Origin of the sequence: Parvibaculum sp., assembly GCF_039973015.1 — a bacterium.
Taxonomy (GTDB): domain Bacteria; phylum Pseudomonadota; class Alphaproteobacteria; order Parvibaculales; family Parvibaculaceae; genus Parvibaculum.
On the sequence record NZ_JBDWLT010000008.1, the window covers coordinates 452327 to 677609 of the forward strand.

Below are 225283 nucleotides of genomic sequence, written 5' to 3' on the forward strand. Positions count from 1 at the left end.
ATCCAGAAGCGCATGTTCGGACGGATCATGCATGCCGACCTCGCCTGGGTTTCAAAGACGCATTCGGGGCGCTTTCTTTCCGGCTTCCTCTACGATGCGAACCGTGTTCGCGATACCGTCACCACCTCGGTGATCGATTTCGGGCAGAACCTTCTCACGGTCGTCGCGCTGGTCGGCGCGATGTTCTGGCTCAACTGGCAGCTCGCGCTGATGGGCGCCGCCGTCATCCCGATTGTCGGCATCGTCGTCGGCAAGCTCGGGCGGCGTACGCGCAAGGCCGCGAAGCGCAACATGGAAGGCTCCGGCGATCTCACCGCCGTCATCTCCGAGGCGCTCAAGGGCATTCGCGTGGTGAAGGCCTATGATCAGGAATCGACCGAGATCGGCCGCACCTCCAACACGATCGACACCGTGCGCCATCATGCGCTGAAGGCGATCCGGGCACGCAGCATGGCAAGCCCCATCACCGGCCTCCTTTCAGGCATCGGCGTCGCCGCCGTTATCTATTTCGGCGGGCGCAGCGTGCAAACGGGCTTTCTCTCCATCGGCGATCTCGGCGGCTTCCTCTCCGCCATGCTGCTCGCCTATGAGCCCTTGAAGAAGCTCGCCAATACGCAGACCCTGATGCAGGAAGGGGTCGCGGCGGCCGCGCGCATCTTCCCCATTCTCGACATTCAGCCGACGATCACGGTTCCCGGCGATGCAAAGCCGCTCGACGCTGTGGAGGGCACCGTCACCTTCGAAAATGTCCACTTCCACTATGGCGACGGCACACCCGCACTCAATGGCGTCGATATCGAAATCCCGAAGGGCCATACGGTCGCGCTTGTCGGCCCCTCCGGCGCGGGCAAGAGCACGATCCTCAATCTCGTGCCGCGTTTCTACGACCCGACGGAAGGCCGCGTCCTGATCGACGGCAAGGATGTGCGCGAGGTCACGCTGAGTTCTCTGCGCGCAGCAAGCTCGCTCGTCACGCAGGAGCCTTTCCTTTTCGACGACACGATCCGCGCCAATATCGCTTATGGAACGCCCGGCGCCACGGATGCGCAAGTCGAGGAGGCCGCGCGAAACGCCGCCGCGCACGAATTCATCGCGGCTCTCCCCAAGGGCTACGACACCACGGTCGGCGAAGCAGGCTTCAAGCTTTCGGGCGGCCAGCGTCAGCGCATCGCCATTGCCCGCGCCATGCTGAAAAACGCCGCGATCCTGCTGCTCGACGAGGCGACCTCCTCGCTCGATACCGCTTCCGAAATTCAGGTGCAGAACGCCCTCTCGCGCCTCATGCAGGGCCGCACGACGCTTGTCATCGCTCATCGTCTCTCGACCATCAAACACGCGAACACGATCTGCGTGATCGACGAAGGCCGGGTGGTCGAGCGCGGCAATCATGCCGAGCTTGTCGCGCGGGGCGGTCTCTACGCAGAACTGTCGCGTTCCCAGTTTATCGAAGAGCCGCAAGCCGCTTCGGACAGCGCGCGCGCCGGCTTGGCGCAAAGCCCGTCCACGGCCGCAGTCGCGGGAGAGTAAGCATTCATGGCTGGCGACACGAAAAGCAAAACCGAGACCTCGACAACACTCATTGCCTGGCTGATTGCATTCTTCATTCGGCTCGTGCGCCGCACGGGCCGCTTCGAAGTGCGCCGGGGCGATATTGCCGCGCGCTTCTGGGCGGAGGACAAACCCTTCGTCGCCGCCACCTGGCACGGACAGAACATGATCCTGCCGACCTTCTGGCACAACTGGCGCGAGATGCGCATTCTCGTCTCGAAGCATGGCGATGGTGAAATCGTCGCCAGTGTCATGCGCTTCCTGGGCGTCGGCACCATTCGCGGCGCGGGCGTGCCCAAGGGCGAAGAGCGCGTTCACAAGCAGAAGGGCAAGGGCGGCGCGGGTGCTCTGCGCGCCATGGTTCGTGCGCTCGGCGAGAATATTTCCATCGGCCTCACCGCCGACCTGCCGCCCGGCCCCGCGCGCCGCGCGGGCGAGGGCATTGTCATGTTGGCGCGGCTTTCGGGCCGTCCCATCGTTCCCGTCGCCGCCACCACGGCCGCGCGCATCCAGCTCAACAACTGGGACAAGTTCACGATCAACCTTCCCTTCTCCCGGGGTGCGCTCGTCTGGGGCGAGCCGATCTATGTTCCGCGCGATGCGACGCCGGAAGAGCTCGAAGCCGCGCGGCAGCGCGTCGAAGACGGGCTCAATGCCGTTGCGCTCGAAGCCGAGGAGATTTGCGGCCGCGTACCGCGCAAGCAGGACAAGGGAGCGGTCGCGCATTGAGCGGCCTTTGTCCGGCATGACGGGAAAAGCGCCATCCCTCGGTCTCTTCTTCTATCGGACGATGACGCGCGCGGTTTCGCCGCTTGTGCCGCTTCTGCTGCGCCGCCGCGAAGCGCGCGGCAAGGAAGACACGGCGCGCCTCGGCGAACGTCTCGGTGTGGCCTCCCGTCCGCGCCCCGATGGTCCCCTTGTCTGGCTGCATGGTGCAAGCGTCGGCGAATCGCTTTCCATTCTGCCGCTCGTCACGCGCCTTCTTGCCGCTCGTCCGGGGCTGCACGTCCTTGTCACCACCGGCACCGTCACCTCCGCAAAGCTCATGGCGGAGCGCCTGCCCGAAGGTGCCGTTCATCAATATGTGCCGCTCGATCATCCTGACTACTGCGCGCGTTTCATCGATCACTGGCGCCCCGATCTCGCGATCTGGATCGAATCCGAATTCTGGCCGAATCTCATCGCCGCCACGGACAGGCACGGTGTGCCGCTCGCTCTCGTCAATGCGCGCATCACCGCGCGGTCGGCACATAACTGGCGTCATGCCCCCGCCTTCATCGCCGATCTTCTCTCGCGCTTTCGCCTCATCATGGCGCAGGATCGCGCCTCGGCCGCGCGGCTTCGCGAGCTTGGCGCGGCGGAGGTTCTGGAGCCCGGCAATCTGAAGCACGATGCGCCTGCGCTTTCCGTCGATAAGGCAGAGCTTGCGCGCCTTCGCGCCATGACCGCCGGGCGAACGATCTGGGTCGCCACCAATACGCATGAGGGCGAAGAGCGCGCGGCGGGCGAAGCGCATACCCTTCTTGCCGCGTCGCATCCCGGCCTCCTCACCATCGTCGTGCCGCGCCACCCCGCTCGCGGACAAGCCATCGGGCAAGAACTCACCGCGACCGGCCTCAGCGTCGCCCGGCGCGCAACCGGCGATACCATCACGCCAGCCACGCAGATCTATCTTGCCGATACGCTCGGCGAAGTCGGCCTCTTCTATTCGCTGACAGATCTCGTCTTTATCGGCGGCACATTCGGCGATACAGGCGGACATAACCCTTTCGAGGCCGCGCGCTTCGGCTGCGCTCTTCTCGCAGGCCCTTCCGATTTCAATTTTGCCGAAGCATTCCCCGCCTTCGAGGAAGCGGGCGCCATGTTGCGCGTTGCCAATGCGGCCTCTCTCGCTGCGGCCGCCGCTCGCCTTCTCGCCAGCGAGAGTGAACGCAGGCGCATGGGTGCTGCGGCACAGCGGATCGCCAGCGGCGACAGCGGCGCAACGGAGCGCACACTCGACGCCTTGCTCGCGCTTCTGCCCGCGCCTGAAGCGAGGAGCGCAAACCATGCGTGAACCCCGCTTCTGGTATCCCGCAAAGCGCGGGTCTGTCCCGCTCGCCGCCAGGCTTCTTTCGCCTCTGGGCAGTCTCTACGGCCTTGCCGGACGCCTGCGTCTTGCGAGGACGAAGCCGGAAAGGGCTGCCATTCCGGTCATCTGCATCGGCAATGTCACCGTGGGGGGCGCTGGCAAGACGCCGCTCGCTCTCACCATTGCCGAGCGCCTTGTCGCGCGCGGCGAGAAGGTTCATTTCCTGACGCGCGGTTATGGCGGGCGCGAGGCGGGTCCGATCCGTGTCGATCCTGCTCACCACGGGGCGGAAGATGTCGGGGACGAGCCGCTGCTTCTCGCCGCCGTCGCACCTGTCTGGGTTGCTGCGAACCGGCCCGAGGGCGCCGCTGCCGCCATTCGCGGGGGCGCCGGCATCATCGTCATGGATGACGGCTTGCAGAACCCCTCCCTCACCAAGGATTTCTCGATCCTCGTCGTCGACGCCGCGAGCGGCCTCGGCAATGGCCGTCTCATGCCTGCGGGGCCCCTGCGCGAAAAAGCCGACAACGCCCTCACGCGCACCAATGCGCTGATCCTCACGGGGCGGGGTCATGCGGGCGATGGCGTCGCCGCGCGGGCTCGGGCTCGCGGTATTCCGGTTTTCAATTCCATCGTGCGCCCCGCTTCCCTGCCCGCGTTTGACGAGGGGCCGCATCTCGCTTTCGCAGGCATCGGCAAACCCGAAAAGTTCTTCCGTACCCTGCGTGAACTGGGCGTCGAACTCGCGGACACCGTTTCATTTCCGGACCATCATGTCTTCCGCGAGAAGGATGCGCTCGGCCTTCTCGTCAAGGCGCGCGAACTCGGTGCGCAGCTCATCACCACCGAGAAGGATGCAGCGCGGCTCACACATGCCCCTGCGGCCAGTGCCCGCGCGCGGCTCGCGGCGGCGGCGCGCGTCCTGCCGGTGCGTGCTCTTGTCGGCGACATCGATGCGCTCATGGCGCAGATAATGGATGCCGTGGTTCGCGCCAGACGGCGCTGAAGCTGCTATAAGTTTTTGTCACAAAAACAAGAATCGGCCAGGGCGCATGGCTCGCAAAGGCAAGTTCCTATATCTGCTCGAATATGCCGCACTGAAGGCGACGCTCGCGTTTTTCGGCTCGATGAATATCGACCGCGCTTCGGATACCGGCGGCTGGCTCGGCAGCCGCATCGGCCCGCGCCTGCCCTTCAGCAACAGGGCGCGCGACAATATTGCCCGCGCCATGCCCGAGCTGACGGCTGAAGAGCGCGAGCGCATCGTCACCGGCATGTGGGACAATCTCGGCCGCACCATTGCCGAATACGCGCATCTGCCCGTTTTCGCGCGTCCCGAGGAGCGCCACCGTTTCGATGTCGTCCATGCGGAGGCGTTGCGCGCGCTGGCGGCGTCGGGCAATGGCGGCATTTTCGTTTCGGGTCATTTCGCGAATTGGGAAATCCTGCCCGTCGTCATGCAGTTCGAGGGGCTCGCGGGCGGCGAGGTCTATCGCCATGCGAACAATCCTTACGTGAACGAATGGATGATCGCGTTGCGCGAACGCGTGACACAGGCGGTACAGGTGCCGAAGGGCGCGCCCGGCGCGCGCACGCTGGTGAAGCTGCTGCGCGAGGACAAGTTCATCGCCATGCTCACCGACCAGAAAATGAATGACGGCGTCGAGGCGAAACTTTTCGGCCTTCGCGCCATGACGACGCCCGCGCCCGCGGGCCTCGCGGTGCGCTACAATGTACCCATCGTTCCGGCCTGGCTTGAGCGCGTGAAGGGCGCAACCTTTCGCGTCACCGTCTACGATCCGATCACGCCGCGTCCCGGTGCCGATCCCGTCGAGGACATCATGCGCATCACGCAGGAACTCAACGACTTCCTCGAAGCGCGCATCCGCGAACGGCCGCATGAATGGCTGTGGCTGCATAACCGCTGGACGAAACAGAAGAAGACGCGGCGCGGGCGGCTTGCGCGCCAGACGAAAAACTAGCCGCCGTCCTTCGGCATAGGCCCCGCAAGCAGTTGCGGGTCGAGATAGGCGCCGCGCCAGTACATGCCCCAATGGAGATGCGGGCCTGTCGCGCGGCCCGTACCGCCGACCGCACCGATCACATCGCCCTGCTTCACCACATCGCCGGTTTTCACATCGAGGCGGCTCATATGCATGATGAGCGTCGTCACGCCCTGCCCGTGATCGAGGAAAACGAGCCCGCCTTCGAAATACATGTCGGCATCGGCGAGCGTCACCACGCCGCCGGCCGGTGCCTGGATCGGCGTTCCCGTCGTCGCGGCCACATCGACACCGTAATGCGGGCGGCGCGGCTCGCCATTGTAATAGCGCTGCGAACCGAAGACGCCCGATATCGTGCCTGTCACCGGCCAGAGGAAGCTTTGCGTGAACCAGCTTCCTTCCGCGCGGGTCTTGCGCGCTTCCGTCTTCAGCTTCGTGCCACGCGCAATCGCCGCCATGGCTTCAGGCGGCGGCGAGACATATTTCTGCGGCACGCCTTCGACGCGCTGGATCTGCCACTTGCGCTTCGCAATGGCGAGTGTGCGTTCCTCCACCGTGCCGTCGGGATAGACGACGCGCAGCTTCGCGTCCGTTTCGTGGTCGCGGTCGAAGCCCATGGCGAAGGTGCCGTCCCCGTCCACATCGAGCATCATGCCGTCGAGCGAGGCCTTGGCGCCCGGCACCGCATGGCCGATCGCGAGGCCGCCCTGCGTCATGCCGCCGGACAGTTCGAGCCGCGCATCGGCCAGTGCCGGAACGGCAAGGAAAAGAAAACCTGCGAGAAGTCCCAAAACCCGCATCAACCGGCGAGCCCCTTTTCGCGCATCCGCTTCAGCGAGGCATCGGGCGTCGCATAGGCCTCCTGCAGGTCGACATTCCAGTAGCGCAGCTCGTCGAGCGGAATATGCACGCCCGTCACCGCGCAGGTCACATAGGCGCCCGGCCGCACGACGTGATACTCCCCGTCGCCATAGACGAGTTCCGCCTCGCCGCCGCCCATCTTGTCGATCCTGTTCATACGCATAACCTCTTTTCGCGCACTCTAGCCTCTCGCACGGCTTCAATCAAAGCAGGCTGCCCTGCTTGCCGCCATCCTTCTTCGGTGCCGGTTTCTTCGGCTGTGATTTTGGCGCACCGCCTGGCGCCACCACCGCGCCGAGGCGGCCATCGGCGAATTCGATTTCGAGCGCGGCACCCGCCGCCTGCCCCGCCGCCGCGCGCACCGGGCGTCCTTGCGCATCGCGGACCACGGCGTAGCCGCGCTTCAGCACACCCTGATAGGAGTAGCTTTCGAGGAGCTTGCCCGCGCCGTCGAGCCTGCGCCCGAGATCGCCGAGATGGCGCGTCTCCGCCTGCTTCGCGCGCGTCGCCATTTCGGCGTTACGCTTGCGGGCCTCCGCAATCTGCCGCCGGATCGGCGCGAGCGAGGGCGCACCGGCCTTGTGCAATTCGCCCCGCTTCACCGTCGTCACGCGCGACAGTGCCCCGCGCAGCCGGTCAGCCGCATTGTCGAAACGCTGGCGCGGCAGCGCCACCAGATCGCCGAGCTTCGGCAATCCGCGCGCAAGGCCCGCAAGCCCCGTCCGCGCGCTTTCGACGAGCCGCGTCTCCGCCCGCATCAGCCGCGTCGCCCGGTCCCGCAGATCGGCAATGAGATCGGCGCGCACCGGCACCGCCATTTCGGCCGCCGCCGTCGGCGTCGGCGCGCGGCGGTCGGAGGCGAAGTCGATCAGCGTCGTGTCCGTCTCGTGGCCCACCGCCGAGATCAGCGGGATCTCGCTTTCCGCTGCCGCGCGCACCACCACCTCCTCGTTGAAGGACCAGAGATCCTCGATGGAGCCGCCCCCGCGCGCCACGATCAGCACATCCGGTCTCGGCATCGCCCCGCCCGGCGTCATCGCGTTGAAGCCGCGAATGGCGGCGGCGACCTCGGCCGCGCTCGTCTCGCCCTGCACACGCACCGGCCAGACGAGAACGCGGCGCGGAAAGCGGTCCTGTAACCTGTGGAGAATGTCGCGAATCACGGCGCCTGTCGGGCTCGTCACCACGCCGATCACTTCCGGCAGATAGGGCAGCGCGCGCTTCCGCTCCGGCGCAAACAGGCCTTCGGCGCCGAGCTTCTTGCGCCGCTCCTCCAGCAGCGCCATCAGCGCGCCCACGCCGGCCGGCTCCAGATGCTCGATCACGATCTGGTATTTGGAGCTGCCCGGATAGGTCGTGAGCTTGCCCGTCGCGATCACTTCCATGCCCTCTTCGGGCTTGAAGCGCAGCTTGCTGAAGGCGCCCCGCCAGATCACGGCGTCCATGCGCGCCTTGTCGTCCTTCAGGCCGAAATAGCAATGGCCGGAAGAATGCGGCCCGCGATAGCCCGTCACCTCGCCGCGCACGCGCACATGGCCAAACGTGTCCTCCACGGTTCGCTTCAGCGCGAAGGAAATCTCGCTTACGGAGAATTCATGCGCATTATTCGTCGCGGCGGGGTTCGCGGCAGTGCCGGGGCCGGTTTCCGGAGGGGTCATCTGTCTCTTTTCTGGCTCTGTCGGGCAGGGTCAGCCCCGGTTTGCCGGAGCGGACCCCCATGTTACAAGGGAGCCCTTCTCGCCCCAACCCTTTCGCACCGGAAGCTCAGGAAACGGCAACCCGAATGAATATTCTCGTCATCGGCTCTGGCGGCCGCGAGCACGCGCTGTGCTGGGCCATCGCCAAAAGCCCGGAATGCGGCACTCTTTATTGCGCGCCCGGCAATGGCGGCATCGCGGAAGTGGCGGAATGCATCGCCCTCTCCGCCCATGATTTCGACGCCATTGTGAACTTCGTCCGCGAAAAGGATATCGGCTTCGTCGTGGTCGGCCCTGAAGACCCGCTGGTGAAGGGTCTTGTCGACCGGCTGGACGCCGAGGGCATCGCGAGCTTCGGCCCCACCGCCAAAGCCGCCCTTCTCGAAGGCTCCAAGGGCTTCACCAAGGATCTCTGCGCCGAATACGACATACCGACGGCTGCTTATGGCCGCTTTTCGGATGCCGCCGCCGCCAAGGCTTTCATTGCCGCGCATGGCGTTCCCATCGTCGTCAAGGCGGACGGGCTCGCCGCCGGCAAGGGCGTCATCATCGCCCTGACGATGCCGGAGGCCGAAACCGCCATCGACGCCATTTTCGGCGGCCGCTTCGGCGAGGCGGGAGCGGAAGTCGTTGTCGAGGAATTTCTCGAAGGCGAGGAGGCCAGCTTCTTCGCGCTTTGCGACGGCACCCATGTCCGTCCCCTCGTCGCCGCGCAGGATCACAAGCGCGTCTTCGACAATGACGAAGGCCCGAACACGGGCGGCATGGGCGCCTATTCGCCCGCGCCGGTCCTCACGCCCGAACTCACCGCGCAGGTGATGAAGGAGATCATCGAGCCCACCGTCCGCGCCATGCGCGACAAGGGTACGCCCTACAAGGGTGTCCTTTATGCGGGCCTCATGATCACGAAATCCGGTCCGCAGCTCATCGAATATAATGCGCGCTTCGGCGACCCGGAGACACAGGTGCTGATGATGCGGCTTGCCTCCGACGTTCTGCCGGTGCTGCGCGCCTGCCATGATGGCACGCTCGACAAGGCCGAGATAAGCTGGAAGGACGAGGTCGCGCTCACCGTCGTCATGGCCGCTGCCGGTTATCCGGGCGACTACCGCAAGAACACCGAGATCAAGGGCCTGAAGCAGGCGGGTGCGCTCGATAATGTGCAGATTTTCCACGCCGGCACGAAGGCCGAAGCAGGCCGCATCTATGCAACGGGCGGGCGTGTGCTGAACGTCACGGCCACCGGCGCCACGACAGCGCAGGCGCAGGCGCGCGCTTACGAAGCCATTGCGAAGATCGACTGGCCGGAAGGCTTCTGCCGCCGCGACATCGGCTACCGCGCTATCGAGCGCGAAACGCAGAGTGCGTGAGGACGGCTTCGAGATGACGATGGAGATGCACCAGCCAACAGCCCTTTCTTCCCACCCTCCCCTTGAGGGAGGGTCAGAAAATTCAAGCGAAGCGCAGAATTTTATGGGGCGGGGGCGCGGCGACGGCTTCAATGAAATTGCCATCGATCAAATGACTGACGCTCCGCAACCCCTCCCCAAACCGCTTGCAGCGGTTTGACCCTCCCTCAAGGGGAGGGTGGGAAGGAAAAACCCGCGGAAACAACAAAATACGTACACAGAATAATCGACACGGGGAGTGAAACAAAAATGAGCGAAGAAGCCAGCAGGCAGGAGCAGTTTTCCGGCACCAAGGAAGTCGCCGAAAGCCACAAGTTCGACGAGAAGCGCCTTGAAGATTACATGGCCGCTCATGTGGAGGGCTTTCAGGGCCCGCTCACCGTCCAGCAGTTCAAGGGCGGTCAGTCGAACCCGACCTACCAGCTCATCACGCCATCGAAGAAATATGTCCTTCGCCGCAAGCCGCCGGGGAAGCTCCTTCCCTCCGCGCATGCCGTCGACCGCGAATACAAGGTCATCACGGCGCTGCATGGCGAAGGCTTTCCCGCGCCGCGCACCTATTGCCTCTGCGAGGATGACAGCGTCATCGGCACCATGTTCTACATCATGGACATGGTCGAGGGCCGCGTGCTCTGGGAGCCGCTCCTTCCCGCGCAGGACAAGGAAACACGCTGGAAAATCTACTCATCGCTCAACGAGACGCTCGCGCGGCTCCACATGGTCGATTACGAAAAGATCGGCCTCAGCGATTTCGGCAAGCCCGGCAATTATTTCGCACGCCAGATCTCGCGCTGGACGAAGCAATATGTCGCCTCCGAGACGGAAACCATCCCGGAGATGAACAAGCTCATGGAATGGCTGCCGGAAAACATTCCGCAGGAAGACTCCAACTCCATCGTCCATGGCGACTATCGCCTCGACAACACCGTCCTTCATCCGACAGAACCGAAAGTGATCGCCGTTCTCGACTGGGAGCTGTCGACGCTCGGCCACCCGCTCGGCGACTTCACTTACAGTCTGATGCAGTGGGTCATGCCCGGTCAGGGCACCGGCGGCGGCACCGGCTCGATCCGCACATCGGACCTCAAGTCACTCGGCATCCCGACGCTGGAGGAATACATCCAGATGTACTGTGAACGGACGAACCGTCCGAACGGAATCGAAAATCTCGATTTTTATTTTTCATATAATTTCTTCCGTCTTGCCGGTATCCTGCAGGGAATCGCGGGGCGGGTGAGGGACGGAACGGCATCCAGTGAACATGCGAAGCAGATGGCGGCGAATGTCCGTCCGCTCGCGGAGGAAGCCTGGGTCTATGCTCAACGTGCGGGGGCCAAATAAGGGGCGGTCCCGGAAACAACAAGAATATGGTTAACGAGTGAGCGTATGAGTTCTTCCGAGATTTCCTCCTGGAGCCGTCACGGTTTCGAGATCAATACCGACCAGTCCCGCCTCGACAAGGAATCGATTCTGAAAATGCTGGGCGCCACCTATTGGGCGCGCGACGTCTCTCCTGAGCATCTCTGGACGAGCATCGAGAACTCGCGGTCCTACGGGCTTTATTCGCCCGATGGCGAACAGGCGGGTTTCGGCCGCATGGTCACCGATATCACGCGCTTCGCGTGGATGAGCGATGTTTACATCCTGCCCGTCCATCGCGGCAACGCGCTCGGCAAGTGGCTCGTCGAGACGATGGTGAGCGATCCGGCGCTCAGTTCCGTCACCCGCATCATGCTGTCGACCAATGACGCCCATTCGCTCTATCACCGCTTCGGTTTCACCGTTATCGGCGGTGACGACGAGGAAGGCCGCCAGACCATGCAGTTGAAGCGGTAGGGCGCGAGGCAGACCTCTCCTCCCACCCTCCCCTTGGGGAGGGTGGGATGCACGTTTCTCGATGCAGAAACGTCAATACAGATACATCGGCATGCCGAGCACCTTCGCCACGCGCGGGCGGTAGGTCTCGACATCGTAGAAGGCGCTGACGTCGACGCGCTTCCTGCCCGTGACGCAGGTGTCGGCGGGCACGGTCGTGTAATTGCCGTCGCGCACCGCCGTCATGAAGCCGGTTCGTCCTTCGGCAATTTCCTGTACGGCCAGTGTGCCGAACCCCTTGGCGACCATCTGGTCGAGCGAGTCCGGCGCGCCCGCGCGCATGAGATAGCCGAGCGACTGCGTAATCGTGTTGACGCCCGTAAGCCGCGTCAGTTCCTCGCCGATCATCTCGCCAATGCCGCCGAGGCGCTTGCGGCCGGACTCGTCCGTCTGCTCATGCGTCAGCACCTTGCCGCCTTCCATTTTCGCGCCTTCGGACACGACGATCATCGCGTAGCGCGCCGGATTTTCAAGCCGGTCGGCGGCTGCAAGTTTGGCAAGCTTCTCCACGTCAAAAGGCACCTCGGCGATCACGGCGCGGTCCACATCGGCGAGATAGCTCGCGATCAGCGCCGTCTCGCCCGAGTGCCGTCCGAAAAGCTCCACCACCGCAATGCGTTCATGGCTGCCCGTCGAGGTCCGCAGCGCATTGATATAGTCGACCGAGCGCGTCACCGCGGTTGAAAAGCCGATGCAGTAATCGGTGCCGAAAACATCATTGTCCATCGTCTTCGGAATCGAGACGACCTTCACCACACCATGCCGGTGCAGATGCGCGCTATAGGAAAGCGTGCCGTCGCCGCCGATCGTCAGCATCACGTCGATGCCGAGATGATTCAACACGCGCTCCACATGCGGCGTGCAATCCACTGTTCCGTCATCGGCCGCAGCGAAGCGGCCTTTCAGAAAATCTGGAAGCTGATCTTCCTTCATCGCTTTCGGGTTCACGCGCGAGGTGTGCAGCACCGTGCCGCCCTTGCGGTCGATGGTTCGCACGGCCTCATGGTCAAGGCGCATCAGATGCCCCTCGCCCGCTTCCGGGTTGTCGGGATCGAAATGCAGCGGCCCTGCCCAGCCGCGCCGAAAGCCGAGCACTTCCCATCCATGCTCTATGGCGCGTCGCGTCACCGCCTTGATGCAGGGGTTGAGGCCCGGCACATCGCCGCCGCCTGTCAGGATTCCGATCCGCATTCAGCACTCCACTTCCTGTTCGCTTCGCCTTCCACCTTAACAGCTAGGGATGTGCGAGACGAAGGCAAGCGAACCTTTCCTCAAGCCGCAGCAGAAGCGGGGATTACCTGTTTTTGGGCCAAAACCGGGTACAAGTTTCCCGGGGACGGCAAGCGCCCCTTTCGCGTAGACGGGAAAAGCACCCTTCCCGTCTCCCCGGCGAGTACACATCTCGTCACCCGCAACCGCTCATGAATAGAGGACGGGGGATAAACCGGCCCTTTGTGACGTTCTCGTTACGTTTTGATGACGGTCGGGCGTTTTCAGGGCGTTTTATCCCCGTATAGCCTGCCGCTCAGGCGCTTTTTCCGCGCGCCTCGATCGGCCAGATATCGACCAGCCGGTCCTCCTTCACGACGTAGTAATTGTCGTAAAGATTGACCGTCGGATCGCAATGCGGTGTCACAGCCGTCAGTACACTGCCTAATGGCAGCCGCGCGCCATCCGGCAGCAATATGCCGCCCTGCTCGTCACCAAAAAAGAAGAAGCTCGCCCCTTCAGGCGCCCCGGAGAAAAGAACGGGCGGTTCCGCGTCTGTGGAGAACGACTTGAAGCCCGCATCGGTCGTGGCGAGATTTTTCGTGTTGTTCGACACGACCGACATCTGCACGAAGAGCGACGTCTCGAAGGGAAAGCTCGCGCCATTGCCGAGCGCGACGTCATTATATTGCTTGTCCATGAAGATGTAGGAACCGCCTTGCAGCTCCGTCAGCACCTTCGCTTCGGGGTCGATGTTATAACTGCCCGTGCCGCCGCCGGAGACGATATCGCAGCACATGCCTTTTGCTTTCAGCACGTCGCGCTGTTCGCCGAGCATCTTCATCGCGGCGAGCGACTTCTCGCGCCGTTCCGCGAAATCATGAATATGCATCAGGTGTCCGGCATAGGCCTGCAACCCGCGCAGTTCGAGAAACTCCGCGGCGTCGATCAGTTCCGCAAGCTCCGTCGCGTCCCCACCGGGGCGGATGCCCGTGCGGTGCAAACCCACATCGAGGTCGACCAGCACCTTCAATATACGGCCCGCTTCCGAGGTCGCGGCGGCGAGCGTGCGGACGTTTTCCGGGTTGTCGATGACAACCATAAGCTCCGGGATTTTTGTGTTGAGCGCCATCAGCCGCTCGATGCCCTGGGCCGTCACGACGGGCGATGTCACAAGGATGCTTTCAATGCCGCCTTCGGCCATCGCTTCCGCTTCGCCGAGCTTGGCGCAGCAGACCCCGAGCGCGCCGGCTGCGATCTGCGCTTTCGCGATGGTCACGGACTTGTGCGTTTTCGCATGCGGCCTTATTCCGAGGCCGTTCACCTTGCAGTGTTCGGCCATGCGCGCCACGTTTCGCTCGAAGGCGTCGAGATCGAGCACCAGTGCCGGGGTGGGGATCGTGGCCCTCGATCCGGGCAATCCGATTGCCGCTTTCGCTGCTTTTACCGCTTCCGTCGTCATGTCTTCCCCCGATCAAAATTCATGCGGGCGCATCCTACATCCATGTGCGATATGCACAAATGCCGCGGCAGGGGCGCTTTTGCATGGCTTGAAAACCTGAGCGGCAAAAGTGCTAGACTGCGATGAAATGCAGGGCTTCCGGGGGGAGGGAACAATGGGATCGATTACGATATCGGGTATGCTGGTGCTGGCAGCGCTTTCAACGGGCAATCCTGAACTGGAAATGAGCAGAAAGCCGGACTATCAGCAATACGCACAGGCAAGCTGCTCGTTGACGAACCAGCAGCGCACAGGCGCACGAAAGATATGCTATTACACCTGTGGCAAGACGGTGCGCACGCTCGTTGTGCCCGCCATCAAGACATGCCCTTTCACGATCCGAAACTAGAAACCGGACGCAGACGATAGAGAGATGTCAAAAGCACAGGACAGCGCCGCCCTCCAGAAGACGGCCGGAGCGGCGGACAAGCGCGAAGTGATTCTCACTTCCGCGCTCGATCTCTTCCGCCACTACGGCTATCGCCGCACCTCGATGGAAGACATCGCGCGCGCCGCCGCTGTCGCCAAGGGCACGCTCTATCTCTACTTCAAGAGCAAGGATGAGCTTTTCGAGGCCATCTGCCATTCGCTCGCGGAGCAGGTCGGTGAGGGCGTGACGCGCGCCGAGGCGCTCGACCTTCCGCTGGAAGCGAAGCTCACCGCACTCATGGAAGCGAAACTTGGCTTCGTCTATCGCTGGATATTGTCGAGCCCCCATGCAGCCGAACTCGTCGACAGTGGCTCACGCTTTTCCAAAGATGTCTTTGGCGAGGTTCACGACCGGTTCTACAGCGCCGTACGGCGCCTCGTTCGGGAGGGCGTCGAGGCGGGCGAACTCGACCCGGCCTCCCTTGGCCTTACGGATGACGCTGCTGCGGACGCTCTCATAGCGGCAGCCTGCGGAGCGGAGAAGGCGCCTGACGAGGAAACCTTCCGTACACAGCTAACGGCCATCATCCGCATGACCTTGCGCGGCCTTCGCGCCTAGACTTCTGCCTCCGGCTTCCATCCCGCCACGTCGAGTTCCGGGTCGACTTCCCAGCGGCCGGGCGGATGTCTGTCATTCTCATGTTCGCGTACAATCCGGTCGAATTCCGCTCTGGGAATCTCGCGCATGCCGAGAGCTGCGAGGTGACCCGTCATGTCCTTGCCGTCATTGAGTCTGTAGCCCCAATGCTGCAAGTGGCGGTTCAACGTGACAAAAGCGATTTTCGAGGTATCGCGCTTGCCTGCAAATTGCGATTCCGTGAAAAAGACGCCCCCGCAGGCCACACCATAAAGGCCGCCCGCGAGCACGCCTTCATCATCGTCCCAGACCTCTACCGAATGTGCGTGTCCCATCTCGTGGAGCTTCGCATAGGCCTCCATGAAACGTGGGCTGATCCAGGTCAGAGCGTAGCGCCCCGCGCGCGGCTCGGCGCAGCCACGCATCACCTCCCGAAAGGCCGTGTCGAAGGTTACGCGGTATTTGCCTTGCCGGAGGAGACGCCGGAGATTTTTCTCGATGCGGCTTTCTTCGAGAAAGAGAACCGCGCGCCTTGAGGGCGCCCACCATTTTACGGGCCCTACATGACACCAGGGGAAGATGGCGCGCCGATAGGCGGCCATCAGCCGTTCGGGTGTCATGGGTCCCCCGATATCGACAAGCCCGTCGGGGGCAGCGAGAGCCTCCTCGGGCTCTCTCAGGAACTGTGTGCGAGGTACACGACGAAACAGCCGCTCGATCAGCAGCCGCGCAAAGCCGAACGGGTGCAGCAACCGCGATGGCCGGACCGCATAGGCAAGCGCCATCGCAAGATGCCGTGCACCGTTCACCGCCTGGCTGTCATGCTTGATATCGGCTGAGAGAGCCATCGAAGTCCCTTGGTCTCCATCTTGCTTCGGAGAGAACAGATCGTTCCGTGAGTGTCACAATGGGGGACTAAGAAATGGTTGAGCTTGCGGCTGGCGGGGCGCTTCCATCTCGGGAAAAAGAGGTTTTTCGCCTGAACCCTTGGCGCATGTCGGCCTGGCTCTGGCTTGCCTCGCTGCTGGTAATCTTTCTCGGGCTGTTTCGGGAATGGTATGTAACGGCGTTCGGATTCGAGACAGTCGCGAAAGATCTGCGGCACCTCGCATTCAATGCAGAGTATTGCCTGCCCGCCTGGTACAGCTCGCTGATGCTTGTCTTTTCTGCCGCTCTCCTGGCCGTCACCGCCCTTTCGGCGAGGAGACGTGGCGAGCGCAGCCTTTTCCATTGGGCCTTGCTTGTGCCCATTTTCGTGGGCTTGTCGGTCGACGAGGCAACAGGTGTCCATGAAGTCCTGATCGAACCGCTGCGCAGCGGGCTCGCCCTCGACGGTTTCCTGCACTTCGGCTGGGTGATCCCGGGGGCGGTCGTGGTGGCAATGCTCGGGCTCTTTTATCTCCCCTTCCTCCTCGCTCTTCCCTCTCGGACGCGTCTCATGTTCTTCGGTGCCGGCCTTCTCTATGTTGGCGGTGCACTCGGCATGGAGATCGTCGGCGGAAAACTCCTCACCCTCTATGGCGAAGAGAGCTTCCCCTATCAGCTTGCCTATTGCGTTGAAGAGATCATGGAAATTCTTGGTGCTACGCTCTTTGCGGCGAGCCTTCTGGGGCATCTCAAGCGCCGGTTTGGCGGGGCTGTTCTCGCTCTCTCCTGAGCTTTAGGACCTGCCGGTGCTTGACAGTCCGCCCTGCAACACCTATCTCTCGCGCAGGTATTGGCACTCGCTCTCTGTGAGTGCTAACAGCCTCAAAATTCTCAATAAATTTCCGCAACTTAGCGGTTGGGACACAGGAGAAGCCAGAGATGAAGTTCCGTCCTCTGCATGACCGCGTCGTAGTGCGCCGGGTCGAGGAAGAAGCCAAGACCGCCGGCGGCATTATCATTCCGGATACGGCTCAGGAAAAGCCCTCGCAGGGCGAAGTCGTTGCGGTGGGCCCGGGTGCCCGCGGCGATGATGGCAAGGTTATCGCGCCAGACGTCAAGACCGGCGACCGCGTGATCTTCGGCAAATGGTCCGGCACCGAGGTCAAGATCGACGGCCAGGATCTGCTGATCATGAAAGAGAGCGACATCATGGGTGTGCTCGAAGGTGGTGCCAAGAAGAAGGCAGCTGCCGAATAAGGCTCGCAACCGGATAACGGCCGCGGGCTTTTTTTGCGAGCCCCTGCGGCCTTCATTCCGTTTCAAAAATTCAGAAGGATCAGAAGAACATGGCTAAGGAAGTCAAATTTGGCCGCAGCGCGCGCGAGAAGATGCTTCACGGCGTCGATATTCTTGCCGATGCGGTGAAGGTGACGCTCGGTCCGAAGGGCCGCAATGTCGTCATCGACAAGGCGTTCGGTGCACCGCGCACCACGAAAGACGGCGTGACGGTCGCCAAGGAGATCGAACTCGAAGACAAGTTCGAAAACATGGGCGCCCAGATGGTCAAGGAAGTTGCTTCCAAGACCAACGACACGGCGGGTGACGGCACGACGACCGCGACCGTTCTGACGCAGGCGATCGTTCGCGAAGGCGCAAAGTCGGTTGCCGCCGGCATGAACCCGATGGACCTTAAGCGCGGCATCGAAATCGCCGTGCGTGCGGCCGTCGAGGACATCACCAAGCGCTCGAAGAAGGTCAAGTCGAACGACGAAGTCGCGCAGGTCGGCACGATTTCGGCCAACGGCGAAAAGGAAATCGGCGCCATGATCGCCCAGGCGATGGCGAAGGTTGGCAATGAAGGCGTGATCACGGTCGAGGAAGCCAAGTCGCTCGAAACCGAACTCGATGTCGTCGAAGGCATGCAGTTCGACCGCGGCTATCTCTCCCCCTACTTCATCACCAATGCCGACAAGATGGTGGCCGAGCTCGAAGAGCCGCTCATCCTGCTTCACGAAAAGAAGCTGACGAGCCTGCAGCCGATGCTTCCGGTTCTCGAAGCCGTGGTGCAGTCGGGCCGTCCGCTGCTCATCATTGCAGAAGACATCGAAGGCGAAGCCCTCGCCACGCTCGTGGTCAACAAGCTCCGCGGCGGCCTCAAGGTCGCGGCCGTGAAGGCACCGGGCTTCGGCGATCGCCGCAAGGCCATGCTCGAAGATCTTGCGATCCTCACGGGCGGTCAGGTCATCTCCGAAGACCTCGGCATCAAGCTCGAAACGGTTACGCTCGACATGCTCGGCAAGGCCAAGCGCGTCACGATCACGAAAGACGACACCACGATCGTCGACGGCTCGGGCAAGAAGAAGGACATCGAAGCTCGCGTCAGCCAGATCAAGCGGCAGATCGAGGAAACGACGTCCGACTACGACAAGGAGAAGCTGCAGGAACGCCTCGCGAAGCTCGCTGGCGGCGTTGCGGTGATCAAGGTCGGCGGTGCCACCGAAGTCGAGGTGAAGGAACGCAAGGACCGCGTCGACGACGCGCTCAACGCGACCCGCGCGGCGGTCGAGGAAGGCATCGTTCCCGGTGGTGGCACGGCTCTCCTGATGGCGTCCAAGGCCGTCGGCAAGGTTCTCGACGATAACCGCGATATCCAGGCGGGTATCAGCATCGTCAAGAAGGCGCTCGAAGCTCCGATCCGCCAGATCGTCGAGAATGCCGGTGTCGAAGGCTCCATCGTCGTGCAGAAGGTTCTCGAGTCGAAGCAGGCCAATTACGGCTTCGACGCGCAGAAGGAAGAATATTGCGACCTCGTGGCCGCCGGCATCATCGACCCGACCAAGGTCGTGCGCACGGCGCTTCAGGACGCGGCTTCCATCGCCGGCCTCCTCATCACCACCGAAGCCATGATTGCCGACAAGCCGAAGGCTGAAGGCAATGGCGGCGGCGGCGGCGGTATGCCGGGCGGCATGGGCGGAATGGGTGGTATGGGCGGCATGGACTTCTAAGAAGTCCTGCTTTCTCCACTTCGAAATACGAAGGGCCGGTGGAAACACCGGCCCTTTTTGTGTCCCACATTATGGGTCACGCGGTCCTCGTCATGACTATCGGTTGCGCCGTCGAACAACGAAGCAAGAAGCAGAGTGATGTAAAAACACTCCGTTTATTCACTTAATCAGCCTGCAATCTTTATTTCACAATGAAATTGAATATTTATAAAATTCCTATTTTCCTTGAAAATATTTGAATTTGCCTCTCAAGTATAAACGTAAGTTGCGTTTCCATTTAGAACTAGAAACACGGGTGCTCTTTCGTTTCGGCAGGGGTGACGGAAAAAGCTGCATCACAAATCTGGAGGAAGAATGTCCGCAGCAAGTCGGTTAGCAGAGCTTGAAATGCTAGTAACAGGGATTTTTCAGACGGTCGGGACGATCCTCGACAGGCTGGTCGAAAACGGAGTGCTGGACAGACTTGAAGTAGATGCTGCGTTGCAGGCCGTGGAAGATCGCGCTTTCAACGAGCATGATGCCGAATTAAATCTCTGCAACCCGGCGCGGCAGGCCTTGGCGAGGCCCGCGCGCACCTTGCGTATCATCAATGCCCGCTCAACAAGAGGGATGGTTCTGAGTTCCAAAGAATTAAGAGCTCTCTTGCAGTTTGAGCGTGATTTCTGAGCGAAAGCATTTGAACGTGATATCGGAGGGCCGGTGGAAACACCGGCCCTCTCTTTTTGTCAATTTTCTGCGAGCTGACGTTGCGTCCGCCATAAGGGCGTTTATCGATACCGCTGACGCACCTGCTGCGACAAGCTAGAGTCCTTCGAATTAAATTTGGGAGGACGGCTAATGGATTTCACATTCTCCGAAAAAGACGAAGAGTTCCGGATGAAAGTCCGGGACTTCTTCGAGAACGAGTATCCGCGCGACATCGTGGAGAAGATGACGACCGGCGCGTCGCCCTCAAAATCCGACTACCAGAAATCTGAGCGCGCGATGGCCGCCAAAGGCTGGCTCGCCGTCAACTGGCCGAAAGTGGCGGGCGGCACGGGCTGGAGCGCCAACGAAAAATATATCTTCGACGAAGAGCTTGAGCGCGCGGGTGCGCTCAATGTGGTCCCGATGGGCCTCCTCTATGTCGGTCCGGTGATCTACACCTTCGGCACGGAGGAACAGAAGAAACGCTGGCTGCCCGGCATTCTCGACAGCACAACCTTCTGGGCGCAGGGTTATTCGGAACCGGGCTCCGGCTCCGACCTCGCCTCGCTGCAGGCGAGTGCGGTCGCGGACGGAAACGACTACATCGTCAACGGCACCAAAATCTGGACGAGCCTCGGTCAGCATGCCGACTGGATATTCTGCCTGCTGCGGACTTCCCAGGAAGAGAAGAAGCAGGAGGGCATCACTTTCCTCCTGATCGACATGAAGACGCCGGGCATCACCGTCCATCCGATCATCACTATCGACGGCAAGCATTCGCTTAATAGCGTCACCTTCGAGGATGTGCGTGTGCCGAAGGCGAACCGCATCGGCGAAGAGGGCAAGGGCTGGACCTATGCCAACTACCTTCTCGGCCATGAGCGCACGTCTTACGCACACGTCGCGGGAAAGCGGAAGCAACTTGCCAATACGCGTGCTGTCGCGCGCGAGCGAGGGCTGCTCGAAGACCCCGCCTTCGTCGAAAAGCTGACCAGCCTCGACGCACGTCTCGACGCTCTGGAGATCACCGTTCTCCGCACACTTTCTTCCGTCGCGGAAGGCGGCGCGCCGGGCAATGAATCCTCGATCCTGAAAATCATCGCGACTGAGCTCGCACAAGACATCACTGAACTCGGGATGGATGCTCAAGGGCCTTATATGCAACCTGCCTTCCCGGACTCGGTCGCCCCCGCCTGGACGGGCAATACCGCCCTGCCCGCCGACGCAGCCCCGGCGGTCGCCTCCTATCTTGGTACTCGCGCCCAATCGATCTATGGCGGGTCCAACGAGATCCAGAAGAACATCATTGCGAAGCGGATTTTAGGGTTGTGACAACATAATTGACTCCGCGCTCACCCGGCGTTCTACTCCTTTCACTTCCGGTCGCACATATCCTCCGCGCGACTGGCGATATGAGATGGGCAACCATCGGGGAGCGCGGAGACTGGTCTTTCGAGCCGATCGCCTGGGCAGCACATGAAGATGCTGGCCGGGCGTTTTTTGTTTTGGCTCGAAGGAGACTTAAATGCCGTCATCCCAGGAAAAGGCGCAGCTTGCGCAGACCGACAATGAAATCTTTCTCGCGCTCAAGGGGGAGGAAGCCCGTCAGCGCGCGGGGCTCGAACTGATCCCGTCGGAAAATTACGCCTTCCCCGAAGTGCTGACGCTTCTCGGCTCGGCCTTCACCAACAAATATTCAGAAGGTTATCCGGGGCGGCGCTATTACGGTGGGCAGGAGAACACCGACCGCATCGAAACGCTTGCCCGCGACCGTGCCAAGGCGCTCTTTCGAGCTGAGCATGCGAATGTGCAGCCGCTTTCAGGCTCCCCCATGAACCAGGCGGTTTATCTCGGCCTTTTGCAGCCTGGCGATACGATCCTCGCGATGGACCTCTCCCATGGCGGCCACCTCACGCATGGCGCACCGGTCAGCCATATGGGGCGCCTCTTCAACTTCGTGCGCTACAAGACAGACCTCACAACCGGCGCCATCGACTTCGGCCAACTCCGCGCCGTGGCGCGCCAGACGAAGCCAAAGCTCGTCGTTTGCGGCTACTCCTCCTATCCGCGCGACTACGACTATGCGGATTTCAAACGCATCGCCGACGAAGTGAACGCACTCACCATGGCGGATGTCAGCCATATCGGCGGGCTCATCGCGGCCGATGTCATGCGCAATCCGCTCGACGCCGGATTCGACGTAATGACGACTACGACACACAAGTCGCTGCGCGGTCCGCGCGGCGGCCTTATTCTTTGCAAGACAGAATTTGCAAAGAAGATCGACGCTTCGGTCTTCCCCGGCCTTCAGGGTGGTCCGCATATGAACCAGGTTGCGGCAGCAGCGGTTACCTTTCGCCTCGCTGCCTTGCCTGCCTTCCGCGACTACGCCGCCCAGGTTCTTGCAAATGCCAAGGCTTTGGCCTCTGCGCTCACGAGGCGGCAGGTCATGCTCGTTACCGGCGGCACGGACAATCACCTCATCGTTATCGATACGGTCGCAAGTTTCGGGATCGACGGCGCGGCAGCACAGGAAACGCTGGACCGCGTAGGGCTCACCACCAACAAGCAGATGATACCCGACGACCCAAACCCGCCCATGCGACCCTCCGGCCTTCGCCTTGGCACGCCCGCGCCCACCGCGCGCGGCATGGGTGAACGGGAGATGGCGGAAGTCGGAGAGATTATCGCCGAGGCGCTTGCCGCAGGCGGCAATCGCGTGGCCGAAGAAAAGCTCGCCGCCCGCACTCGCGCGCTCACCTCGCGCTTTCCGGTACCCGGCCTTTAAGCGTTACTTCAGACGGTCCGCAATCGCCATTGCCGCGAGGGGGTTGCGGGCCTTCGCCCCTGAAATCACGTAGAGAAAAACATCACTGAGGGGCCTGGACGCCTTCTTCCCCACCACCGTGTCTATCCCTGCGGGGGTCTCCCCCTTCGCCCACTCGCCGGCCCGTGTCGCCCACATATCGAGCGCCTTTTTCGAATAGCCGAGTTTTTCCTTCTCGTCCGTCCCCATAATACGGGCATAGACAAAGGGTGCTGTCACATCACCGATCTGTGTGTACTCAGCATCCGCAGCCGTCACCACCGCGACGGCGCGATCTTCTACGAGCCCGATAAACTCTTTCGTCTTGAAGCTGTCATGCCGCACCTCAACGGCATGACGAAGCGCAACACCGTCGTGGCTCTTCGGCAGGAGATCGAGAAAAGCAGCGAAGTCGTCCTGATCGAATTTCTTGGCTGGAGCAAACTGCCAGTTGATAACGCCAAGCTTCTTTTTCAGTTCCGTCACGCCGCTTGCCAGAAACTTCTCGATGGAAGGACCGGCTTCCGCCAATACGCGCCGGTTGGTCGCAAAGCGCGGGCCCTTCAGCGAAAAAACGAACCCATCCGGTGTTTCGTCATGCCATTTCGCGAAGGTCTCGGGCTTTTGCGATCCGTAATAGGTGCCGTTGACCTCGATTGTGGAGAGCTTGCTGCTCGCATATTCGAGTTCGCGCTTCTGCGTCAACCCTTCGGGATAGAAGGTGCCTCGCCAAGGTTCGAAGACCCAGCCCCCGATGCCGACACGGATTGCTGCCTTCACCATCTTGCGACCTCGTCTACACGGGGTTCCGCCGCCGGAACCGGATTGCGAGTCTATGAAGCAGTCACACGCCCGGCAAGCCGGAAGCGGACACCATGTTCAATTCCCGAGCAGGCTTTCGAGTTCGCGGTTCATGATGCAGCGATATTCCTCGATTAATCTATCGCCCTCCTGCCGGTCGACTGCGATGGCGAGACGGACGGCTGCGCCGGACAATTGCATGAGCAGGAAGGAAGCAGCTTCGAGCCGCGCATGATTGCGCCTCGGCACGAAGTTTTTCAGAGCAGCGGAAAATATCTGCGCATTCCGGCGGCTGTCCTCGATATCGAGTTCCTGCAGCGCCTTGTCAGACTGCGTACCCGACCAGATATCGCGCGTCACGGGTTCGGTCAGGAAAAGATTGTAGTAGCCGACCATGATCGCATCGATGCGCGCTATCGCATCTGCCGGGCTTTTCACGCCCTCAAGGTTCAGGCGAAGTCCATCGCGAACGCGCTCCATCACCCGCATCGCGAGAGTGCGTAGAATTGCCGGCTTATCGGGAAAATACTGGTAGAGCGAACCAATGGGCACGCCCGCGCGCTCGGCCACTTCGGTCATTCGCACAGCGTCGCTTCCGGTTTCTGCGATGAGTTCGGTTGCCGCTGTCAAAATCCGTTCCACGCGCTCACGGGCACGGGCCTGGATCGGTTGGCGGCGAATGCCGACGATATCGGTCATATGGTTCTCACACTCACTTTCCTCTTGCGCGCAAAAATATGAGGGTTTATCACTTATTACAAATGTGAGGATTATTCATTTATTTCGAGGGCGGGCCAATGAACGAAATCGGTCGTGTATGCGTGGTAGGGGGCGGGCCTGCCGGGCTCAGTCTCGCTCGTACATTTCTGCGGCATGGCATTCCCTTCGATGTCTATGAGCGGCATTCGGATGTCGGCGGCCTCTGGGACCAATCGAACCCCGGCTCACCGGTTTACGACTCGGCGCATTTCATTTCATCGAAGACGCAATCGCACTATCACAACTTTCCTATGCCGGACGACTATCCAGACTACCCGTCGAACAGGCAGATCCACGGCTATATGAAGCTCTTCGCGGATGCCTACGGACTTCGCGATCACATCCGCTTCGACACCTCGGTCGTGAAGACGGAGCTGCAAGCCGACAGCACATGGATCGTCACGCTCTCCACCGGCGAGACGAAAGCCTATGGCTCACTGGTCTGTGCCAATGGCACCAACTGGCATCCCGCGATGCCGGACTATCCGGGCACGTTCACGGGCGAGATGCGCCACGCCGTCACCTTCCGCTCAATGGACGAGTTCAAGGGCAAGCGTGTGCTAGTGATCGGTGCGGGAAATTCCGGCTGCGACATCGCCTGCGATGCAGCGAAAGCAGCGGACTCTGCTTTCATCAGCATGCGGCGCGGTTATCACTTCCTGCCAAAGCATCTTTTCGGCATACCGGCCGATGTCTTCGCACATGAGGGACCGCACCTGCCGATGTGGCTGACGCAACGCATTTTCGGCGTCATCTTGCGCATCCTGAATGGTGACCTGACGAGGTTCGGCCTTCAGAAGCCCGACCACAAACTCTTTGAGACACATCCGATCCTGAACACGCAGCTTCTTCACTATCTCGGGCATGGTGACATCAAGGCGAAGCCGGATGTCGAGCGCTTCGAAGGCAAGATCGTTCACTTCAAGGATGGTACATCGGAAGAGATCGACCTCGTGCTCTGCGCGACGGGTTACACTTGGAAAGTGCCTTATGTCGACCCTTCCCTCTTCATCTGGAAGAGCGGCAAGCCCGATCTCTACATGAACCTTTTCAGCCGCGAGCACCCGTCTCTCTATGCACTCGGCTTCATGGAAACGAATGGCGGCGCCTACAAGCTCTTCGACGAAATGGCCGACCTCATCGCCCGCACGATCACGGTCCGCGCAAAGGGCGGCGACGAGGCCGCCAAGCTCGACAGGTTCTTTGACACCGACCGGCCAAACCTCACCGGCGGCATCAAATTTGTCGGCTCCTCGCGCCACGCAACCTATGTCGAGATCGACGCTTATCGAAAGCAGATGGGCCGCATTCGAAAGCGCTTCGGCTGGGACGACCTCGCGGATGGCTGCTTCGACAAGCTGCGTGTCGTCCTCGTAAGCGAGGCAGCATGAAGGCGCTCGTCACCGGGGCGGGCGGTGGCATCGGCGCGGCGGTCTCTCGCGCGCTCGACGCTCGCGGATATGACCTCATTCTCGTTGATCTCGAGAGGGCATCACTCGACGCATTGGCCAGCACACTTGACCGCGAGCCGAAGAAAACCGTTTGCGACCTCGCCTCGCGCGATGACGTGGAGGTACTCTGCGAACGGTTCCATACCGATCTCGCAGATCTCGATATTCTTATCAACAATGCAGGTGTCGTACTGCCGGGGGCCGTCGCCGGTCTCACCCCCGAAGCGCTCGATCTTCATCTCGAAATCAATCTCCGCGCACCCATTCGCCTGATGCGCGCTGCCGCCCCGCAGATGATCGCCCGGAAAAGCGGTGCAATGGTCGCCACCGTTTCGCTTGGCGGCGTCATTTCGCTCAAGGACAGTGCAATCTACTCAGCCTCGAAGTTCGGCCTGCGCGGCTTTCTCTGCGGCCTCCATCAGGAACTTGCGCCCTGCGGCGTGAAAGTGTCCGGGGTCTATCCCGCCGCGGTCGATACGCCGATGCTCCATCACGAGGCGATGCATGGCGGGTCGGTGCTGAATTTCATCGACAAGGTGATGTCGCCCGAAGACATTGCAATGGCCACACTGAAGGCAATCGACACGGGCAAGCTCGAAGTCTATTCGCCTTACAGTGCGAGCCTTACCGCGCGCTTCTTCGGCTCGTTCCCCTGGATGATCAGACCATTGCTGCCGCTCATGGAAAAACTTGGTGAACAGGGCCGCCGGAAGTTCCTCGCCGCGAAGGGCTTTTCAGCCGAGTGATAGCGACAGCCCCCGCCAGATCAGGATTACTCCCAGCACGACGAGAATATAGCGGCTCCATTTCTTGAATTGCCCATCATTCATCCGGTCGAGCATCATCTTGCCAAGCGTCGTACCAAGCATGGCGAGCGGCGCAACCATCACATAAATCCACCAAGGCAGGTTTGCGTCAGGCAGCAGATGCGCCGCCAGTACGCCAAAGTAGAGAAGTTTCGTCAGATGCTGCAGCGTCTGCGTCACCGCCTTGGTCGCGACGATCTGATGACGTGTCAGCGGACTTTGAACAAAGAAGACATCGAGGATTGGTCCCGCAACACCGGCCGTCAGTGTCAACGCCGTCACAACGAATCCGCAAGCCGGTGAAACCAATGGTTTGGTGATGTCGAGCCCCCAGCTTTTGGGGATGGAGAAGGCCACGAAAGGGATCGCCCCCAGCACCAGGTAGACCGTCGCCTTTTCCGGTACGAAACTCACCAGCATGAAAAGTGCGAGCGCGGCGATAGAGCCCGCCAGGTTGGTCGCGACGAGCCTCCAGACGATATCGTCGCGGTTGATGACCGCGCGGTAGCCGTTCGATACCGCCTGCGTCACGCCATGGAGCATCATCGCCGCGCCCACCGAAAAGGTGAAGGTGAGGAAGGCCATGAGGATCATGCCGCCCGCCATGCCAAAAATCCCCGACAAGGTTGCCGTTACGAGAACCACAAAAGCGGTAACGGCAGCCAGGGAGACGGGCATGGGGTTCAGTCTTCTTTCTTGAGCCGCATCGTCAGCCGCTCGCGGAGCGGATTTTTCGCCTCGAACACATAATCGGCGCGCGCAGCCGTCACCGTGTCCCGCCCTTCCGCATAGAGGAAGGAGACGAGATCGTAGAGCCTTGGCTCCGGACAATGCGCGATGCACACAGGCGTTGCCGCGCCATTGCCGAAAGGAAGCGTCACACCGAAGCGGGCCTTGATTTCATCGAGCAGCGACGCATCATTTCCTTCGCTCGCGAAGCGCACCTCGACAACCTTCGACGCACGCGCCTGTGCCGACACACGATCGAGAATTTCACCGACAGCGGCGAGCGCCGTCTTGCTCCATTCGGCGCCGAGGCTCCCGACAAGATTTGCCTGACTTTTCAGGATGGTGCCGTCGTCGAGAACCTTCAGGTTGTTCGCTGTCAGCGTCGCGCCGGTCGAGGTGATGTCGACGATCACTTCTGCCGTTCCCGCCGCAGGCGCACCTTCGGTCGCGCCGAGGCTTTCCACGATCCGGTAGTCCGTCAGTCCGTGTTCGGCAAAGAAGCGCCGCGTCAGGTTGAAATATTTAGTTGCGACGCGAAGCCTGCGTCCGCGCTTCGTGTGGAAGGCCAGTGCCACGTCGTCCAGGTCCGCCATGGTGATGACGTCGATCCAGCTTTGCGGCACAGCAACCACGACATCCGCATGACCGAAGCCGAGCGGCAACAGCAACTCCACATCACGTTCCGGCGTGGAGAGTTTTTCGCGAATGAGGTCCTCGCCGGTGACGCCAAGGTGAATGAGCCCCTGCTCAAGCTGACCCGCAATTTCCGAGGCCGAGAGGAAAGCAATCTCGACATTTGCAATGCCGTCGAGCCGACCGGTATAACCCCGGCCTCCATCCTGTCGCACTTTTAGACCTGCGCGCGCAAAGAAGGCATTTGCGTTTTCCTGAAGGCGGCCTTTCGAGGGAAGGCCGATAACAAGTTTATCGCTCATTGGCCCTTCTCCTTCGAGACAGCCGCAAGCAGCCGTTCGATACCGACGGCGCAACCGACCGCGGGTATGGAGTTCGACGCGCCGAGCGCCGACAGCAGGCCGTCGTAGCGCCCGCCGCCGCAGATCATCGCATCGGCGCCAAGATCTGGAACACGAAACTCGAAGACGAAGCCCGTGTAGTAGGCCATGTTGCGCCCGAAGCCGGTTGCAAAGTGCGCACGGGAAAGATCGACACCCGCTTTTGCGGAGAGTTCGAGGCGCCGCTCGAAGCGGGCGATAACAGCCTCAATAGAAACGCCGGCGCCTTCGGCAAGCGCACGTATGCGGTCGATGCCTTCTCGCGGTGTGCCCGACACGGCCAGGAAATCCGAAATGAGTTTCGCCGCTGCCTTCGGCACGCTCGACGAGGCGAGTTCCGCCTGTTCGATCAGCCGCTCGGCAACTTCTTCAATCGAACGTCCGCCTACGGGCGCGATGCCCGCTAGTTTCAGCACGTCTTCGATCACGTCCTTTGCCTGCGCATCGTCGAGGCCCGAGATGGCTGAGATGAAGGCCTGGCGGTCGCCCGATTCCTCGCCAGCATCCCCCGCCGCAAGACGATCGAGAAGTTCGCGGAAATAGTCAGGCCGCCAGAAGTGCCGCTTCAGCCGAGAGCGCCAGCCCGGTGGCAGGTCAAGCGCATCAACCAGCGCATCGAAAAGTGCAAGGTCACCCATCTCAATGCCATAGGACTTCAAGCCCGCATCGGCCAGCGCACTTGCGGCGAGCGAAATCACTTCCGCGTCTGCGGCTTCCGCATCGCTCGCGCCGAGGCATTCTACTCCCGCTTGAGTATATTCACGCAGCTTGGTCGAACCCCGGCTTTGATAGCGATAGACCGGCCCGAGCGAGCAGAGCTTTTGCGCGCCGCCACCACTTTCGAGATAGAGACGGCAGACCGGGATCGTCAGCTCCGGACGAAGACACAGCTCGTCACCCGCCGGGTCCGCGAAGACATACATACGCCGCCGGATATCCTCGCCGGACATATCGAGAAAAATGTCGGCTGGCTGAAGTGCGGGTGCTGAAACCGGCGCATAGCCCGCCTTCTCGAAGCCGCCGCGCACCGAAGCGCCCAGCGCTTCCCTTGCGCGCAGGCGCTCTCCATCCAGTGCTGCCATAGGTTCAGGTGACATATCGAATACTTCCCGGCCCTGTCATTTCGTTCCGGTTTGGCCTTCCAGAGCGGGTCTTGTCTAGCATGGAAATGGTAAATATCGAGAAAGGAGATAACGGCTTTTCAGCCGTGATGGCCCCGAGCATGGCGATGCCGGGCAAGCATTGTCACAACCTCTTCGACGAGCCGCGCGCGAGGCACCGAAACCTGCGCGGGCTGTCCCTCGCGCCAGGCGGTATTGTCCTCGATCTCTTTCGACATTTCGGCACCGAGGATCAGGTCTTTCAGGGTAATTTCACCCCGAGCCCGCTCATCCTCACCCTCAATCACGGCAATCGGTGCGCCGCGCTTGTCGGCATATTTGAGCTGCGCCTTCATGCCCGAGCCGCCGAGATAAAGTTCGGCACGGATGCCCGCGGTACGCAGCTCCGACACCATGGTCTGGTATTCAGCCATGTTGCCCGCATCGAGTGTCAGCACCACGACTGGCGCGGTCACGTCTTCAACGTCGAGCTTGCCAAGCAATTCGAGAGCGCTCTGAAGCCGGCTCACACCGATCGAGAAGCCGGTGGCAGGCACCTTCACACCCTTGAAGCGCTCGACCAGCCCGTCATAACGGCCACCGGAGCCGACCGAGCCGAAGCGTACAGGGTTGCCCTTTTCGTCCTTAACCTCGAAGAGGAGGTCGGATTCGAAAACGGGGCCAGTGTAATAGCCGAGGCCCCGCACAATCCAGGAATTGAATTCAATCCGGTCCGTGCCATAGCCCGCCGCCATGAAGAGCGCGTCCATTTCGGCCAGCTCTTCAATGCCCTCGCGGCCAATGGAACTGTCGCCGACAACCTTGCGCCAGCCTTCAAGTACGAGGTTACGGTCCGTCGCACCTTCGTCAACGCCCGACTCCACATAGTCGAGCACCGCGGTAATCTGCGACGGTGAAAGCCCTGCTCCCTTGGTAAAGTCCCCGGATTCATCCTTGCGGCCCGGGCCGAGCAACAGCTCCACGCCCTGCCGTCCAAGGCGATCATATTTGTCGATGGCGCGCAGAACCGTCATATAGGTCGCGCTGCCCGGTTCACCTTCGAGGCCGATGGTTTCGAGAAGCCCGTCCAGCACCTTGCGGTTGTTCGCCCGGATACGATAGCTGTCGCGCGGGATACCGAGCGCTTCCAGGCAATCTGCGCCCATCATGCACATCTCGGCATCGGCCGCGACGCCGGGGGCGGCGACGGTGTCGGCGTCAAATTGCGTAAACTGGCGATAACGGCCCGGTCCCGGCTTCTCGTTCCGCCAGACCGGCCCCGTCTGATAGCGGCGAAACGGCTTGGGGAGGGCATCATAGTTTTCGGCGACATAGCGCGCGAGCGGGGCCGTCAGATCGTAGCGTAGCGAGAGCCACTGTTCATCGTCGTCCTGAAATGAAAAGACACCTTCGTTCGGCCTGTCCTCATCAGGCAGGAACTTGCCCAGCGCATCCGCATATTCAAAGGCGGAGGTTTCCAGAGGATCGAAACCATAGCGCTCATAGACCTCGCGAATGCGCGCAAGCATCCGTTGCTCCGCACGCACCAGCGCGGCGGGCATGTCGCGAAGCCCCTTCGGCACTCTGGCCTTGGGGCGGAAGGTCTTTACTTTCTTGCTCATGGCCTGCCTTTGGAGGGCGCTTTGCCGGAACGCCGAAGCCTTTGCAGCGCGGGCGCATACCTAGCCCATAGGCCCCGGCGTCACAAGCATTCGCTAGGACCGAATCACCGCAGCTCGGCGTGTGCCCCCTTTTCGCCATGAAAGGCCTAATCGCCCGGGTTTTTGCGTTTCCGGATACAAATCGAAGAAGAAAAAAGAAGGTTAACGCCCGGAGGTGAAAACTGTGGAAAATCTATACTGAAACGGGGTTTTTATCGTTAAAACATGCTTACCTTCTTGTATGGAAGCCCAACTCTAACCACAAAATAAGCGCCTTGTTTACTTTCCGTTTACTAAAGAATCAGACTCTTAGCTCACGCGGCCAAATGCCGCCGCAGTCAACTTATATGAGTTGAGTTGAGGGCGCTGGGGGGCGCAGAAATGGGTTTGACCTTGGCACGTCCAGGCATAGCAATGAGCCGTACCTCTTCGCCAAACGGAACAAGCGGCCCGCTCGCTCCTTCCGCCCTCTTCACTCATGTTGTCAGTGCCTCGCCGAGACTGCGGGCCGACTTTGCTGCACTTGCCGCCTCCGGCGAGGCGGGGCCGCTCTGCTTCGGGTTTTCCGCGACCGAGGAAGGCATTGATCCGCTACTCCATCCGGGCATCGATGCCCTCGCTATTGATATCGGCGAAGGCGAGGTTGCGGCACTCGATTTCCTGCGGCGCGTAATCGCACTCGGCCCGAACGCTCCTGTCATTGCGCTCGGCGCCGGCGATCCGCTCCTTCAGGCGGCGGCGCTTGAGGCAGGGGCCGAAGACTGTCTCTCTCCCGATATCGACACGCCGGCTTCTCTTGGCCTGGCCATTCGCCGCGCCGTCATGCGCCGCAACCTGAGCGAAGAGCGGCCAGCCGATGCCGCGCCCTTCGGGGAGCCCGGCAAACCTCATGTGACACTGGTTCAGGAAACTCCGGAAGCCATCGTCATACTCGACAGCCAAGGCGTCATTCGCTTTGCAAACAGCGCCGCCCAAGACATTCTGGGGCGTTCGAATGACGATCTTGTCGGCAAACCCTTCGGCCTGCCAAGCGAACCCGGCGAACACGATGTTACAATCACGAGGCCGGATGGAGACAACCGCCTCGCCGAAATGCGCATCGTCGATACACGTTGGGGCGGTGTTCCTGCCCGTGTTGCCGCTCTCAATGATGTGACGGTGAGGCGCAAGCTCGAACAGACCATGCACGACGCAGAGACGCGCAGTCAGGAAACTTACAAGCGCAACCAGAGCTTCTTTTCAAACGTCAACCATGATCTGCGCACACCGCTGACCCACATCATCGGCTTTTCGGAAATGATGAAGAACGAGCGTCTCGGACCAATGGGGACCGACCGCTACAAGGAGTATGCCAGCGACATCTATTCGAGCGGCACGGTGTTGCTCGACATGATCGAGGATCTGCTCGGCATCGCCGAAGCGGAAATGCATGAAATCGACCTTACAGACGAAATCTGCAATCTCGGACAACTTGCGGAGATCGCGGTGGCAAGCCAGCGGCAGCACGCGGCGGAAGAAGGCGTATCGATCGAGGTCGATTGCCCTGACCGTCTTCCGGGTCTGCGCGGAGACGCACGCAGGTTGAGACAGGGCCTTTTCCGTCTGATCGCGGAAGCGATTCATTGCGCCCATCGGGGCTCGACCATCCGCCTTACCCTGGGTGAGGATAGTCGCGGGATACATGTGAGGCTGAACGAGGTTCGCGATCCGAAGGTCATTCAGATGGAACTTGATGCCTTGCCCGATTTCGAGACGATAGACGACCCCTTCGTGAGCGCCGAAGACAGCAGCGCGCCGCGCGAGGAAAGCCTCGCGCTTTCTCTCACGCGCAAGGTGATGGAGTTGCATGGCGGCTCTCTCGATATCGTCCGCGCTCGCAAGCACACACCGGACAGCAAGATGAGCATCGATCTCAACTTTCCGGCTAATCGTGTGATCCGCTGAATCTTCGTGTGATCCATATCCATTCGAAATTTGTGTGCCGTTTCGCCGCGGGGCGTTTCGCTGCACCCTTTAGGCCTGTTGACGCGGCGGGCTACAGTGTATGCTTGCACAATCACCTTCGATGATGGAGGAGACGTGCCATGCCACCGCTCGATGTCGAAATTCTTGCCCGACTTCAATTCGCCTTCACTGTCTCCTTTCATATTCTGTTCCCGACACTGACGATCGGGTTGGCCGGTTTTCTTGTTTTCTTCGAGGCAAGATATCTGCGCTCGAACAATGAAGTCTGGCTCGTTCTCTATCGTTTCTGGGTCAAGATTTTCGCCCTCACCTTCGGCATGGGGGTCGTCTCCGGCCTCGTCCTCTCCTACCAATTCGGTACAAACTGGTCGGAATGGTCGCGCATCACGGGCCCGGTGCTCGGACCGTTGATCGGATTCGAGGTTTTGACGGCATTCTTCCTTGAGGCCGGCTTTCTCGGAATCATGCTGTTCGGCTGGAAAAAGGTCGGTCCGCGCCTTCACTTTCTGGCCACATGTCTGGTCGCTATCGGCACAATGATTTCGGCTTTCTGGATTCTCTCCGCCAATAGCTGGATGCAGACGCCTGCGGGAGCGAGCTTTGTCGACGGCCAATATGTCGTCGATGACTGGCTTGCGGTCATCTTCAATCCGTCATTTCCATGGCGGCTCATGCATATGACAACCGCCTCGTACCTCACCTCATCGCTCGTCGTCTCCGGCATATCGGCCTTCTATCTTCTCGCCGGCAGCCATCGGGAGGTTGCGCGGCAGGCCTTTTCGGTGGCCATGTGGGCCGTCCTCGTTCTCGCACCGCTGCAAATATTTCTCGGCGATCAGCATGGCCTGAACACGCTCGAACATCAGCCAATGAAAGTGGCAGCGATGGAAGGCAACTGGGAAACGCAATCCCATGCGCCGTTTCACATTTTCGCCATGCCGGACCAGAAACTGCAGAAGAACCATCTCGAACTATCGATCCCCTGGGCGTCGAGCCTTATCCTGAAGCACAGCCCGTCGGGGGTTGTGCCGGGGCTCAAGGAAGTACCGGTCGAAGACCAGCCGCCGGTGGGCATCGTCTTCTGGTCCTTCCGCGTCATGGTCGGGCTTGGTTTCCTGTTTCTCGCGCTGGGGCTCTGGGGCGCCTATGCACGTTGGCGCGGCACACTTTACGACGCGCGCTGGCTCAAGCGTCTTGCCGTTGTGCTGACGCCTGCGGGCTTCGTCGCGACGCTGTCTGGCTGGTTCGTGACCGAAGTCGGACGACAGCCCTACACGGTCTATGGTGCGATGCGGACGGAAGACAGTTTCTCGCCGTCCGTAACCGGCGCATCGGTCGCGACGACGCTAATCATCTTTCTCATCGTCTATGGCGGCCTTTTCGGCGCCTATCTCTATTATCTCTCAAAGCTCGTCCGAAAGGGCCCCGACCCCCTCAAAACGAGGGAAACGGAAGAAACGCCCGAGGCGATCCGGGGCGCCCGCCCCGGCCTCGTCGTTCCGGCGGAATAGGAGAGGCGCATCATGGAAACGCTCGCGATCATTTCCGGTGGCATTATCGGCGCCGCGATCCTCATGTATGTCGTGCTCGACGGCTTCGATCTGGGCGTCGGCATTCTCTTTCCCTTCGCGCCCGACGAGAAAGCGCGCGACACAATGATCAACTCCATCGCGCCGATATGGGACGGCAACGAGACGTGGCTTATTCTCGGGGGTGGCGGCCTTCTCGTCTTCTTCCCCGCCGCCTATTCAATCGCCCTCCCCGCCTTTTACATTCCGGTCATGGCGATGCTCTTTGCCCTGATCTTTCGGGGGGTCACCTTCGAATTCCGGCACCAGGCACATACGAGTACGCACCTCTGGAACCGTTCCTTTTTTTGGGGTTCTCTTATCGCCGCGTTCATGCAAGGCGTATTGCTTGGCGCTTTGGTACAAGGCGTCGAGGTGGAAAACCTCCGCTACGTAGGCGGCATGTTCGACTGGCTTACACCCTTCTCCATCCTGACGGGAATTGGTGTAGTGATGGGATACGGCCTGCTCGGCGCCACATGGGTGATCTACAAGACCGAAGGCGAAATACAGGAATGGGCGCAACGCGCGGCCATCATCCTTGGGAGCGGCATGCTGGTCGCAATGGCGGCCGTCAGCGTGATGACGCCGCTGCTTCGCCCCGCGATAGCGGATCGCTGGTTCGGCGGCGTGAACCTGCTCTATCTCTCGCCGATACCGCTGCTCACGCTCGCTCTCGCCGCCACTCTCTTCTGGTCGATCTTTTCGCGGCGCGAGCTTCTGCCTTTCCTGTCGTCCGTCGGGCTGTTCATTCTAGGTCTTGGTGGCATCGCAATCAGCCTCTACCCGAACATCATTCCGCCTTCTGTGACGGTCTGGGATGCGGTCGCTCCGCGCTCAAGCGTAATCTTTGCGATGGTGGGCGTCGCGGTGGTGCTGCCGATGGTGCTCATCTACACCATCTACGCCTACAGCGTGTTCCACGGCAAGGCGAGTGCCGAAGGCGGCTACGCCCATCATGAGCATGAGTGAGAAAGAGCCGCGCGGGGGGAAGAAGCTTCTCTGGTTCGCCGCCATCTGGCTTGCGAGCGTTGCTGCCCTTGCTGCTTTTGCATATAGCGTGAGGGTATTGCTCGGGCTCTAGCGCACCGGAACGCCAAAGGGCGAGATGCCGCGCACATGATCCTGCACCGTCAGGCGATGCTTCAGCGGCGGGAAGGCGCGCTGTGAGCAGTCCAGTCTTTCGCAAAGCCTGCAATTGACGCCGATGGGCATGGCAGCCCGCTCGTCATCGAGATCGTAGCCCTGGCTGTAGACGATCTTGCGCGCATGGGCGATTTCGCAGCCAAGCCCCACCACATACTGATCGCCCGGCACACCGATACCGGAACCCGCGCGGCTCACCGTACGCGCGATGGAGAAATAACGCGTACCATCTTCCATCTGCACGACCTGCGTGTAGACCTCGCCCGGCACGCGGAACGCATCATGCACGTTCCAGCGCGGGCACGTTCCCCCGAAACGGGCGAAGTGAAAACCCGCAGCCGAGAAACGCTTCGAGACATTGCCCGCATTGTCTACGCGAATGAGGAAGAAGGGGATGCCCCGCGCGCCCGGACGCTGCAACGTGGTGACGCGATGGCAGACTTGCTCGAAGCTGGTGCCGAAGCGGCGCCCCAGCAGGCGGATGTCGTAGTGCGTCGCCTCCGCGGTCTTGTGGAAAGGCCCATAGGGCATCAGCAACGCGGCGGCGAAGTAATTCGCGAGCGCCACACGGCAAAGTCTTTGCGCTTCCTCGCTTTCAAGGCCAGAGCTCTCGACAATGTCCTCGATGGCGCGGGACTGCTCGAAATAGCCGAGCTGATAGGCAAGCTGAAACGACCGGCCCGGCTGGTCCAGAAGTTCGGAGAGGAAGATCGTCTGCCGGTGACGGTCGTAGCGCCTGAGTTCATGCGGCATGAGATCGGCAGGAGCGATGCGTGTCGAGACGCCATGAAGGTCGCGCAGCACTGTCCTGAGTGCCACGTAAGGCTCTTCCGAACCTATGCCGGCGCTCGCATAGAGCCTCTCCGCTGCATCGTCCAATTCGGGGAAGTGATTGTTCCGGCTGTTGATGAAGTCGCGAACTTCTTCGAGCGGCAGGCCCGGCGCCTCCGCGCCGTCCAGCATGTCGCGGTCTGCCAGACGCTCCGCAAGCATCGAGCCGTTGGTCACGCTCTCCTGATAGGCGCGGTAGAGGTTCGAGATCGCATCCGCCGTTGCCGGGCTCGCCGCCGCGATTTCGCGCAAATCCTGAGTAGTGAGGCCCGCATCGCGAAAAAGCGGGTCCGAAAAGACCTCGCGGAGGACCGTCAGCGCCTGCGCTTCATCGTCGCCCCCTAGCGAGCGAAGCTCCACGTCATAGACTTCAGCAAGCTTGAGCAGCACCTGGACAGAGACAGGACGCTGATCCCGCTCGATCAGATTAAGGTAACTTGCCGAAATGCCGAGGTCGGCGGCCATGCGCGCCTGGGTCAGCCCCTTTTCGCGGCGAAGACGCCTAACGCGCGGACCGGCAAAGACTTTTTTCTCCGAAGCCATGCGGCAACCTTTGAAAAATTGCCTTCCAATAAGGCAGTTCAGGGCACTGTAATTTACAATATTTACATTTTCAACAGAATCGCACAGGAATCTTGTGAAGTTCTTTACTTCAATATTTTCAATGACTTAGTAAATATTGGACAAGCGGCTGTCGAGCCTGTATGACCTCGCGCAACAGAACCCCCAGAGATTCCGATTACGGAGGCGAGCGAGCATGAGCAAGGCAGCAGCCACGACTATTGCCGAGGGCATCACCGTCAAGGGCGCGATGAAGCCGGGCTATGAGACCATCCTGACGCCGGAGGCGATCGGCTTCGTGGCCGACCTTGAGCGCAAGTTCGGTGCCCGCCGCCGTGAGCTGCTTGGCCTCCGCGCCGAACGGCAGAAGAAATTCGATGCTGGTGAACTGCCGGACTTTCTTCCCGAGACAAAGAATGTTCGCGAAGGCGACTGGAAGGTCGCGCCGATCCCGAAGGATCTGCTCGACCGCCGCACCGAGATCACCGGCCCCGTCGACAACCGCAAAATGGTCATCAACGCGCTCAACTCCGGTGCGCAGTCCTACATGACCGACTTCGAGGACGCGGCCGCGCCGACATGGGACAACATGATCGGCGGCCAGATCAACATGAAGGCCTATTGGGACAAGTCGATCGGCTTCACCGACGAAGCGAACGGGAAGCATTACGACGTGATCGAGAAGCCGGCGACGCTTATCGTTCGTCCGCGAGGCTGGCATCTCGAAGAAGCGCATGTCGAGATCGACGGCCAGCCGATGTCCGGCGGCATCTTCGACTTCGGCCTCTACTTCTTCCACAATGCAAAGAAGCAGATCGCATCCGGTTCCGGCCCCTATTTCTATCTGCCGAAGATGGAGAGCCACAAGGAAGCGCGTCTCTGGAACGACATCTTCGTCGAAGCGCAGAAGATGCTCGGCATCAAGAACGGCACCATCAAGGTGACTGTGCTCATCGAGACGCTGCCCGCCGCCTTCGAGATGCACGAAATTCTTTACGAGCTGAAGGACCACATTGTCGGCCTCAATTGCGGCCGCTGGGACTACATCTTCAGCTACATCAAGCGGCTCGGCAAAAACCCGAACTTCATCCTGCCGGACCGCGCGCAGGTCGTGATGGGCGATGCCTTCCTCAATGCCTATTCGCTCCTTCTCGTGAAGACCTGTCACGAGCGCGGCGCCTTCGCGATGGGTGGCATGGCCGCACAGATCCCCGTGAAGGGTGACGATGCCGCAAACGAGGCTGCCTTCAACAAGGTACGCGCCGACAAGGAGCGCGAAGCAAAGAACGGTCATGACGGCACATGGGTCGCGCATCCCGATCTCGTGAAAGTCGCGATGGAAGTCTTCGGCAAACTCGAAGGCCCGAACCAGCTCGCCCGTCAGCGCCAGGACGTGAATGTCGGCCAGAAAGAACTGCTCGAACCCCACAAGGGCGAGCGCAGCGAAGACGGCATGCGCGAATGCTGCCGCGTTGGCGTTCAGTATATCGAAGCCTGGCTCGGCGGCCGCGGCGCCGTGCCGCTCTACAATCTGATGGAAGACGCTGCCACGGCCGAGATCAGCCGGACGCAGATCTGGCAGTGGATCTATCACGGCGCATCGCTCAGCGACGGCCGCAAGGTGACGCCGGAGCTCTTCGACGAAGTGCTCGCCGACGAAATGAAGACCTTGCGCGAAACGCTTGGCGAAGAGCGCTGGACTTCCGGTCACTTCGAGCAGGCGATCAGCCTCTTCTCGGAAATGACCAAGGCACAGGAATGCGAGGAGTTCCTGACGTTGCCGGCCTATCGCCTCATCCTTGAAAACGAAGCCTGACCGAAACCACCCTCCGCATCCCAGGAGCATTCCATGAGCAAGACCTTTTACGACATCATCCCGAGCGCGCCCAAGGGCCGCTTCGACAATGTGAAGCGCAACTACAGCGTCGAAGACGTTGAGAAGCTGCGCGGTTCCTTCCCCATCGAGTACACGCTCGCCAATCGCGGCGCGAACAAGCTCTGGGATCTGCTGCACACGACCGACTATGTGCATTCGCTGGGCGCCCTTTCGGGCAACCAGGCCATGCAGATGGCGCGTGCGGGCCTCAAGGCGATCTATCTCTCGGGCTGGCAGGTTGCCGCCGACGCGAACACCGCCGGCACGACCTATCCCGACCAGTCGCTCTATCCGGCGAACTCGGGCCCCGAGCTTGCGAAGAAGATCAACAAGACGCTGAAGCGTGCCGACGAGATCGAGCACTCGGAAGGCGGCGCGAAGCGTGACTGGTTCCTGCCGATCGTCGCAGACGCGGAAGCCGGCTTCGGCGGCCCGCTCAACTGCTTCGAAATCATGAAGGCGTACATCGAAGCGGGCGCCGCTGGCGTTCACTACGAAGACCAGCTCGCCTCGGAAAAGAAGTGCGGCCATCTCGGCGGCAAGGTTCTGATCCCGACCCGCGCACATGAGCGCAACCTCAACGCCGCGCGCCTCGGCGCCGACGTCATGGGCACGCCGACGCTCATCATGGCGCGTACCGACGCCGAATCCGCGAACCTCATCACCTCCGACATCGACGAGCGCGATCACGAGTTCATCGATTTCGACGCGGGCCGCACCGTCGAAGGCTTCTACCGCCTGAAGCCCGGCATGGGTGTCGACCACTGCATCAAGCGCGGCCTCGCCTTCGCGCCTTATGCAGACCTTCTGTGGTGGGAAACCTCCAAGCCGAACCTCGACGACGCCAAGCGCTTCGCCGAAGCGGTGAAGAAGGAATATCCCGACCAGCTCCTCGCCTATAACTGCTCGCCTTCCTTCAACTGGGAAGCCAATCTCGACAAGGCGACGATCGAGACCTTCCAGAAGGAAATCGCGGCGATGGGCTACAAGTACCAGTTCGTCACGCTGGCCGGCTTCCACCAGCTCAACTACGGCATGTTTGAACTCGCCCGTGGCTACCGCGATCGCGGCATGGGTGCCTACTCCGAACTGCAGCAGGCCGAGTTCGGCGCGGAGAAGGACGGCTATACGGCGACCCGCCATCAGCGTGAAGTCGGCACGGGCTATTTCGACATGGTCAGCCTCGCGGCTGGCGGCGGCGAAAGCTCCACGACGGCGCTCGGCGACTCGACCGAAAGCGCGCAGTTCAAGAAGTCGGCGGACTAATTCATCCGTCTACTGCTTCTTGCGAAGATCAGGGCTGCCGGGAAACCGGCGGCCCTTTTTTGCGCTCCGGTGCCGTTCCTCTTACGCCCGAGGTAATTGCCTCGCCTCCCGCACAAGCGTAGCTTTTTCCCATGAACATACAGACACAGCCCGTGGGCGAGATACTGCGCGATTGGCGTCAGCGGCGGCGGCTGAGCCAGCTTGCCTTTGCGTGTGATGCCGAAATTTCCGCGCGGCATTTGAGTTTTCTCGAAACAGGCCGGTCGAAACCCAGCCGCCAGATGCTGCTTCATCTGGCGGAGCTTCTCGATGTTCCTTTCCGTGAGCGGAACATGCTTCTGCTCGCGGCGGGCTACGCACCCGTCTATTCGGAAACGCGGCTCGACAGCCCCGATGCCGCCGCGGCCCGGCGCGCGGTCGATCTCGTGCTTGCATCGCATGAACCCTTCCCTGCCATCGCCGTGGACCGGCACTGGAATCTCGTTGCGGGGAACGCGGCGCTACAGCTCTTTCTTGCGGGTATCCCGGAGGAACTTCTCCAGCCGCCGGTCAATGTGTTGCGACTGAGCCTTCATCCGCAGGGGCTTGGAGGGCGCATCGAAAACCTCGGCGAGTGGCGCGCGCATATTTTCGAGCGCCTGCAACAGCAGATCGACGCGACGAATGATGCAGGCCTGATCGAGCTCGTGAGGGAACTCGAAGCCTATCCGGGCGGCCGGAAACCCGGCGAAGGATATAATTCAGAGTACGGAGGATTGATCGTTCCGTTGAAACTGAAAAGCGATGCGGGCACGCTTTCCTTCTTCACCGCGACGACCGTTTTCGGAACGGCGGTGGACATTACCTTCTCCGAACTCGTCATCGAATCCTTCATGCCCGCGGACGCTTTCACGGCAGAAACGGTGCGCGAATTGATGGCGTGAGCGGGGATAAATGGCCCGAAAACAGGCCGACTGTCATCGAAACGTCACCAAACCGTCACAAAGAAAAGAGCCGGTTCATTGCTGAACCGGCTCCTGTTCGTTTCGATGCAGGTGGCGGGGATAAGCCGGAAAACGAAAATAACAATCCCCGCTTTCCGGTTCAGTCCGCCGCGTTCTAGTCGGCGGCCGCGGCCTGCATGCCGCCCGCCGCCGCCGCACCCTGCGCACTCGCTGTCCGCGAGCGAAGCGTGAACTCGTTGAAGTCCGGGTGGCGCGTCCGCCACCAGTATTTGAAGGTGTAGTTCGCCCAGTTATTGGTGACCTTGCCGCTCTCGGTCTTGTACCAGCTCGTGCAGCCGGAGGCGAAAACCGAGTTGGCATTGTCCGCCTGCACGCTTTCGTTCGAGGCGCGCTGCGCTTCGGGCCTCACATCGAGATAGAGAAGATTATCCTTCTTCAGCTTCTCGACGCATTGCGCGATGTAGTTCGCCTGACACTCGATCATGAAGATGATCGAGTTGTGACCGAGATTGGTGTTCGGCCCGTAGAGCATGAAGAAATTCGGGAAGCCCGAAACGGTCATGCCGTGATGGGCCTCTGCGCCCGTCTTCCACGCCTCTTTAAGGTCACGGCCCGCGAGGCCTTTCATGGTCATCGGCCCGAGGAAGTGCGTCGTGTCGAAGCCCGTGCTGTAGACGATGATGTCGAACGCGCGCTCCGTGCCGTCCTGCGTGCGGACGCCCGAAGGGGTGATCTGCGAAATGCCGTCGGTGACGACGTCGACATGATCCATGCCCATTGCGGGCCACCAGTCATTCGCGAAGAGGACACGCTTGCAGCCCGGCTCGTAGTCCGGGGTCAGCTTGCGCTTCTTCTCGGGGTCCGACACATGGAGGTTCATCTCCTCGATGGCGGCCTCCTTCAGCTTGTCGCCGGAGGTGTGGAAGGTGCGGTAGAGAAGCTCGCCGAACCAGTATGTTTTCCAGCGCTGAATATTGATGGTCCAGGGGAGCGCCCTGTAGAGCGCCTTTTCCCAACCGTAGAACTCACGCTGCGGGCGCGGCAGCACCCAGCTTGCCGACCGCTGGAAGATGGTGACGCTGCCTGCTTCCTTCGCGATCTCCGGCACGAACTGAATGGCACTCGCACCATTGCCGATGACGGCGATACGCTTGCCCTTCAAATCGACCGCATGGTTCCACTGCGCGGAGTGCCAGTTGTCGCCCTTGAATGTTTCGCGGCCCGGAATGTCCGGCCAGGCGGGACGGTGAAGCTGGCCCGTGCCTGCCGCCATGACATTCGCCTCGAATGTCCGCTCGCCCGACTTCAACGTCCACATGCCCGTCTGTTCGTCGAAGGCCGCGTCGTCGATTTCCGTGTTGAAACGGATGTGACCGCGCAGCCCGTATTTGTCGACAACGGATTCGAGATAGGCCTTGATGTCGGCGGCGAAGACATACTTCTTCGTCCAGGTCGGCCGCATGTCGAAGGAATATTGATACATGTGCAGCGGTACATCGCAGGAACAACCCGGATAGGTGTTCTCGCGCCAAGTGCCGCCGATCTCACTCGCCTTCTCGTAGATCGTGAAGTTGGTGAAACCCTTTTCCTTGAGCTTGATCGCGGTGCAGATGCCCGCAACGCCCGCGCCGAGAATGGCCACTACAGGGCCTTCGGCTTCCTGCGCATCATATGCCAGTGCCATTTTTACCTCCCCGCCGGCCACCCTCCTCCCTCAAGAAAGGGCGCTCCGGCCTTGAATTCCGGATACCGATGAGAAAGCCTAGCCCGTTTTCCAGGCAGGTGGAACCGCCTCAAAGAAGGGGCGCGCCACCCGAAAGACAGGGCGAGACAAAAAGTGCAGGACGCGGTAAATCACCTGCGCTGCCGCTAGGGAAACCTCAGATGACCTCGACGACCATACCCGCCACGACCGATCTTTCCGACGACTATCCGGACCTCGTCCGGCACGCGGATTCCCTTTTTCGCGACTATGGCGGCAGAATCGGCTTTTGCGGGCCAGTGGCGACGCTGAAAGTTCCAGACGACAACAGCAAGGTCCGCGAGGCCGTGGAAAGCCCGGGCGGCGGCCGCGTACTCGTGGTCGATGGCGGCGGCGCCCTCAACTACGCCCTGTTCGGCGGCAATCTCGGCAAGCTCGCGGAAAAGAACGGCTGGGCCGGTGTGGTGGTTTATGGCTGTGTGCGCGATACGGCTGAACTCGCCGAATGCGCCATCGGCGTGAAGGCGCTCGCGGCGCATCCCAAACGGAGCGACAAGCGCGGCCTTGGCGAAACAGATGTCGCGGTGAGCTTCGCGGGTGTGACGATCGCGCCCGGCGAATGGCTCTATGCCGATGCGGACGGAATTGTTGTTTCTTCGGAGAAACTCGGCTGAGGCCGCTCGGAAAAACCCGGCTGAGGCCGATCAGGCGACGAGCTCAACCAGCTTCCAGAGTCCAAGCGCGACAATCGCGGCGGACATAAGCCCGCCCGAACCGACGAGCAGCATCTCCACCTTGCTTACAGTCTCAATGTCCTGAAACGCGCTATCCGTTCGCGCATCCGGCTCCATGCGAGCAAAGCCCTGAAACACATCCGCGCCCCGGATGTTGCGATCCAAATCAGCCATCCCACCCCCCTTTTCGGTATTCCGTAGACGGAATTCATTACCAAATCGGACAAAAAAACCATTGCATTGAGCTAAGGCATTTCTGTGATTCGTGTCAATTCCATGCAGCAGACACGGGCAGAAAGGTTACTTCGCAGATGCAAAACGCCGCGCGGTGGCTGTGCATTGCCGAGAGTGCTATCACTGATCCGCAAACAGATCGCCGGGAAGCGGCGGCAACAGGGGGGAACGTCCATCATGGCCGACACGAAGATTGCCGATATCGAGATTCACGGAAGCTGCGCCAAGGGTTTCGAACCTGTGCGCGATGCTTTTGCCGCGAATTTCGCGACGCTGGGCGAGGCCGGTGCTTCCGCCGCCGTTATCTTCAGGGGCGAACCCGTGGCCGACCTCTGGGCAGGCCATACGGATGCTGCAGGTGCGAAGCCGTGGAAACGCAACACGCTCGCCAATGTCTGGTCCACGACGAAGGGAATGGGCGCCCTTGTCTGCGGCATGCTCGTGGAACGCGGGTTCATGTCCTATGAGGACAAGGTTTCAAAGCACTGGCCGGAATTCGTCGCCGAGGGGAAAGGCGATATCACCGTGGGCCAGATGCTGTCGCATCAGGCGGGTCTTTGCGGACCGGCAGTGCCGACGACAAGCGAAGAGATGTGCAACCATGAGCTGATGGCGGTGCGGCTTGCCGCGCAGGCGCCGATGTGGACGCCCGGCTCGCGCTCCGGCTATCACGCGCTGACGGTCGGCATTCTTGCGGGCGAAGTCGTGCGGCGCGTCAGCGGCAAGAGCATCGGCACGTTCTTTCGCGAGGAAGTGGCCGAACCATTCGGCATCGACTTCCATATCGGTTTGCCCGTTTCCGAAGATGCGCGCGTCGCGGAAATGATCCCGGCGAAGAAGCCGGGCAGCATCGACCCTTCGACGCTCAATGCCTCGCAAATGGCAGCGCTCGGAAACCCCGCGCCCAACGCAACCGTGCCGAACGAACGCTTCTGGCGCGGCGCCGAACTTTCATCCGCCAACGGACAAGGCACAGCCGCCGCGATTGCGCGCGTCTATGGCGCGCTGGCGGGCGACGGCACGATCGAGGGCAAGAGACTGGTGAAGCCGGAAACCATCCGCGCCATGACGACGCTGCAGATCGAGGGGCATGACGAAGTGCTCAACATGCCGTCGCGCTGGGGCGCGGGCTACATCCTCAATGTGGGCGGGCTCTACGGGCCCAATGACGAGGCCTTCGGACATTCCGGCTGGGGCGGCTCCTTCGGCATGGCGGACCCGAAAGCGGGCCTCGCCATTTCCTATGTGATGAACCAGATGGGACCGGAGCTTGCGGGCGATGCGCGGGCCAATGCGATCATCGCCGCGGCCTACGCATCGCTCTGATTTGCGCGATCAGGGAAGGACGTGCGCTTCCACGTAGCGCGGCAGCGCGAAGGCCGCCTTGTGGACTCCCGGCGTGTAATAGCGCGTGACGAGACCTGCGGCTTCGTAGCGGCGCGTCAGTTCCTCGACGGGAACGGATTTCAGCGTTTCGTCATCCGTGCCCCAGCCCATCGCCATCGGACCGCCGACATAGGTCGGAATGGTGGCGAGGTAGCAGGAAGCCACCTTGAAGAGGCGGCGGAACTTTTCCATCGTGCCGCGCAATTCATCGCCCTGCATGAAGGGGACGCCGTTCTGCGTGACAATGACGCCGCCGGGCGTGAGCCGCGCATGGGCCGCGCGATAGAACTCTTCGCGGAAGAGGACTTCGCCGGGTCCGATGGGGTCCGTCGAGTCCACGATGATGACGTCGAAGCTGTCTGCCGATTCCTCAACGAACTTCGCACCATCGGCGAAGACGAGATTGAGGCGCGGATCGTCGAAGGCCCCGGCCGAGATCTGCGGCAACTGCTTCTTGCAGAAATCGGTCACCGCCGGATCGATCTCGACCATCGTCACATGCTCGATGCCGGGATGACGGATGACCTCGCGCAGGATGCCGCCATCACCGCCGCCGATGATGAGGACACGTTTCGCCCTTCCATGCGCCAGGATCGGCACATGGGTCATCATCTCGTGATAGATGAACTCGTCACGCTCCGTCACCTGGGTGATGCCGTCGAGCGCCATCATCCGGCCGAAGAGATCGTTTTCGAAGATCACGAGATGCTGCTGGCCGGTCTCTTCTTCGTAGAGCACCTTGTCGGCGCGAAAGGCGCAAGTGAAACCCTCTTTCTCATAGAGGGTTTCAACCACCCAGCGGCCTTGAGGAACGTCGGCCGCCATCAAACCATGTCCTCGCCGCGCAGGTGCTCTCCCACACGAATGTCGGAGGGCTGGAAGGCTTCGCGCAGAACCTCGATCGCGTTATGCGGTTCGGCTTCGCCGCACATGAAGACGTCGAGCGCGGCATAGTCGGCCTCGGGCCAGCTATGGATCGAGATGTGGCTTTCCGAAAGCACGGCCACGCCCGACACGCCGCCATTCGGCGTGAAGTGATGGAGGTGGATGTGCAGCAGTGTCGCCTTCGATACATCGACGCAACGGCGCAGCGTCGCTTCGATATGCGCAAGATCGTCCAGACGGCTCGCGCCGATCAGATCGATGATGAGATGCGTGCCCGCGAACCGCTTTCCATCGCGCTCGATGAAAAAGTCAGTGCGCTCGTCGGACGACGTGCATCGCTCTGCCGCCGTGCCGGCAACGTGAACAGGAAACTCGAGAACTTCCGCCTGGGTCTTGCTTGAATCGCGATTCAAGTCGCTCCCCAATTGGAAGAGGGCATTGGATTCGGACATTAAGTGCCTCTCCCCAACCAGTAGATGGACCTGGCTTGCCGGACGGAGAAGCCATGCTCTCGCGCGCCGGGGCCAATGAATATGTCATGCGTGGATGAACGCTGGCGGGTTCCACGAAGGAACCCCTGACGAGTTCCGATGCCGGGCTGCGATCGCTCGCCCGACTTGCGCGTCTTCAACTGCCGGTAAGGGCAAAGGACGTGCTCGGCTTGATCCGGGGCGTCAGCCCCTCAGACTGGAACCGGACATATGCAATCTCCCTCGAAACCCGGCGGAGGTAAACCAACGATGCCTCTACAAAGGCATGCCGCCGAAATTGTCCAAAGAGACGCGTACGCCGTTACATAACCTGAGCTGGCCAGTGGCACGTGCGATTGCGTTCGACGCGAGAAGTAATCGCCATGCGCCCCGCTGTCAATCGCAGCACAGTGAAACTTCACAAAAATCCCGTGGGCACACTCGCGTATCGGCGTGTGTCAGCTTGTCATGCGCGACGCGATTTCGCGCGCTTCGCTTTCACGGGCGAAGCAGCGACCTGCGCCGGCATTATCGGGTGCGGGGTCCGATGCGGGCGAAATGACGCGGGAGGGACACCCGCCAATTTTGCTGTTGATAATCATTCGCAACTAATGCAGGCTCGATCTCCCGGTTCAAAGCCCCCACAAGGAGACGCCCCCATGAAAACCGCAGAGGCCAAGCTCGACATGTTTTCCGCCAAACCGGCGCAGGGCTATGCGCCGGACCAGCCGCTTTGCGAACTCGGCTTCGCGGAGCAGTTTCTCGTCTGGAGCCTGCGTGTGCAGTGGCGCGTGTCGGACGAAGGCGCGGAACGCTCGATACTGCTGCAGCGGGCCTTCGACGCACTGGACCTGCCGGGGGGTGCGGCGATGGTGGCGGAGCTTGCAGGCGCGCTGACACGGACGGTGCAGCGGCCGCTCTCGATCCCCTGCCCGCGCTGGCGCGTGCTGACGAGCGACGAGGTGCGTGTTCTCAATTTCGTGGCGGCGTTACAGCGGCAGGGCACGAACCCGCGCGCAACGCTTGACCCGGCCTGGGTTGCGGCGCCTTGCGGCGCTTCGCCGATCTGGGCACCGGCACAAAGACTGGCGCTGGCACTTTCGGCGGCGGGGCTCGTCCTCGGCAACACGAATGCACCGGCATCGCCTTTTCCCGAGGCGATGCCGCGCATTCTGCATTGATTTGTCTGGTCGCGTTTCCGGACGGCAAACCGCCCGACGCCGAGTTCAACAAAAGCACTTTGCCTGGAAACGCTCCGGTTGCCAGCCTCAGCCGAAGTTACGGGCGTCCGCGAGCGCGCCCATGCGCGATGCGATGGCGAAGAATTCGGAAATCGTGCCGTCGATGATTTCCTTTGCCGTCTTCACTTCGGTGATGAGGCCCGCCGTCTCGCCCGCAAGGCCGACGGCGGCTTCCATGTCGCCGCCGAAATAGAGATCGAGGATGCGGGTGAAGGTATCGGGCGGCATCAGCCCTTCTTCATGGATATGGGCGGTGCGCTCCGTCTTCAGGGCGCGGATGCAGGGCGTCGACTTCTTGTTCAGCACATAGGTGCCGGTTTCCTTCGCATCGACGATCGCCTGCTTATAGTTCTGGTGCACCGGGCTCTCGGCGCAACTCACGAAGCGGGTTCCCATCTGCACGGCTTCGGCGCCGAGCGCGAAGGCGGCCGCCATGCCCCGGCCATCGCAGATGCCGCCTGCCGCAATCATCGGGATATCGGATTTCGCGCGGATCGCTTGCAGCAGGACCAGCGTGCCCACCTCTTCCGGGTTCTTGAAGCCGCCGCCTTCCGTGCCCTCGACGACGAGGCCGTCGATACCGGCATCGACGCATTTCATCGCCGCATCGACGGTGGGGACCGCGTGATAGACGGTGATGCCCGCATCATGGAGCGGCGCGATGAACTTCGCAGGGCTGCCCGCCGAGGTGGTCACGAATTTCACGCCCGCATCGCAGACGAAGCGGAGCATGGCATCGTCCTTCAGAAAGCGGATCGGCAGGTTGACGCCGAAAGGTGCGGCGGTGAGTTCACGCATCTTCAGGATTTCAGCCTTGCAGGCTTCCGTCTCGCCCGATGAGGTTTCGATGATGCCGAGACCGCCGGCCTCGCAGACGGCGGAAGCAAGCTGCGAACGGGCAATCCAGCCCATCGGCGCCTGGACGACGGGATATTTTGCGCCCGTGTGGGCGAGTACGCGGTTCATGTGATTTCCCCTCCTGCAGGTGAATTTTCTCCGGTTTCTTTGGCGCGAAGTAGGCCCCATGAAGGTCTGAACCGCAAGACGCAAAGAAAAAGGCGCGGGGTAGAGCCCCACGCCTTTTCAGCAGATTTGCTTTCGTGAATGGCCTCAGCGGAAATGCCCGTAGGCGCGGAGCACCGCGTCCGACAATTCCTTGTAGGCCCCCTCGACGCCGCCCTTCAGCTCGTCAAAGGCTCCTTCGCCCTGCTTGGCAAGATCCGCGACGCGGGAGCGCAGACGCGCACGGTCGGCCTTGAGCTGCTTCAGAACCTTGGAATAGCGCTTCTCGGTATCCTTCAGCGCCTTCTTTGCTTCCTTCTCCGCCTTGTCGACTTCCTTGGAAAGCCGGGCGACCTGCTTTTCGAGCTGCTGTTTCAGCTTTGCCTTTTCAGGCGAAAGCTTCTTTGCGGATTTCTTCTTTGCTGCCTTGGGGGCGGCGGCTTTTTTTGCTGCGGGCTTCTTCGCCGCAGTCTTGCCGGTGGCGGCCTTCTTGGCAGCCGTCTTTTTCGGAGCAGCCGTTTTAGGCGCAGCCCTGGTTGGCGCCTTCTTCGCCGGGGCTTTCTTTGCGGCGGCCTTTTTCGCGGGCGTCTTCTTTGCCGCCGTCTTCTTCGCGGCCGGCTTGCTGCTGGCGCGAACCGCGAGTTCAGCCCCGCTCAACGGGGGTGTGGTTTCGGTGGCGGGAACCGTACCCGCGCGGCGCGACGCCGTCTTGCTCTGGAGGGATTTCTTGCGGCCCGCCGTTGTCCCACGCTTCCTGCGCGTATCGCTCATGATCGAATGCCTCGATTTGATTTCAGACCTCGGGCGCACGGGGCGCCGACAAATCGAGAGTGACGCGAATATCGGGGCGTTTCAAGGGGCTGCACGTCTCCCCCCGGCGCGGCGTTCGCGATTTCGTAAGACCTTCCTGCGTTAACTTGAGCCGGGGATTCGGGGGACTGCAAATCGGCCCTCCGGAACAAATCCGCATACGTAGCGAGAACTTCACAACGGCCGGGTGCTAGATGGCGGGAAAGCCGCAGACAAGGATCAGCGAGGAAGCGCCTGTCGTGATGCTCATTCACGGCATGTGGAGCCGTCCGCATGTCTGGGACGGCTTTCGCGCATTCTTCGAGGATCGTGGCTACAGGGTGATCGTTCCGACGCTGCGCCATCACGATATGGAACCGGGAAGCGTTCCGCATCCTGAGCTTGCCGATGCAAGCCTCGTGCATTATGCGGCGGACATTGCCCGTGAAATCGGCAAGCTTGGGTGCAAGCCCCTGGTGATCGGACATTCGATGGGCGGCACCCTGGCGCAGATGCTGGCGGCGCGGGGGCTCGTGCGTGCCGCGGTCGGCCTTGCGCCCGCACAGATCGCCGGCACGATGAACCTCGACCTGCGTTCGATATGGATTTTCCGGCGTGAGTTCACATCATGGGGCTTCTGGCGCCAGCCGCACCTGCCTTCCTTCGAGGCCATGCGCTACGGCATCCTGAACGGGATGCCGGAAAGCGAGGCGGAGCTGCTTTACGAAAAGCTCATCCCGGAATCGGGGCGCGCGCTGCTCGAAATCGGCTGGTGGTTCGTCGACGGCCAGCGAACGACCTGGATCAATCCGCAGGATGTGTGCTGTCCGATGCTGTTTCTCACCGGCGAGAAAGACCTGCTGACGCCGCTCTGGGTGACGCATCGCGTTGCCGGGTTCTATGAAGGGCGCGTGCCGGTGGAAGCCTTGCCGCAGCGCGGCCACTGGCTTCCGACCGAACCCGGCTGGGAAACGCTGGCGGCCCGCGCCGCCACCTTCTTCGAGATGGAAGCACCGGAAATGGCGCGGCGGATGGCGGTACGCCATGCCGCGCCCGAACCCGGTCTCGTCAAGGCCTGGTAGGTCCGCCCGGCCTCAACATCATTCCGCTGCCGCGCGCGCGAGCGGCGCAGGCTTGTGTCCGCGCACGAGCTTGCCGGGGAGCGCCCCTGTCGGCTTGCCCTCGCGGTAGATCACCTCGCCGCTGACAATTGTCGCGACATAGCCTTCCGCCTCCTGCATCAGCCGGCGCGCGCCCGACGGCAGGTCATAGACCATGTGCGGCGGCAGGAGCCGCAGCTTCTCGAAGTCGATCACGTTCAGATCGGCCTTCATGCCCGGCGCGACAAGGCCGCGGTCGAGGAGACCGATCGCTTCGGCCGTGTCCCGCGTCTGGCTTTTCACCACGAAGGGCAGATCGAGACGCTCGCCGCGAACACGGTCACGGCACCAGTGGGTGAGCATGTAGGTCGGCACGCTGACATCGCAGATGACGCCGACATGCGCGCCGCCATCCGACAGGCCAAACAGCGTGTTCGGGTTGCGGATCATGGTGAGCGCGTTTTCGAGGTCGAAGTCGTAATAGTTGTGGAGCGGGAAGAAGAGGAAGTTCCGCCCGCCATTCGCCGTCAGAATGTCATAGACGATCTCGTCGGGGTTCCGGCCGTCGCGTTTTGCGCGCGCACCGATGCTGTCTTCCGGCGCGGGCTCGTAATTCGGCGGATCGCCGAGATCGAACATCTTGTGGTAGGCGCCCGCCAGCGAATTCAGGAAGGGGTGGCCGGGCTCAAGGTCTTCCGAGAGGAGCTGCGCGCGGAAATCCGGGTCGCGCATGATCGCAACGCGCTCCTCAAGCGGCTTGTCCGCGATGGCGCGGTAGCTCGGGCGCGTGAGAAAAGGATGCACAGAGCCCTGAAGGCCGAGCATGAGGCCGACGGGACGGCCCTGCACCTGCGCCTTGATGGGCAGCCCCTTCTCCGCCGCCTTGTCGAGACGGCCGAGAAGATCGCGCCACTGGTCCGGCATCACATCCGCCTGCACGAGCGAGAAGCTCAGCGGCCTGCCTGAAATCTCGACCAGCTTTTCGACCAGCGAAAACTCGTGATCGATCTCGCGGAAGTCCGACACCCATTGGAGGACGCCCGCGCCCGCTTCCTTCAGGCCCTCGGCAATCGCCATCATTTCCTTGTCGGCGGCGCCGATGGTCGGCGTCAGATCGCCATCCGAGGTGCGATGTGCGACGGTGCGCGAGGTGGAAAAGCCGATGGCGCCCGCCTTGATCGCATCGCGCACGATATCGCGCATCTCGGCGACCTCGGCATCGGTTGCAGCTTCGCGCTTCGCACCGCGCTCGCCCATCACATAGACACGCACTGCGCCATGCGGCACCTGCAATGCGACGTCGATGTCATGCGGGCGCTTCTCGATCGCGTCCATGTAGTCGCCGAAGCTTTCCCACTCCCAGGAGAGACCTTCGTGAAGGGCGGCGCCCGGAATATCCTCGACGCCTTCCATGAGGCGGATCAGACGGTCATGGTCGGTCTTCTTCACCGGCGCGAAACCGACGCCGCAATTGCCCATGACGACGGTGGTGGAGCCGTGGATGGAGGACGGCGTCATGCGCTCGTCCCATGTCACCTGACCATCGTAATGGGTGTGGATGTCGACCCAGCCCGGCGTGACGAGAAGACCGGCGGCGTCGATTTCATCCCTGCCCTTCGCATCGACCTTGCCGACTGCGACGATCACCCCCTTGTCGATTGCGACATCTGCCTTTTTCGGGGCACCGCCCGAACCGTCCACGACCGTGCCGCCGCGAATGACGAGATCAAATTCCGCCATCTCTCCCTCCTCACTTTTTGAATTCTTGTTGAGCAGAGTTTAGCGCCGATGGGCCGCGATCCCAAACGAGGGAAGCGCGGCCCATGTTGCAGTGCGGTCAGGCCGCGGAAAGTCTCACTTCAGCGTGTCGAGCAGACCCTGCGCCTGGATCGCCTGTGCCTTGGCCTCGGCGAGGTCGTTCGCGGCGATGCCGGCGTTCGCCTTTTCGAGCGCGGCTTCGAGACCCTGCTTCGTGATCCCGTCTTCGGTATCCGGGATTGCGCCGTTGCCGAGCGCCTTGCAGGGGTTCATTTCCTTCGGCGCGAAGCCCTCGCCCTCCGGTCCGACGAGACAGTTCACCGTGTGATGGAGATGGGTGCGGACGCCGTCGATGTCGCCGGACCCGGCGGCAAAGCCTGCGTGTTTCGCGGCGGCCTCTATTTCCTTGGCGGGCTGCGGCTCGGCGAGCGCGGCGCCCTGCGCAAGCATGAGAGCGCCCACGGCCAGCATGGAAGTCCTGATTATTGCGAACATCGTCGTCCTCCTGTTTTCGCCCCGGCGCAACCAGACCATCGCTATCCCGGCAGGGCAACCCCGCCCCCCTGACGCAGGGTTTGCGTGAAGAAAAGGAACCGACTATGCTCCGCGGCCTAGGGCGGGCACCCTAAATGGAGCCTGGCGACCAGTGCATTGCACACCCTCACGGAATTCGAGAGATCGGCGTCCAAAAACAAAAAACGGCGCGGATAGGAGCGAAAGGCCACTCCCCGAAAGGGAGTGGCCTTTCTGCATTCCGGGCTGCATTCCAGCGCCTTATGCGCCGCGCGCGGAGAGACGCGCGAGCGTGCCCGCGATGCTCGCAACCGCGATGGCGATGGCCATCGGCAGCGCCGTGCCGTCATTGAAGGCGCCGACAAGGCCGCCGACGACGGCCGCGAAGGCGAACTGGAGAATGCCGGTGAGAGCGGAGGCGGAACCCGCGCTCCGCTCCGCGCGCGCCATGGCGGCGGCGGTCGCATTTGCGCCGACAAAACCATAGGAACCGACGACGACGAAGATGCAGGCGGCAAGCGGCAGGAAGGCCTGCGGCACGAGCAGCGTGACGGCGAGAAGCGCGAGCGCGGCGAGGAGATGCACGCTCATGGCGATGCGCAGGATCGCGCGGCTCGAATAGCGCCGCAGCAGAAGGGCATTGACCTGTGCGGCGGCGATGAGGCCCGCCGCATTGAGGCCGAAGAGAATGGCGTAGCTTTCGGGCGCGAGGCCATGAAGCTCGATGAAGACGAAGGGAGAGCCCGTGATATAGGCGAACATGGCGCAGGAGACGAGCGCATTGGCAAGCGCGAAGGCCATGAAGGGCTTGTCCATGAGGAGTGCGAGATAGTCGCGGCCGACACGCGCGAGACCGCCGCCATGCTCGCGCCTTTCCGGCGGCAGGGTTTCGCCGAGGCCGAACAGGACAGCAGGAATGCAGGCAAGGCCAAAAGCCGTCAGTACCCAGAATATTACCGGCCATTCGTAATGCGCGATAAGGACGCCGCCGATCATCGGCGCGAGAATGGGCGCAAGACCCATGACCAGCATCAGCATCGAATAGACCTGTGCGGAGGCGCGCTCGTCGAAGAGGTCGCGCACCATGGCGCGCGAGGCGACGATGCCCGCGCAGCCGCCCAGCGCCTGCAGGAGACGCGCGGCGGTGAGGCTTTCGATATCGGGGGCGAAGGAGGCCCAGAGCGAGGCCGCGACATAGACCGCGATGCCGAAGAGCAGCGGACGCAGGCGGCCCATGCGGTCCATGATGGGGCCGAGAACGCCCTGCCCGGCCGCAAGACCGATGAAGAAGACGGCAAGCGTCGTCTGCACCGCGCCTGCCGTTGCGCCGAAATGTTCCGCAATGGCGGGGAATGCCGGCAGATACATGTCGATGGAGAGCGGCGCAAAGGCGATCAGGGCGCCAAGAATAACGATGAAACGGATGCGGGATCCGAGGGCGTTCGATGCATTCATTTTATATCTTTCCCGTCGTCCCTCTTCCGCCGCCTCATATAAGCGAAAGGGCCGCCCGGTGAAAGCGGCCCCTGGATTGCTGCATGCGCGGTGCGCTCAGATCTTCTTGTCGCCCTGCCAGTATTGATCGCGGATGTTACGGCGGAGCACCTTGCCAGACGGCATGCGCGGGAGTTCGGTGACGAAATCGACGGAGCGCGGACGCTGATAACCGGGGAGGTTTTGCGCCGCGAAGGCGAGAAGCTCCTTTGCCATGTCATCGTCCGGGCGATAGCCCTCGTTCAGTTCCACCACGAGCTTCACTTCCTCGCCCCATTCCTCGTTCGGCACGCCGACGGCGGCGGCATCGGCGACGGCGGGATGTTTCAGCACTTCCTGATCGATTTCGGCGGGGTAGATGTTCACGCCGCCGGAGATGATGACTTCGGCGCTGCGGCCCGTGAGGAAGAGGAAACCGTCCTCGTCGATGAAGCCCATGTCGCCCATGGTGTAGAAGTCGCCGCGATAGGCGCCCTCGGTTTTCTCCGGCGCCTTGTAATATTCAAAGCGGCCCTGCTCGGGCGCCTTGAAATAAACCGTGCCGACTTCGTTCGCGGCGAGCGGCTTTCCCTCCTCGTCATGCACCTCGACGATGACGCCCGGGAGCGGCTTGCCGACGCTGCCTTTCTTCGCAGGGAACTCGTGGCTGTCGATGAAGATGCCGCCGCCCTCCGTTGCCGCGTAATATTCGAAGACGACGGGGCCGAACCAGCCGATTGCGCCTTCCTTCACGTGAACCGGACAAGGCGCGGCGCCGTGCAATATCCAGCGCAATGAGGATGTATCGTATTTTTCTTTCGTCTCGCCGGGCAATTGCAACATGCGATGCAGCATGGTGGGGACGACATGCGTATGCGTGACGCGATGCTCCGCGACGAGGCGAAGCGTTTCCTCCGCGTCCCATTTGTCCATCAGCACGCAGCCGACGCCCGCATTGATCGGGAAGGAGAGGTTCAGCGCAAGCGGCGCCGCGTGATAAAGCGGGCCCGTGACGAGGGCGAGGTCGCCTTCGCGGAAGGCGGCCGTTTCGGTGAGCTTCGCAAGTAGCGGCGTCACGGGCGCGGCCTGCCTGCGGTAAACGCCTTTCGGGTGGCCGGTGGTGCCGGAGGTATACATCATCTGCGAGCCGAGGACGGGGTCGGAAAGATTGCTTCCCTCTTCCGCGCCGAGCGCATCGTCATAGGAGGTGAAGCCATCGATCTTGCCGCCGACGGCGAGCTTCGCGACGAGCGCGGGCGCCATTGAGGCGGCTTCGATGGCGCTGCCGGTAAAGCGCGCATCGGCGATGAAGGCCTTTGCCTCGCAATTGCCGACGATGTATCCGACTTCCGACCCCTTGAGATGCCAGTTGACCGGCGTCATGCGGAAGCCGCCGCGCTGGCAGGCGGCAATCGTCTCCACGAATTCGGGCCGGTTGGAACACATGAGCGCGACGGCATCGCCCGCCTTCAGGCCTTGCCGGCGAAGCGCGCGAACGAGACGGTTCGCATTTTCATTCAGCCCGGCAAAGCTGCGGTTGCCCGCTTGCGAGATGATCGCCGGACGATCCGGCGCCTGCGCCGCATGCCAGGCAAGCACCATTCCCGTGGCCGCCGCTTCCTCGCGCGTCCAGCTCTCCGCAGTCTCGACAACGGACATTTCTCGACCCTCCCCTTTACCATTTTCGGCACTGTTCTTTTTTGTGAGACGCCTTGCTGACGCCTTTCTTGATCTGCAGTTTGAACTATTGTTATTGGACAGGCGGGGCATCCCCGGCGTCAAGCAATTCGCGTAGTCAATATCCGTGCTTCGTTCGAGGGGCGGTTCGCTCAAGGAATATCCCGATAATGCGCCTTCACCTTGCGGCCGCCGCGCTGGCCGGCCTGACGATCATCGGCGGCAACGGGGCGGCAAAGGCCCAGAGCTTCGCGGGCGGGGACCGGGAGTTTCTTACCCTCCAGACCGAGAACGATCTTTTTGCCAATGTCACGAATACGGACCGGCATTACACCAACGGGCTGCAGGCGGCCTGGCTTTCAAGGCCGCAAACGGATCTGCCGGAATGGCTGACGGATTTTTCCTCGCCGCCCGTCTATTCGCTGCTCTTCCCGACCGGCAATTTCGACAAGAAGAGTCATCGCATCGGCGTTGCGCTCGGCCAGGCGATCTTCACCCCCGACAATACGCAGACAACCGCCTATCAGCCGAACGACCGGCCCTATGCGGCATGGCTGCACATGACCTTTTCGCTGCAAAGCGTGCGCGCGAGCAGCGTCACGGGCGAGGCGTGGCAGGATCAGTGGAAGCTCGATCTCGGCGTGGTCGGTCCGGCGGCGCAGGGCGAGTTCGTGCAGAACAACTGGCACAAGCTGATCGGCGCGGATGAGGCAAATGGCTGGCGGCACCAGATCCAGGACGAGCTGGGCGTCAATCTGAGCTTCGAGCGCGCGTGGCGCAGCTCAACCTTCGATACGCCGAGGCTGTTCGGCCTGCAGACGGACTTCATTCCCTACACGCTGATCTCGCTCGGCAATGTGCAGACCCATGCGGGCCTTGGCGGCACCTTCCGCTTCGGCTTCTCGCTGCCGGACGACTTCGGACCGACACGCGTCTATCCGGGAACGGGCGCGGAGTGGTTCGAGCCGACGGAACAGGGCTGCAACTGCTATCTCTTCGCAGGCGTCGAGGGGCGCGCGGTGGCGCGCGACATATTCCTCGACGGCAACACGTTTCGCGACAGCCCGAGCATCGACAAGCGCAGCTTCGTCTATGACGCGAAGCTCGGCGCCGTCTTCGTGCTCTGGGATACGCGTGTGTCCTACACGCATGTCTTCCGCAGCCGCGAGTATGACGGCCAACCGACGCCCGACCAGTTCGGATCGATTGCGGTCAACTTCGCACTCTGAGCCTGATCGCGCGCAGGAAAGCTTCTTGCCTTCGGGCCGATGCCACGCATGATGGGCGGCACCGGAACCGGCGAGAATCACAAAACCGCGCGAGATGCCCATGACCCTGCCGCTGATATCCGCCGACAATACATTCGGCCTGCTCTTCGCGTTTCTCGGCCTTGCCGCTTTCGGCTTCTGGTCGGAGCGGACAAGGGCCGGCCAATGGATTTCGGGCGTGATCCTGACGATCCTCGCAGGGACACTGGCGGCCAATCTGCGCATCGTTCCCTTCGCGTCGGATTTTCACGACATGGTGTGGACCTATGCGGTGTCGCTTGCCATTCCGCTTCTGCTGTTCAAGGCGGACCTGAAAAAGATCCTGCCCGAAAGCGGGCGCATGCTGATCGCCTTCGCTGTCGCGGTCGCCGGCACCATCGCAGGTGTGCTTGCAGGCTTCGCGCTGATCGACATGGGGCCTGACGGCCACCTCGTCGCGGGGGCGCTCGGCGCGAGCTGGATCGGCGGGTCGATGAATTTCGCGGCTGTCTCCCAGGCGACGGGCCTGAGCGAGAACGGCGCGCTGACGGCGGCGACGGCGGCGGCCGACAATGTGATGGCGACCTTCTTCATCGCGCTGCTGCTGATCCTGCCGGGGTGGAAACTTCTCACACGCCTCATCCCCTCGAAAATCATCGCGGCAGAGGAATATGAACATGCGCACGAGGCGGAAGAGGAAAAACATCCGCTCGACATGGGCGCGCTGACCCTTCTGCTGTTTCTCTCCGCGGCCTGCTGCTTCGCGGGCTTCGAGGTGGCGGCGCTGCTCGGCATACCGAAATTCGGCGTCCTCTTCGTCACCATTGCGGCGCTCATTGTCGCCAACGTCTTTCCGCGCCAGATGGAGCGGCTGCATGGCGGCTTCGATCTCGGCATGTTCTTCATGTATGTGTTTTTCGGCGTGATCGGCGCGGCAGCGGATGTCGTCCTCATGGTCGAGACGGCACTGCCGATCTTCGGTTTCGTCTTCATCATGGCGGCGGTGCATCTGGCCTTCGTGCTGGCAGGTGCGAAACTCTTTCGCATCGACCTTGCCGAGGCGCTCGTCATTTCAAATGCGGTTGCCGTGGGCCCCGCGACGGCGGCGGCCATGGCGGCGGGGCGGCGCTGGCGGGCGCTTGTCACGCCCGGCGTCATGCTCGGTGTGCTCGGCTATGCGGTCGCGAATTTCGCAGGCGTGGCGCTGGCGCAATTTCTGGGGTGAGGAAGAGATCGTCTTTCCTTCCCACCCTCCCCCTGTGGGAGGGTCGAAATTTGCGAAGCGAATTTCGGGGAGGGGTAAAGCGAGAGACTGCGGCGCTTGTCCGCAAAGCAGGCATCCACCGATAGCGGAGAACCCCTCCCCAAACGGCCCTCTCTTGTTTGTCTTTGCAGACAAGCCGCAAAATGGGCCGTTTGACCCTCCCACAGGGGAGGGTGGGAAGACAGATCATCGCTCGTGTTTGCTCCCCTTCCCCGTTCCCGATAGAAAAGCCGAAATCAAATTCGCACTTTCCCGGAGAAAACCCATGTCCGAACCCGTCATCCTCGTCGAAAAGTCCGGCGCCATCGCGACCGTGACGCTCAACCGCCCGAACGCGATGAACGCGCTGTCGCGCGACCTGCGCACCGCCATTGCCGAAACATTCGAGCAGCTCGAAGCGGACGAGAACATTCGCGTCGCAATCCTGACGGGCGCGGGCAAGGCCTTCTGCGCGGGACTCGACCTGAAGGAACTGGGCGGCGATGCAAGCGCGGTCGGCGGCGGCGACGTCAACTCGACCGTGAACGACAAAGACCCGGTAACCTCCATCGGCCGTTTCTCCGGCCCCGTTATCGGCGCGATCAACGGCGTCTCGATCACCGGCGGCTTCGAGCTGGCGCTGGCCTGCGACGTGCTCGTCTGTTCGGAGAATGCCCGGTTTGCGGATACACATGCGCGCGTCGGCATCCTGCCGGGATGGGGGCTCAGCCAGAAGCTCAGCCGCGCCATCGGCATCTATCGCGCGAAGGAGCTTTCGCTCACGGGCAATTTCCTCTCCGCCGCGCAGGCTGAGGAGTGGGGCCTCATCAACCGGGTGGTGACGGCGGAAGAACTTCTCCCCGTCTGCCGCAAGCTCGCCGAGGACATGCTCTCCGTCGTGCCGGAATGCCTGCCCGCCTACAAGAAACTCATCGATGACGGCTTTGCCGAGAGCTTCGGCGACGGGCTGAAGACGGAACGCAAGGTGTCGAGCGCGGCGAACAAATCCGTATCCTCCGACGCCATCGCCGAACGCCGCGCGGGCATCCAGAATCGCGGCAAGCAGCAGACGTCCTGAGCCGCGCTTCACGAGCAGGGCGACAACCAGAGCACGCCCCAGAAGCAGAAGATAGACGCGCCGAAGGCCGCGAATGCGAGATCGGTGGCGACGCAGTATGAAAACCCCGTCGCCGCCGTAATGCGCCGCCGCATCGCGAGATAAAGCGCGATCTGACCCGCGAGATAGGCCGCAAAGAGCGCCACAAGAAGAGCGCGATGGAGAGTGAGCACGCCGAGGAGTGCGATTTCGTTCCATCCGAGTTTGCAGCCAAGCGCTTGCGTACCATAGAGGTGCACAAAAGCCAGCGCCCAAAGCCCGAAGCCCGCGAGCAACAGCCCCGCATGACGCCCCCGCTCCTGTGCGCCCGTCATGGCACACCTCCGCCTGAACCGAGCATGACAAAACCGTGCACGAAGACTATGGCAACGATGCCCGCAGCCGCCGTATAGAGATGCCAGAGTTTTCCGATCCTGAGATCGAGGCTTCGCGCCGCCGAAACGAAACCCTGCCGGTCACGCCACAAGCCGAACAGCGCAAAGACGGCACCGAGCGCGGTGTGGAAGCCTGCATAGCAGAGAACCGCGAAACAGGTAGCCGACAAGGCATGGCCCGCGCGATCCGGCATGCCCGTCATTGCGATCCACGCGATGAGCAAGGTCGCCATGAGATGCGAGGTGGCGCAGGCGACGAGAGAGCCTTGTGGCGCGGCGCCCGCCAGACGCCGGGCCCTCCATCCCGTCGCGCCCGCCAGCAGCAGCGCGGCAATTGCCCCGGCGGAGAGCGACACATCGGGAGCGGGAAAGGCGGCGGGCGGCCAGTTCGGCGCCGACAGCCAGAGAAACCAGCCCCCGAAAAGCAGCGAGGCGTAGAGCGTGGCATCCGCCGCCAGCGTCAGAACCATCGCCCACCATGATGGCGCGTTGCGGCTTTCGGTATGCGGCGGCGCCTCGACGCCCCGCCCGGCAGGCAGGGGACCGATGTCCGTGTCGCTGCCGGTCGCACGCGTCCAGGCGAGAAACAGCGCAAGCACCGCCAGCAACGCGACGGGTACGAGCCAATAGAGCTTGATCAGCATCGCGAGAAAGAAAAGTCCGGTCGCAGCGGCTGTATAGAGCGGCAGGAAGGTCTGTCTTGGCAGAAGGATTACCTGTTCCAGCCGGCCGCTGCCCATGCCGACGGCCAGCGTCTCCATGCGGCCGTCGCGCACGAAACCGAGATAACCGCGCCCGGCGGCCAGCTCCGCGCCTTCTCGTTCCGGCTCCAGCATGTCGGCCCGCGTTTCCAGATGAGGCAGAGACGCGAAATTGTAGGACGGTGCGGGCGTCGGCATCGCCCATTCCAGCGTGCCTGCCTTCCAGGGATCGGGAGAAAAAGCGCGGCCGAAGCGGAGCTGCAGAATGATGTCGAGCAGGACCAGCGCAAAACCGAACATCATCGCGAAGGAGCCGATGGAGGAGATGAGATTGTAGATCTCCAGCCCCGAGGCTTGCGTGTAGGTATGCGCGCGCCGGACCATACCCAGCAAACCCGTGAGGTGCATGACGAGAAAGGTGACGTTGAAGCCTGCAAAGATCAGCCAGAAAGCAGGCCGCGAAAGGTGATGCACGGGGCGCTTTCCCGTCAGGAGCGGAAGCCAGTAGTAGGCAGCCGCCAGCATGGGAAAGACGAAGCCACCGATCAGCACATAGTGAAAATGCGCAACCACGAAGTGAGTATCATGCGCCTGCTTGTCGAAAGGCATCATGGCCAGCATCACGCCTGTCAGCCCGCCGATGACGAAGATGAAGAAGAAGCCGAAGACGTAGAGCATCGGTACGCTGAAACGCGGGCGCCCATGCGCGAGCGTCGCCAGCCAGGCGAATATCTGGATCGCGGTCGGCACGGCGACCAGTGCGCTTGCCGCCGAGAAGAACGCCATCGCCATATGCGAGATGCCCACCATGTACATGTGGTGGACCCAGAGCCCGAACGAAATGAAGGCCATGGAGATCACGGCAAGCACCACGGCACGGTATCCCATGAGCGGCCGCCCCGCGAAGACAGGCAGGATGGTCGATATTGCGCCTGCCGCGGGCAGGAAGATGATGTAGACCTCCGGGTGGCCGAACAGCCAGAACAGGTGCTGCCACAGCAAGGGATCGCCGCCGCGCTCCGGATCGAAGAAGGGCAGCCAGAAGGCGCGTTCCACTTCGAGCAGAATGGAGCCGAGGATCAGCGGCGGAAAGGCAAACAGCATCATCGCCGCCACCGCCAGCATGTACCACGCGAAAATCGGCATCCGGCCGAGGGACATGCCGGGCGCACGCACCTTCAATATACTGACGATGATTTCGACCGCCGCGCAGACGGCGGAAATCTCGACGAAGGTGACGCCGAGCAGCCAGAAATCCGAATTGATTCCCGGCGAATAGATGCTGGAGGAGAGCGGCGTATACATGAACCAGCCGGCGTCGGGCGCGACGCCCCAGGCGAGCGCCACGATCAGCATCGTGCCGCCGAAGAGATAGCACCAATAGCCATAGGCGGTGAGGCGCGGAAAGGCGAGGTCGCGCGCGCCGAGAAGCTTCGGCAGAAGATAGATCGCGAAGCCCTCGATCAACGGGATCGCAAACAGGAACATCATGATCGTGCCATGCATGGTGAAGACCTGCGCATAAAGGCCTTCATCCATGAACACGCTTTCGGCGGAAGCGAGCTGCGTGCGGATCAGCATGGCGAGCAGACCGCCGATCGCGAAGAACACCGCCGCCGTTATCATGAAGCGGCGGCCGAGAATGGAATGGTTCACGGCGGTGGCCCGCGCGATGCCGGGCGGCGTGCCCCAGATCGCGGTCAACTCGCGGTGCAGCCGGAGCGCTTTTGTCGCGCCGCTCTCTTCCGTCATGGTGCGCTCCCCGAGATCGCCGCTCGGAAATTCTCCGGCGTATGCGCTTCCACACGGAAAGTCATTGTCGTGTGGCCGGTGCCGCAGAATTCCGCGCAGATGCCGCCATATGCGCCGGGCCTGTCAGCATAGAGACGCACCACTGCTTCGTGACCGGGCGTCGCATCCACCTTGCCGCCGAGACGCGGCACCCAGAAGCCGTGGATGACGTTGTCGCTGGTCGCGATCACATCGACGTCGTAACGGGCCGGCATATGCATCACGCCGATGGTCGGTTCGGCATCGGGATAATCGAGGTAGCGGAATTCCCAGTACCACATATGCGCCCGCGCCTCGATGCGCACCGGGTTGTGCTCGCCGCGCCAGGGCAGATGCCGCTCGCCCATCGCGAAGGCAAAAAAGAGCAGCAGCGCCAGCACAGGCACCGGCATGAGAAGCCCGCCCGCCACGATCCACGTCTTCGCCGCATAGCGGCTGCCGAAGCCGGGCTTCAGCATGGTGAGCGCGAAAAGCCCCATCACCAGCAGGAACAGCACCGCACCGCCCACCAGCATCGCCCACCAGAGCGTTGCAATGTCGCGTGCCGCCGGCCCCGCCGGAGCGAGCACGGAGAGATCGCCGCTGCAGCCCGAAAGCGCCGCGCCCGCACAAATCGCTGCTGCACGGAACCAGCCGCGCCCCGAAAAGGTTATCTCTCGAACGGGAGATGCGTCATGCGCGAAACCGGCAATCCGGGAAATCCGGTGGACGAGAAGATCGAGGAGAAGGACGTCAGCTCGGCCGTCGCGGTGGCGGGCCATCCGCTTCATGCGATGAGTGTGCATTTCCCCATCGCTCTCGTCGTCGCGACGCTCGGCGCCGATGTCTTCTACTGGTGGAACGCCGATCCGTTCTGGCTGCGTGCCGGTCTCTGGTCGTCGGGCTTTGCCTTCGCTACGGGCGTAGCGGCAGGGCTCGCCGGGACGGCGGAACTTGTTCTCGTGCCGGGCATTCGCGGCCGTGTCGCAAGCTGGGCGCATGGCGTCGCGGCGATGATGCTCATCTCCGTCGCGGGCCTCAACTGGGGCCTTCGCCTGACAGCGCCAGATGCCGTACTGCCGCACGGGCTGCTGCTTTCGCTCCTCGCGGCCGGGCTCACGGGGCTCGCCGGCTGGCATGGCGGAAAACTGATCTTCCATCACGGCATCGGCCTCATGGTGTCGTCCAGGGATTGACGCCTTCCACGATGCGCCTCAATGCGCCGGGCTCCGACATACCGGCGGGAAGAAAGTCGGAGAATTCGAAATCCGGTTTCGCCAGCACGAGAAACAGCACGCCCGCGCTCAACGTCAGCACAACTCCCGTACCGAGAAGGAAACGCCATACCGGATAGACCTGACCTTCGTCGAACAGGCGGATGATGACGAGGCCGGCAAATGTGTGCGCCAGCACCAGCGCACCGACAAGCGCGAGCTTCGCCGACATCCAGGTCACGAAAACCTCGCGCGCGAAAACGAGACCGGTGCCGCTAGCGACCGCCAGAAAGGCGGCGGGCGATATCAACACCACATAGGAGAAGCGCACCATTCCCTGCAGCCGGTAAAGCGCATCCTTGTCCGCCACATGCGCGCGCTGGACGTAAAGCCCCGGCATGCTCACGAGCCCTGCCATCCAGACAGAAACCGCCGAAATATGAATGATTTTCAGCCAGACGATCATCGGGCGGCCACGCCTCCTCTCCCCACGGTCGAAGGGCCAGAAGATAAAACGCGAGAAACAGCAAAAAGGTTCCGCAAGATGACGCGGGAGCTAGCCGCTCTTCTCCATGCGGGCGTGTTCCCACGACATGAGCAGCACGCCCGCGAAGACGGTGCCGAAGCCCGCGAGATGCATGAGGCGGAACTCCTCGCCGAGCAACAGGTAGGAGAGGAGCAGGGCCGAGACGGGCATCACGCCCATGAAGGCGGCGGCGACAGCGCCTTCCGCCTTCGCCAGCCCCGAATACCAGAGCCATGTGCCGAGCGAGAGCGTGCCCGCGCCATACCAGATGGCGGCGGCCCATGCGCCCGCGCCGACGCTCGCTGCGTCGAAGTCCTGCCATTGCCAGATTGCGAAGGGGAGGAAGAGGGGAATGGAAAGTGCGCTGGCGAGAAAGGCGACGAGAACGGGATCGACATGCTCGGACATGCGCTTGCCGAGCAGCGTGTAGCTTGCCTCGCAGCAGACAGCGGCGAAGACGAGCGCCGCGCCGAGCCACATTTCGGATGCGTTGCTGCCGTCACCTCCCTGCCCGAACTGGAGGAGGAGCACGCCCGCAACGGCAAGCGCGATGGCCGTGAGCTTGCGCCATGTGGGGCTGTCGCCGAAGAAGAGCATGGAGGCGGCGGCGGTGACCGCAGGCGCCGTACTCATGACGATGGCGCCAACGACGCCCGAGACCATCTTCATGCCGTAAAGCATGAGCGCGGAAAAACCGAACATGCCGAAAAGCGCGATGAGGCAGACGAGGAGCCAGTCGCGGCGGGTGAAACTTTCAAGCTGTCCGCGCGCGCTCCATGCGAAGGGCGCCAGCACCAAGGCGCCGAGCCCGACCCGCAGCGCCGAGCCGACAAAAACCGGCATCGCACCCGTCACGATCTTGCTCACCGGCGTCGCCGAGCCGAAGACCGCCATGCCCAGCGCAAGGCGGGTGCGGGTGAGGCTGCTCTGCTTTTCCTTTCCGGCCATTGGATGCTCCGAAATGTTTCGCCTCACGGATCAGTTAGGTCATGGACGGCAAAAGAACAGGCAGATTGCGGGTAAACTTGCCATCCTTCGCCTCGGACGCGGATTTCCGCTATCCTCCCCTCAAACGCCATCAGAGCATTCCGGGAGGGAAAACCCATGAGCAGCACACAGCGCCAGCATGACATCGTGATCCGCGGCGGGACCGTTTATGACGGCACGGGCGCGGCCCCCATCGAGGCAGACGTCGCCATCGACGGCGGCACCATTGTCGCGGTCGGAAAAGTTGCGGGCTCGGGTGCGGAAGAGATCGACGCGAAGGGCCAGATCGTGACGCCGGGCTTTGTCGACGTTCACACGCATTATGACGGGCAGGTGACCTGGGATCCCTATCTCCAGCCCTCGACGTTCCACGGCGTCACCACCGCCGTCATGGGCAATTGCGGCGTTGGCTTCGCGCCCTGCAAGCCGGAGCAACGCGAATGGCTGCTCGGCCTGATGGAAGGCGTGGAAGATATTCCGGGTACGGCGCTTGCCGAGGGCATCAAGTGGAACTGGGAGAGCTTCGCGCAATATATGGATACGGTGGAAGCCTCGCCGCTCGCGCTCGATGTGGGCCTGCAAATTCCGCATGCCGCCGTGCGCGCCTATGTGATGGGCGACCGCGCGCCCGCGCTGGAACCCGCCACGGAAGCGGAGACGGCGGAGATGGGCCGCCTCGTCGTGGAGGCGCTCGAAGCCGGTGCGCTCGGCTTTTCGACCTCGCGCACGGTGAAGCACAAGGACGTGAAGGGCGGCCTGACGCCGACGCTCAAAGCCGAAGCGATGGAACTGCACGGCATTGCGCGCGCCATGGGCAAGGCCGGCAAGGGCGTGCTGCAGCTCATTGCCGACTTCAAGCAGACGGACGAAGAATTCGCGATGCTGCGCGGCATGGTCGAGATTTCCGGCCGGCCGATGTCGATCACCATCGAGCAGGACGACCGCTGGCCGACCGTCTGGAAGCGTGTGCTGGACAATATCGCGGCGGCCAATGCGGACGGGCTGCCGATCCGCGGCCAGGTGCCGCCGCGCGCGACGGGGCTCTTGCTCGGGCTCACCGCGTCGCTCAACCCCTTCATCATGCACCAGACCTTCCGGCAGATCTGGGGCGCGCCGCTGGAGAGCCAGATGAAGGCACTGCGCGACCCGGAGTTCCGCGCGAAGCTGCTGGCGGAAGAGCCGGATTATCCGGCGGGCGAGATCATCGAGATGATCTGCACCGCCTATCACAAGATGTTCGCGCTCGGTGAAAACCCGAACTACGAGCCTGCTCCGGAAGAAAGCGCAAAGGCGATTGCCGAGCGGACGGGACGCCATCCCCGCGAGGTCGTGCTCGACTGGATGCTGGAGCGCGGCGGCAAGGCGCTGCTCTATTTCCCGCTGATGAACTACACTTGCGGCAGCCTCGCCGATGTCGAGACCATGCTCACCCACCCCAACACCGCCTTCGGCCTTTCGGACGGCGGCGCGCATTGCGGCATCATCTGCGATGCGAGCTTTCCGACGACGCTGCTGACGCATTGGGGCCGCGACCGCACGCGGGGCAAGAAGCTACCGCTCGAATGGCTGATCCACGGGCTCACAGGCCGCAACGCCGCGCTGGTCGGCATGAACGACCGTGGCATCCTCGCGCCGGGCATGAAAGCGGATGTGAACGTGATCGACTTCGATCATCTGACGCTTTATTCGCCACATATCGTCAACGACCTGCCCGCCGGCGGAAAGCGGCTGATCCAGAAGACGGATGGCTATACAGCCAGCATCGTTTCGGGGGCGGTCAGTTTTCGGAACGGAGAACCGACAGGCGCGTTGAAGGGCAAGCTGGTGCGCGGAGCGCAAGTGCGGCCGGAAGGCGCGCAGATCCCTTCAGCTGCGGACTGATTGAAGCTTGTTCACACAGGGGCTTTCCGGGCCGTGGCACAGGCCCGGAAATCTGCCCTAATTTGGTCACGGTGACAGACCAATAAGAGCCGTTTCGCAGGTTTGCCCGCGCGAAAACGACGGGGCTGGGCCGTCCAGACTATGAGATGTTTTTCCCGGTTCTCTGTGCTTGACGGACGATAGATGGACAATCACGAGCCTGCTCCCGAAACCACTCCCAATCCGCGCTCCTGGCGCCAGTCCGTCTTCGTGCGGCAGGCAGCCTTTTTGTTTCTGGTTCTGCCGCTTGTGATTGCGGCAAACCTTGCGATATGGGCCGCGTTCAACCAGCCGCATCATGCGGAAGCCTGGACGGGCGAAATCGTGGGGCTGAGCTATAGCCCTTACCGGCAGGGGCAAGACCCGACGCAGAACAAGCATCCGAGCCTGTCGGAAATCGAAGCCGACCTGAAGCTGCTCGCCGGGACGGTGCAGGCGATCCGTACCTATACGGTGGTGCGGGGGCAGGACCATATTCCCGAACTTGCCGCGCAATACGATCTTTCCGTTGCCGCCGGTGCGTGGATCGGACCGGACCTGGAGCGCAACGAGCGCGAGTTGCAGGCGCTGATTGCGCTGGCGCCTCGCCGCAATGTCGTGCGCGTGCTGGTCGGTAACGAAGTGCTGCTGCGCAATGACATGCAGATGAACGAGCTCATCGGCTATATCAAGCGCGCGAAACAGAAAATCTGGAAGCCGGTCTCGACCGCCGAGCCGCCGCATGTCTGGCTGAACAATCCCGAGCTGGTGAAAGCGGTCGACTATATCGCGGTGCAGATCCTGCCCTATTGGGAAGGCATTCCGATCGATTATGCGGTCGATGCCGTCTTCGAGCGCATCGACGAATTGCGCGCCGCCTATCCGGGCAAGCCCATCGTGGTGTCGGAAGTGGGCTGGCCGAGCCGCGGCAAGGTCATTCCGCGCCGCCCCTATCCCGGTCTTTCAGACGCCGAACTCAGCACCGAAGCTGTGCCGTCGCTCGTCAACCAGGCGACCTTCATGCGCGAGTTCCTGAACCGCGCGAAGGCGGAAGACATCACCTATTACGTGATGGAAGCCTTCGACCAGCCGTGGAAGGCCGCGGAAGAAGGCGCGGCGGGCGCCTTCTGGGGCATCTACAATGCCGACCGGCAACCGAAATTCCCGATGGCGGGCAGCATTTCCGAGGCGCCGGAGTGGCGCTTCTGGGCCTCGCTTGCGGCGGGCCTCGCGCTCGTGCCCGCCATGCTTTTCATGCTGCGGCAGCGCCATGTACGCCCGGCCGGCGTCGTCATCTTCGCGGTGCTGACCCAGCTTGCGGGCTCGGCCATCGCCTGGGCGGGGCTTTCCGTTACCGGGCTCTACTTCACCTGGGTCGGCGCGACGATCTGGAGCTTTCTCTTCTTCGCGCAAGGGCTGCTGCTGATCGTGCTTCTCGCCGAAGCGATCGAGTTCGTGGAGGTCATCTGGACGCGGCATGGCGAACGGCACTTCAAGCCCTTCGATGAAAACGCCGTGAACCCGACGGCGAAAGTCTCGATCCACGTACCGATCCACAACGAACCGCCGGAGATGGTTGGCGAAACGCTGGCCGCGCTGGCGAAGCTCGACTACGACAATTACGAAGTGCTGGTACTCGACAACAATACGGTGGACCCGCAAGTGTGGGAGCCGGTGCGCGATTATTGCGCGAGGCTCGGGCCGCGCTTCCGCTTTTTCCATCTCGAAAACTGGCCGGGCTTCAAGGCGGGCGCGCTCAATTTCGGCCTGGAAAAGACGGCGGAAGATGCGGAGATCATTGCCGTCATCGACAGCGACTACCAGATCGAGCCGAACTGGCTGAAGACGCTCGTCCCCTATTTCGACAAGCCCGATGTCGGCTTCGTGCAGGCGCCGCAGGATTATCGCGACCGGCACGAGAGCATGTTCAAGAACATGACCTATTGGGAATATGCCGGCTTCTTCCATATCGGCATGGTCCAGCGCAATAATTTCAATGCCGTCATCCAGCACGGCACCATGACGCAGGTGCGCAAGAGCGCGCTGAAACGCGTGGGCGGCTGGGCGGAGTGGTGCATCTGCGAAGATGCGGAACTCGGCATCAAGCTCTACCGCGCGGGCTATGACAGCGTTTATGTGAACCATTCCTTCGGGCGCGGGCTCACGCCGGACACGCTTTCGGGCTATATCAGCCAGCGCTTCCGCTGGGCCTATGGCGCGGTGCAGATCGTCAAGCATCACTGGGATGCGCTTGCACCCTGGGCGCGCAAGAAAAGCGGGCTTTCCGGTGCGCAACGCTATTACTTCCTTGCCGGGTGGCTGCCCTGGTTCGCGGACGGACTTGCACTTCTCTTCACCACGGCGAGTATCGTCCTGTCCGCCTGGGCGCTCTATCAGCCGAACATGATTTCGCTTCCCGTGGCCGCGTTCCTCATTCCGACCATCGGCAGCTTCGTGTTCAAGTTCGTGCGCTCGCTCTGGCTTTATGCCGTGCGCGTGAAGGATTGCAGCTTCCTCGAAAGCCTCGGCGCGGGCGTCGCGGCGCTCGGCCTTACGCATACGGTCGCCAAGGCCATGCTCAACGGCATGATCACGACGAGCAAGCCCTTCATCCGTACACCGAAATGCGAGGACAAGCCGCCGCTCGCGGCTGCCTTCATCCAGGTGCGCGAGGAATCGCTGATGCTCGCCGCGCTATGGGGTCTTGCGATTGCCCTCTTCGTCAGCCCCAATTTCTCGGACAGCCATTCGCGGCTGTGGATTGCGGTGCTGCTCGTGCAGTCCGTGCCCTACGCTTCGGCGGTGCTGCTGTCTCTCATCAACGTGATGCCGTCGCTCTTCCGGCGGAAGGGGAAGACGGAAACGGCGGGCGTTCTTTCGCCCGCCGAATAAATTCGTCTCGTCAGAACCAGGCTCTTATACCGAAGCGCAGCGTCGTGCCGTTCACATCTTCTCCGTTCGCGCGGGCGATGGACGCCGTTTCGCCGAGATCGCGCTCCCAGACGAGATCAACGTAAGGCGCGAACTTCCGCGTAATCTCGTAGCGAAGCTGGAGCCCCGCCTCGACGCTGCTGAAACCTGCGCCCACATCCCTTTCGGGAACGTCCTGCGCGAAGAATTCCAGTTCGGCATGAGGTTCGGCGATGAGCCGCTGCGTGACCGGAAGCTCGAAGCTCTGTTCCAACCGTGCCGACAGATCGCCTTCCGTTGAAAGAAAGACGGTCGCCCCGGTCTCGAAGAAATAAGGCGCGAGACCGGCAACCCCTGCGGCGAGATAGGTCTCGCCGTCGGGCTCGAAATCCTGCCGGACACCGATCAGCGCATCCCAATAGGGATGGAAGTTCCGGCCATAGAAGAGTTCGGCCTCTCCCTTCTCGGCTTCGCCGTCCGCGATTTCGCCCCGTGAGCGGAACCAGAGGCGATCGGTATCGCCGCCGATCCAGCCATTCGCGTTCCAGTTCCAGAGGCCGTCATTCGCATCCGCATAGTCGAGCTCGATCTCGGCCATGTGGAACAGCCTGCTTTCGTGGGCGGCCGCCATGTCTAGGTCGTCCTGCGCTGCGGCCGGTGTGGCGGCGAGCAAGATCAGCCCGGCAGCCGCCAGGGATATCTTTTTCATCAATGTTCTCCGTGCATGGCATGCGCCGAATGCGCGTCCGCGGCGGGGTTTCGGTGGAGGACGAGCGGCACGGTGGCGCCATTCGGCGTCACTTCGCTTTCCGCCGCAGATGGCGGCTCGACGACAAAGGCCGTCATCATGCCCGAAGCCATGTGATAGAGAAGATGGCAATGCAGCGGCCAGGCACCAATCTCGCGCGCCGTGAGGACGACCGATACCGACTGCCCGGGCGGCACGATCACGGTATCTTTCAACGGCCGGTTCATGCCCGCGCCGTTCTCCAACTCGAAGAACATACCGTGCAGATGCATCGGATGCGCCATCATGGTTTCGTTCTTGAATGTGAGACGCACGCGCTCGCCGTAGCGGACGCGGATGGGCGCCGCCTCGCCGAACTTCTCGCCGTTCAGCGTCCAGACATAGCGTTCCATGTTGCCGGTGAGACGCATCCCGATCTCGCGTTCCGGCGCATGGTTGTCGTCGCGCATGGCGGTCGAGATCAGGTCTGTGTATGCGAGTACCTTTGCATCGGGTGGAAAGCCCGACGCCCAGCCGACGGGACGGGCTTCCCGTCCCGCCTCATTTCCGTCATCTCCCACCGTTGGATTCCCCATTGCGCCGTGATTCATCGTCCCGTGATCCATGCCGGTAGCGGCGTGGCCCATGTCGGCGCCGTGGTTCATCGCCATGCCGTGACCCGTGTTCATGCCGTGGTCCATGCCCATGTCGCTCATGGCGAGGAGCGCGCGCGGGCGGTTCGGCGGGACTGCCGCTTCCATGCCCTTGGCGGGTGCAAGCGTCGCGCGTGCATAGCCCGTCCTGTCGATCGGTTCCGCGAACAGCGTATGCGCATCGTCGTCTCCGGGTTCGACGATGACGTCATAGCGTTCGGCAACGCCCATGCGGATTTCATCCACCGTCACCGGCTTCACATCGTTGCCGTCCGCCGCCACCACCGTCATTTTCATGCCGGGAATGCGGACATCGAAGATCGTCATGGCGGAGCCGTTGATGAGGCGCAGGCGGACGCGCTCACCCTTGCGCGCGATGAAGGTTTCGTTCGCCCGGGGCGACTTGCCGTTGACGAGAAAGGAATAGCCGGAGACATCGGCGAGATCGGTCGGGTCCATGCGCATCGAGCCCCAATCGAGACGGTCCCGCATGGCGGCGCCCATTCCCTTCTCACCCGCATCGGCGAAGAAGTCGAGCAGCGTACGCTTCGAATAGTTGTAGTAGCCGGAATCGGCCTTGAGGTTCTGTAGAACGCGGTCCGCGTCTTCGGGCGTCGCATCGCCGAAGAGGACGACATGGTCGCGATCCGCCTCGACTGGCGAAGGCTTCGCGGGGTCGATGACGATGGCGCCGAGCACGCTCTGGTCCTGCGTTCCCGAATGGCTGTGATACCAGTAGGTGCCGCTCTGCCGGATCTTGAACGTATAGGTATAGGATGCGCCGGGTGCGATACCCATGAAGCCGTTGAAGCCGGGCACGCCGTCCATCGCCCCCGGCAGCAGGAGGCCATGCCAGTGAACGGAAGTTTGTTCGTCCGTGTCGTTGGTGACGGTGATGGTGGCGTCTTCACCTTCCTTCAGGTGAAGTGTCGGCCCCGGCACACCGCCATTGATCGTCATCTTCTCGGCGGTACGTCCACCGATCTCGACCGTCGAGGTCGACACGGTAAGACGGTAGGTGCTGGCAAATGCCGGCGTTGCGATAGCGAACGCAGTGGCACCGATGACAGCGAAAACGGCGCGACGAACCGCGCCTTCTGCGGATATGAAGTTCGGAAGCATGATCTCGTTTCCATTCGTTGAGAACAAAGGCGCGGAAAGGCGCCGGACTCGGCGAAGGAAGCGCTAGATCAGGAGGCGCCCCGTGCGGTGAAAGGCATCGGCATAGGCCTGCTTGTGGCGGCCTTGCCTTTCGGGGGGATCGGCATGCGGGAGCGTGCGGATTTCCGCGACGAGGTCCGGCATCTGCCATTGCGTCTGGATGACGGCGTGGGGCGCGGGGAGACCGCGCAGCTTGAGCGATGGTTCAAACGAGGCTTCCACCGTCCTGTCGCAGAGACAGGTTGCCTCGTCGCCCGGGCATGAAGGAGGTGTCTGTTCCTCGACCGGCGCCGAATGCCCATGAACCGAATGCCCATGAACCGAATGGTCTTGAACCGCAGACCGATGCTCCTCATGCACGGCCAATGGCTGCGCCGCCGCGACGGGCGCACATTGCATGAGCGCCGCGAGCAGGATGCTCGCGAGGTAGAACAGCGGAACCTGAAGTCTGAGGAATTTCATGACCGCATCTTGCACCTTCCCTCTACTGGAAGGTCAAGACCGGCGAGAACGGCCCGGAAAACGGGGATAAATTATTTCCCGCCGTCAGGGCGGGACGGCCGGCAGAACACCCGGCGGCCGGACGGGGCCGCCGGGCGCTTTCCTCCGGCTCATGTGACGTTATCGTGACGTTTCGATGACGGTTGGCCGCCCCAGGGGTGCCTTTATCCCCGGTTTGCCGGTCCGTTACATCGGGCCGCCACCGTCGATATTGATCTTCTGGCCGTTCGCGTAAGGGTTGGCATCCGAGACGAGATAGACGACAGCCGCCGCCACTTCCTCCGGTCCGCAGACATGACCGAAGGGCATGGTCTGGTCGAGGTCATGGATGTCCATGCCCTTCTTGCCTGCGCGCGCGGCGGCAAGGCGCGAGCCCATATCGGTGGCGGTGAGACCGGGCGCCACGATATTCGTCCGTATACCGTGTTTGCGTTCTTCCTTAGCCAGCGTGAGCGCGAGCGCTTCGGCCGCTGCCTTGCCCATATTGTAGGGGCCGCCATTTGCCGAATGGCTGAGCGTGGCCACCGAAGAAATGATGATGATGTCGCCGCGCTCTTCCTTGCGCATATGCGGCAGCACGAGCTTCGACATGAAATGCGGCGCCATGGCGTGAACGCGCAACACGCGTTCCAGCTCCTGCGGCTCGGTGTCGGCGACCGTCTGGCCGCGCGAGGCGATGCCCGCATTGTTGACGAGAATGCCGATGGAACCGAAGTCCTTCAGCACGTCGGCAACCATCACCTTGTCTTCCTCGAAATTCTCGACCGAGGCCGAATAGGCCTTGGCCTTGCGGCCCAGCTTTTCGATGGCCGCAACGGTTTCCTGCGCCGCCTCTTCGTCGCGGCGATAGTTCACCGCTACATCGGCACCCGCTTGCGCAAGCTGAATCGCGATGGCGCGACCGATACCACGGCCGCCGCCAGTGACGAGAGCAACGCGGCCCTCCAGAGATATTTTCATTGTTTCCTCCCGGTGTTTTCGTTGCCTCAAGCATAAAGAAGCCGCCCGGGATTTCCATTCCCGGACGGCTTCATGTCGTTTGGGCCGCAATGACGCTACGGCAGGAGAACGCGAAAAATCAGGCCGCGTCCTTCGAGTACTTCTTCATGTCCTCGCGAAGCACGGTTTTCAGAATCTTGCCGTTCGGATTGCGCGGCAGCGGCTCATGACGAAGCTCGATCTTGACCGGCACCTTGAAGCCCGCGAGGAGCTTGCCGACATGGGCCTTCAATTCCTCTTCCGACACCTCCTTGCCGGGTGCGAGCTGCACGATGGCGCCGACTTCCTCACCCAGCACCTTGTGCGGGATGGCAACGACGGCAGCGTCCATCACGGCAGGATGCGCGTAGAGCGCGTCTTCGACCTCGACGCAGTAGATGTTCTCGCCGCCGCGGATCAGCATGTCCTTGGCGCGGTCGAGAATGTAGACGAATCCGTCCTCGTCCATGCGCACGAGATCGCCCGAATGGAACCAGCCGCCCTCGGTGATCGCAGCGGCGGTCGCGTCCGGCTTGTTCCAGTAGCCCTTTACGACATTGGGGCCGCGAATCCAGAGTTCGCCGACCTGGCCGCGCGGCAGTTCCTTTCCGTTCTCGTCCACGACCTTGATGTCGCAAACGGGCACGGCGACGCCGGCGCTGTCCGGCTTCCAGACATAGTCTTCCGCGAGGTTCTGCGTGGTGATGGCCGATGTCTCGGTGAGGCCATAGCCGTTCGACGGGTGCACCTTGGGGAACTGTTCCTTGATGCGGGAGACGAGATCGGGCGCGGAAGGCGCACCGCCATAGCCGATCGACTCGACGCTCGATGTATCGCGCGTGGCGAAGTCCGGCGACTCGAGCACCTGCCAGACCATCGCCGGGACACCGCCAAAGGAGGTGACGCGCTCGCGCTCGATGAGTTCCAGCGCGTGCTCCGCATTCCACTTGTGCATGATGACGAGGCGGCCGCCGCTGGCATAGGTGCCGACGAGGATCGAGTGACAGCCTGTTGCGTGGAAGAGCGGAACGGAAAGCAGCGTAACGCGCTGCGGCGCCGTCGGGTCCGGCGCGGGCGGCATCTCACCCCGGCGCATGAAAGTCCGCGCGCCGCCGAGCATCGCATTCATCAGGTTGGTGCAGATGTTGCGCTGTGTACCGAGCGCGCCCTTCGGCTTGCCCGTGGTGCCGGAGGTATAAAAGATCGTGGCATCGTCTTCGGGATCGAGGCCCGGATCGGGCAGCACGTCTGCAGACAGTTTCGCGTAGTTTTCGGGCGTCGACACCAGAGCCTCGAAGGCTTCGGCAACACCAAGTTCCTCGGCGGGGGTGCGCACGGCGACAAGGCCATTGAGCCCGAGCGCCTTCAGATGCGGGCGCAGACGATCAAGGCGCTCATGGTCGACAATCACGACCTTCGAGCCAGAATCCTGAATGCCATATTCGAGTTCAGGGCCGGTGCCCCAGGCGTTGAGCGGCACAACCACGCCACCGATGGCAGCAATGCCCCAGAAGGCGATCGACCATTCGGGGAAGTTGCGCATGATGAGGGCGACGCGGTCGCCCTTTTTCACGCCATACTTCTCGCTGAGGGCGCGGCCAAAAGCCGTCGCCGCACGATAGTGGTTCTCGAAGGAGAGGCGTTCGCCTTCATAGACGATGAAGTCCTGATCGCCGAAGCTGCGGCCAAGATCGAAAATCGCGCGCAAGGATGGCGGCGTGCCCTTGTAGGTGCGGATGGGTACGCCCCTGATTTCGACGGTTTCCATCTCGAAAGGCGTGCCCGGCGATGTGAGAAAGGCATGAGCTTCCTCGATCGTCATGGCAGGCCATTTGGCGGCGTTCTCGGCCATTTCAGTCTCCCTGGAGTATCGCTTTACTGGCGGATTTTTTGTCGTTGCCCGACAAATATCCCTTTTAGCGCCGAATTTGAAGTGAGAGGCGCCGGACAGCGCCAGCGATGGCGCTGCCGGGCCCGGCTATCAGAGACCGAATTTCTTCAGAAGTGCGGTTTCTTCCTCGATGCAGGCCGCAAAGCTCGGCCTGGCAAGGATGCCCGCGAGATAGCGCGTGAGGTTCGGATAGGCCTTTTCATCCGGCTTGAAGCCAGCATGCGCGAAGTTCACGAAATGCGTCGCGGCCGAGATGTCGGCAATCGAGAAGGCATCGCCCACAAGGAAGTCCTTTGCGCCGATTTCCTTTTCGAGCCAGCCGAAATTGCGCGGAAGCTTCTCCGCGATGGTCTTTTCCGCCATCTCGCGATCCGCTTCCTTGCCCATCATGCGGTTCACGACCATGGGACGAAAGGTGCCCATGCCCACATTCCCGGCGAGATCGGAATCCGCATATTCCTCATACCAGAGGGCCTTGCCATAGGCGAAGGCGTCAGCGGGATATAGCGCGGGCGCCGAAAACTTCTTTTCGAGATAGCCGCAAATTGCAGACGAATCCGGCAGCGTTGCATCGGCGCCGATACTGTCATCGCGAAGAACGGGGATGCGCTTCAGCGGCGAGATCTCAAGAAACCAGTCCGGCGCGGGGAAGATATTCACCTGCTCCAGCGTGTAGGCCTCGCCCTTTTCGGCGAGGAAAACGCGCACCTTGCGCACGAAGGGCGACAGGCTCGCCCCATAGACCGTCAACGTCATGATCTTTTCCCTTCCCGTAGGCGGCCACAAAGGCCCGCGATGCAGCTCCGTTTTGCCGGGAGCCCTTTTTGCGATGGCGCAAGAAAGCACCGGCATCGAAGCCGGGCAAGGGAGAAAGGAGAGGAAAGGTGGTACAGCCACCCCGGTTCGAACGGGGGACCTCTAGATCCACAATCTAGCGCTCTAACCAGCTGAGCTATGGCTGCACGGAACAAGCGCGGCAGGGCCCTTGAGACCGCCACGATGGCCGGGAACTTAGTTCGCTACAGCCGGAATGACAAGCCCGTGAAGGTCTCCTGCGCAAATTTTGCCCTGACAGGCAAAACCCCTCTACATCAAGACGTTAGCCACAAAAATCGAGACGACGCCGAGCGGTGCGAGGTAGCGCAGTGCAAAGCGCCATAGCGGGAACCAGGCCTTGACTCCATCGCCCAGCGCCTCCGCCACAACCTTGCCCGACAGCACCCAGCCCGCGAAAAGCGACATCAGGAGCCCCACGGTCGGCATGATGATGTTCGAGGTGGTGAAATCGAGCACATCGAAGATCGTCATCTCCTCCATCACACCGAAATGTGCCATCGGATGGAAATCCGCCCACCAGTTGAAGGAGAGGACGGTGCCGATGCCCGCCACCCAGGCAACGGCACCGACGATGGGTGCAAGCCATTTGCGGCTCAGTTTCACACCCTCTTCGAGCCAGGCCACGATCGGCTCCAGCAGGGAAATCGCAGACGTTACCGCCGCGACCGAAAGCAGGAGGAAGAAGACCGCACCGATAAGGATGCCATTGCCGATGGTGCCGAAGGCGATGGGCAGCGTGATGAAGGTGAGGCCGGGGCCCGATGACGGCTCAAGTCCGTAGGTGAAGACCAGCGGGAAGATGGCTATGCCCGCAAGCAGGGCCACCATCGTATCCGCCACGGCGATCATCACCGCGGCGCGGCCGATGGAGGCCTCCTTATCGAGATAGGCGCCATAGGTCATCATCGCGCCGAGGGAAACGCTCACTGAAAAGAAGCCCTGCCCGATGGCGGCGAGCACCGTGTCCGGCTTCACCTTGGCCAGATTGAAGGCGAACATGAATTCCATCGCATCGCCGAAGCCCGGCATCGTGGTGGCGTAGAGCGCCATGCCCGCAAGAAGAACAAAGAGCAGCGGCATGAGAAGAACAACCGCGCGCTCGATACCGGAGGTGACGCCCGCCGCGACGATAAACACCGTCAGCACCAGAAAAAGCGTCTGCCATATCCAGAGGTCATAGGGGTTTTCGACGAAAGCCGAGAACTGGCCCGCCGCGATCTCGTTCGTCTCGCCCGCAAATGCGCCCGTGAGGGCGAGCTCAATATATTTGAGGGCCCAGCCGCCAATGACGCTGTAGTAGGAGAGCACGATAAAGGCGCCGATGGTGCCGCCCCAGCCGATCAGCACCCACAGACGCAGCGTCTTGTGTTCGGCGATGAGAGCCCGCATCGCATTGATGGGGCTCTGGCGGCCCATGCGGCCCAGCATGATCTCGGAAATGAGGATCGGCAGCGCGATGGCAAGCGTCGTCAGCGCATAGATCAGGATGAAGGCGCCGCCGCCGTTTTCACCCGCCAGATAAGGGAAGCGCCAGACATTGCCGAGCCCCACGGCGCTGCCGATGGCGGCCATAAGGAAAGCAAAACGCGACGTCCAATGGCGCGGTGCATAGGAAGTGGTCATCGGCAGTCCCCTCTCACGGCGCGGGCCGGCGCCCCCGCCGCATCACCGCTCGTATCCGAATTGTGCCGAGACAATACGGAAATAGCCGCTTTCCGTCAGCCCCTTCCCGGGAAGCTTCCCTCGGGGGCAGACAAGGCAGCGGAATCGCCTATAGTGCGGCGGAAAAAATCGGCGAGGGCGAGATGAGCGGCCAGACAATCAGCACTGCCTATATCGAAGCGAACGGTCTCGCCTTCGAAGTGGATATGTGCGGCGAGGGCGAGAAACTCGCACTGCTGCTGCATGGCTTTCCCGAAAGCAAGCATTCGTGGCGGGCGCAGCTCCCCGTTTTCGCCGAACTCGGCTATACGGCCTGGGCCCCCAACCTGCGCGGCTATGGCGGCACCTCACGGCCGAAGGGCATCGCGGCCTATCACATGGATCATCTGCTCGATGATGTGGCGGGGCTGATCGACGCGGCCCGCGCGCGCGGCGTCCAGGGACCGGTGACGCTTGTCGCCCATGACTGGGGCGGCGCCATCGCCTGGACCTTCGTGCTGAAGAAGCTCCGTCCGCTCGAACGCTTCATCGTGATGAACCTGCCCCATCCCACACTCATGGGGAGGGCATTGCGGACATGGGCGCAGCTCAAGAAGAGCTGGTACATCTTCTTCTTCCAGATCCCCTGGCTGCCCGAAAAGATGATGCTGCTCCGTAACGCCCAGCCTATCGCGGAGGCCTTTCGCGGTATGGCCGTGGACAAGAGCCGCTTCCCCGACAGCGTGCTCGACCACTACCGGAAGAACGCCCAGCTTCCCGGCGCAATGACCGCGATGATCAACTATTATCGCGCAAATTTCAGGGGCAAGCCGCCCGTGGAATGGACCGAACCGCCGACGGTCGACGTTCCCACGCTGATGATCTGGGGGGAAGAAGATTCCGCGCTCGGCAAGGAACTGACCTACGGCACCGAAGATCTCGTGACCGACTTCACGATCCGCTATCTGCCGCAGGTTTCGCACTGGGTTCAGCAGGAAGCGCCGGAAGCCGTCAACGCGATGATCCGCGCCTGGATCGAGGGGCGGCACGTGCCGCAAGCCGGGCTCGGTGGACGGCTTCTGATCGCGGACCAGAACTAGCTTTTCAGTTCGGCGAGGTCGCGATAGAGCGCGAGGGCTTCAGGGTTTGCCAGAGCCTCGCGATTCTTCACCTCGCGGCCATGCACAATATCGCGGACCGCAAGCTCGGTGATCTTGCCGGACTTGGTGCGCGGAATGTCCGCGACGGCAACGATCTTTGCCGGCACATGACGGGGCGAGGCGCCGGAGCGGATACGCGTCCTTATCTGCTTTTCCATCGCCTCATCCAGCACGGCGCCCTCGCTCATCACCACGAAGAGAACGACGCGGACATCGCCCTGCCAGTCCTGGCCGATGGCAAGCGCCTCCTGCACTTCCGGCAATTGCTCCACCTGGGCGTAGATTTCCGCTGTGCCGATGCGTACGCCACCCGGATTGAGCGTGGCGTCCGAGCGGCCATGAATGACGATGCCGCCATGCGCCGTGATCTCGGCAAAGTCGCCGTGGCACCAGACCCCGGGGAAGCGCTCGAAATAGGCGCCGCGATATTTAGCGCCATCCGCGTCGTTCCAGAAGCCCACGGGCATGGAGGGGAAAGGGCGGGTACAGACGAGTTCGCCCTTCTCGCCCGTGACGGGTGTGCCGCTTTCGTCCCAGACCTCGACCGCCATGCCAAGCCCCTTCGCCTGTATCTCGCCGCGCCAGACAGGCAGCACGGGCGCGCCGAGAACGAAGCAGGAGACGATATCGGTGCCACCGGAAATCGAGCAGAGGGCGGCATCGTCTTTCACTTCCTCATAAACGAAGTCGAAGCTTTCCGGCACGAGGGGCGAGCCGGTCGAGAGGATCATGCGCATGGATGACAGGTCGTGCGTTTCCCGGGGGCTGAGACCCGACTTCTTCACGGCGTCGATAAACTTCGCCGAGGTGCCGAAGACATTGATTTTCGCCGCATCGACGTAATCGAAGAGGACGCGCCCGGACGGGGCAAAAGGCGAGCCGTCATATAGCGCGAGCGTTACGCCCGCCGCGAGGCCGGAGACGAGCCAGTTCCACATCATCCAGCCGCAGGTGGTGAAATAGAAAAGCGTTTCGCCGGGGCGGAGATCGCAGTGGAGGCTATGTTCCTTCAGATGCTGCAGCAGCGTGCCGCCCGCCGAATGGACAATGCATTTCGGGATGCCGGTCGTGCCGCTCGAATACATGATGTAGAGCGGATGGGAAAAGGGGAGCGGCGTGAAGGAAAGCCCTGTCTCCGGTGCGGCGTCGAGAAGCGCCACCCAGTCTTGCGCCTTCTCGATATTCTTCGGGCCTTCGCCGATGAAGGGCACGATGGCGGCATGTTCGAGGGAGGGAAGACCTGCGATGATTTCGGCGAGCTTGTCATGCGCCGGCAGCACCTTCCCCGCATAGCGATAGCCGTCACAGGCGACGAGGACTTTCGGTTCGATCTGGCCGAAGCGGTCGAGTACGCCTTTTACGCCGAAATCCGGCGAGCAAGATGAGAAGACGGCGCCGATACTCGCAGCGGCAAGCATGGCGATGATCGTTTCAGGGCAATTGGGCATGAAGGCGGCGACGCGGTCGCCCTTCCCCACGCCCCATGATTTCAGAACGGCGGCAAAGCGCGCGACATCGCGGCGGAGTTCGGCGCGCGTTACCGGCTCATGCGTCTCACCTTCATTGTTGAAGAGGAGTGCGACATCGCTGTCCTCGCCCCGCAGCAGATTTTCCGCAAAGTTCAGCCGCGCTTCGGGAAAGAACGCCGCGCCGGGCATCTTTTCTTCATCGGTCAGAAGGACGTTTCCCTTCTTGCCGATCACGCCGGTGAAATCCCAGATGGCATCCCAGAACAAGGCCGGGTTGGCGACGGACCAGGCATGAAGCTCATCGTAACCGCCGAGCGAAACGCCGTGCCGTTCGTTCACGAGGCTCATGAACGCCACCATGTTCGATGCGGCGACGGCATCCGCCGACGGCGACCAGAGGGGTGTGCTGTCTTTATCGTTCGTGCCGATCATCGCGGTTGGCTCCTTGCGCGCTGCCGCACATTAGGTGCCGCCCCCGAAGCCTTCAAGTGCCCCTGTCAGCACGGATTTCGACCCGATATGGCAAATGCCGCCCATTTTTGCAGTGCATTCATCCGGCCCCGGCGTCGCGCAGGGAGTGCACCTTCCATGCTCCTGCCCTATCATGCGCCATCATGCTGCAGCCATAATTCATCCGCATTATGGCCAAAACGAAAACCCGGAGAATTCCATGTCCCGCCTGATCGCCATTCTCGCAGGTCTCCTGCTCATCGTGATTGCCGCCGTCATCGTGGTGCCGATGCTTGTTCCTATGGAGACCTACAAGACGAAGGTGGCGGAGCTGGTGAAAACCCAGACGGGGCGCGACCTGCGCATCGATGGCGACATCGGCCTTTCCTTCTTCCCGAATATTGCGGTTTCCATCGGCGATGTCGGCTTGTCGAATGCAGACTGGGCGCGGGATTCCGAAATGGCCTCGATGAAGGAGATGCGCGCCGCCCTGAAGCTCATCCCGCTTTTCAGCGGCAATGTCGAAGTGGACAGCTTCATCCTTGTCGATCCGATCATCCATCTCGAGGTTCGCAAGGACGGCACACCGAACTGGCAGTTCGAAACGGCAAGCAGCCCGGCGCCTACCGCCGAGGAAACGCCCGCCGAAGGCGGCGGCGGCGCGGCCGTAAACCAGCTCCGGCTCGGCGAAGTGTCGATCCAGAACGGCAGCGCGACCTATCGCAATGCGCAGACGGGCGCGAGCTACGCCATGGAGAGCGTCAATCTCGACCTCGCGATGCCCGGCCTCGACGAGCCCTTCATCGCGGATGGCTCGCTCGTCTGGAATGGCGACGAGATCAATATCGACCTCAACGCGGAACGCCCTCGCGCGCTGACCGAAGGTGGCGAGACGCCGGTGACGCTCAGCATTTCCGCGCCGAAGATCAGCACCTCCTATGAGGGCAAGCTGAAGGTGATCGACGGTGTGGCCTTCGCCGGGCAGGTCGATCTCGACGTCTCCTCGGTTCGTGAACTTGCGGCATGGGCGGGCAATCCGATGCCTGCGGGCGAAGGCTTCGGTCCACTCGCAATTTCCGGTCAGGCAAGCGGCACGGATAACAGCTACCGCTTCTCCGACGCGAAGATCGGCTTCGACGGCATGAACGCGACGGGCGACCTCGCGGTCACCACCGGCGGCACAAGGCCGAAAGTGAGCGGCAAGCTCGCCGTCGACAAGATCGACGTGAACACCTATCTCGCCGATGCCGGCGAAGGCGGCAGCGGTGCATCGGGCGGCGGTTCTTCTGGCGGCGACGCCGGTTGGAGCACGGAACCCATCGACCTGTCAGGCCTCAAGGCGGTCGATGCGGACTTCACCTTCTCGGCGGACCAGATCCTGGTTCAGAAACTCAAGGTTGGCCAAAGCGCGCTCAAACTTGCGCTCGCGAATGGCGTACTGAATGCCAATCTCTCGAAGCTCAGCCTTTATGAAGGACAGGGCTCGGGCAAGCTGACCGTGAACGGCGCAAGCGCGACACCGAAGATAAAGGCGGATTTCACGCTTGCCGGGCTTGAGGCAGAGCCCTTCCTGACGGATGCCGCAGATTTCAGCCGGTTGCAGGGCGCCAGCGCCTTCGACATCGCCATTTCAACGGCAGGACGCAGCCAGCGCGACATGGTCTCCGCGCTTGATGGCAAGGGCAGCATCAAATTCGCAAACGGCAAGATCAAGGGGATCAATCTCGCGCAGCTTACCCGCACGGTACTCAGCGCCGCGACGACAGGCTGGCAGTCCGGCGGGTCGCAGGACACGGATTTCTCCGAGCTCGGCGGCACATTCACGATCAATAACGGCATCCTGCAGAATAACGACCTGAAGCTCCTCTCGCCGCTCGTCCGGGTGACGGGTGCGGGCAAGGTCAACATGCCGGCGAAGACGCTCGACTACCGCGTGGAGCCGAAACTTGCGGCAACGCTTGAGGGACAAGGCGGCGAGACGGAAGCGACGGGCATCGAGGTGCCGATCCTGATTACGGGCTCCTGGTCCAATCCGCGCTTCGCGCCGGATCTGAAATCGATGATCCAGAACCGGGAAAACATCAAGAAAACCATCGATTCCATCAAGGAAGACAAGGGCAAGAGCCTTCTGAAAGGCCTGATGGGCGAGCCCGCAAACGATACGGGTGCGAGCGAAAGCGGCACTGACGAGAAAGAGAAGGTGAGCCCTGAAGATGCCCTGAAGAAGCTCTTCGGCCAGTAGCAGTTCTTCAGATAGCGCTCCCCGGGGTGTTCGCACCTTTGTGGCGCGCGCGCCCGGGGGTTCGCGCTTGGGGCGCCGGTTGGCGGCTGCACAGCTAATTGTCCCCGGGGCCTTTCGGGCCTTTGTCCCCGGCACGCGCACCGTCTAGACTGGACTCGAGTGATTCGTCGGGACCGAGGCGGCGCCTTCATGATCCACAACGCCTTGTCGACGCTGGTGAAATTCTTCATTGGAGCGGTCGCCATCGGCGCCCTCCTGAATGCGTTCGACATTACAGCGGAGCAAGTCCTTCAGGATGTCGGCTTTACGCCGGAATCCATTCTCGCTTTTGTGCGGGAAGGGATCGGCTGGGCCATTCCTCATTTCCTGCTCGGCGCGATGGTCCTCATTCCGATCTGGCTCATCATCTTTCTGTTGAGACCGCCCGGCTTCCGCCGCTGACCCTTTCTTTCCGATCCGTCACTCTTGCGCCGGATACCACGCCATGTAGAGTTCGTGGTTAACGGGCAAGGGAATAATCCCTGCTCCGGGCACGGATATATTCTGGGAGGGTATCCATGAAAAGGTTTTTACTCGCCATTGCGGTTTCCACCTTCGCCTTCGCCGGTGCAGCGCTCGCCAATGTGGGCGACGGTCTCGTCGGCAATACGGTGACACTCACCGGACCGAACGGCGCGGTGACAAAGATCTACTACCCCGATGCGTCAAGCATCGTCGTGAAGGGCGCGGACGGCTCCGAAGCCCAGGGTACCTGGCATGTCACGGACAACACGATCTGCACCAAGGTCGGCGATGCCCCTGAAAACTGCACCGCCCCCATCGATGAAGCCCCTGCTGTCGGCAGCTCGGGCACAATCGAAGGCGAACAAGGCGCCGTGGAGTGGTCGGTCAGCGAAGGCAAGGCCTTCTGATCTTCTTTCACCTGTTCCCGGCCGCTCCCAGTCCCTAAAATCGCTTCATTGAAAATCGACTCAGGGAGAAAAACAATGGGACGTCTGTCGGGAAAGCGCGCCATCGTCACGGGCGCTGGCAGCGGCATCGGCCGGGCCAGCGCCCTTCTTTTTGCACATGAGGGCGCGCAGGTCGTCGCCGTCGACCGGGTGGAAACAGCGGTCGACGAGACGGCGGAGATGATCCGCAAGGAAGGCGGCACTGTTTCCTCCGTCGCCGCCGATGTGAGCGACGAAGCCGCCGTCAAAGGCTTTATCGACCACTGCATTTCCGAATTCGGCGGGATCGACATCCTCTATGCGAATGCAGGGATCAGCGGCGGAATGGTCCCGCTGCATGAGCAATCGGTCGACTACTGGAAGGATGTGCTGGCGGTTAACCTGATCGGCCCGTTCCTGGCGATCAAGCATGTGAGCCCGCATATGATTTCCCAGGGCAGGGGTTCGATCATATGCACGGCTTCTGTTGCCGGGCTTCGCGCCAATGCCGGCGGCACGCCCTACAGCGCGAGCAAGGCCGGCGTCATCAGCCTCGTACAGACCACCGCCAACGAGTTTTATGGCACCGGTGTGCGCGTCAATGCGATCTGCCCCGGCCTTATCGAAACGGGAATGACGAAGCCGATTTTCGATGGCGCACGTGCACGCGGTTCGGACGACAAGATCGGCCAGCTCAATCCGCTGAAACGATATGGCTTGCCGCCCGAAATCGCGCAGGCGGCCCTCTTCCTCGCAAGCGACGACGCCTCTTATGTGAACGGTCAGGCGATTGCCGTCGATGGCGGGCTGTCGAGCACGCATCCCTTTGCGGGTCGCCGCTAAAGCCGGGCGCTGACGCTCGTTCCCGCGCCCGCGCCGGAGATCGCCGCACGCAATTTGCACGGCCCGAGCGCAAATGCCCCGACGCCTTTTTCGTCGAGACGAAGCGATGTGCCGACGGTGAACCAGTTTTCACCGTCGGGGCTCGCCTCCAGCGCAATGGTTGCCCCGTCGAACTCACCCCAGACCCAGAATGTTCCGGTGCCGCCGGTCCAGTCGACCGCCGACGAAGATCCGTCCGCAACCGCCGCATCGAAAAGTGTCGTCATCTCGCTCTCTCCCTTTTGTAAAATGAAGTTCGGGAGGAGCTTGACGCCTGAGCGGTTCTCCGGGGATAAGTTTTCCGGTTTCAGCGCTCCCTGAGGGCGTTGTTCTTCAACTTCAGGACGGGCTTCAGCAGATAGGCCAGCACCGTTCTGTCGCCGGTAATGACACTCACCTCGGAAACCATGCCCGCAATGATGGGCAGGTTCGCCTGACGCCCCTCAAGGGCGGCGTGATCGACGCTGACCGTGACGGGGAAGTAGTGCGCGCCCTCCTCCGTCATCTGCGTGTCGGCGCCAACACGCTCAACGCGGCCGGGCAAGGCACCATAGACGGAAAAATCATAAGCCGTGATGCGGACCTTCGCTTCCTGCCCCGGCTGGATGAAGGCGATATCGGAAGGCGACATGCGTGCTTCGATGAAAAGCGTATCGTCGAGAGGCACGATCTCCATGATGGTTCCGCCCGGCTCGATGACGGCCCCTTGCGTCAATGTCGCGACACGCTTGACGATGCCATTGGCGGGCGCGCGCACTTCGCGGCGTCCCACCCGGTCGCGATGGGCGACGAGACGCTGCGAGAGAGCGGCAAGCTCCGCGCTGCTCCGGCTCAGTTCCTCGCGCGCATCGCTAACGAAGGAAGAATGCCGTTCGTCGATACGCGAAGCGAGTTCATCCAGTTCGATTTCGGAGGCGCGTATGTCCGCGCGCGCCTTCGAGAGAGCCTCGTCGGTTTCGGCAAGCATCCGCTCCAGCTTCAGCTTCTCGACAACAGACATGAGCCCGTCGCGCACCTGGCGCGAGACGAGACCATGTTCTGCGGCAAGCGAGCGGCGTTTATCGTCGAGATGGCCGATCCTCTCGGTGGCCTCGGAAATCGTCTGGCGCGCCTGCTCTTCCTGACGCTGAAAAACGGCAACGGCGTCGGCAAGGCCTTTCGTCCGGCTTTCGTAGAGCGCGGTTTCGGCGGCGATCAGCACCGGTCCTTCCGGCGCATCGGCAAGTTCGGAGGGAAAGGCAAGCGGCTCCGCTGAAGCCTCCGCGGCAAGACGCGTCGTCGTCGCCTGCAAGGCGCGGTATGTGCTCAGGTCTTCGCGATAGGAAGAGAGCGCGCCCGTATTGTCGATCTGTGCAACGACATCGCCTTCGGCCACGCGGTCTCCCTCGCGCACCAGCACTTTTCGCAAAATGCCGCCTTCGAGGTTCTGCACGACCTGGATATGACTCGAAGGAACGACGGAGCCCTCCCCGCTCGCCGTCACGTCGATATGAGCGAGGGACGCCCATGTGAGCAGAAAAAGAAAAATACCTGCGACAGCAAAGAGAAGAACAAGGATGGCGCGCTCCGGCCCTCTTACGGGGTCGAGCAGCGCGGGCCCCGCATTCATGAGAAAGCGCTTGCTCATTCCTTCACGCCTCCCGTGACGACGTTGAGCGCATTGCGCTGTTCCTTGCCTGTCAGCGCAGCGAGCACCTTGTCGCGCGGACCGTCCATCGCGACGCGGCCGCGTTCCAGCACGATAATGCGCGAAACGAGCGGCAGAAGCGTTGGCTTGTGCGTGACGATGACGGTAGTGAGGCCCGCGCGTTCGCTGGCAAGACCCGCGATCACACGCTGCTCGGTCGTATTGTCCATCGCCGAAGTCGGCTCGTCGAGCAGCAGCACGGGCGGCCGCCCGGCAATCGCGCGGGCGAGCGAGACAGCCTGACGCTCGCCACCGGAAAGCCTCGCCCCGCCCTCGCCTACCTGCGTCTGCAGGCCAAGCACGGAGCGCGAGAGAAGCTCGTCCAGCCCGGCGGCACGTACAACTTCAAGCAGACGTTCATCATCAAGCCCCGGATGAGCAGCAAGGATGTTGTCGCGGATGGTGCCGTGAAAGAGAACAGCCTCTTGCCCGGCATAACCCATTGCGGTGCGGAGTGCGGCGGGGTGGATCTGGCGCACATCCACACCATCGAGCAGGACGTGGCCCGCATCCGGCGCATTGAGATTGAGCGCGAGGCGGAGCGCCGTGCTCTTGCCGGACCCGACGCGGCCGAGAATGGCCACGCTGGTGCCTGCCGCAATGTCGATGTTTATGCCGTCCAGTGCGGTGACGGGCGGCACGTCCTCGCCCGGTGAGGGATAGGAAAAGCGTACCTCGCGGAGGGCGAGCGCACCCTTCGCCGCAATCTTCTGGATCTGGCCCGGCGTTTCCTCGACGGGCGCCTGCATGAACTTGTCGAGACCTTCGACGGCGAGCCTGGTCTGCTGCCAGCGCGCCATGAGGTTCGCGATTTGGGCGAAGGGCGAGATGGCGCGGCCCGAGAGAATGACGGCGGCGATGAGCGCGCCGGAGGTAATGTTGCCCGCACCCACCAGTACCGCTCCGACGACGACCGTGAAGACGGTGACAAAGCTCGCCGCGCCCGCCGTTATCGAGCCCGACAGGCTCGACCACTGGCGCGAGAGGATGGCGGTTTCGCCGGTCTGCGCGATCAGGGCTTCCCAGTGGCGGCGTGCCCAGCTTTGCGCGTTGACGGCCTTGATGGTGTCGATGCCGGCCATGGTTTCGTGCAGGAAGGCAGATTTGTGCGCGGCCTCGCGATGCGCGCGCGCCACGGCGCGGCCTATCGGCTTCTGCAGCAGGAAGCCTGTCGCGACGATGAGAAGAATGCCCGTCATGGGCACAAGCACGATCCAGCCGCCGACCCACCAGATGATGGCAAGGAAGAGGAAGACGAAAGGCACATCGCCAAGGCCGACCAATGTGGCGGAGGTAAAGAAATCGCGCACGGTCTCGAACTCGCGCACCGTGTTGGCAAGAGTACCCGCGCTTTGCGGGCGGGCGGTGCCGCGCAGCGCGAGGAGCTGGCGGAAGAGGCGAGCACCGACCGTTACGTCGAAGCGACGGCCGCCGACATCCACCAGATAGCCACGGATCACGCGCATGGCGACATCCGTCAGAATGATAACCGAAATGCCGATCGAGAGCGCAACAAGGCTCGCCATGGCGTTGTTCGGGATCACGCGGTCATAGACCGCCATGGTGAAGAGTGAGATGGCGATGGCGGCGAGATTGACGAAAAGGCCGGCGAGGATGGCAAAACCATACAGGCGGCGGTTCGCGAAGAGCGCCCCCTTGAACCAGTCCTTGTCCGGTTCGACATCAAGGAGGTTGCTTCGCTGGTCGAAATAGAAGGCGGGGCGGAGCTGCCAGACGGCGGCCTCCGCATCGAGTTCATGATCCGGTACCCAGATCGGTTCGCCGTCGCCCTGCGCCGCCATGAAACCGGAACCGCGGCGCATAAGTAGCGCGACGGCACCCTCCACGATTGAAACGGCAAGCGCAGGCATCTGTGTGCGCGAAAGCAATGAAGCAGGAACGCCCGCCTCCACCGCGATGATTTCCGCGCGCGACGCCGCTTCGGCGAGGTGGGGAGAACCCAGGCGCCCGCGCTTCAAGGGAAGCCCCGCGAGCAGTGCCTCCCTGTCCGCGCTCTTGCCGAAATAACGCAGCGCCGCCTCGAGCGCAGGGAGGTAATCCACCCCCCCGCTCTCTTTCGGCGTTTCGATCTGCGTTTCTTCTGTCATGCGGCTCCTCAGGCGACTGCCGGCAGGATGCCGGTCTCGCTTGCCGGGTCCTGCGCGTAGAGCTGCTGCACACCGCTGTCGAAGAAAGGGAAGGCTGCATCGTCTCCAACGCCGGTGCCGCCGCCGCCAGCATCGTCATCGCTTGAGAGACCCGGAATCTCGCTCGACATGTCGAGAACGCTTGCCGCGTCGGGTGCGAAGCTCATGGACATCATTGAGAAGCCGGACATCTCGTCCCTTCCGGCAACCTCAATATTGACGGTAGCGGTGACCCCGCCTGCGAGCGTGTAGGTGAAGCTGTCGGTTACCGTCTGCCCGTCTCCGAGCGCCTGCAAGGTGCTAGCGGCGGTCGGGTCATAGGTGATCTCGCCCGTACCTGAATTATAGGTCAGGCTTGCGCCCATCGTGCTTGTTGCAGAAACGGAAGAAATCGCAGCGCCGTCACCGTCGTTCTGCAGAAGAACATTCCCGGAGAAAGTATAGGGCGCGTCCTCGTTCACATCCTCGGCGTAGTTCCGGCCGTTGCCGCCAATTTCGGCGAGCGCCCGCGCCTGATAGAAGGTGTCGTAGACGAGGGAATCGTTCCATTGCTCCGAAGAGTTTCGGATCAGATAGTCCTCATCGGCGCCAAACCCGTCCAGGACGCTCGGCTGGCCGGGTGCCCAGTTGGTATAGGCGCCATCGACGGCGGCGCCGCCGGAGTTACCGATCCAGAATGTCGTTCCCGCCTCCGGACCCGTCTGCCAGACCCAATTACCCTCCGAGACAAGGTCGGTCGCGCCCAGCCAGAGACGGCCTTCATAGACAGTCGTGGCGAAGGCGTTTTCCTCCGCGCTGGTGATGGTGAGAAGATAGCTGTCTCCGGGCAGGGCGTTTGCAGCAACATCCCTTGCGTCGGTCCAGTAATCCTCCGCGCCGATCAGCTTGTAAGCATGACCATTGCCTTCGAAGACTGTCCAGCCGTCGGGCACAGAAATAATCGTGTCGTTTGCGGCTGCAACAGGCGGCACCGTCTGCACGGTAACGTCGAGGGCGGTCGACGCATCGCTTTCATTCGCCGCGGCATCGACCGCGCTCACAGTAAAGCTGTGTTCGCCGTCCGGAAGCACCGAAGTCGTGAAGGTCCATGTCGTGCCGGTGTAAGGTACGGTTCCGAGCAAGACGCCGTTATCATAGATATTGACAGAGGTCGCCACAGAGCGAGTGCCCGTCAGTGTGATGGTGTTGTCGTCGGTGATGCCGTCGCCAACTGTGCCGGTGTCGCTTCCCCAACTGTCGATGGTCGGCGCTTCAGGTGGTGTGGTGTCCACCCAGACGATCTGCGTGTTCGACGAGGCGCTGAGGTTGCCCGCGTCATCCACCGCCCTTGCGGTGATGTAGTGGTATCCTTCGGGCAACACGGATGTCGTCAAGGTCCAGTTTCCGCTGCCATCTGCCACCGTCGTCCCGATCTGGCTGCCGCCCAGATAGATGCGGACCGTCTCGTCCGCGCCTGCTGTGCCGGTAATGGTCGGCGTGGTGTCCGATGTCTGGGTGGCGGAGGTGCCTGTCTGGTCGGAGAAGCCGGTGATAGACGGTACGGCAGGGCCGACATTGTCCAGCTCGATCGTGTTCGTGACTGTGTCCGACTGATTGCCCGCGCGGTCGACGGCATAGGCCTCGACCGTGATCTCGCCGTTGTGAAGGGCAGAGATGTTGGCGCCACTCAGCGTCCATGACGTGCCGTTGACGGTCGCCGTGCCCGTGACGGTACCGCCTAGTTCATCCGTGAAGGTTACATAGACGGTATGCCCGCCTGTCGACGTTCCCGAGACGTTGAAATAACCGTCTTCCGATGCATTCACCAGATTGTCGCCAGCTATGGGCGTGGTGATGGTGACGGCAGGCGGGGTCGTGTCGACCATCACGTACATGGCACCTGTCTGGGCGCTCTGGTTGCCGGCCGCATCTTCCGCGCGAGCGGTCACATTGTGATAGCCGTCGGCGAGTTCGCCCGTGGTGAAGGACCAGTCTCCGTTGCCGTCCGCGACCGTCGTGCCGACAGAGCCGCCGTTAATGAGGATGCGTACCGTCGAACCCGCTTCCGCCGTGCCGGTGATGGTGGGTGTGGTGTCGCTCGTCTGCTTATCGGTGGCGGAAAAACCTGTGTCCTCGGAGATGGCCGTGATGACGGGTACGGGTGGCGCGGTGTCGTCGATCGTGACCGTCAGACCGCCGGATTCGTCGCCTTCGTTACCGGCATAGTCAAAGCCGACGGCGGTAAACTCATGCGCACCCTCGGTCAGGGATTCAGTGTAGAAAACCCACGAGGTACCGCTGACGGTCGCTTCACCGACTTCGACGCCATTGTCGTAGATCACGACATAGCGCGTTCCGCCCTCGGCCGTGCCCTGGACAGCGATGAAGTTGTTGGTCGTAATTCCGTCGCCCTGCGTGCCGGAATCGGGCGAGAAGCCGGTGATGACCGGGGCTGCAGGTGCGACCGTGTCGATGCCTATGGTCATCGAACTGGACGGCAAGCTCATGTTGCCCGCAGCGTCGACGGCGCGTGCCTCGTAGCTCGCGTAGCCATCGGCGAGCGTGTCCGTCGTCACCGACCAGTCGCCATTGCCATCCGCCGTCGTCGTCGCGATGAGCCCGCCGCCACGGAAGATATTGATGGTGACATTCGCATCGGCGGTGCCGGTGAAGGTCAGCGTGTTGTCGAACGTCTGGTTATCGGAGGAGGAGTACCCGGTATCGTCGGAGAAACCGGTAATGACGGGTACGGCCGGTGCGGTCGTGTCTACGGTGACGGAAAGCACCGCTGAGGGATCGCTCTCACCATAGCCCCCGGGCGCGGTTGCGACGACAGTGAAATCATGATCGCCATCCGCAAGCGTGCCAGTCAGGAAGTGCCAGTTGCCAGCGCCATCAGCCGTAACGGTGCCGAGCGACACACCGCCATCGAAGATCTCCACCGTGGCGCTGTTCGCGGCCTTTCCATAGAGGTCGAGTGCATTGTCTCTGGTAACGCCGTCTCCGCTCGCGCCGGTGTCGTTCGAGTAGAGCGTGATGGTGGGTGTGGCGGTCACGGGCGGCGGGCCACTGGAGATCGTGAGGTCGAGGGCGGCGGATGTGTCGCTCACATTGCCTACATTGTCGCTGACGCGCGCGGTGAAGCTGTAGCTTCCCTCGGCCAGCTCCTCAGTCGTGAAGCTCCAGGTTCCATTCGCCGCGGACGTGACCGTGCCGATCACGCTGCCGCCGCTGAGGATTTCAACCGTGCTGTTCGCGGCAGCCGTACCCGAAAGTGTCGGCGTCGTGTCGCTTGTGATGCCGTCGCCAGCGGGGAGGCTGTCGTCGCTGAAGTCCGTGATGACGGGTGCGTCGGGCGCGGTCGTGTCGACGAAGACAAGCTGCGTGCCGCTGTAGCTGCTCGAGCGGCCGGCGGCATCTGTCGCCCTGACGGTGATGGAATGTACGCCTTCGGCAAGCGTGTCCGCCGTGTAGGACCAGTTACCAGTGCCGTCGGCCACGGTTGTGCCGAGCACCGTGGCGCCATCGCGAACGGTGATGGTTGCGCCTGCTTCCGACGTACCGGAGAAGGTGGGCGTCGTGTCGGAGGTGCGGAAGTCGCCCGGCGTGCCGGTATCTTCGCTCATTGAGACGAGGACGGGGACCGGAGGTGCTGTGAGGTCAACGGTGAATTCGACCTCGTTGCTCTCGCCGCTTTCATTGCCGACATAATCGCGCGCAACCGCCGTGAAACTGTGTGTGCCTTCGGGGATGGCGGAGACGAGCAGGGTCCAGTTGCCGCCGTTTACCTGAGCGGTACCGACCTGGACGCCGTCGCGATAGACAGCGACGGTATTGCTGCCCGCTGCGGCCGTGCCGGAGACGTAGGTCCAGTTAAAGGAGCTGATGCCGTCGTCCGGCTCAGCGCCGTTGTCGTTGCTCAAGCCGGTGATGACGGGTGCCGCGGGCGGCACTGTGTCGATGCTGACGACATAGTTGCTGGACTGGACGCTCTGATTGCCGGCTGCATCGACGGCGCGCGCATGGAAGTAGTGGAAGCCGTCGGCGATCACGCCGGTCGATGCCGACCAGTCGCCATTGCCATCGGCAATGCCGGTCGCGACGAGCGTTCCGCCAAGATAGACGTTGACTGTTTCGCCCGCACCGGCTGTGCCGGTGAAGGTCAGCGTGTTGTCCGAGGTCTGGAAGTCGGGATTGCCGGTGTCGTCGCTGTAACCGGTGATCGCGGGCTGGTCCGGGCGGGTCGCGTCGATGGTGACGTCGAACGCCGCCGTTTCCGCACTCTCGTTGCCCGCGCCATCGCGCGCCGTGGCGGTGAAGCTGTGTTGGCCGTCCGCCAGCGTTGCCGTGGTGAAGGACCAGGTGCCACCGCCGACGACCTGCGCCGTTCCCAGTTCCACACCGCCATCATAGATGACCACGGTCGACCCGGAAGCGCCGGTGCCGGTGAGCGTCAGCGTCGTATCGTTGGTGAGACCGTCGCCCTGTACACCGCTGTCATTAGCGAAGGATACAATCGCCGGCATGGCAGGTGCCGTCGTGTCGATGTTGACGTTGACGACGTTCGACCAGCCGCTGGAATTGCCCGCTGCGTCGATGGCGCGGGCTTCGTAGGCCGCATAGCCCTCGGGCAATTCGCCCGTGGTGATCGTCCAGTTGCCGTCTCCGTCCGCCGTGGTGCTGCCCGCGAGGCCGCCGCCTCTAAAGAGCTGAACTGTGGCGTTCGCTTCCGCCGTGCCCGTGAAGGTGAGCGTGGTGTCGGAAGTGGAGCCGGCTTGCGTTCCCGTGTCATCCGAAAAGCCGGAGATGACCGGGGTAGCGGGGGCCGAGTTGTCGAGAACGATGTCATGCGTGACCGTGCCGGACTGGTTGCCCGCCGCATCAACCCCATAGGCTTCAATGGTGATGGTGCCGTTGTCGAGGGCGGAAATATCCGCGCCCGTCAACGTCCACGAACCGCCGCCCGCGACGGCGGCTGTTCCCGAGACCGTCGCACCCGAGCCGTCGCGGAAGGTGACGAAGACCTGCTGGCCGCCAGGTGCCGTGCCGGAGACCGTTAGCGACCCATCGGCCAGAGCGCCGACGATATTGTCGCCATCGACCGGACCCGAAATGGCAACAACAGGCGCAGTCGTGTCGATCGCCACGTCGAACTGGTCGGAGTAGGTGCTGATGCTGCTCGAAGGCGCAGTCGCGCGCGCATGGAAGATGTAACTTCCATCCGCGAGTTCTGCGGTCGTGAAGGACCAGTTGCCGGAGCCGTCGGCGGTTGCCGTGCCTATCGACACGCCACCGCTATAGATTTCGACGGTGGCATCGGCCACGCTGGTGCCATCGAGGGTGAGCGTCGCATCATTGGTGCGGGCGTCGCCCTCCACGCCGCTGTCCTCGGAGAAGCCGGTGATGACGGGCGCGGGTGTGGCGGGGATCAAGATCGTCACATCCAGGCCGTCGCTCATGGGCGAGACATTACCCGCGGCGTCGGCCGCGCGCGCCGTGAAGCTGTGATCCCCCTGGTTGAGCGTGCCGGCATCATAGCTCCAGTCCCCGTTTCCGTCTGCAGTCGTCGTGCCAAGGAAGGAATTCTGATTGAAGATGCTTACGGTGGCATTCGCTTCCGCCGTGCCGGTAATGGTCAGCGTCGTGTCGGCTGTGATGCCGTCGCCTGCCGTTCCGGTATCGTCGCTGAAGCCGGTGATGACGGGTGCGTCGGGATTTTCGGTGTCGATGGTGACGGCAAGCGCATCCGTCTCATCGCTTTCATTCCCTACATAGTCGCGCGATGCGGCGGTGAAGCTATGGTCGCCATCCGCGAGATCACCGGTGGCGAAGGACCATGCGCCGGCATTCGGGATAACCGTTCCGATTTCGACGCCATTGTCGTAGATGACGACGCGGGAAACGCCGGCGGGCGCGGTGCCCGTAAGCGTGAGGTTTCCATCCGCGGTTATGCCGTCGCCCGCGGCGCCCGTGTCGAGCGAATAGCTGTCGAGCGTGGGCGCATCGGGGGCCACGGTGTCGATGTTGATGGCGAGCCCGTTGGACATACCACTCTGATTGCCGACGTCGTCCACAGCTCGGGCGTAATAGGTCGAAACACCATCCGCACGCGCGGCTGTCGTTGCCGTCCAGTTGCCGGAACCGTCGGCAGTGCCGGTGGCGACAACCGTCGCGCCGACATAGACATTGACGGTGACGCCCGCTTCCGCCGTCCCGGTGAAGGTCAACGTGTTGTCTGCGGTCTGGTTGTCACCGTCGAAGCCGGTGTCGTCGGAGAAGTCCAGAATAACAGGCGCGGCGGGGCCAACATTGTCGAGCGTCACGGCCACGGTCGACGTCGCTGACTGGTTGCCCGCCTGATCGACCGAGTAGGCTTCGACCGTGATCTCGCCATTCTGAAGACCGGAGATATCGGCGCTCGACAGCGTCCAGTTGCCGCCGCCGGAAACAAGGGCGTAACCGCCATCCACGGTCGCGCCGCTTTCGTCGCGGAAAGTTACATGAACCCGCTGCGCGCCCGACGCCGTGCCCGACACGGAAACCCATCCGTCCTCGGCGGCATTGACGATATTGTCGGTCGCAATAGGCGTTGTTATGACGACAGCATGCGCCGTGGTGTCGACGGTGAGGCCGAGACTGGCGGCGGGGCCAAGATTGCCCGCATCGTCCATCGCCCGGGCAGTCAGACTGTGGCCGCCTTCGGCCAGTTCCGGCGTTGTGAAGCTCCAGTTGCCGTCGCCGTCGACTTCGGCGGTGCCGAGCAATGTCCCACCGTCGCGGATCTGGACCGTTGTGCCCGCCGGGGCAGTACCCGTCAGTGTCGGCGTGGTGTCGTTGGTGCGGTTGTCGCCCTCGACGCCGCTATCGTCGGTAAATCCGGTAATGACGGCCGCTGCCGGCGCAACGGTGTCGTGCCCGATTGTCTCCGTCACGGTGCCGGAGTTGTTGCCTGCCTGATCGACCGCATAGGCTTCGACCGTGATGTCGCCATCGGCGAGGCCGGAAATATCGATGCCCGTCAGCGTCCAGTTGCCGCCGACAACGATGGCGTCGCCCGTGACGGTGGCGCCGCCCTCGTCGGTGAAGGTCACATAGACGCGCTGGCCGCCGGGCGCCGTGCCGGAAAGCGAAACGGAATTATCTTCACTGGCGTTGACAAAACCGTCACCCGAAATCGGCGTCGTGATCTCGACGCCGGGCGCTGTGGTGTCCACGGCGACGATGTAGTCGTCCGAGGTGATGCTTCTGTTGCCAGCCTCATCAATGGCGACCGCATTGAAATAGTGGGAACCGTCGGCGAGTTCCTCGCTCGTGAAGCTCCACGCCCCCGCCCCATCGGCGGTAACGGTGCCAAGAGAAGTGACGCCGATGAAAATCTCTACCGTCACGCCTGCCGCTGCGGTGCCGTTCAGCGTGACCGTATTGTCGTTGGTCCGGCCATCGCCGAGGCTTCCTGTGTCGTCCGAAAAGCCGGTGATGACCGGCGCGGCGGGCACCACGCTGTCATGCGTGAAACTCGCGGTCGTGGCGCCGGACTGGTTGCCCGCCTGGTCGACCGCATAGGCGCTGACGGAGATCGTTCCCTCATCCAGACCCGATATGTCGATATTGGGCAGCGTCCAGGCCCCCGCCCCGTTCACGAAGGCCGTGCCCGTCGCCGTCGCGCCACTGCCGTCCGTCAGCGTCACATAGACACGCTGGCCACCTGCCGACGTACCGGAAATGGAGAGTGCGCCGTCTTCGGTCCCGTTCACCCACCCGTCACCCGACACGGGCGTCGTGATCGTGATGCCGGGCGCCGTCGTATCGATCTGGAGCTGCAACCGCGATGAAGGCGCGCCGGTATTACCCGCCTCGTCCGTCGCACGCGCCACGATCAGATGCGTTCCCTCCGAAAGCGTACCGGTCGTGAAGCTCCACGCCCCACTGCCGTCAGCCGTCACCGTGCCAAGCAGCGTCGCCCCGTTATTGTCGTAAATGCTGACTTCTGCATTGGCCTCTGCCGTACCCGTGAGCGTCGGCGTAGTGTCGTTGGTCCGGGAATCGCCTTCATAACCGCTGTTGTCCGAGAAACCGGTGATGACCGGCGCAGCAGGCGCCACATTGTCCAGCGCGATTCCTTCGGACACCGTGCCGGATTGATTGCCCGCGGCATCGACCGCATAGGCCTCGACCGTGATCGGCCCGTTGACGAGCCCGGAAATATCGACGCCAGATACCGTCCAGTCGCCATTGCTGTCGACGAAGGCATTACCCTCGACGCTCGCGCCGCCACCATCGGTAAAGGTCAGATAAACCCGCTGCCCGCCTTCCGCCGTGCCGGAAACGAAAAGGACGCTGTCCTCCAGGCTGCTGACGATGCCATCGCCTGCAATCGGCGTCGTGATTGCGATGCCGGGCGCCGTCGTATCGACGGTCACGGAAAGCTTGTTCGAGTTGGCGCTCGCATTCTCGGCCGCGTCCAGCGCAATGGCGGCGAAGTCATGATCGCCTTCTGCAAGCGTGCCGGTGTCGAAGCTCCAGTCGCCATTGCCATCGGCGGTTACAGTGCCAAGCAGCGTCGCACCATCGAAAACCCTGACCGTCGCGCCTGCATCCGCCGTCCCGGTGAGCGTCAGCGTGGTATCGGAGGTGGTGCCGTCATTCTCGATGCCGGTATCATCGCTATAGCCGGTGATAACCGGAGCCGCTGGCGACAATGTATCCACGGTCACGGAGAGCGCCGCCGAAGACGCGCCCTCATTGCCTGCGGCATCGCTCGCGCTGGCGGTAAGGGAATGTGCGCCCTCGCCAAGCACCGGCGTGGTGAAATTCCAGTCGCCGTTCTGGTCGGCGCTTGCCGTGCCGAGTTCGGTTGCACCATCAAAGATGGTGACCGTCGCGCCTGCTTCCGCCGTGCCCGTCAGGGTAAGCGTGGTGTCGGCGGTGATGCCGTCGCCTTCCGTGCCGGTGTCGTCCGAGAAGCCTGAAATAACCGGCGCGCCGGGCGCCGTCACGTCGAGCGTGACGGCAAGCGTCTCCGACAACACACTCTCATTGCCTGCGGCATCGGTCGTGCGCGCGGTGAACTCGTGTGCGCCTTCGGCAAGCGTACCTGTGGTGAAGCTCCATGCACCCGTGCCATCGGCGGCGGCCGTTCCCAGTGAGATGCCGCCGTCGAAAATCTCGACCGTTGCACCCGCTTCAGCCGTACCGGTGAGCGTCTGCGTCGTGTTCGAAGTGATGCCGTCACCCGCAATGCCCGTGTCGGAGGTGTAACCCGCAATGACAGGCGCATCCGGCGCCGCCGTATCGACGGTCACGCTCAGCGCTTCGGAGGCTTCGCTCGTGCCACCTGCGTTGGTCGCCGTGACAGTATAATCATGCGAACCATCGGCGAGCGAACCCGTGGTGAAGCTCCAGTTACCATCGGCATCGGCGGTTGCAGTGCCGAGTTCGGTTGTGCCATCGAAGATGGTGACGGTTACGCCCGCCTCCGCCGTGCCGCCTAGCGTCAGCGTGGCGTCGGCCGTGACCCCATCGCCCTGCGTCCCGCTATCTTCCGACCAGGTTAGAATGGAAGGCACATCGGGGAGAGGCGTCTGTTCCGTGTCGTTGGAACTGTTGAGAGACGGCGGCAGATTGTCGGTGCCGGACGAGCCCCCACGCGAACCGTTATTCCCATCAAACCCGTCATATTCCCCGGAGCCGGAATCGGGTGTATCCATCCATCCGAAAAACTGAAGAAAGCCGTCCGGCAAGGGGCCGTCTATCCCTACGCCGTTGATCGAGGCTGTCTGGGCAAGAAAATCGGCGCCAAGCCCCGCGATGCGGATCGTGCCCTCGCCGCCGCTCAGCACGAGTTCGCCGCCTTCGGTACGCAGATCATCCACACCCTCAAGCGAGACGAGTTCAACCGTCACGCCCTCGGGCACTGTGAAGTTGGTCCCGGCTTCGACCGTAACCAGTTGCGCCGTTCCATCGGCGCTTGTCAGTCGCAGGATGATCTTCATCGCTCGTTACTCCACTTGAAACCAATTTTGTGTCCCGTCCCGCATGTCCTGTGCAGGTATCGGGCCACTTCGAAGCGGGGGGCCGATCGAATATTCGTTACTCGTCCCTGACAGATGCCAGAGAGGCAAGTTCTCCCATCGCTGCGATCACGCCATAGGCGGAGCGAAGCTTGGCAAAGCGCACGTCGAGTTCGGCGCGGCTTGCCGCGCGTTCCTCGTTCAGCACAAAGAAGAGATCGAGAAGGTCGCGCTGTCCGCCGATGAACTGCGCGTCATAAACGCGAACGAGTTCGCTTGCGGCGGCTTCGCGGCGGAGCAGGACCTGATGTGTGTCCCGAACGGAACGGTAATTCTCCAACGCTTCGAGAACACCGAGACGCACCTCGCGCGCAACGTCGTGGATGCGAATGGCGGCAGCCTGTTCGCGGTAGTCCGCCGCGCTGACGTCGTAGATGTCGCGGCCGCCGGTTGCGAAATTATAGGTCAGCCGCAGGCCGATATAGTAGTCATCGTCGGGCCCGGAGATGCCTTCGATGTTGCGTCCGTTGCGTGCTCTCATCTCGGCATCGAGCTTGGGGAAGAGTGCGGACCGGGCAACATCGCGCTCACCATCGGCGGCCTGCGCGCGGGCACGAGCGGCGGCAAGAGCCGGGTGATGGCGTTCCGCGCCGGCGACCGCCTCATCCGCCTTCATGTCGAGCAGGCCCGTAGGTTCGAGCGGTGGCGCAAGTGCGTCCGGCGCATCGCCGATCAGTTCGCGATATCGTGTTTCCGCCAGAACAAGTTCCCGCTCCGCATTGAGAACGAGGTAGCGCGCCTCCTCCGTCTGGCTGCTACCGACGACGGTGAGCGAACGCAGACCGGAATCCACTTTTGCCCGGCGCTCGATGCGCCCTGCGATCTCCGTTGCGCGTTCCTCGTGATTGCGCAGGAGTGAGAGGCGCTCGCGGGCTTCGAGAACAGCGAGATAGGCATAGGCTGCATCAAGGGCGACATCGTTGAGTTTCGCCTGAGCGGTGAGTTTCTCCGCCTCCGCATCCGCTTGCGCTGCCGAGACACGCGCGGGTGTGCCGAGCCCGTCAAAGATCGGCTGCGTCACGGTCAGCGAATATTCTTCCGCCGTCATCGTGCGTTCGAATGTCGGGCGGTCCGTCTTCTCGCGCCGGACGGAGCCGTCCAGCGAAACTGCCGGAAAATATCCCGACCGCGCGGAGCCGATTTCGCGCGCCGCCGCTTCTGCTTCAAGCCGTGCCGCCTTGGCGCCGGGGTGGTCCTTGAGTGCCCGGGACATGGCCTCTTCGATCGTCAGAGCCCCGGCACCGGATACCGTTGCGATCAATGCGCAGAACGCGACCGCAGCCCCGAGCCGGAAACGGGTCTTTGCGCGCCGCTCCTGACCGCGCGCCTCGTCTTTTGTGTTCATTTCGGGATACCCCTCAGCCGCCCCTGTGTAACGAGAGTGTATTCAAATGAGAATTCGACCAAAAAACAATCAAATTTGCTCGAAATGATTAATAAACCTGCGTAAATTCATGAAACTCATAAGCACTAGGAAGCAAATGATGTTTTATTTTCTTCGTGAATACTTTGTATTCACGAAATGAATAACCCCGTACTTCGGGGGGCCGGCGCAGCGATCCGCAAACAACATGCAAGATGCAGTTTTTGGAACCGTGATTTTATGTAAGGTGTGCGCGTTACCGCTCCGAAGAAGAGGCCGAATAGCGTGAACATCCGCGAACTGGATCTGAACCTGCTGCTCGTCTTCAATGCGATCTATACGGAGAGAAGCATCAGCAATGCGGCGCGCAAGCTTGGCATGTCGCAACCGGCTGTCAGCAATGCCCTTCGGCGTCTTCGTCACTTCACGGGCGATACCCTGTTTTACAAGGCCGGCACCGGCGTCGCGCCAACACGCGCGGCCATGACCCTGGCCATTCCAATCGGTCATGCCCTCGACACTGTAGAGCGCGGCCTTTCCTCGGTGCGCAACTTCGATCCCTCTACATCGACACGCACTTTCCGGATCGGCGTCAACGACCTGATCCACGATGCCCTGGTGCCGGCCCTTGTCGGCTATGCCAGACGGGAAGCGCCGAACCTCATGCTCGAATTCGTCCTCCAGACCGGCGACATGGCGCATGAAGCCGTGAAGGACGGCACGCTGGACATGGTCCTGCTGCCTACGTTCGCGATCAATGACGAAATCGGCTCGGCAAAGGTTTGGGATGAGCCTTTTACGATCATCGTTTCGCGGCAAAATCCGCTCGCCAAGTTGAACAGGTTGACCAAGGACGATATTCGCTCGATGCAATTCGTCGTCACCACACATGTCCGGCGCTTGCGGCAGTATGTGGATGATATTTTCAGATCTCACGGACTTGACCGCACGATTGCTTGCGCCGTCGCCGATACGCGCAGCCTCTACCCTCTTGTTTCGGTCTCGGACCTTGCGGCCGTTGTCGGTCGCCGCTTCGCCGACCAGTACAATACCGACGGCAGCCTCGTCATGTTCGATGCCCCATTCGACCTGCCGGACATAGGTGGCCACGTTGCATGGTCGCTCGACGCGGAAAACGACGAAGGGCACCGCTGGGTCCGCGAGCGTGTCGTGGAAATCCTGGCCAGCGCTTTCAAGTTGAGCCGTCCGACACGCTGAAAGTACAGGCGGGGACAAAATCCCCGCGCCTGCGGCCAGGGATGTTCCGGCCGGGAAAACGGTTCGGGAAATGCCCGCCCCGATGCCCTTCTACTATAATTGAAACATCGGATTTTATCCCCGGCCCGGAACTCGATGACGGTCTTGTGACGTTTCGATGACGGTCGGACGGGGTTATCCCCGGAAGGCGGCTTCAGCGAAGAAGGGGAATGGTGCCCAGGGGCGGGATCGAACCACCGACACTGCGATTTTCAGTCGCATGCTCTACCAACTGAGCTACCTGGGCGGAAGCTCCGAAGCGGCGGGAATCCGCAGCGCTTCGGCGAGGTCCGCGGTTTATAAGAGATAGAGTCCGGCCTGTCCAGAGGCTCCCGTCCCCTTCGCAAAGATCAATCGCTACAGGGAGTTAACGCTCGCCGTCTTCGTCTGCGGGACGCGTTTGTGACGCCTCGTCCCACTCGTCCGGCGGTTCGATGGCAGGGATTGCATAAGTGCCCTTCAGCCAGCGGTTCAGGTCCACATCCGCGCAATGCTTGGAGCAGAAGGGATGAAACCCCGAGGCCGAGCGTGCACCGCAAATCGGGCATGGGCGCGGCGCCCTCAGTTTCACGACCTTGCCGTCGTCCTCGCTTGCCAAGATGGCCTCCTCACACGCCTATTGAACAACGCCGACATCGATGCGCTCACGTGAAAAAGCAGGCTCTCCCACGATTTTTACATCAGATGCAACGCGCCTCAGCAATCTTTCAACGAGATAGGGATTGCCGCGCTCCAGCCAATCGACGACTTCCGCCGATGCACGCGCGACAAGCGGGCGGCCAGGACTTGCCTGCGCCTCGCGCGCGATCTTGCGCAGGAGGTCGTTCGCAACCGTCGCGCACGTCTTGCGGCGCGGTCGGCCATTCGCATAGGCCGGTTCGGTAAGCAGCTTGTCGAGCGGTTCGCGCACACGTTTGCGCGTCATCTCCACGAGGCCGAATTCCGACATGGCGGAAATCTGCGTCGGCACACGGTCCTTTGCAAAACCTTCGTTGAGCGCGTCGATGACCTTCTGGATGTTGGCCGGATCGTTCAGATGAATGAAGTCAATCACGATGAGCCCGCCCGTTCCGCGCAGGCGGAGCTGGTAGACGATCTCCTCCACCGCTTCGAGATTGATCTTGGCACTCGTCTCTTCAAGACCCGTCGCGGCGGTATAGCGGCCGGAGTTCACATCGATCGCCGTCAGCGCTTCCGTCGTTTCGATGGTGATCCAGCCACCGGAAGGAAGCTCAGCGCGCGGCTCCAGAGCCGCTTCTATTTCGCCATCGATATCGTAAAGCGCGAAGAGGTCGCCGGGCCCATTGAACAATTGCACACGGTCGAGCATTTCCGGCATGGCGCGACGGCAATAGCGCTGGGCTTCGCCAAAGGCATCCGCGCAGTCAATCAGCACACGCGCCGTGTCGGCGCTTACACAATCGCGCAGGGTCTTCGAGACAGGGTCGAGATCGTGAAAAACGACACAAGGCGGGTTGGACTTGCGCTCCGTTTCACGCACTTTGCGCCATTCTTCCGCAAGCTGGCGCGCATCGGCGGCAATGTCTTCCGCCGTCGCGCCAATTGCCGCCGTGCGAACAATGAAGCCAGCCGGTTCGCCGGTCACACCCATCGGATTGAAGCGTTCGACCATTTCCTCGACAAGGGCGGTCAGTCTTTCGCGCTCCGCTTCATCCTCGATGCGGCGCGACAGGGCGACGCCGGACTGATTGGGAACGAGAACAAGAAGGCGGCCCGGAATTGTGACATTCGCGGAGAGGCGCGCGCCCTTGTCACTGATCGGATCCTTTACCGCCTGCACAAGAATCGCTTGCCCTTCCTGCACGCAGGCGCTGATCGGCGGCAATACGCCCTCATCGAGGCCGGTAAGTTCGCAAAGGCAGCGCGCCTCGCGCGCGCCGAGAAAACCGGCGCGTTCCAGACCGACTTCCACAAAGGCCGCCTGCATACCGGGCAACACACGCTGCACACGGCCAAGAAAAATATTGCCGATCAGCGAATGACCGGCGCGGCCCGTCTTTGCCTTGAGGTCGTCTTCCATGGTGCGCTCAAGAAAGAGCTCCACCGGACGCCCATCCTCGACGATCGCGACGCGCGTTTCGCCGGGACCGACATTGATCAAAACTTCTTCGGACATAAAAACCCTGATTTGCATCCGACGCGCCCCCACGCAGCCGGATGCCCCCTCTGCACCCTCGTACCTTCCAATCCTTGAAGGATCGATCCTAACACTGTTGTCAGCCGGGATGATAGCCGCGTCAGCCCTTTGAAATCACAGGATAACCCGCGCCCGACAGCAACACCGCCGTCTCAAAGAGGGGGAGGCCTACCACGGCGGAATGCGAGCCTGTCAGCGCGCGGACGAAGATCGCGGCGAGCCCCTGAACCGCATAGCCGCCCGCCTTGCCGTGCCACTCGCCGGAGGCCAGATAGAATGCAATCTCCTCCCCGGACAGGCGTTTGAAGGTGACCCGCGTTTCATTCACGCGAATGGCACTGCGATCCGGCGTCACGAGACAGACACCTGTGTAGACGCGATGCGCGCGTCCGGAGAGAAGTTTCAGGCATTCCGCGGCCTGTACTTCCGTCTCGGCCTTGGGGAGGATGCGCCGCCCGCAGGCGACAACCGTATCCGCACCCAGCACGAAGGCGTCGCCATGCACCGACGCAATGGCCTCGGCCTTTTCGCGCGCGAGACGCTCGGCGTGGTCGCGCGGCAGTTCGTTCTTTTTCGGGGTTTCGTCTATGTCGGCTGCGACGACAAGGTCGGGCTCAATGCCGATCTGCGCAAGCAGCGCGAGCCTGCGGGGCGAAGCGCTGGCGAGAACGAGCCGTGTCACTTGAAGCGGTAGGTGATCCGCCCCTTCGTCAGATCGTAGGGCGTCATTTCCACGAGCACCTTGTCACCCGCAAGCACGCGGATGCGGTTCTTGCGCATCTTGCCGGCCGTGTGAGCAATGATCTCGTGCTCGTTCTCAAGCTTCACGCGGAACGTTGCATTGGGCAGCAGTTCCGTCACCACGCCCGGGAACTCGAGCAGTTCTTCTTTCGACATTCACTATCCTTCGGAAATTTGGCCGAAGAATGGTCACAAAGCCTCTGAAAATCAAGAGCCCGGTCCGCTAATTCGCACGGGGACCGGGCCCAAGATATTGATTTCCAGAGGTTTTCGGATCAGTCGGCCAAAAGGTACTCAATGGTGGAGACGACACGGACGGTCTTCATGACCTGTTCGGTCTCCTGCGCACCCGGTATGCCGTCGCGCGGCTCGATGGAGAACTGGCCCTGCCAGGCGCGCCTGATGCCGCCCAGATGGGAACCGGAATCGGCAGCGAAGGTTTCCGCGGCCTCGCGGGCACGCTGGGTCGCCTCCTCGATCATTTCCGGCTTCACATCGGCAATTCTCGTGAACAGGTAAGAGGGCCGGACCGGACCATATTCGTTAGACAAAACAACGCCTTGCTCGATGAGCGCGCTGCTGTCGCGGTTCGCCGCCGCGACCTTGTCGACGTCGGTCGAGCGCAGCACGAGCTGCTGAGCAATGATAAAACGCGTGTCGAACTGGCCGCTCGAATACATCTGGGCGAGACGGTCGGTGACCTGGGGCGCCTGAAGCTCGATCTCGTCTTCCGAAAAACCGTTTGATTTCAAGAAGCTACCGACAATCTCCGCGTTTCGCCTTGCCTCGGCCTGCGTGGTGGTGAGGTCATTGCCGGTCACGACAAAGCGCAGCCCCCAAAGCGCGAGGTCAGCCTTAACCTCCCGTTCCGAAAGGCCTTTTACAGATACAGAGCGATCTCCGAGACGCGATTTCACAAGTCCCTGACCGCCGAGATAACCGCCAAGGGCGATACCGAGACCAAGGATCAGGGCGGCCGTCAAAGTGAAAATGGATTTCATGGTAAGGCATTCCCCCGCTTCAGATTTTCCGACTTATACCACACGGATTGCGGCGGTTTCATGGATCAAACCGGGGACAACCCGCCCCCGACTGTCACACAAACGTCACGAAACCGTCACGCAAGGCCGAACCCGAGGATAACCGGTCCCGGGGATAATTTTCGCTCGCTGCGTTTTCGGGACCGAAAATCCGGCTCTTGCCGATGCGATTCCCGGGACGGGTTTTGCTCAGACTACGCACCCGGCGCTGTTCCGGGGACAAGATCTGGCACCCTTGCCTGCATGTCCCTTCCGTACCCCCCTGGCTTGCGCCGGGACGACTTTATCCCCGTTTCAGCCCGTCGCGGCCCCGGCGCGACCGAAGCGGCGCTCAAGGAGCTTTGCGAGTTCATCGCGCAGCGCGCGATAGGCATCGAGACGGCGCTCGCGGTTGCCGCCGGTGGGCGCGGCGAGCGGATCGGCGACTTCCCAATATTCAACGTCAGTGGCTGAGGAGCGCGTCAGTGCTTCCACCTTCTCGCGTGCCTCCGGCGTGAGCGCGACGATAACATCGAAGCTCGTCACATCGTCGAGTTCGCCGATGCTCTTGGGCGTACGAGGCGCGTCATCGACGCCTGCTTCACGCAGAACCTCGGCGGCAAAGGGGTCGGCGTCCTCCGCAGGCGAGACGCCGGCGGAATCGATGAAGATGCGGGCGCCGTGGCTCTTCTTCAGCAGCGCCTCGGCGATGGGCGAGCGGATCGCATTCAGGTTGCAGACGAAGAGCACCGACGCCGGAATGGCGTCTCCCCTCTTTACCTCCGCACTGCCGCCAGACATCGGACTCATCCCTTGATGTGCAGGACGCAGATGAGGGTGAAGAGACGGCGCGCCGTATCGAAGTCCATTTCGATCTTGCCCGAAAGGCGTTCCTTCAAGGTTTCGGAGCCTTCGTTGTGGAGACCGCGGCGGCCCATGTCGATCGCTTCGATCTGTGCGGGCGCGGCGGTCTTGATCGCGTCGTAATAGCTTTCGCAGATCATGAAGTAATCCTTGATGATCCTGCGGAACGGCGTGAGCGAGAGCAGCACCTTGCCATGCGCATCGCCGGATTCGAGGCGGATGTCGAAGACGAGACGGTTTTCCTCGATGGAAAGGTGAAGAATGTAAGGCCCGCCCTCGCTGCCGACCGGGGCGAAACGATTTTCCTCCAGCAGGTCGAAGATCGCGACCTTGCGCTCATGTTCGACATCGGGGCTGCGGCGCACAACCGAGCGCTCGTCGAGAACGAGGTCGACGATACGGAAGTTCGTCCCCTCCGGGAAATCCGGGGAGGCGGATACGCTGGTTTCGTCGTCTGCCGAATGATCGGTCATGGTGGCGCAGTGTAAGCCGATTTGAAGGAAGGAAGCGAGGGAGGAGGTGCCGTGCAGCCCCCCACCCGAACGGCTTTGCCGTTCGACCTCCCCTCAAGGGGGAGGTGAAGAGCCGTGCGAAGCGAGACGCCGCCTCCTGCGGCTTCCAGATTGCCGGCCTCCCCAATTTCAAAGGAGGGCCCGGCAATGACATTTGTTTTTGAGACTAGAGGTTGAGGCGAATCGATACCGAACGGCCATGCGCATCGAGGCCCTCGGCCTCGGCAAGCGCGAGGGCGGCGGGGCCGATGGCGCGCAGCGCCTCCGAGTCGCAGCGGACGATGGAACTGCGCTTCATGAAGTCGAGCACATTAAGCCCCGAGGAGAAGCGCGCCGAACGCGCCGTGGGCAGCACGTGATTCGAACCGGCCACATAGTCGCCAATGGCTTCCGGCGTATAGCGCCCCAGGAAAATCGCGCCTGCATTGGAAATCCGCGCGAGGAGGCTGTCGGGGTCCGCGACCGCAAGCTCCAGATGCTCGGGCGCAAGCCGGTCGACCAGCGGACAGGCATCGGCAAGCCTTTCCACCACAATGACGGCACCGAAATCGGCCCAGCTTTTCGTCGCGGTCGTCTCGCGCGGCAGCGCCTTCAACTGGCGCTCCACCGCTTCCTCGACGCGCCCGGCGAACGCGGCATCATCGGTAATCAGGATCGACTGCGAGCTTGCATCATGCTCGGCCTGTGAGAGGAGATCGGCTGCGATCCATTCGGGATCGTTCTCACCATCGGCAACAACGAGAATTTCGGAAGGGCCCGCGATCATGTCGATGCCGACCGTGCCGAAGACCTGGCGCTTGGCTTCCGCGACAAAGGCATTGCCGGGGCCGACAATCTTGTCGACGGGGGCAATCGTCTTCGTGCCGAAAGCAAGAGCGGCAACGGCCTGTGCACCGCCGACCCGGTAGACCTCGTTCACGCCTGCGAGCTTTGCCGCGGCAAGCACCAGCGGGTTCACGATGCCGTCCGGCGTCGGCACCACCATGACGATGCGCTTCACGCCCGCGACCCTGGCGGGGACAGCGTTCATCAAGACCGAACTCGGGTAATTCGCCGTGCCGCCCGGCACGTAGAGGCCAACCGCGCCGATGGAGGTCCAGCGATGGCCAAGCTCCACGCCCTGCGCATCCGTGAAGCGCGCATCTTCCGGGCGCTGGCGCTCGTGATAGGCCGCGATACGCGTAGCGGCGGTCTTCAGGGCCTCAAGCGTTTTCGGATCGCAGGCATCCATTGCAGCGTCGAGATCGGCCTGCGGGATCGCAAGGGTTTCGGCAGTGAGACCATCGAGACGGTCGAAGCGGCACGTATATTCGATCAGCGCCTCGTCACCGCGCGCGCGCACATCCGCGACTATCTCTTCAACGACATCACGCACATCGACGGATGCTTCGCGCTTTCCCGCGAGGAGAGTGGCGAAGTCCTGTTCGAAGGTTGAGTCTTTCGCGTTCAGGCGAGTGGGCATTGGTTCAGTCCAGATCGTGCGCGGGCTTGTTCGGCGTTTCCCAGACGAGTCCGAGATCCGAAAGATGGGCTTCGAGGGCCTCAACCTCAAGCTGCACTTCGGCGCCGCCGGAGAAAACCATCGTGACGACGCCCGACGGCGCATTCAGCTCGTCGAAGCGAATGGCCAGAAGATTGAGCACGCCATCGGGCTTGTCCTGCGAGATGTTGCGCGCACGGGCGGAAAGAACATTCTCGAAATGAAGCCCGGCGCGAACACGCTCATGGTTCTGCTTGCGGGCCTTGCCCTCGCCTTCCCAGCGAAAGCGGTTGACCACGCAGGCGAAGCGCCGTGTTGAAGGCAGGAAAGCAAGCTCACTCACATGGGTGACTGCATCCTGCAAGGCAGCGGAAATCACTTCCAGATCGGCGGCATCCTCTGCGGCGAGGCGAAGGTCTTTCACGTCCGGCATAGCTGCTCCGGCTTTCTTTTCTGTCACGCCTTTTCGCGCCATATCTCGGCGCCACAGGCACTGAGTTTAGCCTCGATACGTTCGAAGCCGCGATCGAGGTGATAGACGCGATTAACGACCGTTTCTCCCTCGGCAGCGAGCCCGGCGATGATGAGGGCTGCGGAAGCGCGCAGGTCGGAGGCCATGACGGGCGCGCCCTTCAGCTTCTCGACACCGCGCACCAGCGCCTTGTCGCCGTGAAGCGAGATATCCGCGCCGAAGCGGGCCAGTTCCTGCACATGCATGAAACGGTTTTCGAAAATGGTCTCGGTGATCTCGGATTCGCCGTCGGCCATCGTCATCAGGGCCATGAACTGCGCCTGAAGATCGGTCGGGAAACCGGGGAAGACCTGCGTCACCACATCCGTCGCCTGAAGACGCTCGCCATTGCGCGAGATGCGCACGGCGCCCTGCTCGCTCTCGACCTCGGCACCGGCGGCACGAAGGACGGAGAGCGCGGCCTCGAATGTCTCGGGCAATGCGCCTTCAAGCACGACCTCGCCGCCCGTCATGGCGGCGGCGACGGCATAGGTGCCGGCCTCGATGCGGTCCGCAATGACGCTGTGGGTCGCACCGTGGAGCTTTTCAACGCCTTCGATGCGCAATGTCGAGGTGCCGATGCCCTCGATCTTCGCGCCCATGGCAACGAGGCAATTCGCGACATCGCAGATTTCCGGTTCGCGGGCCGCGTTTTCCAGCACGGTGACGCCATCGGCAAGCGTGGCCGCCATCATCAGCGTATGTGTGGCGCCGACGGAGACGATGGGCGAGCGGACGACCGCGCCCTTCAGTCCGTCCGGCGCGGAGGCAAGGACATAGCCTTCCACGAGGTCGATCTCGGCGCCCATCTTCTGCAGACCCTTTATATAAAGGTCGACCGGGCGCGCGCCGATGGCACAGCCGCCGGGCAGCGAGACCTTGGCCTCCCGGCAGCGGCCGAGAAGAGGCCCGAGCACCCAGAAACTCGCGCGGATCTGCGAGACGATCTCGTAAGGTGCGGTAGTCGAGGTGATGTCGGCGGCGCGAATCGTCATCACGTCGGCATCCACGCCCTCCTCCACGGACACGCTGGCGCCGAGGGCGCCGAGAAGCTTCGTCAGCGTCTTCACATCGGCCAGGCGCGGCATATTGGCGAGCTTCAGGGGCTCGTCTGTCAGCAGGGCGGCCGTCATCAGCGGGAGGGCCGCGTTTTTCGCGCCGCTCACGGGAATCCGGCCCTTGAGACGGCGGCCGCCGCGAATGTGTATCGTGTCCATGAATATGTCCCGGTTGGGGTTCAGCGGTTTATACGGGCAGAGGAACCCCAAGTCACAGGGCAATCGAATGAATTCGATTGCCCTTCCCTTTTTTTACCCTCAAGCGCCGGGCGGGCGCATCCGCGCCCTTGGCTTTCCTCGCATAAGCTCGGGCGGCCAGTCGGCCTTGCCATTCTTGCGTAGCAAGAATGGTTGTGATCCCTCATGCCCGCAAATCCGGGCGCTTTGAGGGCTATTCCGCGCCTTCCTTGCGGGCGCGGGACTGCTGCTTCCGCTTCTTGAGGTTTTCGCGCAGCGTCTCGGCAAGGCGGGCTTCACGGGCCTTGGCCTCACGGGTCTGGGCGGCACGATCCTGGCCCTTGCCACCGGGGGTACGGGGATCGAAGGTGGGGCGGCTGTTCTTCATCTCTTGCTACTCAATTCCGGGGCCCAATCCGGCCAATCCGGGGGGCCCGCATCCAGGGGAGAAAGAGGGGAAGATAGTGCGTTGCGGCATCTTGCGCGAGGGGGGTCGCTGTGGCACTTTCCGCGCGCTTCGAAAAAGAGGGACAGCGCCCCGGCGCCAACGGTCCGTTTACCATTCGAGGCGAGACTGCGAGCGGCCTTCGCGCCCCTCCGGCACGCTGTGGTAGCTCAGTGGTAGAGCACTCCCTTGGTAAGGGAGAGGTCGAGAGTTCAATCCTCTCCCACAGCACCATTTTCCCGGAAGACCCTTTTCCTCTTCATTTCGTTTCCGGCCCGGTCCTGGGACATGCTTCCAGCTCCTGATAGGCTTGAGCCTTCATCGGGGAAGGAGACGTTCATGACCAAGCTGACAAATATGCTGGCTCCGGGCGTACTGGTTCTGGGCCTGCTGGCCCTGACGATACCCACCGTGGCGAACGCCCATGGCGGAGGATGCCGCAAGTCCTCGCCGCCCGGACAATGCTGCCACATGGACAACAGCACCGGCGTCGTTCACTGCCACTGAGACCACTGTGTGCGCCGCGTTCTCTACGGAACGGCATTCGTCCCGCATTCGTTGACCTCCTGAAACCAAAGGAGGACGAGATGAGCGTGAAACCGCAAAAGAATCCCGAAGAGGCACGCGACGAAACGCCGAAGCAGAAGCCCGGCGGCAAGACGGGCGGCAAGAAAGATCTCGCCGACCGGACGCCGGATGCGCATGATCTCACGGAGACCGATTTCGCCGCCGACAAGATGGGCAACAATCAGTTGCAGGGCGACGACCAGGAGAAGGTACATAACGAGCGACATGCGCAGGCGGAGGTCACGACCGGCACCGACAGCGTCATGGACGGGCTGAAGCGGAAAGACGATACGAAGGAGTAATCCATGACCGGGGCGCGGGACGATACCGGAAGCGAAGCCCACGATTTCAGCGCACTTCGCGCGATTTACCTCAACTGCACGTTGAAACGTGCGGAAGAGCCGTCGCATACCGAACTGCTGATGAGTGCGTCGGCGGAGATCATGCGCAAGAACGGCGTGACGGTGGAGACGATCCGCCCCAGCGAGCACCGCATCGCCTTCGGCGTCTATCCGGATATGCGCGAGCATGGATGGGAACATGATGACTGGCCGAAGCTCTGGGACAAGGTGAAGCAGGCCGACATGCTGGTGATCGGCACACCGATCTGGCTCGGTGAGGAATCCTCCGTATGCCGCCTGATCATCGAGCGGCTCTATGGCATGTCGGGCGAGCTGAACGAGAAGGGCCAGTCGAGCTTTTACGGCAAGGTTGGCGGCACCGTGATTACCGGCAATGAGGATGGCATCAAGCATTGCGCGATGTCGATCCTCTATGCGCTCGGCCATCTGGGATACACGATCCCGCCGCAGGCCGATTGCGGCTGGGTCGGCGAAGCGGGGCCCGGCGCGAGCTATGGCGACGACGGCGCGGGCTTCGACAATGATTTCACGAAGCGCAACACCACAATCATGACGTGGAACCTGATGCATATGGCGCGGATGCTGAAGCAGGCAGGCGGGTTACCGAAGGAAGGCAATGACCGGCGGGCGTGGAAAGCGGGGTGCCGTTTCGATTTCGAAAACCCGGAACATCGCGCCTGACGCGGGCGCTTATGCGGCGAGGCTCTCATAGATCGCGGCGAGGAGGGCCTTGTTGCGGGGGTTCTGCCAGCGCGGGCCCATGTCGTTGGTCACATAGCCGAAAGCGACGCCCGCCACGGGATCGCCGAAGCCGAGCGAGCCACCCGCGCCGAAATGGCCGAAGGCTTGCGGGTTGGGGCCGAGAGGACGCCCGTCCTGCGGCAATTGAAAGCCCAGCGCGAAGCGGGATGTGCGCTCCAGGATGCGGTCGGGGCCGAAGGATTGTTCCTCCACAGCGGCGGCGAGCATGGGCCGCGAAAGGATTTCGACATTGTCGATCTCGCCGCCCGCCGCCAGCGCCGAATAGACGCGGGCGATACCGCGCGCCGTGCCGTGGCCATTGGTGGAGGGGATCTCCGCCGACCGCCATTCCGCCGTGTTGACCCAGCCCGCGCCGGAAATGCCCGGCGGGTTCCAGTAGGTGTTCCATTTCATCAGCGTAGTGTCGTCTAGCGGACCCTCGGGTTTCTCCGGCAGGAGGGCAGGCCAGAGAAATTCGGCGCAGCGCCCATGCTCCGTCTGGGGAAGACCGATATGGACGTCGGCGCCGAGGGGCCCTGCAATCTCACTACGCAGGATTTCGCCAAGTGTGCGGCCGCTCGCGCGGCGGACAAGTTCGCCGACGAGATAGCCGAAGGTGTTGACGTGATAGCCGTGGGCGGCGCCGGGCGTCCACCAGGGCGTCTGCGCGGCAAGAGCCGCCGTCATTCGCTCCCAGTCGAGCATGGCGCCATCGGGCAGTTCCTCGCGGATCGCGGGCAGGCCTGCCCGATGAGAAAGCATGTGGCGGAGGGTGACCGTCTCCTTGCCGTTCACGCCGAATTCCGGCCAGAGATGATGCGCCGGGGCATCGAGGTCGAGAAGGCCGCGCTCTGCAAGCCGGAGTGCGACGAGCGCCGTAAAGGCCTTGCCGACGGAAAAGAAGTTCACCAGCGTGTCGCGTTCCCAGACTTTCGTGCGGGCCGCATCGCGATGTCCGCCCCAGAGATCGCAAACGACGCGCCCCTCGATCATGAGGACGATGGCGGCGCCCGGCTCGCCACGCGCGGAGAAATTTTCCGCGAAGGCTTCACGCAAAGGGCCGAAACGCGGATCGCAGCTGCCGCCTACCGGCGCGGCGCTCATGGCATGAGAAGAGCGAGGAGCGAAAGCGCCATCAATGCCTGCCCCACATAATAAGTGATCCAGACGATCAGCCCGCGAGCGGGGACCGGCGACTTGAATTTGTCGAAGGCGATGACGCTGTCTGAAATCACGAAGAGGACCGCGCCGAGGCCGAGGAGAGGCGCACCTTCGGGGATTGCAAGCGCGGACAAGGCCATGACGAGGATGGCCACGAGATAGGCGCCGACGGGCAGCTTCATCTTGCCGAGGGTGGGGGCGAGCGTGAAATAGAGCGCAATGGCGCCGAGGCCGACGGCGAGCGAGACAGCCTTCTGCGCCAGCGTTTCGGGCGCGCTGGCGATGGGCACCATGACCGCGATATAGAAAAGATGGCTGACAAGGAAAGCGGCAATGCCGCGCGGAAAATTGCGCGCATCGCCTTTCATGGCGAGGAAGAGATCACCCAGCGCAGAAAAAAGAAAGGCGGCAGAGAGAAGCAGGAGCGGCAGAGCCGGCCCCGCGCCGACCGCCAGAAGCGGCAAAGGCACGAGCAGGCCGATGGCAGCGGTCTTGAGGCCGGTGCGGAGCGGCGAAGGGGCCGCACGCTCGATCACCTGATAGGCGATGGCCGCGATGAGCGAGAGCAGCGCGAGCGCAATGCGCAGCGCGTCGAGGCCGTCCCCCGTCATGAAAATCCGCTCAAGCATTCGTTTCTCCCCGTTCTTTATTCTTTCGTTCTTACCCCTATGATCGCGGAAGAGACGGGAATGCAAAAGGATCAATTATGAGCAGCGGCGCGCGCGCCATAGACAGCCCGCAAAATACAAATGCGAAGAAATGGCTGGCGCTGACCGAATCACGCGGCATCCGCAAACATGGTGCGTTCATCCTTTCAGGGCGAAAAACCGTGCCAGAAGCGCTGGCGCGGCACCCGAACCGCTTCACAGCGGCGCTGGCGCGCACGGAGAGCGACCTCAACCGGCTTGCCCTCCCCTCCTCCGTCGAACGCTACGTGCTGGCGAAGCCCGTTTTCGAGGCGCTGGACACCAATGGCACCGGCTTTCCGCTACTTGTGGGCGAGGTGCCGGAAATGGCGGCGGCGGACTTCAGCGCGGCGCCCAAAGGCTTCGAACTGGTGCTGGCGCTCGGCGATCCATCGAATCTCGGTGCGGCGCTCCGCAGTGCGGCGGCCTTTGGCGTGACACGCGTGGTGCTGATGGAGGGAGCCGCACATCCCTTCCACCCGAAAGCGCTGCGCGGCGGAGCCAATGCACAATTCGGCCTCACCTTTCTCAAGGGAGGCGACTGGACGGCGCTCGAAGGCGCGAAAGGGCCTGTCGCCGCGCTCGATGGCGGGGGCGCGGATATCGAGGAATATGCCTGGCCGGAAAACCTCCGGCTCGTGCTGGGCGAGGAAGGCCGCGGATTGCCGCCGGGCCTCAAGGCAACGCTGCTCGCGATACGCACAACCGGGGCGGTCGAATCCCTGAATGCGACGGTGGCCGCGAGCCTCGCGCTTTCCGCCCGATTCCGGCGAATTTCATCCAGGTGATCCAGCGCCCGGGCCGGTGCGTATTCAAGGGGTGAGAGCTGGCGCAAGGTCCAGCGGTTCACCCCCCCCCCCCAGAGAAGGCCCCGCCCTTGAATTCGCTTTTAAAACTTGCCGCCCTTCTCACGCTTGTTGTTCCCGCCATGAGCCTCAGTGCTCTTGTCTCAGGCGCGAACGCGGCAGCGCCGGCTACGTCCCCCGGGCCGGCGCTGTCGTTCCGCGTCGAGCGCGGGAGCACTCCTATCGGCACGCATACGGTCAGCTTCACGCGCAAGGGCGAGGAACTTCATGTTGCCGTCGACATCGAACTTGCCGTGTCTTTCGGCCCTATCACTGTTTTTCGCTACGAGCATCGCAATCGCGAAACATGGCGCGGGGGAAAACTCGTTGCACTCGAAACGGTAACGAATGACGACGGCACCAAATACAAGGTGAGTGCGAAGGCAACCGAGAAAGGGCTGGAAGTTACAAGCTCTGCCAACGGAACATTCATCGCGCCTGACAGCATCATTCCCACGAGCTACTGGAACCCGGCGACGATCGACCAGAGCGAACTTCTGGACACGCAGAAGGGCCGCATCCTCAAGGTCGAGATGAAGCCCGGCGCCGAATTCGAGGCGGGCGTGAACGGCAAGCCCGTTCCCGTGCGCGAATATGAAATGACGGGCGACCTGAAACTCAAGCTCTGGTACTCGCCCCAGATGGAATGGCTGAACGTGATCTTTCGGGCGCGTGGCGAAAATGTCGACTACCGCGTGGTGCGGATCGACCGGCAGGAACTTCAGCAGGTGGCACAGCAATGACAGGACAAGGCGATATTGTCTGGATTACCGGCGCGAGTTCAGGCATCGGCCGCGCGCTCGCCCTGCGCATGGCGCGCGAAGGCTACCGCGTGGCAGCCTCGGCGCGGCGAGCGGAAGAACTCGACAAACTGAAAATGGAGGCCGGACAGACGGGCGGCGAAATCCGGCCCGTGCCGCTCGACACGACGAAGCCGGACGAGGTGAAGGCAGGCGTGGCGGAAATCGAAAGCGAGATGGGGCCGATTGCCATCGCGGTGCTATGCGCCGGCACCTATGAATCCGTTCTTGCGCATGAGCTGACGGCGGCCAGGGCGCGGCCCGTCTTCGAACTCAACTTCATGGGTACAATGAACTGCCTCGAAGCGCTGATCCCCAACATGATTGCGCGCGGGCATGGGCGGATCGCGGCGGTTGCCTCCCTCGCGGGCTATTTCGGCCTGCCGACATCCGCGATCTATGGCGCCAGCAAGGCTGCCATCATCAACATGGCGGAAGCGCTGCAACCCGACCTTGCGAAACACGGCGTGACCATGCAGATCGTCAATCCGGGTTTCGTGAAAACGCCGCTGACCGACAAGAATGAATTTCCGATGCCCTTCCTCATGGATGTGGAGGACGCGGCGGAGGCGTTCTGCAAGGGTCTTCGCTCAGACCGCTTCGAGATTACCTTTCCGCGCCGCTTTTCGCTGCTCCTCCGGTTGGTGCAGATGCTGCCCTACCAGCTGTCGCTCGCGCTCACCGGGAAGACCCTGCCGAAGGACAAGCATCCTTCGCTTGCGGCCGGTGTCAGCCCTTCCTGATTTCCGAATAGGCGGCGAGCGCGCGGGCGCGCGCCTCCCCGTGATCGACGAGGGGTTCGGGATAATTTTCCCCGAGCACAATGCCTGCCTTTTCGAGCACATCGCGCGGGGCGGCCCAGGGCTTGTGAATGTATTTCGTATCGAGCTTTGAGAGTTCGGGAACAAAAGCGCGGACATAATCGCCGCCCTTGTCGAACTTCTCGCCCTGCAGCACCGGATTGAAGATACGGAAATAGGGCGCGGCATCGGCACCCGACCCCGCCACCCATTGCCAGCTCGCCCGGTTCACGGCGAGGTCGGCATCGACCAGCGTATCCTCGAACCACCGGGCGCCCTCGCGCCAGTCGATCATCAAATGCTTGATGAGGAAGGAAGCGGCGATCATGCGCACACGGTTGTGCATCCAGCCCGTCTGCCAGAGCTGGCGCATGCCTGCATCGACAATGGGATAGCCGGTGCGTCCGGTGCGCCATGCATCGAAAGCACCGGCATCGCGCATCCAGGGGAAGGCATCGAATTCGCTTTTCCAGTTTTCGGTTTCGATCTTCGGCCAGTGATAGAGAAGGTGGCAGGCGAAATCGCGCCATGCGACCTCACGCAAGAAGGCTTCGCCCGCCCGTCCGTCACCGCCTTGCGCGTTACGAACGACATGCCAGACACGTCGCGGCGACAGATCGCCCCAATGGAGATGCGGCGAGAGGCGCGAGGTTCCCTCACGATCCGGTAAATCACGCGCTTCTGGATAATCCGCCATCGCGTCATCCACAAAATCCGCGAGCCGCGCCTGCGCGCCCGCTTCGCCCGGCTCCCATGTTTCACGCAAGCCCGCCGCCCAGTCCGGCTTCGAGGGACGAAGTGCCCAGTCATCGAGATGATCCGTCGCGATGTCCTTCACGCGCGCGAGCTTTCGTGGTGCTGCAAGAGGTGCATCGAACGAGACTTGGGACAGCGCGCGCCAGAAAGGCGTAAAGACCTTGTAGGGTCCGCCGCTCCTTGTTTTCACATCCCAGGGCTCGGCGAGAAGCGAGGCGGCGAAGCTGCGAACCTTCATGCGCCGTTGCGTCAATATGGATTTGACGAGCTTGTCTCGCTCGACGGCGCGCGGTTCATAGCAGCGGTTCCAGAAGACCGCAGCCGCGCCCGTTTCTTCTGCAATAGCGGGAAGAATTTGCGCAGGGTCGCCCCGGCGCAAAACCAGAGGCAAGCCGAGGCGGGCAAGGCTTTTTGAAAGCGCCGCGAGACTGCCATGCAGCCACCAGCGCGACGCACCGCCGATCTCTTCCTCCGGGTCCAGGATGAAAAGGGGCAGCACCGGCGTGCCGCGCGCCGCAGCAGCGGCGAGTGCCGGATTATCGTCCAGCCGCAAATCCCGACGGAACCAGACGATTGAAGGGCCGTATTCTTCTGAGGACATCTGTTCGTGACGGTTGGTTGGTGACTGACTACTCCATACGAAGCGGCGCGGCGGGCGGATCAGCCACGGCATCGCATGCCGACAAGCACCGAAGGCGCCAGCCCGGCGCTCCATAGCCGCCAACCGGATAATGCTGGGCGAGGCGGCAATCCCACAAGACGACCATTCCCTGCGTCCAGGGGATGCGTATCTGATTTTCCGGCGCGGCGAGGAGGTTTTGTACCAGCCTCACAACGAGATCGCCTTCCTCCGCCGGCACATTAAGGACGCGACCTTCGAAGGAAACGCCGATGCCTAGATGCCTGCGCTCTGTCAGCGGATGCGACGCGACGAGCGAACGGGGAAAACCCGCACGCGAGGACGACGCGACCTCAAGCGGATCGAGATAGGCGCGCATGGGACGGGAGATGCCGTCATAAGCGTCTGCCAGCGAGCACCATATGCTTTCGCCACCGAAAGGCGCCTCCTCCGCATGAAGCAGCGCAACATGCGAGCGCGCAACGGATGCAAGCGGATCCGTCATCATCGCTATACACTCTTCGGGGCGCGCGCACGCCGCTTCTTCCGCGGACTGATTGCGCAACGTATCGACATAGAGCGTTCGTTGAAGGGCTCCGAAAGTACACATCAGACCGGCTATGCCTTGGGCCGATGCACGAGGCGAGCGGAAAACGAGCAATCCGTAGCGTGAAACAGCGGCCGAGAGGGCCGCCGACACCGCCGGCGGCGGCGGCACTGAAAGATCCATCCCTGTCACATCGGCACCGAAAACGCCCCCCAAAGGACGAACAGAGAAGGAGTTCGAATACATGATTATTTACCCCGTTGGTCAAAGAATTTGGATTTGACTGCCCCTATAACAATGAGTTGCACGGGAGCGGCGAACATATCCAATTGAAATGGCGAATGACCAAGTATTCACGAAATGAATTTGCGCCGCATCGACCTCAACCTCCTGACCATCTTCGACGCCATCATGACGGAGGGCAGCATCACCAGAGCAGCTGCGCGACTTGGCATGACGCAGCCCGCCCTTTCGAACGCATTGACGCGGCTCAGGCGGCTGGTGGACGATCCGCTTTTCATACGGGTAGGCAACAAGATCGTACCGACGCCGCGGGCAGAAGCACTCTCGTTGCCTATTCGTCAGGCGCTCGATCTCGCGGAGCGCGCATTGAGCGGGCATCCGGCAGACGCGACACGGGATGAAACTCGGATTTTCACTCTGGCTCTTGGCGATACCGGTGAGACCATCGCGCTACCGCGCGCATTGGAAAAACTGAGACGGGAGGCGGGAGCGACACCGCATCTGCAGCTCAAATGCGCACCGCCACACACAATCGCCGAAGAACTCGGGTCAGGCGCGGTAGACCTTGCATGGCTCGCCTTTCCGCCCCGCCTGCGCGATGTGAGCGTGGAACCGGTGATCCAGGACGAGTTCGTCTGCATGGTCGCGGAAGAGGGAGCCGGGAAAGAGGAGATGACGCAGGAGCGTTATTTCGCGCTCGACCATGTCGGCCTCGTACCGGAAATCGCATCGGAGGAACACGGCTTTGGCGCCTGGCGAAAGCGGCGAAAGATTCTGATGGAAGTACACAACTATGCACTGCTTGCGATGTTCGTCGCGACAGCCGGTCTTGCAGCGACGTTGCCAAGCCGCCTTGCACAGCATTACGCAACGACATACGGACTTGCTGTGCATCCCCTGCCCTTCGACGCACCGCCCGCGATCATCTATCAGGCGTGGCCGCGCGGCCTGACCGAAGACCGGACGCATATTCGCCTCAGGCGCGCCTTCAGGGTCGCGGCGCGATAGTCACGGTTGCGCGCGCGGCAAGGCGACGAGCACGGTGGAACAGGCGCGTTCTGCTCCGCCCGGCGACACCTACTCCGCGCGGCGGACAGGAAGAACGAAGGGGTCCGCCCCTTCACCGATCAATGCCTCGATGCGGTAGGTCTCGCGGAGGTTCTGCGGCGTGAGAACATCGCGCGGCAGGCCGTCCGCCTTCACCTTGCCATCGTCGAGCAGGATCAGCCGGTCGCAATGACGCGCGGCGAGCGAGAGATCGTGCAGCACGGCAACGACCATGCGATCATTGCCCTCGGCGTCGGGTTTCGCATAAGCGCGCAGCACTTCCATGATGCGTATCTGATGATAGGGATCGAGCGCGGAGACAGGCTCATCCACCAGCATGAGCGGCGCCTCGACGGCCAGCGCACGGGCAAGAAGCACGCGGGCCCGCTCGCCGCCCGACAAGGTCAGCACATCGCGGCCGGCAAACTCACGCACACCTGCGAGATCGATCGCACGCTCGATTGCCGCTTCGTCTCCGGCGGTGGCGCGATGGAAGGGTTCGAGGTGCGGCAGACGGCCAAGCGCGACGAGACGCGAGACTTCGAGCGGCCAGTGACTGCCCGCACCTTGCGCAAGATAGGAAATGGCGCGGGCACGGGCGCGCAGGCTCATGTCGGCAACGGGCACATTGTCCAGCGTCACGCTGCCCTCGAAAGGAACAAGGCCGGCGACGGCGCGCACCAGCGTCGTCTTGCCGACGCCGTTCGGGCCGATGAGGCCGATGAATTGCGAGCCTTCCGCCGTTGCCGAGACACCGCGAATGACGCGCGCGCCGCCCAGAGAGGCGCGGAGATTTTCGACGGCGAGGCGCATCATGGAGCCTCCCTTCTCGTGCGGAGGATAAGCCAGAGGAAGAAGGGCGCACCGACAAGCGAGGTGACGACGCCGATTTTCAGCTCCGGCCCATTGACGGGGATACGAACAAGCAGGTCCGCGGCAAGGACGAGGGCCGCCCCGCCAAGAGCAGAGGGAAGAAGCAGCGAGGCCGGACGCTGGCCGACAAGCGGGCGCATGAGATGCGGTACGACAAGGCCGACAAAGCCTATGACGCCGGTGACGGATACGGCGGCGCCGACGGCGAGGCCGGTGCCGATGATCGCGCGGGCAGTGACGGGGCGCATGGAGAAGCCGAGTGTCGATGCTGTGTCTTCACCGAGCGCCAGCGCATCGAGCGCGCGATATGTCGATGCGACGAGAAGCCAGCCTGTTCCCATGAAGGGCAGCACAAACCAGACCTGCGTCATGCTGCGATCCGTCAATGAACCGAGCATCCAGAAGACGATTTCGAGCGCGGCGTAAGGGCTCGGCGAAAGGTTGAGGGCGAGCGAGGTGAGCGCGCCGGTGAAGGCGGAGATGGCGACGCCCGCCAGAATGATCGTGACGATGGAAGGGTTGCGGCCCGCGAGCAGATACAAGACGGCCAAGGCGACAAGCGCACCGGCAATGCCGCCGACGGGCACGAACATGGCCGTGCCTGCGGCCAGCCCCGAATAGAAGATGAGGACGGCGCCAAGTGCCGCGCCGCCCGAGGCGCCGATAAGGCCCGGTTCGGCAAGCGGATTGCGCAACAGGCCCTGAAGCCCTGCGCCGGTGAGCCCGAGCGTGGCGCCGACGAGAAGGCCGAGCAGCGCGCGCGGCAGACGCACTTCGGTCAGGACCAGCCAGGCGATGTCGCGATCGGTCTGCGAAATGAGGGCGAACTTTTCGGTGAGGAGTTCTCCGCCACGGCCAATATAGATGGAGGCGATGAAGAAGAGCGCCACGAGGATGGTGAGGGCGGCGTTTACGGCCCAGGCATTTATGTGGGGCTTCATTGGCGCGCTCTCCCCAAACCGTCTTCGACGGTTTGACCCTCCCACGGGGGGAGGGTGAGAAGAGAGTGCCGTTCGCTCTCTTCCATCATCGTATCATGCGCGGCGGCGAGGCGCGCGGCAGTGCGGGCCACGAAACGCGTGCTGCACGTCCAGTCGCGCGCGCGCAGGCTCACTTCCCCGGCATAGCGCTTCCGGTAGAGGCGGAGCGCCGGATGCTCCAGCAGCGCGCTTGCCTGCGAGGGCGCATCCGGGCGATAGACGCCGAGCGCCAGCAGCTGCGGGCGATAGGCGATCACGTCCTCGACGCCGGGATAAGCGAGGCCGACGGTATTTTCCTCACGCACGACATTGCGAAAGCCGGTATGCGCGAGGATGCGGCCGAGGATGGAGTTCGGCGTCGCGGCGCTGCCGAGATCCTGATAGAGGATCGCCGCGGGCGCGTTCTTTCCGCTCCGCTTCGCCGCATTCATCTCCGCATTGAAACGCTCGATCAGCGCCGCGCCCTCTTCTTCGCGGCCAAGCGCGGTAGCGACGGTGCGGATGTTGCCGCGAATATCCTCGAAGCTGCGCGCGTCCTTCACGGTCGCAACCGGGATATCCATGCGTGCGAGAAGATCGAGCGTGAAGGGAGAGCTCCATTCATGCGCGAGAACGAGATCGGGCGCAAAAGGGAGAATGTCCTCGATGCGCCCATCGTTCGGCGGAATGTTCGAGACAAGTGCGGCAATGGGCGAATCCGCCGGGTCACGTCCAAGCCGGAAGACGGATTTGAGCGTACCCGGCGCCGCAAGCTCGGCGGCGATGATGTCTGAGCAGAGATTGATCGAGACGATATGCGCAGGGCGCGCGGAGGCGGCATCTGCCGCAGAAGCGGCAGCAAGGAGGCCTGCCAGAACACCGATAGAGAGAAGAAATTTCATCCCGCCGTCTCGCGCTACGCATCAACAAGATGTCGTCTCGCGGGACAGACCCGCAATCCCCCGGCACACCCCGGCCCGGAGAAGGACGACAACTCGCGGCAGGTTTCCTGGCTTGGCGGGTCAGCGCCCCTCCCTGCCTTCCCGGCCCGTCGAACGACAGGCCAGTGGCCAAACCGGAGAGAGGCTCGCCGCTTACAGTTGCGGGGGCAGCCGCTTCTAGATTTGGAGCATATTCCTGCCGGAAAGCTCCAAGCGTTCCCTTTTAACCCCGGATTTGCGGCCGGGGCACCACGAGCAGGCGGAGTGTAGACGCTCGCGCGCGCCACGCAAGGCGGAGCCCCGAAAGGCCTGCAAATCCACCGGGAAATGCTCTACCGTCAGCCAAAACAACAAACAGATGATTTCGGGAAGGCACCATGCTCACGCTTTATCACTGCAACGGATCTCGCTCGATGCGCTCGCTCTGGCTGCTCCATGAGATGGGGATCGAGTTCGAACTGAAGGAACTTCCCTTCAGCATGGAAGGCTTGCGCACACCGGAATATCTCTCGGTCTCGCCGCTGGGCCGCGTGCCCTGCCTTGTCGATGGCGATGTATCCGTATTCGAGTCCGGCGCCATCGCGCAATATCTCGGCGAGCATTACGACCCGGAGAGCAAGCTGCATCGCCCGGCGGGACATGCGGAACGGGCGGAGTGGCTGATCTGGCTGCATTATGCCGAGACCATGGCCGTGCACGGGGCGAGCCTCGTGCAGCAAAAAGTGTTTATTGCGAAGGAAGACCGCTCGCCAGTGGTACAGAAACTCGAGTCGCGGCGGCTGGAAAAGGCACTCGAAGTGGTGGACCGGCAGCTTGCCGATCGGGACTACCTGTTGAAAAGCGGGTTCAGCACGGTCGACACGAATGTCGGCTACAGCGTGCATCTCGCGAAGGGCTTTGTGAGCCTCGATCCATTTGCGAATGTCGTGAAATATTATGAGCGGCTGTCGGCGCGGCCTGCATTCAAAAAGGCGGCGGCGAGCGTCCCCCTCGACGAGCAGGCACCTGCCGAAAAGAAAGCCTAAAGCTTCGGCACCGCCTGCATGACGGGCTTCGGCTTGCGGGATTCGGTGAAGAGGCCCCAATGGGCTTCTTCGGGATGCGAGCCTGCAACCGCGCTTTCGTCATAGACGCGCCAGGGAGCGTCGAATGCGGAGAAATACACGAAAGCGAGGTCGCGCGACGGCGGGAGCTGACGCGCGAGTTCGGTATAGAAGGCTTTCTGCTTTTCCGGCGTGAAGCCTTCCGCCTCCGGGGCGGTGGGAATGCCCGTCTCCTTGACGAGGATGGGGCCGCAGAAAGCCTCTTCGGACAGGCGCGCGCTCGCCTGCACGACGAAATCCGCCCAGTTGAAGGGCGGCGCATCGGCGAACCATTTCTCGAAAACGGGGTGGACGTTCACGGCCAGGAAATCGAGTTTCGCGAGGACCGGCGTGGCATCCGGGTCGTCGAGGAAGGGCGCGAAAGGTTCGGTGACGGTGAGGGGCAAGCCCGGTGCACGGTCGCGGAACTTGCCGATGGCACGCGCGTAACCATTCCACGAACCGCGCCGCGACAGGACCATCTCGTTGCCGAGCGAAACACCTACGACGATATCGGGATGGGATTCCCACGCGGAGATGGCGTTTTCGACCTCGCGGTCGTCAGCCGGGTTCCAGACACCCATGATGACGGCGCGAAAGCCGAGGTCTTGCGCGATGCCGGGAATGAGTTCCGCGCCGCTATGCGCGCCATAAGTGACGAGACTGTCGAACCAGGGGCGGAGCGCTTCGAGATCCTCGCGGATCGAAACCTCGCTCGCCTGAACCGGATTGCCGTTCCAGACTTTGAGTTCCGTCGGCTGGTAGGCAACGAAGCGGCCTTCCGCCATCGCATCCTGCAGACGGGAAAGCGCAGGCGCGGTCTCGTCGCGGGTGGCGCAGACGGGGACGGCTTGCGCCGCGGTGGCGATAAACACGAACAGCAGAGAGGCGAGAAGGCAGCGCATGGTCCATAGCTAGGTGACCATTGTGGCAATTTTCCGAATTCGGACATGCAAAAGCCCGGCCCCTTTCGGGAGCCGGGCTCTCGTGACTTCAGAAGATCGTCAGGCGTGAAAGCCTTAGATCGATTCCTTCAGATCCTTCGCGACGCGGAAGGCAACCTTCTTGGACGCCTTGATCTTGATGGCTTCGCCGGTCGCCGGGTTGCGGCCCATGCGGGCGGCGCGCTTGCGAACCTGCAGGATGCCAAGACCCGTGAGGCGGACCTTGTTGCCCTTCTTCAGGTTCTTCACCGTGAGTTCGACGAAGTCGCTGAAGAGTTCCGTCGCCGCCTTCTTCGACATGTCATGCTTCTCGGCGAGTTCGGCGATCAGCTTCGACATCGGCACCGTCGGCGGTGTGGCAGGCTTCTTGGCAGCGGCGGCAGATGCAGCCGGCTTTTTGGCGGCAGGCGCCTTCTTGGCAGCGGGTTTAGTGGCCATGATTTGAATTCCCTCGGATAAGTTCGGCTTGAGTTTCACTGAGTCGCGCGATTCGGCCAAGCGATAAGTTCATATTTGGCGGGCATCGGAGCGAAAAACTGTTGAAAAGTGCCTGCGGGACGGGCATTTCGCGCCCGCCCCCCTTTCCAAAACTCAGTCGAAGGCCTCGTCCCATGTGCCGCGCGTCGATGCCTTGGAATATTCGGTGGCGCGGTTTTCGAAGAAATTGGTGTGCTCAATGCCGTTCAGCATCTCGTCCATCCAGGGCAACGGGTTCTTTTCCGTACGGTAGATGGGCTGGAGGTTGAGCTGCACGAGGCGGCGGTCGGCGATGTAGCGGATGTAGTTCTTCACTTCCTGTGCCGACAGGCCCTCGATGCTTCCCATCTCGAATGCGAGGTCGATGAAGGCATCCTCGTGATGGATGATGGTTTCGCAGGCCTTGTAGATGTCCTGCTGGAGTTTCTCGGTCCAGATTTCCGGGTTCTCGTCCACGAAGGTGCGGAAGAGCTTCATGGCGGAGACGGTATGGAGCGTCTCGTCGCGGGCCGACCATGTCACGATCTGGCCCATGCCCTTCATCTTGTTGAAGCGCGGGAAGTTCATGAGAATGGCGAAGGAAGCAAAGAGCTGGACCCCCTCGGTGAAGCCGCCGAAGACGGCGAGCGTCTTCGCGATGTCTTCTTTCGTTTCGACGCCCCATTCCTGCATGTAGTCGAATTTCGACTTCATCTGCTCATATTTCAGGAAGGCTTCGTATTCGGCCTCGGGCATGCCGATGGTGTCGAGGAGATGGCTGTAGGCCGAGATATGGACCGTCTCGATATTGGAGAAGGCGGCCAGCATCATCTGCACTTCGGTCGGCTTGAAGACCCGCGAATAGTGCTTCATGTAGCAGTTGTTCACCTCGACGTCGGCCTGCACGAAGAAGCGGAAAATCTGCGTGAGCAGGTTGCGCTCGCCGTCGGTGAGGTTCTTCGACCAGTCCTTCACATCGTCGGCCAGCGGCACTTCCTCCGGCAGCCAATGAATGCGCTGCTGCGTGAGCCAGGCGTCATAGGCCCAGGGGTAGCGGAAGGGCTTGTAGACGTGACGTTCTTCGAGAAGGGACATGGTCTGGATTCCTTGTGCGCGATGCACCAGAGACAAGAATGGCCCGGCCTGACGACCGGGCCATAATTTCAGCGCCTTACTGACAGGCGAGGCATTCTTCGTACTGGTTCTCTTCCTGCGCGTTGGTGGCGACCTGATCGAGTGTCAGGACGTCGAGCACCTTGCCCGGCAGGAGCGAGACGACTTCAGCCTTTTCCGCACGCTGGATCGAGAGCGAGCGGCAATAATAAAGGCTCTTCACGCCGTGCTTCCATGCCATGAGATGCAGGCCGTGGAGATCGCGCTTGTGCACGTCGGCAGCGAGGAAGAGGTTCACCGACTGCGCCTGATCGATCATCTCCGCACGGTCGCCCGCATGTTCGATGACCCAGCGCTGGTCGAGTTCGAAGGCGGTCTTGAAGACATCCTTCTCGTCATCGTCGAGGAAGTCGAGATGCTGGACCGAGCCGCCGCAGGTCACGATGGAGGACCAGGTGTCGTCGTCGTTGCGGCCCTTCTGTTCGAGCAGCTTCGTCAGGTGACGATTGCGGACGTTGAAGGAGCCGCTGAGCGTCTTGTGCGTGAAGGAGTTCGCCGCAATGGGCTCGATGCCGGGCGAGGTACCACCGGTGATGATCGAGATCGAGGCGGTGGGCGCAATCGCCGTCTTGTTCGAGAAACGCTCGTTGAAACCGTAATCGGCGGCATCCGGGCAGGCCCCGCGCTCATCGGCGAGCACCTTCGAGGCCGCGTCGACGCCCTCCTTGATGCGCGCGAACATGCGCTTGTTCCAGACCTTCGCCATGACGCCCTCGAAGGGAATCCGGTTGGCCTGAAGAAAGGAGTGGAAGCCCATGACGCCGAGGCCGACGGAACGCTCGCGCGCGGCGGCATATTTGGCGCGGGCCATATCGTCCGGCGCGCGGTCGATGAAGTCCTGCAGGACGTTATCGAGGAAGCGCATCACATCTTCGATGATCGCCGGATTGTCCTGCCACTCATTATAGGTTTCGAGATTGAGCGAGGAGAGGCAGCAAACGGCCGTGCGCTCTTCGCCAAGGTGGTCCTTGCCGGTGGGCAGGGTGATTTCGGCGCAGAGGTTCGAGGTCTTGACCTCGAGGCCCGCAAGCTTGTGATGCTCGGGGCGGGCATTGTTCACCGTGTCCTTGTAGATGATGTAAGGCTCGCCGGTTTCGATGCGCGAGGTCAGAAGCCTGATCCAGAGCGAGCGCGCCGAAACGGTTTTCTGGACAGCCTTGTCCTTGGGCGAAAGAAGCGCCCATTCGGCGTCGGCCTCAACGGCGCGCATGAAGGCGTCGGAGATGAGAATGCCGTGATGAAGGTTCAGCGCCTTGCGGTTCGGATCGCCACCCGTGGGGCGGCGCATTTCCATGAACTCTTCGACTTCGGGATGATCGATCGGCAGATAGACCGCCGCCGAGCCGCGGCGGAGCGAGCCCTGGCTGATCGCCAGCGTCAGCGAATCCATGACGCGGATGAAGGGGATGATACCGCTCGTCTTGCCATTGCCGCCGACCGTCTCGCCGATGGAGCGCAGATTGCCCCAATAGGAGCCGATGCCGCCGCCCTTGGCCGCGAGCCAGACATTCTCGTTCCAGAGGCCGACGATGCCTTCAAGGCTGTCATTCGCCTCGTTCAGGAAGCAGGAAATGGGCAGGCCGCGCTTGGTGCCGCCATTGGACAGGACGGGCGTCGCCGGCATGAACCAGAGCTTCGAGATATAGTCATAAAGGCGCTGGGCGTGGGCCGCGTCGTCCGCATAGTAAGAGGCCACGCGGGCGAACATGTCCTGATAGGACTCGCCGGGCATCAGATAGCGGTCGCGCAGCGTCGCCTTGCCGAACTCGGTCAGCAGCGCATCGCGCCCGTGATCGACCTTCACGCGATGGCGGCCGCGCGTCTGCACAGCCTGATCCTGATCGCCAAACGGCATTTCAGGCTCGGAGGAAACGCGCGCTTCCTTGCGCACACGGCTCACCGCCCGCTCGCCCGTGATGATTGCCGATACGCTGGCCTCAACCTCACTCATATCTACCGCTTTCGACGTGTCGTTCAGCATGTTCTGATCCCCGGTCTGCCCTGCTTCGCCGCATCTCAGCGGGCAAAAGGTCGCTATCCGGCGAGCGGATAGACCCTCGCCGTCTTCCTGCCCCATAAGCCGGGCAGAACTCGCTTAATTCTGTGATTGCGCCGCCGCCTTGAGTCGGTCCCCGCGAGGCGCAGCGCGTCCAGATATAGTATCTGTCTGTTCCCCGAGGTCAATCAGTAGTGTGGGACGAGAAGCAAAAAAATGGTAAACGCCGCCCCCTCAAGCTGGCGGGAAGGCGATTTTCCGATGCATATTCAATGAGTTGATTCAGACCCCGCCGCGTACCCGCCACGTGTATCCAAGGACAGACCATGCCCGATACGACCGCCGACCGCCGCGCCCTCTACCCCGAGATAGAGCCCTATCGCACCGGGACGCTGAAAGTCTCCGATTTGCACACGATCTACTTTGAGGAGAGCGGCAACCCCAAGGGCAAGCCCGTCATCATCGTGCATGGCGGACCGGGCGGCGGCAGCAACCCGACGATGCGGCGAACGCACAACCCGGATGCCTACCGGATCATCCTGTTCGACCAGCGCGGCTGCGGGAAATCAACGCCGCATGCGGAGCTTGCCGAGAACACGACCTGGGACCTTGTGGCCGACATGGAGCGCATCCGGGAACATCTCGGCATCGACAAATGGCAGCTCTGCGGCGGCTCATGGGGCTCGACACTTTCGCTCGCCTATGCCGAAACGCACCCCGAACGCGTGACCGAGATCATCCTGCGCGGCATCTTCACGCTTCGGAAGCGGGAGCTGGACTGGTTTTATCAGGAGGGGACGGATGCCCTTTTCCCCGATGCCTGGGAAGGCTTCGTCGAGCCGATCCCGCAAGCCGAGCGCGGCAACCTCATGGCGGCCTATTACAAACGGCTGACCGGCGACAACGAGGCCGAAAAGATCGCCTGCGCCAAGGCATGGAGCATCTGGGAGGGGACGACGCTCTCGCTCTATTCTGACGCCGAGCGCGTGAAGCGCTTCGCGGACGGGCACTTCGCCCTCGCCTTCGCACGGATCGAGTGCCACTTCTTCATGAATCAGGGCTGGTTCGAGCCCCAGGACCAGCTCATCCAGAATGCCGGCAAGCTGAAGGGTATTCCCGGCGTGGTCGCACAGGGGCGCTATGACGTGGTGACACCGATGTTCACGGCATGGGAGCTCGCGAAGGCCTGGCCGGACGCCGACCTCAACATCGTGCCGGACGCAGGCCATACGGCGACGGAGCCCGGCATCGTCGATGTGATGGTGAGGGCGAGCGACCGGTTCGCGGCCGCAGGCTGACGCAGACAAGATGCACATCCTTTATCTCGTGAATGCGCTCGATTCGCCGCCCGGTGTGCTGCTGGACGAGGCCGCGCGCGCGGGCGCGTCAGCCGACATCATCTACACAGTGGAGAAACGCGACCTCGCGACGGGCGAAACGCGCGACGTCCCGCAAATACCGGAGGGTTTCGACGGACTTGTCGTGCTCGGCGGCGTGATGGGCGTCTATGAGGAGGCGAAGTATCCCTTCATCGACAAGACCCGAAATCTGGTGCGCGCCTTTCATGAGTGCGAAAAGCCAGTGATGGGCGTCTGTCTCGGGGCGCAGATCGTCGCGAGCAGCTTCGGCGCGCCTGTCTATAAAATGAAAGAGAAGCTCACGCAGGCAGAAGAATGGGGCTTCCTGCCGCAGACATGGGAAAAGGTGGCGTCGAACGACGCGCTGCTCGCGGATGCGGCGCCGGGGCTAAGCCTCATGCACTGGCATGGCGACACATTCGACCTGCCGGAAAACGCGCGGCGGCTTTCGACGCGCGAGACCTGCCCCAACCAGTCTTTTCGCATGGGCAAGAAGACCTATGGCTTCCAGTTTCATCTGGAAGTGACGCGAGACATCCTTGAGGGATGGTCCGTCTTCCGCGCGAAAGCGCTCGATGTGCCGCTCGCCGAGATCGAGGCCCTGATCGAACCGCAGATCGGGGCCTCGCTCGGTGCACAGGAAGAATTCGCCCGCCGCACAATGCAGCGCTGGATGGCACTCGGCTAGAAGTTCACCCGCCGCGAGATCGCACCGTCGACCACGAGGTTCGAACCCGTGGTGAAGGAGGAAGCGGGACTCGCGAGGAAGACCGCGGCATTCGCGATATCCTGCGGGGTCGCCATGCGGCCGGTCGGGTTGCGCGACATGGCCTGCTTGAACATGTCGGGCATGTGATCCTCGATCATGTTCCAGACACCGCCCTTGAAATAGACCGTGCCGGGGGAAACCGTGTTCACGCGCACATGATCGCCCGCGTGCTGACGGGCAAGGCCCTTTGCGAGATGAATTTGAGCGGCCTTCTGCGCGCCATAGGCGTTGGCGTTATCGTTTTCGGCGGCAGAGATCGAGGAGATGAAGGTGGCGGAAGCGTCGCCCGACTTCTTCGCAGCTTCCGTGAGGAAGGGAAGCGCGGCCTCGAAGGCATTGACCGCGCCGAGCACGTCGATCTCGAAACAGGCGCGCCAGGACTTCTCGTCATTACCGTTTGCGAGCGCGGAGGCATTGGCGACGAGAATATCGATGCCGCCCATTGCCTCGCCCATGTCGGCGATCCACTTCTTCAGGCCCTCGCCATCGGCGATATCGGCAACGCCGCCTGTTGCCTTGATGCCCTTGCTGCAAAGCGCGGCAACGGCTTCATCCACCTGATCCTGATTGCGGGCGCAGATCGCGATATCGACGCCCTCCGACGCGAGCGTTTCAGCGATGGCGCGACCGATGCCGCGCGTGCCGCCGGTGACGATTGCCTTTTTGCCCTTGAGACCGAGATCCATGACCGATGCCTTCCTGACTGTTTTTCGTTGGGGCGCACTCTAGCGCTCCAGCATCTCCCAACCAACCGTTACGAGGCCCGGGCGTCAGAAAGGACCGCGAGGGTCGTCGGCAATGAAGAGATCCCGCAGAGCCCTGAGCGCTTCGCGCCAGCGCATCTGGACTTTCTTGAGCAGGCTTTCCTCAACGGGCGGATCGAGATCGAGGCCAACCTGTTGAACCGCACCATCGCGCACCTGAAGCGCCGTAAGGGCAACGCCGCCCACCCGGGTGCGCTCGCCTTCCTTGATCTCCTTGCCGAGGCGGGAGCGCATGAACTGCTCCAGCGTGAGTTCACGCTCTTCCGCCTCGAAGGCAAGCCCGTAGATATCGGCAACCAGAGCGGCACTTGCCGTTCCCTCCAGCACGAAATCGACCGTGCCGACATCTTTTGTGCGGGTACGCGCCCGACGGGCGCCGAAAAGACGATCCAGCGTGGGGATCATGTCGGCGGTGGTGAGGATCATCACGACATCGCCCGGCTGTACACCCTGATCGAGGCCTTCGGTGCGGACCACACCCTCGCGCATCACGGAGATGACCGTTGTGCCCATGGGGAGCGGCAAGCGGTTCACACCGCGCCGCGCGAGAAGGCTCATCGGGTCGACTGTATAAGCGACGACGCTCTTTCCTTTGCCCGCAGGCAGGTCGAGCTCGACACGCCGGTCCGGCATGGGGCGCGGGGGCAGTTCGACATCGGCCAGGCGCGCGACCAGAGGCACCGTCCAGCCCTGAAGGATGAGCGAGACGAGAACGATGACATAGGCGATGCTGAACAGGACTTCCGCATCCTCGACGCCCGACAGCACGGGGATCGTCCCGAGAAAGATCGGCACGGCGCCGCGCAGGCCAACCCATGACACGAAAGCCGTTTCCTTCGGGGTGAAGCTGAAGGGGGCGAGGCAGGCCCATACGGCAATTGGACGCGCAACGAGGATGAGTACAAGCGCGACAGCGAGTGCGGGCAGGAATATCGGGACAAGCGCCGAGGGCGTGACCAGCAATCCCATCATGAGGAACATGACGATCTGGGCGAGCCAGGCGACGCCATCGGAAAAGCGGGCTATTTCGCTTGTCGCACGATGCTGGTTGTTGCCGATAGTGAAACCGACGAGAAAGATCGCGAGGAAACCGCTCGCGCCCGCCGCCTGCGCGAGCGCAAACACCAGCAGCGCGAGCGCGCCCGTAAGGATCGGGTAAAGGCCTGATGAGAGCTGCAAGCGGTTTATGGCCCGCAGAACGAGTGCGCCACCAGCCGCACCGAACAGACCGCCACCGGCCATTTGCCAGAGAAAATCCAGAAGGAATCCGATTGCGTCACTGGTATTTGCCACGCTGTGTGCGCCGGCGGCGAAGCCTACAAGGCCAAGGGTAAGGAAGATCGCCATCGGATCGTTGATGCCGGACTCGACTTCAAGCGTGGCGGCGACGCGCGTCTTGAGGCGCAGACCGCGCAGATGAAGCAGGAAGAAAACCGCTGCGGCATCGGTCGAGCCGACGATGGCACCGAGCAGGAAGGCTTCGATCCAGCCGAGACCGAAGAGAAATTTTGCGGCGACGCCTGTGAGCCCTGCCGTCAGCACAACGCCTATGGTGGCAAGCGCGAGGCTCGGCCCGAAGGCACGGTTCAGCGCCTCGCGGTTCGTGCGCAGGCCACCGTCGAACAGGATCAGCGCAAGCGCGAATGAGCCAACGAGATAGGCGACCGCGAAATCATCGAAAACGATGCCACCCGGGCCGTCCTCGCCCGCAAGCATCCCGAAGGCAAGGAAGACGAGCAACAGCGGGGCACCGATCCGCGAGGACAGAACGCCCGCGAAGATCGAAAAGGTAATCAGACCTGCTGAAACCAGAATGATCTGGTTGGCAAAATCCATCCCGAAACACCAATGCTCATGCGGGTCCTGCCAAGAACAGGGCCGACTGCACGCGCATTGCGGCCAATCGGAACAGAAACCCCTCGAATCGCGAAAACGATATCGCGATCAGTGTACAGCAAGGCCGCCGGATTTCGCGCGCCAATCGGGGTGAAATGGCACGCGAGCCTGGTTTTTTTTCAGCCTGCCGCCTTTTTCTTGCGCGTCGCGGCCGCCTTCTTCGCAGAAGCGGAACGTTCCGATGCGGGACGGTTTGCCGACGCCTCACCGCCCTTTCGTCCGCCCTTCTTCGATGCGGATTTATTGTCCTCCGTGCCACGGCCCGAACCTGACTTCTTGCCGCCGCCTTCCTCCTTGTTGACGGTGGCCCAGGCGCGACGTTCGGCCTCTTCCTTCTTGACGCCGCGCTCCTCGTACCCTTTTTCAATATGTTCGGCCTTGCGCTTCTGCTTATCCGTATATGCCCTCTTGTCGCCGCGAGGCATGGCGCTCTCCTCTCCTTTGACGCCCCCGCCTTGAATGGAACGCCGGCGGAACACGCGGGTTCCCCCTGCCTGCTCCTCCCGGCGCTGTTCGTCCATGTGCAGAGGTAGCTGACAAATTGTCTGTGACGGCAGGCAGCAATGCCCTTATTCTCTGCGCCAACAACCGGCAATGCCGAAAACAATAAGAGGAGGGACGGGGATGGATCTCGCCATGAAACCCGAGGATGTCGCCTTTCGCGACGAGGTAAGGGCATTTCTCAAGGAAAACCTGACGGATGACCTGAAAGCTCATGCGCGGCTGACGCCCGGCATTCTTGCCGACCAGGATCTGCGCGTGGAATGGCTCAAGCGTCTCTACAAGCGCGGCTGGGCGGCACCGAGCTGGCCGAAGGAATATGGCGGCGCCGGCTTCAACGTGATGCAGCGCTTCATCTGGGCCTCCGAATGCGCGGCGGCGGGCGCGCCTGCCGGCTCCAACATGGGGCTTTCCATGGTCGGCCCGACGCTGATGGGACATGGCACGGACGAACAGAAGGCTCACTACCTGCCGCGCATTCTCGATGGCACGGACTGGTGGTGTCAGGGCTACTCGGAGCCTGGCTCGGGGTCGGACCTTGCAAGCCTGCAATGCCGCGCCGAATCCGACGGTGACGACTACATCGTCAACGGCACCAAGCTCTGGACCACAGGGGCGCATCAATCGAACAAGATGTTTTGCCTCGTGCGTACCAACCCGAACGCCGAGAAAAAGCAGGAAGGCATCTCGTTCATCCTGATCGACGAGTTTCCCGGCAAAGGCATCACCATCGATCCGATCATCACATTGGCGGGCGACCATGAAGTGAACCAGGTTTTCTTCGACGATGTGCGCGTTCCGAAGAAGAACCGCGTCGGCGCCGAGAATAATGGCTGGACGGTCGCGAAGTACCTTCTCGAATTCGAGCGAGGCGGCGCGGCGCATGGCGCGGCACTCCGCAATGCACTGAACAAGCTGCGCGTGATGGCGGGCATGGAACATGGCGATGGCGGCAAGCTGATCGACGATCCGGCCTTCCGGCGCAAGGTGGACGAAACGGAAGTGGAAGTGACCTCGGTGGAGTTCACGGAACATCGCATCATGTCGCAGCTCTCGAACGGACAGAACCCCGGCGCTGCTGCCTCGATCATCAAGCTCAAGGGCGCAGATACGAACCAGAAGATCACCGAGCTCGCCGTGGAGGCAATTGCCTATTACGCACAGCCGGATGTGATGGAAGCGCGGACATGGGGCGCGAATGAAAAGCCCGTGGGGCCGGACCATGCACTGATGGTCATGCCGAAATATCTCAACACCCGCGCGCAAACGATCTTCGGCGGATCGAACGAGGTTCAGCGCAATATCATGGCGAAGGCGGTGCTGGGGCTCTGAAGCCTAACCTGCCTCCGGGTCGCGGCCGACGGCCATGCGGTAAGTGAGACGCGCCAACTCCTTCGTGAGTTCGGCGCGTTTTCTTTCGCTCACATCGAGGAAAGCGACCTCAAGGATTGCGTTGTAGAGCATTTCGGAGATGAGCCAGGCATCCTCTTCGGGCATCGGCAGGTCGAGGGCCCCCGCGGCATGGATGCGCACACGTTGCGACAGGGCGGCGAGCGCGGCCCGCGTTTCCACCACGGCGGGAAGCATCGGGACGAAAGGGACCTGCCGGAGCAAGACCCGGAAGACGTCGCGCTCATCGACAAGCGATCCGACGGCGCGGCGCGTCATATGCGCGACGGCGGGCCAGGGCTCCATGCCGGAGGCTTCCGAAAAGGCCTGCTCCATGTTTGTTTCAACCCGCGTCATGAGGCGCGCGACGAGTTCTGCAACGACTGCTTCCTTGTTGGGGAAGAACTCATAAAGCGTCGCGATGCCAACACCCGCCTGCTCGGCGATGCGGTTCGTCGTCAACGCTTCGTAGTCTCGCTCCCGCAAAAGCCGAGCAGCCGCATCGACGATGGCGTCGAAACTAGCCCTGGAGCGGGCCTGTTTTGGTCGCTTTTTCGGTTTCAGATCAGGCATTTGGCGACTTTCAGCGGTTCCCTGGCAAGGGCGGCAGGAGGCCATTCCAAACCCGAGTTTTCCGAGTAATTACTTGGATTATATTGATGGTGCGGGACAAAACGCAAAACGGGAGTGAAGCCAGCATGCCAATTCAGGGAGAAGCCGCCGCGTCGACCTTGAAGCGCGAGAGCGCGAAAGCACCTGCACAGCGCGACTACTCGAGCCCGATCCCGACGCTGGATTTCACGAAGCCCGAGGGCGATCCGGGCCTGCTTGGCCCGAACTCGATGGGCTGGAAAGTGAGTGCGAACCCGATTGTCAGCGCGGTCGGCGGCATCACCGCCGTCATTCTGGAGCTTGCCGAAAAACATGTGCGCGCGGGCGTCTGGGACCATTCGACATTCAAGGTCGATCCGATACGCCGGATGGAGCGCACCGGCATGGCGGCAGCAGCGGTCACCTACGGCCCGACGAAAATGGCGCAGCAGACATTCGACCGGGTAACGCGGATGCATCAACGCGTGACGGGTACGACGCATGACGGTGAAGCCTATCAGGCGATGGACCCTGCCCTGCTCACATGGGTGCATGTGACTGCGGGGTGGGGGTTCCTCAATGCCTATAAGCGTTACGCTCACCCCGGGCTGTCGCGCGAAGACGAAGACCGCTACTACCGCGAGGGCACAGTGATCGGCAAGGGCTTCGGCGCGGAATGGGTGCCGACCTCGAAGGCGGAGATGGACGCCTATATGGCGGAGATGACGCCGAAGCTCTACGCGAACGAGACGGTGCATGAGTTTCTCGAACTCGTGCGCAATGCGACGCCTCTCGGGAGCGCCGGCAAGCCCGTGCAGCGGCTCATCACGCAGGCGGCAATCGATCTTCTGCCGAAGGAAATGCAAAACCAGTGCGGCGTTGCCGTTTCACCAGCGGCAAGGCCAATGGTGCGCCCGGCCGTGCGCGCACTCGCCAGAACGGCTGGCCTTGCAATGCGCTTTGCCAAAAATTCACCTGCGCATCAGGCTTGCCGCCGCATGGGAGTATCGACAGACTGTCTTCGCTAATTCGTTCGGACAGCCAAAGCAGAAAAAGAAAATGAACCTCGACCTGACACCGGAGGACGCCGCATTCCGCGACGAAGTGCGCTCCTTTCTCGACGAAAACCTGACACCGGAGCTTGCTGAAGCGGGCAAACTCACGACCTCGGTTTTCACCGACAAGCAGTGGAACCTCGCCTGGCAGAAGGTCCTCTACAAGAAGGGGTGGGTCGCGCCGAACTGGCCGGTGGAGTATGGCGGCACAGGCTGGACCGAAATGCAGAAATACATCTGGACCTCGGAATGCACACGCTACGGCACACCGGGGCTCTCGCCGATGGGTCTGCGAATGTGCGGACCGATGCTGATGAAGTTCGGCACACCGGAACAGAAAGACTATTACCTGCCGCGCATTCTTTCCGGTGAAGACTATTGGTGCCAGGGCTATTCGGAGCCTGGCGCAGGATCGGATCTCGCTTCGCTGCAACTCAAAGCGGTGAGTGACGGCGACGATTATGTGCTGAACGGGACCAAGATCTGGACCACACATGCGCATTTTGCGAACATGATGTTCTGCCTGGCGAGAACGGACGGGACCGGAAAGCCTCAACAGGGCATCACCTTCTTGCTGCTCGACATGAACACGCCAGGCATCAAGGTGGAGCCGATCATCACTCTTGCTGGCGAGCACGAAGTGAACCAGGTTTTCTTCGACGATGTGCGCGTGCCGAAAGCGAACCGCGTGGGTGACGAAAATGACGGCTGGACGGTTGCAAAATATCTTCTCGAGTTTGAACGCGGCGGCGCCTTCGCGGCCTCGCTTGAAGTCGGCATCGAGAAAATTCGGGACGTTGCTGCCAGCGAAAGATCGAGCGACGGCCAGCGGCTGATCGACGATCAGATCTTCGCGCGCAAGATCGCGGAGGCTGCCATCGAAGTGAAGGCGATGGAGATGACCGAGCATCGCGTGATGGCCGAACTTGCAGGCGGCAAAAACCCGGGGCCTGCCTCGTCGATGCTGAAGACACGCGGCACCGAGATGCGCCAGAGGCTTGACGAGATTGCCATCGAGACAATCGCCTATTACGCGGGCGCCGACCAGCACGACGCACGAACGCCGGGATCAAACGTCGAACCCATAGGTCCCGCGGAAGGCATGGTCTTCATGCCGACCTATCTCAACAATCGCGCAGCCTCGATTTACGGCGGCTCGAACGAGGTTCAGCGCGGCATCATGGCGAAGCTGGTGCTGGGGCTCTGAACCCTACGACTTTCGAGCAATCAAAAGCGTCGTCGTCTGGGTAAAGATGGTTTCATCGTTCTGGTTCATCAGGATGTGGCGGTTCTTCACCACGCCACGGTCAGGCTTCGACGATGATGGCCTGGTCTCGATACATTCGATGACGAGACGGAGCGTGTCACCCAGCCGTGCGGGCTTGAGGAAGCGTATCTCATCATAGCCCAGTGCGCCGATCACCGCCGTCTCCTCGGGGAGACGCGAGGCGAGCCAGAGCACAATCGCCTGCACATGCGTACCGCACGCCGTCAAAGTGCCGTATACCGACTTCGCGGCCGCATCCTCATCGACATGAAACGGCTGTGGATCCCACTTCTGCGCGAAGGAGACGATCTCGTCCTTCGTCAGCTCGTAGCGCACAGGAATATCGTGGCGTTCACCCAGGACGAAATCGTCAAAGTAGCGCATGGTCCCTCTCCCTATTTCCCGAGAAACATAGACGGGGAGCAGCCGACCGTTCAATCGGTCGATTCTTGATGACTTCGCCGTGCGACCGGGCTGGTTAACTCGCAGTTGCCCAAATCTCCCCAGCTCCTGTACCTTGCCTTCGGATTTCTCAGGGGGAGCGCAAGAGACTATGAGTATCGTCTGGAACGACAAGGGCCTTCTGGTCAACGATACCCAATTCCAGTTGATCGTCGGCTTGAACGATCTGATTGCGCTCAAGGAAGATCATGGACTGGTGTTGGGCAAGACCAGAGAGATGGTCGATACCTACATGGACCTGCTTGCGGGGTTCCCGGCACAGCACATCTTCGAGCTAGGCATATTCCGCGGTGGCAGCACTGCGTTTTTCAATGAGCTGCTGAGGCCGGCGAAGCTTGTGGCCATCGACTTTATGAAGAAACCGAGACGTGGCTTCAGAGACTACATGAACACCGGCGCGAATGCAGGAAGCATCCGCCCCTACTTCGGAGTCGACCAAGCCGACACACAGAGGCTCCAGGAAATCTGCGACGAAGAGTTGGGCGACGCGCCACTTGATCTGGTTATCGATGACGCTTCGCACATGCTGGAGGAAACGAAAACATCCTTTAACTTCCTGTTTCCAAAGCTAAGGCCGGGCGGCCTGTATATCATTGAGGACTGGGGATGGGCACATGTGCCCGATGCCACCGGTGCCTTCGAAAAAATGGTTGGCGAGCGCGCGCCGCTTTCAAATCTTATCATAGAGATCATGCTGGCCAGCACCCGCAAGCCACTTCTGTTTCCTGAAATACGCGTATTTTCAACCTCCGTAATTATTCGCAGGGGCGAGTGCGATATTGATCCCGATTTCGACATTTCGCAGCTAGCCTTTTACTGGAATCACTGCATTGGTCGAACCAACTTCTTCGACCGGCAACGACTGGAGCTACTCCCCGACATCGGGAGAAAATAACAAGTAGTCTTTTGAACAGCTCATGCTGCAGAGTAACGGAAGGCAGCAGCACAGGGGGAGAACGCGATGGGGAGGCTGAACATTTCCACCGGATGGCTCACCGGCAAGTTGGGTCGCGCCGCTGTCCGTCTTCTGCAAAGAAAAGATAACTCTGTGCTGAGTGTAGCCCGCCTGCAGGCGTTTGAACGCCTGCTTCCAACTCTTCCGGTGGAAAAAGAACTTCTGAGGCTTCGGCATCTTTCCTTCCATGAGCGGAGCGCGGGCCTCACCGCCTGCGCTCGCAGTCCTCTTGCCCCGTCTGAAGCAACCTCAAAGCCGAGCGGACAACTCCGCACTACGAAAGTAGAAGATCTGAGCCTCGACCGCATTGCCCAGGACATCAACTCGCAAGGATGCGTGTGGGTAAAGGGTCTTTTGCCAGCACAATGTGCCGAATATTTGCGAAAAGCGATTGATCGCACTCTTGCTGACAAGCAAACGTATGACAAATCAAACACCCCCACACAATGGTACGCGCCGTTTTCCGACCTGCCAGACAAAGAGCAAAAGAAAGAACTCAATAAACAGCGCATAGCCATGGGGAACTACCCGACATCGATATTTGCTGCGGATTCTCCGAAGAACTTTTCCACTTGGATCGAGATCATACGGCGAACCGGCCTGACCGAATTAATTACGCAGTATATCGGTGAGCGGCCTGCGCTCTCCCTCAGCAAGACAGTTCTACGAAGGCAACCTCCCATGGAAAGATGTGGAGGCTGGCATCAAGATGGCGCCTTTCTTGGCGCGAATGTCAAAACTTTGAACGTCTGGCTGGCTCTTACAGATTGTGGAGAGAATGCCCCGGGCCTCGACATATTGCCGCGGCGTATCGGCTTGATGCCAACAGGCACCGATGGCGCCCACTTCAAGTGGTCCATCAGCGATGACCTCGTGCAGCAAACCTATCCCGGGGAGATTGTAAGGCCAAAATTCGAAGTGGGGGACGCCCTCATTTTCGATCAATTCTTTCTTCATCGCACAGCATCATCTGCCGAAATGACGAAGGACCGTTATGCGATCGAGAGCTGGTTCTTCAGCCCGGAGGCTTTTCCCGAGCGCTATTCCGGTTTTCTTGTTTGACGGTGCGCGCTGGCATACCCACCGCCGTCGCATTGGCACCGACATTCGCGAGCACCACTGCATTGGCGCCTATCTTGCAGTTCTGTCCGAGTGTAACAGGGCCCAGAACCTTGGCCCCGAGTCCAATCATAGCTCCGCTCTCAATTGTCGGCCCCTGATAGTTTCCCTCCAAGAGACCAATTGCCGCAAATGGCCGCACAACCACTTTCGAGTGAATGACGGTTAAACCGTCGATAACGACCTGACCATGTGGCAACAGCACGCCCGGGTGGATGATGACAGGATCGCCGATGCAAACCTGCGCGATCATCATGGACAACTTGTCCAGCAAGCGTGGAAGAACCGGAACACGTCTGCGCCTGAGAGAGGTTCGCAGGCGATATAAAAGGAGAGCGAAAAAGGCATCCGTCTCCCAGCAAAGAAACATCATCAGACGGATGTTCCGTATCGAAAACTCTCTGTCGCCAACGGGTATGCCCCTGTATGCGGCCTCAATCCGCATATCGGCGAGGACAGCCTCCCTGAACCCCGGCATTTCAGCTATTCGCAACCCGAGCTGCGCCAGTTGCTCTCTCCGATTCTGCTTGTACCGCGTCCACTCAGTCGATGTCATTCTGCTGTTCCAGATTTTCGCTTTGCTTGCCTTTTTCGAGCGGCCGGGCCGGAATCCCGACCACCGTGGTGTTTGCCGGTACGTTCTTCACGACAACGGCGTTGGCCCCAACACTGCAATTCCTGCCCAATGTGACAGGCCCGATCACGCGAGCTCCAGTGCCGATTGATGCGCCGCGTTCTATCGTCGGGCCTTGATAGTTTCCTTCTCTCAGTCCGATTGTGACGAACGGTCTTATTCGGACCTTGGACTGGATAATAGTGGCACCATCGATAACGACCTGACCATGGGGCAGGCGCAAACCAGGGTAGATGATGACCGGGTCGCCAATGCAGACCTGCGCAACCATCATTGAGAGCTTGTCCATAAGCCGCGGCAAAAAGGGTATTCGCCGTCGCATCATCGATACCCGGAGCCGGTAGAGAACCAGGGCAAGAAAAGCATCCGTTTCCCAGCAATAAACAATCGTCTTCCAGATCACACTCGCCGTGAAAGTTTCATTGTCGATCCGCTCATCCCAGGAGGAAGCGAGTACGCGAAGATCGGCAAGAACTGCCTTCCTGAAGCCCGGCATTTCAGCCAAACGCTCCCTGAGCATTGCACGACGAATGCGCTTCTTCAGTTTGGGATCAAGGCTTTTCTTCGTGTTGTCCGACAGCATTCTGCCTCACATCCCAACAAAACCCGTGCCTGCGACATCGGAATACGCCCCGTTTCGCTCATATCAGAGGCCCTCAGGAACAAGACGATCCGCCAGTCTCGCCCATATTCCAACCACAAAGCAAAAGGCCCGCGGGGAAACCCGCGGGCCTTCATGTTTGTCAGACGTTGAAGTCGCTTACGCGAATTCGAAGAGGCCCGCGGCGCCCGCTGAAATCGCGCCAGCGATTTCAGCTTTCTCCATATCTGAATGGGCGCCTTTGCTGGCTCTTCGTAATTCGCTTACGCGAATTCGAAGAGGCCCGCGGCGCCCATGCCACCACCGATGCACATGGTGACGACGCCGTATTTCACGTTCTGGCCAGCCTGCTTGCGGCGGCGGCCTTCGAGCAGAATGTGGCCGGTGCAGCGCGCGCCGGTCATGCCGAAGGGATGGCCGATGGCGATGGAGCCGCCATTGACGTTGTACTTCTCCGGGTCAATCTCGAGACGGTCGCGGCTGTAAAGGCACTGGCTCGCGAAGGCTTCGTTCAGCTCCCAAAGGTCGATGTCGTCGACCTTGAGGCCATGGCGCTCAAGCAGGCGCGGCACGGCGAAGACGGGACCGATACCCATTTCGTCGGGCTCGCAACCGGCAACCGCGAAGCCGCGGAAGACGCCGAGAATGTCGGAACCGGCCTTTTCGGCTTCCTTGCGCTCCATGAGCACGACGGCGGCGGCACCGTCCGAAAGCTGCGAGGCGTTGCCGGCGGTGACGTATCTGCCTTCCTTGACCTTCTGGCCGTTCTTGAAGACCGGCTTCAGCCCCTGAAGCGACTCGAGCGTCGTTTCCGGGCGATTGCATTCGTCCTTCTCGACCGTGTAGTCGACCAGCGATTCCTCGCCCGTCTCCTTGTTCACGACCTTCATCTTGGTCTTCATCGGGACGATTTCATCGTTGAAAATGCCGTTCTGCTGCGCAGCGGCGATGCGCTGCTGGCTGCGAAGCGCATATTCGTCCTGGTATTCGCGGGAGACGCCATAGCGCTCGGCCACGATTTCGGCGGTCTCGATCATCGCCATCCAGAGCTCGGGCTTTTCCTGCATGAGCTTTTCTTCGGTGAGGCGATTGAGGTTCTGACCGCCCATCTGCACCAGCGAGATCGACTCGACGCCCGCACCGATGGCGCAAGGGACACCTTCATTGACGATACGGCCGGCGGCCATGGCGACCGTCTGCAGACCCGAGGAGCAGAAACGGTTGACCGTCGTGCCCGACGTCGTGACGGGGCAGCCCGCCCAGATTGCCGCGAGGCGGCCGACATTCATGCCGGTCGCACCTTCCGGTGCGCCGCAGCCCATGAGGACGTCTTCGACCTGGGCGGGGTCGATCTTCGCGCGCTCGATGGCGTGCTTGATCGCGTGGCCGGCCATGGCCGCGCCGTGGGTGTTGTTGAAGCCGCCGCGGCCGGACTTGGCAAGGCCGGTGCGGGCGGTCGACACGATGACTGCTTCTCTGGACATGGACGGTCTCCCGAAGGGGTTAGCTGGCTTTATGAATAGGCCGGTTGGGTGTTGTGGCCGGTCCGGCGTTCGCCGCCTTTTGGCATGTTTCCGGCCAAGTTGAGGCGCACCATAAACGGCTGGCGACACCCTTCAAAGCGGAATCTCGGTCAAATTCCGTAGGGTTGAGGTAGCTGCTTTGTTGAGTTTTGAACAGCATGCCGATCAGAACGCGCGCTAATAGCGGATTTTGCGGGTGCCTCAATCTTGCCTTGAAAATTCCCCGTAACCGCCCCGGGTGAACCCGATGAGGGTCACATTCGTTGTCCATATTGAGAGTGTTGAAGGCGGGCTGCCTTGAGGTGCCTGCCGGGTCCATGAAGATGGAAGGGCAAGAAAATGAAACCGCTGACAGTCGTTGCCGCCCTCGGCCTGAGTACTGCGATCGCAACCGCGATGGTGGCGAACACAGCCTCGGCATCCGACCCGCTTCCCATGCCGCGTCCCGATATGACGGCGGCGGCGAGCGAGACCGGTATCGAAGAGCGCATGATCACCGTCAGCGCCATCGACCCTGCCGCGCCGCGCACACCGGGCTATGGCGTTAACGATAGCGAGCGTGTGGTTTACCCGATCTATTTTGCGGAAGGCTGGACCAGCACGAATGACGAGGCGGAAGTGGCGCTGCGCGCCGCCGCCGAAGAGATCACCTATCGCGGCCTCCAGGACATTACGGTCGCGCCCTCCGACGCGGCGATGATGTCCTCCGACATCTCGGCGCAGCGAGAAGCCGAAAAGCGCGTTCAGACGGTCGCCGACACGCTCGAAAAATATGGTGTGCCGGAACGCTGGATTGCCGTGGAACCCTATGCCCTGCCGGGCGTTTAACTCTCCGACAATACCTCTTCGCGGCGGCCTCCCCTCCCCCTCATAGCCGCCGCGTCGCACGAAAGGCCCGGTGCCGTCTCACCCTCATCCCCCACCGGGGGACGGCATCGGGTTCTTTACCTCCTCGCAGACTGAACTGACGGCCCGCTGCTCCCCCGGCGGGCCGTTTTCTTGTGTCCGGGGTCGCGAGAGTCTAGATAGGGCTCCATCTTCAGTTCCTTCTTCCCCCGGATGGTTGCCTCATGAGTTCAAGACAGGTCGATACGAGCGGCTTCGGCGCCTATGCCGGGCCGGTGCTCCGCAATGAAGCGGGCAGCTTCATCTTCGAGATCTCCGACCATCACCTGAACGGCGATGACAGGCTGCATGGCGGCATGATGATGACGCTCGCATCGGTGGTGCTCGGCGCAGTCGCGAAAGAGACAGCCGCCGGAAAATCGGAAGGCGCGACGGTGCGGCCCCTCTCGCTCAATTGCGACTTCGTGAGCGCGGGCGAGAAAGGCGATACAGTGGAGGGAAGCGCAGAGGTGACGCGCGCAACGCGCACCGTGCTTTTCATTTCCGGTGAACTGCGCGTGGGACCACGCATACTGATGACGGCGACGGGCGTCTACGCAATCAAGGGAACGGACGAGAAGTGAGAACGCCGATCCCCTCTCCGGTGACGGTCGAGCCGCCGCAGGGCTGGACGCTGTCGCTGCTGCACGATCCTTTCGAAGCCCATGTGGGACCGCTCTTCGAACGCGAGGAGGAGGGCGAACGCATCTTCGGCTTCTTCGCGGATGAGCGGCATCTCGACGACCAGGGCGCGGTGCATGAAGGCATGCTGATGACCTTCGCCGACGCCTTTCTCGGCAGTGCGGCGCATCGAGGCGCGGGCGGCAAAGGTTGCGTGACACTCAGCCTGCAGGCGAGCTTTCTGGCCGAAGCGAAGGCAGGCGACTTCATTGAATGCCGCACACACATCGACCGCACGACGCGCGCGATCATTTTCGTTTCCGCAAGGTTCAGCGTGGGCGATGAAGACGTGATGACGGCGACAAGCCTCTGGAAGGTGCTCGGCGAGCGCTGACCCTGACTTCCATTCACCGGCCATTCGCCGGAAATGACCGCTTGCACCGGCATAATGATCGCTTGCGCGAGGCTGGCGGAACCGCTTTTCTATGGCCCAAGAAACGGATCTGCATCCAAAGGGAGGCCGGACATGGCAATCAATTACGACAAGCTGATGAGCCTGAAAGCGGAAGGTCAGGAGTTCAGCTATGGCGACCGCGAGACGATGCTTTATGCGCTTGGCATCGGCTTCGGGCGCGACCCGCTGGACGAAAAGGAACTGCCTTTCGTCTATGAAAAAAATCTGAAGACCGTACCGACACTTGCGACCGTCGTCGCATGGGGCGCGGGCGCCATCGGCGACAGCGGCATCAACTACGCGATGGTGGTGCATGGCGAGCAGAAGCTGAAGCTCTACAAACCGCTTCCGATTGCCGCCAAGCTCAGCGCCGACAGCCGCATTCTCGGCGCGTGGGACAAGGGCGAAGGCAAGGGCGCGATCATCGTCACCGAAACCGACCTCAGCGAGAAGGGCGGCGACAAGCTCTGCACACTGACCTCCACGATTTTCGCGCGTGGCGATGGCGGCTTCGGGGGCCCACGCGAAGGCGCACCGCAACCGCACCAGCTTCCCGATCGCGAACCCGACATGAGTGTGGACGCGGAAACGAAGCCCGACCAGGCCCTGCTTTACCGTCTTTCGGGCGACCGCAACCCGCTGCACTCGGACCCGGAATTTGCGAAGGCCGTCGGTTTTCCCAAGCCGATCCTGCATGGTCTGTGTACGTATGGAACATGCTGCCGCGCGATCATCTCGGGCGCACTCGATTACGATCCGACGCAGATCACGGGCTTCGACGTGCGCTTCTCGGCCCCTGTTTTTCCGGGCGACACGGTGACCGTCGACATCTGGAAGGACAAGGGCGTGATCTCCTTCCGGGCCCGCGTGAAGGAGCGCGATGCCGTCGTCATCAACAATGGCAAGTGCGAACTGAAAAGCTGAGGCCGGGGATAAAGCGGCCCTTTTCGGCCTGACTGTCATCGAAACGTCACGATAACGTCACATATCGTTTCCGGGCTCTTTTTCGGGACGCTTTCCGGGGATATCCCGAAGCGCCCGGAAGCGGCGCGACCCGCCACTCCTGTTCGCGGATGAACAGGGGGCGGGGATAAAATCCGAGGCCGGGCGGGGATAACTCCGTCCGGCCTCTTTTCATGGACGGGAAAAAAGATGTCCCCGGTTTCGGACGATACTGAAAACGAGCCGGACCGCCCGGCGGATATCCCCGCTTCGCTGACGGTCAATCCTCCGTTTACGGAAGAAGCAAGACCCGGCGAAACGGGCGACCCGGAAGACCCGCTCTCGGCAATGGAGAGGCTGATCGCGGCAGGCGAGCGGACGGGTGCGCTTGCCCATGCGCGCGAAACCGCATCGGCGCGGGAGGCGGAGTGGTGGTCGGCGGGGCTCGTCGCCTCGCTCGCCCATTGCGTGATCGACCTTGGCGAGCCCGGCGAGGCCGCCACTCTCATCGAGGCGCTGCTGGAGGAGGGACGCGCGAGCGCAAGGGCGCTGACGGTACTCGCACGTGCACGCAGCCTCGAAGGACGGCACGCGGAGGCGCTCGAAGCCCTCAACGAGGCAAGCCATCTCGACGGGCGTTCGGCAGAGGTGCTGCTGGCGCTGGGCGCGGCGCGCATGGCGGCGGGAGATACGGCGCGCGCGATCGCCGAACTCGAACGGGTGTTGCGAATTTCGACAGGCGAGAACGCGCAGCAGGCGGACGAACGCGCGGAGGCGCATTTCCGGCTCGGCGAGGCATGGGCCTCGCTCGACGAACCGGAACGCGCGGCACGGCATTTCCGCTCGTCGCAGGGAGAGGATGCGAGCGACCGGCGCGGCGCGGGCATCCGGCTTGCCGAACTCGAAGCGCAACCCGCACCGACAAAGGCGAGTGCTGCCTATGTACGCGCGCTTTTTGACGGATATGCGCCGCGCTATGACGGGCACATGGTGGAGACGCTTGCCTATCGCGGGCCCGCCCTGCTGCGCGAGGCCGCGGACCGCGCGGGCGTTCCGGCGGGCGCGCCGCACGACGCCATCGACCTCGGCTGCGGCACCGGGCTTTCGGGCGCGGCCTTCAATGATATTTGCCGGACCATGCTCGGCGTCGACCTCTCCCCCCGCATGTGCGCGGCGGCGGAAGCGAGCGGCTTCTACAGCCGCGTCATCGCGGGCGAACTCGTCGCAACCCTCGATGCGGAGGCGGGCCCCTTCTCGCTCGCCATTGCCTGCGACACGGTGATCTATCTCGGCGACCTCGCGCCGCTCTTCACATCGCTTGCCGCGAAACTCGCCCAAGACGGATGGTTTGTCTTCTCGACCGAAAAGTCGGATGGCGTATCGGAAGAAGCGGCCTTGCGCGGCTTCGAGGTCGGACCTACGCGACGCTTCCGGCATACGGAGAGCTATCTGCGCTGGCTTGGCAGCCGCTTCGGTTTCGCACTGGTGTCGCTCGACACGGGCATGTTGCGAACGGAAAAGCGCGCGCCGGTGGAGAGTTTTGTCTGTGTGATGCGGAAGATGTGACGGCGGGTAAGACAGCCTGACTTACCTTTATTCTTATTATATCCGTGTACGAATCATGTTAGCGAGTTGAGTCCCTATTCCAGAAGGATGAGGACTATGGCTCACTACTTCGTAAACAACGAACCTCAGAATAACGGCGACCACGAGGTGCATGTTTCGACGTGTCACAAGTTGCCATCAAACCGCACCGCTCTCGGCGATCACGCTTCCTGCTCGACCGCCGTGGCCGCCGCGAAAAGCATCTATCCAACTGCAGATGGGTGCGCGATCTGCTCGTCAGCCTGCCACACACGCTGATCACCTTTGAGACGTGGATTGGGTCCGGTGATCCCGGCCTCCTCCGGGACAGGCAAGTGCCGGGATGACAGTTGAGGGTTTGGCCGGCGCAATGCGGTCCGGCTTACCCCTCCCCAAACGAACTTTCCCGGAAGGGGCCCTTTGCTCTCGTGTCTGCCGCCCCTGGATTGCTTCGTCGCTTTCGGCCCTTCGCTCCGCTCCGGGCGTTCGATGCTCGAAAAGGTCCACCGGACCTTTTCGTTCGCTGACGCGAACCGTCTCTCACTCTCGCAATGACGAGGCCAGGATGACGCTTCTGACTGGAGCGAGCTTGAGGAAGCGCGACGGAGCCCCCGCCCCGAAATTCGCGAAACGAATTTCGACCCTCCCCGAGGGGAGGGTGGATAGCAAACTCATGTCAGCAGCAAAAGAAAGGCCCGCATTCCGAAGAATGCGGGCCATAACGATGGCAAGCTCTGGGGGGGGTGAGCCTGCCGCCGGTACTTTCGTATAGTGCTATCCCTCAGAACATCGGCAGGGCGGAAACGGCGGAGAGCGCCAGAAGGCTCAGGCCGGTTGCGATATAGGCCAGCATGTCTTCGCTTGCGCGGCGCGAACGCTGAGGCCGGTCATTCTGCAGGGAGGTATCCGCGCGGCGCGAACGGCAGCGCGCCAGAATTGTCTCTACTTCGAGTTCATGGGCCGGAGCAGGCGCCGGGCGTCCATAGACGCGGCGGCCAAATGCGCCAGCAGGCGTCTTTCCGGGTTCAGCGATAAAGCCGCGTTCAAGCCGGTTATATCCAGAAGCGGTGGCGTTCATGCTGCTTACTCCAACTTGCCCCTGAAGGGCCGCCCCTTCGCAATAACGAGCATCGGGGGCCGTGGTTCCATGCAAGGGAGCTTGGTCCGGGCGTCACGCTCACTCAACGAGCTTTATGTTCGGATTTGTCGAAGACTGTGTGCGTCAGCGCTTTCACAGGGACAAAAAGGCCCGTATTCTGCGGCTTGATCAATCTTCCGCTCACCGACGAGGATGAGGATGATACGAACTGCCGCCGCGCTTTTTGCCCTTTCTGCTTTTTTCTTCGCGACGCCCGGCTTCGCACCGGAACCCGCCCATGCCGCCTGCACCGCAGAGGGGCTCATCAATACCTGCCTCGACGATGAAGGCATCAAGGCTGAGGATATGGGCGGCGGCGAAGAAGAAGCTTATGAGCGGCTCGACGGAGGCAGTTATGGCGGACGGCCCGACGACGCCGCAACCGGCAAGACCATCACCGTGGGCGGCACAACGGTGACGCTCAGCCAGTCGAAAGACGAGGACCAGCCCTGGCAGCCCTTCAACCGCCAATTTGCCGATGGCGAGAAAGCGGGGCCGGTGGAGGACCGCCCCCGCGAGAGCGGTAATCCGATGCAGTTCAAATGCTACGCGGATGGCTGCTACTGAAGGCGCCGCGAGAGCGGACAGGCGAACAAGCCGTGTTAAGGTTTCGCAAAAGCACTGACAGGCAGAAAAGCGTTACCCTCTCCATGCTCCACCCAGGTCCGACCGCACTCGCCCTGATGGCCTTCTTTCTGGCCGCGGCTTGCCCGCTGCCCGCCGTGGCGCAGGTCTGGGAGCCGGGCGACCCGCCGAGAGAGCGCTATGGCCTTCCCGCAGAGATGCAGGAGGTGCCGGATGTGCCGCCGGACACGGAAACGACAAAAGCCGGGCCACCGAAGACGGAACCAGCGCAGAGCGCACCGCTCACACCGGCCCCCGCGGCGCCCGCTGCTCGCGCCGCACCTGTTCCTGTTTCCCCCGCCCGCGCGCGCGCCGAGTCTGCGCCCGCAACGCCTGCACCCGCTGCTGCACCTGAACCTGCCGGGACACCCCGGACGGCAAATGCGGACCCGGACGACTTCCTGTGCACACGCGCGCCGGCAGGCAAGGCAGTGGCAGTGCCCGCGCCCTTCGACCGGTGGCTGGTGCGCGTCTGCTCGCCCCGGGGCCAGGCGCTCATGCCCGCGCCCGGAGAGGCCTGGGTCGTACATAACTCAGCCGATCCCGTTTCCATTCTCGCCATGCCGCCCGGCGCCGTGCCGCCGCCCACCGCGGGTGCCTTCGATGCGCGCTACGACATCCGTTTCGTAAGCCTTGCAGGCGGCAAGACGGCGGGAGAGCGAGAGGACCGGGCCGCCGCGCTTTTGCAAAGCGCGACGGGACAAGGGACATTGCCCGCTCATGACGCGATCTGGCAGCTCGACGCCGTAAGCAATGTAGGAGAGACGCGCTACAATCTTTTCTTTTACATAGCGGGCGAACGGCCCGCGCGCATCATCGCCTGCCTCGACCAGTGCAGACAGGCGCTCTATCTCGACGTGCTGAAAGGCGAGGAAGCGAAAGAAGTTCTCGCCCGGTAGCCGCGCGCGATTAATTGACACATAAAATGCCGATATATAGAAGCGGTTTCTCCCCGGCGGGGGCCGACATCGCAAGGGACGAGGAAACATGACCAAGGGATATGAATTCTACGGCGCGGAGGTGAGCTATTTCTCCGGCAAGGTGCGCGCCTATATGCGCTACAAGCGCATTCCCTTCTCCGAAATCACGCCGACGCGCGACATCTATCGCAATGTCATCATGGCGCGGGTCGGGTGGCCGGTGATCCCCGTCATCGTGACGCCGGAAGACGAGACCTGGCAGGACTCGAGCGAGATCATCGACAATTTCGAGGCCCGGTTTCCGGAAGCCTCCATCTACCCCGAGGGGCCGCGCCAGAAATTCGCGGCGCTCATGATCGAGCTGTGGGCGGATGAATGGCTGAAAATTCCGGCGATGCATTACCGCTGGACGAAGAACCGCGATTTCGCGATCAACGAATTCGGGCGGCTGTCGCGGCCGGATCTCGACGAGGCGGGCCAGCGCACGACGGGGGAGGAAACGGCGAAGCCTTTTGCCGGGGCGCTGCAATTTCTCGGCGCTACGCCGGAGACGGGACCGGCCATCGAAAAGAGCTATGAGAGCTTGCTCGGCGAACTCGATGCGCATTTCGCGAAGCATGATTTCCTCTTCGGCACTCGGCCTTCCATCGGCGATTTCGGCCTCTACGGACCGCTCTACGCGCATCAATATCGCGACCCGGCCTCGGGCGAGATCATGAAGGCGCTCGCGCCCCATGTCGTGAAATGGGTGCAGCGCATGTCGAAGCCGCCGCATCCGAAGGGCGGCGAATTTCCGGCGCATGACGAGGTGCCGGACACGCTAACGCCCGTCCTTGCACGGATCATGCGCGAATATCTGCCGGTGCTGCTGAAGACGGCCGACGCGCTGAAAGCCCATGTGGACGCACACCCCGAGCTTATCGCGGGCAAGGAGCCGCTGCCGCGCGCGCTGGGCACACATGAGTTCACGCTGGAAGGCACAACGGGGAGCCGCGCGATCTTCCCCTTCGACCTGTGGATGCTGCAAAGGCCGCTCGATTTTCTTGCGGCGTTGCGCGAAGAACAGCGCGAGGCCGTGATTTCCATGCTAGAAAAAGCGGGCGGGGAGCCGCTTGCCGATTTTCCGCCTTACCCGCGCCTGACCCGGCGCCAGTTCCGTCTTGTTGTCGAATGAGCGATCTGCCGGATGAGCAATAGCGGTTTTTTCTCACGCCTTTTCGGCCGGCGGCCAGCCGCGACCCACGAACCCGAGGCGGCGCCCGGCGCGCCGCCCGAATTTCCAAAGCCCACAGGAGTCCCCATGTCCAGCGAAGGTCTGCACGAAGCCAATCTTTCACCGCAAGCGCTCAATCTGCATCGCGCCATTGTGTCGCTGATGGAAGAGCTCGAAGCCGTCGACTGGTACAACCAGCGCGCGGAAGCCTGCACCGATCCCGAACTGACGAAGATCCTCGAACATAATCGCGACGAGGAGATCGAACATGCGGTAATGGTGCTCGAATGGCTGCGGCGCAACAATCCGCGCTTCGACAAGGAAATGAAAGAGCGCCTGTTCAAGGACGGCTCTATCGGCAAGGACTGATTGCGGCAGGGCAGGCGCGGCTAACGCACCTGCCCGCCATCGACCACCAGCACTTCGCCGGTGATGAAGGAAGCGCGGGGGCTGGCGAGGAATGCCGCGGCATCCGCGATTTCCTCGACCGTGCCGAAGCGGCGCAGCGCGACCTCGCGCCTGATCCAGCGTTCCCAGGCTTCCGGGCGCTCCTTCGTGTTCTTGTCCCAGACGCCACCCTCGAAGAGAATGTTGCCGGGCGCGATGGCGTTGACGCGGAGCCCCTCCTTGCCGGTGAACTTCGCGAGCTGGCGCGTGACATGGTTGATGCCCGCCTTCGAGGCGGCATAGGTGAGCGAAGTGCCCATCGCATCGACGCCCGCAATCGATGAAATCAGGATGAGGCTTGCGTGTTCGCGGGCTTCGCGCGGCCGCTTCAGGATGCGGCGCGCGGCCTCGCGGGCGAGATAGACGGAGCCGAAGAGGTTCTGCTTCATGTCGGCGTCCCAATCCTCGTCGGAGACATCGAAGCCGAGCGGCGCGCGCGACAGGCCGACATTCGCGATGGCGCAATGAAGGGGCCCGAGCTTCTCCTCCGCCGCATCGAGCGCGGCGGCGATCTCGGCGGACGCCGTCATGTCGCCCGCGACGGTGAACAGGTTTTCCGCTTTCACGCCTTCGGCAATCAGCGCCTTGCGCGCCTCGTCGAGCGATGTCTCTCCGCGCGCGGCCATGCCGACCTTCGCACCCTCGGCGGCGAAGACACGCGCCATGCCGAAGCCGATGCCGCGGCTCGCACCCGCGATGAAGACATGTTTGCCGGCAAGTTCGAGATTCATGGGTCCCCTCCCCTCTTCGTGTTTCCGACGAGGGTAGCGGCGATGACGCAACATGCAAGCGACGCCGGGAGAGGGCGTCAGAAACGGTCGCCCCGGATCACCATGACGTCCGACACGGTGACGATGCCGATATGGCGGCGGACCAGTTCGAAAACGGGTTCGAGAACCTCGTCGATCCTTTCTTCCGCCACGACGATGGCAACCGAAACCATCGCTCCGGCCGCGGACGGAAGTCCCTCGCGGCTCCAGGCGCCGTGATGACCCTTGCCGCCAAGAACGGGCGAGACCGTGTAACCCGTCACGTCCAGCCGGTCGAGAAGATCGGTCAGGCGCTTCTGCGCGGGCGCTTCCAGCAGGATTTCGATGCGCTTCTTGCGATGCATTTCCATCGGGTCACCTCATCCGGCGATACGCTGGGCGAGCGCCGCATAGAGCGGGATGCCGAGCGAGAGATTGAAGGGAAAGGTCACGCCCAGCGAAAGCGTGAGGTAGATAGCGGGGTTCGCTTCCGGCAGCGCAAGACGCATGGCGGCAGGCACCGCGATGTAGGAAGCCGATGCGGCAAGAGTGATGAAAAGGGCCGTGCCCCCGACCGAGAGGCCGAGCAGGACAGCGACAGGGGCGGCGAAGGCGGCAGAGACGAGCGGAAAATAGATTCCGTAGGCGATGAGCGCGGGCGACAGCTCGCGCGCGCCCTGGCGAAGGCCGCGCCCGGCGACGAGCCCCATGTCGAGCAGAAAGAGACACAAGATGCCCTTGAACGGGTCGACGATGAAGGGCGAGATCATGTCCATGCCGCGCTCGCCCGTGATCCAGCCGATGAAGAAAGCGCCGACGAGAATGACAATGGAACCGTTGGTCGCGACTTCACGCAGCAGCGTGCCCATGCTTTCGCCCGCTTGTTCCTTCGGTGCGGCACGGCGCGCGAGAAGAAGCGCCGCGACGATGGCCGGCGTTTCCATGACGGCGGCAACGGCGATCAGATAACCCTCATAGGCGAGACCCAGACCGCGCACGATTTCGGTCGCGGCAACGAAAGTGACGATGGATATCGAGCCGTAATGCGCGGCCACGGCGGCGGCATCCACCGCGCCGAGGCGCGTCGTCATGCGGATAAAAAAATATCCCGCAAGCGGGATGAAGAAGGAGAGGAGAATACCGGCCCCGATGGTCAGGGCCATGGACGGGTCGAGGCCGGATTTCGAGACTTCGGCCCCGCCCTTGAAACCGATGGCCAGCATCAGATAGAGGGCGAGAAGTTTTGCCGCCGCTTCCGGCACCGAGAGATCGGAGCGGATAAGGGCGGCGGCGACACCGAGCGCGAAGAAAAGCACCATCGGCGAAGCGAGGTTTTGCACCGCCAGGTCAAGGATCGACAAAGTCACCTCCTTAAAAAAGGCAGCCGGGAGGCTGCCTGGTCGAGGAAACGCAACGTCAGGCTGGCCACGCGCGGCTTTCATTGCGGGGCCTATCCATGCTGCCTAGACTTGCCAGAAAACATATACGGGAGGAAGCCGGAAATGGATTACACACAAATCAAAATCGAGAAGCGCGGCAACATCCTGCTTATCACCTTGAACCGGCCGGACAGGCTGAATGCCTGGACGCCGAAGATGGCCGAGGAGCAGGCGGACGCGATTCAAAAAGCGAATGATGACCCGGATATCGGCGCCATCGTAATGACGGGCGAGGGTCGCGGCTTCTGCGCGGGGGCGGATATCGAGGGCACATTCAAGACGCGGCTCGACGGGAAAGATCCCGGCAACGACACGGCGGGCGGCTCGGGCGGAATGCCTGCGGGCGTCGACTGGATCGAGCTTGTGCGTTCGTCAAAGCCGATGATCGCGGCTGTGAACGGACCGGCGGTCGGGATCGGCGTCACCATGATCCTGCCTTTCGACGTGATCGTTGCGTCGGAAGAAGCGAAGTTCGGCATGGTGTTCGTGAAGATGGGGATCGTGCCGGAACTTGCCTCGTCGCATTTCCTCGTCAGCCGGATGGGCTGGGGCCATGCGAACGAGATGATGCTGTCGGGCCGGCTCTACCTGGCGGCGGAGGCGCGCGAGAAAGGGCTCTGCGAATATGTGGTGCCGGGCGACAAACTTCTCGACAAGGCCTTCAGCATTGCGGCGCAGATCGCGGAGAACCCGTCGCGCCAGTTGCGCATGACGAAGGAGCTGCTGACGCAGAATGCCTGCACGACCGACCTCGCCGCCGCACAGAAGCGCGAAACCGACGCGCTGAAAATCTGCTGGACGACGCCGGAGCATCACGAGGCGGTGGACGCCTTCCTCAACAAGCGCAAGCCCGACTTCAAGAAGGCCGCGCAACAGGCGGCGGAATAAACCCATGACCAGATACGAGGTCGAGCGGATTCCCTTTCATCTGCACTGGCAGGAAAGCTCCCCCTTCAAGGAGACCTATGCGGGCGCGCTCGACACGATCGTCGTCGAAGGACAATATCTGAAGCCGAAAGGATCGACATCGAAGACGATCCTGATCTTCATGCACCCGACGGGCACGATGAACCTGTTGCCGATGCCGAATGCGCTGGCGGCCGCGGGCATTCCCTGCCTCGCCTGCGGAAGCCGCTATCCGCATAATGACAGCGCGCTCATCATGGAGAAGGTGCTGCTCGATCTCGGTCATTATGTACGCTACGCCAAGGAGAAGCTCGGCTACGAGAAGGTGGTGATGGCGGGATGGTCCGGGGGCGGATCGCTTTCGATGTTCTATCAAAGCCAGGCCGAGAAACCGACGATCACCGCAACACCCTGGGGCGACCCTGTGGACGTGGCCGGAGCGGGCCTCATCCCGGCAGACGCGGTGTTGCAGCTTGCGGCGCATGTGAGCCGGGCAATCACGCTGACCGAATGGCTCGACCCTTCGATCAGGAACGAACTCGACCCGGACGAGCGGGACGTGGAACTCGATCTCTACAACCCGGAAAACCCGAACCAGCCGCCCTATACGGACGACTATATTGCACGCTTTCGCGCGGCGCAGATTGCGCGCTCCGGCCGGATCGACGCCTGGGCGCGCGGCACGCTGGAGCGGCTGAAGCGCGAGGGACGCCCGCATGAAGAGCGCGCCTTTGTAGTGCATGGAACGATGGCGGACCCGCGCTGGCTCGACCTTTCCATCGACCCGAACGACCGGAAGGGCCCGAACTGGTGCTTCATGGGCGATCCGAAGACCGTCAACATGATGCCGGCGGGACTTGCGCGCTACTCATCGCTCAGGGCCTGGCTCTCGCAATGGCCCTACGGAGAGAGCCGGGCAAACGGGCCGAAATGCGCGGGCGACATATCCGTGCCCGTTCTCGTGATCGAGAACAGCGCCGATGATGGCTGTACGCCCTCCCATGCCGCCCGCATCTATGCAGGCGTGCAACATGACGACAAGGAACTTCGTGTCGTAAAAGGCGCAACACATTATTATATTGGCCAGCCGGACAAGATGACGGAAGCTGTGGCCATCGTGGCCAAGTGGCTCAAGAAGAAAAAACTACTGGATTGAACTTCATGAATGTTGTTGTGCGTGAGACGCCGGCGCGGCGAAACCTGCCGCTGCCGGAGGGGGCCATGTCGTATCTCGAATGGGGCTATGACGATCCCGGCAAGACACCGCTCCATTTTGCTCATGCCAATGGTTTCAACGCCCTTACCTATCAGCGCATTCTCGGCGCGCTCGGTGACGAATTCCATGTGCGCGCCTGGGATGCGCGCGGGCACGGGGCAACGACGCTGCCCGCCGACCCCGCGAACCACCGCAACTGGTATGTCTATCGCGACGACCTGATCGCCATGGCCGAGGACTTCGTCAAGGCGACGGGACAAAAGATCATCCTCGCCGGACATTCAATGGGCGGCACGGCAAGCATCATGGCGGCGGCAGCGCGCCCCGACCTCGTGCGCGGGCTCGTGCTGGCCGATCCGGTGATGATCCCGTCGGGTGCGCGTTATATCATGATGCTCTCGCAACGGCTCGGCATAGGCGGCAACCCGCTTGCCGACGGTGCGGAGCGGCGGCGCGCTGTCTTCGCGGACCGCAAAACGATCGTGGATCGCTATGCAGGACGCGGGGCCTTCCGCACCTGGCCGCGCGAATTCGTGGAAGATTATGTGGAAGGCGGTACGCGCATTCGCGAGGACGGACAGGTGGAGCTTCTTTGCGCGCCCGCATGGGAGGCGGCGAATTTCCGCGCGCAGGGACACAACATCACGCAAGCCGTGCGCAACCTGCATGTGCCTTTCGCGCTGCTTTATGCCGAGCATGGATCGACCTGCCGGGCACGCTATCCAATGCTTCTGAAGCGGCGCGACCCGAAGGCGCAGGTAACGCAGATCCGCGGCGCCACACATTTCCTGCCGATGGAATTTCCGAAACTCGTCATCGACGAGGTGCGCGCATTTCGGGACCGGCTGGAGCGCGAGGGGCGTTAGTTTTTCGCCGTACGCCCTTCAGACGCCGAGTCCTTCGATCACCAGAGATTCAAGGTTCGTGCGCATTTCATCGGGAATGGGGATCGCCTTGCGCGTGGTGAGGTCGAGCGCGATGGCGACAGCTTCCGCCGTGGCGACGGCCTCGCCGCTCTCCACATCGAAAAGCCAATGGCACCAGGTATAGGTCTTGGGGCCGACCTGCTTGAGCCCGCTGCGAAGCGTGAGCACATCGCCCGCGCGCGGATGACGGCGATAGACGAAGCGATATTCAAGCGCGGCGCCGCCGACGCTCGGCGTCTTCGAGCGATCCGCGCCGCTCGTCTGGGCGAGCAGATTCGGGATGCCGTCCGAGACGATGCCCATGAAATGACGGATGAGGAGGAAGCCCTGCCCGTCGCATTGCGCGGTTTCAACCTCGCCCTGCCATGTGCGGACCATGCCCATGCCATCGGCATCCTTCAGCTTCGGCGCCGGGCGCGGCTCGTAGATTTCGAGACCGCGTGGGGAACCATGCGCGGGAAGTTCGACGACGAGCTTCTTCGCGGTCTCCTTCGCCTTTGCGGGCAGCGGCTTCACCTCGCGCGTTTCCTCGTCCAGCAGTTCGACCTCGGCGATGAAGCTTGCGGCGGGCTCGCCCGAAACGGTGCTGACCATTTCCTCGTAAACACGAAGGCCGAAGTCGCGCACCTCCAGCACACCCGCGCGAAGGAAGAAAGGCGCGCCGGGGCGCTGCTCACGCAGGAAGCGGACATGATGATCGCGCACGAAAAGACGCGCGCCCTCGTTGCGCGCGTAGCGGGGGCCGAGACCGAGGGCGAGCGAAAGCGCGGCGAGCCCCTGCCCCGCCTTTTCGACATAGAACTGCACATTCATATGGCCCATCTGGTCGCATTCCCAGGTCTGGACGCTGGAACGCGCAACTTCGATCATCTCACTCATTCTTCTTTTCCGTTTTTCAAGTGACGAATTCAAAACTCAAAGGCGGGCGCGGATCGGCGCCGGCAGGGGAACGGCCTTGCGGCTTGCCTTGTCGAAAAGAAGGGCCGCACCTTCCGCCGCGCAGGCAGGCTCGCCCGTGTCGCCGCTGAAGAGCCAGTGGCGATAGCGCACCGTCTTGCCCTCGCCGGGCAAAATGGCCGTGCGCACGAAGAGCGTTTCGCCCGCGCGCAGCTCGCGCAGATAAGTGAGGCGCATTTCGACCGTCGCCGTGGCGAGGCCGCGGGCGGCCTGTTCGTGACGGCCGAGACCGGCATGGGCCCACATGTGCCCCTGCGCATCGGAAAAGCGCGCCATGTAGAAGCGCGCATTCATATGGGCGTTGGTATCGCATTCCCATGTGTTCACGACGGAGCGGTTCGTCTCGACCATGCCGAGCTCATCGGCACGGGCAAGCGAGACATCGCGTTCCACCGCCTCGCGCGGAATCGAACGGGGTTCAGCCTCCGGCGGCAATGCGACCTGCATTTCCCCGGCCCGTGCGCGCACATGATCCGGCCAGTTCGTGAGGCGGCGCGTTTCGAGATCGAGGCAGCCGGTATCGACCACATAGGTCGCGGCAAGCCTGCCATCCAACGCCTCCGACATTTCCTGATAGATGCGCATGGTCCTGTCGCGCATTTCGACGATGCCGGAGCGGATCACCACAAGGTCGCTCGCGCGGAGTTCGCGGTGAAAACGGATGTGATGTTCAAGCGCGACATAGCCGAGGCCCGAGGCGTCCTGATCGAGCGCGCCGTGGCCCAGCGCGACGCGCAGATTATAGGAGCTGTCGGAACTCTTCGAGATGTAGTGCTGGATGTTCATGTGGCCCATCTCGTCGCATTCCTGCAACGAGACGTAACCGCGATAGGTGTCGAGGAAGCCGGTCATTTGTGTCTGGGAAAGTGTAATGGCGGGTGGCGAAGCATAGGGGCCGGAACGCCGGTTGTCATGGCTCACGGGAGAGAGGCCAGGCGATGCCCCAGGAGGCTTTCGGCGGTGAAGCCGAGCGGCGCGAGGCGGCCCGAGGCGTCGAGCACACGAAGGCCGATCAGGAAGGCAGCGAGACAGAGGATCTCGCGATGCGCGGCCACGCCTTCAAGCCCCGTCGCGGCGCGAAGCGGCCCGCCCAATGCTTCGAGGATGGCAATGACGCGGCCCGTGACCGCACGGTCGAGGCCGGGCGGCACGCCCTCCGCCGAGATGAGCCTTCCCGCGAGGCGGAGATGGGGCGCATTTCCGGCGGCCGCGTTCAGCGCCTCCTGCGCGGCGGCTTCGAGTGCGGCCTGCGGAGAGGCCGCGCGCTCGGCGGCTTCGCGCATCCGCCTTGCCAGATGGCCGAGCTCTTCCGCCGCGAGGGCAATGGCGAGTTCGTCAATGCCTGCGAAATAGGAATAGACGGCACCCGGCGCATAGCCGGCTTCGGCGGCGACCGCACGGATGGTAAGCGCCTCGGGGCCGTGCCGGTCGCAGACGCGGCGCGCGGCGGCGAGGATCGATTTCCGCTTATGGTCACGAAGATCGGACCGGCGCCTTTCGGCGGGCTTTTGTTCGGCTGCGTTCATCAAGTTCCCGGTCTCTGCCCTGCCCCTCACCGGCCTCACTGCGGAGAATTGTTGAATATATATCAATTATTTGAACATTGTTCAATTGATTGATAGAAACAGGGGACCACGCCGGAAAGAGGAGGAATCAGTGACCTTTAACAAAGGGGTGCGCCAGACCCACCGCTGGCTGTCGATCGTCTTTACGCTGACCGTCATCGCGAACTTCGCCACGATGGCGGCGGTAGGGGAGCCGCCCATGTGGGTGGTCTATTCGCCCCTGCCTCCGCTTTTCCTGATGCTTGCAACCGGGCTCTGGATGTTCTTCATCCCTTACGCCGCCAGGGGACGCAGCGGGGCCTAACCCGCCACGCTCTTCAGGAAATCGTCCATGCGCTTGTTGGCGGCGGCGGCAAGCGCGCCGGGGAAGGCAATGAAACCGTGCGCCCCGCCGGGGAAGACGGCGAGTTCCGCCTCGTTGCCCGCCGCGATCCAGCGCGCATGCATGAAGAGGCTGTCGTCCATCAGCGCATCGCGGGTGCCGATGGTGAAGAGGGCGGGCGGCATATCATGCAGGCGCGCATAGAGCGGTGAAATATCAGGGTCGCGCCGGTCGAGATGCGGCGGCAGGAAGGCGTCGCCGAACTTCTCGATATCGATGGTGCGCAGGATCAGCCGCTCGTTGCCAAAGTCGCGCTGGCTCGGCGTCATCGACATATCGAAGGCCCCGAAGACGAGGTTCGCGCCCTTGAAATCCGTGAAACCGTGGCGGTCGCGCATGCGCAGGATGGTGACGGCGGAGAGATGCCCGCCCGCGGACTCACCGCCGATGGTGAGGATGTCCGTGCCGAATTCCGTCTTCGCGTTTTTCGCGAGCCAGACCGCTGCCGCCTCGCAATCATCCGCGCCCGCGGGATAAGGATTTTCGGGCGCGAGGCGATATTCGACGCTGACACAGGCGAGCCCCGTATTGTCGGCAATGCGCTCCAGCATGGGATCCTGCTGATCGGCGCCGCCGAGCACCCAGCCGCCGCCATGAATATGGAGGTAGACGCCTTTCGGGCTTCCTTCCGGCGCAATGACCCGGAGCGTCACCTTGCCCACCTTGCCGTCGATCTCGATTTCCCTCGCGCGTGGCGACTTCGGCGCAAGGGGGAACGCCCCCTCGCCGCGCGCTCGCTCATCGCGGAAGGCTTGCACGCCCGTCTCCCACCATTCGGGCATGTCCTTCATGGCGCCGATGATCAGGTCGTTGATGCCTTTCGTTTCCTCGGAGATGGCATCGGCGGTGAAAAGCTTCGGATCGAACGGATTGCTGCCTGACATGTTTTTCAGAGTCCTTCGTAGCGGATTTGTTTTTCGTTGAATGAAGTAGAGCGGAAATCGGCGAGACCGTCTACGAGACGCGCCAGCCCCAATGATCCGCGCCTGCATCCATGCGGGAGGTCACTTCGAGTTTCAGGCGGCGGTTGTGGACGGCGAGCGCGCCTTCGAAAAGTGCGTTCCAGGCATCGAAGCAGGCGGGGGTCACGCCCTCCTTGCCGTTCATCATGCGCCAGGAGCGTGTCTTCACCTCATTGCCCGCAGCTTCCGCCGCATCGCCGCCCGCATCGAGCAGCGTTGCAAGATACGCGGCGAAGGATTGCGGGTCATTCGCCCTGGTGCCGATGAAGGCGGCGGTCGCGTCGTAGCATTGCATGCCGATGAGGCGGCCGGTTTCCTGCCCAAGAGTGCGCGCTTCCTCTTCACCGAAGAGCGAGACGGCGGCGGGCAGGATCGAGCGGATATATTGCACGGCGTAATTGCGCTTCGCCTTCACCATGCGCTCTTGCGACCATTCGACATGGGGAAGCTTCGCGGGATCGACATCCGGTCCTTCCTCGTCGAAGCGAAAACGGAGACGCTCATCCTCGGCGAGCGGGCGATCCTCCTCGATAAAGTAACCCTCAAGACAGGGATCGACGCGGGTCGTGATCGAGGTGCAGACGAAGCCGAGATTGGGATTGCCGAGCGAGACGCCGACCTGCGAATGGAAGCCGCGCATGAAGGCGATGCTGACATCGTTCGGCACGGCGCAGATGGCCGCGCCATCCCAGATCCAGCGCGGCGGCAGATAGCGCACCCATGCCTTCTTGTCATTCTCGGGAATGAACTCGCATTTCACGCCGCCGACATGGTTTGCGAGATAGATATATTGCGCACAGGCGACGGCGGGCGGGAGCTTGTCGAGGCCGAGGCTTTTCCAGCCGGCGAGAAACTTCTCCAGATGCTGGGCACGGAAGGTGCGGAAATTCAGTTCGGTTCCCGCTTCCGCGCCCTTGAAGACGATGGCGCGCAAGATGAGCCCGGTCAGAAAGCGCTGATGAAGTTCCGCGCTCGCGCGCCAGGCATTGAGTTCCCGTTCCGTCGCCTTTACCGATGCTTTGACCATCCACCCCTCCCCTGTTTGTGCTTTTGGGGAGGGAGAATAGCGCTCAAACGGCGGCAGCGTAAGGCGGGGCGGGATCGTATTGCATGGCGAGCTGGGTGAGGCGGGCGTGGTCTTCACCATGCATCTGGCCGACGAGCCAGAGCGCCATGTCGATACCTGCCGAAACGCCTGCCGCGGTGACGACATTGCCGTCGCGGACGTAGCGGATGTTCTCAAGCACCGTGCCCGCCTCGCCGCGCTCGCGAAGAGCCGGGATGAAGCCCCAATGTGTCGTCACGCGCTTGCCCTTTGCCGGACCGGCGGCGGTGAGAAGCATTGCGCCGGTGCAGACGCTGGTCACCCATTCGCATGTCTCCGACGTCTTCGCGATCCAGGAAAGAAGGGCGGCGTTTTCGACTTCGCGGCGCGTACCCATGCCGCCGGGAACGAGAATGATGTCGAGGGGCCCCGCCTCCGCAATCGAGGCATGGGCTTCGACCGTCATGCCCTTGGCGCCCGTAACCGGTTTCCCCGTCTCGGTGATCAGCGTCACGCGGTCCGGGCGCTCGCGCCCCTCGCGGCCATGCATCTCGTTCGACATGGTGAAGACCTCATAGGGCCCGACGAAATCGAGTTCCTCGACGCCATCGAAAATCAGGATGCCGATGTTGCGGTTCTGTACGGTGGGAGCCATGACGTGCCTCAAAGAGATGGTTGAAGGAAACGGGGTTCTTTGGCGTTCATCTGCACTTCGAGCGCCGTTTCCTCGGCTGCGCGAATGATGTCGTGAATGTGCGCTGGCGCTTCGTCGGCCGAACCGTAGCTGAAGGGCGGATGAGGGTAGTATTCAATACCAAGCTGGATCGTCTTGGCGATTTCCTCTCCGGCGATCAGACGGGCGAGATAGAGAGCGCCGTCCATGCCCGCCGAGACGCCTGCCGTGGTCACAATCTTGCCGTCGCGGCGATAGCGATCGGTCACGACATGCGCGCCGAAAGAGGCGACCGACTCTCGAGCGTAGTAGTTCGTCGTCACCGTCTTTCCTTTCAGGATACCGGCGGCGGCGAGAATTTCCACGCCATTGCAGACACCGAACGTCCATGTGGAGCCTTCATGCAGGCGGCGGATGAAAGCGAGCGTCGCCTCATTGGTCATTTGCGGGCGGCCGCCCGGCCCGCCCGGCACATAGAGAATGTCCGTCGCTTCGACTTCGGAATAGTCGCGCCAGGCCGCCATGCCACCGGAGCGAAGATCATCCGCGATGATGGTTTTTCTTTCCGCGACGAACTCCACTTCGGCACCAGGCAGCCATCCGAGAACGGCATAGCCACCAACGGCGTCGAGCATTGTGAAGCCATCAAACAGAAGAATGGTTATGCGCATCGGCGTCGCTTTCCATTGAGGTTGGCAGGAGATCGCGGCGCGCGGTGCGAAAGCGCTCGCGGTAGCGGCCCGGCGTAACACCGAGATGGCGAATAAAAGCGCGGCGCATGCGCTCTGCGGCGCCGAAACCTGCTTCCGCCGAAACCGCGTCGAGCGAGGCGCCGTTATTGGCGAGGCGCCTGCAGGCTTCATCGAGGCGGGCGCGCTCCACGAATTGCGCGGGCGTGAACCCCGTCTCCGAAGCGAAATGGCGGGCAAAACTGCGCTCGCTCATGGCGGCGCGCGCGGCGAGCGCGGGCACCGACAAATCGGCCGCGGGATTTTCCACGATGAAGGTGCAGAGACTGGCGAGGCGCGGATGCTCCACGCGCTGCGCGGCGAGTTGCGCGGAGAATTGCGACTGCCCGCCGGGGCGCATCAAGTACATGACATGGTGGCGAGCGAGCGTGAGCGCAATTTCGCGGCCGAGGTCTTCCTCGATGAGAGCGAGCGCAAGGTCCATACCGGCCGTTACACCGGCAGAGGTCCATATCTTGCCGTCGCGAACATAGATCGCGTCCTCTTCCACCACGACCTTGGGGAAGCGCTTGCGCATGATGGGGGCGTAGGCCCAGTGGGTCGTCGCCCGGCGCCGGTCGAGAAGGCCTGCGGCGGCAAGGACGACAGAGCCGGTGCAGATGGAAACCACACGGCGGGCGCTGAAGGCTGCATTGCGGACAAAAGCAAGCAGGTGCTCGTTTTCCATCGCGGCGCGCGAGCCCTCACCCCCCGTCACCATGAATGTATCGAGGGAGGCGAACTCCGCCGGTGCCACATCGGCAATCGAGCGTTCGACACGGAAGACAAGACCGCAGGTCGTGGAAACAGGGCCGCGCTCCTCCGAGACCAGCTCCACCTCATAGGCGGGCGCGCCAGTCGCAGGGTTTATCGCGCTACTCAGAAGCTGGACGGGACCGGCGATGTCGAGCACCTGCGCCGCGTCATAGACGAGCATCATGACACGACGGGGGGCGCTGGCGGGGTTGCGGATGTTGCTGCCGGTTCTGGTCATGCAGGGAGATTAGGCTCACAGAGGCGTGGCTGAAATGACAAATTACCAGCATTTTCCGCCAATACTTTACGCAGGGGCGCCCGTGAGTGAATCAGCCTGCAAAATGGCTGAAATCAGGGGCTTTTTACATGAATGTCAGCGAAGTTTTTCAAATATTATGGTGTTTTTTCTTGTTGATTTATCATAAAACAATATAAGTGGGATAATTATATACAATATTGTCTTACGTCTATTGAGCGTGCCGGCGTTCCTGCCGAAGGTTGAATATCAGCTTGCGGTCCATACCGCCGAGCCCCGGCACAAGGGGCAAGCGGGGTGCCTTGGGAGAGGCGCCGGACGGCAGGGAGGGAACCCCAGCGCCCTTCGGGGCAATTCGACTTCTCAGGTTAAACCGGTGCATCGCGAAGCGGTGCGCCAGCGCTTATGCAGGACATCTGTTGCCTCTCAAGAGGCAGCCCGGGTGACGTCTGCCAGCCTGACCTCCCTTTTGAGCTGTTCGGAAACGCGCGTGACCCTCCGCATCTGCGGCGGGGGGCTGTGCAGGGTGAGGGCCGTTCCGGCAGGAACGGAAACCGGACAAGGAAAAGAAAGAATGAGATTCAGGAGAGGAAATTACGGGGTCGCTGCGCTTGTTGGCGCCGCAACTCTTGGCCTGGCAGCGACCGCCCAGCCAGCGAATGCCACGGAGTACAAGTTCGGAGATACGACGCTTTCAATCGACTCCATTGCCTCGGTTGGCGTGATCGTCAGGGCCTCGAAGCAGGACTGCATGTATATCTCCGTACTGAACGGCGGCTGTGCCGACGGCAAGGGACAGTCGGCAAACATCAATACAGATGACGGCAACGTCAATTTCGAACAGTGGGATGTCGTCTCCGCACCGGTGAAGATTGTTTCCGACTTCGAGCTCAAATGGGAGAACTGGGGCGCCTTCATGCGCCTGCGCGCCTATTACGATCACGCGATCTACGAGCATGCCGGACAGGACGGTACTGCGTATGGACGCCGGCCGCTCACGGACTCCTTGCGCAAGAACGATGCGCGCAACTCGGCGCGCGGCATCGACCTGCTCGACGCCTTCATCTACACGAACTTCGATCTCGGAAACCTGCCGACCTCCCTTCGCGTTGGCAAACAGGTCATCAACTGGGGCGAAAGCCTTGCGCTCCAGGGCGGTATGAACCAGTTCAATTCGATCGACGTTTCAGCTATCCGCACACCGGGCGCGGAAATACGCGAGGCTTTGCTGCCGGAAGAAAGCGTCTATGCAAATATTCTTCTCCCGGAAGGCCTCAGCTTCGAAGCCTATTACGCCTTCAACTGGCGCAACACGGAACTCGACGCGGTCGGCACCTTCTTCTCAAGCAACGACCTTTTCGGACCGGGCGGCGCTTATGTAAACACGGTCGTCCCCGAACAGCCCAACCCGGACGGCGCGGGCACGCTTCATCGCGTGGCAAGTGACGAGCCGGATGACCAGGGCCAATACGGCGCGAAGATCGGTTACTGGGCGGACTGGCTGAACCGGGGCACCGAAGTTGCTGCCTATTTCGTCAATTATCATTCGAAGCTGCCAATCCTCGAATACAGCAACGGGGCACCGCCCGCTATCGACGGCGCTGTCTGCGCACCGGCGCCAAGCTGCGGCCTGCCGGCACAGCAATACCGGGCGGCCTATCCAGAAGACATCAAATATGTCGGCGCAAGTTTTGCCACCACGGTGCTCGGCTCGACGCTCGCGGGCGAAACACTCTATTCATGGAACACGCCGTTCCAGATTTCGTCGGGTGAAATTCTTGGCGCGCACTGGGTCGAGAATGGAACGGGATTGCCCGTTTCGGTCGTTCCCTACGACAAGACGCCGGGCGCCTTTCCCAATGGCTATTTCCGAGAGGATGTGATCACCGGACAGCTTTCGACCATCACCGTTCTCAACCCGTCGGAACCGGTTGCGAGGGCGATCGACGCCGATCTGATCACCGTTCTCACGAACTGGGGCTTTCAGTATCTTCCCAACATCAGCGATGCCCGCGCATCGGTTCTCCATGGCGGTCGCGGGTCGGAGATCACGCATCCCAATCCAATCGTGCAAGGTGCTCTCTACAATCCGTTGCAGCCCGTGGTGAAGGCCGACACCTTCTCGCATGGCTATCGTTTGATTGCGATTGCCGATTACAACAACGTGCTCGGCACACCCTGGACGCTCTCACCGAGCATCCAGTGGGGGCAGGATTTCGGCACGGCTGCGGGGCCGATCGGACCTGGTTTCATGGAAGACCGGAAGACGATTACCCTCGGCGTCGGTGCGCGGCAGGGGCAGTGGAAAGCGAATGTGAGTTACACAAACTCCTTCGGCAACGAGTTCCAGAACTTCACGCAGGACCGCGACTTCATTTCGGCGAGCCTGTCCTACGCTTTCTGAGACCTCTTTCGCGAACAACAAGACAGGGGCGGGCCACAAACCCGCCCCTGTGCATGAGACAAGAACCACAACAAGCGGACGAGGTCCGCGAAGTCCTCTCGAACTTCACGACCGAAGTCAGCACCCCTCAACATCTTGAACGCGGCTCGCCCTTCGAGCCGCGTTTTCTTTTGCCCAAAAGAAAACGCCCCGTCTCTCGACGGGGCGCTTCCAATATCGCAAAAGACCGGCCGGTCAGGCGGCGGCCTTCTCCTTCGAAGGTGCGAAGCGGCCATAGAAGGTGTCGCCCTTCTCCGCCATATCGCGCAGCAGCTTGTTGGGCTTGAAGCGTTCGCCATATTTCTGGGCGAGCTTGTCGCAGGTTTCAACAAATTCCTTCGTGCCGACCATGTCGATGAGCGAGAGCGGCCCACCGGACCAGGGCGCATAGCCCCAGCCGAGGATCGCGCCGACATCCGCATCGCGGACGTCCGTCACGACGCCTTCCTCGAAACAGCGCGCCGCTTCGAGCGCCTGAATGTAGAGGAAGCGGTTTTTCAGCTCCTGCACCTCAAGCGTTTCCGGGTCGAGGCTCTTGCCGACGAGTTCGGCGAGGCCCGGCCAGAGTTTTTTCTTGCCGTCCTTGTTTTCCGGGGCGGGATAATCGTAGAAGCCCTTGCCCGCCTTCTTGCCGACGCGGCCAAGCTTCACGACCATTTCCTCAAGAAGCTGGTCGGCGGGACCGGAGACATATTTGTCGCCCAGATCCTTCTTCGTCTGCTCGCGCACCTTGTAGGCAAGGTCGAGCGCGACCTCGTCGTTCAGCGCGAGCGGCGCCATCGGCATGCCGGTCATCTTGCCGACATTCTCGATCATGGCGGGGGGCACGCCCTCGCCCAGCATCGCGATGCCTTCACCGACATAGGTGCCGAAGCAGCGCGACGTGTAGAAGCCGCGGCTGTCGTTAACGACGATGGGCGTTTTGCGAATCTGCTTCACATAGTCCATCGCCTTGGCGAGCGTCTCGTCGCTGGTCTTCTTGCCCATGATGATTTCGACAAGCTGCATCTTGTCGACGGGCGAGAAGAAATGGATACCGATGAAGTTGTCCGGTTTCGCGGACGCTTCGGCAAGGCCGGTGATCGGCAGGGTCGAGGTGTTGGAGCCGTAGATGCCACCTTCGGCGAGCATGGGCTCCGACTTCTTTGTGACTTCCGCCTTGATGTCGCGGCTTTCGAAGACAGCCTCGATGACGAGATCGGCACCCTTGAGGTCATCGTAATTCGTCGTCGGCTTGATGAGGCCGAGAAGCTTGTCCGCCTTTTCCTGCGTGGTCTTGCCGCGCTCGAGCGCCTTGGCGAGGAGCTTCTCGGAATAGGCCTTGCCCTTTTCGGCATTGGCCTGATCCGTGTCGAGGAGCACGACCTCCATACCGGCCTGAGCCGAGACGTAAGCGATGCCCGCGCCCATCATGCCCGCGCCGAGAATGCCGAGCTTCTTCACCTGGAAAGGAGCAACGCCCGCAGGGCGGCGCGCGCCCTTGGCGAGTTCCTGCATGGAGAGGAAGAGCGAACGGATCATCGCCTTGGAGCGCGGGTCCATCAGCAGCTTGGTGAAGTAGCGCGTCTCGATGCGGATACCCGCTTCCATCGGCACCTGCAGACCTTCATAGACGCAGGACATGATGTAGCGCTGCGCCGGGAAGTTGCCATGCGTCTGCTTGTGGAGCGTCGCATTGCCGATGGTGAAGACCTGCGAGCCGCCCTTCCCGTTCGGATCGCCGCCGGGCACCTTGTAGCCGGGCATATCCCAGGGCTGCACGGCGATCGGATAGACCTCGGGGCCCTTCTTGCCGAGCTTGATCTTGTCTTGCGCGAGACCTTCCTTGAGCCAGGCCTTTGCGGCGGCCACTTCCTCGCCGGGTTCGACGAGCTTGTGGCATATGCCGGCCTTCACGGCCTTTTCCGGCGTGAGAGCCGTGCCCTGAAGGATCAGAGGCAGGGCGGCCTGCGCGCCGATGAGACGCGGCAAACGCTGCGTGCCGCCGCCACCGGGGAGAAGGCCGACCTTCGCTTCCGGCAGACCGATCTGCGTCTTCGGTTTGTTGCCCACGACGCGGTAATGACAGGCGAGCGTGACTTCGAGACCGCCGCCGAGCGCCGTGCCATTGATCGCGGCGGCGACCGGCTTGCCGCAGGTTTCGAGCGAGCGCAGCAGCATGTTGAACTTGAGGTTGCCCTCATACATCGCCTTGACGCGATCTTCCTTCGAGCCTTCACCGGAACCGCCAGCCTGACCGCCCATCATGGAAAGGTCGGCACCGGCGCAGAAGGCATCCTTGCCGGAGGTGAGGACGGCGCCCTTGACCGCGTCGTCGCTCATGATCTTTTCGATGATCGACGCCATATCGCCCATCGAGCCCTGCGAGAGCACGTTCATCGAGCGGTTCGGCATGTCCCATGTAATGAGCGCGATACCGTCGCCATCGACTTCGAATTTGAAGTTTTCATAAGTGGTCATGTCTCTACCTCACACGCGTTCGATGATGGTGGCCGTGCCCATGCCCGCGCCGACGCAAAGCGTAACGAGCGCGGTGTTGAGATCGCGGCGTTCGAGCTCGTCGAGCACAGTGCCGAGGATCATGCCGCCGGTGGCACCCAGCGGATGACCCATGGCGATGGCGCCGCCATTCACGTTCATCTTGTCGTGCGGGATATCGAGCGCCTGCATCATACGGAGCACGACGGAGGCGAAGGCTTCGTTGAGTTCGTAGAGGTCGATGTCTTCCGGCTTCATGCCCGCCTTGGCGAGCGCCTTGCGCGACACATCGGCCGGACCCGTGAGCATGATGCAGGGTTCGGAGCCGATGGAGGCCATGGCACGAATGCGGGCGCGCGGCTTCAGGCCCATCGCCTTGCCGGTTTCGAGATTGCCGACGAGGACAGCCGAGGCGCCGTCGACGATGCCGGACGAATTGCCCGCGTGGTGGCAGTGGGTGATTTCTTCCACTTCGGGGTAGCGCTCCAGCGCCACGCCATCGAAAGCGAATTCGCCGAGCGAGGCAAAGGAAGGTGCGAGCGCGCCGAGCGACTGCATCGTCGCTTCGGGACGCATATGCTCGTCATGGTCGAGGATGGTGAGGCCATTGATGTCCTTCACCGGAATGACGGAGCCCTTGAAATAGCCCTTGTCCCAGGCATTCTTCGCGCGCTTCTGGCTTTCGACGGCATAGGCGTCGACGTCTGCCCGGGAGAAGCCGTATTTGGTGCAGATGAGGTCAGCGCCGATGCCCTGGGGCGTGAAGTAGGACTTGAAGGCAATGCCCGGATCGGTGGACCAGGAACCGCCCGATGCGCCCATGCCAACGCGAGACATGCTTTCGACGCCGCCGCCAATCGCCATGTCGGCTTCACCGGAAATGACCTTCGCAGCCGCCATGTTGGTTGCCTCGAGGCCCGAAGCACAGAAACGGTTGATCTGCACACCGGCCGTCGTCTGCGCATAGTCCGCGTTCAACACGGCGATGCGGGCGATGTCGCCGCCCTGCTCGCCGACAGGATCGACGCAGCCAAGCACAACGTCATCGACCTTCGAAGTGTCGAGGCCGTTGCGGTCGCGGATCGCCTTCAGCGTCTGCGTGGAAAGTTCGAGCGCCGTCACTTCGTGCAGCGCGCCATCCTTCTTGCCCTTGCCGCGGGGCGTGCGGACGGTGTCATAGACATAACAATCGGTCATTTCATGTCTCCCTGGGGGACGTTAAATCGGTTGGGGCCGTGCGTTGCGGCCGCCGTCTGCTCCGTTACTTGCGGCTCCTTCGACGAGGCGCCCCCTCCGTTTGAAGGAGGCGCTTCGCCGGGAACAGCTTCAGAGCGAGCGGGCAATGAGCATCTTCATGATCTCGTTGGTGCCGCCGTAGATCTTCTGGATGCGGGCGTTCGTGTAGAGCTTCGCGATGGGATATTCCATCATGTAGCCATAGCCGCCGAAGAACTGCAGGCAGGTATCGATGATTTCGTTTTCCTTCTGCGTGGTCCACCACTTGGCCATGGCCGCTGTGGTGGGATCGAGCTTGCCGTCGAGCAGCTTCACGGCGCAGTCGTCGGTGAAGACGCGGGCAATCGTCGCCTCGGTCTTGCACTCGGCCAGTTTGAACTGCGTGTTCTGGAAATCAAGGATGCGCTGGCCGAAAGCGGTACGCTCCTTCACATAGTCGGCCGTGTATTTCAGGGCCATTTCCATTGCGACACAGGCCTGCACGGCGATGATGAGGCGCTCCTGCGGCAATTGCTGCATGAGCTGGATGAAGCCCTTGCCTTCTTCCGCGCCGAGGAGATTCGAGGTCGGCACCTTCACTTCATCGAAGAAGAGCTCGGAGGTGTCCTGCGCCTTCTGTCCCATCTTCTTCAGATTGCGGCCACGGCGGAAACCTTCAACCTCTTCGGTTTCGACCATGATGAGCGAGGTGCCCTTGGCGCCTGCCGCCGGATCGGTCTTCGCCACGACACAGACGAGGTTCGCCTGCTGGCCGTTGGTGATGAAGGTCTTCTGGCCGTTCACGACGTACTGGTTGCCGACCTTCTTCGCCGTCGTCTTGACGCCCTGAAGGTCAGAGCCCGTACCCGGCTCGGTCATGGCGATGGCGCCGACAATCTCGCCCGACGCCATTTTCGGCAGCCACTTCTTCTTCTGCTCCTCGGTGCCGTAGGACTGAATGTAGTGAGCGACGATGCCCGAATGAACCGAGTTGCCGAAACCGGAAATGCCGGCGCGGCCCTGCTCTTCGGCAATGACCATCTCATGGCCGAAGTTACCGCCGCCGCCGCCATATTCCTCCTTGATCGACGCGCAGAGAATGCCGGCTTCACCTGCCTTCAGCCATGCTTCGCGATCCACATGGCCCTGCTCCTCCCAGCGCTCGACATGAGGCTGGAATTCCCTTTCATAGAACTTGGCGACTGCGCCCTGGAGGATCTGCAATTCCTCGTTAAGCCAAGGCGATTTGTATTCGGCATTCATTCGTCGTTCTCCCTGAGACGTCCCGTTCAGAACTCGTTTGCGGCCAACGCCATCATGGGAGCGGCACCGTGACGGATGCGCGCGAGATGCGTCGCCGTCTCCGGCACCACATGTTCCATGTAGTAGCGGCCGGTTTTTATTTTCGTTTCGTAATAGGCCTTGTCCCCGTCCTTTGCGGCGGGGAGCTTGTCATTCGCAACCTTCGCCATCATGGCCCACATGAAAGCAATGCCCGTCACCCCGAAAAGGTGCATGTAGGGCGTGGACCCGGCGCCGGCGTTGTCCGGGTTTTCGAGTGCGTTTTCCATGAACCACATGGTTGCGGCTTCGAGATCCTTGCGCGCGCCAGCCAGCGGCGCGACGAAAGGCTTCATCTTTTCGTCGCCCTCATTCGCCGCCACGAAATCATCCACGGCCTTGAAGAAGGCGAAGACACCGCGGCCGCCATTCTGCGCGAGCTTGCGGCCAACAAGGTCAAGCGCCTGCACGCCGTTGGCACCTTCATAGATCATGGCGATGCGGGCATCGCGCACGAACTGCTCCATGCCCCATTCCGCGATATAGCCGTGACCGCCATAGACCTGCTGCGCATCGACCGCATTCATGAAGCCGCGATCCGTGAAGTAGCCCTTCAGCACCGGCGTCAGCAAAGCCATCATGTCGTCGCCGAACTCGCGCGTCTTTTCGTCATCCGAGCGATGCGAGAGATCGCCATGCAGCGCCGTCCAGACGAGGAGCGCACGCGAGCCTTCGTTGAAGGCCTTGATGTCGAGCAACATACGGCGGATGTCGGGGTGAACGATCAGCGGATCGGCGGGCTTGTCCTCCGCTTTCGGACCAGTGAGCGAGCGGCCCTGCAGACGTTCGAGCGCATAGGTCACAGCATTCTGATAGGCCACTTCCGACTGCGAGAGGCCCTGAAGGCCAACGCCGAGGCGCGCTTCGTTCATCATCGTGAACATGGCACGAAGCCCCTTGTGCTCTTCGCCCACGAGCCAGCCGATCGCCTCATCATAGTTGAGGACACAGGTGGCATTGCCGTGAATACCCATCTTCTCTTCGAGCGACCCGCAGGAAACGCCATTGCGATCCCCAAGCGAGCCGTCGTCATTGACGAGAAATTTCGGCACGAGAAAGAGCGAAATGCCTTTCACGCCTTCCGGTGCCCCTTCGATGCGGGCAAGCACGAGATGAAGGATGTTGTCGGCAAGATCATGCTCGCCGGCCGAGATGAAAATCTTCTGACCGCTGATCTTGTAGGACCCATCGCCAACCGGCACGGCCTTCGAGCGCAGAAGGCCGAGGTCGGTTCCGCAATGGGGCTCGGTCAGGTTCATCGTGCCGGTCCATTCGCCGGTCACGAGCTTCGGCAGGTACTTGTCCTTCTGCTCCTGCGTACCGTGTTGTGACAGCGCGGAATAGGCACCGTGGGAGAGGCCCGGATACATGCCGAAGGCCATGTTCGCGGAGGACACCATCTCGTTGAAGATGACGCCGAGCGCATTGGGCAGGCCCTGACCGCCGTAATCCTTGTCGGCAACGAGCGCGGGCCAGCCGCCATCGACGAGCAGCTTGTATGCTTCCTTGAAGCCCTTGGGCGTCGTCACGACACCATTTTCAAGCTTGCAGCCCTCGCGGTCGCCGACCTGATTGAGCGGCAGCAAAACTTCCTCGGTCAGCTTCGCAGCTTCTTCGAGAATGGCGTCCACGAGGTCCGCCGGTGCGTCCTCAAACCCGGGCAGGCTCGCATATTGCGAGAAGTCCAGCAGCTCGTTCAGCAGAAAGCGATATTCGCGCAGCGGTGCTTTGTAGGTCGGCATGAGTGTCCTCTCCGGCAGGTAAGCTGCGCCCCTATTGCCAGGGGCGCGCGATTACCTCAGACGATAGCCTTTTCCGGCTTCTTCGTCTTTGCCGGACGGGCGGTCGATTTTGCCGCAGCCGCGCCGTTGCCTGCCGCCTTTACCTGCTCGACGATCTGCGCCTCGAGGCGAGCGCAGCTTTCCTCCAGCGTCCTGATCTGGAGGTCGATTTCGCGGCGCTGCTCATCAAGCTGGGCGATGCGCTTGCGAAACTTGCCGACCGCGACCCGGTTCTGTGTCTCACAACCGTCATGCTGATCGTAAAGGCTCAGGATTTCCTTGATCTCGGCCAAGGCGAGACCGACGTTCTTGCCGCGTACGATCAGCGTCAGGCGGGCGCGATCGCGCGGATGGTAGATGCGGGTCTGGCCACGGCGCTCGGGGCTCAACAGACCCTTGTCCTCATAGAAACGGATGGCGCGCGTGGTCAGGCCGAATTCCTCGGCAAGTTCCGTGATTGAAAAGGTGACGCCGTTCGCCATCTCGCCGCCATTGTGCCGGTGGGTTGTGCCGGAGGCCTCGTGAAGCTGCTGTTCCATGTTTCTCTCCCTGACTTCGGGCCGTGCGCCGCTGTCCTCCCGAATGGGACGCGGTGCCCTCCCGGGCGCTTCAAACTGGAATTTTTGGCCGTTTTCAGCCAGTTTTTAAAAGTAGACCGAAATCTAGTTGACGTTGACGTAAGCGTCAATGGCATCGCGAAAACTTTTTGGAGCGAGGGGCCCGCAATGGTCTAGTGGGCCCGAAAAGGGAAAAATAACGGAGAGCATGAAAATGAACCGCATCGCCGCCGCCGGATTTGCCTTTCTGGCCCTCGCCTTCCTTGCCGGATGCGCGACGCAGGGAAGCGGGACGCCCCAGAAGCCCAAAGAGGTCAACACAACGACGCTGCCCGCAGAGGCAAGCGCCGCGGCGCAGACCCATGCCGGGCTGAGCGCGGCGATCCTGCGGGCGGTGAACGCCTACCGCGCGGAGAAAGGGCTTGGACAACTTGCCGCCGACGCAAACCTGCAACGCATTGCAGCGGTCCATGCGGCGGACATGCAACTGCGCGGTTTCTTCGGTCACTTCAACCCGGAAGGCCAGGGGCCGCGCGAACGGATGATGGCGGTAGAGCCCGGCTTTACCGGACGCGTTGCCGAAAACATCGAAGTGGTGGAAGGGCCGAGCTATGGCGCGATGAGCGATACGGAACTCGCAAACTTCATGGTCAAGAAATGGATCGAAAGCCCGATGCACCGCAAGAACATCAAGGCACCCGAGATGACGGAGAGCGGCGTCGGCATAGCCCGGCAAGGCGACCGGATCATTGCCGCGCAGGTTTTCGGCGGCCCCTGAACCTTTCTCTGAATGGCATTGCGGGCGGACGGGCGCAGTGAGATGCTGCGGCGTTGTTTTCGGGGGCCCGGATCATGAAACGCAGAGACTTTCTCGGCGCTGCGGCAGGCGCAATCGCGCTGCCTGGCGTCGTCACGGCGGCGCGCGCGGCAGACGCCATTGAGTGGCGCATGGCAACCTGCTGGCCCAAGGGGGCGCCGGGCGTCGGCGTCAATGCGCAACGTCTTGCCGACAGGATCGGCGCGATGTCAGGCGGACGGTTGCGCGTGAAGCTCTATGGCGCGGATGAAATCGTGCCGCCCTTCGAGGTTTTCGATGCCGTCTCGCGGGGCGTTTGCGAGATGGGTCACGGAACGCCCTACTACTGGCAGGGCAAGAACCCGGCCTTCCACTACTTCACCGGCGTCCCTTTCGGGCTGACCGCGCCAGAGACCGCGGGCTGGCTTGCCCATGGCGGCGGCCAGGCACTCTGGGACGAGGCCTATGCGCCTTTCGGCGTTCTGCCCTTTTATGCCGGCTCCAGCGGCGTACAGGCGGGGGGCTGGTTCAAGCGCGAGATCAAGACGCTCGATGACCTGAAGGGGCTGAGTTTCCGCATCGCGGGGCTTGGCGGCGAGGTAATGCGCCGTCTCGGCACCACGGTCGTGCTGACGCCGCCCGGCGAGATATTCACCTCGATGAAGACCGGTACCATCGACGCCGCCGAATGGGTCGGCCCCTGGAATGACATCGCCTTCGGGCTCAACAAGGTGGCGAAATACTACTACCTGCCCGCCTTTCACGAGGCAGGGCCCTCGCTTGAACTCATGGTTTCGAAAGAGAAGTTCGAGACGCTGCCCGATGACCTCAAGGAGATCGTGCACGGTGCGGCGCTCGCCTCCGCCGCCGAAACGCTGGCCGACTTCACCTTTCACAATATCGAGGCTTTTGCCCAACTCGTCGCGGCGGGGGGCACGGAACTGCGAGAATGGCCCGAGCCGGTCGCGGCCGCCATGGCGGAGGCCTCGCAGGAGGTGCTGGCGGAACTTGCGGGATCAAGCGACCTCGCAGGGCGGATCGCCCTTTCCTATCGCGATTACCTCGCCAAGGCGCGGGAATGGTCGAAATGGAGCGATGCCGCCATGCTGAAGCTTCGCAACAGCCATCCGGCGGGCTGAACCTCCTCCCGCCTCAAGCGAAAAAATACCGGCATGGCACCAACTTAGCACCTCCGGTTAACGCCGTATTTACCGACCTTGCCGCTTTATTGTGCGTGCTGAAACAGCACGTCCCGGCACTTATTTGCGCGCCGAGGACGAGATCAGCGACCACAACAAGATTTTGGGTCAGTCCGTGTTTAGAAATACCAGATAGCGCGGTTTATACTGGCCCAAAGGGTTAACGGGCATAGTGATTCGGATGCGATCGGGGGTTCCATGGAGCGTCAAGGGTATTGAACCCGAGGCGCGGGAGGCTGCCAAGCAGGCAGCACGCCGGCAAGGCGTGACGCTCGGCGCGTGGCTGAACCAGATCATCATGGACACCGGCACCGACGAAGTTGGGCAACAGGACCCTGAGATGTCTCAATCCCGATACAGCCAGCCGCAGCAAAGCGCACCGCAAAACCGGATGCCGGAACCGCAGATCGATCTCGGCCCCGTCGCGGAAGCCGTGCGCGAACTCGTGCAGCGGGTGGACGGCAGCGAACGCCGCACGGCCGACATGACGCGCAAGCTTGAAGCTACCGTGGGCCAGCTTGCCGCCCGCCTCGACCAGTCGGAGCACGAGATGGAAGACAGGTATTCGGAGGCGCGCACGATCGATCCGCTGGAGCGCAAACTTCAACAGCTCGGTGAACGCATGGAGCGCGCAGAGCGCGGCAGAGGCGGACGCGGCGAAGACACCCGCGCCATCCAGACGCTTGAAAAGGCACTGAACTCCGTCGTCGACCACCTCGAAACATCAGAGCGGCGGACGGACGATACGCTTGCCGAAATCCGCCAGACGCTTTCCGCCCTTTCCGGGCGCATCGAGAATGCCGAACAGGAAACCGAGCGCGAGGAGGCCAAGCGCCGCGCGCAGGCCCTTGAAGGTACACTGACGCAACTCGCCACGCGCCTTGAAAAGATGGAGCAGGGCGTCAGCACCGTCGGACCGCAGGCCGTCGAAGCGGCCCTGAAGGCGATCGAGGAAAAATCGAACGCCGAGAGCCAGCGCAAGACGATCGAGAACCTGCAACAGAGCCTTGAGCGAATTGCGCAGCGTGTCGAACGCGCCGAACACAGCGCCGACGAAACCGCGAAAGCGCTCGAAACGACGCTGGAGACGACGGTCAGCACGCTCGTCAAGAAGCTTGAGGACATTGATCATTCGCGGCGCACGGAAATTCCCGATGCGCTTGCCGCGCGCCTCGAACAGATGACGCGCCGGCTCGAGCAGAACGAGCACATGACGATGGAAGCCGCGCAGGCCGTCGAAAAGGCGGTTGCGGGGATCGGCGAGAACCTCAGCGAGAGCGAAAGCCGCGACCGCGAAGCCCTCACGTCGTTGCAGACGACAATCGAGCGCATGACGAACCGCCTCAGCCATCTCGAAAAAGAAACCAAGGCCGTAAAGGCACGCACGACGCTGTCGCCGCAGATCAATGCCGGCGGACTCGCAGCGGGTTTTCCGCCGTCCGGCCCCGGTTTCGGCATACCGAATTTCGACGCGCCGCCGATGATGGGTCCTGCCTATGGCAGCAATCTCGGCCCGGCCTTCGGACCGGGTGACTGGGACCGGCCGCAAACACATGCGCGCTCGGCCGATGCGTCACACGGCCATGATGCGCCGCGCCGCGAACCCGCACCGGCTGCCCCGCCGTTCGATGCCTATGACGCCGCGCCGCCCGCGCGCGCCGCCGCCCAGGATGATTTTCATTACGACGCGCATGACGATTACGAGGATGACGCGGAAGCACCGCCCTTCGCCGAAGAGCAGCAGGACAGCTATTACGCGGACCCGCATGACGAAATCGACGACGGCATAATTCCGCCCGATCCGCCCGAGCCCGTGCAGAACGCAGGACAGCGCGCGGCAAACGACTTTCTCGCCGCGGCGCGACGTGCCGCGCAGGCGGCTGCAGACGGCGGCGCGCGGCAGGAGCCTGCCTATAACGGCGCCCATACACCGGGATTCGCGGACTCTTCTGCGCGCTTTAGCGCCGAGAACAATGGCGAGGGCCGGCGCCGCAAGCTGGTGATCGGCGTGGCGGCGAGCTTCTTGCTGCTCGCCGTTCTCGCAGGCGCCTATGTGATGCTGCGCGGCGGTTCGACGCCGAGTGCGCCTGCCGTAACCCATGAGGGCAACGCGAGCGGCGGCGAAGCGGTGCCCGCGCCAAGCGTGCTCGGGGAAACACCTGCGGCAACGAAAAACCCGGAGGCCAGTCCGGAAGGCACCGGCGCCAGCGGCACCGCTTCGAGCGGAACTGCGGCGCCGGAAGCCAACGCCAAACCGGCGCCCCCCGAAGACGCCCTCGTTCCCGCACCGAAGAAGCCCGTCTCGAAGTCAACCGCGACACCGGCGGGCACGGCAACGCTGACGCCCGCAGCGCCGGCCACAGCGGCTCCCTCGACACCTGTCGAGACGGCGCCGGTCGAGCCCGCGAAAGTGACGCTGATGGACGCCGCAACAAAGGGCGACGCGGCCGCGCAATATGAAGTCGGCCTTCGCTACTCGAATGGCGAAGGCGTGACACAGGACATGGCCGAAGCCGCCAAATGGTTCGAGCGGGCAGCAAAGCAGGGACTGACCGTCGCCGAATACCGGCTTGCTGCGCAGTATGAAAAGGGACGCGGCGTAACGCAGAGCGACGCCAAGGCGCGCGAGTGGTACGAGAAGGCCGCGAAGGGCGGCAACGTGAAGGCAATGCATAATCTCGCCGTCATTCACGCGGAAGGGCGCGGCACGGCGCAGGACTTCACGACGGCGGCAAGCTGGTTTACCCAGGCCGCGAATTACGGCCTCGGCGACAGCCAGTACAACCTCGCGATCCTGAACGAACGCGGCCTTGGCGTAACCAAGAACCCGGTCGAAGCCTACAAGTGGCTGGATATCGCAGCGAAGGGCGGCGACAAGGGCGCGGCCGCAAAGCGCGACGCCATCGCCACCGAGTTGAGCCCCGAAGACCTTGCCCGCGCCAAAGTCGCCTCCGGCACGTGGAGCGCGAAGAAGCCCGAACCGCTTGCCAATGGCGACACCTCCTCGCTCAAGACCTGGGATGTCTCGTCGCTCGAAGGCGGCGCGGACGGCCCCGCGACACGCGCGGCCATCGCGCGGGCGCAGGACCGGCTCAACCGTCTCGGCTACGATGCGGGCTCGCCCGACGGGCTGATGGGCCCGCGCACAAGAGATGCGATACTCGAATACCAGCTTTCAGAAGGGCTGGAGACGACAGGGACGGTTACGCGCGAAACACTGGCGACGCTCGAAGCGACGCCGCACTGATCTTTCGCCAGAGCGCCAGGACCAGAGCGCTAGGAATCGGCGGGGGGACGTGCTACCCCAATCCGCATCCACCTTCCTTCTCAAGGCATTGCCGTCTTGAGTGTCTCTGGAAGCCGGAGCCGCGCGCGAGATGCAAATTTACCTGCCGATTGCCGAGTTGCCGGTCAGCATTCTGACCATTCTCGCCATGGGCGTTGCAGTCGGTTTTCTCTCCGGCATGTTCGGCATTGGCGGCGGCTTCCTGATGACCCCGCTTCTCATTTTTCTCGGCATTCCACCCGCCGTCGCCGTGGGCACACAGACGACGCAGGTCGTCGCCTCCTCGGTGACGGGGGCGCTTGCGCATTTTGCGCGCAAGTCCATCGACTTCAAAATGGGCGGCGTCCTTCTGCTGGGCGGCATCGCCGGTTCCGTGAGCGGGATCTACATCTTCAAGCTGCTGGCCGCCGTCGGCCAGATCGATCTCGCCATCTCCGTTATCTATGTTCTGTTTCTGAGCGTGATCGGCGCGATGATGATGGTGGAAAGCGTGCAGGCGATCCGCGCGGCGCGCGGCGGCGGAAGCGCCCCCAAGCGCAAGCATCACAGCTGGATCCACGGCCTGCCCTTCAAGGTGCGCTTTCGCCGCTCGAAACTCTACATCAGCGTGATCCCGCCCATTCTTGTCGGCTATTTCGTCGGTACGCTTTCCGCGATCATGGGCGTGGGCGGCGGCTTCATCATGATCCCGGCGATGATCTATCTCTTGCGGATGCCGACCAATGTCGTGATCGGCACATCCTTTTTCCAGATCGTCTTCGTCGCGGCGCTGACCGGCGTGATGCATTCGCTCGAAAACCAGGCGGTCGATATCGTGCTCGGCTTCCTGCTGGTGGTCGGCAGTGTGATCGGCGCGCAATATGGTGTACGCGCGGCAGAGAAGATGCCCGCCGAGCAGTTGCGTGCACTGCTTGCGGCAATCCTTCTCCTCATCGGCATGAGGCTCGGCTATGACCTTGTGAGCACACCGCCCGACCTCTACTCCGTGATCGAAGCGGAGCCGCAATCATGATGCGGCGTTGCGTGACAGCATTCATTGCACTTCTTTTCTTCGCGGCGCCCGCCCGTGCGGACCAGCTCGTCACCGACCTGTCGGAACACCAGATCGCGATCCGCTCCAACTTCACAGGCACCGAAATCCTTCTCTTCGGCGCGGTGGAAGCAGCCAGGCCCGGATCACGCGCGCTCAATCGCGATATCGTTGTCGTGGTGCAGGGGCCGGTGCGCCCGCTGACGGTGCGCCGCAAGGAACAGATGGCCGCAATCTGGGTGAACCATGACAGCGTGACCTATCCAAGCGTGCCCGGCTATTACGCCATCGCAAGCACGCGGCCGCTCGAAGTGACGGCAACACCCGAAACGCTGAAGGCGCTGCGCATCGGCATCGAGAACATCGACCCCGGTATGCCGACCGCGCGCGCCATCGACGGCACGCTGCAAATCCTGCCGCCGGACGAGGAGCGCGCCTTCTGGAAAGCGCTGATCCGCAACAAGCGGCGCGAAGGTCTTTATATAAATGTGCCGGGCGGTGTGACCTTTCTCGGCCAGACGCTTTTTCGCGCAACCGTCAAGATTCCGGCAAACGTACCCGTCGGCCTTTACACCGCGAAGGTCTTTTTGCTGCAGGAAGGCGAAGTCGTGGACACGATTTCATCGCCGCTCTATATCGACAAGCGAGGCGCCGAACGCTTTCTCTATCGGATGGCGCATCAGGACCCGCTGCTCTACGGCATGATTGCCGTGCTGGTTGCAGCATTCGCGGGCTGGCTCGCCTCCGCCGTCATGAGCCGCCGTTAGGGAGCCAGGCATGGAAGTCGGATATTTTGCAGCGGGTCTTGGCGGGCTCATCAGTTTTCTTTCGCCTTGCGTGTTGCCGCTGGTGCCGGCCTATCTCTGCTTCATCGCAGGCACCTCGCTCGAAGAGCTGACGCGCGAAGACGAGCAGGGAAAGCCGCTCGCCTCCGAAGGATTGACGCAGCGCGTGGCACTCGGCGCCATCGGCTTCGTGCTCGGCTTCACGACGATCTTCGTTGCGCTGGGCGCGAGCGCGAGCGCGATCAACCCGCTTATCCTTCAGCACAAAGAACTTCTGTCGCAGATCGCAGGCGCGGTCATCATCGTTTTCGGGCTTCACTATATGGGGCTCTTCCGCATCGCCTTTCTCAACCGCGAGGCGCGCTTCTACATCGCGGGGAACGGCGAAGGCGAACGAAGCCCGCTGATGCAATTCGCAAGCCCCTATCTGCTCGGGCTTGCTTTCGCATTTGGATGGACGCCATGCATTGGCCCCATTCTCGCAACGATCCTCACCATCGCAGCGGCACAGGAAAGCCTCAGCGCAGGCGTGACGCTGCTTACCGTCTATTCGCTCGGACTCGGCATTCCGTTTCTCGCGGCTGCATTCGCCGTACGCGGATTTTTGAGCTTCGCCTCGACGTTCCGCAAGCACATGCACAAGGTCGAAATCGCGGCGGGTGTGCTGCTGGCGATCACCGGCCTCATGATGCTGACAGGCACATTCGAGACGCTTGCGATCTTCCTCATCAACACGTTTCCGGTGCTCGCCACTTTCGGCTGAGCGGGCGGCCGAGCGGGGATAAGGCGACCTGTTTTGCCGCTGACCGTCATCGAAACGTCACCAAACCGTCACAAAGCAGTTCGGAGACGGTTCGAAGAAAATTTATGCCCGGATTTGAGGGCAGAGCTCGCAACCTGCCCCTCCCCAAAATTCGCGGGCGAATTTTGACCCTCCCGCAGGGGGAGGGTGAAAAAAATAATCCCCGCTTTTTGCGTCTCTCAAAAAAGCACCGGCGGGGTTTTGCGCCAAGTCAGAAAACCGGGGACAAGTTTTTTCGACTCAATCGGCTTCGAGGCGGCGCGCGGAAACGGGGATAACCGTCTTCGCGCCCATCATCCAGGCGTGAAAATCGAAACCGGGCAAAAGATCATCGTAAGCCGTATCGAGAACATTGAGGCCACCTGCATAGGCGCCGAAGGCCGGCATGATCATCCGGGTGCCATCCGATGCGAAACAGCGGCGGCGGAGACGGCGCCCCCGAACGCGAACCGCCGCACACGGATGAAGATGGCCCGCGACCTCGCCCGTCGACGGCGCGGCCTGCGGCTCGTGGCGGAAGGTGAGCGGACCAATGCGAAGCTCCTCCATCACCGCGCCGCCGAAGGCGCGAGGCGGAACCGGATCGTGATTGCCCGCGATCCAGATCCAATCGAGCGAGTACGAGAGACGCGAGAGGCGGGCCGCATCTTCCGGCGACATGCGATGCTCGGCTTCACGATCATGGAAGCTGTCGCCAAGGGCGACGAGGGTTTGCGGTTTCAGCTTCTCGGCAAGGGCTTCAAGGCGGGCGATGGTGGCGCGCGTATCATAGGGCGGGAGCGGCAGCCCACGCGCGGCGAAAGCTGAGCCTTTCTCGAAATGAAGATCGGCGACGACGAGCAGGCGCTCGTCGGCCAACCACGCCGCGCCTTCCGGCATGAGATCGAAGGCCTGCCCACAGACAAGGAGCGAGGGATGGGCGGTTGCTTGTATTTCTCTTTTCAGATCGAGCATTTTGCCGAGACGATAAGCCCATGGGTCCCGGCTTTCGCCGGGATGACAATTTTGTTTGTGGCCAAGTCCCAGCATGTGCAGCGACTGCCGGGCCTCATCTTTTATAGATCGAGTCGGCTTGCATCAAACAAGCCGCGTCGCCTCGGCAATCAGATCGTCCGCCGCTTCGGAGAGTAGCGCCTCATTTGCCTCACCGTCCACGCTGACCTTGCCGATGTCGAGAAGAACGGGGACGGCAAGCGGCGAGACCCGGTCGAGGCGCTTCAGGGTGATGCGGGTTTTCACGCGCTTCAGCATTTCCGCCACACGGCCGACATCGAGAAGGCCGGTTGCTGCGTCATTCCAGGTGGCGCGGAGCAGGATGTGGTCCGGCTCGTGCTCGCGCAGCACATTATATATGAGGTCGGAGGAGAAAGTGACCTGACGGCCCGTCTTCTCCAAGCCCGGATAGCGGCGCTCGATGAGACCGGAAATGATCGCGCAATCGCGGAAGGTGCGTTTCAGCAAGCTCGACTCGCCAAGCCATGCATCGAGATCGTCGCCCAGCATGTCTTCCGCGAAAAGTTCGCCAAGCGGCAGCTCGTGACGCTCATGCATCATACCCGGATCGCGCAGGCACCAGATGGCGAGCGCATATTCGGAGGCGACGAAACCCAAAGGCCGCGCGCCCGCACGATCGAGGCGGCGCGTGAGCAGCATGCCGAGCGTCTGATGCGCGAGGCGGCCCTCGAAGGGATAACAGACGAGGTAGAACTTGTCGCCGCGCGGGAAGGTTTCCACCAGCAGATTGTTCTCGGCCGGCAGGACGGAGCGCCATGCCTGTATTTCCAGCCATTCGCGCACGGGCGCGGGGAGCGCCGCCCATTGCTCGCGATGCGCGAGCATGGTGCGGACGCGGGCGGCGAGATAGGTCGAGAGCGGGAACTTGCCGCCATAATAGGACGGGATCATGGGCTCGGCGGCATTCGACTTCGTGACCAGCGCCTCCGTTTCGGCGAGGCCCTCGAAGCGAAGCACATGGCCCGCGAAAAGGAAGGTGTCGCCGGGCGAGAGCTGGTCGATGAAATATTCCTCGATCTCGCCGAGGTATCTTCCCCCCATCGCGCCTATGGGGCGGCGCCCTCCCCGCTTGATCATGCGGACCTTCAGCATCGGCGCCTCGACGATGGTGCCGACATTCATGCGATATTGCTGGATGACGGAAGGAGAGGCGGCGCGAAAGCGCATGTCGCCCTCGGCCTTCGCATTGGGCCGCAGACGCGCGAAGCGGTCGTAGTTTTTCAGCGCATAGCCGCCGGTCGAAACGAAGTCGACCACCTTGCCGAACGCCTCGCGCGTGAGTTCGCGGTATGGCGCGGCGGAGCGCACCTCCTCATAAAGCTCATCCGGGTCGAAGGGCGCTGAACAGGCGCAACCGAGAATGTGCTGCGCCAGAACATCGAGCGCGCCGGTACGCGAGACCATGCCGTCCTGCGCGCCTTCGATGGCGGCGGCGCGCGCGGCCTCGCATTCCAGCACCTCGAAACGGTTTGCAGGCACGAGGACGGCGCGCGAGGGATCGTCAAGGCGGTGGTTCGCGCGACCGATCCGCTGAAGAAGACGGCTCGCGCCTTTGGGCGCGCCCATGTTCACCACGAGATCGACCTCGCCCCAGTCGATGCCGAGGTCGAGGGTCGAGGTGCAGACGACAGCGCGGAGCGTACCCGCCGACATGGCGGCCTCGACCTTGCGGCGCGCCTCCGCCGAGAGAGAGCCGTGGTGAAGCGCGATGGGCAGCGTATCCTCGTTCAGCCGCCAGAGCTCCTGAAAGACGAATTCGGCCTGTGAGCGCGTGTTGACGAAAACGAGTGTCGTGCGGTTCGCGCGGATCGCCTCATAGACAGCGGGAAGCGCATGGCGGGCGGAATGTCCCGACCAGGGAATGCGGATTTCTTCATCGCCTTCATCCGCCGGTGTGAGCACCGAAATTTCCGGGAGCGCGCCGGGGGGCGCGACGACGATCTCGCTGAGATTTTCCGCGCCGGGGAGTTGGGGCATGAGATAGCGGCGCAGCGCATCGGGCTCGGCAACCGTGGCCGAGAGGCCGGTACGGCGAAGACCCGGCGCGAGCTTCGCGAGGCGCGCGAGACCGAGCGCGAGGAGATCGCCGCGCTTCGAATTCGCCAGCGCATGCAACTCGTCCAGCACGATGCAAGAGAGCGAGCCGAAGAAGACGCCTGCATCGGGATAGGACAGGAGAAGCGCGAGCTGCTCCGGCGTCGTCATCAAAATGTCGGGCGGTTCGCGGCGCTGGCGCTGGCGGCGGTTTTGCGGCGTGTCGCCGGTGCGGGTTTCGATGGAGATGTCGAGGCCCATTTCGGCGACGGGCATTTCGAGGTTGCGCTTCACATCGACGGCAAGGGCCTTGAGGGGCGATATATAGAGTGTGTGCAGGGCGCGTTTTTTCGGGGCCGGACGAGTGGCAAGACCGGCGAGGCTCGGAAGGAAGCCGGCCAGCGTCTTGCCAGCGCCTGTGGGCGCGATGAGGAGCGCGGACTTGCCCTGCGCCGCCAGCGCGAGAAGCGCGAGCTGATGGGCGCGCGGGTGCCAGCCGCGGGAGGCGAACCAGCGGGCGAAGACGGGAGGGAGCGCGTCGTCATACGCATCCGCGGCAAGGGAGGCTGGTCTGTTCATCGTGAGAGTGTAGAGCCCACCCTCCCCCTGTGGGAGGGTCGAAAAATTGAGCACAGCGAAAATTTTTCGGGGAGGGGTACTCCGTTGTCGGCGATTGGCTCGCCTTCCGTTTCCCTCGCTTACCCCTCCCCGAAATTCGCGTTGCGAATTTCGACCCTCCCACAGGGGGAGGGTGGACGTCGTGTTAACTGTCCCGAAAATGGCCCTTTTCTGTGGTTCAATTTAGAGGCGTGTCGTGGGAAACTCCCCTCTCCCGCCATCGTCACGGAGTTCCCCCCGATGCTCGACCAGTTGCCGTCCGCCATTCGCGAACAGTTCGACGTTCTGCTGCCGCAACTTCTCGCGGGCGGGGTGAACTTTCTCACCGCCATCATCATCCTGATCGCCGGCTTCTGGTTCGCCGGTCGTGTGCGCGTGTGGACCATGCAGGGGCTCGGGCGCTGGCCGACCATGGACGAGATGCTGCTGAACTTCTTCGGCACCATTGCGCGCTATCTCGTGCTCACCTTCACCATTCTTGCGGTGCTGGCGAAATTCGGCGTGCAGACGGCGAGCCTTATCGCCGTTCTCGGCGCGGCGGGCCTTGCCGTCGGCCTTGCGCTGCAGGGCACGCTTTCAAATGTTGCGGCGGGTGTGATGCTGCTGATCTTCCGGCCGTTCCGCGCGGGCCACTATGTGGAGGCGGGCGGCGTTGCCGGGACGGTGAAACAGCTTTCGCTCTTCACGACCGAGCTCGCCACACCCGACAATGTGCAGATCATCGTGCCGAACAGCCAGGTCTGGGGGCAGGCGATCACCAATTACACCTATCACCCGCAACGCCGCCTCGACATGACCTTCGGCATTTCCTACAGCGACAATATCGGCAAGGCGATGGAGATCATTCGCGGCGAGCTGGAGGCGGACGAGCGCTGCCTGAAGGAGCCGGAGCCCTTTATCGGCGTCATCAATCTTGGCGACAGCTCGGTCGATATCGTGACGCGCGTCTGGGTGAACAATGCGGACTACTGGCCGGCGAAATTCGACCTGACGCGGCGCGTGAAGGAACGCTTCGACGAGAACGGCATTACCATCCCCTTCCCGGTACGGACGGTTTACAATACCGCTGCGGCGGATTGAATTTGACGGCTGCGGGACCTCTTGCAGCCAAACAAGGATGAAAGCGACCATGAACCGTTTTTTCGGCGGACCCGTTCTGCCCACGATCTTCAAGCTCGCCGTCGCTTCCATCGCGGTTGGCGTTGTGCTCGCCGTGTTCGGCATCAAGCCGATAGACCTCTGGCGCGATTTCATCGACACGCTGGCGCGCATCTGGGAGATGGGTTTCGACGCCATCGACTGGTCGGTGCAATATCTGCTGCTCGGCGCGGTCGTCGTGATCCCGATCTTCGTCGCGGTGAGGCTGTGGAGCGTGCTGATGGCGCGCAGCGGGAAGGAATAGGTTTCCATTCCATCGTCATCGCGAGGAGGCCGGAAGGCCGACGAAGCGATCCAGGGCGGCAAGCTCAGCACAAGCGGCCCCTGGATTGCCGCGTCGCGGCTGCGCCGCGCCTCGCAATGACGAGTCAAGGGAACGCGTTCCCGCCTTCCCTTGCGTCAAACCGAAAGGCGAGACGGCGCGCGCATGACAAGCTAATCTCGCCCGCAAAACACATGCGGGAGGACGATATGGCGACGATGTTTCGCGACGGATTGCTCAAGGGCAAGCGCATTCTGGTAACGGGCGGCGGCACGGGCCTCGGCAAGGAAATGGCCGAGGACTATCTCAGGCTCGGCGCCGACATTTACATTTGCGGGCGGCGCAAACACGTTCTCGACGACACCGCAAAAGAACTCATGGACAAACATGGCGGCTCCGTGAAGACGCATAGCGTCGACATTCGCGTGGCGCCCGCCGTCGACGAGATGATCGAGGAAATCTGGGCCGATGGCCCGCTGACGGGCCTCGTCAACAATGCGGCGGGCAATTTCATCTCGCCGACAAAAGACCTTTCGACGCGCGGCTTCGATGCGATTGCAGGCATCGTTTTTCACGGCTCGTTCTACGTCACGCATTCGATCGGCACACGCTGGATCCGCGACAAGGTGCCGGGCAGCGTCATCTCGATCCTGACCACATGGGTGTGGAACGGCGGTCCCTTCACCGTGCCGAGCGCGATGTCGAAGGCGGGCGTCAACATCATGACGAAATCGCTCGCCGCCGAATGGGGGCCTTACGGCATTCGCCTCAACGCGATTGCGCCCGGGCCCTTCCCGACCGAAGGCGCATGGGCGCGGCTCTCGCCCGGCCAGTCGACGGACGGCGAAGGCTCGCGCGAGGGCATTCCGATGGGGCGCGTCGGCCAGATGGACGAACTGAAAAACCTCGCCACCTTCCTGATGGGCGATGGCTGCGACTATCTTACCGGGCAGTGCATCGCCATCGACGGTGCGGGCTTCTCGGGCAATGGCGGCAACTTCTCGCGGCTCTCGAAACTCTCGGACGAAGAGTGGGACAAGATGCGCGAGATGATCCGCGGCGCGAACGACAAGGACAAGGCGCAGCGGAGCGTCTGAGGCTTGGCGGCACCCGCAAACATCGTCATTGCGAACGACCATAGGGAGCGAAGCAATCCAGAGCGGCAAGCACCGAGCAAGCGGCCCCTGGATTGCTTCGTCGCGCTCGCGCGCTCCTCGCAATGACGCATTATTTTTCTACATCTCGATGACGACCTTGCCGACGGCCTTGCGTTCCTGAAGCACGCGCATGGCGTCGACCGCGCGCTCCAGCGGGAAGCGGGCGCAGATGTAAGGGTCGATCTTTCCTTCCGCCGCGAGCCTGTCGATGGCTTCGATGTTTGCCCTGCCCGCCTCCGGGTCGCGGCGGCCATATTCGCCAGCGCGGACGCCGACGACGGAGAAGCCCTTTATCAGCGGCATGTTGACGGAGACGGACGGGATGCGGCCGCTGGTGAAGCCGATGATGAGGAGGCGGCCGTTCCACGCGATGCAGCGCACGCTTTCGTCGAAGACGTCGCCGCCGACGGGATCGTAGATCACATCCGCGCCGCGCCCGTCCGTCAATTCTTTCACCTTTTCGCGGAAGCCTTGCGTGACGTTGATGACGTGGTCGGCACCGCGCTCTTTCACGATTTTCAGTTTTTCGTCCGACGCCGAAGTGGCGATGACCGTTGCGCCGAGAAGCTTTCCCATCTCGACAGCGGCGAGGCCGACGCCGCCTGTGGAGCCATGCACGAGAAGCGTCTCGCCCTTTTGCAGGTGGCCGCGGCAGACAAGCGCGACATAGGCCGTGAGGTAAGCGGCGGGATAGGCGGCGGCTTGCGCGAAATCCATTTTGCCGGGGATGGGACGGCAGGCCTCGGCGGAAGCATTCACCTCCTCCGCGAAGCCGCCGATGCGGAGACCGGCGACGACGCGGTCTCCAACCTTCAGCTTCGTGACGCCCTCGCCCAGCGCCTCGACGAGCCCCGCCCCTTCCATGCCCGGCGAAAAGGGAAGCTCCGGCTTGAACTGGTATTTGCCCTGCACCATCAGGATGTCGGGGAAGTTAATCGAGCAGGCCTTGAGGCGGAGACGGACTTCGCCGGGGCCGGGCGGCGGGAGCGTCACGTCCTCCAGCCGCAAAACACTTATGTCTTCCGATAGCTCATTCACACGCATGGCCCGCATGGCATTCTCCCCGTAACGCTTATGGCAAATACTTTTGCGGCGAATGATAGGGGCACGGCCCCAACTTCGCCATGCTCGGCGCTAGAATGCGGCGGACGCAGGGGAAGCCCGGAGGGAAAGACAAGCATGATGACCGGCATGGAAGATGCGCGATTCGGCGTGGCGCATCTCGACAGGATTGCGCTGCACTATGCGGAGATGGGGCCGGAGGACGGGCCGCTCGTCATTCTGCTGCATGGCTTTCCCGATAATTGCCTCGGCTGGCGCCACCAGATGCCGGACCTCGCGAAGGCGGGCTTTCGCGTGATCGCGCCGGACCAGCGCGGCTATGGCGTGAGCGGGAAGCCGCGCGGCGTCAAAGCCTATGACCTCGACGAACTGGCCGAAGACGTTGTCGCGCTCGGGCGCCATTTCGGCGAGGAAAAGCTGCGCGTGGTCGGACATGACTGGGGCGCGAGCGTGGCGTGGTGGCTCTGCTCGACGCGGCCGCAGAACATGGAAAAGGCGGCGATGATCAACGCGCCGCATCCCGCGATCTGGAAACATGCGATGTATACGGACAAGGTGCAGCGCAAGAAGAGCCGCTATGTGAAGATGTTCCGCTTACGCGGCATCCCTGAATGGATGATGCGGCGGAAGAATTATGCGGCGCTGATCGAGGCGCTGGAAGGATCGGCGCGGGAGGGCGCGTTCGACAAGGAAGAGTGGGCACACTATCGCCGCGCCTGGAGCGAGCCGAAGGCGCTGACCTCCATGATCCACTGGTATCGCGCGCTGCTGAAGAAGGAGCTTCCCGCCGAACCGCCGCGCATCGAGACGCCGGTGCTGCTGATCTGGGGTGAGAAGGACCAGTTCGGCGATGTGAGCCTTGCGAAGAAAAGCATCGCGCTTTGCGAGCGCGGCGGCACGCTTTTCTTCGCGGAAGGTACGCATTGGGTGCTGCGCGAGGAAGCGGCGAGCATCAACCCGATGCTCATCACTTTTCTCCGCTCCGATCAGGACGCATAACCGAGAGCCGAGGCCAGCGCGACGAGGCCGAGCACGATGAAAAGCCCGGCGGTCGCGAGCCGCATGACGCCGAGCGGCACACGCTTTGCCGCCGCCTCGCCGAACAGGACGACGGGCACATTCGCCGCCATCATGCCGAGCGTCGTGCCTAGGGTCACGAGAGCGACGGATTCATAGCGCGCGCCGAGCGCAACGGTCGCGATCTGCGTCTTGTCGCCCATCTCCACAAGGAAGAAGGCAACCGCAGTCGCTACGAGGGGACCGAAGCGGGACGCGGCTTTCGTTTCCTCCTCGGAAGGCGGCTCGTCGGGGATCAAGGCCCAGAGGCCCATAAGCAGGAAGGAAAGGCCGAGCACCCAGGCGAGTATCTCGGGCGTGAGCCAGCTCGCGACCAGCGTGCCCGCGAAAGCCGCAAGCGCGTGGTTCGCGATGGTGGCAACGAATATGCCCGCGATGACGGACCAGGGCGCACGGAAGCGCACGGCGAGGATGAGCGCGAGCAATTGTGTCTTGTCGCCGATTTCAGCAATGGCGACGGCACCCAGCGATACGAGAAAAGCTTCCACGAGAAGACTCCGCTGCCGGGCGCGACAACCAATGACCCAACGCGCCCGCCCGGCAAAAGGCAGCACGTGAGCCAAAGGTCTCGCCAGTTCAGCGGTGCTGAGCGCGGACGCCACGGAACGGGAAAGTTCCGAGTTTGTTGACGCCCGCCCCTCTCTGCCTGATGCGGCGGAGGGCGGCTACTCCCCTAAGGACGAGATGGAATTAGCATGGTGAAATTCGGCGGACAAGGGAGCAAAGCGTGAGAACGACTCGCAGATTTTCAGAGCGCGATCCCGAACCGCGACGCGATCCACACCGTTATCAGGTACAGGATGACGGTCAGCGCGCAACCCAGACCGAGCGCGGGCCAGAAGCCGATGCCGTGCCGCAGCAGCGCCGGAAAGACGAGAAACATCGGCAATGAGGGCAGCACATACCAGAAGGTCGCTTCGGCATGTGCGGCGATGCGCTCCACATCGCCCGTGTCACGCCAGAGCCAGACGATTCCGAGAACCGATATGAGCGGCAGCGATGCGACGAGCGCGCCGAAGGCGGGGCTGCGCTTCGCCGTTTCGGAGACGACCATTACCAGCACGCCCGAAAGCGCAGCCTTGACGATGGCGTAGAACATCAGCGGTCCCTGAGCGCGGCACCGACATCGCGCGCGATCCGCTCGCAGGCGGATTTCGCGGCGGGAATGACGCCGGTCATGGCGGTGAAGGCGTGAGGCAGGCTGTCTTCGCAATGAGCGGTGACGGAGACACCCGCGGATTTGAGCTTCTCCGCATAGGCCGCGCCCTGATCGCGCAAGGGATCGAAACCGGCGGTCACGACGATCGCGGGGGCGAGGCCGGAAAGATCCGGCTCGTTCATGGGCGAGACACGAACATCCGTGGCTTCGGCAGGGTCGTTCAGATAATGCGCGCCGAACCAGTCCATGATCTCGCGCGTCAAAGGATAGACATCGGCGCAGCTCTCCATCGAGCCGCCCTTCCAGCTCCAATCGGTCACCGGATAGATGAGGAGTTGCAGGGCGGGGGGCACGAAGCCTTCGCGCTTCGCGGTCTGTGCGACGACGGCAGAGAGATAGCCGCCCGCACTATCGCCGCCGACGCCGATGCGGCCGGGCGCCATGCGCAGGCGCTCGGCATTGTCGTTCGCCCAGCGATAAGCGGCGACGGCATCCTCAACCTGGGCGGGGAACTTGTGTTCCGGCGCGAGGCGATAGGCGACGTTCAGGACCGGGCAACCGGCAATGCCCGCGATCATGCTGCAAAAGACATGGCAGGTATCGAGGTCGCCGATGACGCATCCGCCGAAATGAAAGAAGACGAGACCGGGCAGCGGGGCTTGCGCGCCGGCAGGCAGGTAGAGGCGCGCATCCATCGGGCCGCCGGGACCGGGCACCTGTAGCTCGCTGACCTCAACGCCGGGATGCAGCTCGCCATCGAGAAGGGCAAGGCCGTCCTTCGTGCCTGCGCGCGCGGTGGCGGGATCGAGCGTGGTGATGGAGGGCTGGCGCGCACCCTGCGCGGCGAGGAATTGCGCGCGGGCGTCGAGAATGCGCCCGTCGATTGCGCGCGGCTTGCCGCCCGACATCTTGACGAGCAGGTTATCGGGCAGTTTCAGAAGTGTGCGGACGATGAATTTCTGAAGGCTCATTGTTGTTTTCTTTCCTTCGTTTTCCGCGAGGAGGCTATTTGCCGCCCTTGTGCGGCAGGGCGCCGAGACCGCCAAGAACAAGCGCGGTTGCGAAAGCGCATGCTTCCTCGGCGTTCATTTCCGGGCGGCGCAACATGCGGTCGCCAAGCTCCATCGCGATGCCAACGACCGCCGCCATGAGATATTCCGCGTCCACATCCGGCAATGTGCCGTTGCGAATGTCTTCCTCGATATATTCGCGGATTTCCTCGAAGCCCGCGATCATTTCCGGCGTGTCCATGCGCACACGAACGGTGTTCGGGTTGCGGCGGATCACCTGGAAGGTATCGCGGTCGGTGGCGAGATAATCGAAATAGGTGCGATAGGCGTTGCGGATGAAATCCTCGAAGGTGCGCGAACGAATACGCTCGGCACGCAGGCGCGGACGGATGCGGCGCATACCCTCGTCCATGAGCGCCTCGAAGACCTCTTCCTTGCTCTTGAAGTAGTTGTAGAAGGTGCCCGAGGCGAGCCCCGTCTTGCGGATGATGTCGCGCACGGAGGTGGCGCCATAGCCCATATCGGCAAAGACGACCTTCGCGGCTTCCAGAATGGCCTCGCGATTGTTCTGCTTCGTCTGTTCGCGCTTACCGAGTTTCCTCGCCGGTGCAGGCGCGTCTTCGAGATCGGTACTCACACGGCACCGCCTGCCCCTGACGGGGTTTTACTGTCGCTCATCTTCCCTCCGGGGACCGGGCCGGCGATGCTGCCCCGCTCCGCCGGCCGCGCCCTGATTCACACATCATATCCCAACCTACTCGAATGACGACAATCGTCAACTTTCGGGGGGTGGTTTCCGGGAGCCGAAAACCATTTTATTTCATATGGTTATCCCTATTCCGCCGCCTGCCCCAGCGCGGACGACGCCCGGGGCGGCACAGGAAGCGGACTGCCCGCCGCTTTCGCACGCTTCTCGCCCTTCTTCCACTCCTTTTTGAGGTCGTGGCAGTAGATGTTGAAATCTACCTGCATCTTGTGGCGCGGGCTGTCATAGAAATGACCGATGAAGCGGTGCTCGTCGGCCGCGATCACACGTTCCATTTCCTCTTTGGCGGGCAGCGCATAATCGCCCGCGAGATAGGCCGCGAGCCAGCGTGCCTGCTGCTCGGCGAAGTTGGTGAGCGTGGGAAGCGGCTGCGCCAGCGCCATGAAAAAGAGATTCGGGATGCCGGGCTTCATCACGCGCTTGAAGAGCGGCAGGTGATTGTCCTTCACCTCGATGAGCGATCTGTCGAGGAAGGGGAATTCCACATTGTAGCCCGTCGCATAGACGACGACATCGACATCCTCCGTCGAACCATCGGCGAAGCGGATCCTGCCGCCCTCGAAACGCTCGATATTGGGCTTCATCCTTATGTCGCCGCAGCCGACGCGGGTGAGAAATTCTCCCGATACGGAGGGATGCGCCTCAAGCGGCTTGTGGTCGGGCTTGGGGAGGCCGTAATCCTCCATATTGCCAACGGCGCGCTTCAGCGCCTTGGCCGCCAGCCAGCGCTGCAGGGGCAATGGCATCCAGTGCGGCGCGGAGGCCTTGTCGGCCACACGCCCGCCAATATATTTCGGGAAGATGTAGACGCCACGGCGCGCGGAGACCCAGAGGTTCTTCGCGATGGGGCGCTGGGAAAGCTCGGAGGCGATATCCATCGCGCTGTTGCCCATGCCGACGACGACGATGTTCTTGCCGCGCATGTCGGTGGGCTCGAAGGGCGTGAGATAGGAGTGCGCATGCATCTGCACGCCATCGAACTCGCCGGGGAAGGCGGGCGTGGGCCAGCGCGGGCTCCAGTGATGACCGTTGCAGACGAAGAGCGCGTCATAGACATGCGTTTGCGACGAAGGTCCGCCTGCGCCGGAGCGGTCTATCGTGACGCGCCAGAGACCTTCGGGTGTGCGCTCGCAATGCGTGACCGCCGTGTTGAAGCTGATCTTTTCGCGCAAGCCGAAATGATCCACATAGTCGTTGAAATATTGCAGCACCTGCGAGTGATGCGGGAAGTCCGGGAAATCGTCCGGGATCGGAAAATCGTCGAACTGCATCCGGTATTTCGAGGTGTCGATATGCAGCGACTCGTAGCAGGCCGACATGCCGTTCTTGTTCTTGTAGGCCCAGTTGCCGCCGATGGTGTCCGACATTTCGAAAATGTCGAAGGGGATGCCGCGATCCTGAAGCGCCTTGGCGGTGGAAAACCCGCTGCAGCCCGCACCGATAATGCAGGCTTTGGGCATGGCGCGCGGGGAACCCGGCGCGGTTTGTTCCGGCATGACTTCTGCTCCGATATGAAATTTCAATAGGGGAAAGCTACAGGACAGAACCGGGCAAGGTCCAGAATGCGCGGCGGGAGCGGCGCGAGCAGGCACGAAAAGTGCGGAGACGCAACGTAAGCTGCCTGTTGACTTCCCTCTCCCCCAAGGCGCAATTAGAACAGCGGACGGCGGACCCGAGAGGCAAGTGAATGAGTGACGCAGATTTTTCTCCCGAACACCTCAAAATAATGAAGGACGTGCTTGTCGAGCATGTGCCGCATGCCAAGGCCATCGGCCTCATGGTGGAAGACGCGAAGCGCGGCGAAGCCTGGCTTTCCGTTCCCTATGCGGAAAAGCTGATCGGCAACCCGGAGACGGGCGTCATTCACGGCGGCGTCATCACCTCCCTGCTCGACAATGCCTGCGGGATCGCGGTGCAGCTTGCGCTGCCCGAACGCATGTCCATTGCGACGCTCGATCTGCGCATCGACTACATGAAGCCCGCGACACCGAAGCTCGACCTCATGGCGCATACCCATTGCTACAAGGTGACGAAGAACATCGCCTTCGTGCGCGGCACGGCCTATCACACGGACGAGGAAGACCCGATCGCCACCTGCGTCGGCACTTTCATGCTGGCGGCGAACCGCGCACAGCCCATGCCCATGACACCGGAAGCAGCGGCGGAAGCCCTGAAGATTCTCGGACAGAAGAAGGAGAACGGTGCATGAGCGACGCAAAGACAGGTTTCGACGTCAATGCGCTGGTGCAGGCGATCCCCTATGCGCGCTTTCTCGGCATCACGGTCGACCAGCGCGGCAACGAGATCACGACGGTGCTGCACTTCTCGCAACAGCTTATCGGCAATCCGGTATTGCCAGCGCTTCACGGCGGCACAATCGGCGCCTTTCTCGAAACGACGGCGGTTGCGCAACTTGCCTTCGAGTTCGCCGGGGCGGGGAACGGCAAGGTCGTATTGCCCAAACCCATCGGGCTCACCATCGACTATCTGCGCTCGGGCAAGCCGGTGGATACCTATGGCCGCGCGGAAATCACCAAGCAGGGACGGCGCGTCGCGACGGTGCGCGCGGAAGCCTGGCAGGACGACCGCTCGCGGCCCATCGCGGCGGCGCATGGGCACTTCCTGTTGCAGGCGGTGGACGACGCCGCCGCATCGTGAGCCATCGCATGACGGCGGGGGCGGGAGCCGGAGCGCGGCCGAGGGTGACGCATCGCGCGGTGCTCGCCATCGCACTGCCCATCGTCATTTCAAATATCTCGACGCCGCTGCTGGGGCTCGCGGACACCGCCGTCATGGGGCGGATGGGCGATCCGAAATATATCGGCGCGGTGGCGCTCGGCGCGCTCATCTTCACCATGGTCTACTGGACCTTCGGCTTCTTGCGCATGGGAACAACGGGGCTGACCGCGCAGGCGGCGGGCGCGGAGGACGGCGAGGAAATCCGCGCGGCGCTGGGGCGCGCGCTGCTCATCGCGGGCGCCATCGGCGTGGGCCTCATCGCGCTGCAATGGCCGATCCGCGCCATCGCCTTCGGACTGCTCGACGGGGGCGAAGAGGTGGAGGCGCTCGCGCATGTCTATTACGACATCCGCATATGGAGCGCGCCTTTCGCGCTGGCCAATTATGCGCTGACGGGCTGGTTCATCGGGCTTGAGCGGGCGGGGCTCGCGCTTGTGCTTCAGGTGGTGCTCAATACGGTGAACATTGCGCTCGACGTGCTGTTCGCGCTGGGGCTCGGCTGGGGCGTCCAGGGCATCGCGGCGGGGACGCTGATCGCGGAAGTGACGGCGGCGCTTGCCGGGCTTGCCATTGCAAGCCGCGTGCTCAGGCTCCACCCGGGTGTGTGGACGCGCGCGCGGCTTCTCGACGCGGCGCGGCTGGCGCGCACCATCGCCGTCAATCGTGACATCATGATCCGCACCATCGTGCTGCTGCTCTCCTTCGCCTGGTTCACGGCGAAGAGCGCGGAGGCGGGGACGGTGACGCTCGCCGTCAATTCGATCCTGCTGCAATTCGTGACGGTGAGCGCCTTTTTCCTCGACGGCTTCGCGCTTTCCGCCGAGACGCTTGTGGGCAAGGCGACGGGCGCGCTCGACCGGATGTCCTTCGACCTTGCGGCAAAACTCTCGACGCTCTGGGCGGGAGGCATATCGCTTCTCCTCACGCTTGCGATCTTTGTCTTTGGCGGTGCGGCCATCGACTTTCTGACCATCGATGCGGAAGTGCGGGCGGGCGGGCGCATCTATCTTTTCTGGGCGGCGATGCTGCCGGTGCTTTCGGTCTGGTGCTACCAGCTCGACGGCATCTTTATCGGCGCGACGCGGAGCAGCGAAATGCGGAACGCGGCGCTCGCCTCCAGCGCGATGTTTCTCGTGCTGTGGTGGCTCTTCCTGCCCTATGGCAATCACGGGCTATGGGCGGCGCTGGCAGGCTTCAACCTGACGCGGGCGCTCTCGCTCGGTTTTTATTTTCCGCGGCTGAGGCGCGGGCTTGCCTGACGTCTAGAGGATGTCGAGCACGCTTTCGGGCGGGCGGCCGATCTTCGCCTTCGCGCCCGACACCACGATGGGGCGCTCGATCAGGATCGGGTTTTCCGTCATCGCGCGAATGAGCTTTTCATCCGTCAGGCCTTCATCGGCAAGGCCCAACTCCTTGTAGACAGTCTCGCCTTTGCGCATGAGATCGCGCGGCGCCATCTTCAGTTTCTTCAGAATGTCCTGAAGCTCCGCGGCGCTGGGCGGCGCCTTCAGGTAATCGACGATCAGCGGATCGAGACCGCGCTCTTCGAGAAGCGCAAGCGTGGCGCGCGACTTGGAGCAGCGCGGGTTGTGATAGATGGTGGGGCGTGGCATCGATTTCCTCCGAATATTAGAGCTTCACATCCGCGCCGACGGCATCTTTCAGATGCGCGAAACCGTCTGCCGCGAGATGCGCGGCGAGGTCGCGCTTGATGCGGGCGACAAGCGCGGGGCCATCATAGGTGAGCGCGGAATAAAGCTGTACGAGCGAAGCGCCCGCGCGGATCTTCAGATAGGCATCGTCGCCCGAACCGATGCCACCCACACCGACAATCGGAAGGCGGCCCTGCGTGAGGCGGTACATCTCGCGCAGCACTTCCGTCGACATGGTGAAAAGCGGTGCGCCGGAAAGGCCGCCCGTCTCATGCGCATGGAGACCGGAGACGAGCCCTTCGCGCGCAATCGTCGTGTTGGAAACGATGAGCCCGTCAAGGCCCTGTTCGAGAGCGACTTCCGCGATGTCGGCCAACTCCTCGTCAGCGAGGTCGGGCGCGATCTTGAGGAGAACGGGGGTCGGCCTGACACGCCTCGTGCGGCGCGCGGCGAGGACGCGCGAGACAAGTTCGGCAAGCTCGTCCTTGCCCTGAAGCGCGCGCAGGCCGGGCGTGTTGGGCGAGGAGATGTTGACCGTGAAATAGGAGGCGAGCCCGTCAAAGGCGCGAATGCCCTCTTCGTAGTCGGCGATGCGGTCCGCCGAATCCTTGTTCGCACCGATATTGACGCCGACGATGCCGGTGCGCGGGTATGCCCCCTTGCGGCGGGCGGCGAGGCGCTTGTGCAATGCCTCGTGGCCCTCATTGTTGAAGCCGAGGCGATTGATGACCGCGCGGTGGAGCGGCAAACGAAAGACGCGGGGGCGCGGATTGCCGGGCTGAGGCCGGGGGGTTACCGTGCCGGCTTCGGCAAACCCCATGCCCATCGCAAGCATGGCATCGGGCACTTCGCCGTTCTTGTCGAAGCCGGCGGCGATGCCGAGCGGGTTTTCGAAATGAAGGCCGAAAAGATCGATGGCGAGGGAAGCGGGATCGGGCTCATCCTGGCGGGGGCCTAATCCAAGCCGCAGCGCGCGGATCGTCAGGCGGTGCGCTGTCTCGGGATCGAGCAGGCTCATGAACGGGCGGGCGAGCGGAAAGAGGTCCATGCTCAGCCTTCCGCCTTGCCGGTGACGTGAGCCGGGAAAATGTGTTCGCCGTCCTCGTTCAGGGGCAGCGGATCGACGCCGCGGACGGCCTCAAGCGAGAGCACATCATAGAGATGGGGAAAGAGCGCACCGCCGCGCGATGGCTCCCATTTGAGCGCCTCGCCAAGCGCGCCCGTATCGACCGCAACAAGGAGCAGGCCCTTGCGGCCGGAGAAATGGCGCGAAGCCGTTTCCGCCGCCTGTTCCGCCGTCGAGAAATGGATGAAGCCGTCGTCGAGATCGACCGGGGAGCCGATGAAGCGGCCTTCCGCCTCGGCCGCGGCCCATTCATGTTCGCTCACGATCTTGTAGACGAGGCCGGCGGGCGGCGGCATGGCAGTCCTTTCTGGAAATCGGGCTGGAAGGCGGAAAGTCGCGGCACTTTAGCGAGGGCCCAAGCGGGCGACAAGACGGGCAGGAAGGCGTGGAGCCGGAGAGAGGGGCGCAAAGATGGGAATAAACTCCGCTTTTCGGCTGTGCCAAAGGGCGGAGCTTGTGGCATTCTCTGCTTCCCCGACGGAAGACAGGAATTCAATCAGCCTCATGCAGCAGTTCCATGCCCCGCTCACTCTCGCATAACCGCCTCTGGGCGGCGATCGACGCGCTGGCCGCGCGGCATGGGCTGACGGCCTCGGGCCTCGCCAAGGCGGCCGGGCTCGACCCCACGACCTTCAACAAGTCGAAGCGCGTGACAGCGGCGGGGCGGCCGCGCTGGCCGAACACGGAAAGCCTTGCGCGCGTGCTCGACGCGACGGGCTCGTCGCTCGACGCTTTCCTCTCGCTCGTCACCAATGACGAAAGCCCGGGGAGAGCGCAGAAAAATGTGCCCCTGATCGGCCTCGCGCAGGCCGGGCGCGGCGGCTATTTCGACGATGCAGGCTTTCCGGCAGGCGCTGGCTGGGAGGAGGTCGCCTTCCCCGACTTCAAGGACGAACACGCCTATGCGCTGGAGGTGAGCGGAGACAGCATGGAGCCCTTCTACCGCGAGGGCGACATCATCGTCGTTTCGCCCGCCGCCGACATAAGACGCGGCGACCGCGTGGTCGTGAAGACCACGAAGGACGAGGTGATGGTGAAGGTGCTGGCGCGGAAGACCGCAAACCGCCTGGAACTCAGATCGTTCAACCCGGCCTATGAAGACCGGGTGTTCGATATGCAGGATATCGTGTGGATGGCGCGGATCATCTGGGCGAGCCAGTGACCGGCACAGTCGTCCGCAAATGCAGGATCAGCGCGTACGGTTCCGCGAGGCGGGAGATGCCGGCGGTGCGCGGCGGCCCAGCCCTTCGCTGACGATGCGGGCAGCTTCCGCCTTGTCATTCTTCTCCAGGGCCTGCTGCAAATGCTCCGCCGAACGGCAGAGAATTTCCTCCAATGCATCGCCGGGCGGGCGGGCAAGCATATCCGCCAGCAATTCCGCCGCGCGGGCACGGTTTTCCACGCCATCGAAACCTGAAAGCTGGAAGGCATATTGCCAGGCGATGGAGACATTGCCGGGATCAAGTTCCAGCGCGCGTTCATAGGCCGCAATACCGGCGGCAAAGGATGCGCCGTAGACCGCCGCGCCGAGCAGCCCGCCTTCATAGACGATTTCGAGATGCCAGCCGCCCAGCGCGGCATGGGCCCAGGCGTTGCCCTCATCGAGAGCCAGCGCTTCGCCGATATGCGCGCGGGCCTGCGTGCCGAGGCCTTCGAAATGCGCCTTTACGCCGCCTTCGCTGCGCGCGACGAGACCGAGGGCGACGGCAATAGCGAGATGGGCTTCAGGCAAGGCCGGGTCGCGGGACAGGGCGCGGCGGCCATCGGCAAGCGCAATCTGAAAACGGCGCAGGCGCTCTTCGCCCTCCGCCATGAACTCGCCGCGCACCGCCTCCGCGCGGGACGCGAGCGCATCGCCCTTCGCAGTGCGGAGCTTTCGCGCGAGCACGGCAGCCGACGCGAAATTGCCTGCATTGAATTCGGATTGCGCCGCGGCAAGGTTCGGCTCCGCCGCATGAGCGGGCGAGAACGTAAAAAGCAAAACGAGAAACAGGGCAATCCCGCGCCCGAAACCACCCAACACCTTGCGCATACTCCCTGACCGGCCAGCACCGGCCGCGCGCCATGTTGGGTCATACAGCGGGCATGAGCAATGCCGAATGCCGGGCGGCACCGGCTTTGTCAGGATTTGGAGAGGTCTTCGCCTGCAAGGGCGCGGGCGATCAGCCTGCGCGTGTTTTCGATTCCGTAGAGCGCAACGAACGAGCCGAAGCGGGGCCCGCGCTCCTGACCGATCAGCACCTGATAAATCATCTGGAAGAAGGCAACGGAGACGCCGGGGCCACCTTCGGGGCTCTTCTTCGAATGATCCTGATAGCGCTCGATCTCACGCGCAACATCGAGAACGGCGTTCTGGATATCCGTGCTATCGGCGTCCGCCGCGAGCGTCTCCAGCTTCTCGGACAAGGTCTGAAGCGCCTCCGCCTCGACTTCGTCCGGCGCGCGAAAGACCTTTGCCGGCTTCACGAAATCATCGAAGTAGCGGATCGCATATGTCACGAGACGATCGAGCTCGGGATGGCTCTGCGGCGTTACATCCGGCGCGTGGCGCGAGATGAAGCCCCAAAGCACGTCCTTGTCATGCGCGTTGGAGGCGCTGACGAGATTGAGAAGCAGCGCAAAGGAAACCGGCAGTTCGATTGCCGGCGGATTGCCACCGTGAATATGCCAGACGGGATTACCCAGCCGCTCCTTCGTGTCCTGGCGCGGATAGGCCGCGAGGTGCTGGTAATACTCATCAACGGCGCGCGGGATGACGTCGAAATAGAGCTTTTTTGCCTGACGCGGACGCTGGAACATATAGAGCGCGAGACTTTCGGTCGGCGCATAGGTCAGCCACTCGTCGATGGTGAGCCCGTTGCCCTTGGACTTCGATATCTTCTCGCCGTTTTCATCGAGGAAAAGCTCGTAGACGAAGTGCTCGGGCGGGCGCCCGCCCAGCGCCTTGCAGATGGCATCATAGACGCCCATGTTCGGCCCGTGATCCTTGCCGAACATTTCGAAATCGACACCGAGTGCGGCCCAGCGGGCACCGAAATCCGGCTTCCACTGAAGCTTCACATGACCGCCGGTAACGGGCAGCGTGGTTTCTTCGCCATCCTCGTCATCGAAGGTGATGGTCGCGTCCTCGGCATTGACCTTCTTGATCGGCACATAGAGCACGCGCCCGGTCCTGGGCGAGATCGGCAGGAAGGGCGAATAGGTCGCGCGCCGTTCCGGCCCAAGCGTCGGCAGCATGATCGCCATGATTGCATCGTAACGCTCGGCAACGCGCTTGAGGATCGGGTCCAGGCGGCCTGACTTGTAGTAGTCGGTCGCGCTGGCGAATTCGTATTCGAAGCCGAAGGTATCAAGGAAACGCCGCAGCATCGCGTTGTTGTGATGTCCGAACGAAGGATATTCGTTCGTGAACGGGTCCGGGACCGACGTCAGCGGCATGTGCAGATAAGGTTCGAGGAAGCTGCGATCCGGCACGTTGTCCGGGATCTTGCGCATCCCGTCCATGTCGTCGGAGAAACAGAGAAGCCGCGTGGGAACGCCTGGCATCAGGCACTCGAAGGCGCGGCGCACCATTGTCGTGCGCGCAACTTCGCCAAACGTGCCGATATGGGGCAAGCCGGAGGGGCCGTAGCCGGTTTCAAAGAGGATCGTGCGCTCGCTGCCTTCCTTCTCCAGCCGCGCCACCAGTTTTCGCGCCTCCTCGAAGGGCCATGCCTTGCTGACACGGGCAGCTTCAAGAAGTTCGGACGGAGCTATGGCGGCGGGTTCGGAGGACATCTAATGTTCCTGGAGAAAGGCTTAATGCTTTGTCAAGCGGGCGGACCCTATGCTCTGCCCCTCCCCCAGTCAATGCGGCGCACCAGCCCGCATGAGGGACGCCAGGCAAGCCTTGAATGGCGAACGGACGTCCTTCCGGGAAGCCATGTTGTAGCGTTTAGTGGCAATACGCCCGGAGAACAAAACAGTGACGAACAGCCGTCCGGACAGCCCCGACGCGACCCGGGAACCGGCGCAGGAAGAAGCCCCGGCTGTCGGGCCAATCCGGCGCACCCTTCCCGTCGAAACCCGCATCGATGCGGAGCAGGTGAAACTGCTGTTGTCGCTTGGCGAGGCAAGCCGCTTCACCATCTTCGGCGGCCTCATCGTGGTCGGCGCAGCCTTTTACGAGACGGCGCCAATCTGGTCGATCGCCGTGGTCGCCTCGATCCAGCTCATTGCACAATTCCTGTTCGACCAGGTGCGCGCCGGCTTTCGCGCCGATCCCAACGCCACGCTCAACGCACGGAAATGGGCAGATCGCTACGCCCTCGTGACGATCATCAGCGGATCGACATGGGGTGTGGGCGCACTTCTCTGGCTGCCGGGCTCAAGCTTCGCCCATGAAATCTTCTACATGCTGGTGCTGGCCGTCCTCATCATGGCAACGGCGATCAGCCGAGCGAACCACCTTCCCGCCGTCATCGGCTACTCACTCTCCGCCGCACTTCCGGCCGCCGCGCTGTTGCTGTGGCGCGCGGACATGCTCTCCATTGCGACGGTGCTGCTGGCCGCGATGTTCTTTGCCACCGTTCTGGGCTGGACAAGGCGGATCAACGAAGGTTACCGCGACGCCTTCCGGCTGCGCTTCGAGAATGCAGACCTCGTGGAGCGCATGGCGCGCGCCCATGCCGCGACGGAGCAAAGACGGCGCGACGCCGAAGACGCAGAGACGCGGGCCCTTGCGGCCGCGCAGGCAAAACAGGAATTTCTCGACATCATCAGCCATGAGGTACGCGGACCGCTGGACGGACTTCGCAACATGGCAAAGTACCTCGCCGACGAGGCGACCACCGAAGCGCAGTTCAAGATTGCCGCCTCCATCGAGGAAACGAGCCAGCTTCTCCGGCGGCTCGTTGACGACATGCTCGATTTTTCGGAAATCGAGGCGCATTCGCTGGAGCTGAAGCCGCGCAGCTTCAACCCGGTGGAACTTGCGGCCGGCATTGTCCGCGTGACGCGGCATCAGGCCGTCGACCGGGGTCTTTCGCTCGAACTCGACGCCTCGCCCGAAACGCCAACGCAGATGAACGCCGACCCGGACCGCGTGCGGCAAGTGCTGATGAACCTCGTCAACAACGCGATCAAATTCACCTATCAGGGTGGCGTGGTGCTGCGGGTCGCGCCGCTGAAAGTGCCAAGCGGGGAAACGGTACTTCGTTTCTCGGTGACGGATACGGGCCCGGGACTTTCGCAAGACGCGCAGAAACGGCTTTTCGAAGCCTTCACGCAGGGCGCCGATGCCCGCGATTTCCGCTTTGCCGGAAAGGCGGCGGGGGCGGGTCTCGGCCTGCCGATCAGCGACCGGCTCATCCGCATGATGGGCGGGCATATCGGCGTCGACAGTACACCGGGACAAGGAAGCTCGTTCTGGTTCCTGCTGCCGCTCGAACCCGGCGAAGCCATCGACTATTTCGTTTCGCTGAGGGCGGAATCGCGGCCGGCGCGGGAAACGCGGCCCGAGCGGCTGATCGACCACGACCATCTCTATGCGCTCGAACTTCGCGTCGGCGGGCATCACATAACCGACCATCTGGTGGCGGGGCTCGACCGTATTCTCGAAATTCACCGCGAAATCGAACGGGCGCGGACGGTGCGGGACGATGATGCGCTGCGCCGCCATGCCGTCGACCTCAAGGCGGCGGCCTCGGATATCGGGCTGAGCGCCGTGGCGCGGGTGGCCTCCGACATCGAGACCGCCCTATCGCAGGGCGAGCCCGATGCGGCGCTCGGCGCGGTACCCCGCTTGCAGCAGAAGATCACCGCAACCTGGCGCGCGCTCGCCAAGGCCTATCCGAGCCTCGCGGCCTAGGAACTTCGACAGGCAACGAACCGGATTTCCATGCCCGGATAGAATTGCATTGCGACCCTATCCGGGCATGATCTCCTCCAATGCCTGAACATCTTCCCCCCGATTCGACCTTTCCGCGAGGAGAAGGCCCCTTCCTGCCCGAGGCGGCGGCCATCGTGCCCGCACGCGGGGCGGCGGGGGGCGCTGTTTGCGTCAGCGCGCAAGGCGAGATCGAGGAACTGACGAGCGAGCAAGCCCTGAAACGGATCGCAACCGAGCCCGTCATGCTCGTCCATGCGGGCTTCACGGCAAGGCGGATCGCCAGAGGCCGCAATTTCCGCGATCCGGGGCCGCAGGTTTTCGACCTGATGGAACTCTTCGCCTTCGTGCATCCCGCCCTTCCCTGCCTGCCGACAGTGGCCGGGCTTGCCCGTGCGCTCGGGCTCGATGCGGGCGAGAGCCCGGAAGACCATGCGCTGATGCTGCACCGCGCGGCGGCGCAGATGCTCACCGCCCTCCAGCAGCCCTCCTATCCCGACCGCCCCTCCGCAGCCCGCACCGCCTATCGGATGGCCGAAGGGGGCTGGGCCTGGGGGCCGGGCGTCGTCGCGGCGCTTCGCGATGCGCTGGACCGCGAGGGCAAGCCGCCCGGCGCACGCGGCTTCGACATATGGAACGAGTTGCCGGAATGGGAAGAGCGCGGCCCGCGCCCGCCTGCGGGCTCGATGCCGGTGAGCGAGGGAGAAGCAAGGGAGCGGCTTGCGCTTCTCGCGGGCGCAGATGCGGAAGCACGGCCGGGACAGGTGGCGTTCGCGGGTCTTGCCGCCCATGCCTTTGCGCCGCGCGAGGCGGCGGGTGCGCCCAATGTCGTGCTGGCGGAAGCGGGAACCGGCATCGGCAAGACGATCGGTTATATCGCGCCCGCAAGCCTGTGGGCCGAGCGCAACAAGGGTACGGTCTGGATATCGACCTATACGAAGAACCTGCAGCGCCAGCTCGACCAGGAGCTGACGCGGCTCTATCCCGACCCGGAAGAAAAGGCGGAGAAAGCCGTGATCCGCAAGGGCCGCGAGAACTATCTCTGCCTGCTCAATTTCGCGGAGACGGCGGACCGGGCGGCCATTGGCGGCGGGGCCGTCGCGGTCGGCCTTGTTGCCAGATGGGCGAAGGCAAGCCGTGACGGCGACATGGTGGGCGGCGATTTTCCGGCATGGCTCGCGGCGCGGCTCAGCCGCGCAACGGGACGCATCGGACTGACCGACCGGCGCGGCGAATGCGTCTATACGGCCTGCCCCTATTACAAGAAATGTTTCATTGAACGGGCGATCCGCAAGGCGCGGCGCGCGGAGATCGTGGTTGCCAACCATGCGCTCGTCATGCGGCAGGCGGCCCTCGATCAGGCGATGGGGCCGGTCGCGCAAGCGATGCCGAGGGATACGGAAACGGCGGGCAATGCGGAAGACGAAGAACCGAGCGGGCGCGAGGCGCGCTCGCGTTTCGTCTTCGATGAGGGGCACCATATTTTCGACGCGGCGGACAGCGCCTTTTCCGCTTCGCTTTCGGCGCTTGAAACGGCCGAGCTTCGGCGCTGGATCAGGGGAGCGGAAGGACAGCGCGGGCGGCGCGGGCGCGGGCTGGACGAGCGCGTGGGCGACCTTTTCGGCGAAGACAATCTCGCAGAAGAAGCACTGCAGGCGGCGCTGTCGGCGGCGGCGGCACTGCCGGGGCCCGGCTGGGGCACACGCCTCAACGAGGGGCAGCCGCGCGGCGCGGCGGAGACCTTTCTCGCGCTGGTGCGCCAGCAGGTGCATGCGCACACGGAAGATGCCGACACGCCCTTCTCTCTCGAAGCCGAAACGGCGCCTCCCGTCACCGGCCTGCCGGAAGCAGCGGCAGAGCTCGACAATGCGCTGAAGCGGCTTGCCGCACCGCTGCAACTCATCGCGGACCGATTACGCGCGAGGCTCGACGACGAGGCCGAGGATCTCGACACATCGACGCGTATCCGCATGGACGCGGCGGCGCGCGGGCTCGACCGGCGCGCCCGTCTCCTTCTGCCCGCATGGCGGAGCATGCTTTCGAGCCTGAATGCGACACCGCCGGACATGTTCGTCGACTGGTTCTCCATCGAGCGGATGTTCGGCCGGGAGGCCGATGTCGGCATGCACCGGCACTGGCGCGATCCGACCGTGCCTTTCGCGGGCGCGGTTCTCGAACCTGCGCATGGTGTTCTCATCACCTCGGCGACGCTGCGCGACGAACTGCCCGAGCCGGAAGAAGGCGAGGAAGACGCAGGCGGCGGATGGGAGAGCGCGGAAATTCGCACCGGCGCATCGCACCTCGCGCTGCCCGCGGAGCGCGCCTTCATGGCCTCGCCCTTCGACTATGAAAATCAGGCGCGCATTTTCGTGGTGCGCGATGTGAGCCGGAACGACATGAACCAGATCGCATCGGCCTATCGCGAACTCTTTCGCGCTGCAGGCGGCGGGGCGCTCGGCCTGTTCACCGCTATCCACCGGCTTCGTCAGGTGCATGAGCGGATCGTGACGCCGCTGGAAGAAGAAGGGCTGTCGCTTTATGCACAGCATATCGACGCGCTCGACACAGGCACGCTTGTCGATATTTTCCGTGCGGAGCGCAATGCATGCCTGCTCGGCACGGACGCCGTGCGCGACGGCGTGGACGTGCCCGGCGACTCGCTTCGGATGATCGTGTTCGACCGTGTGCCCTGGCCGCGCCCCGACATTCTGCACAAGGCGCGGCGCGAGCAATTCGGCAAGGCACGCTACGACGACATGATCACGCGGCTGAGGCTCAAACAGGCTTTTGGCCGCCTGATCCGGCGGGCGAGCGACCGCGGCGTTTTCATCGCGCTCGATTCACGCCTGCCGACGCGGCTGACCACCGGCTTTCCGCCGGGGGTCACCGTGCACCGCGTGGGGCTTGCCGAGGCCATCGCCGAGACCAGGCGCTTTCTCGGGACCGAAACGCCGCCGCTTGCACCCGCCAAAAGCAGCCCCTAAGCTCCCGCGAAATCGAGCAAGGAAGAAACATGTCCACGATCTCTCCCGAACATGCCCTGATCTACATCATGGTGACGATGAGCGCGGTGGACCGCGCCATGAGCGACAATGAGCTCAGGGATATCGGCACCATCGTGAAGACGCTGCCCGCCTTCCGCGATTTTCATGAGGAAAAGCTCATCCCGGCGGCGCGCGAATGCGCTTCGATCCTGCAGGAGGATGGCGGGCTCGACGCGGTGTTCGGTCTTGTGAAGGACGCGCTGCCTGTGCGGCTGCGCGAGACGGGCTATGCGCTCGCCGTCGAGATCGCCGCGGCGGATGAATTCGTCGGCGCGGAGGAATTGCGGCTGCTTCAATTGCTGCGCGATACGCTGGAGATCGACAAGCTTTTGGCGGCCGCCATCGAACGGGGCGCGCGCGCCAGACATATGCCGCTCTGAATATTCAGGATCGGCGGATCAATCGTAGGCTCCTGTTCCGGTTTCGCGAAGTTCGCTGTCTATCCGGTCGTAGAAAATGCGGGTGCAGTTCGACGGCCCGGCATATCTGTCCGTCTCGCGATGAATGAGAACGGGCATGCCCTCTTCCCAATTGTAGATGTCCACACCGCCTTCAGCCGCGCTCGACCGCCAGCGGCTGACGAGCTCCTGCGTATCGGGATCGAAATCGGGCGAGGCGATTTCATCGAGCGCCTCGTTGGCGGCGAAACGCTCGTCCTCCGGCTGCCAGAGCCAGTTGCGATAGAGGACGTTCGGACCTGCCGTTCCTTCGGCGATCAGACGCAGATCATGATAGCCGTCGAAATTGACGTCGATCAGTTCAAAGCCGTTATTCGGAATCATTTCAGCGGCGTGAGATCCGGCATCGGCAATGACCTGCGATGGCTCGATCTCTCCCTCATGACGAATTTCGACCTTGCCGATGACACGGTCGCCGAACTCGTCGAGATGCCAGAAGAGTCTGAAATAGAATTCAGGCAGGACAGGGCTGATGCGCCCGTGACAGACGATGGGTGCCTTGCCGTCCGTCGCGGAAGGCGAAACGCAGCTATAGGTGCCGAGGAAGGTTTCGTCGCCGCGTACATTATCGCGCATCGCGTCGGCACCGGCGGCGGCTTCGGCTGCGACGCCATCGAGATGCGCGCCTGCGTGAGGCGTCATTTCCTGCGCAAAAGCGGTTCCCGTCGCTGCCGCGAGAGACACCGTGCAAATGCAGAGACGAAGCCACCCACGCATTCCGCCGCCCTCTTCGTCCATCCTTCGTTTCACCATTCAGCCATTCTAGCGCATGAATGCGCCAGAAGGCCGTTTCTTGTGCGTTCTTTTTTCGCCGCCGCCTTTCCGGTCCCTTTTTCTGCCCCTTTTTATTCGGGGGCCGGCGCCGCTATAGTTCAGGTTCACGAAAACAAGGCAAACATGTCCGCTTTCCTTACGCTTCACGAGCCCACGCTCAGGCTCGCCGCCTTTGGCGGTGTGCTGGCCCTGATGGCGCTGCTTGAGGTCGCCCTGCCCCGGCGCGGACGGACCGGGCCAAGGCTGCACCGCTGGGTGACGAATGTGGCCCTGGCGGGAGCAGGCACACTCGTCTTGCGCATTGCCGTACCGCTGCTGGCGGTAGGTGTGGCAACGCTTGCGGAGCGGGAGGGCTTCGGCCTTTTCCATTGGGTGGGCACACCTGAAATTGCCGCCTTCGTGCTGTCCTTCTTTGCACTCGACCTGCTCGTCTATGCGCAGCATGTCGCCTTTCACAAATACGGGCTTCTCTGGCGGCTGCACCGCGTTCACCACGCGGATACGGATGTCGACGCAACGACGGGCATCCGCTTTCACCCGGTGGAGATACTCATCAGCATGGCGATCAAGATGGCGGCGGTGGCCCTTCTCGGCGCGCCTGCCGGGGCCGTGATCCTGTTCGAGGTGGTGCTGAACGCGGCGGCCATGTTCAATCATTCGAATTTAAGGATCGGGCCCAGCACCGACCGGTGGCTGCGCCGCATCATCGTGACACCGGACATGCACCGCGTTCACCACTCCATCCATCGTGACGAACATGACATGAATTTCGGGTTCAATCTTTCGTTCTGGGACCGGCTTTCCGGCACCTACCGGGCGGAACCGCGCGAGGGCCAGGAGAGCATGCGGCTCGGCCTTGCGGAATATCCAGCACCTGCGCCGCAGGGGCTTGGCTGGAGCCTGATGAATCCATTTTGGGGCAGCGCGAATCCAGACGATACTCCCCGCCGGGAGCGAACGATATGAAACGTCTTTGTTTTTTGCGCCATGCGAAGTCTGACTGGGGAGACCCGGCGAAGGACGATTTCGACCGCCCGCTGAATACACGCGGCGCGAAAGCCGCCGACTTCATGGCGGAATATATCGCAAGTTCGCCCTATCGCCCGGACGCCGTGCTCTGCTCGACCGCCGCACGCGCAACCGCAACCTGTTCCCCGCTCTGCAAGGCGCTCGGCAAGGACGTCCCCATTACCTATCGCGACGAACTTTATCACGCGATGCCCGACGCGATGCTCGAAGAAATACATCGCGCGTCCGACGATGCCGAAACGCTGCTTCTTGTCGGGCACAATCCGGGGCTCGTTCTGCTTGCGATGGCGCTGGCCGAAGACCCGGAAGACGAGACGGCGCTGCGCGTCGCGCATGGCGTGCCGACAGGGGGCTTCATTGTCTTCGAGTTCGACATCGACCGGTGGGCCGACATTGCGGAGGGCGAAGGCCGCACGGTCTTTTTCGGCCGGCCGCGCGACCTTATGGCGGCGGAAGCCGAGAACTGATCTTCCGGCAAATGCTCAGTAGATGCTGCCGGAAAAATAGCCGGAGCTGATACGCGCATAGGTGCCGTCGGCAATCAGCGCCGCGAGCGCGACGTTGAAATCGTCACGCAGTTTTTCATCCCCCTTACGCAGCACAATGGCGGCGCCCTTCCCGAAATAGGCGGCGTCTCCATAGGCCGGTCCGACAAGGCGGCAGCAAGCACCGTCCGGCGACGCGCTCCAGCGGAGCAGCATGTTCCTGTCGCCAAAAAGGAGATGGGCCTTGCCTTCGGCCAGCGCCTGCTGCGCCGCCTCGAGCGAGGGAAAGATTTCAAGCTTCGCATCGGGGAAGCGCATCGAGACATAGGCCTGATGAATTGAACCCGCCTGCACGGCAATGCTCCGGCCTGCGAGTGCGGAGGGCGTTGCCGCCAGAGGCACTGCATTCCGGCGCGCGGCGAAATGACCGGGCGTCGAATAATATCTGTCCGACAGGATGAGCCCCGGGCTGGAAGCCGGGCTTTCGCGGCCCGCGGCCGGGATCAGCATCGAGGCGATCACGGCATCGCCCTCGCCCGCTGCCAGCGCGGGCACGAGACGGTCCCAAGGCTTCGCCGCAAAGGTGCAATGAACCTCGATATTCTCGCAAAGGGCGCGGGCAAGTTCGACATCGAAGCCCGACAAAGCACCGCTGCCGTCCCGGTAATTGAAGGGCGGATAGGCCCCCTCGGTCAGAATAACGATTTCACGAGGCGGCTCGGGTTCGGCGCCGGCTTCAGGTTCCGCAGGCATACGGGCCGGGTTCGGAAGCGGGAGCTGCAGGGCCATCATCTGTTCGATGGTAAGCGGCGCGGAGGGTTCGGCAGGCGTCTCCGCCGGATTTGGTTCCGCCGGGCCTGTTACCGCCGGGCCCGGCTCGACAGGCGCCTCAGCGATGGCGCCCCGCTCCCCCTGCTCCAGCCAGGGCAAAGGCTCGCCCTCGTAGAGACGCGCAAGGGCACCCGCGAGCAGAACAATCGCTACCATGTTCACATAGAGAAGAAACCGCATCGGCCCCGCCCGCTTGATGCCGCCCGTCCCATACCATGCGGACAGACGTTTCATTATGACACAAGCCTGCCCTGCAATCCCGTTCCCGGAAGGGACAAGCCAGTGCTTTCCCCGAACGCAGCAAGGTTTATGCCCGCTGTCCCGGCTTCTGGGCCTTTGTGTCTATTAAAGTTAAAACCTCAACTTCCTAAACTTTAACCATAAAAGGGCGATCTCAGCGCGCGAATACAAGTCGTCGTGAGAAACGAGGGGGCCGGATATTGGATAAAAAGGCGAATGAAGCGCGCGCTTTACTGGGCGCGCAGGAGAAGGCCGCGCGGCCTCGCCGCCCCCCGAGACCGCGCCGCCAAAGCGAGCGACCCCTTTTTGGCGAACTGGCCGTCGAGGCGGGGTTCCTGCCTGCGGAAATGCTCGCGTCCGCGCTCGACAGACAGAAGCTCTGGGGCGGTTCGCTCGGCAAGGTACTGGTGAGCACAGGCGCCATGAGCTCGGCGGATGTCGCCCGGCTCTATGGCCGCCAGCGAGGGGTGCCCTGCGTCGACCTGTGGGACGAACCGCGCGACCCTGCCCTTGCCGACCCCGAGGCGCTTGATTTCTACCTCGAAGAGGATTGCATACCCTGGCAACGGCGCGCCGGGGAGACGATCTACATAGCCGGGAACCCGGACAAGGCCAGAGCGGCCATCGCCACGAGGGAGGGACGCCATCTCCCCGTCTTCGTCACCTCACAAAGCGGGCTGAGGCAAACTCTTGCCCGGGATTTCGCGGCCACGCTGACCGACCGGGCGATCTTCGGCCTGGTGCGGCAGATGCCGGAAAGTTCGGCGGCGCTGCGACTGACGCGAACGCAGGTTCGTATTCTGGCGGTGTGCGCCGTGCTTCTTCTCGCAATGCTGCCGGGCTTTGCCGCAACGATCCTCACCAGTGCCAACATCGCCCTCGGGCTCGTCTTTATCGCGCTGTCGGGGCTTCGCTACACATCGATTTTCGTGGGGCTGACCTCTCCCCCCAGCCGCGAAGAAATGGCCTATGAGAACCGGGGTGCGCCACAAGATACCGAACTTCCGGTCTATACGGTGATGGTGCCGCTGTTCCGCGAGGCGCGGGTTTTACCCATCCTCACCAAGGCGCTGCGAGACATCGACTATCCGGCGTCGAAGCTGGACATCAAGCTTATCTTCGAGGAAAGCGACCCCGAAACGCTTGCCGCAGCAAAGGCGCTGAAACTGCCGGACCATTTCGAGTTCATCGTGGTACCGGACAGCCTGCCGCGCACCAAGCCGAAGGCATGCAACTTCGCGCTGCCTTTCGCGCGCGGCGACTATCTCGTGATCTACGATGCCGAGGATTCGCCCGAGCCTCTGCAGCTCAAAAAGGCCGTTGCCGCATTCGGGGAGGGCGACGAAAAACTCGCCTGCGTTCAGGCGCAGCTCAATTACTACAACTGGAACGAGAACTGGCTGACGCGGCAATTCGCCATCGAATATGCGGCCTTTTTCGACTTGTTACTGCCCACCATGGTACGGCTCGGCATGCCGATACCTCTTGGCGGAACCTCGACGCATTTTCGCACAGCCTTGCTGCGCGAGGCGGGTGCCTGGGACCCGAACAATGTGACGGAGGATGCCGATCTCGGCCTGCGGCTCGCACTGCTTGGCTACCGCTGCGGTGTGATCCGTTCGACCACCCAGGAGGAGGCGAATTGCCGTCTGCCGAACTGGGTGCGGCAGCGCTCTCGCTGGATCAAGGGCTGGATGCAGACCTATCTGGTCCGGATGCGCCACCCGGTCCGCCTCTACCGGGCCATCGGCTTCAGGGGCTTTATGGGGTTTCAGCTCCTGATCGGCGGCTTCACCCTTTCGAGCCTCGTTCATCCGCTCTTCTACGTGGCGGTGGCGTTCGCGATTGCAAAGAACGGCACGCTCACCGATTTCAATCATGCCGGGCTTGCCGTCTTCAATGCGCTCGTCCTTGTATCGGGATATTCGCTATCCATCGCCGCGGGGATGGCGGCTGTCTCGGCGCGGGGGCTTTTCCGCTTTTGGGGCAAACGCTGATGATGCCCTTTTACTGGCTGCTTATTTCCATCGCCGCCTACAAAGCCCTTTGGCAGCTCATCACCAAACCGTTCCATTGGGAGAAGACCGAGCACGGCATCAGCAGCATGCTGGAAAGCCGTTTTACCGGAAGCGACGAAAAACTTGCTTCTGACGGGGTTCACTAACCAATCGCTAAAGACTTTGCCGGATATTGGCGCTCTACCCAGCAAAAAGCCGAGAGTCGTCAATGTCGCAAGAAGCGGAAAACAATCGCAAGGAAATCGGGCCCGAGGCCTATGCCCAGCTCGGTGTGCTGATCGTCGAGGACACGCTCTATATGGCGAACATGCTCCGTGGCATACTGAATGGACTTGGCGTACGGAACATCGTGAGCGCGCGAACCGGCGAGGATGCGCTGGCCGCCCTCATGCGCGGCAAGGTCGACATCGCGATCATGGACGACCTCGAACCGCCGCTCGACGGGCTCTCCGTGGTGCGCGCCGTGCGCACGGCAGAAGAAAGCAATCTCAACGATATCCCCGTGATCTATGTGACGACCCGGCGCGAACGCGGCTCCATCATCGAAGCGCGGGACGCGGGCGTGACGGAAATCCTGTCCAAACCCTTCTCCGCGCAGCAACTCATCGACCGGATCGAAACCGTGCTGACGCGGCCCCGCGCCACCGTTCGCTCCGCCGCCTTCACAGGGCCGGACCGCCGCCGCAGGGACGGCAAGGCGCCGGTCAAACGCCGCGAGAGCGACCGGGGCTGACCCTCAGGCGCCTGCGCCGCAGGCCATGCGATATTCATCCCGCAAGAGATTCTTCTGAACCTTGCCCATCGTGTTGCGAGGCAGGTCTTCGGTAAAGAAGGCTCGCTTGGGCACCTTGTAGTTTGCGAGCCTGTCCTTCAACCGCGCGAGGAGGTCCGCCTCGTCGATGAAATGGCCCTGACGCAAAACGACGACGGCCACGCCCGCTTCACCGAAATCCGGGTGGGGGACACCGACAATCGCCGATTCAAGCACTTCGGGCATATCGTCGACCAGCTCCTCGATTTCCTTCGGATAGACATTGAAACCGCCGGAGATAATGAGGTCTTTTGCACGGCCGACGAGATGCACATACCCCTCGGCATCGATCATCGCGACATCGCCCGTCTTGAACCAGCTTTCTTCCGTGAACTCCTCGGCCGATTTTTCCGGCATGCGCCAGTAGCCGCGAAAGACATTCGGTCCGCGCACCTGCAAACCGCCGACCTCCCCCGCCGCAAGCAGCGCGCCCTCATCGCTCATGACGCGCACCTCGACGCCCGGCAACGGAAAGCCGACCGTCCCGGGGCGCCGCTCGCCCTCATAGGGGTTCGAGGTATTCATGCCTGTTTCCGTCATGCCATAGCGCTCAAGGATCGCATGGCCGGTGCGGGCACGAAACTCCTCGAAGGTTTCGGCAAGCAGGGGCGCAGAACCCGAAGTGAAGAGACGCATATGAGAAACGGGCGCGCGGCAGAAATCATCGCCCGAGAGAAGACGCGTGTAGAAGGTCGGCACACCCATGAAGACGGTCGCGCGCGGCAATTCGCGGATCACGTCCTCGCGGTCGAACTTGCGCAGCCAGATCATCTTTGCGCCGGAAAGAAGCGCGCAATGACAGGCAACGAAAAGACCATGCGCGTGGAAGATCGGCAGTGCGTGAAGCAGCGTGTCCGCATCCGTGAAGCGCCATGCATCGCGGAGCGCAAGACCGTTTGCCGCAAGGTTGCCATGCGTGAGCATCGCGCCTTTCGGTTTGCCCGTCGTTCCAGAGGTGTAGAGGATCGCCGCGAGATCCTCGGCACGGCATTCGGCGGGTTCGACCTCTTCCGTCACTTCCGCCGCCGCGTCGATGAAACTTCCGCCCGCGTCGGGGTCGAGCGTCAAGAGATGAGATGTTTTGCGCCGCGCACATATGCCGCGCAACGCGGCTTCGACCGACGGATCGCAGATGACGAGCGCAGGCTCGGCATTGCCGATGAGGTAGTCCACTTCGTCCGCGCGATAGGCGATATTCATCGGCAGAAAGACAAACCCTCCGCGCAGGCAGGCAAGATAGGCGGCGAGCGCTTCAGGCGACTTTTCGACCTGGAGCGCGACACGGTCGCCGCGCACGAGCCCGAGACGCGAAAAGAAGGCGGCGTAGCGCGAGGCCGTCGCGAGGAGATCGGCGAAAGACCATATGCGCGGGCCGCGAGCGCGATCCGGCGCCTCGATTGCGGTCCGGGTTCGGTCTGCGGGAAGGGACGCTTCTATGAGCGTGTAGAGGGACGGGCTCATTTTTATGGTCTCGCTATTCTGGCCGGTTACCGACCTTATAGCGGAGCGGGCGCCTTATCGCACCTTTGAGGCCTCAGCCCGCCATATGCGTGTTCAGATAATGCATATGACGCTCGTATTGGCCGAGAAGATCCGCAATCACCTGCTCCTTGCTGAAACCCATGATGTCGTAGCGCTGGCCGCCTTCGCGCAGCGCCACTTCCGCGCGCCAGGTATGATCCGGTCCCTCCCGCTCGCCTTCGAGCGCGGTCATGGCGAAGCTCGGCACAGGAACGCTGCGAAGAGCAACGCCGTAGACAAAGGCGTCTTCACCATGCGTGACCGTGATGGTGACCTCGCGCTCGGCAACCTCGACTTCCGCCGACATGCCGCGCCCCCGGATCTCTTCCGCAACCTCCTTGAGGGCGGGCGCGACCGTATCGCGCAGGAAGGCGACAGCCCGTTCGCGCGTCGGGTTGTGCAATAGCACGGCGAGCCTGTGCTTCCAGGGAATTGCCGGATGCGCCGCCACCATACCAGGCGTGGCCTGGAGGCTCTGCTGGCGTTTCGTTTCACCGCGAAGCGCCTTGAAGAGACCGTAGCAAACGACAAGCAGGATCACCGCCAGCGGGAAGCCGCTTGCGATGGCGCCTGTTTGCAGCGCCGCGAGACCACCCGCAAGAAGAAGGATCGCAGCGACAAGCCCCTCTGTCAGCGCCCAGAACACACGCTGCCAGACGGGTGGCTCCGGCTCCCCGCCGGAGGTGATGATGTCGATGACGAGGCTGCCGGAATCCGACGACGTCACGAAGAAGGTGATGACGAGAAGCGTCGCGATAGTCATCGAAATGCCGGCGAAGGGAAGATGCCCGAGAAACTGGAAGAGGGCGACAGCGACATCCGCCTGCACGGCATCGACCATCTGCGCCGATCCATCAAGCTGCATGGAAAGCGCCGTGTTGCCGAAGATGGTGAACCAGAGAAAGGTGAAGCCCGACGGCACAAGCAGCACACCGATCACGAATTCGCGAATGGTTCGGCCGCGCGAGATGCGCGCGATGAACATGCCGACGAAGGGCGACCAGGAAATCCACCAGCCCCAATAGAAGAGGGTCCACCCGCCGATCCATTCATTCGGCTGATAGGCATAAAGCGTGAAGGTCTTGCCGATAATGTCGCTGATATAGGCGCCGGTGTTCTGCATCGTCGCCTGAAGGAGAAAGACCGTCGGCCCGACCAGAAGCACGAAAAGCATCAGCGTTACGGCAAGCGCGAGGTTGAGTTCGGAGAGGCGGCGGATACCGGCATTGATGCCGGAAACAACGGAAACCGTCGCGAGCAGGGTTATGCCCGCGATCAGCATGAGCTGCACGCTTATGTCCGGCTCAATGCCGAAGAGATAGTTGAGGCCGGCATTGACCTGCATGACGCCAAGGCCAAGCGAGGTTGCGACGCCGAACATGGTGCCGAATACAGCGAAGATATCGACGACATGGCCGATCCAGCCATGGATGCGGTCACCGATCAGCGGATAGAGAGCGGAGCGGACGGTAAGCGGCAGGCCGACACGGAAAGAGAAGTAGGCAAGCGCGAGGCCCATGACCGCATAGATCGCCCAGGCGTGAAGGCCCCAATGGAAAAAGGAAAGCTGCATCGCGTTGCGCGCTGCCTCCACCGTGCCGCCTTCTCCCACCGGCGGGGACGCGAAATGCAGCACAGGCTCTGCAACACCATAGAACATGATGCCGATGCCCATGCCTGCGCTGAACAGCATCGCAAACCAGGAGGTCGTTGAGAAGTCGGGTTCAGAATCGTCCGGTCCGAGCCTGATTGCGCCCATGGAGCTTGCGGCAATGCCAATGGCAAAGACGAGAAACGTCGCCACGGCCGCGACATAGAACCAGCCCATTTCATGCACGATCCATGACTGAATCGCGGCAAAGATGGTGGAAGCATCATCCGGATCGCGCACCGCGAAGAAAAGAGCCGCAAAAATGAGCCCCGCCGACCCGAGGAACACCGGCGTGTTCGCCTGAAAAAAACGCGGTCTTTTCTCGTCGCCCACCGCCATGCCGGAGCTCCCTTCGCTGATTGCGCGCGTGAAAAATGCGCCATGGCGGCGAAGGAGATCGCCGCACACCCGATCGGGGTTATGTGATTTGGCGGCAGCATTGCATAGCTGGCGCCGAGGGCCAACCCATGCACCCGTTTCGGGCCCGGCACCGAATTTCAGGCCGTTTCCCCCGAGCGCAAAGAAGGCTAGGCTTCACCCTGCCTTGCCGGGGGGCCAGCGCCGGGAGTATTTCAGATGCGTATCGTGCTTTTCACCGTGTTCGCGCTATCCATTGCGGGCTCCGCATGGGCGGCCGTCCTGACGCCACCACAGAGCGGATATAGCGCGACGCGCATCGTGAATGCCGGCGGAAACGAGATTTCCGGCAAGGTCTATGCGCAGGACCAGAACGAGCGCTGGGAAATGACCGTTCAGGGGATGCGTCAGATTTCAATCCTGCAACACAAATCGGGACGCGCCTATCTCTACATGCCGGACATGAACATGGCGATGAGCGTGAACACAGCCGACGCCGCGAAATACGGTGTGAGCGAGATATTCACAGGTATTGAAGCGGAAGAAGCGGGGACCGACGTCGTCAACGGCGAGCAGACAAAGCGTTACCGGATTGCGGCAAACGAGCAGAACCGGAACACTGAGACGATGGTCTGGCTCACCGATGACGGTATTCCGGTGAAGGTCGAGGGGAGCAGCCCGCAGGGCCCATTTTCGATGACGCTCGAAGATTTGAAACGCGGTCCGCAGGATGCGTCGCTCTTCAAGCTGCCTGATGGTGTCACGCCGATGACCATGCCCGCCGGGCTGCCGGACATGATCCAGAGCGGGCGCATGCCGGGTATGCCGCAATAAACATGCCCTGGAGGAACCGTTCAGGCGAGGATGACGCCCGCCGCGATCAAAAAGAACAGGAATGTGCCGAGCAGAAGCCCGAGCGCGCCCGCAGCGGCATGTCGCAGAACCAGCATCTTCCCCTCCTCGTCCCGTTCCGTGAGGATCGCCTTCTCCCATGAAGACTGCCTTAACGGGGAGGAAGCCGCATGATCCGTTTGGACCATGCGATGACACTTGTCGTGCGCCGGTCAGGGGCGCGATTGAGAAGCCGTCTGCGGCGGCGACTTTACAAGAGGAGGACTGGAGCGGGTGAAGGGAATCGAACCCTCGTCGTAAGCTTGGGAAGCTTCTGCTCTACCATTGAGCTACACCCGCCCGGCTCGAACTAGTTACGTTCTCGGCGGCGTTTCCGCAAGAGGCTACCAGCGGTTGCGGACCTCCTCGGCAAAGCCCAGGAGTTCCTTCACCTCGATCCGGCGTCCGTCGTCAAGGACGACCGTGCCGGAAAAACGGCCGAAAACCTGATGCTGGATCGAACGTATCAGCTTCAGGTCGACGGCGCTGTGGCGATCGATGATCGGCTCGAAACGCATTTCGAAGCGACCGTCATTGCTGGTGAAGGACCAGGGAGCGCCGTCGAATGTGTCTGGCGGGATATGGAAGGTCACCTCATCGAACTTGTGCGCCCTGCCCTCGAAAAAGATCATGTTCTCCGTAGCCGCCGAGGTGTCGCCGAAGCCATAGCCGATATTGAAGCCGACGGGCTTGCCATCCGCGAGGCCGGAAGCCGAGCCCCAGTACCAGACATTGTCATAGGTCCAGACGCCGCGACCCCAGTCCAGCACACCGAAGGCGGAAGACGGCTCGAACGCAAATTTCTCGCCGCCGACGGAGACGCTGCCGGTGACCGGCATGCAGTTGATCTTCTGGTTGTAATAGAAAGCGCGGGGCGCATTGGCGAAGGGCGTTGCGATCACCATGCGGTCCATGGGCGGCTGCTCAAGGAAGAGATCGGCCTTGAGGCCCCTGCCCTTGCCGAAATCCGGGCAATCGATGGAAAGACGGCGCCCGCCCGTCTCATGCCGGAACGCCATGCCGATTTTCGGATGGTGCTGGACGATGTCGCCTGCATCCGCGCTTTCCGGGAGCTTCATCCGGCCGCGCGGAAAGGGCGTGACGATGCTTTCCTCGGTTGCCTTCGGCTTTTCAAAATCGAGCCAGGTGACGCCGAGAAGGCCCATATAGCCATTGTCCGCAACCACGCAGGAAAGGCCATATTGCCCCGCCAGCGCACAGTAGTAGTCCCACTCCTTGATGCGATACCAGGGCGCGCCTATGGCGGCGCGGCTGTAGCGGCGCATTTCGCTGCGGGCCCATCCCTTTTCTATGAGATGGCCGTTTTCATCCAGAAGATCGCCTCTTGTCAGTTCCCGCTGCATCGCCGCTCCTTTTTTCCAGTGACGCGAGACTACCAATCCTCCCGGATTTGTGAATGGCGAAGGCGGCGCCCTGCGATTAGCTTCGGGGTCATGAACCACACAACATCTCTCAAATTCAGTCATCCCGATGTGACCGCCAAGGGTGAGCCGCGCGCTTCTGTATCCTTTCGGCGCCTTGAAACGCTCTGGATCAATACCGGTACGCTCTGCAACATCGAATGCGCGAATTGCTACATCCATTCGAGCCCGACGGAAGACCGGCTTACCTATTTTACAGCGGCGGATGCCGCGCAGCTTTACGACGAAGCAGCCGTGCTTGCCGCCGAAGATGGCGGACGATTGCCGGAAATCGGCTTCACAGGCGGCGAACCCTTCATGAACCCGGACATACTGGAGATGGGAGAAGATGCTCTCACGCGCGGGCATGAGGTGCTCATCCTCACCAATGCCATGCAGCCGATGATGCGGCCGAAGGTGAAGCAGGGACTGCTTGCGCTTCGAGACAAGTTCGGCGACGCGCTGAAATTTCGCGTGAGCCTCGATCATCACACGCGGGCCCTGCACGATGCGGAGCGCGGCGCGGGAAGTTTTGCGAAGGCGATGGAAGGCCTGTGCTGGCTTTCCACCAACGGCTTCTCTCTTTCCATTGCAGGACGCACCATCTCTGGAGAGCCTGAAGCAGAGGAGCGCGCGGGCTATGCGGCGCTTTTCGCGCGCGAGAATATTGAGATTGCGACCGCAGACCCTGCCACTCTCGTGCTCTTCCCGGAGATGGATGAAAAGGCGGACGTGCCGGAAATCACCACGGCCTGCTGGGACATTCTGCACAAGGATGCCGCGAGCATGATGTGCGCGACGAGCCGCATGGCGGTGAAGCGCAAGGGGGCACCGGCGCCTGCTATCGTCGCCTGTACGCTGCTCCCGGACGATCCGCAATTCGAGATGGGACGAACGATCCGCGAAAGCCTGATGCCGGTGAAGCTCAACCATCGCCATTGTGCGACGTTTTGTGTGCTCGGCGGCGCGAGCTGTTCAGCCTAGGAAAAGGCGAGCCAGAGCAACGGCAGGATGAGGGCGGTCACGATCCCGTTCAGGGCCATCGCAACGCCGGAGAACGTTCCCGAGACCTCATCTTCCTGAAAGGCGCGCGCTGTGCCTATGCCATGCGCGGCAACTCCCATCGCAAAGCCGCGCGCCCGCGCATCGCGAATACCGAAGGCGTTGAAGATCATCGCCCCGAAAACCGCGCCGATGATGCCTGTGACGATAACGAAGGCAGCGGCGAGAGACGGATAGCCGCCGATTGCATCGGCGATGCCCATCGCGATGGGCGTCGTCACGGATTTCGGCGCGAGGGAGCGGATCGTCTCGACGCTCGCCCCCATCGCATCTCCGATCAGCACGGCCGAGAGAACCGCGACCGCCGACCCGACGACGAGCGAGACGGCCATCGGGACCAGGGCGGAGCGGACGCGCGAAAAATTGCGATAGAGCGGAACGGCAAGTCCGACTGTTGCCGGACCCAGCAGCCAGATGAGCGCCTGCCCGCCTTGCTGATAGTCGCCGACCCAGATATCTGCGCCCCAGAGAAGACCGATAATCGGGGCCGACGCGAGAAGTACGGGGTTTGCGAGCGGCGAGCCGTGAAGCGCCTGCTGGATACGCAGCGCAAAGTAATAGAAGAAAAGCGTGACAAGAATCCAGAAGCCCGCCTCCAGAACGCGGTCCCAATAGATGAGCTGGATGCCGATATCGCTCATGCGCCGCCGCCTTTTTCGCGCATGAGCCGGGACACGAATTGAAAAGCGAAACCCGCCGCGATCATTGCGAGAAACGTGCTCGCGAAAAGCGCCGCAACGATGGGCCAGAGGTCGCCGGCAAGGAGGGCCGCGTAGCCGATCACGCCGACACCCGCCGGAATGTAGAAGAAATTGAGATGAGCGAGCAGAAACTCCGCGGTCTCTTTCAATGGCGCCGGCACACGGCGCAGCGCCACAAGCCCGGCGAGCAGAATCAGGATGCCGACAACCGTTCCCGGTACGGGCAGCGACAGCCCCCACACGATCAGGCGGCCCGCGATGTCACAAGCGACGAGCAGGGCAAAGGCGAGAGCGAGGCGGAAGAAACTGCGCATTACGGCGCTCAGCTCGCCCGGAAGTGCTTCGAAAGCTTGAGGCCCTGGCGCTGATAATTCGATCCGAGGCCCGAGCCGTAGAGAACGGAAGGCCGGTCCGTCAGGCGCTCCAGCACGAAGCGGCCAATGATCTGGCCGTGCTCGATGATGAAAGGCACGTCATGCGAGCGCACTTCAAGGACAATACGGCTGCCCGCCCCGCCCGCCTCGCGCGCGCCGAAGCCCGGATCGAAGAAGCCGGCATAGTGGACGCGAAATTCACCAACGAGCGGATTGTAAGGCACCATCTCGCCCGCATGTGTCGCGGGAATGTGCAACGCCTCGGTGGAGGCAAGAATATAGAATTCATCCGGGTCCAGAATAAGTCCCTTCCCGGGGCGGACATGCACGGGATCCCAGAAGTCGCGCACGTCATAGGCATCCACCTTGTCGATATCGACGACACCGGAATGGCGCTTTGCGCGGTAGCCGACAATTTCGTCTTCGGCTTCCGTTGCGAGATTGACGGTCAGCGCAATGCCGCCATCGATATCGGCCTCGCCATCGACGAGCTTCACCTCCTCGTGCAGGCGCTTCATTTCCGCATCGGTGCAGGTGTGCGTGCCACGACGGAACCTGATCTGTGCGAGGCGCGATCCGGGCCTGACCAGAATGGGGAAAGTGCGCGGGCTGATCTCGAGATAGAGGTGGCCCTTGTAGCCGGCGGCCACTTGGTCGAACTCGCTCGAAAAATCAGTGATGAGCCGCGTGAAGACATCCAGGCGTCCGGTCGAACTCTTCGGATTGGCGGAGGCGGAGGTCCGCTCCGACAATGCCAGCGCTTCAACGAGGGGCACGAGATAGACGCAGCCGGTTTCAAGCACCGCGCCTTCGGTGAGGTCGATCTTGTGGAGCATCAGCTCCTCGACACGCTCCATCACGCCGCTTTCCGGGCCCGGCAGGAAGGAGGCGCGGAGGCGGTAGGCAGTCGCACCGAGCCGGAGATCGAGGCTTGCGGGCTGAATCTGGCCCGGGTCGATTTCGTGCCCTCCCCAGATCTCCTTCTCGCGGATCAGCGTCTGGATGCCGTGCGAGGGCAGAATCCCCGTCGTATGCAACTGGCCGGGGCCAACGCGCCGCGGCTCGTCATCGTGATGGGGGAAGAGATCGTCCGCCGCTTTTGTCATGGAATCCGGGGCCCTGGGAGCGGCGAGGCCTTGCCCGCCTTGTCTTTTTCAGCCTCGTTTATAGTTGGCGCGGCGTGGCGGGGAAAGGCCTGCAAGGTGTCAGAACGCGAATCGAGCCTTGACGGGGGCACCCCCTCCCCCTTAAATGCGCCCGATCCCGTGGTGATTTGAGCCGACCGGCTTGCGGCCACGTTAAACAACTCGCTAAAAAGGTCGGGACGCGAGCCCCGATCCCACACGGTCGGGGTTTTTTTATGGGGTAGCCCAGATGAGCAAGACGACACGAGACGGCCGAACGCTGCGGCCCCGGACAGAAGCCGTTCATGGCGGCACGAACCGCACAGCTTTCGGCGAAACAAGCGAGGCCCTGTTCCTCACCTCGGGCTATGTCTACGATTCGATGGAGGCCGCCGAACGACGCTTCAAGAACGAGGAGCCGGGTTTCGTCTACAGCCGCTTCTCCAATCCGACAGTGCGGGCCTTCGAGGAACGCATGGCCGCACTTGAAGGTGCAGAAGATGCCCGCGCGACAGCGACAGGCATGGCGGCGGTTACCTCGGCCATGCTCTGCTATCTGAAGGCGGGCGACCATGTTCTTTCCTCGCGCGCCCTGTTCGGCTCCTGCCGCTACATCGTGGAAGACCTGTTGCCGCGCTTCGGGGTCACCTCGACGCTTGTCGACGGGCGCGACATCGACGCCTGGAAGAACGCCGTACAGCCAAACACCAAAATCCTCTTCCTTGAGACCCCATCCAACCCGACGCTTGAAATCATCGATATCAAGGCAGTTGCGGACATCGCCCATGCGGCGGGCGCCAAGCTCGTCATCGACAATGTCTTTGCCACGCCGACGCTGCAGCGGCCGATGGAACTGGGCGCGGATGTGGTCGTCTATTCGGCAACCAAGCACATAGACGGGCAAGGCCGTTGCCTCGGCGGCGTGGTTCTCGCCGATCAGCAGTTCATTTCGGACTATCTTGCGAATTTCCTGCGCCAGACCGGACCGAGCCTCAGCCCGTTCAACGCCTGGGTGATGCTGAAGAGCCTCGAAACACTCGACCTGCGTGTGCGCGAGCATGCGAGAAACGCAGAGGCCGTAGCCCGCTTCCTTGAAGGCCACAAGGGGATCGGGCGTGTCTTCTATCCGGGCCTGCCAAGCCATCCCCAGCACGATCTGGCCATGAGCCAGATGGAAGCGGGCGGCAATATCGTCGCCTTCGAGGTAAGGGGTGGCAAGGCTGGCGCCTTCCGCTTCTCCAATGC

The 225283-nt window shown here is 62.3% G+C and carries 203 protein-coding genes, 4 tRNA genes and 4 riboswitches (2 of these 211 cut by a window edge); of the genes, 95 read left to right on the forward strand and 112 right to left on the reverse strand.

What is annotated here, in order from left to right; all coding sequences use genetic code 11:
• The 5 genes in view from ABJO61_RS08330 to ABJO61_RS08350 are tightly spaced (at most 46 nt apart) and all read left to right on the forward strand, a layout consistent with a single transcriptional unit that may run on beyond the window.
• Positions 1-1527 carry the 3' portion of an ABC transporter ATP-binding protein gene (locus ABJO61_RS08330; RefSeq protein ID WP_348325674.1) on the forward strand. It extends 372 nt beyond the left edge of the window, so the window shows 1527 of its 1899 coding nt (coding positions 373-1899); the start codon falls outside the window, past its left edge; the stop codon is at positions 1525-1527.
• A 6-nt stretch (positions 1528-1533) separates the two neighbouring features.
• Positions 1534-2277: a lysophospholipid acyltransferase family protein gene (locus ABJO61_RS08335; protein WP_348325672.1), complete on the forward strand. Its 744-nt coding sequence runs from the start codon at positions 1534-1536 to the stop codon at positions 2275-2277.
• Positions 2278-2293: 16 nt separating this feature from the next.
• Positions 2294-3604, forward strand: coding sequence for a 3-deoxy-D-manno-octulosonic acid transferase (locus ABJO61_RS08340; protein ID WP_348325671.1), 1311 nt, complete (start codon positions 2294-2296; stop codon positions 3602-3604).
• Positions 3597-4625 carry a tetraacyldisaccharide 4'-kinase gene (gene lpxK / locus ABJO61_RS08345; protein WP_348325669.1) on the forward strand — a complete coding sequence of 343 codons (1029 nt, stop codon included), beginning with the start codon at positions 3597-3599 and terminating at the stop codon, positions 4623-4625. Before ABJO61_RS08340 ends, lpxK begins: the two co-directional genes overlap by 8 nt.
• 46 nt (positions 4626-4671) lie before the next feature.
• On the forward strand, positions 4672-5601 hold the full coding sequence (locus ABJO61_RS08350) for a lysophospholipid acyltransferase family protein (protein ID WP_348325667.1): 930 nt from the start codon (positions 4672-4674) through the stop codon (positions 5599-5601).
• On the opposite strand, the gene ABJO61_RS08355 is transcribed toward ABJO61_RS08350, so the two are convergent.
• From ABJO61_RS08355 to xseA, 3 genes are read right to left on the reverse strand one after another with little or no spacing between them, the layout of a single operon-like run.
• Positions 5598-6422, reverse strand: coding sequence for a M23 family metallopeptidase (locus ABJO61_RS08355; RefSeq protein ID WP_348325665.1), 825 nt, complete (start codon positions 6420-6422; stop codon positions 5598-5600). The genes ABJO61_RS08350 and ABJO61_RS08355 overlap by 4 nt on opposite strands.
• The gene (locus ABJO61_RS08360) at positions 6422-6640 is read right to left on the reverse strand and encodes a DUF2093 domain-containing protein (RefSeq protein ID WP_348325663.1); all 219 of its coding nucleotides are present in this window, start codon (positions 6638-6640) and stop codon (positions 6422-6424) included. Before ABJO61_RS08360 ends, ABJO61_RS08355 begins: the two co-directional genes overlap by 1 nt.
• 46 nt (positions 6641-6686) lie before the next feature.
• Positions 6687-8141, reverse strand: coding sequence for an exodeoxyribonuclease VII large subunit (gene xseA / locus ABJO61_RS08365; protein WP_348325661.1), 1455 nt, complete (start codon positions 8139-8141; stop codon positions 6687-6689).
• Between the two features lie 125 nt (positions 8142-8266).
• Between xseA and purD the strand changes: the two genes are divergently transcribed.
• The 3 genes from purD (at position 8267) to ABJO61_RS08380 (ending at position 11425) form a co-directional block, all read left to right on the forward strand.
• Complete coding sequence (gene purD, locus ABJO61_RS08370) at positions 8267-9550, forward strand: phosphoribosylamine--glycine ligase (protein ID WP_348325659.1); 1284 nt, start codon at positions 8267-8269, stop codon at positions 9548-9550.
• 288 nt (positions 9551-9838) lie between these two features.
• Positions 9839-10930, forward strand: a complete 1092-nt coding sequence (locus ABJO61_RS08375; RefSeq protein ID WP_348325657.1) for a phosphotransferase — start codon at positions 9839-9841, stop codon at positions 10928-10930.
• Positions 10931-10975: 45 nt separating this feature from the next.
• Positions 10976-11425 carry a GNAT family N-acetyltransferase gene (locus tag ABJO61_RS08380; RefSeq protein ID WP_348325655.1) on the forward strand — a complete coding sequence of 150 codons (450 nt, stop codon included), beginning with the start codon at positions 10976-10978 and terminating at the stop codon, positions 11423-11425.
• Positions 11426-11497: 72 nt separating this feature from the next.
• On the opposite strand, the gene ABJO61_RS08385 is transcribed toward ABJO61_RS08380, so the two are convergent.
• Complete coding sequence (locus ABJO61_RS08385) at positions 11498-12655, reverse strand: ATP-dependent 6-phosphofructokinase (protein ID WP_348325653.1); 1158 nt, start codon at positions 12653-12655, stop codon at positions 11498-11500.
• Between the two features lie 334 nt (positions 12656-12989).
• On the reverse strand, positions 12990-14135 hold the full coding sequence (locus ABJO61_RS08390; protein ID WP_348325651.1) for a DSD1 family PLP-dependent enzyme: 1146 nt from the start codon (positions 14133-14135) through the stop codon (positions 12990-12992).
• Positions 14136-14289: 154 nt separating this feature from the next.
• On the opposite strand from ABJO61_RS08390, the gene ABJO61_RS08395 reads away from it, so the two are divergent.
• Both ABJO61_RS08395 and ABJO61_RS08400 read left to right on the forward strand, forming a co-directional pair.
• Positions 14290-14523: a hypothetical protein gene (locus tag ABJO61_RS08395; protein WP_348325649.1), complete on the forward strand. Its 234-nt coding sequence runs from the start codon at positions 14290-14292 to the stop codon at positions 14521-14523.
• Positions 14524-14547: 24 nt separating this feature from the next.
• Positions 14548-15162, forward strand: a complete 615-nt coding sequence (locus tag ABJO61_RS08400; RefSeq protein ID WP_348325647.1) for a TetR/AcrR family transcriptional regulator — start codon at positions 14548-14550, stop codon at positions 15160-15162.
• Here ABJO61_RS08400 and aat read toward each other — a convergent pair.
• Entirely contained in the window at positions 15159-16028 is an 870-nt protein-coding gene (gene aat, locus ABJO61_RS08405; protein ID WP_348325645.1) for a leucyl/phenylalanyl-tRNA--protein transferase, read from the reverse strand. The two genes, ABJO61_RS08400 and aat, sit on opposite strands and share 4 nt — an antisense overlap.
• 74 nt (positions 16029-16102) lie before the next feature.
• On the opposite strand from aat, the gene ABJO61_RS08410 reads away from it, so the two are divergent.
• The 6 genes from ABJO61_RS08410 to glyA all read left to right on the forward strand — a co-directional run bounded on the left by ABJO61_RS08410 (position 16103) and on the right by glyA (position 22527).
• Positions 16103-16837, forward strand: a complete 735-nt coding sequence (locus tag ABJO61_RS08410) for a hypothetical protein (RefSeq protein WP_348325643.1) — start codon at positions 16103-16105, stop codon at positions 16835-16837.
• Positions 16838-16986: 149 nt separating this feature from the next.
• The gene (gene groES / locus ABJO61_RS08415; protein WP_348325641.1) at positions 16987-17304 is read left to right on the forward strand and encodes a co-chaperone GroES; all 318 of its coding nucleotides are present in this window, start codon (positions 16987-16989) and stop codon (positions 17302-17304) included.
• Positions 17305-17393: 89 nt separating this feature from the next.
• Positions 17394-19052: a chaperonin GroEL gene (gene groL, locus ABJO61_RS08420; RefSeq protein ID WP_348330948.1), complete on the forward strand. Its 1659-nt coding sequence runs from the start codon at positions 17394-17396 to the stop codon at positions 19050-19052.
• Positions 19053-19406: 354 nt separating this feature from the next.
• On the forward strand, positions 19407-19718 hold the full coding sequence (locus tag ABJO61_RS08425) for a hypothetical protein (protein WP_348325637.1): 312 nt from the start codon (positions 19407-19409) through the stop codon (positions 19716-19718).
• Between the two features lie 171 nt (positions 19719-19889).
• Entirely contained in the window at positions 19890-21071 is a 1182-nt protein-coding gene (locus tag ABJO61_RS08430) for an acyl-CoA dehydrogenase family protein (protein ID WP_348325635.1), read from the forward strand.
• A 58-nt stretch (positions 21072-21129) separates the two neighbouring features.
• A riboswitch (ZMP/ZTP riboswitch) is annotated at positions 21130-21217 on the forward strand.
• Between the two features lie 47 nt (positions 21218-21264).
• Complete coding sequence (glyA, locus tag ABJO61_RS08435; protein ID WP_348325633.1) at positions 21265-22527, forward strand: serine hydroxymethyltransferase; 1263 nt, start codon at positions 21265-21267, stop codon at positions 22525-22527.
• A gap of 3 nt (positions 22528-22530) precedes the next feature.
• Here the strand turns inward: glyA and ABJO61_RS08440 are convergent, their stop codons facing one another.
• Positions 22531-23328 carry a DUF72 domain-containing protein gene (locus tag ABJO61_RS08440; protein ID WP_348325631.1) on the reverse strand — a complete coding sequence of 266 codons (798 nt, stop codon included), beginning with the start codon at positions 23326-23328 and terminating at the stop codon, positions 22531-22533.
• Positions 23329-23424: 96 nt separating this feature from the next.
• Complete coding sequence (locus tag ABJO61_RS08445) at positions 23425-24045, reverse strand: TetR/AcrR family transcriptional regulator (protein ID WP_348325629.1); 621 nt, start codon at positions 24043-24045, stop codon at positions 23425-23427.
• Positions 24046-24143: 98 nt separating this feature from the next.
• On the opposite strand from ABJO61_RS08445, the gene ABJO61_RS08450 reads away from it, so the two are divergent.
• Positions 24144-25496 carry an NAD(P)-binding domain-containing protein gene (locus ABJO61_RS08450; RefSeq protein WP_348325627.1) on the forward strand — a complete coding sequence of 451 codons (1353 nt, stop codon included), beginning with the start codon at positions 24144-24146 and terminating at the stop codon, positions 25494-25496.
• Entirely contained in the window at positions 25493-26302 is an 810-nt protein-coding gene (locus tag ABJO61_RS08455; RefSeq protein WP_348325625.1) for an SDR family NAD(P)-dependent oxidoreductase, read from the forward strand. The genes ABJO61_RS08450 and ABJO61_RS08455 overlap by 4 nt, the downstream gene beginning before the upstream one ends.
• Here ABJO61_RS08455 and ABJO61_RS08460 read toward each other — a convergent pair.
• The 4 genes from ABJO61_RS08460 to hisS form a co-directional block, all read right to left on the reverse strand.
• Positions 26291-27040, reverse strand: a complete 750-nt coding sequence (locus tag ABJO61_RS08460) for a TSUP family transporter (RefSeq protein WP_348325623.1) — start codon at positions 27038-27040, stop codon at positions 26291-26293. The two genes, ABJO61_RS08455 and ABJO61_RS08460, sit on opposite strands and share 12 nt — an antisense overlap.
• Positions 27041-27045: 5 nt before the next feature.
• The gene (gene hisG / locus ABJO61_RS08465) at positions 27046-28026 is read right to left on the reverse strand and encodes an ATP phosphoribosyltransferase (protein ID WP_348325621.1); all 981 of its coding nucleotides are present in this window, start codon (positions 28024-28026) and stop codon (positions 27046-27048) included.
• Positions 28023-29201 (reverse strand): ATP phosphoribosyltransferase regulatory subunit, encoded by a 1179-nt coding sequence (locus ABJO61_RS08470; protein ID WP_348325619.1) that lies wholly within the window; start codon positions 29199-29201, stop codon positions 28023-28025. Before ABJO61_RS08470 ends, hisG begins: the two co-directional genes overlap by 4 nt.
• Positions 29202-29305: 104 nt before the next feature.
• Positions 29306-30826, reverse strand: a complete 1521-nt coding sequence (gene hisS / locus ABJO61_RS08475; protein WP_348325617.1) for a histidine--tRNA ligase — start codon at positions 30824-30826, stop codon at positions 29306-29308.
• Positions 30827-31279: 453 nt separating this feature from the next.
• Here hisS and ABJO61_RS08480 point away from each other — a divergent pair, with 453 nt between their 5' ends.
• The 3 genes from ABJO61_RS08480 (at position 31280) to cydB (ending at position 35370) form a co-directional block, all read left to right on the forward strand.
• Positions 31280-32809, forward strand: coding sequence for a histidine kinase dimerization/phospho-acceptor domain-containing protein (locus ABJO61_RS08480; protein WP_348325615.1), 1530 nt, complete (start codon positions 31280-31282; stop codon positions 32807-32809).
• Between the two features lie 140 nt (positions 32810-32949).
• Positions 32950-34341: a cytochrome ubiquinol oxidase subunit I gene (locus ABJO61_RS08485; RefSeq protein ID WP_348325613.1), complete on the forward strand. Its 1392-nt coding sequence runs from the start codon at positions 32950-32952 to the stop codon at positions 34339-34341.
• Positions 34342-34353: 12 nt separating this feature from the next.
• The gene (cydB, locus tag ABJO61_RS08490) at positions 34354-35370 is read left to right on the forward strand and encodes a cytochrome d ubiquinol oxidase subunit II (RefSeq protein WP_348325611.1); all 1017 of its coding nucleotides are present in this window, start codon (positions 34354-34356) and stop codon (positions 35368-35370) included.
• Positions 35371-35478: 108 nt separating this feature from the next.
• Here cydB and ABJO61_RS08495 read toward each other — a convergent pair whose 3' ends face one another.
• Positions 35479-36918 carry a short-chain fatty acyl-CoA regulator family protein gene (locus ABJO61_RS08495; protein WP_348325609.1) on the reverse strand — a complete coding sequence of 480 codons (1440 nt, stop codon included), beginning with the start codon at positions 36916-36918 and terminating at the stop codon, positions 35479-35481.
• A 214-nt stretch (positions 36919-37132) separates the two neighbouring features.
• Here ABJO61_RS08495 and aceB point away from each other — a divergent pair, with 214 nt between their 5' ends.
• From aceB to ABJO61_RS08510, 3 genes are all read left to right on the forward strand, one after another.
• Complete coding sequence (gene aceB, locus ABJO61_RS08500) at positions 37133-38752, forward strand: malate synthase A (protein WP_348325607.1); 1620 nt, start codon at positions 37133-37135, stop codon at positions 38750-38752.
• A 33-nt stretch (positions 38753-38785) separates the two neighbouring features.
• Entirely contained in the window at positions 38786-40078 is a 1293-nt protein-coding gene (gene aceA, locus ABJO61_RS08505; RefSeq protein ID WP_348325605.1) for an isocitrate lyase, read from the forward strand.
• Positions 40079-40209: 131 nt separating this feature from the next.
• The gene (locus ABJO61_RS08510; RefSeq protein ID WP_348325603.1) at positions 40210-41001 is read left to right on the forward strand and encodes a helix-turn-helix transcriptional regulator; all 792 of its coding nucleotides are present in this window, start codon (positions 40210-40212) and stop codon (positions 40999-41001) included.
• A gap of 175 nt (positions 41002-41176) precedes the next feature.
• On the opposite strand, the gene ABJO61_RS08515 is transcribed toward ABJO61_RS08510, so the two are convergent.
• Positions 41177-42706 carry an NAD(P)/FAD-dependent oxidoreductase gene (locus ABJO61_RS08515; protein WP_348325601.1) on the reverse strand — a complete coding sequence of 510 codons (1530 nt, stop codon included), beginning with the start codon at positions 42704-42706 and terminating at the stop codon, positions 41177-41179.
• 200 nt (positions 42707-42906) lie between these two features.
• On the opposite strand from ABJO61_RS08515, the gene rraA reads away from it, so the two are divergent.
• A complete protein-coding gene (gene rraA / locus ABJO61_RS08520; protein WP_348325599.1) occupies positions 42907-43398 on the forward strand; it encodes a ribonuclease E activity regulator RraA in 492 nt (163 codons plus the stop codon).
• Between the two features lie 30 nt (positions 43399-43428).
• Here the strand turns inward: rraA and ABJO61_RS08525 are convergent, their stop codons facing one another.
• Positions 43429-43632, reverse strand: a complete 204-nt coding sequence (locus tag ABJO61_RS08525; RefSeq protein WP_348325597.1) for a hypothetical protein — start codon at positions 43630-43632, stop codon at positions 43429-43431.
• 237 nt (positions 43633-43869) lie between these two features.
• Between ABJO61_RS08525 and ABJO61_RS08530 the strand changes: the two genes are divergently transcribed.
• The gene (locus ABJO61_RS08530; RefSeq protein WP_348325595.1) at positions 43870-45018 is read left to right on the forward strand and encodes a serine hydrolase domain-containing protein; all 1149 of its coding nucleotides are present in this window, start codon (positions 43870-43872) and stop codon (positions 45016-45018) included.
• Between the two features lie 9 nt (positions 45019-45027).
• On the opposite strand, the gene speE is transcribed toward ABJO61_RS08530, so the two are convergent.
• Entirely contained in the window at positions 45028-45903 is an 876-nt protein-coding gene (gene speE / locus ABJO61_RS08535; protein WP_348325593.1) for a polyamine aminopropyltransferase, read from the reverse strand.
• Positions 45903-46415 (reverse strand): adenosylmethionine decarboxylase, encoded by a 513-nt coding sequence (gene speD, locus ABJO61_RS08540; protein ID WP_348325591.1) that lies wholly within the window; start codon positions 46413-46415, stop codon positions 45903-45905. The genes speE and speD overlap by 1 nt, the downstream gene beginning before the upstream one ends.
• A gap of 677 nt (positions 46416-47092) precedes the next feature.
• On the opposite strand from speD, the gene ABJO61_RS08545 reads away from it, so the two are divergent.
• Positions 47093-47614, forward strand: coding sequence for a hypothetical protein (locus ABJO61_RS08545; RefSeq protein ID WP_348325589.1), 522 nt, complete (start codon positions 47093-47095; stop codon positions 47612-47614).
• An 87-nt stretch (positions 47615-47701) separates the two neighbouring features.
• Here ABJO61_RS08545 and ABJO61_RS08550 read toward each other — a convergent pair whose 3' ends face one another.
• Both ABJO61_RS08550 and ABJO61_RS08555 read right to left on the reverse strand, forming a co-directional pair.
• Positions 47702-48640, reverse strand: a complete 939-nt coding sequence (locus ABJO61_RS08550) for a nitronate monooxygenase (RefSeq protein WP_348325587.1) — start codon at positions 48638-48640, stop codon at positions 47702-47704.
• A gap of 144 nt (positions 48641-48784) precedes the next feature.
• The gene (locus tag ABJO61_RS08555) at positions 48785-49447 is read right to left on the reverse strand and encodes a hypothetical protein (protein ID WP_348325585.1); all 663 of its coding nucleotides are present in this window, start codon (positions 49445-49447) and stop codon (positions 48785-48787) included.
• A gap of 233 nt (positions 49448-49680) precedes the next feature.
• On the opposite strand from ABJO61_RS08555, the gene ABJO61_RS08560 reads away from it, so the two are divergent.
• On the forward strand, positions 49681-50547 hold the full coding sequence (locus ABJO61_RS08560; protein WP_348325583.1) for an alpha/beta hydrolase: 867 nt from the start codon (positions 49681-49683) through the stop codon (positions 50545-50547).
• An 18-nt stretch (positions 50548-50565) separates the two neighbouring features.
• Here the strand turns inward: ABJO61_RS08560 and ABJO61_RS08565 are convergent, their stop codons facing one another.
• The 4 genes from ABJO61_RS08565 to ABJO61_RS08580 all read right to left on the reverse strand — a co-directional run bounded on the left by ABJO61_RS08565 (position 50566) and on the right by ABJO61_RS08580 (position 55968).
• Entirely contained in the window at positions 50566-52305 is a 1740-nt protein-coding gene (locus tag ABJO61_RS08565; protein WP_348325581.1) for an amidohydrolase family protein, read from the reverse strand.
• Between the two features lie 114 nt (positions 52306-52419).
• Positions 52420-52818 (reverse strand): hypothetical protein, encoded by a 399-nt coding sequence (locus tag ABJO61_RS08570; protein WP_348325579.1) that lies wholly within the window; start codon positions 52816-52818, stop codon positions 52420-52422.
• Positions 52819-53097: 279 nt separating this feature from the next.
• Positions 53098-54291, reverse strand: coding sequence for a multidrug effflux MFS transporter (locus ABJO61_RS08575; RefSeq protein WP_348325577.1), 1194 nt, complete (start codon positions 54289-54291; stop codon positions 53098-53100).
• A gap of 96 nt (positions 54292-54387) precedes the next feature.
• The gene (locus tag ABJO61_RS08580) at positions 54388-55968 is read right to left on the reverse strand and encodes an AMP-binding protein (protein WP_348325575.1); all 1581 of its coding nucleotides are present in this window, start codon (positions 55966-55968) and stop codon (positions 54388-54390) included.
• 188 nt (positions 55969-56156) lie between these two features.
• Here ABJO61_RS08580 and ABJO61_RS08585 point away from each other — a divergent pair, with 188 nt between their 5' ends.
• The 3 genes from ABJO61_RS08585 (at position 56157) to ABJO61_RS08595 (ending at position 59554) form a co-directional block, all read left to right on the forward strand.
• On the forward strand, positions 56157-57215 hold the full coding sequence (locus tag ABJO61_RS08585) for a lipid A deacylase LpxR family protein (RefSeq protein ID WP_348325573.1): 1059 nt from the start codon (positions 56157-56159) through the stop codon (positions 57213-57215).
• Between the two features lie 100 nt (positions 57216-57315).
• Positions 57316-58458 (forward strand): DUF819 family protein, encoded by a 1143-nt coding sequence (locus ABJO61_RS08590; RefSeq protein WP_348325571.1) that lies wholly within the window; start codon positions 57316-57318, stop codon positions 58456-58458.
• A gap of 304 nt (positions 58459-58762) precedes the next feature.
• Positions 58763-59554 (forward strand): enoyl-CoA hydratase, encoded by a 792-nt coding sequence (locus ABJO61_RS08595; RefSeq protein WP_348325569.1) that lies wholly within the window; start codon positions 58763-58765, stop codon positions 59552-59554.
• Between the two features lie 8 nt (positions 59555-59562).
• Here the strand turns inward: ABJO61_RS08595 and ABJO61_RS08600 are convergent, their stop codons facing one another.
• From ABJO61_RS08600 to coxB, 3 genes are read right to left on the reverse strand one after another with little or no spacing between them, the layout of a single operon-like run.
• Positions 59563-59907 (reverse strand): hypothetical protein, encoded by a 345-nt coding sequence (locus tag ABJO61_RS08600; protein WP_348325567.1) that lies wholly within the window; start codon positions 59905-59907, stop codon positions 59563-59565.
• The gene (gene ctaD, locus ABJO61_RS08605) at positions 59904-62420 is read right to left on the reverse strand and encodes a cytochrome c oxidase subunit I (RefSeq protein WP_348325565.1); all 2517 of its coding nucleotides are present in this window, start codon (positions 62418-62420) and stop codon (positions 59904-59906) included. Before ctaD ends, ABJO61_RS08600 begins: the two co-directional genes overlap by 4 nt.
• Positions 62417-63028, reverse strand: coding sequence for a cytochrome c oxidase subunit II (gene coxB, locus ABJO61_RS08610; protein ID WP_348325563.1), 612 nt, complete (start codon positions 63026-63028; stop codon positions 62417-62419). The genes ctaD and coxB overlap by 4 nt, the downstream gene beginning before the upstream one ends.
• A 105-nt stretch (positions 63029-63133) precedes the next feature.
• Between coxB and ABJO61_RS08615 the strand changes: the two genes are divergently transcribed.
• Positions 63134-63634 (forward strand): DUF2231 domain-containing protein, encoded by a 501-nt coding sequence (locus tag ABJO61_RS08615; RefSeq protein ID WP_348325561.1) that lies wholly within the window; start codon positions 63134-63136, stop codon positions 63632-63634.
• Here ABJO61_RS08615 and ABJO61_RS08620 read toward each other — a convergent pair.
• The gene (locus tag ABJO61_RS08620; RefSeq protein ID WP_348325559.1) at positions 63612-64118 is read right to left on the reverse strand and encodes a CopD family protein; all 507 of its coding nucleotides are present in this window, start codon (positions 64116-64118) and stop codon (positions 63612-63614) included. The genes ABJO61_RS08615 and ABJO61_RS08620 overlap by 23 nt on opposite strands.
• Before the next feature lie 90 nt (positions 64119-64208).
• On the reverse strand, positions 64209-65126 hold the full coding sequence (locus tag ABJO61_RS08625; protein WP_348325557.1) for a DMT family transporter: 918 nt from the start codon (positions 65124-65126) through the stop codon (positions 64209-64211).
• A gap of 156 nt (positions 65127-65282) precedes the next feature.
• On the opposite strand from ABJO61_RS08625, the gene ABJO61_RS08630 reads away from it, so the two are divergent.
• Together ABJO61_RS08630 and ABJO61_RS08635 are read left to right on the forward strand one after the other, a co-directional pair.
• Positions 65283-67046, forward strand: a complete 1764-nt coding sequence (locus ABJO61_RS08630) for an amidohydrolase family protein (protein ID WP_348325555.1) — start codon at positions 65283-65285, stop codon at positions 67044-67046.
• A gap of 183 nt (positions 67047-67229) precedes the next feature.
• Positions 67230-69956: a glycosyltransferase gene (locus ABJO61_RS08635; RefSeq protein ID WP_348325553.1), complete on the forward strand. Its 2727-nt coding sequence runs from the start codon at positions 67230-67232 to the stop codon at positions 69954-69956.
• A 10-nt stretch (positions 69957-69966) separates the two neighbouring features.
• On the opposite strand, the gene ABJO61_RS08640 is transcribed toward ABJO61_RS08635, so the two are convergent.
• The 8 genes from ABJO61_RS08640 to ABJO61_RS08675 form a co-directional block, all read right to left on the reverse strand.
• Positions 69967-70683 carry a copper resistance protein B gene (locus tag ABJO61_RS08640; RefSeq protein WP_348325551.1) on the reverse strand — a complete coding sequence of 239 codons (717 nt, stop codon included), beginning with the start codon at positions 70681-70683 and terminating at the stop codon, positions 69967-69969.
• Positions 70683-72476, reverse strand: coding sequence for a copper resistance system multicopper oxidase (locus tag ABJO61_RS08645; RefSeq protein ID WP_348325549.1), 1794 nt, complete (start codon positions 72474-72476; stop codon positions 70683-70685). The genes ABJO61_RS08640 and ABJO61_RS08645 overlap by 1 nt, the downstream gene beginning before the upstream one ends.
• A 63-nt stretch (positions 72477-72539) precedes the next feature.
• Positions 72540-72977, reverse strand: coding sequence for a hypothetical protein (locus ABJO61_RS08650; protein ID WP_348325547.1), 438 nt, complete (start codon positions 72975-72977; stop codon positions 72540-72542).
• A gap of 225 nt (positions 72978-73202) precedes the next feature.
• Positions 73203-73976: an SDR family oxidoreductase gene (locus tag ABJO61_RS08655; RefSeq protein ID WP_348325545.1), complete on the reverse strand. Its 774-nt coding sequence runs from the start codon at positions 73974-73976 to the stop codon at positions 73203-73205.
• Between the two features lie 118 nt (positions 73977-74094).
• Positions 74095-75846 carry a class I adenylate-forming enzyme family protein gene (locus ABJO61_RS08660; protein ID WP_348325543.1) on the reverse strand — a complete coding sequence of 584 codons (1752 nt, stop codon included), beginning with the start codon at positions 75844-75846 and terminating at the stop codon, positions 74095-74097.
• A 129-nt stretch (positions 75847-75975) separates the two neighbouring features.
• Entirely contained in the window at positions 75976-76641 is a 666-nt protein-coding gene (locus ABJO61_RS08665; protein ID WP_348325541.1) for a glutathione S-transferase family protein, read from the reverse strand.
• A gap of 129 nt (positions 76642-76770) precedes the next feature.
• Positions 76771-76847 (reverse strand) — tRNA-His (locus ABJO61_RS08670).
• A 124-nt stretch (positions 76848-76971) separates the two neighbouring features.
• Positions 76972-78345 carry a sodium-dependent transporter gene (locus tag ABJO61_RS08675; protein ID WP_348325539.1) on the reverse strand — a complete coding sequence of 458 codons (1374 nt, stop codon included), beginning with the start codon at positions 78343-78345 and terminating at the stop codon, positions 76972-76974.
• Positions 78346-78527: 182 nt separating this feature from the next.
• Here ABJO61_RS08675 and ABJO61_RS08680 point away from each other — a divergent pair, with 182 nt between their 5' ends.
• Entirely contained in the window at positions 78528-79463 is a 936-nt protein-coding gene (locus ABJO61_RS08680) for an alpha/beta fold hydrolase (RefSeq protein ID WP_348325537.1), read from the forward strand.
• On the opposite strand, the gene ABJO61_RS08685 is transcribed toward ABJO61_RS08680, so the two are convergent.
• The gene (locus ABJO61_RS08685) at positions 79460-81424 is read right to left on the reverse strand and encodes an acetoacetate--CoA ligase (RefSeq protein ID WP_348325535.1); all 1965 of its coding nucleotides are present in this window, start codon (positions 81422-81424) and stop codon (positions 79460-79462) included. The genes ABJO61_RS08680 and ABJO61_RS08685 overlap by 4 nt on opposite strands.
• A 238-nt stretch (positions 81425-81662) precedes the next feature.
• On the opposite strand from ABJO61_RS08685, the gene ABJO61_RS08690 reads away from it, so the two are divergent.
• From ABJO61_RS08690 to ABJO61_RS08705, 4 genes are all read left to right on the forward strand, one after another.
• Positions 81663-83684, forward strand: a complete 2022-nt coding sequence (locus ABJO61_RS08690; protein ID WP_348325533.1) for an AsmA family protein — start codon at positions 81663-81665, stop codon at positions 83682-83684.
• A 189-nt stretch (positions 83685-83873) separates the two neighbouring features.
• On the forward strand, positions 83874-84125 hold the full coding sequence (locus ABJO61_RS08695; protein ID WP_293336892.1) for a DUF6460 domain-containing protein: 252 nt from the start codon (positions 83874-83876) through the stop codon (positions 84123-84125).
• Positions 84126-84241: 116 nt separating this feature from the next.
• Complete coding sequence (locus ABJO61_RS08700) at positions 84242-84595, forward strand: hypothetical protein (protein WP_348325531.1); 354 nt, start codon at positions 84242-84244, stop codon at positions 84593-84595.
• A 75-nt stretch (positions 84596-84670) separates the two neighbouring features.
• A complete protein-coding gene (locus tag ABJO61_RS08705; protein ID WP_348325529.1) occupies positions 84671-85456 on the forward strand; it encodes an SDR family NAD(P)-dependent oxidoreductase in 786 nt (261 codons plus the stop codon).
• Here ABJO61_RS08705 and ABJO61_RS08710 read toward each other — a convergent pair.
• The 5 genes from ABJO61_RS08710 to ABJO61_RS08730 form a co-directional block, all read right to left on the reverse strand.
• Complete coding sequence (locus tag ABJO61_RS08710) at positions 85453-85722, reverse strand: hypothetical protein (protein WP_348325527.1); 270 nt, start codon at positions 85720-85722, stop codon at positions 85453-85455. The genes ABJO61_RS08705 and ABJO61_RS08710 overlap by 4 nt on opposite strands.
• Positions 85723-85802: 80 nt before the next feature.
• Positions 85803-87122, reverse strand: a complete 1320-nt coding sequence (locus ABJO61_RS08715; RefSeq protein WP_348325525.1) for an HlyD family type I secretion periplasmic adaptor subunit — start codon at positions 87120-87122, stop codon at positions 85803-85805.
• Complete coding sequence (locus tag ABJO61_RS08720; protein WP_348330945.1) at positions 87119-89290, reverse strand: type I secretion system permease/ATPase; 2172 nt, start codon at positions 89288-89290, stop codon at positions 87119-87121. The genes ABJO61_RS08715 and ABJO61_RS08720 overlap by 4 nt, the downstream gene beginning before the upstream one ends.
• Positions 89291-89298: 8 nt before the next feature.
• A complete protein-coding gene (locus ABJO61_RS08725) occupies positions 89299-99300 on the reverse strand; it encodes an Ig-like domain-containing protein (RefSeq protein WP_348330943.1) in 10002 nt (3333 codons plus the stop codon).
• 97 nt (positions 99301-99397) lie between these two features.
• Positions 99398-100723, reverse strand: a complete 1326-nt coding sequence (locus ABJO61_RS08730) for a TolC family protein (protein WP_348325334.1) — start codon at positions 100721-100723, stop codon at positions 99398-99400.
• A 303-nt stretch (positions 100724-101026) separates the two neighbouring features.
• Between ABJO61_RS08730 and ABJO61_RS08735 the strand changes: the two genes are divergently transcribed.
• The gene (locus ABJO61_RS08735; protein ID WP_348325336.1) at positions 101027-101959 is read left to right on the forward strand and encodes a LysR family transcriptional regulator; all 933 of its coding nucleotides are present in this window, start codon (positions 101027-101029) and stop codon (positions 101957-101959) included.
• Between the two features lie 210 nt (positions 101960-102169).
• On the opposite strand, the gene ABJO61_RS08740 is transcribed toward ABJO61_RS08735, so the two are convergent.
• The 12 genes from ABJO61_RS08740 to ABJO61_RS08795 form a co-directional block, all read right to left on the reverse strand.
• Positions 102170-102245 (reverse strand) — tRNA-Phe (locus ABJO61_RS08740).
• A 120-nt stretch (positions 102246-102365) separates the two neighbouring features.
• Positions 102366-102596 carry a DNA gyrase inhibitor YacG gene (gene yacG, locus ABJO61_RS08745; protein WP_348325338.1) on the reverse strand — a complete coding sequence of 77 codons (231 nt, stop codon included), beginning with the start codon at positions 102594-102596 and terminating at the stop codon, positions 102366-102368.
• A gap of 18 nt (positions 102597-102614) precedes the next feature.
• A complete protein-coding gene (locus ABJO61_RS08750; protein WP_348325340.1) occupies positions 102615-104135 on the reverse strand; it encodes an Rne/Rng family ribonuclease in 1521 nt (506 codons plus the stop codon).
• Positions 104136-104256: 121 nt separating this feature from the next.
• Positions 104257-104838, reverse strand: a complete 582-nt coding sequence (locus tag ABJO61_RS08755) for a Maf family nucleotide pyrophosphatase (protein ID WP_348325342.1) — start codon at positions 104836-104838, stop codon at positions 104257-104259.
• Complete coding sequence (gene infA / locus ABJO61_RS08760) at positions 104835-105053, reverse strand: translation initiation factor IF-1 (RefSeq protein WP_011995440.1); 219 nt, start codon at positions 105051-105053, stop codon at positions 104835-104837. The genes ABJO61_RS08755 and infA overlap by 4 nt, the downstream gene beginning before the upstream one ends.
• Positions 105054-105172: 119 nt before the next feature.
• Positions 105173-105898, reverse strand: a complete 726-nt coding sequence (locus tag ABJO61_RS08765) for an SIMPL domain-containing protein (RefSeq protein WP_348325345.1) — start codon at positions 105896-105898, stop codon at positions 105173-105175.
• A gap of 333 nt (positions 105899-106231) precedes the next feature.
• On the reverse strand, positions 106232-106717 hold the full coding sequence (locus tag ABJO61_RS08770) for a low molecular weight phosphatase family protein (RefSeq protein WP_348325347.1): 486 nt from the start codon (positions 106715-106717) through the stop codon (positions 106232-106234).
• Between the two features lie 5 nt (positions 106718-106722).
• Entirely contained in the window at positions 106723-107253 is a 531-nt protein-coding gene (locus ABJO61_RS08775; protein ID WP_348325349.1) for a UPF0262 family protein, read from the reverse strand.
• Between the two features lie 205 nt (positions 107254-107458).
• On the reverse strand, positions 107459-108754 hold the full coding sequence (gene hisD, locus ABJO61_RS08780) for a histidinol dehydrogenase (protein ID WP_348325351.1): 1296 nt from the start codon (positions 108752-108754) through the stop codon (positions 107459-107461).
• A gap of 4 nt (positions 108755-108758) precedes the next feature.
• Positions 108759-109205, reverse strand: a complete 447-nt coding sequence (locus ABJO61_RS08785) for a DUF2948 family protein (protein ID WP_348330941.1) — start codon at positions 109203-109205, stop codon at positions 108759-108761.
• Between the two features lie 23 nt (positions 109206-109228).
• On the reverse strand, positions 109229-110500 hold the full coding sequence (gene murA, locus ABJO61_RS08790) for a UDP-N-acetylglucosamine 1-carboxyvinyltransferase (protein ID WP_348325355.1): 1272 nt from the start codon (positions 110498-110500) through the stop codon (positions 109229-109231).
• Positions 110501-110732: 232 nt separating this feature from the next.
• A complete protein-coding gene (locus tag ABJO61_RS08795; RefSeq protein WP_348325357.1) occupies positions 110733-110906 on the reverse strand; it encodes a hypothetical protein in 174 nt (57 codons plus the stop codon).
• 216 nt (positions 110907-111122) lie between these two features.
• On the opposite strand from ABJO61_RS08795, the gene ABJO61_RS08800 reads away from it, so the two are divergent.
• From ABJO61_RS08800 to ABJO61_RS08815, 4 genes are all read left to right on the forward strand, one after another.
• Positions 111123-111197, forward strand: a tRNA-Thr gene (locus tag ABJO61_RS08800).
• Between the two features lie 105 nt (positions 111198-111302).
• A complete protein-coding gene (locus tag ABJO61_RS08805; protein WP_348325359.1) occupies positions 111303-111470 on the forward strand; it encodes a hypothetical protein in 168 nt (55 codons plus the stop codon).
• A gap of 80 nt (positions 111471-111550) precedes the next feature.
• Positions 111551-111832 (forward strand): hypothetical protein, encoded by a 282-nt coding sequence (locus tag ABJO61_RS08810; protein ID WP_348325361.1) that lies wholly within the window; start codon positions 111551-111553, stop codon positions 111830-111832.
• Positions 111833-111835: 3 nt separating this feature from the next.
• Positions 111836-112573 carry a flavodoxin family protein gene (locus ABJO61_RS08815; RefSeq protein WP_348325363.1) on the forward strand — a complete coding sequence of 246 codons (738 nt, stop codon included), beginning with the start codon at positions 111836-111838 and terminating at the stop codon, positions 112571-112573.
• A gap of 9 nt (positions 112574-112582) precedes the next feature.
• Here the strand turns inward: ABJO61_RS08815 and ABJO61_RS08820 are convergent, their stop codons facing one another.
• Both ABJO61_RS08820 and ABJO61_RS08825 read right to left on the reverse strand, forming a co-directional pair.
• A complete protein-coding gene (locus tag ABJO61_RS08820; RefSeq protein WP_348325365.1) occupies positions 112583-113737 on the reverse strand; it encodes a serine hydrolase domain-containing protein in 1155 nt (384 codons plus the stop codon).
• Complete coding sequence (locus ABJO61_RS08825) at positions 113734-114423, reverse strand: lysoplasmalogenase (protein WP_348325367.1); 690 nt, start codon at positions 114421-114423, stop codon at positions 113734-113736. Before ABJO61_RS08825 ends, ABJO61_RS08820 begins: the two co-directional genes overlap by 4 nt.
• Before the next feature lie 77 nt (positions 114424-114500).
• Here ABJO61_RS08825 and ABJO61_RS08830 point away from each other — a divergent pair, with 77 nt between their 5' ends.
• From ABJO61_RS08830 to ABJO61_RS08840, 3 genes are all read left to right on the forward strand, one after another.
• A complete protein-coding gene (locus tag ABJO61_RS08830) occupies positions 114501-115268 on the forward strand; it encodes a TrmH family RNA methyltransferase (protein WP_348325369.1) in 768 nt (255 codons plus the stop codon).
• A gap of 89 nt (positions 115269-115357) precedes the next feature.
• Positions 115358-116068: a DUF6134 family protein gene (locus ABJO61_RS08835; protein WP_348325371.1), complete on the forward strand. Its 711-nt coding sequence runs from the start codon at positions 115358-115360 to the stop codon at positions 116066-116068.
• Positions 116065-116868, forward strand: coding sequence for an SDR family NAD(P)-dependent oxidoreductase (locus ABJO61_RS08840; protein WP_348325373.1), 804 nt, complete (start codon positions 116065-116067; stop codon positions 116866-116868). The genes ABJO61_RS08835 and ABJO61_RS08840 overlap by 4 nt, the downstream gene beginning before the upstream one ends.
• On the opposite strand, the gene ABJO61_RS08845 is transcribed toward ABJO61_RS08840, so the two are convergent.
• Entirely contained in the window at positions 116855-118282 is a 1428-nt protein-coding gene (locus ABJO61_RS08845) for a deoxyribodipyrimidine photo-lyase (protein ID WP_348325375.1), read from the reverse strand. The genes ABJO61_RS08840 and ABJO61_RS08845 overlap by 14 nt on opposite strands.
• Positions 118283-118310: 28 nt before the next feature.
• Positions 118311-119093, reverse strand: coding sequence for a TauD/TfdA family dioxygenase (locus ABJO61_RS08850; RefSeq protein WP_348325377.1), 783 nt, complete (start codon positions 119091-119093; stop codon positions 118311-118313).
• Positions 119094-119207: 114 nt separating this feature from the next.
• On the opposite strand from ABJO61_RS08850, the gene ABJO61_RS08855 reads away from it, so the two are divergent.
• The gene (locus tag ABJO61_RS08855; protein ID WP_348325379.1) at positions 119208-120098 is read left to right on the forward strand and encodes a LysR family transcriptional regulator; all 891 of its coding nucleotides are present in this window, start codon (positions 119208-119210) and stop codon (positions 120096-120098) included.
• 69 nt (positions 120099-120167) lie between these two features.
• Here the strand turns inward: ABJO61_RS08855 and ABJO61_RS08860 are convergent, their stop codons facing one another.
• From ABJO61_RS08860 to ABJO61_RS08870, 3 genes are read right to left on the reverse strand one after another with little or no spacing between them, the layout of a single operon-like run.
• Positions 120168-120953 (reverse strand): ABC transporter ATP-binding protein, encoded by a 786-nt coding sequence (locus ABJO61_RS08860; protein WP_348325381.1) that lies wholly within the window; start codon positions 120951-120953, stop codon positions 120168-120170.
• Positions 120950-121951 (reverse strand): iron ABC transporter permease, encoded by a 1002-nt coding sequence (locus tag ABJO61_RS08865; protein WP_348325383.1) that lies wholly within the window; start codon positions 121949-121951, stop codon positions 120950-120952. The genes ABJO61_RS08860 and ABJO61_RS08865 overlap by 4 nt, the downstream gene beginning before the upstream one ends.
• The gene (locus ABJO61_RS08870) at positions 121948-122871 is read right to left on the reverse strand and encodes an ABC transporter substrate-binding protein (protein ID WP_348325385.1); all 924 of its coding nucleotides are present in this window, start codon (positions 122869-122871) and stop codon (positions 121948-121950) included. Before ABJO61_RS08870 ends, ABJO61_RS08865 begins: the two co-directional genes overlap by 4 nt.
• Before the next feature lie 79 nt (positions 122872-122950).
• A riboswitch (cobalamin riboswitch) is annotated at positions 122951-123179 on the reverse strand.
• A gap of 108 nt (positions 123180-123287) precedes the next feature.
• Between ABJO61_RS08870 and ABJO61_RS08875 the strand changes: the two genes are divergently transcribed.
• A complete protein-coding gene (locus tag ABJO61_RS08875; RefSeq protein WP_348330939.1) occupies positions 123288-123935 on the forward strand; it encodes a glutathione S-transferase family protein in 648 nt (215 codons plus the stop codon).
• Here the strand turns inward: ABJO61_RS08875 and ABJO61_RS08880 are convergent.
• From ABJO61_RS08880 to ABJO61_RS08895, 4 genes are all read right to left on the reverse strand, one after another.
• On the reverse strand, positions 123932-124897 hold the full coding sequence (locus tag ABJO61_RS08880) for a hypothetical protein (RefSeq protein WP_348330937.1): 966 nt from the start codon (positions 124895-124897) through the stop codon (positions 123932-123934). The genes ABJO61_RS08875 and ABJO61_RS08880 overlap by 4 nt on opposite strands.
• A 114-nt stretch (positions 124898-125011) precedes the next feature.
• Positions 125012-125374, reverse strand: a complete 363-nt coding sequence (locus tag ABJO61_RS08885; protein ID WP_348322920.1) for an HU family DNA-binding protein — start codon at positions 125372-125374, stop codon at positions 125012-125014.
• 153 nt (positions 125375-125527) lie between these two features.
• Positions 125528-126487, reverse strand: a complete 960-nt coding sequence (locus tag ABJO61_RS08890; protein ID WP_293337089.1) for a ribonucleotide-diphosphate reductase subunit beta — start codon at positions 126485-126487, stop codon at positions 125528-125530.
• 76 nt (positions 126488-126563) lie between these two features.
• The gene (locus ABJO61_RS08895; RefSeq protein ID WP_348322919.1) at positions 126564-128546 is read right to left on the reverse strand and encodes a ribonucleoside-diphosphate reductase subunit alpha; all 1983 of its coding nucleotides are present in this window, start codon (positions 128544-128546) and stop codon (positions 126564-126566) included.
• 341 nt (positions 128547-128887) lie between these two features.
• On the opposite strand from ABJO61_RS08895, the gene pip reads away from it, so the two are divergent.
• Together pip and ABJO61_RS08905 are read left to right on the forward strand one after the other, a co-directional pair.
• Positions 128888-129859, forward strand: coding sequence for a prolyl aminopeptidase (pip, locus tag ABJO61_RS08900; RefSeq protein WP_348322918.1), 972 nt, complete (start codon positions 128888-128890; stop codon positions 129857-129859).
• Positions 129860-129869: 10 nt separating this feature from the next.
• Positions 129870-130607 (forward strand): type 1 glutamine amidotransferase, encoded by a 738-nt coding sequence (locus tag ABJO61_RS08905; RefSeq protein ID WP_348322917.1) that lies wholly within the window; start codon positions 129870-129872, stop codon positions 130605-130607.
• Here the strand turns inward: ABJO61_RS08905 and ABJO61_RS08910 are convergent.
• From ABJO61_RS08910 to ABJO61_RS08920, 3 genes are all read right to left on the reverse strand, one after another.
• Positions 130604-131374 (reverse strand): SDR family oxidoreductase, encoded by a 771-nt coding sequence (locus tag ABJO61_RS08910; RefSeq protein WP_348322915.1) that lies wholly within the window; start codon positions 131372-131374, stop codon positions 130604-130606. The two genes, ABJO61_RS08905 and ABJO61_RS08910, sit on opposite strands and share 4 nt — an antisense overlap.
• Positions 131375-131458: 84 nt before the next feature.
• The gene (locus tag ABJO61_RS08915; RefSeq protein ID WP_348330935.1) at positions 131459-133288 is read right to left on the reverse strand and encodes a potassium/proton antiporter; all 1830 of its coding nucleotides are present in this window, start codon (positions 133286-133288) and stop codon (positions 131459-131461) included.
• Positions 133289-133467: 179 nt separating this feature from the next.
• Positions 133468-133773: a plasmid stabilization protein gene (locus ABJO61_RS08920; protein ID WP_348324192.1), complete on the reverse strand. Its 306-nt coding sequence runs from the start codon at positions 133771-133773 to the stop codon at positions 133468-133470.
• 199 nt (positions 133774-133972) lie between these two features.
• Between ABJO61_RS08920 and ABJO61_RS08925 the strand changes: the two genes are divergently transcribed.
• Positions 133973-135181 (forward strand): acyl-CoA dehydrogenase family protein, encoded by a 1209-nt coding sequence (locus ABJO61_RS08925; RefSeq protein WP_348324190.1) that lies wholly within the window; start codon positions 133973-133975, stop codon positions 135179-135181.
• A gap of 3 nt (positions 135182-135184) precedes the next feature.
• Here ABJO61_RS08925 and ABJO61_RS08930 read toward each other — a convergent pair whose 3' ends face one another.
• The gene (locus ABJO61_RS08930) at positions 135185-135811 is read right to left on the reverse strand and encodes a helix-turn-helix domain-containing protein (protein ID WP_348324188.1); all 627 of its coding nucleotides are present in this window, start codon (positions 135809-135811) and stop codon (positions 135185-135187) included.
• Between the two features lie 125 nt (positions 135812-135936).
• Between ABJO61_RS08930 and ABJO61_RS08935 the strand changes: the two genes are divergently transcribed.
• On the forward strand, positions 135937-136857 hold the full coding sequence (locus ABJO61_RS08935) for an oxygenase MpaB family protein (RefSeq protein WP_348324186.1): 921 nt from the start codon (positions 135937-135939) through the stop codon (positions 136855-136857).
• Between the two features lie 31 nt (positions 136858-136888).
• Positions 136889-138091, forward strand: a complete 1203-nt coding sequence (locus tag ABJO61_RS08940) for an acyl-CoA dehydrogenase family protein (protein WP_348324184.1) — start codon at positions 136889-136891, stop codon at positions 138089-138091.
• A 3-nt stretch (positions 138092-138094) separates the two neighbouring features.
• Here ABJO61_RS08940 and ABJO61_RS08945 read toward each other — a convergent pair whose 3' ends face one another.
• Positions 138095-138535: a MaoC/PaaZ C-terminal domain-containing protein gene (locus tag ABJO61_RS08945; protein ID WP_348324182.1), complete on the reverse strand. Its 441-nt coding sequence runs from the start codon at positions 138533-138535 to the stop codon at positions 138095-138097.
• 169 nt (positions 138536-138704) lie between these two features.
• On the opposite strand from ABJO61_RS08945, the gene ABJO61_RS08950 reads away from it, so the two are divergent.
• The gene (locus ABJO61_RS08950; RefSeq protein WP_348324180.1) at positions 138705-139508 is read left to right on the forward strand and encodes a class I SAM-dependent methyltransferase; all 804 of its coding nucleotides are present in this window, start codon (positions 138705-138707) and stop codon (positions 139506-139508) included.
• Between the two features lie 66 nt (positions 139509-139574).
• Positions 139575-140630 (forward strand): phytanoyl-CoA dioxygenase family protein, encoded by a 1056-nt coding sequence (locus ABJO61_RS08955; RefSeq protein WP_348324178.1) that lies wholly within the window; start codon positions 139575-139577, stop codon positions 140628-140630.
• Here ABJO61_RS08955 and ABJO61_RS08960 read toward each other — a convergent pair.
• The 3 genes from ABJO61_RS08960 to ABJO61_RS08970 all read right to left on the reverse strand — a co-directional run bounded on the left by ABJO61_RS08960 (position 140584) and on the right by ABJO61_RS08970 (position 143406).
• On the reverse strand, positions 140584-141243 hold the full coding sequence (locus tag ABJO61_RS08960; protein WP_348324176.1) for a hypothetical protein: 660 nt from the start codon (positions 141241-141243) through the stop codon (positions 140584-140586). The genes ABJO61_RS08955 and ABJO61_RS08960 overlap by 47 nt on opposite strands.
• On the reverse strand, positions 141230-141904 hold the full coding sequence (locus ABJO61_RS08965) for a hypothetical protein (protein ID WP_348324174.1): 675 nt from the start codon (positions 141902-141904) through the stop codon (positions 141230-141232). The genes ABJO61_RS08960 and ABJO61_RS08965 overlap by 14 nt, the downstream gene beginning before the upstream one ends.
• Positions 141905-142185: 281 nt before the next feature.
• Positions 142186-143406, reverse strand: coding sequence for an acetyl-CoA C-acyltransferase (locus ABJO61_RS08970; RefSeq protein WP_348324172.1), 1221 nt, complete (start codon positions 143404-143406; stop codon positions 142186-142188).
• Between the two features lie 378 nt (positions 143407-143784).
• Here ABJO61_RS08970 and ABJO61_RS08975 point away from each other — a divergent pair, with 378 nt between their 5' ends.
• The 5 genes from ABJO61_RS08975 (at position 143785) to ABJO61_RS08995 (ending at position 147913) form a co-directional block, all read left to right on the forward strand.
• The gene (locus ABJO61_RS08975) at positions 143785-144273 is read left to right on the forward strand and encodes a hypothetical protein (RefSeq protein WP_348324171.1); all 489 of its coding nucleotides are present in this window, start codon (positions 143785-143787) and stop codon (positions 144271-144273) included.
• Between the two features lie 242 nt (positions 144274-144515).
• Positions 144516-144914: a PaaI family thioesterase gene (locus tag ABJO61_RS08980; RefSeq protein WP_348324169.1), complete on the forward strand. Its 399-nt coding sequence runs from the start codon at positions 144516-144518 to the stop codon at positions 144912-144914.
• On the forward strand, positions 144911-145345 hold the full coding sequence (locus tag ABJO61_RS08985) for a PaaI family thioesterase (protein ID WP_348324167.1): 435 nt from the start codon (positions 144911-144913) through the stop codon (positions 145343-145345). The genes ABJO61_RS08980 and ABJO61_RS08985 overlap by 4 nt, the downstream gene beginning before the upstream one ends.
• 132 nt (positions 145346-145477) lie before the next feature.
• Entirely contained in the window at positions 145478-146329 is an 852-nt protein-coding gene (locus ABJO61_RS08990) for a MaoC/PaaZ C-terminal domain-containing protein (RefSeq protein ID WP_348324165.1), read from the forward strand.
• A 228-nt stretch (positions 146330-146557) separates the two neighbouring features.
• Positions 146558-147913 (forward strand): methyltransferase domain-containing protein, encoded by a 1356-nt coding sequence (locus tag ABJO61_RS08995; RefSeq protein ID WP_348330933.1) that lies wholly within the window; start codon positions 146558-146560, stop codon positions 147911-147913.
• 799 nt (positions 147914-148712) lie between these two features.
• On the opposite strand, the gene ABJO61_RS09000 is transcribed toward ABJO61_RS08995, so the two are convergent.
• The gene (locus tag ABJO61_RS09000) at positions 148713-149009 is read right to left on the reverse strand and encodes a hypothetical protein (RefSeq protein ID WP_348324161.1); all 297 of its coding nucleotides are present in this window, start codon (positions 149007-149009) and stop codon (positions 148713-148715) included.
• 219 nt (positions 149010-149228) lie between these two features.
• On the opposite strand from ABJO61_RS09000, the gene ABJO61_RS09005 reads away from it, so the two are divergent.
• From ABJO61_RS09005 to ABJO61_RS09020, 4 genes are all read left to right on the forward strand, one after another.
• Positions 149229-149636 (forward strand): hypothetical protein, encoded by a 408-nt coding sequence (locus ABJO61_RS09005; RefSeq protein ID WP_348324159.1) that lies wholly within the window; start codon positions 149229-149231, stop codon positions 149634-149636.
• Positions 149637-149719: 83 nt separating this feature from the next.
• Entirely contained in the window at positions 149720-150592 is an 873-nt protein-coding gene (locus ABJO61_RS09010) for a hypothetical protein (protein WP_348324157.1), read from the forward strand.
• A gap of 88 nt (positions 150593-150680) precedes the next feature.
• Positions 150681-151787 (forward strand): glutathione S-transferase family protein, encoded by a 1107-nt coding sequence (locus tag ABJO61_RS09015; RefSeq protein ID WP_348324155.1) that lies wholly within the window; start codon positions 150681-150683, stop codon positions 151785-151787.
• A gap of 126 nt (positions 151788-151913) precedes the next feature.
• Positions 151914-152195, forward strand: a complete 282-nt coding sequence (locus ABJO61_RS09020; protein ID WP_348324153.1) for an encapsulin-associated ferritin-like protein — start codon at positions 151914-151916, stop codon at positions 152193-152195.
• Between the two features lie 20 nt (positions 152196-152215).
• Here ABJO61_RS09020 and ABJO61_RS09025 read toward each other — a convergent pair whose 3' ends face one another.
• From ABJO61_RS09025 to ABJO61_RS09035, 3 genes are all read right to left on the reverse strand, one after another.
• On the reverse strand, positions 152216-153004 hold the full coding sequence (locus ABJO61_RS09025) for an SDR family oxidoreductase (RefSeq protein ID WP_348324151.1): 789 nt from the start codon (positions 153002-153004) through the stop codon (positions 152216-152218).
• A gap of 77 nt (positions 153005-153081) precedes the next feature.
• Positions 153082-153393: a DUF190 domain-containing protein gene (locus tag ABJO61_RS09030; protein ID WP_348324149.1), complete on the reverse strand. Its 312-nt coding sequence runs from the start codon at positions 153391-153393 to the stop codon at positions 153082-153084.
• Between the two features lie 9 nt (positions 153394-153402).
• Positions 153403-154389, reverse strand: a complete 987-nt coding sequence (locus tag ABJO61_RS09035; RefSeq protein WP_348324147.1) for a sodium-dependent bicarbonate transport family permease — start codon at positions 154387-154389, stop codon at positions 153403-153405.
• A gap of 135 nt (positions 154390-154524) precedes the next feature.
• On the opposite strand from ABJO61_RS09035, the gene ABJO61_RS09040 reads away from it, so the two are divergent.
• From ABJO61_RS09040 to ABJO61_RS09050, 3 genes are all read left to right on the forward strand, one after another.
• Positions 154525-155349, forward strand: a complete 825-nt coding sequence (locus ABJO61_RS09040; protein WP_348324145.1) for an enoyl-CoA hydratase-related protein — start codon at positions 154525-154527, stop codon at positions 155347-155349.
• Positions 155350-155353: 4 nt separating this feature from the next.
• Entirely contained in the window at positions 155354-156523 is a 1170-nt protein-coding gene (locus tag ABJO61_RS09045) for an alpha/beta hydrolase (protein ID WP_348324144.1), read from the forward strand.
• A 65-nt stretch (positions 156524-156588) separates the two neighbouring features.
• Positions 156589-157449: an alpha/beta hydrolase gene (locus tag ABJO61_RS09050; protein ID WP_348324142.1), complete on the forward strand. Its 861-nt coding sequence runs from the start codon at positions 156589-156591 to the stop codon at positions 157447-157449.
• An 18-nt stretch (positions 157450-157467) separates the two neighbouring features.
• Here the strand turns inward: ABJO61_RS09050 and ABJO61_RS09055 are convergent, their stop codons facing one another.
• From ABJO61_RS09055 to ABJO61_RS09065, 3 genes are all read right to left on the reverse strand, one after another.
• Positions 157468-158388, reverse strand: a complete 921-nt coding sequence (locus ABJO61_RS09055; protein ID WP_348324140.1) for an acyl-ACP thioesterase — start codon at positions 158386-158388, stop codon at positions 157468-157470.
• A gap of 36 nt (positions 158389-158424) precedes the next feature.
• Positions 158425-159318: a thioesterase family protein gene (locus ABJO61_RS09060; protein WP_348331466.1), complete on the reverse strand. Its 894-nt coding sequence runs from the start codon at positions 159316-159318 to the stop codon at positions 158425-158427.
• Between the two features lie 65 nt (positions 159319-159383).
• Entirely contained in the window at positions 159384-159992 is a 609-nt protein-coding gene (locus ABJO61_RS09065) for a helix-turn-helix domain-containing protein (RefSeq protein ID WP_348324136.1), read from the reverse strand.
• A gap of 130 nt (positions 159993-160122) precedes the next feature.
• Here ABJO61_RS09065 and ABJO61_RS09070 point away from each other — a divergent pair, with 130 nt between their 5' ends.
• Complete coding sequence (locus tag ABJO61_RS09070) at positions 160123-160335, forward strand: hypothetical protein (protein ID WP_348324134.1); 213 nt, start codon at positions 160123-160125, stop codon at positions 160333-160335.
• Here ABJO61_RS09070 and ABJO61_RS09075 read toward each other — a convergent pair.
• The 5 genes from ABJO61_RS09075 to ABJO61_RS09095 form a co-directional block, all read right to left on the reverse strand.
• A complete protein-coding gene (locus ABJO61_RS09075; protein WP_348324132.1) occupies positions 160332-161297 on the reverse strand; it encodes an alpha/beta hydrolase in 966 nt (321 codons plus the stop codon). The genes ABJO61_RS09070 and ABJO61_RS09075 overlap by 4 nt on opposite strands.
• A 70-nt stretch (positions 161298-161367) precedes the next feature.
• Positions 161368-162402 carry a hypothetical protein gene (locus ABJO61_RS09080; protein ID WP_348324130.1) on the reverse strand — a complete coding sequence of 345 codons (1035 nt, stop codon included), beginning with the start codon at positions 162400-162402 and terminating at the stop codon, positions 161368-161370.
• Between the two features lie 43 nt (positions 162403-162445).
• Entirely contained in the window at positions 162446-163075 is a 630-nt protein-coding gene (locus tag ABJO61_RS09085) for a DJ-1/PfpI family protein (RefSeq protein ID WP_348324128.1), read from the reverse strand.
• An 8-nt stretch (positions 163076-163083) separates the two neighbouring features.
• On the reverse strand, positions 163084-163764 hold the full coding sequence (locus ABJO61_RS09090) for a DJ-1/PfpI family protein (RefSeq protein ID WP_348324127.1): 681 nt from the start codon (positions 163762-163764) through the stop codon (positions 163084-163086).
• Positions 163739-164815: a DJ-1/PfpI family protein gene (locus ABJO61_RS09095; RefSeq protein ID WP_348324125.1), complete on the reverse strand. Its 1077-nt coding sequence runs from the start codon at positions 164813-164815 to the stop codon at positions 163739-163741. The genes ABJO61_RS09090 and ABJO61_RS09095 overlap by 26 nt, the downstream gene beginning before the upstream one ends.
• A gap of 592 nt (positions 164816-165407) precedes the next feature.
• Here ABJO61_RS09095 and ABJO61_RS09100 point away from each other — a divergent pair.
• Complete coding sequence (locus tag ABJO61_RS09100) at positions 165408-167237, forward strand: DUF1302 domain-containing protein (protein ID WP_348324123.1); 1830 nt, start codon at positions 165408-165410, stop codon at positions 167235-167237.
• Between the two features lie 234 nt (positions 167238-167471).
• Here the strand turns inward: ABJO61_RS09100 and ABJO61_RS09105 are convergent, their stop codons facing one another.
• The 5 genes from ABJO61_RS09105 to ABJO61_RS09125 form a co-directional block, all read right to left on the reverse strand.
• Positions 167472-169736, reverse strand: coding sequence for a 3-hydroxyacyl-CoA dehydrogenase NAD-binding domain-containing protein (locus tag ABJO61_RS09105; protein WP_348324121.1), 2265 nt, complete (start codon positions 169734-169736; stop codon positions 167472-167474).
• Between the two features lie 9 nt (positions 169737-169745).
• A complete protein-coding gene (locus tag ABJO61_RS09110; protein ID WP_348324119.1) occupies positions 169746-170951 on the reverse strand; it encodes an acetyl-CoA C-acetyltransferase in 1206 nt (401 codons plus the stop codon).
• Positions 170952-171080: 129 nt separating this feature from the next.
• Complete coding sequence (locus tag ABJO61_RS09115) at positions 171081-172232, reverse strand: acyl-CoA dehydrogenase family protein (protein ID WP_348324117.1); 1152 nt, start codon at positions 172230-172232, stop codon at positions 171081-171083.
• A gap of 26 nt (positions 172233-172258) precedes the next feature.
• A complete protein-coding gene (locus tag ABJO61_RS09120) occupies positions 172259-174052 on the reverse strand; it encodes an acyl-CoA dehydrogenase C-terminal domain-containing protein (protein WP_348324115.1) in 1794 nt (597 codons plus the stop codon).
• Positions 174053-174108: 56 nt separating this feature from the next.
• Complete coding sequence (locus tag ABJO61_RS09125) at positions 174109-174630, reverse strand: MerR family DNA-binding transcriptional regulator (protein WP_348324114.1); 522 nt, start codon at positions 174628-174630, stop codon at positions 174109-174111.
• 232 nt (positions 174631-174862) lie between these two features.
• Between ABJO61_RS09125 and ABJO61_RS09130 the strand changes: the two genes are divergently transcribed.
• From ABJO61_RS09130 to ABJO61_RS09155, 6 genes are all read left to right on the forward strand, one after another.
• On the forward strand, positions 174863-175426 hold the full coding sequence (locus ABJO61_RS09130) for a CAP domain-containing protein (protein ID WP_348324112.1): 564 nt from the start codon (positions 174863-174865) through the stop codon (positions 175424-175426).
• A gap of 74 nt (positions 175427-175500) precedes the next feature.
• Positions 175501-176583 carry a TRAP transporter substrate-binding protein gene (locus ABJO61_RS09135; protein ID WP_348324110.1) on the forward strand — a complete coding sequence of 361 codons (1083 nt, stop codon included), beginning with the start codon at positions 175501-175503 and terminating at the stop codon, positions 176581-176583.
• 241 nt (positions 176584-176824) lie between these two features.
• Positions 176825-179890, forward strand: a complete 3066-nt coding sequence (locus tag ABJO61_RS09140; RefSeq protein WP_348324108.1) for a peptidoglycan-binding protein — start codon at positions 176825-176827, stop codon at positions 179888-179890.
• A 130-nt stretch (positions 179891-180020) separates the two neighbouring features.
• Positions 180021-180941, forward strand: a complete 921-nt coding sequence (locus ABJO61_RS09145) for a sulfite exporter TauE/SafE family protein (RefSeq protein ID WP_348324198.1) — start codon at positions 180021-180023, stop codon at positions 180939-180941.
• Entirely contained in the window at positions 180938-181726 is a 789-nt protein-coding gene (locus ABJO61_RS09150) for a TIGR02186 family protein (protein ID WP_348324106.1), read from the forward strand. Before ABJO61_RS09145 ends, ABJO61_RS09150 begins: the two co-directional genes overlap by 4 nt.
• Before the next feature lie 10 nt (positions 181727-181736).
• Positions 181737-182507, forward strand: coding sequence for a cytochrome c biogenesis protein CcdA (locus tag ABJO61_RS09155; RefSeq protein WP_348324104.1), 771 nt, complete (start codon positions 181737-181739; stop codon positions 182505-182507).
• 279 nt (positions 182508-182786) lie between these two features.
• Here ABJO61_RS09155 and pdeM read toward each other — a convergent pair whose 3' ends face one another.
• Positions 182787-183500 carry a ligase-associated DNA damage response endonuclease PdeM gene (pdeM, locus tag ABJO61_RS09160; RefSeq protein ID WP_348324102.1) on the reverse strand — a complete coding sequence of 238 codons (714 nt, stop codon included), beginning with the start codon at positions 183498-183500 and terminating at the stop codon, positions 182787-182789.
• 123 nt (positions 183501-183623) lie between these two features.
• Positions 183624-186173 carry a ligase-associated DNA damage response DEXH box helicase gene (locus ABJO61_RS09165; protein ID WP_348324100.1) on the reverse strand — a complete coding sequence of 850 codons (2550 nt, stop codon included), beginning with the start codon at positions 186171-186173 and terminating at the stop codon, positions 183624-183626.
• Between the two features lie 279 nt (positions 186174-186452).
• Between ABJO61_RS09165 and ABJO61_RS09170 the strand changes: the two genes are divergently transcribed.
• The 3 genes from ABJO61_RS09170 (at position 186453) to ABJO61_RS09180 (ending at position 188729) form a co-directional block, all read left to right on the forward strand.
• Entirely contained in the window at positions 186453-187292 is an 840-nt protein-coding gene (locus tag ABJO61_RS09170) for a mechanosensitive ion channel domain-containing protein (protein ID WP_348324098.1), read from the forward strand.
• 49 nt (positions 187293-187341) lie between these two features.
• Positions 187342-187614: a DUF6460 domain-containing protein gene (locus ABJO61_RS09175; protein ID WP_348324096.1), complete on the forward strand. Its 273-nt coding sequence runs from the start codon at positions 187342-187344 to the stop codon at positions 187612-187614.
• A 236-nt stretch (positions 187615-187850) separates the two neighbouring features.
• Entirely contained in the window at positions 187851-188729 is an 879-nt protein-coding gene (locus ABJO61_RS09180) for an SDR family oxidoreductase (RefSeq protein WP_348324196.1), read from the forward strand.
• 138 nt (positions 188730-188867) lie between these two features.
• On the opposite strand, the gene ABJO61_RS09185 is transcribed toward ABJO61_RS09180, so the two are convergent.
• Positions 188868-189842, reverse strand: coding sequence for an NADPH:quinone oxidoreductase family protein (locus tag ABJO61_RS09185; protein ID WP_348324094.1), 975 nt, complete (start codon positions 189840-189842; stop codon positions 188868-188870).
• A gap of 126 nt (positions 189843-189968) precedes the next feature.
• Between ABJO61_RS09185 and ABJO61_RS09190 the strand changes: the two genes are divergently transcribed.
• On the forward strand, positions 189969-190850 hold the full coding sequence (locus ABJO61_RS09190; protein ID WP_348324092.1) for an alpha/beta hydrolase: 882 nt from the start codon (positions 189969-189971) through the stop codon (positions 190848-190850).
• On the opposite strand, the gene ABJO61_RS09195 is transcribed toward ABJO61_RS09190, so the two are convergent.
• The 5 genes from ABJO61_RS09195 to ABJO61_RS09215 form a co-directional block, all read right to left on the reverse strand.
• Positions 190838-191416 carry a TMEM165/GDT1 family protein gene (locus tag ABJO61_RS09195; RefSeq protein WP_348324090.1) on the reverse strand — a complete coding sequence of 193 codons (579 nt, stop codon included), beginning with the start codon at positions 191414-191416 and terminating at the stop codon, positions 190838-190840. The genes ABJO61_RS09190 and ABJO61_RS09195 overlap by 13 nt on opposite strands.
• A gap of 6 nt (positions 191417-191422) precedes the next feature.
• Positions 191423-191615: riboswitch (yybP-ykoY riboswitch) on the reverse strand.
• A gap of 61 nt (positions 191616-191676) precedes the next feature.
• Positions 191677-192027 (reverse strand): DUF3147 family protein, encoded by a 351-nt coding sequence (locus ABJO61_RS09200; RefSeq protein WP_348324088.1) that lies wholly within the window; start codon positions 192025-192027, stop codon positions 191677-191679.
• Positions 192027-193058: an alpha/beta hydrolase gene (locus ABJO61_RS09205; protein WP_348324086.1), complete on the reverse strand. Its 1032-nt coding sequence runs from the start codon at positions 193056-193058 to the stop codon at positions 192027-192029. Before ABJO61_RS09205 ends, ABJO61_RS09200 begins: the two co-directional genes overlap by 1 nt.
• A 34-nt stretch (positions 193059-193092) precedes the next feature.
• Positions 193093-193734 (reverse strand): TetR/AcrR family transcriptional regulator, encoded by a 642-nt coding sequence (locus ABJO61_RS09210; RefSeq protein ID WP_348324085.1) that lies wholly within the window; start codon positions 193732-193734, stop codon positions 193093-193095.
• A 197-nt stretch (positions 193735-193931) separates the two neighbouring features.
• Positions 193932-195359 carry an NAD(P)-binding domain-containing protein gene (locus tag ABJO61_RS09215; protein WP_348324083.1) on the reverse strand — a complete coding sequence of 476 codons (1428 nt, stop codon included), beginning with the start codon at positions 195357-195359 and terminating at the stop codon, positions 193932-193934.
• A gap of 191 nt (positions 195360-195550) precedes the next feature.
• Here ABJO61_RS09215 and ABJO61_RS09220 point away from each other — a divergent pair, with 191 nt between their 5' ends.
• Genes ABJO61_RS09220 through ABJO61_RS09230 form a run of 3 tightly spaced genes read left to right on the forward strand, consistent with a single transcriptional unit; the run spans position 195551 to position 197861 of the window.
• Positions 195551-196072, forward strand: coding sequence for a PaaI family thioesterase (locus ABJO61_RS09220; protein WP_348324081.1), 522 nt, complete (start codon positions 195551-195553; stop codon positions 196070-196072).
• Positions 196069-196521, forward strand: coding sequence for a PaaI family thioesterase (locus tag ABJO61_RS09225; protein ID WP_348324079.1), 453 nt, complete (start codon positions 196069-196071; stop codon positions 196519-196521). The genes ABJO61_RS09220 and ABJO61_RS09225 overlap by 4 nt, the downstream gene beginning before the upstream one ends.
• Before the next feature lie 44 nt (positions 196522-196565).
• On the forward strand, positions 196566-197861 hold the full coding sequence (locus tag ABJO61_RS09230) for an MATE family efflux transporter (protein WP_348324077.1): 1296 nt from the start codon (positions 196566-196568) through the stop codon (positions 197859-197861).
• A gap of 3 nt (positions 197862-197864) precedes the next feature.
• Here the strand turns inward: ABJO61_RS09230 and arsC are convergent, their stop codons facing one another.
• From arsC to ABJO61_RS09245, 3 genes are read right to left on the reverse strand one after another with little or no spacing between them, the layout of a single operon-like run.
• On the reverse strand, positions 197865-198215 hold the full coding sequence (gene arsC / locus ABJO61_RS09235) for an arsenate reductase (glutaredoxin) (protein WP_348324075.1): 351 nt from the start codon (positions 198213-198215) through the stop codon (positions 197865-197867).
• 16 nt (positions 198216-198231) lie between these two features.
• Positions 198232-199302 carry a quinone-dependent dihydroorotate dehydrogenase gene (locus ABJO61_RS09240; RefSeq protein ID WP_348324073.1) on the reverse strand — a complete coding sequence of 357 codons (1071 nt, stop codon included), beginning with the start codon at positions 199300-199302 and terminating at the stop codon, positions 198232-198234.
• Positions 199303-199304: 2 nt separating this feature from the next.
• Positions 199305-199676 (reverse strand): DUF952 domain-containing protein, encoded by a 372-nt coding sequence (locus ABJO61_RS09245; RefSeq protein ID WP_348324071.1) that lies wholly within the window; start codon positions 199674-199676, stop codon positions 199305-199307.
• Between the two features lie 221 nt (positions 199677-199897).
• On the opposite strand from ABJO61_RS09245, the gene ABJO61_RS09250 reads away from it, so the two are divergent.
• Positions 199898-200542, forward strand: coding sequence for a helix-turn-helix transcriptional regulator (locus ABJO61_RS09250; RefSeq protein WP_348324069.1), 645 nt, complete (start codon positions 199898-199900; stop codon positions 200540-200542).
• Positions 200543-200569: 27 nt separating this feature from the next.
• Here ABJO61_RS09250 and ABJO61_RS09255 read toward each other — a convergent pair whose 3' ends face one another.
• Both ABJO61_RS09255 and ABJO61_RS09260 read right to left on the reverse strand, forming a co-directional pair.
• Positions 200570-201412 carry a hypothetical protein gene (locus ABJO61_RS09255; protein WP_348324067.1) on the reverse strand — a complete coding sequence of 281 codons (843 nt, stop codon included), beginning with the start codon at positions 201410-201412 and terminating at the stop codon, positions 200570-200572.
• Between the two features lie 89 nt (positions 201413-201501).
• Entirely contained in the window at positions 201502-203157 is a 1656-nt protein-coding gene (locus tag ABJO61_RS09260) for a lysine--tRNA ligase (protein ID WP_348324065.1), read from the reverse strand.
• A 187-nt stretch (positions 203158-203344) separates the two neighbouring features.
• Between ABJO61_RS09260 and ABJO61_RS09265 the strand changes: the two genes are divergently transcribed.
• The 3 genes from ABJO61_RS09265 to ABJO61_RS09275 all read left to right on the forward strand — a co-directional run bounded on the left by ABJO61_RS09265 (position 203345) and on the right by ABJO61_RS09275 (position 208670).
• Positions 203345-205228: an ATP-binding protein gene (locus ABJO61_RS09265; RefSeq protein ID WP_348324063.1), complete on the forward strand. Its 1884-nt coding sequence runs from the start codon at positions 203345-203347 to the stop codon at positions 205226-205228.
• An 80-nt stretch (positions 205229-205308) separates the two neighbouring features.
• Complete coding sequence (locus ABJO61_RS09270) at positions 205309-208230, forward strand: ATP-dependent DNA helicase (RefSeq protein WP_348324061.1); 2922 nt, start codon at positions 205309-205311, stop codon at positions 208228-208230.
• Between the two features lie 29 nt (positions 208231-208259).
• A complete protein-coding gene (locus tag ABJO61_RS09275; RefSeq protein ID WP_348324059.1) occupies positions 208260-208670 on the forward strand; it encodes a tellurite resistance TerB family protein in 411 nt (136 codons plus the stop codon).
• 18 nt (positions 208671-208688) lie between these two features.
• Here the strand turns inward: ABJO61_RS09275 and ABJO61_RS09280 are convergent, their stop codons facing one another.
• The gene (locus ABJO61_RS09280; RefSeq protein ID WP_348324057.1) at positions 208689-209465 is read right to left on the reverse strand and encodes a hypothetical protein; all 777 of its coding nucleotides are present in this window, start codon (positions 209463-209465) and stop codon (positions 208689-208691) included.
• 180 nt (positions 209466-209645) lie between these two features.
• Between ABJO61_RS09280 and ABJO61_RS09285 the strand changes: the two genes are divergently transcribed.
• Complete coding sequence (locus ABJO61_RS09285; RefSeq protein ID WP_348324055.1) at positions 209646-210488, forward strand: sterol desaturase family protein; 843 nt, start codon at positions 209646-209648, stop codon at positions 210486-210488.
• Complete coding sequence (locus ABJO61_RS09290) at positions 210485-211018, forward strand: histidine phosphatase family protein (RefSeq protein WP_348324053.1); 534 nt, start codon at positions 210485-210487, stop codon at positions 211016-211018. Before ABJO61_RS09285 ends, ABJO61_RS09290 begins: the two co-directional genes overlap by 4 nt.
• A gap of 15 nt (positions 211019-211033) precedes the next feature.
• Here ABJO61_RS09290 and ABJO61_RS09295 read toward each other — a convergent pair whose 3' ends face one another.
• Entirely contained in the window at positions 211034-212101 is a 1068-nt protein-coding gene (locus ABJO61_RS09295) for a transporter substrate-binding domain-containing protein (RefSeq protein WP_348324051.1), read from the reverse strand.
• 206 nt (positions 212102-212307) lie between these two features.
• On the opposite strand from ABJO61_RS09295, the gene ABJO61_RS09300 reads away from it, so the two are divergent.
• The 3 genes from ABJO61_RS09300 to ABJO61_RS09310 all read left to right on the forward strand — a co-directional run bounded on the left by ABJO61_RS09300 (position 212308) and on the right by ABJO61_RS09310 (position 214858).
• Positions 212308-214104: a glycosyltransferase family 2 protein gene (locus ABJO61_RS09300; protein WP_348324049.1), complete on the forward strand. Its 1797-nt coding sequence runs from the start codon at positions 212308-212310 to the stop codon at positions 214102-214104.
• Positions 214104-214271: a hypothetical protein gene (locus tag ABJO61_RS09305; RefSeq protein WP_348324047.1), complete on the forward strand. Its 168-nt coding sequence runs from the start codon at positions 214104-214106 to the stop codon at positions 214269-214271. The genes ABJO61_RS09300 and ABJO61_RS09305 overlap by 1 nt, the downstream gene beginning before the upstream one ends.
• Before the next feature lie 62 nt (positions 214272-214333).
• Entirely contained in the window at positions 214334-214858 is a 525-nt protein-coding gene (locus ABJO61_RS09310; RefSeq protein ID WP_348324045.1) for a response regulator, read from the forward strand.
• A gap of 3 nt (positions 214859-214861) precedes the next feature.
• On the opposite strand, the gene ABJO61_RS09315 is transcribed toward ABJO61_RS09310, so the two are convergent.
• Together ABJO61_RS09315 and betT are read right to left on the reverse strand one after the other, a co-directional pair.
• Entirely contained in the window at positions 214862-216397 is a 1536-nt protein-coding gene (locus ABJO61_RS09315) for a malonyl-CoA synthase (protein ID WP_348324043.1), read from the reverse strand.
• A 73-nt stretch (positions 216398-216470) separates the two neighbouring features.
• Entirely contained in the window at positions 216471-218447 is a 1977-nt protein-coding gene (betT, locus tag ABJO61_RS09320; RefSeq protein WP_348324041.1) for a choline BCCT transporter BetT, read from the reverse strand.
• Positions 218448-218684: 237 nt separating this feature from the next.
• On the opposite strand from betT, the gene ABJO61_RS09325 reads away from it, so the two are divergent.
• A complete protein-coding gene (locus ABJO61_RS09325) occupies positions 218685-219299 on the forward strand; it encodes a hypothetical protein (protein WP_348324039.1) in 615 nt (204 codons plus the stop codon).
• Between the two features lie 283 nt (positions 219300-219582).
• On the opposite strand, the gene ABJO61_RS09330 is transcribed toward ABJO61_RS09325, so the two are convergent.
• Both ABJO61_RS09330 and ABJO61_RS09335 read right to left on the reverse strand, forming a co-directional pair.
• Positions 219583-219656, reverse strand: a tRNA-Gly gene (locus ABJO61_RS09330).
• A gap of 44 nt (positions 219657-219700) precedes the next feature.
• The gene (locus ABJO61_RS09335; RefSeq protein WP_348324037.1) at positions 219701-220720 is read right to left on the reverse strand and encodes a DUF2804 domain-containing protein; all 1020 of its coding nucleotides are present in this window, start codon (positions 220718-220720) and stop codon (positions 219701-219703) included.
• 90 nt (positions 220721-220810) lie between these two features.
• On the opposite strand from ABJO61_RS09335, the gene ABJO61_RS09340 reads away from it, so the two are divergent.
• Positions 220811-221761 (forward strand): radical SAM protein, encoded by a 951-nt coding sequence (locus ABJO61_RS09340; RefSeq protein ID WP_348324035.1) that lies wholly within the window; start codon positions 220811-220813, stop codon positions 221759-221761.
• Here the strand turns inward: ABJO61_RS09340 and ABJO61_RS09345 are convergent.
• The 3 genes from ABJO61_RS09345 to ABJO61_RS09355 are packed head-to-tail and all read right to left on the reverse strand — an operon-like array spanning position 221758 to position 224020.
• Positions 221758-222480 (reverse strand): LrgB family protein, encoded by a 723-nt coding sequence (locus ABJO61_RS09345; protein ID WP_348324033.1) that lies wholly within the window; start codon positions 222478-222480, stop codon positions 221758-221760. The two genes, ABJO61_RS09340 and ABJO61_RS09345, sit on opposite strands and share 4 nt — an antisense overlap.
• Positions 222477-222854 (reverse strand): CidA/LrgA family protein, encoded by a 378-nt coding sequence (locus tag ABJO61_RS09350; RefSeq protein ID WP_348324031.1) that lies wholly within the window; start codon positions 222852-222854, stop codon positions 222477-222479. Before ABJO61_RS09350 ends, ABJO61_RS09345 begins: the two co-directional genes overlap by 4 nt.
• 8 nt (positions 222855-222862) lie before the next feature.
• Entirely contained in the window at positions 222863-224020 is a 1158-nt protein-coding gene (locus ABJO61_RS09355) for a 2'-deoxycytidine 5'-triphosphate deaminase (RefSeq protein WP_348324029.1), read from the reverse strand.
• A gap of 149 nt (positions 224021-224169) precedes the next feature.
• A riboswitch (SAM riboswitch) is annotated at positions 224170-224249 on the forward strand.
• Positions 224250-224288: 39 nt separating this feature from the next.
• Between ABJO61_RS09355 and metZ the strand changes: the two genes are divergently transcribed.
• Positions 224289-225283, forward strand: partial view of an O-succinylhomoserine sulfhydrylase gene (metZ, locus tag ABJO61_RS09360; protein WP_348324027.1) — the 5' portion only. The gene runs 196 nt beyond the window's last position; the window shows 995 of its 1191 coding nt (coding positions 1-995); it begins with the start codon at positions 224289-224291; its stop codon lies beyond the right edge, outside the window.

What these genes read in the sequence shown, in the direction of transcription:
- ABJO61_RS08335 (WP_348325672.1), top strand. Translation starts at nt 1,534, where the DNA reads ATGGCTGGCGACACGAAAAGCAAAACCGAGACCTCGACAACACTCATT.
- ABJO61_RS08340 (WP_348325671.1), top strand. Translation starts at nt 2,294, where the DNA reads ATGACGGGAAAAGCGCCATCCCTCGGTCTCTTCTTCTATCGGACGATG.
- lpxK (WP_348325669.1), top strand. Translation starts at nt 3,597, where the DNA reads ATGCGTGAACCCCGCTTCTGGTATCCCGCAAAGCGCGGGTCTGTCCCG.
- ABJO61_RS08350 (WP_348325667.1), top strand. Translation starts at nt 4,672, where the DNA reads ATGGCTCGCAAAGGCAAGTTCCTATATCTGCTCGAATATGCCGCACTG.
- ABJO61_RS08355 (WP_348325665.1), bottom strand. Translation starts at nt 6,422, where the DNA reads ATGCGGGTTTTGGGACTTCTCGCAGGTTTTCTTTTCCTTGCCGTTCCG.
- ABJO61_RS08360 (WP_348325663.1), bottom strand. Translation starts at nt 6,640, where the DNA reads ATGAACAGGATCGACAAGATGGGCGGCGGCGAGGCGGAACTCGTCTAT.
- xseA (WP_348325661.1), bottom strand. Translation starts at nt 8,141, where the DNA reads ATGACCCCTCCGGAAACCGGCCCCGGCACTGCCGCGAACCCCGCCGCG.
- purD (WP_348325659.1), top strand. Translation starts at nt 8,267, where the DNA reads ATGAATATTCTCGTCATCGGCTCTGGCGGCCGCGAGCACGCGCTGTGC.
- ABJO61_RS08375 (WP_348325657.1), top strand. Translation starts at nt 9,839, where the DNA reads ATGAGCGAAGAAGCCAGCAGGCAGGAGCAGTTTTCCGGCACCAAGGAA.
- ABJO61_RS08380 (WP_348325655.1), top strand. Translation starts at nt 10,976, where the DNA reads ATGAGTTCTTCCGAGATTTCCTCCTGGAGCCGTCACGGTTTCGAGATC.
- ABJO61_RS08385 (WP_348325653.1), bottom strand. Translation starts at nt 12,655, where the DNA reads ATGCGGATCGGAATCCTGACAGGCGGCGGCGATGTGCCGGGCCTCAAC.
- ABJO61_RS08390 (WP_348325651.1), bottom strand. Translation starts at nt 14,135, where the DNA reads ATGACGACGGAAGCGGTAAAAGCAGCGAAAGCGGCAATCGGATTGCCC.
- ABJO61_RS08395 (WP_348325649.1), top strand. Translation starts at nt 14,290, where the DNA reads ATGGGATCGATTACGATATCGGGTATGCTGGTGCTGGCAGCGCTTTCA.
- ABJO61_RS08400 (WP_348325647.1), top strand. Translation starts at nt 14,548, where the DNA reads ATGTCAAAAGCACAGGACAGCGCCGCCCTCCAGAAGACGGCCGGAGCG.
- aat (WP_348325645.1), bottom strand. Translation starts at nt 16,028, where the DNA reads ATGGCTCTCTCAGCCGATATCAAGCATGACAGCCAGGCGGTGAACGGT.
- ABJO61_RS08410 (WP_348325643.1), top strand. Translation starts at nt 16,103, where the DNA reads ATGGTTGAGCTTGCGGCTGGCGGGGCGCTTCCATCTCGGGAAAAAGAG.
- groES (WP_348325641.1), top strand. Translation starts at nt 16,987, where the DNA reads ATGAAGTTCCGTCCTCTGCATGACCGCGTCGTAGTGCGCCGGGTCGAG.
- groL (WP_348330948.1), top strand. Translation starts at nt 17,394, where the DNA reads ATGGCTAAGGAAGTCAAATTTGGCCGCAGCGCGCGCGAGAAGATGCTT.
- ABJO61_RS08425 (WP_348325637.1), top strand. Translation starts at nt 19,407, where the DNA reads ATGTCCGCAGCAAGTCGGTTAGCAGAGCTTGAAATGCTAGTAACAGGG.
- ABJO61_RS08430 (WP_348325635.1), top strand. Translation starts at nt 19,890, where the DNA reads ATGGATTTCACATTCTCCGAAAAAGACGAAGAGTTCCGGATGAAAGTC.
- glyA (WP_348325633.1), top strand. Translation starts at nt 21,265, where the DNA reads ATGCCGTCATCCCAGGAAAAGGCGCAGCTTGCGCAGACCGACAATGAA.
- ABJO61_RS08440 (WP_348325631.1), bottom strand. Translation starts at nt 23,328, where the DNA reads ATGGTGAAGGCAGCAATCCGTGTCGGCATCGGGGGCTGGGTCTTCGAA.
- ABJO61_RS08445 (WP_348325629.1), bottom strand. Translation starts at nt 24,045, where the DNA reads ATGACCGATATCGTCGGCATTCGCCGCCAACCGATCCAGGCCCGTGCC.
- ABJO61_RS08450 (WP_348325627.1), top strand. Translation starts at nt 24,144, where the DNA reads ATGAACGAAATCGGTCGTGTATGCGTGGTAGGGGGCGGGCCTGCCGGG.
- ABJO61_RS08455 (WP_348325625.1), top strand. Translation starts at nt 25,493, where the DNA reads ATGAAGGCGCTCGTCACCGGGGCGGGCGGTGGCATCGGCGCGGCGGTC.
- ABJO61_RS08460 (WP_348325623.1), bottom strand. Translation starts at nt 27,040, where the DNA reads ATGCCCGTCTCCCTGGCTGCCGTTACCGCTTTTGTGGTTCTCGTAACG.
- hisG (WP_348325621.1), bottom strand. Translation starts at nt 28,026, where the DNA reads ATGAGCGATAAACTTGTTATCGGCCTTCCCTCGAAAGGCCGCCTTCAG.
- ABJO61_RS08470 (WP_348325619.1), bottom strand. Translation starts at nt 29,201, where the DNA reads ATGTCACCTGAACCTATGGCAGCACTGGATGGAGAGCGCCTGCGCGCA.
- hisS (WP_348325617.1), bottom strand. Translation starts at nt 30,826, where the DNA reads ATGAGCAAGAAAGTAAAGACCTTCCGCCCCAAGGCCAGAGTGCCGAAG.
- ABJO61_RS08480 (WP_348325615.1), top strand. Translation starts at nt 31,280, where the DNA reads ATGAGCCGTACCTCTTCGCCAAACGGAACAAGCGGCCCGCTCGCTCCT.
- ABJO61_RS08485 (WP_348325613.1), top strand. Translation starts at nt 32,950, where the DNA reads ATGCCACCGCTCGATGTCGAAATTCTTGCCCGACTTCAATTCGCCTTC.
- cydB (WP_348325611.1), top strand. Translation starts at nt 34,354, where the DNA reads ATGGAAACGCTCGCGATCATTTCCGGTGGCATTATCGGCGCCGCGATC.
- ABJO61_RS08495 (WP_348325609.1), bottom strand. Translation starts at nt 36,918, where the DNA reads ATGGCTTCGGAGAAAAAAGTCTTTGCCGGTCCGCGCGTTAGGCGTCTT.
- aceB (WP_348325607.1), top strand. Translation starts at nt 37,133, where the DNA reads ATGAGCAAGGCAGCAGCCACGACTATTGCCGAGGGCATCACCGTCAAG.
- aceA (WP_348325605.1), top strand. Translation starts at nt 38,786, where the DNA reads ATGAGCAAGACCTTTTACGACATCATCCCGAGCGCGCCCAAGGGCCGC.
- ABJO61_RS08510 (WP_348325603.1), top strand. Translation starts at nt 40,210, where the DNA reads ATGAACATACAGACACAGCCCGTGGGCGAGATACTGCGCGATTGGCGT.
- ABJO61_RS08515 (WP_348325601.1), bottom strand. Translation starts at nt 42,706, where the DNA reads ATGGCACTGGCATATGATGCGCAGGAAGCCGAAGGCCCTGTAGTGGCC.
- rraA (WP_348325599.1), top strand. Translation starts at nt 42,907, where the DNA reads ATGACCTCGACGACCATACCCGCCACGACCGATCTTTCCGACGACTAT.
- ABJO61_RS08525 (WP_348325597.1), bottom strand. Translation starts at nt 43,632, where the DNA reads ATGGCTGATTTGGATCGCAACATCCGGGGCGCGGATGTGTTTCAGGGC.
- ABJO61_RS08530 (WP_348325595.1), top strand. Translation starts at nt 43,870, where the DNA reads ATGGCCGACACGAAGATTGCCGATATCGAGATTCACGGAAGCTGCGCC.
- speE (WP_348325593.1), bottom strand. Translation starts at nt 45,903, where the DNA reads ATGGCGGCCGACGTTCCTCAAGGCCGCTGGGTGGTTGAAACCCTCTAT.
- speD (WP_348325591.1), bottom strand. Translation starts at nt 46,415, where the DNA reads ATGTCCGAATCCAATGCCCTCTTCCAATTGGGGAGCGACTTGAATCGC.
- ABJO61_RS08545 (WP_348325589.1), top strand. Translation starts at nt 47,093, where the DNA reads ATGAAAACCGCAGAGGCCAAGCTCGACATGTTTTCCGCCAAACCGGCG.
- ABJO61_RS08550 (WP_348325587.1), bottom strand. Translation starts at nt 48,640, where the DNA reads ATGAACCGCGTACTCGCCCACACGGGCGCAAAATATCCCGTCGTCCAG.
- ABJO61_RS08555 (WP_348325585.1), bottom strand. Translation starts at nt 49,447, where the DNA reads ATGAGCGATACGCGCAGGAAGCGTGGGACAACGGCGGGCCGCAAGAAA.
- ABJO61_RS08560 (WP_348325583.1), top strand. Translation starts at nt 49,681, where the DNA reads ATGGCGGGAAAGCCGCAGACAAGGATCAGCGAGGAAGCGCCTGTCGTG.
- ABJO61_RS08565 (WP_348325581.1), bottom strand. Translation starts at nt 52,305, where the DNA reads ATGGCGGAATTTGATCTCGTCATTCGCGGCGGCACGGTCGTGGACGGT.
- ABJO61_RS08570 (WP_348325579.1), bottom strand. Translation starts at nt 52,818, where the DNA reads ATGTTCGCAATAATCAGGACTTCCATGCTGGCCGTGGGCGCTCTCATG.
- ABJO61_RS08575 (WP_348325577.1), bottom strand. Translation starts at nt 54,291, where the DNA reads ATGAATGCATCGAACGCCCTCGGATCCCGCATCCGTTTCATCGTTATT.
- ABJO61_RS08580 (WP_348325575.1), bottom strand. Translation starts at nt 55,968, where the DNA reads ATGTCCGTTGTCGAGACTGCGGAGAGCTGGACGCGCGAGGAAGCGGCG.
- ABJO61_RS08585 (WP_348325573.1), top strand. Translation starts at nt 56,157, where the DNA reads ATGCGCCTTCACCTTGCGGCCGCCGCGCTGGCCGGCCTGACGATCATC.
- ABJO61_RS08590 (WP_348325571.1), top strand. Translation starts at nt 57,316, where the DNA reads ATGACCCTGCCGCTGATATCCGCCGACAATACATTCGGCCTGCTCTTC.
- ABJO61_RS08595 (WP_348325569.1), top strand. Translation starts at nt 58,763, where the DNA reads ATGTCCGAACCCGTCATCCTCGTCGAAAAGTCCGGCGCCATCGCGACC.
- ABJO61_RS08600 (WP_348325567.1), bottom strand. Translation starts at nt 59,907, where the DNA reads ATGACGGGCGCACAGGAGCGGGGGCGTCATGCGGGGCTGTTGCTCGCG.
- ctaD (WP_348325565.1), bottom strand. Translation starts at nt 62,420, where the DNA reads ATGACGGAAGAGAGCGGCGCGACAAAAGCGCTCCGGCTGCACCGCGAG.
- ABJO61_RS08615 (WP_348325561.1), top strand. Translation starts at nt 63,134, where the DNA reads ATGCGCGAAACCGGCAATCCGGGAAATCCGGTGGACGAGAAGATCGAG.
- ABJO61_RS08620 (WP_348325559.1), bottom strand. Translation starts at nt 64,118, where the DNA reads ATGATCGTCTGGCTGAAAATCATTCATATTTCGGCGGTTTCTGTCTGG.
- ABJO61_RS08625 (WP_348325557.1), bottom strand. Translation starts at nt 65,126, where the DNA reads ATGGCCGGAAAGGAAAAGCAGAGCAGCCTCACCCGCACCCGCCTTGCG.
- ABJO61_RS08630 (WP_348325555.1), top strand. Translation starts at nt 65,283, where the DNA reads ATGAGCAGCACACAGCGCCAGCATGACATCGTGATCCGCGGCGGGACC.
- ABJO61_RS08635 (WP_348325553.1), top strand. Translation starts at nt 67,230, where the DNA reads ATGGACAATCACGAGCCTGCTCCCGAAACCACTCCCAATCCGCGCTCC.
- ABJO61_RS08640 (WP_348325551.1), bottom strand. Translation starts at nt 70,683, where the DNA reads ATGAAAAAGATATCCCTGGCGGCTGCCGGGCTGATCTTGCTCGCCGCC.
- ABJO61_RS08645 (WP_348325549.1), bottom strand. Translation starts at nt 72,476, where the DNA reads ATGCTTCCGAACTTCATATCCGCAGAAGGCGCGGTTCGTCGCGCCGTT.
- ABJO61_RS08650 (WP_348325547.1), bottom strand. Translation starts at nt 72,977, where the DNA reads ATGAAATTCCTCAGACTTCAGGTTCCGCTGTTCTACCTCGCGAGCATC.
- ABJO61_RS08655 (WP_348325545.1), bottom strand. Translation starts at nt 73,976, where the DNA reads ATGAAAATATCTCTGGAGGGCCGCGTTGCTCTCGTCACTGGCGGCGGC.
- ABJO61_RS08660 (WP_348325543.1), bottom strand. Translation starts at nt 75,846, where the DNA reads ATGGCCGAGAACGCCGCCAAATGGCCTGCCATGACGATCGAGGAAGCT.
- ABJO61_RS08665 (WP_348325541.1), bottom strand. Translation starts at nt 76,641, where the DNA reads ATGACGTTGACGGTCTATGGGGCGAGCCTGTCGCCCTTCGTGCGCAAG.
- ABJO61_RS08675 (WP_348325539.1), bottom strand. Translation starts at nt 78,345, where the DNA reads ATGACCACTTCCTATGCACCGCGCCATTGGACGTCGCGTTTTGCTTTC.
- ABJO61_RS08680 (WP_348325537.1), top strand. Translation starts at nt 78,528, where the DNA reads ATGAGCGGCCAGACAATCAGCACTGCCTATATCGAAGCGAACGGTCTC.
- ABJO61_RS08685 (WP_348325535.1), bottom strand. Translation starts at nt 81,424, where the DNA reads ATGATCGGCACGAACGATAAAGACAGCACACCCCTCTGGTCGCCGTCG.
- ABJO61_RS08690 (WP_348325533.1), top strand. Translation starts at nt 81,663, where the DNA reads ATGTCCCGCCTGATCGCCATTCTCGCAGGTCTCCTGCTCATCGTGATT.
- ABJO61_RS08695 (WP_293336892.1), top strand. Translation starts at nt 83,874, where the DNA reads ATGATCCACAACGCCTTGTCGACGCTGGTGAAATTCTTCATTGGAGCG.
- ABJO61_RS08700 (WP_348325531.1), top strand. Translation starts at nt 84,242, where the DNA reads ATGAAAAGGTTTTTACTCGCCATTGCGGTTTCCACCTTCGCCTTCGCC.
- ABJO61_RS08705 (WP_348325529.1), top strand. Translation starts at nt 84,671, where the DNA reads ATGGGACGTCTGTCGGGAAAGCGCGCCATCGTCACGGGCGCTGGCAGC.
- ABJO61_RS08710 (WP_348325527.1), bottom strand. Translation starts at nt 85,722, where the DNA reads ATGACGACACTTTTCGATGCGGCGGTTGCGGACGGATCTTCGTCGGCG.
- ABJO61_RS08715 (WP_348325525.1), bottom strand. Translation starts at nt 87,122, where the DNA reads ATGAGCAAGCGCTTTCTCATGAATGCGGGGCCCGCGCTGCTCGACCCC.
- ABJO61_RS08720 (WP_348330945.1), bottom strand. Translation starts at nt 89,290, where the DNA reads ATGACAGAAGAAACGCAGATCGAAACGCCGAAAGAGAGCGGGGGGGTG.
- ABJO61_RS08725 (WP_348330943.1), bottom strand. Translation starts at nt 99,300, where the DNA reads ATGAAGATCATCCTGCGACTGACAAGCGCCGATGGAACGGCGCAACTG.
- ABJO61_RS08730 (WP_348325334.1), bottom strand. Translation starts at nt 100,723, where the DNA reads ATGAACACAAAAGACGAGGCGCGCGGTCAGGAGCGGCGCGCAAAGACC.
- ABJO61_RS08750 (WP_348325340.1), bottom strand. Translation starts at nt 104,135, where the DNA reads ATGTCCGAAGAAGTTTTGATCAATGTCGGTCCCGGCGAAACGCGCGTC.
- infA (WP_011995440.1), bottom strand. Translation starts at nt 105,053, where the DNA reads ATGTCGAAAGAAGAACTGCTCGAGTTCCCGGGCGTGGTGACGGAACTG.
- ABJO61_RS08765 (WP_348325345.1), bottom strand. Translation starts at nt 105,898, where the DNA reads ATGAAATCCATTTTCACTTTGACGGCCGCCCTGATCCTTGGTCTCGGT.
- ABJO61_RS08770 (WP_348325347.1), bottom strand. Translation starts at nt 106,717, where the DNA reads ATGTCTGGCGGCAGTGCGGAGGTAAAGAGGGGAGACGCCATTCCGGCG.
- ABJO61_RS08775 (WP_348325349.1), bottom strand. Translation starts at nt 107,253, where the DNA reads ATGACCGATCATTCGGCAGACGACGAAACCAGCGTATCCGCCTCCCCG.
- hisD (WP_348325351.1), bottom strand. Translation starts at nt 108,754, where the DNA reads ATGCCCACTCGCCTGAACGCGAAAGACTCAACCTTCGAACAGGACTTC.
- ABJO61_RS08785 (WP_348330941.1), bottom strand. Translation starts at nt 109,205, where the DNA reads ATGCCGGACGTGAAAGACCTTCGCCTCGCCGCAGAGGATGCCGCCGAT.
- murA (WP_348325355.1), bottom strand. Translation starts at nt 110,500, where the DNA reads ATGGACACGATACACATTCGCGGCGGCCGCCGTCTCAAGGGCCGGATT.
- ABJO61_RS08795 (WP_348325357.1), bottom strand. Translation starts at nt 110,906, where the DNA reads ATGAAGAACAGCCGCCCCACCTTCGATCCCCGTACCCCCGGTGGCAAG.
- ABJO61_RS08805 (WP_348325359.1), top strand. Translation starts at nt 111,303, where the DNA reads ATGACCAAGCTGACAAATATGCTGGCTCCGGGCGTACTGGTTCTGGGC.
- ABJO61_RS08810 (WP_348325361.1), top strand. Translation starts at nt 111,551, where the DNA reads ATGAGCGTGAAACCGCAAAAGAATCCCGAAGAGGCACGCGACGAAACG.
- ABJO61_RS08815 (WP_348325363.1), top strand. Translation starts at nt 111,836, where the DNA reads ATGACCGGGGCGCGGGACGATACCGGAAGCGAAGCCCACGATTTCAGC.
- ABJO61_RS08820 (WP_348325365.1), bottom strand. Translation starts at nt 113,737, where the DNA reads ATGAGCGCCGCGCCGGTAGGCGGCAGCTGCGATCCGCGTTTCGGCCCT.
- ABJO61_RS08825 (WP_348325367.1), bottom strand. Translation starts at nt 114,423, where the DNA reads ATGCTTGAGCGGATTTTCATGACGGGGGACGGCCTCGACGCGCTGCGC.
- ABJO61_RS08830 (WP_348325369.1), top strand. Translation starts at nt 114,501, where the DNA reads ATGAGCAGCGGCGCGCGCGCCATAGACAGCCCGCAAAATACAAATGCG.
- ABJO61_RS08840 (WP_348325373.1), top strand. Translation starts at nt 116,065, where the DNA reads ATGACAGGACAAGGCGATATTGTCTGGATTACCGGCGCGAGTTCAGGC.
- ABJO61_RS08845 (WP_348325375.1), bottom strand. Translation starts at nt 118,282, where the DNA reads ATGTCCTCAGAAGAATACGGCCCTTCAATCGTCTGGTTCCGTCGGGAT.
- ABJO61_RS08850 (WP_348325377.1), bottom strand. Translation starts at nt 119,093, where the DNA reads ATGTATTCGAACTCCTTCTCTGTTCGTCCTTTGGGGGGCGTTTTCGGT.
- ABJO61_RS08855 (WP_348325379.1), top strand. Translation starts at nt 119,208, where the DNA reads ATGAATTTGCGCCGCATCGACCTCAACCTCCTGACCATCTTCGACGCC.
- ABJO61_RS08860 (WP_348325381.1), bottom strand. Translation starts at nt 120,953, where the DNA reads ATGATGCGCCTCGCCGTCGAAAATCTCCGCGCCTCTCTGGGCGGCGCG.
- ABJO61_RS08865 (WP_348325383.1), bottom strand. Translation starts at nt 121,951, where the DNA reads ATGAAGCCCCACATAAATGCCTGGGCCGTAAACGCCGCCCTCACCATC.
- ABJO61_RS08870 (WP_348325385.1), bottom strand. Translation starts at nt 122,871, where the DNA reads ATGAAATTTCTTCTCTCTATCGGTGTTCTGGCAGGCCTCCTTGCTGCC.
- ABJO61_RS08875 (WP_348330939.1), top strand. Translation starts at nt 123,288, where the DNA reads ATGCTCACGCTTTATCACTGCAACGGATCTCGCTCGATGCGCTCGCTC.
- ABJO61_RS08880 (WP_348330937.1), bottom strand. Translation starts at nt 124,897, where the DNA reads ATGCGCTGCCTTCTCGCCTCTCTGCTGTTCGTGTTTATCGCCACCGCG.
- ABJO61_RS08885 (WP_348322920.1), bottom strand. Translation starts at nt 125,374, where the DNA reads ATGGCCACTAAACCCGCTGCCAAGAAGGCGCCTGCCGCCAAAAAGCCG.
- ABJO61_RS08890 (WP_293337089.1), bottom strand. Translation starts at nt 126,487, where the DNA reads ATGTCCCTTCTCGAAGAACGTCACGTCTACAAGCCCTTCCGCTACCCC.
- ABJO61_RS08895 (WP_348322919.1), bottom strand. Translation starts at nt 128,546, where the DNA reads ATGCTGAACGACACGTCGAAAGCGGTAGATATGAGTGAGGTTGAGGCC.
- pip (WP_348322918.1), top strand. Translation starts at nt 128,888, where the DNA reads ATGCCCGATACGACCGCCGACCGCCGCGCCCTCTACCCCGAGATAGAG.
- ABJO61_RS08905 (WP_348322917.1), top strand. Translation starts at nt 129,870, where the DNA reads ATGCACATCCTTTATCTCGTGAATGCGCTCGATTCGCCGCCCGGTGTG.
- ABJO61_RS08910 (WP_348322915.1), bottom strand. Translation starts at nt 131,374, where the DNA reads ATGGATCTCGGTCTCAAGGGCAAAAAGGCAATCGTCACCGGCGGCACG.
- ABJO61_RS08915 (WP_348330935.1), bottom strand. Translation starts at nt 133,288, where the DNA reads ATGGATTTTGCCAACCAGATCATTCTGGTTTCAGCAGGTCTGATTACC.
- ABJO61_RS08920 (WP_348324192.1), bottom strand. Translation starts at nt 133,773, where the DNA reads ATGCCTCGCGGCGACAAGAGGGCATATACGGATAAGCAGAAGCGCAAG.
- ABJO61_RS08925 (WP_348324190.1), top strand. Translation starts at nt 133,973, where the DNA reads ATGGATCTCGCCATGAAACCCGAGGATGTCGCCTTTCGCGACGAGGTA.
- ABJO61_RS08930 (WP_348324188.1), bottom strand. Translation starts at nt 135,811, where the DNA reads ATGCCTGATCTGAAACCGAAAAAGCGACCAAAACAGGCCCGCTCCAGG.
- ABJO61_RS08935 (WP_348324186.1), top strand. Translation starts at nt 135,937, where the DNA reads ATGCCAATTCAGGGAGAAGCCGCCGCGTCGACCTTGAAGCGCGAGAGC.
- ABJO61_RS08940 (WP_348324184.1), top strand. Translation starts at nt 136,889, where the DNA reads ATGAACCTCGACCTGACACCGGAGGACGCCGCATTCCGCGACGAAGTG.
- ABJO61_RS08945 (WP_348324182.1), bottom strand. Translation starts at nt 138,535, where the DNA reads ATGCGCTACTTTGACGATTTCGTCCTGGGTGAACGCCACGATATTCCT.
- ABJO61_RS08950 (WP_348324180.1), top strand. Translation starts at nt 138,705, where the DNA reads ATGAGTATCGTCTGGAACGACAAGGGCCTTCTGGTCAACGATACCCAA.
- ABJO61_RS08955 (WP_348324178.1), top strand. Translation starts at nt 139,575, where the DNA reads ATGGGGAGGCTGAACATTTCCACCGGATGGCTCACCGGCAAGTTGGGT.
- ABJO61_RS08960 (WP_348324176.1), bottom strand. Translation starts at nt 141,243, where the DNA reads ATGACATCGACTGAGTGGACGCGGTACAAGCAGAATCGGAGAGAGCAA.
- ABJO61_RS08965 (WP_348324174.1), bottom strand. Translation starts at nt 141,904, where the DNA reads ATGCTGTCGGACAACACGAAGAAAAGCCTTGATCCCAAACTGAAGAAG.
- ABJO61_RS08970 (WP_348324172.1), bottom strand. Translation starts at nt 143,406, where the DNA reads ATGTCCAGAGAAGCAGTCATCGTGTCGACCGCCCGCACCGGCCTTGCC.
- ABJO61_RS08975 (WP_348324171.1), top strand. Translation starts at nt 143,785, where the DNA reads ATGAAACCGCTGACAGTCGTTGCCGCCCTCGGCCTGAGTACTGCGATC.
- ABJO61_RS08980 (WP_348324169.1), top strand. Translation starts at nt 144,516, where the DNA reads ATGAGTTCAAGACAGGTCGATACGAGCGGCTTCGGCGCCTATGCCGGG.
- ABJO61_RS08990 (WP_348324165.1), top strand. Translation starts at nt 145,478, where the DNA reads ATGGCAATCAATTACGACAAGCTGATGAGCCTGAAAGCGGAAGGTCAG.
- ABJO61_RS08995 (WP_348330933.1), top strand. Translation starts at nt 146,558, where the DNA reads ATGTCCCCGGTTTCGGACGATACTGAAAACGAGCCGGACCGCCCGGCG.
- ABJO61_RS09000 (WP_348324161.1), bottom strand. Translation starts at nt 149,009, where the DNA reads ATGAACGCCACCGCTTCTGGATATAACCGGCTTGAACGCGGCTTTATC.
- ABJO61_RS09005 (WP_348324159.1), top strand. Translation starts at nt 149,229, where the DNA reads ATGATACGAACTGCCGCCGCGCTTTTTGCCCTTTCTGCTTTTTTCTTC.
- ABJO61_RS09010 (WP_348324157.1), top strand. Translation starts at nt 149,720, where the DNA reads ATGCTCCACCCAGGTCCGACCGCACTCGCCCTGATGGCCTTCTTTCTG.
- ABJO61_RS09015 (WP_348324155.1), top strand. Translation starts at nt 150,681, where the DNA reads ATGACCAAGGGATATGAATTCTACGGCGCGGAGGTGAGCTATTTCTCC.
- ABJO61_RS09020 (WP_348324153.1), top strand. Translation starts at nt 151,914, where the DNA reads ATGTCCAGCGAAGGTCTGCACGAAGCCAATCTTTCACCGCAAGCGCTC.
- ABJO61_RS09025 (WP_348324151.1), bottom strand. Translation starts at nt 153,004, where the DNA reads ATGAATCTCGAACTTGCCGGCAAACATGTCTTCATCGCGGGTGCGAGC.
- ABJO61_RS09030 (WP_348324149.1), bottom strand. Translation starts at nt 153,393, where the DNA reads ATGGAAATGCATCGCAAGAAGCGCATCGAAATCCTGCTGGAAGCGCCC.
- ABJO61_RS09040 (WP_348324145.1), top strand. Translation starts at nt 154,525, where the DNA reads ATGGATTACACACAAATCAAAATCGAGAAGCGCGGCAACATCCTGCTT.
- ABJO61_RS09045 (WP_348324144.1), top strand. Translation starts at nt 155,354, where the DNA reads ATGACCAGATACGAGGTCGAGCGGATTCCCTTTCATCTGCACTGGCAG.
- ABJO61_RS09050 (WP_348324142.1), top strand. Translation starts at nt 156,589, where the DNA reads ATGTCGTATCTCGAATGGGGCTATGACGATCCCGGCAAGACACCGCTC.
- ABJO61_RS09055 (WP_348324140.1), bottom strand. Translation starts at nt 158,388, where the DNA reads ATGAGTGAGATGATCGAAGTTGCGCGTTCCAGCGTCCAGACCTGGGAA.
- ABJO61_RS09060 (WP_348331466.1), bottom strand. Translation starts at nt 159,318, where the DNA reads ATGACCGGCTTCCTCGACACCTATCGCGGTTACGTCTCGTTGCAGGAA.
- ABJO61_RS09065 (WP_348324136.1), bottom strand. Translation starts at nt 159,992, where the DNA reads ATGAACGCAGCCGAACAAAAGCCCGCCGAAAGGCGCCGGTCCGATCTT.
- ABJO61_RS09075 (WP_348324132.1), bottom strand. Translation starts at nt 161,297, where the DNA reads ATGTCAGGCAGCAATCCGTTCGATCCGAAGCTTTTCACCGCCGATGCC.
- ABJO61_RS09080 (WP_348324130.1), bottom strand. Translation starts at nt 162,402, where the DNA reads ATGGTCAAAGCATCGGTAAAGGCGACGGAACGGGAACTCAATGCCTGG.
- ABJO61_RS09085 (WP_348324128.1), bottom strand. Translation starts at nt 163,075, where the DNA reads ATGGCTCCCACCGTACAGAACCGCAACATCGGCATCCTGATTTTCGAT.
- ABJO61_RS09090 (WP_348324127.1), bottom strand. Translation starts at nt 163,764, where the DNA reads ATGCGCATAACCATTCTTCTGTTTGATGGCTTCACAATGCTCGACGCC.
- ABJO61_RS09095 (WP_348324125.1), bottom strand. Translation starts at nt 164,815, where the DNA reads ATGACCAGAACCGGCAGCAACATCCGCAACCCCGCCAGCGCCCCCCGT.
- ABJO61_RS09100 (WP_348324123.1), top strand. Translation starts at nt 165,408, where the DNA reads ATGAGATTCAGGAGAGGAAATTACGGGGTCGCTGCGCTTGTTGGCGCC.
- ABJO61_RS09105 (WP_348324121.1), bottom strand. Translation starts at nt 169,736, where the DNA reads ATGACCACTTATGAAAACTTCAAATTCGAAGTCGATGGCGACGGTATC.
- ABJO61_RS09110 (WP_348324119.1), bottom strand. Translation starts at nt 170,951, where the DNA reads ATGACCGATTGTTATGTCTATGACACCGTCCGCACGCCCCGCGGCAAG.
- ABJO61_RS09115 (WP_348324117.1), bottom strand. Translation starts at nt 172,232, where the DNA reads ATGAATGCCGAATACAAATCGCCTTGGCTTAACGAGGAATTGCAGATC.
- ABJO61_RS09120 (WP_348324115.1), bottom strand. Translation starts at nt 174,052, where the DNA reads ATGCCGACCTACAAAGCACCGCTGCGCGAATATCGCTTTCTGCTGAAC.
- ABJO61_RS09125 (WP_348324114.1), bottom strand. Translation starts at nt 174,630, where the DNA reads ATGGAACAGCAGCTTCACGAGGCCTCCGGCACAACCCACCGGCACAAT.
- ABJO61_RS09130 (WP_348324112.1), top strand. Translation starts at nt 174,863, where the DNA reads ATGAACCGCATCGCCGCCGCCGGATTTGCCTTTCTGGCCCTCGCCTTC.
- ABJO61_RS09135 (WP_348324110.1), top strand. Translation starts at nt 175,501, where the DNA reads ATGAAACGCAGAGACTTTCTCGGCGCTGCGGCAGGCGCAATCGCGCTG.
- ABJO61_RS09140 (WP_348324108.1), top strand. Translation starts at nt 176,825, where the DNA reads ATGCGATCGGGGGTTCCATGGAGCGTCAAGGGTATTGAACCCGAGGCG.
- ABJO61_RS09145 (WP_348324198.1), top strand. Translation starts at nt 180,021, where the DNA reads ATGCAAATTTACCTGCCGATTGCCGAGTTGCCGGTCAGCATTCTGACC.
- ABJO61_RS09150 (WP_348324106.1), top strand. Translation starts at nt 180,938, where the DNA reads ATGATGCGGCGTTGCGTGACAGCATTCATTGCACTTCTTTTCTTCGCG.
- ABJO61_RS09155 (WP_348324104.1), top strand. Translation starts at nt 181,737, where the DNA reads ATGGAAGTCGGATATTTTGCAGCGGGTCTTGGCGGGCTCATCAGTTTT.
- pdeM (WP_348324102.1), bottom strand. Translation starts at nt 183,500, where the DNA reads ATGCTCGATCTGAAAAGAGAAATACAAGCAACCGCCCATCCCTCGCTC.
- ABJO61_RS09165 (WP_348324100.1), bottom strand. Translation starts at nt 186,173, where the DNA reads ATGAACAGACCAGCCTCCCTTGCCGCGGATGCGTATGACGACGCGCTC.
- ABJO61_RS09170 (WP_348324098.1), top strand. Translation starts at nt 186,453, where the DNA reads ATGCTCGACCAGTTGCCGTCCGCCATTCGCGAACAGTTCGACGTTCTG.
- ABJO61_RS09175 (WP_348324096.1), top strand. Translation starts at nt 187,342, where the DNA reads ATGAACCGTTTTTTCGGCGGACCCGTTCTGCCCACGATCTTCAAGCTC.
- ABJO61_RS09180 (WP_348324196.1), top strand. Translation starts at nt 187,851, where the DNA reads ATGTTTCGCGACGGATTGCTCAAGGGCAAGCGCATTCTGGTAACGGGC.
- ABJO61_RS09185 (WP_348324094.1), bottom strand. Translation starts at nt 189,842, where the DNA reads ATGCGGGCCATGCGTGTGAATGAGCTATCGGAAGACATAAGTGTTTTG.
- ABJO61_RS09190 (WP_348324092.1), top strand. Translation starts at nt 189,969, where the DNA reads ATGATGACCGGCATGGAAGATGCGCGATTCGGCGTGGCGCATCTCGAC.
- ABJO61_RS09200 (WP_348324088.1), bottom strand. Translation starts at nt 192,027, where the DNA reads ATGTTCTACGCCATCGTCAAGGCTGCGCTTTCGGGCGTGCTGGTAATG.
- ABJO61_RS09205 (WP_348324086.1), bottom strand. Translation starts at nt 193,058, where the DNA reads ATGAGCCTTCAGAAATTCATCGTCCGCACACTTCTGAAACTGCCCGAT.
- ABJO61_RS09215 (WP_348324083.1), bottom strand. Translation starts at nt 195,359, where the DNA reads ATGCCGGAACAAACCGCGCCGGGTTCCCCGCGCGCCATGCCCAAAGCC.
- ABJO61_RS09220 (WP_348324081.1), top strand. Translation starts at nt 195,551, where the DNA reads ATGAGTGACGCAGATTTTTCTCCCGAACACCTCAAAATAATGAAGGAC.
- ABJO61_RS09225 (WP_348324079.1), top strand. Translation starts at nt 196,069, where the DNA reads ATGAGCGACGCAAAGACAGGTTTCGACGTCAATGCGCTGGTGCAGGCG.
- arsC (WP_348324075.1), bottom strand. Translation starts at nt 198,215, where the DNA reads ATGCCACGCCCCACCATCTATCACAACCCGCGCTGCTCCAAGTCGCGC.
- ABJO61_RS09240 (WP_348324073.1), bottom strand. Translation starts at nt 199,302, where the DNA reads ATGGACCTCTTTCCGCTCGCCCGCCCGTTCATGAGCCTGCTCGATCCC.
- ABJO61_RS09245 (WP_348324071.1), bottom strand. Translation starts at nt 199,676, where the DNA reads ATGCCGCCGCCCGCCGGCCTCGTCTACAAGATCGTGAGCGAACATGAA.
- ABJO61_RS09250 (WP_348324069.1), top strand. Translation starts at nt 199,898, where the DNA reads ATGCCCCGCTCACTCTCGCATAACCGCCTCTGGGCGGCGATCGACGCG.
- ABJO61_RS09255 (WP_348324067.1), bottom strand. Translation starts at nt 201,412, where the DNA reads ATGCGCAAGGTGTTGGGTGGTTTCGGGCGCGGGATTGCCCTGTTTCTC.
- ABJO61_RS09260 (WP_348324065.1), bottom strand. Translation starts at nt 203,157, where the DNA reads ATGTCCTCCGAACCCGCCGCCATAGCTCCGTCCGAACTTCTTGAAGCT.
- ABJO61_RS09270 (WP_348324061.1), top strand. Translation starts at nt 205,309, where the DNA reads ATGCCTGAACATCTTCCCCCCGATTCGACCTTTCCGCGAGGAGAAGGC.
- ABJO61_RS09275 (WP_348324059.1), top strand. Translation starts at nt 208,260, where the DNA reads ATGTCCACGATCTCTCCCGAACATGCCCTGATCTACATCATGGTGACG.
- ABJO61_RS09280 (WP_348324057.1), bottom strand. Translation starts at nt 209,465, where the DNA reads ATGCGTGGGTGGCTTCGTCTCTGCATTTGCACGGTGTCTCTCGCGGCA.
- ABJO61_RS09285 (WP_348324055.1), top strand. Translation starts at nt 209,646, where the DNA reads ATGTCCGCTTTCCTTACGCTTCACGAGCCCACGCTCAGGCTCGCCGCC.
- ABJO61_RS09290 (WP_348324053.1), top strand. Translation starts at nt 210,485, where the DNA reads ATGAAACGTCTTTGTTTTTTGCGCCATGCGAAGTCTGACTGGGGAGAC.
- ABJO61_RS09295 (WP_348324051.1), bottom strand. Translation starts at nt 212,101, where the DNA reads ATGAAACGTCTGTCCGCATGGTATGGGACGGGCGGCATCAAGCGGGCG.
- ABJO61_RS09305 (WP_348324047.1), top strand. Translation starts at nt 214,104, where the DNA reads ATGATGCCCTTTTACTGGCTGCTTATTTCCATCGCCGCCTACAAAGCC.
- ABJO61_RS09310 (WP_348324045.1), top strand. Translation starts at nt 214,334, where the DNA reads ATGTCGCAAGAAGCGGAAAACAATCGCAAGGAAATCGGGCCCGAGGCC.
- ABJO61_RS09315 (WP_348324043.1), bottom strand. Translation starts at nt 216,397, where the DNA reads ATGAGCCCGTCCCTCTACACGCTCATAGAAGCGTCCCTTCCCGCAGAC.
- betT (WP_348324041.1), bottom strand. Translation starts at nt 218,447, where the DNA reads ATGGCGGTGGGCGACGAGAAAAGACCGCGTTTTTTTCAGGCGAACACG.
- ABJO61_RS09325 (WP_348324039.1), top strand. Translation starts at nt 218,685, where the DNA reads ATGCGTATCGTGCTTTTCACCGTGTTCGCGCTATCCATTGCGGGCTCC.
- ABJO61_RS09335 (WP_348324037.1), bottom strand. Translation starts at nt 220,720, where the DNA reads ATGCAGCGGGAACTGACAAGAGGCGATCTTCTGGATGAAAACGGCCAT.
- ABJO61_RS09340 (WP_348324035.1), top strand. Translation starts at nt 220,811, where the DNA reads ATGAACCACACAACATCTCTCAAATTCAGTCATCCCGATGTGACCGCC.
- ABJO61_RS09345 (WP_348324033.1), bottom strand. Translation starts at nt 222,480, where the DNA reads ATGAGCGATATCGGCATCCAGCTCATCTATTGGGACCGCGTTCTGGAG.
- ABJO61_RS09350 (WP_348324031.1), bottom strand. Translation starts at nt 222,854, where the DNA reads ATGCGCAGTTTCTTCCGCCTCGCTCTCGCCTTTGCCCTGCTCGTCGCT.
- ABJO61_RS09355 (WP_348324029.1), bottom strand. Translation starts at nt 224,020, where the DNA reads ATGACAAAAGCGGCGGACGATCTCTTCCCCCATCACGATGACGAGCCG.